Origin of the sequence: Pseudomonas aphyarum, assembly GCF_028657055.1 — a bacterium.
In the GTDB taxonomy this organism is placed as follows: domain Bacteria; phylum Pseudomonadota; class Gammaproteobacteria; order Pseudomonadales; family Pseudomonadaceae; genus Aquipseudomonas; species Aquipseudomonas aphyarum.
This window is the reverse complement of sequence record NZ_JAMDGS010000007.1, coordinates 115343-342890: the sequence shown is the minus strand read 5'-3', so window position 1 is coordinate 342890 and position 227548 is coordinate 115343. Positions and strand designations below refer to the sequence as shown.

Here is a 227548-nt window from a genome sequence, read left to right as displayed (position 1 = left end):
TTGCGCGACACCGACCGACAGCACGCAGCCGAGCAGTCCTGCAGTGAATGAATGGATCATTGGGCCTCCCCTGACAGGCCCCGAAAAATTGGGGGAAATGCCCCACTGACCCGTCGTCAATCAGCCGTACGCAAGCACTGTGCCGACTCTTGAAAAGCCCGTAATACAAGGGCTTCAGCCCGACAGCCGAATTTATCGGGGGCTGAGCATGGCAATTGCATAAGCCCTTTCGGCGACACGGCTGCCACTCACGGGAGGTCATCATGAAGCTGCATTTTCGTCCGCGTGCCCAACGCGGTTTCACCCTGCTCGAATTGCTCGTGGTGCTGGTGGTGCTCGGCCTGTTGGCCGGGATCGTCGCGCCCAAATATTTCGCCCAGCTGGGGCGCTCCGAAGTGAAGGTCGCCAAGGCGCAGATCGAAGGCCTGAGCAAGGCACTGGATCTGTACCGGCTGGAAGTCGGCCACTACCCGTCCACTGAACAGGGCTTGCAGGCGCTGGTGACCGCACCGAGCGACGAAGCCAAATGGACCGGCCCGTACTTGCAGAAAAAACTGCCGCAGGATCCGTGGGGGCGTAACTACACCTACCGCTATCCCGGCGAAAACAGCGAGTACGACCTGCTCTCGATGGGCAAGGACGGCCAGCCAGGCGGCGAAGGCGAAAACGCCGAAGTCACCAACTGGCAATAAGCGGAGCACACGGCATGCGATTTCAACTCAAAGCAGTGGGCAAGGCCGGGGTGGTGTCGCTGAGTGTCGAGGCACCGGGTCAGAGCGAAGCGCGGCGCATCGCCGAGGATCAGGGCTTGCGCGTGGTCAGCCTGCACGCCGAGAGGCACTGGCGTTCGTTGCGCCTGAGCAAGCGTGAAACCTTCAACCTGGTGCTGTTCAGCCAGGAACTGACCACCCTGCTCAACGCCGGCCTGCCGCTGATCGATGCGCTGGAAAGCCTCGCCGAAAAAGAAACCGCCCCCGCCGCCCGCAAAACCTTGAGTGAGCTGGTGCGGCTGCTGTACGAGGGCAAATCGTTCTCCCAGGCACTGGGCCAGTTGTCGGCGGTTTTCCCGCCCTTGTACGTTGCGCTGGTACAGTCCAGCGAGAAGACCGGCGCGGTCGGCGATGCGCTGGGCCGTTACGTGAGCTATCGCCAGCGCATGGACGAGGTGCGGCAGAAGATCGTCAGCGCCTCGATCTACCCGCTTTTGTTGTTGGTGGTCGGCGGTGGCGTGGTGCTGTTTTTGATGGGCTACGTAGTGCCGCGCTTCAGCCTGGTGTTCGAAGGGCTGGGCTCGAACCTGCCGTGGCTGTCGCAGATCCTGATGAGCAGCGGCATGTTTCTTCACGCCCATCAGGGTGAGTTTTTCGGCCTGTTGGCGACGATCATCATCGCCCTCGCCGTGCTGCAGAAACAACCGGCGTTTCGCCGTGGGCTGGATCGGCTGGTGGAGAAACTGCCCGCCGTGCACCAGCGGATTTTCATGTATGAGCTGGCGCGGTTTTACCGGTCACTGGGGATTCTGCTGCAAGGCGGGATTCCGCTGGTGACGGCCATGGGCATGGTGCGCGGCCTGCTCACGGTAGCCTCGCGAGCCCGCCTGGATCAGGCCTGCGAGCGGGTGCGCGAGGGGCAGTCGTTGTCCACCGCGTTGGAGCTCAACCGTCTGGTGACGCCCGTGTCCCTGCGCCTGCTGCGCGCCGGCGAACAGTCCGGCAACCTGGGACAAATGATGGAACGCAGCGCCGATTTCTACGACGAGGAAATCAGCCGCTGGATCGAGTGGTTCGTGCGTCTGTTCGAACCACTGCTCATGACCTTCATCGGCCTGTTGATCGGGGTGATCGTGATCCTGATGTACATCCCGATCTTCGAACTGGCTTCGAGTATCCACTGACCTCGGGAACGGGTCGGATCACACGCAAACAAGGCACATCCACGTTCCCAATCAAGACAACAAAGACGGAGAACGATATGCACATTCAAAAGCTCGTGCTCGCAATGGCCATCGGCGCAGTCCTGTCGGCGTCTACCGTACTGATTCCGGACAGCCTGTCCGGGGTGTCGAGTGTTCAGGCCAAGGATGGGGGAAGTGGCGGCGGCGGCGGCGGTGGCGGTAGCGGCGGCGGTGGAAACGGTGGTGGCGGAGGCGGTAACGGCGGGGGTGGTAGCGGAGGTGGTGGCGGCGGCAATGGAGGTGGCGGCAGCGGAGGTGGCGGCAGCGGAGGCGGTGGTGGCGGTAATGGAGGTGGCGGTGGCAGCGGTGGCAATGGCGGTGGTCATGGCGGCAGCGGCAGTGGCGGCAACAGTGGCAGTGGCGGCGGTGGCAACAGTGGCCACAGCGGCAGTGACCACGGCTCGGGCCATTCCGGCAACACGGCATCATCGGGCCGCAGCGGCACGCATTCTGAACCCGGCGACGACCATGGTGTTCATCGGTCCGGAGAGGTTGGCGATGACCATGGCGTACACCGCGCTGGTGAAATCGGTGATGACCATGGCGTACATCGTGCCGGCGAAATCGGTGATGACCGAGGTCTGCATGCGGCGGGCGAACCCGGTGATGATCGCGGTGTTCACGTCGGTGGCGAGCCTGGCGATGACAAGCGCGCCAACTGATTCAGCCTGAAATACATTCCCCCTGTGGGAGCTAGCCTGCTAGCTCCCACAATGTTTTTCCGCGGCTACACAATCGCATGTGCCTTATCCAGCCGCTCCCGCAAAAACTCGATCAACGCCTGCACCGGCCGCGATGCCTGACGATGCTGCGGGTACACCGCCGACAGCGTCAGCGGTTCCGGCCGAAACTCGTCCAGCACCGGCACCAGCCGCCCATCCTTCAGCGCCGCGCCGACAATGAACGTCGGCAGATAGGTAATCCCCATCCCCGCCACCGCCGCATCCCGCAGCAACTCACCGTTGTTGACGCGCATCCGCCCGGTGACATTCACCAGCAGCGGCTTGCCCTGCCCCGCGTTGAACCGCCACTGCACCGAACGCCCGTGGCCGTAAGGCAGGCAGTCGTGACCGAGCAGATCCTCCGGTTTGACCGGCGTGCCGCGTTCGGCCAGATACGCAGGGCTGGCGCAATACACCCGTTCGATTGACGCAATGCGTCGGGCGATCAGGGTCGAATCTTCCAGCACACCAATGCGCAGCGCCAGGTCGTAGCCCTCACCCAGCAGATCCACCGGCCGATCACTCAGGTCTACTTCCACCATGACCTCGCGATAACGCTGCAGAAACGGCGGCAGCAAGCAGCCCAGATGCGCCAACGCAAACGACAACGGCGCACTCACGCGAATCGCCCCGCGCGGCTCGGCGGTCTGCCCGGCGATACCCTGCTCCACCGATTCCACTTCGCCAAGCAAGCGCAGCGCCGATTCGTAATAGCTCTGGCCCAGCGGCGTCACGTCCAGACGCCGGGTCGAGCGGTTGAGCAGACGCACGCCGAGGCGTTCCTCCAGTTGCATCAACCGACGGCTGACGAACTGCTTGGACAGGCCCAACTGATCGGCCGCCGCCGTGAAGCTGCCGGAGTCCATCACCTGGCAAAAAATACGCATGTCTTCGAACGGGTTCATTGTCACTCTCTGGTTGACAGTTAAACGCTTTATAGCCGCTTTTTCACTTTCCGGCACCTCATTAATCTGTGCTCACGGTGTTGCTGAGGCCTGAAGCCCAGCGCCACAGCAGCCCGATCCCAAGGCATACAAAAACTCAAACGACTTAAAAAGGATTTGCACATGAACATCAAGAAAACCCTCGCCGCTTCCCTCCTCGCCCTGTCCATCGGCAACGCCTTCGCCGCCGAAAGCACTGGCGTTGAACACAATACTCAGGCTTTCCTCGACGCCCTCGCCGCTGGCGGTGGCAAGCCGCTTGAGCAACTGAGCCCGAAAGACGCCCGTGCGGTGCTGACCGGCGCCCAGGCTTCGGTGAAGGTTGACCTGTCCGGTGTTGAAGTCAGCGACAAGACAATCAAGGTCGACGGCCAGACGATCAACCTGAAAGTGGTGCGTCCGGCCAAGGTCAAGGGTGAGCTGCCGGTGTTCATGTTCTTCCACGGTGGCGGCTGGGTGCTGGGTGACTTTCCGACGCACCAACGCTTGATTCGTGATCTGGTAGTGGGTTCTGGCGCGGTCGCGGTGTACGTCGATTACACGCCGTCGCCGGAAGCGCAATACCCGACTGCGATCAATCAGGCTTACGCCGCGACGAAATGGGTCGCCGAGCACGGCAAGGAGATTGGTGTCGACGGCAAGCGCCTGGCGGTGGCAGGCAACAGCGTCGGCGGCAACATGGCGGCGGTCGTGGCGTTGATGGCCAAGGAACAGAAAACCCCGGCCCTGCGCTTTCAGTTGCTGATGTGGCCGGTGACCAACGCCGGGTTCGATAACGGCTCGTACCAGCAATTTGCCGAGGGCCATTTCCTGACCAAGGGCATGATGCAGTGGTTCTGGGACAACTACACCACCAACCCGGCCGAGCGTGCGCAGATCCATGCCTCGCCGCTCAACGCCAGCGCCGAACAGCTCAAGGGCCTGCCCGCCGCGCTGGTGCAGACCGCCGAGTTCGACGTGCTGCGTGACGAAGGCGAAGGCTACGCCCGCCACCTCGACGCGGCCGGTGTACCGGTGACCTCGGTGCGCTACAACGGGATGATTCACGACTTCGGCCTGCTCAACCCGCTGAACGGGATTCCAGAAGTGAAAGCCGCCGTGCGCCAGGCTGCGGCAGAACTCAAGACCCATCTGAACTGAGTGCAACCCCTCGCCACACCTTCGGGTGTGGCGTTTTCTTTTGTGCCCGCCGGAGTTCTTTCCATGAGCCTTTTTTCCGCCCACCTGCTGTCCTGGAGCGCCCTGCTGCTGGTGCTCGACACCTTGCTCTGGCATCTCGTGCCGTTCAAGCATCGCGCGCAACGGGTCAGTGTGCGACTGGTGTTGTTTCTGGGCTTCAACGCACTGGTCATCAACGCCGGTGTCAGCCCCTTGCAGGCGCCGTTGTTCGCCGATGATCCGGTGGCGCAACTCGGGGCGACGGCGCTGGGGATTCTCTGGTGGCTGTACGCCGCACGGGTGCTGACCGAGGTCATCGGCCTGATCCTGATGCGCCGCATCGGCCACAGCGGCCGGTTGTTGCAGGACGTGATCGGGGCGCTGGTGTTTCTGGCGGCCATCGTCGCGGCGGCCGGTTATGTGCTGGATCTGCCGGTCAAAGGCTTGCTGGCGACCTCCGGCGTGGTGGCGATCGTCATCGGTCTCGCGCTGCAAAGCACCTTGGCCGACGTGTTTTCCGGCATCGTGCTCAACACCACCAAGCCGTATCAGGTGGATGATCTGGTGGTCATCGACGGCGTCGAGGGCAAGGTGCTCGACATCAACTGGCGCGCCACGCACCTGCTGACCAGCACCGGCACCCTGGCCGTGGTGCCGAACTCGGTGGCCGCCAAGGCCAAGATCGTCAACCTCAGCCGCCCGAACAACCTGCACGGCGTGTCGATCAGCATCAAGGTGCCGAACCACATCCGCCCGCGCCGGGTACTCGACGCCCTCGACCGCACGCTGCAAGGCAGCAGCAGTCTGTTGCTGTCGCCTGCGCCGAAAGCGGTGCTGAAAGAGGCCGGTGAAGAAATGTCGGAATACGTGGCCAGCGGTTTCATCGCTGAACTGGGCAAGAAGAGCGACGTGCGCAATCAACTGTTCGACCTCGCCCACCGCCACCTCGAAGCCGCCGGCATTTCGCGGCACCCGGACGGCGTGATCGAACCTTCGACCCGCGCCCGGGCCTTGCTCGATGAAGTGAAAATCTTCCGCTCGCTGAGCCATGAAGAACGCGATCGCCTCGCCGAATCGATGGTCGCGCAGCAGTACACCGCCGGGCAGGTGGTGCTCAATCTGGAGGAAGTCCCGGACAGCCTGTTCGTGATCGCCACCGGCGTGGTCAGCGCCAGCGTGCCGGACGGTAACGGCTTCACCGAGGCCGGGCGCATGGGGCCGAGTGAGGTCATGGGTGAGCAGAGCATTCTGGCGGATACGCCTTCGCAGGCGACGTTTACCGCACTGACGTCGTCGATCATTTATCGCCTCGACAAGAACCTGACTCGCCAGTGCATGGAACAGCGCAGTGAAGTGGGCCGGGCGTTGAATAAATTGCAGGCGGTACGGCAGCAGAACAGTCGGTTGGCGTTGATGGCGAAGCCTGTGCCGGTTCGCAAGGGTGGGTTTTTGGGGTGGCTTCAAAAGCGATAATTCACCGGTCTTTCAATCTTCTTTAACTTCGAAATCCAACCCCCTCACCCCAGCCCTCTCCCCCAGGGGGGCGAGGGGGAAAGGGAGCCGATCTCCATGAAGTTCAGGTCCTGAGTTCGACTCGATTTTTCAGGTCGATGTACCTCGAAAGAACACCTCGGTCAGCTCCCTCTCCCTCCGGGAGAGGGCTGGGGTGAGGGCCGGCTCTCAAACTGAAATACACACTCATCAACACCGCAAAAAAAAATGCCCGCTCTTCAGCGGGCATTTTGTTCAGCCAATCACTTGGCAGTGAACTTGGTATAGCTGTTGATCAGGTTGCGATAGTTAGGCAAACGATTCGACAGCAGATTCGCCAACCCTTCCATGTCATTGCGCCAGTCACCCTGCAGCTCGCAAGCCACAGCAAACCAGTTCAACAGGTGCGCGCCGGCAGCCGACATCCGCGCCCAAGCCGCCTGCTGCACGGTGGTGTTGAAAGTGCCGGAAGCGTCAGTCACCACGAACACTTCAAAACCTTCAGCGATGGCCGACAGGGTCGGGAACGCCACGCACACGTCCGTCACCACACCGGCGATGATCAGTTGCTTGCGGCCGGTGGCCTTGATGGCCTTGACGAAATCTTCGTTGTCCCAGGCGTTGATCTGGCCAGGGCGGGCAATGAACGGCGCGTCCGGGAATTGCTCTTTCAGCTCAGGCACGATCGGGCCGTTCGGGCCGCTGTCGAAGCTGGTGGTGAGGATGGTCGGCAGGTTGAAGAACTTGGCGATGTCGCCCAGTGCCAGCACGTTGTTCTTGAACTCGTTCGGCGAGAAATCCTGTACCAGCGAGATCAGACCGGTCTGGTGGTCGACCAACAGCACAACGGCATCGTCTTTGTTCAAGCGGCTGTAAGGAACGTTGCTCATGTGAAACTCCTCGGGGATGGGTGATGCGGTAAGCGCCGGCCATGCAGACCGGCGCCGTTTACGGGATCAGAACGCGAAGCAGGAGCAACCGAACGCGCCCCAGAAACCGGCGAAGTCGCTGACCGGCGCATTCGACATCCGCGCTTTTTCATGGCTGTGGGTATGCACCGCGCACGGGCCGCTGCACTGGTGAACCTGGGCCTGCAAGGGCGAATTCGGGCGCCAGTGGCCCGGGACTTTCACCACTGGCGACCAGTCCGGCAGCACCGGCAGTGAACGCGGGCCGAGGTCTTCGAAATCGCCGGCGGAATAAACGATTTTGCCGCCGACCACGGTCAGCACCGACTCGATCCACTTGATCGCTTCTTCCTCGACATGGAAGAAGTCCGCGCTCAGCGCTGCCAGGTCCGCCAATTGCCCGACCTTGATCTGGCCCTTCTTGCCCTGCTCGGACGAGAACCAGGCGCTGCCGTGGGTGAACAGTTCCAGCGCGGTGGTGCGTGGCAAACCTTCTTCGTACAGCGCCAGACCGCCAACGGTGCGACCGCTGACCATCCAGTACAGCGACGTCCACGGGTTGTAGCTGGACACCCGCGTGGCATCGGTGCCCGCGCCGACCGGCACGCCTTCGGCGAGCATGCGTTTGATCGGTGGCGTGGCTTCGGCGGCTTGCTTGCCGTAGCGATCAACGAAGTATTCGCCCTGGAACGCCATGCGATCCTGAATCGCGATGCCGCCGCCCAGCGCTTTCACCCGCTCGATGTTCTGCGGGGTGATGGTTTCGGCGTGGTCGAAAAACCACGGCAAACCGTTGAACGGAATGTCGCGGTTGACCTTCTCGAACACGTCCAGCATGCGGCTGATCGATTCGTTGTAGGTGGCATGCAGACGGAACGGCCAGCGCTGCTCGACCAGGTGGCGCACCACCGGTTCCAGTTCCTGTTCCATGGTCTGCGGCAGGTCCGGGCGCGGTTCGAGGAAGTCTTCGAAGTCGGCTGCCGAGAACACCAGCATCTCGCCGGCGCCGTTGTGGCGCAGGAAGTCATCGCCCTGATGCAACTTGACGCTGCCGGTCCAGTTCTGGAAATCGGTCAGTTCTTCTTTCGGCTTCTGGGTGAACAGGTTGTAGGCGATGCGCACGGTCAACTGGTCGTCTTTGGCCAGTTGTTCGATCACCTGATAATCGTCCGGGTAGTTCTGGAAACCACCGCCGGCATCGATGGCGCTGGTCAGGCCGAGGCGATTGAGTTCGCGCATGAACTGGCGGGTCGAGTTGACCTGATATTCCAGCGGCAGCTTCGGCCCCTTGGCCAGCGTCGAGTACAGAATCATCGCGTTCGGCCGCGCCACCAGCATGCCGGTCGGGTTGCCGTTGGCATCGCGCACGATCTCGCCGCCCGGCGGGTTTGGCGTGTCGCGGGTGTAGCCGGCGACGCGCAATGCGGCGCGGTTTAGCAACGCACGGTCGTAGAGGTGCAGGATGAACACCGGGGTGTCCGGCGCCGCCTGGTTGATTTCTTCGAGGGTCGGCATGCGTTTTTCGGCGAACTGGAATTCGTTCCAGCCACCGACCACGCGTACCCATTGCGGGGTCGGCGTGCGGTCGGCCTGATCCTTGAGCATGCGCAGCGCATCGGCCAGCGACGGCACGCCTTCCCAGCGCAGTTCGAGGTTGTAGTTCAAGCCGCCACGGATCAGGTGCAAGTGCGAGTCGTTGAGGCCGGGAATCACGCAGCGGCCCTTGAGGTCGACCACTTGCGTACCGGCGCCGCGCAGGGCCATGGCTTGCGTATCGTTGCCGACGACAACAAAGCGGCCGTCCTTGATCGCCACGGCACTGGCGAGGGGTTTTTCGCGGTCTACCGTATGAAATTGGCCATTGAACAGAATCAGATCGGCGTTCATCGCAGTTCCTTCGAGATAAGTGAAACGGAGCGAAACCCGCCGGCTCAGCGCGGCGGGTTGGCGTTGGATTCGGGGTGTTTGGGTGACTGACCGGCTTCCAGCCAGGGCGCGAACAGACGGGTCACGGGTGGCATGAACACGTAGACCACCGACACCACGATGGTCAGGGTGATCAGGAACGTGGCGACCACGTAGTTGGAGAGAAAGGCATTGAGTTGCAGCAGCGGCCCCCAGATCAGCGGCACCAACAAGGTGTGCGGCAGGATCACCAGCAGCGTCACCACAGCCTGCTTCCAGCGCGGTGGCGGTGAACCGGCCTCGGCCGTCGGCGTGAACCAGAATTCGTTGGCCGCATTGACTTCAGTCTGGTCGCCGTCGGCGAGCATCGGCGCCGCTTCATCGATCAGCTTCTGACGCTGCGGCGAATCGAGCCAGCGCTGCATCGCTTCGGTCGAGCAATAACGCAGCACGCAGGTGAACAGCGCGAGCCCGCCCTGCTGGCTGCGCATCACGTCCACCCCCAGATGCCCTTCTTCGCGCCCCGCCACGCTGACGATATTGCGCAGCCACGCTTCGTAGGGCGCTTCAAAACCGGCCTTGACCCGGTGCTTGACGATCAGCGTCACGGTTTCTTCGGGTCCCGGTTTTTTCAGGGTCTGGGCATCAGGCATAACGGAGTACTCCGGGCAAACGAACATTGAGCGCCATCCGTCCCGGCCCGGCGATCAGAACAGTGGTGAAGAGGATCAACAGCAACCAGCCGAACTGCCCTTCGGCCACACTCCATTGCGGATGCACAAGCAGCAGCGCCACCAGCAGCACAAAGAGAATAGGCAAGCACGCCAGACGCGCCAGCACCCCGGCGACGATCAGTAACGGGCAGAGGACTTCGGCGAAGATCGCCAGAATCAAAGTGAGGTGGGCACCGAGGTGGAACGGGTCTTCGATCAGTTGCAGCTGCGCGGTGAAGTCCAGCAGCTTGGGCAAGCCGTGGACGAACAGCAGAAACAACCCGCCGGTCACCCGCAGGAACAGCAGGCCGAGGTTTTGCGCCTGGTCATTGCGTTGTACAGCGTTCATGGGCCCACCCTTGATCAATCATTGCAGGGAATAGTGCAATGATTGATCGGGGGGAAATTGGATGGGTGTGCTCTCTTTGCTCTTGATCGCCCGCTCTACCGAATCGTGTACTGACGCAGGACAAAAGCCTGAGCCGTTGACGAATTCGCGACGGTGTCCAGATTGACTCTGAAACGCAGGGTCAACGTGCTGCCGGGGCGCAGATCCTTCAAGTAACTGAACAAGACAATGACGCTGTAACCGCTATTGAAGACCCAGCTCTGGTTGACGCTGACGTTACCCGTCCACATCGCGAGATTGTGGGGGGCGCCGTTAATGTCTTCGCCCTCCAGATCCAGCCAGAGTGCCTGCAATCTAGCGATGAGCGGCCATACACCAAAGCGCAAGGTTGCGCCGCCCTGCACGCTGGCCAGGAACAGGTCCGACGTACCATTGGCCTCGAGGAAGACGGGGGGAATGAATCGGTCCGCCGGGATCATCCCCACATTCAGGTGTATAGGTCCCAAAGGCACTGGCTGAGCCGTGCCGCGATCATATTCGGCGCTGACCGTTACCCGCTTGCCGAGGCTGAACGCCACGAGCGTAAGCGGCAAAGGGATTCTCCTGGGACGCGTGGGGCCGGCCGTGAGGGTATTGGTGGTGTGTGAGCCCGCCGCCGGGGTCCCCGGCGCAGCAGTCCAGCGAACTCGGATCCGGTCGTTGGGCTGCATGTCGTAATCCACGACAGCCGTCAGACTGGTCAGTACCGCCAGCGGATCAACATTGGCATTATCGGGCGCCTCGGCAATCGTCACTTCCAGGTTTTGAACAACGACATTGATTCGCCTCGGACTGGACGTTCCCCCGCTGCCATCCGCCAAACGGACCGTGAACGAATGCAGGCCTCCGGTCAGTGCATCTGCTACATATGTCCAAACACCCGTTCCGCCTTGGACCGTGGCGAGACGGGTTTGCCCATCGAACACATCAATTGCACCGAAGCCTTTACCGCTCAGGGTGACGCGGGTGTAGCGGGTGTCTGCGCCATCGGCGACTTCACCCTCGGCATCAGTGACCGATGATATGTCGGGCGTATTGGTTGCAACTGTCTGGACAATGTAGTTCCGATGGGCAAATGCCTGGGCATCGGATCGATCCGGACTGTTTTGCAGCCCGGCCCAAAAACGCAACGTCAGCACGCTGCCATTTTTCAGGCCTTGCAGCGGTGCGGCAGGGACCTTTTGTTCGTAATATCCGAGACTGAATTGAGTACCGACTACATCCTCCGGCGCTTGCCAATACCAGGTCTCCCAGACATTGCCGTCGGCCTTCACACCTGTGAGCTGGAGCCAGAAGAACTGTTCGCGTCTGCTCAGCAGCCATGACCGGATACGCAAAGTAACCTCAGTCCGATCGCCCACATCCAGGTGAGTGCCCTCACCTTCGTCGCTTGCCTCTTTGATCACCGGCAGGGGCAGATCAAGTTGGTTGATGAGCGGTATGTAAAGCGGCAAAGGCTGTGATTCCACTGGCGGTTCGGTGCCACGGTAAAGCGTGTAAAAGACGATGACAGTCAGACCGAGATTGAATGCCACCAGTATGTTGTCAATGTGGGTCGTGAAAGGGCGTTTAAATCCGCCGATCGGTATGCGCGGCGACGTATAGGAACCGGAACCTGGAGTTCCAGCCACCGTGATCGTAATAAAGTCCCCTGGCAACCAAGAAAAGTCGATTGTTACCGTCAGGTTGTACCGGGCGGCCGCTGGCACCAGGAAACCCTTCGAACTTTCTTTAATTGCCAGTGGCGGCAGAGCGTCACGGGTGAGCGCAGGAATCGGCGTGTCCATATTCACTTCCCTTGATAGCTGGCCGTTTCGGCATTGGCCCATCAAACACGGGAAGGCGAGCACGCACCACTGTCAGAACTAACAGGTAGCGGGTTGATTCGGACGAACGGCGCTTACACCACCGGAATATCCAGCGACGCCGACATGAACTGACTGATCCGCGACCGCAGCCACTTCTCCGCCGGATCGTTGTCGTGCACCCCGCTCCACGCCATCGACAGTTGCGCCGCATCAATCGGAAACGGTGGATCTTCAGCTCGCAACGCACAGCCTTCGACCAACGCGCACGCGGCGTAATCCGGCACTGTAGCGATCATCTCGGTGCCCGCCAGCAGCGCGCGCAAACCGCTGAATTGCGGCACGCCAAGAACCACGCGGCGACTGCGGCCAACCTTGGCCAGATCCACGTCGATATTGCCGCTCAAGTCACCCGAAAACGACACCATCGCATGAGGCCGCTCGCAGTATTCGTCGAGAGTCAGCGGACCCGGACGGTTATCGCCACGCAGAACCTTGCAGGGAATGTCGCGCAGTTTCTTGCGCTTGGCGTTGGCCGGCAGATCGGTGGTGTAACTCACACCGACGGAAATTTCCCCCGACGCCAACAAGGTCGGCATCAGCAGGTAGTTGGCGCGGCGCACCACGACCACGATCCCCGGCGCTTCTTCCTGCAACTGGCGCAATAGCGGTGGAAACAGACCGAACTCGGCGTCATCCGACAGGCCGATGCGGAATACGTCGCAACTGGTGGCCGGATCGAACTCCTTGGCCCGGCTGACCGCGCCGGAAATCACGTCCATCGCCGGTTGCAGTTCCCGAAGAATCGCCAGCGCCCGCGCCGTCGGCTCCATGCCGCGACCGTTGCGCAGCAACAGCGGATCGTCGAACAGATCGCGCAAACGGCCCAACGCCGCGCTCACCGCCGGTTGGCCCATGAACAGTTTTTCGGCGACGCGGGTCAGGTTCTTTTCGAACATCAGCGCTTCGAAAATCACCAGCAGGTTCATGTCGACGCGGCGCAGATCGTTTCGGTTCATGGGCGTGTTTTCCTTATTGGCCAGGCGCAAGTGCTGCGCACTTTACTTGATCGACGGTCATTCGAAACCGGCTTCGGTGGCGGAATTAACAACGTTTAACTCGTCAGTCTTCGCCCCTCGCCAAACAATGAATCCCTCTGCGCAGCGTTGTTTTATTGACCTGAGGGAAAGCGCTGACCGTGCGTTCCCCACCGACACGGACCTTGGCCATGGCTCACTTACAGCAAACCGTCGCCCGCGCCCCTGCCAGCGAACCCCGCAAGACCAGCACCGGCGGCCTCAGCCCGCAGCGCGAGCGGTTGGTGAAACAGCTGATCCTCGAACGCCTCGGCGACAGCCTTGAAGTCACCGAACTGGCCAGCGCCTGCTCACTCTCGCGCAGTCACTTTTCCCGGGCGTTCAAGTGCAGCACCGGGTACTCGCCGCAAGACTGGATCCGCACCCAGCGCATCGCCCGAGCGAAGCTGTTGATCCAGCACACCAACCACAGCCTCACGCAGATCAGCCTCGAATGCGGTTTCTGCGATCAGGCGCACTTCTGCCACATCTTCACCCGCAGCGAAGGGATCAATCCGTTTGCGTGGCGTTGTCAGGTCATGAAAAACCGCTGAGGCGGTTTCATTCCCGCGCCATCCGCTTAGCCAGTCGCGCCACCCGCTCGCCCAGGTGCGCGGCGGTTTGTTGGTCTTCCAAAGGAGGTACCTGTTCGGGCGGCTGTTCGACACAGGATTGGGACATGGCGCCGAGGGAACTGCCGAGGCGATTCAACTGGCCGTCGAACACACCTTCGCACGCACGGGCTGGCAGCAGATCAAGCCCGACCCAGATCATCGAGTGCTGAGCCGCGAACACCGCCATTTGCAGCAGGGTATTGAGCTTGTCGCCGCACAGGCTGCCGGAGTTGGTGAAGCCCGCTGCCAGTTTGTCGCGCCATGGCCGGGCGAGGTAGAACGAGGCCGTGGCCTCCATGAATTGCTTGAACGCGGCCGAGGCGCTGCCCATGTAGGTCGGCGCGCCGAAGATGATGGCGTCGGCGCGGTGCAGGTCATCCCAGTGGGCTTCCACGTCTTCCACCGCCAGCAGCAGGCAAGTGCTGCCCAAATGGCGTTCCACACCTTGGGCCACTGCCTGCGCAATGACGCGGGTGTGCCCGTAGCCACTGTGATAGACCACCACTACCTTGCTCATCGCAGCGTCCTCCGGACGTATGCATTCCATTGCCCCGCAGTTTTGGCTCTGACGCGGGCGCGGACGAGTTAATCGTTGTTAATTTTTCCCGGCAGTCGGGTGAGCCGGCACAGGTTCCGGCCTTTAAATACAGTGGTGACGGCACTGGATGCCGGGGCGCGTGCATTGCGCACACGTTGCACTGGCGACAAATCCTGAGGAATATGCCCGGATACTGCGGATTAGACGGCTTGCGTGACCCTCGAGTCGCTCCCCGCCCTGCCCGTCACGGATTCTTCACCCCGATGGATCAGGATCATAAAAAACGTCGAAGGAGTGAGCGGTTGAGTCTTTCCCCGAATCAGGCCATCGGTTTCGGCCCCTATCGGATCCATCCCGGCCAGCGGCTGGTGCTTGAAGGCGACCAGCCTTTGCGCCTGGGCCGCCGCGCCATGGACATTCTGCTGATCCTGCTGGCCCACGCCGGCGAGGTGGTGAGCAAGCAGCAGCTGATCGCCGGGGTCTGGCCGGACAGTGTGGTGGAAGACATCAATCTGCGGGTGCACATGGCCGCGCTGCGCAAGGCGCTCGGCGACGGTCAGGCCGGGCAGCGTTACATCGTCACGGTGGCGCAGCGCGGTTACAGTTTCGTCGCGCCGGTCGTGCTGCAATCCATCGAACAACGCCCCGCCGCCGCCACTATTGGCCGGCATAACCTGCCATTGCGCCGCACGCGGATGATCGGGCGCCAGTCGGTGGTCGACAGCCTGATGACGCAGCTGCCGCGCCAGCGCTGCATCACCCTGGTCGGCCCCGGCGGCATCGGCAAGACCACCGTGGCCCTGCGCGTCGCCGAACAGTTGATTGGCCGTTATCGCGACGGGATTCGTCTGCTGGATCTGGCGCCACTCAACGATCCGGGCTCGATCTGCTCGCACCTCGCCGCCCTGCTGGACCTTTCGCTGCATGACAGTGAACCGATGGCCTGCCTGATCAACAGCCTGCGCGAGCGGCAGATGCTGCTGGTGATCGATAACTGCGAGCACTTGATCGACTCCGTGGCGTTGCTCAGCGAAAGCATTCTGCGTGGCGCGCCGCAAGTGCATATTCTGGCCACCAGCCGCGAAAGCCTGCGCGCCGAGGGCGAGTATGTGCAGCGGCTGGAATCTCTCGACTGTCCACCACCGATTGCAGTGCTCGACCGCGATCAGGCGATGGGATTTTCTGCGCTGCAACTGTTCGTCGAACGGGCAATGGCGGCCCACGAACACTTTGAGCCGGACAACGCTGATCTGCCCCTAATCATCGACATCTGTCGACGGCTCGATGGCATCCCACTGGCGCTTGAACTGGCCGCCGCGCAGGTGGCGGGCCTCGGGCTGGACGGTTTGCTGAGTCAGCTTCAGGGGCGTCTGCCGGCGGGCAATCAGACTCGCCTCGGTCGGCATGAAACCCTGCGCGCTACGCTGGACTGGAGCTTCAACCTGCTCAATGGCTGCGAGCAGACCGGCCTGCGCCGACTGGGTGTGTTCCGTGGCGCGTTCACCCTGGAATCGGCGGCGGCGGTTATCGTCGGTCAGCACATCGAGTCGAACGAAGTGTTTGCCTCGATCACGCAACTGGTCGCCAAGTCATTGCTCAACGTCGAGGTCGGCGATGAAGAGGTGTTCTATCGCCTGCTCGACACGACTCGCCGTTATGCATTGGAAAAACTCGACCAGGCCGCCGAACTCGGCGAAACCCGCGAACGCCATGCCGAACGCAGCCTGGCGCTGATGCATCAGGCCCAGGCCGATTGGGAGAACACGGCGACTGAAGTCTGGATCGAGCGTTACGCCCGTGGCCTCGAAGACCTGCGCGCGGCGCTCGACTGGACGCTGAATGACCAAGGCTCGCGCGCTCTCGGCGTGCGCCTGACGGCGACCTCGGCGCCGTTGTGGCAGGAGTTGTCCCTGCTCAAGGAGTACGGCGTGCATGTGCGCCGGGCACTCGCGTTGCTGGCGTCTTCCGAGGAGCCCTGCCCACGACTGGAAATCGCCCTGAAACTGGCCCTCGGCAGCGCCTGCTACCACACCTGGGGCGGCACCCCGGAAACCATCGAAGCCTTCGTCAGCGCCCGTCTGCTGGCGCAACGGCACGACGACATGGCCGGCCAGTTGCGCGCGGTGTCGGGGCACATGGCGGTCAATCTCAGTTGCGGGCATTACCAGATGGCGCTCGAGCAGAGCGAGCAATTCGAAAGCCTCGGTGTGCACGGCGATGCGCAGTTGTCCCTGAGTACCCATCGCTTGCGGGTGCTCGCGCTGCATTACGCCGGCGATCAGCATCAGGCACGAATCCACGCCGAACAGGTCATTCAGCGCATGGCCCACAGCGGCCATCTCAACCGCTTCACTCACGGTTTCGGCGTGCAATACGATCAGAGCGTCGCCTCGCTGACCGTTCTCGCCCGAGTGCTGTGGTTGCAAGGCTTTCCCGAGCAGGCCTGGCGCACGGCGCGGCAGGCGCTGGACATCGCGGTGCAGATCAACCACGGCACCTCGATCTGCTACACCCTGGCACTCGCCTCGTGCCTGATCGCCCATTACAACGGCGACGTACAAAACGCCCGCGCGCTGCTGCAACTGTTGCTCGAACAGGCGCAGAAGCATTCGGTGTTGCTGTTCTACACGTGGGCGCGGCACTACGCGCAAGTGATCGACGCCGACAAGGCCCCCGCCATCCCGCCTGCCGACAGCGGTCTGGTCAGGGAAATCATGGTCACGCTGGATCCGGGTTTCGTCGATGACGCTTTGCTCGAACGCGCGCAAAGCGGCGCGGCCGGCTGGAGTACTGCGGAGATCTTGCGGGCTCGCGCCGAGCGGTTGCTGGCGGCTGAATCGCCCTGCCATCACACGGTCGAAAGCGCCTTGCAGCAATCGCTCGAGATTGCGCGGACACAAGGCGCCCTGGCTTGGGAACTGCGCAGCGCGACATCGCTGGCGCAGTTGTGGCAGCGCCAGTCGCGCTACCGTGAGGCGCTAGAATTGCTGACTCCGATCTACCAGCGCTTCACCGAAGGCTATGCCACCCCGGATTTGCGCAAGGTGCGCTTATTGCTCGACGAACTGCGCGGTCAGTCGGCTGCTTGAGGCTGGCCGGGTGCGGCCCAGGTAACGCGCGTGCCGACGCTCGACATCACTCAGTTCGCCGCCCTGCTCCAGCTGTTCACGGGCATAGCGGCGCGTGGTGTTGAGCATTCGATAGCGCAGTGTTCCGCTGGATCTATCTGTGGTCAGCAACGACCTGGCCGCCAGCTGTTCGACCACGGCCACCAGCGTCGAGGGTGGTAGTTGTGCGCAACTGATCACGCCGATGGCTGCATCCAGGGTGAATGCCATCTTGAACACCGACAAGCGTTGCAGCACGCGTTGTTCCTGCTCGCTCAAGCGCTGATAGCTCCAGTCCAGCGCAGCCTTCATCGACTGATGGCGTGGCACGGCGGTACGGCGACCGTGACTCAGGACTTGCAGGCCTTGATCCAGTTGCGTCTGAAGGCCGACCAGCGCCAGCGCATCGATCTGCGCCGCCGCCAGTTCGATCGCCAATGGCAGACCGTCGAGCCGCCGACAGATATCGCGCACCGTTTCCAGATCCTGCTCACGCAGACTGAAGCCGTGTTGACGCGCACGGGCACGACTGACAAACAGCTGCACCGCCGAATAGCCCATGACCTCGGCGACACTGTTGAGGGCCGAGGCTTTGGGAAGGGTCAGGGGTGGCAGCGGCTGGAGAACTTCCAGACTTAGACGCAACGGTTCGCGGCTGGTGGCAAGGATTGATAGGCGGGGCGCGGCGTCGAGCAGTGTTTGCAGCAGGCTCCGGCAGGCCTCGTGCAGGTGTTCGCAGTTGTCCAACACCAGCAAGGCGTGGCGCGCGGCCAGCGTGGGGAAGTCGATGTCGAGGGTTTTCAGCAGGTGATCGAGGAGCGAAGTGTCTTCGTCGATCAGCGACAGATCCACCTGCCACACGCCGTCGCGAAAATGTTGCAGCAGCAGTTCTGCTGCGCGCAGTGCCACGGTGCTCTTGCCGACGCCGGCAGGTCCCGTCACCGTCAGGAGCCGGGACAACGGCAGTTGCCGCACCAGACCGCCGACCAGCGAATCGCGTCCGGTGACCGGCGTCAGTCGTGCGGGCAAGTTGTGTTGGGGTGCTTGCAGGCTTTCGAACACCACTTGGGCGACGCTGTCGCCCTGCACCGGCGCCACGAAGCTGTACCCGCATTGCGGCACATTGACGATGTAGCGCTGACCGTTCTCGCCGTCGCCGAGAGCCCGGCGCAACGCGGCGATATGCACCCGCAGGTTGATCTCCTCGACCACCGAGGTCGGCCACACCAGCGCAATCAATTGTTCTTTACTGACCACCCGCCCGGCGCGCTCGACCAGCACTTGCAGAATGTCCAGCGCACGACCGCCCATACGCAACTGCCGATCCCCTTCGAGGATCAGCCGCTGGCGCAAATGGAACGCGTACGGCCCGAAACGCAGGACCGACGCCGAGTTCAATTCGTTGAGGCTGTTCATGTCCGTTATCTTCGCAGGCCTCGATGACGGTACAACCACCACGCGGGGTCCAGCACGGACATCCGGATGCCCGTAACGGACAGAACCGCTCTAGCTGAACTGTTCGCGATATTGCGTCGGGGTCAGCCCGAGCTTTTCGCCGAACAGAAAACGCATGTGCCGCACGCTGCCGAAACCGCTTTTGTAGGCCACGGTTTTCAGCGGCAGATCGGTGGTTTCCAGCAAATTGCGCGCGCAATCGATGCGCGCACTTTGCAGGAATTCCATCGGCGTCATGTTGACCTCGCGAGCGAACACACGGGCGAAGTGCCGTGCACTCATGTTCGCAAGACCTGCCATGCGTTCGACGGTGAAGGCTTCCTCCAGATGCTCCAGCACATGGTTCTGCACCCGGGTGATCGGGGTTTCCTGGGGCGCCACTGCCGCCATCAACGGGCTGAACTGCGCTTGGCCGCCCTGACGTTTCATCACCACCAACAGCACCTTGGCCACGTCCTGGGCAATCTTTTTGCCATGATCGCGAGCGACCACCGCCAACGCCATATCGATTCCGGCCGTGACGCCTCCGGAAGTGATCAGGTTGCGATCCTCGACAAAAATCTGGTCGGTGGCGACGTTTGCCTTTGGAAAGCCCTTGATCAGGCGTTCGGTGTAATTCCAATGGGTGGTCACACGATAGCCGTCGAGCAAACCGGCATGACCCAGCACGAACGCGCCGGTACAGATCGACCCATATTGCCCGGCACGCGTCACCGCGCCTTGCAGCCAGGCGAGCAACGGCGGGTGTTTTTCGTTGTAGGCGCCAGGGCCGCCCGGCACCAGCAACAAGTCGTAGCGCTCATCGGCTTCGTCGATATGCCGATCGGTGTGCACGAGGACGCCGTTGGACGCACGCAATGGCCCGCGCTCGGTGCCCAGGGTGGTCAGGTGATAGTGGGCTTGCGGTTTCAGGTAGCGGTTGGCAACCGAAAAGACCTCCATCGGCCCGGCCATGTCGAGCAGCAGAAAATCGGGAAACAGCACCATTGCCACGGTTTTCATGGAGGTATCACCAAAATCTATGTGGAATCATAAGTGTGCGCATTATGGCCAGATACGGTGGAACCGTTGGAAAAGAATGCGTGATCCAGCGCTCACAACTGTCAACCAAGACAGGACAGTATTTCAATTTTCATCTACTTATTGCATCACAGGGTAACCAGTAACCTTCTCCTCACTCGGACGAATCAACGTCCTGAAAGGAGATTTCATCATGCTGACCCTTCGTAAAGCTTCCGACCGTGGTCTGGCCAATCATGGCTGGTTGAAGTCGTTCCACACCTTTTCCTTCGCCAGCTACCGTGACCCGCGTGAACAGGGTTTCTCTGACCTGCTGGTGATCAACGATGACCGCGTCGCCGCCGGCAAAGGCTTCGGCCAGCACCCGCACCGTGACATGGAGATTTTCTCCTATGTGCTCGAAGGTGCGCTGGAACACAAAGACACCCTCGGCACCGGTTCGGTGATCCGCCCTGGCGATGTGCAACTGATGAGCGCCGGCAGCGGCGTGGCCCACAGCGAGTTCAACCACTCGGCGACCAAGCCTGTGCACTTCCTGCAAATCTGGATCGTGCCGGACGTCAGCGGCGCGAAACCGCGTTACCAGCAAGAGCACTTCAGCGAACAGAAGAAACGCGGTCGCCTGCAACTGATCATTTCGCCCGAAGGCACTCACGGCTCGCTGAAAGTGCGCCAGGATGCACGGGTGTATGCCGGGCTGTTCGATGGCGAGGAAAGCGCCACCCTCAAGCTGCCTGCCAACCGCTATGCCTATGTGCACGTTGCTCGCGGCAGCGTTGAACTGAACGGCGTGCAATTGAAGGAAGGCGACGGCGTACGGGTTCGTGAGGAACAGGCGCTAACCCTGAGCAATGGCCTGGATGCCGAAGTTCTGGTGTTTGATCTGCGCCCGCAGGAACTGCCGGAAATGCCATGAGTCCGTGGTTTTCATCGCTCGAAAAAAACGGCCTTCGTTGAAGGCCGTTTTTCATTCTGCAGGCAAGGTCATCAGTACTGCCGGCGCAGGGTTTCCAGCCTCTTTCACCGACTGAACCATGGCCAGGGTTGTCTGCATCGTGACGAGCACGTTTGCCTGATTGGCGTAGTAGGAACCGACGAGAATGGCAACCATCCCCAGAAAATGTACGGCGGTCGCGGCCCAGTAATTCGCCTTGTTCGTCGAGACCATTCTCATTGCCTCGTCTATACGCTCCAGGGATCGATCCATACGAGCCGTCATCAACGCATAACGTTTGTCGCGCTCCTGATGAACCTTTTCCTGCGCCAGACGAATTCTTTGCTCAGTCTTCTCTCGCTCCAGCCAGGCTTTTTCATTGGCCTTTTCCCTTGCCAGCCGAATCCTTTCTTGCTCCTGGCGAAGGTCCTCCAGATACCGCTCCCGAGCCAGGCGGACTTCTTCCTGAGCCCTCTCTCGCTCCAGCCGAGCCTCTTTCCGAGCCTGCTCCTGTTCCAGTCGAACCTTTTCCTGAGACCGCTCTCGCTCCAGCCGAGCCTCTTCCTGAGAGCGCTCCCGCTCCAGCCGAGCCTCTTCCTGAGACCGCTCTCGTTCCAGTCGAACCTCTTCCTGAGAGCGCTCCCGTTCCAGTCGAGCAGTTTCCTGCGTTTGCTCCTGCTCCAACCGCACCTTGTCCCGCTCGGCCTGCTGGGTCAGAAAGCCATCGATCTTGGCGGACATGGACTCGATCCGTGCATCGATTCTTGTCTCGATGACCTCGATCCTGGCGCTGAATTCGTCTCGCGTTATGTAGTTCATAGACTCACTACTATCCGTTTGCCCGGCCATGTCGCTTGCTTGAAATTGGCTGAATTCCCTTGCAATCAATTCCACACCTCTGACGTTTATCAACACTTCCCTGGATTGATCCCTCGGAGCGTTTCACCTGCTCACTCCGGGTGTGAGAAACGATAGGGCCCGGCCAAAAAACTCACAAGCCAGCGGATTCTGGCGCTGTTGTAGGCAAGATCGTCAGCTGATGTAGCCGTCCTACACAGTCTCAATGGAGTACTCATTCTCCAGCACGAACGCTTCGACAATCTGCTCGATCACCGCCCTGACCCGCGCGGTATGGCGCAAATCCGCGTGGGTCACCAGCCACACTTCATAAGGCAACGGACGCGTGCGCTCCGGCCACAGCCTGACCAGACCGTCGCGCTCGCCCATGTAGACCGGGATTTCTCCTACACCCAGACCGGCGGCAATCGAGCGGCGTACCAACAGGCTGGAGCTCAGACCGGCGACGATCCGCCCGCGACTTATGGACTCGGTCACCAGGGTCAGGTCCTTGTTGCCTTGCAGATACGGTTGGTACACCACCAGATCATGGCCTTCGAACGCACTGCCCGGCGCGGGCACACCATGGCTGTCGACATAGGCCTGCGAGGCAAACAGCCCCACCGGCCAACGCGCGATGCGCCGGGCGATCAGGTCCGGGTTGTCCGGGCGGGTATTGCGCACGGCGATGTCCGCTTCGCGTTTGGCCAGGCTGAGGATCTGCGTGGAGGCATCTAGCTGCACGCGCACGTCGGGATGCTGTTGGTGCAACTGCGCAATGGCCGGGATCAGGAAATCGATGGCCAGCGAATCAGTGGTGCTGACCCGTACGCTACCGGTCAGGCGATCGTCCAGGCCCTGGATACGCCGCTCCAGCTCCAGCGCCGAATGCTCCATTTTTTCCACCGACTTGAGCGCCGCTTCGCCGACGGCCGTCAGCGCATAGCCCTCGGAGGTGCGCAGGAACAAGGTCGCGCCAAGCGACTTTTCCAGTGCCGTGATGCGTCGCCCGACCGTCGCCTGATCCACGCCCAGCACGCGCGCGGCGCCGCGCAATGTCGACTCGCGGCAGACCGCAAGAAATACCCGTGCATCATCCCAGTTCATACTGCTCCCATTGATGCATAAACGCATCACAACCACGCAAACTCGCTGCATTAACGCAGCAACGATAGCCGATATGCTGGGCGCCATAAACCTTTCCACAGGATTGCCGTCATGCCCACTTCAACTGCTTCGCCCGAGCGTCCGGAAACGAGTGTCTGGCTGGCGATCTTCGCCGGACTCTGCGCCAGCCTGGTCAGCATCGGTCTGGCGCGTTTCGCCTACACGCCGCTGATCCCTTCGCTGATTCAGGCGCAGTGGTTTTCCGCCCACGATGTGGTCTATCTCGGCGCGGCCAACCTTGTCGGTTACCTGATCGGCGCCCTCCTCGGCCGACCGCTGGCACGCCGGCTTACCCAGAGAAACGCCTTGCGACTGATGATGCTGGCGGTGACCGTGGCGTTTTTCGCCTGTGCGTACCCGGAGTCGGTGAGCTGGTATTTCGGCTGGCGCCTGCTGTCCGGCATCGCCGGCGGCGCAATCATGGTGCTGGTGGCCGCGACCGTGCTGCCGCACGTACCGGCCGCGCGTAAAGGCCTGGCCAGCGGGGCGATTTTCCTCGGCATCGGTCTGGGTATCGCTGGCTCGGGCACGATCGTCCCGCTGCTGCTGAATCTGGGCCTGCAAGCGACGTGGCTGGGATTGGGCGTATTGTCGCTGGCGCTGACGGCATTGAGCTGGTTCGGCTGGCCCTCAGAGCTGCCCCACGCAACCACCGCAACGGCTCAGATGGAACCGGTCGAGCCGACACCGCCTGCTGTTTATCTGCTGTTTGCCCAGTACGCGTTCATGGCCGCCGGGCTGGTGCCGGCCATGGTTTTCCTGGTGGATTACGTCGCCCGTGGACTGGGCGCCGGGGCGCACGTCGGCGCGCTGATCTGGGTCATGTACGGTCTGGGCGCAATCGTCGGCCCGGTGAGTTATGGCTTCCTCGCCGATCATCTCGGTGCGCGGTCCGGCATTCGTCTGGTGCTTGTGGTGCAGGCAATTACCCTTGGTCTGCTGGCCATTTCGCATTCGTTCCTGGCCTTGGCGCTGCTGGCGGTGATCCTCGGTTCGTTTCCACCGGGCATCGTCCCGCTGGCGTTGGCCCGGGTGCATGAGCTGGTGCCGGATCATCATCGCCAACAGGTGGCGTGGAGCCGGGCCACGGTGTCGTTCGCCACGTTTCAGGCGCTGGCCGGCTTCGCCTATTCTGCGCTGTTCAACGCCACGGGCGGACAGCATGTATTGCTCTTCGTGATTGCCGGCGGTGCCATCGTGATCGCGCTGATACTTGAGCACGCCATGAAACTGCTGCCCTCCTCCATCGAACAACGCTGCTGCGCCCAATGACGGGAATCATTGGGCCCTGACGGTGCTCCCATCTACTGATCACTTTTTCAAGAGGAATCGAAAATGACGTTGCCCACTGAAATGACCCGAATCGAAATCACCGAACCGGGCGGGCCCGAGGTTCTGCAATCCCGGCGCGTCCCGCTGCCGGTCGCCGCAAAAGGCGAAGTACTGATCCGCGTGCACGCCGCCGGCGTCAATCGCCCCGACGCCCTGCAACGTGCCGGCAAATACCCGATGAAGCCCGGCATGAACCCGATTCCGGGCCTTGAAGTATCTGGCGAGGTCGTGGCGATTGGCAGCGGTGTCGGCACATTCGCGGTCGGTGATCGGGTCTGCGCACTGACGAATGGCGGAGGTTACGCCGAATACTGCACGGTCCCGGCCGGCCAGGCCTTGCCGATCCCCGATGGGCTGGACTGGATTCAGGCTGCGGCCATTCCCGAAACCTTTTTCACGGTGTGGGCCAACCTGTTCGGTCTCGGCGGCGCCAGCCGAGGTCAGCGCGCCTTGATTCACGGCGGCACCAGCGGCATCGGCACCACCGCGTTGATGCTGTGCCGCGAGTTTGGCATCGAAGCCTTCGCCACCGCCGGCAGCGCCGACAAATGCGCAGCGATCCGCAATCTGGGCGGCGAAGCGATCAACTACCGGGAACAGGATTTCGCGGCTGTCATCGCCGAGAAGACCGCCGGCCAGGGCGTCAATGTGATCCTCGATATCATGGGTGGCTCGTACCTCAACGGGAACATCAGTGCCTTGGGAATGGATGGGCGGTTGGTGATGCTCGGGTTCCTCGGTGGCGCGCGGGCCAATGACATCGATCTGCTGGCGATCCTCGGCAAGCGTGCGGTGGTCACGGGTTCCCTGCTTCGCGCCCGCACCTCGGTGGAAAAAGCCGCCATCGCCGATCAATTGCGCGAACACGTCTGGCCGGTGCTCGCCGGCGGGCGTTGCCTGCCGATCATCGACAAGGTCTATCCGCTCGCCGACGCAGCCAAGGCCCATGCGCACATGGAAGCAGGCGACCACATCGGCAAGATCGTGCTGAAGATCGACTGAGTCGTTGCAGCATTTTGTAATCGTTGCAGGCGTGCGGTGGTCGAAAATGTCACGCGCGGGTCAAGGCATCTGGTAAAAAGCGTTCTTTGTCCGCGCCGTGGTGAAACGTTTAATGTTCCTTGCCTTCATGACCCGACTTCGACGCCGCCGTCTGGCGTTCGCCTGCATGGCCGCCCTGATCATCGGCGTGCCGGCGAGTTGTGCCGTGCTGGAACACACCGAACGCAAGCTGTTGTTCCGCATCGAACCGGGCACCGCCGGCTGGTATCACGGCTTGCCCGGCAGCGTGCAGGAACTCGACCTGCAACCGAAAAGCTTCAAGGCCGGGCAAAACATTCACGCCTGGTGGTGGCCGGCAGAGCGCGCCGATGCACCGGCCATCCTTTATCTGCATGGCGTGCGCTGGAACCTCACCGGGCAACTGTTCCGCATCGAGCAACTGCGCGCGGCAGGTTATTCGGTTCTGGCCATCGACTATCGCGGCTTCGGCCAGAGCCATGGCGACCTGCCGTCGGAAAGCACGGTGTACGAAGATGCGCGGGTGGCCTGGGAACGCTTCCAGCTGTTGCAACCGGACCCGAACAAACGCCTGATCTACGGGCATTCACTGGGGGGCGCGGTCGCCATCGATCTGGCTGCCGAACTCGGCCGCGATGCCGTCAGCCGTCACACGCCGCTGCCGGTGCGCGGGTTGGTTATCGAATCCACGTTCACGTCACTGGCGGATGTGGCGGCTGCCGTGGCCAACACCTCCCTTCCAGTCCGTTGGTTGCTGTCGCAGAAATTCGATTCCATCGACAAGATCGCCGAGATCCACATGCCATTGCTGGTGGTGCACGGCCTGGCCGACGCATTCGTGCCGTCACGCTTCAGCGAGCAACTTTTCGCCGCCGCCCGACAACCGAAACGCCTGCTGCTGGTGCCCGGCGCAACGCACAACAACAGCATGGCGCTGGGCGGACAGAACTATCGCAAAGCGATCGATGCGCTGATGCAGACCCGACCTGCCGCCCGAGTGGCCGGCGCTGCAGTGCAGAAAAACCCGCGCGACTCCTGACGCCCCTTCTCGCAGACCATCGGTCACCTCGAAAGGAAATTCTTGCAGCATCGGCTGGCAATCCGGCGTTCTAACGCTTTGCTGGATGGAGTCAATCCATGCTGCTTCGGCACACCCGGCCGCGCAGCGTTCCACTGCCTATTCGGGAGCACCCCCATGAAAATCAACCCGTACCTGATCTTCAACGGCGACTGCCGCGCAGCCTTCACGTTTTACGAGCAATGCCTGCAAGGCAAGCTCGAAGCGATGATGACCTTCGGCGAAACCCCGGCCGCCGAACATGTACCGAAAGAGCACCACAACCTGATCATCCACACCTGCCTGAAAGTCGGCGATCAAATGCTTATGGCTTCGGACACCACCCCTGACCGCCCAACCCAAGGCATGAGCGGTTGCTCGATTTCCCTGAATGTCGACAGCATTGCCGAGGCCGAACGGGTGTTTAACGCCCTGGCCAGTGACGGTCGTGTCGACATGCCATTGGAAGCCACCTTCTGGGCCGCGCGCTTCGGCATGCTGGTGGATCGTTTTGGCGTGTCGTGGATGGTCAATTGCGAAAGTGACAAGTGACGCTGTCATTGCACCGGACATGAAAAAGCCCGATCTCTTCAGATCGGGCTTTTTCATTCAACGCTGGGCCAACTCGTGCCGGACGCACTGTTCGTAGTAGGTCTGCTTGACGGCCGCCGGCTTGAGCCGCGACGCGCTGTCATAGGTCTGTTCGGTGATGCCCATGGCGGTCATGCGCATCCACGGTTGCTGGAACTTGCGCGCCTGCAAGCGCTTGCGGGCGCCATACAGGGAAATCCCTGACAGCTTCGACTGTTGCGCGCCGGCGGCGATGTCCGAACCCCAGGTACACGCAAAACGATGGCTCTTGCTCAGTTCCCTGGCCTGGGCCTCCAACGCGAACAGAGCGAGGGAAAGCGTTGCTACGGTGATGACAATCGTCCGCATATAGCCCACCTAACCTTTTGAAAAAAGGCGAGTTTGCCGGGACTCAAGACTTTCGGGGGCCAGCAATTTGCCGCCTATTGCTCCCGGGCGCGTACCTCAACCCTTAACCGTTCTGCACCTTCTTCCTCGCACTGGATCGTGATCGGTACAAAACGTTCGATCACCGAAATGTTGCTGTGCAAATGCTCGGTCATCCTGGGCGTGGTAAACGATCCGCCTCCGGCCAGCACCATCGGCAACAGCAACTGGTCGGCCAGATGCTCTGCCACCGCTGCACCGCTTTGCAACCAATCGGCGGCCTGATTGATCGCGGCGTCCGCCATTTTCTCCGAACGCAGTGAGGCCTGACCGAAAGCGCTGAAAACCTCCGTGACGTGTTCAAACGCATACTCCAGCAGCAACACGTTGCCCGGGCCACAGGCCGGATCAAGGATGACGGCGTTCAATTCCGTTGACGCCATGTTCAATCGACGCACCACCCGGTCAAGCTCGCGTATGCCGACGTTCGGTGCCAACCCGGCCGTCAGCGCAAACGCCTGTTGCGAGAGCGGCAAGCCGCGCTCACACAGGTGCAGTGCTGACAGTTTCGATGGTTGCACCCTGACGTCGATTTCACCGCCACCCGCCGGTACGAACCCGTGGCGCAGCAACGTCAGTTCAACCTCTGCGCCCATGCGTCGCAGCAACGGTAGCCAGCTGCGGCTGAGAAAATCGCTCGGTGGCGCCAGCGGATTATGCGTGCCGCCACTGATCCGCACCCGACTGGCTTGCGGCGCCAGCAACAAGGCAGGTAGCACGGTCTGCAACACCAGCGTGCAACTGCCGGCGGTGCCAATGGCAAAGCGATAATCGCCGCCGCGAATCGGCCCTGGCTCGAAGATCAACGTCTGCGAGCCCAGTTCAGCCCCCTGGATCTTTGCACCGCAGACCTGCGCCGCCGCCATCACGGCGGTCAGGTGCTGGCGCAACAGGCCCGGACGACTGCGCCTGGCCCGAATCCGCTCAATGCGAAACGTCTGGCCCGTCACCATCGACAGGCTCAGCGCACTGCGCAACACCTGGCCACCGCCGATGGCGCCGTCCAGTTCAATAACGTCCTGTTTCATTTTCATCCTTATGCGTACAGACCAACGGTTTCCCGCAGGTATCGATCGAGCTGCCGCGAATCCTCCCGGGTTCTGGGCAATGTCGGGACCGCACGCTCGAGCTCCGCCTCGATGAACGCATGCAGCGCCGGACGACGAGGACCGTAGGCGCTCTCATCAGCATTGCGCTTGAGCGCAAGCAGTTCGTCGACCTCATCGAGCAATGCCCGGTCATCGACGGTGCTCAGCAGATCGCTGAACGTCATCGGTGGCCGACCGCGCCCCTGGTCGATCCAGCGCACCGCCAGCAGCGGCCGCAGGACGTAGAAATACTTCTTGAACCGCACGCTGTCGCCTTGCAGATAACCACGGAAGTTCTTCTTAGCCATCGACAGGTAATGATTGCGCGCGGCCGGCGGACTGTAGAACGCCTCGGCCAGTGCCCGCAGTTGCAAAACCGCTGCGCTCTCGCTGCGATAAACCAGCGGTGAGTCGAGCCATTCGAGCAAGGTCGGGTTGGATTTGCGCAACAGCCCGAGGGTCTTGCGCAGCTCCCAGCCACTGACATCCAACTCGTCATCCAGCGGCCGCTCGATCACATCACTTGGCGCATCGACCTGGACGAACCATTCCGGTTTCTCCACATAAACGAAGCGCACATCGTAATCACTGTCCGGCGAGGCAAAACCCCAGGCCCGGCTGCCCGATTCGCAGGCATACAGCACCGTGACATTGCGTTCGCGCTCTATGTGCGCCAGTTCTTCCAGCACACGGGCGCGCATGGCGCTGCACAGCGGGTGACGTTCTTCGAATTTCATATCCTTTAATCCTTGTTCCAGCGTGCCTTGCGACACGCGTTATCCCTTGACGCACACCACCTGACGCAGGGTGTGCAGCACTTCAACCAGCTCACGCTGGGCGTGCATGACTTTGTCGATGTCCTTGTAGGCCATCGGAATTTCATCGATCACCGCAGCGTCCTTGCGGCATTCAACGTGCGCGGTGGCGCGGATCTGATCTTCGACGGTGAAGGTGTTTTTGGCCTTGGTACGGCTCATTGTGCGACCGGCACCGTGGCTGCAGGAGCAAAACGACTCTTCGTTGCCCAGACCGCGCACGATGAAACTCTTGGCGCCCATCGAACCGGGGATGATCCCCAACTCGCCCTTCTTCGCTGACACCGCGCCTTTGCGGGTGACCAGAATGTCCTCACCGAAATGCCGCTCTTTCTGCACGTAGTTGTGGTGGCAGTTCACCGCTTCCAGCGCGACGTCGAATGGCTTGCGGATAATCTGCCGCGTGGCCTGAATCACCGCATGCATCATCAGCGCCCGGTTCTGTTTGGCGAAATCCTGGGCCCAGCCCACAGCCTCCACATAATCATCAAAGTGGCGGCTGCCTTCTTCGAAGTACGCCAGGTCACGATCCGGCAGGTTGGCGATGTGCTGACGCATATCCGCCTGGGCCATCTGGATGAACAGGTTGCCGATGGCGTTGCCGACACCGCGCGAGCCACTGTGCAACATGAACCAGACCCGGTTGGCCTCATCCAGGCACACTTCGATGAAGTGGTTACCGCTGCCCAGTGTTCCGAGATGCCCGCGGTTGTTGGTGTTGGCCAGTTTCGGGTACTTGTCGGTGATCGCTTTGAACCGTGGATTCAGCGCCGCCCAGGCCTGATCGGCCTGTTGCGGAATCTCGTCCCAGGCGCCTTTGTCACGGCGCGACCGGGTCGAACTGCGGCCATGAGGCACCGCTTGTTCGATGGCACTGCGCAGCCCGTGCAGGTTGTCCGGCAGATCGGCCGCAGTCAGCGAGGTTCGCGCGGCAATCATGCCGCAACCGATGTCCACCCCGACCGCTGCCGGGATGATCGCGCCGACCGTGGGGATCACGCTGCCGATAGTCGAGCCCTTGCCCAGATGGACGTCCGGCATGACCGCCAGATGCTTGAAGATGAAGGGCATCTTCGCCGTGTTCATCAACTGCTCGCGCGCTTCGTTTTCCACCGGGACGCCTTCGGTCCAGAGCTTGATCGGTTTGCCGTTGGCGACTTCCAGCAGTTGGTAAGTGTGTTCTTTCATCATCTCGATTCTTCAGGTAGTTCCACCGGCATTCGCCGGCAGATTCAAAAAAGGTGGCACGACAAAGGTTGATGACTGTTGCACGTTGCCGCGCACCGGGGTTAGCCGGCCTCAGATGTACAGCCATCGGCATTCGTGCCGTCACGCGCACTGACAAGGGTTTGGTGAGACGTCTTGGATGTAGTCCCACCGGCATTCAGTGCCCGTGACAAATCAATTCGTTGGGCGGCTCATCGCCTCATCCCATGCTTTCAATGGCTTCGACCCAGTGCTGCGGTCCATACCCGCCGGCAGTGAACTGCTCGATCACATCAAACACCGCGTCACTGAAACCGCCGACGTTCAAAATGTCGTCACGATCCGCCGCCGGCGTCGCCCACCCCGGTTGCAGGTCAATACATATCAGGCGTGCCTGGGGGTTGATCCGCTTTATCCGTTCCCATTGCAGCATCGTTTCGCTGGCGCCCTGGCGTCGCGCATCGATCCAGGATTCGTTGTCCGAAACCATGATCAGCGTATCGACCCTGGCCTTGCTGTCCGCCAGTTTCTTCAACGGCGCCGAGCAGCAGGTTCCGCCGCCGAAAATGCCCGCCAGCTTTTCGGCATTGCTGATCACACTGTCGCGCGGGTTGAGGGTGATATCCACCACCTTCCATTCGAACGGCATCACCCGCGCCGTCGGCTGTTTACGCAACACCGCCGCCGTAATCAACGCCGCCACATCGATGCAGCGCACCGCGGTGGTCGCGCCCTGACGGTAACCGGTCAGCGGGCTGCCCATCGAGCCGGAAACATCCGGGCAAACCACCACCGCACCCTGCAGCTTCGGCACATTGGTCAACGACAGCTCCAGCGCATCCTGCAAAGCCTCGCGAATCAGCGCCGGCACGTCATCGCCGACCATCCGGTACGCCGCCAGCAACTGGTACGGATACACCCGCGCCTTGGCGACAGCTTCGGGATCCGCCAACCGTGCAGCCACGTATTCAGTGCAACCCGGTACTTCAAAAGCACCGTGGCGCGCCAGTGTATTGAGGTTGATGCGCAGGCCCTGCCAGCCCATGTTTCGTGCCTGAGCCGCCCATTGTTCCTTGCTCAGTGTTTCGTTACCGAGCAATTGAAACGGCACTTCAGGCACTTGATCACTCGCACCGCTGCGAAAGGCCAGCAAATCGCGTGTCAGTGCGGGCAACGCCTGTGCATCCACCGGTTTACCGATCACCCAGGCAAAAAACGCTTCGCGCCACGCCTCGGACGGCTTTGGATGAACCATCTTCAGCACATCCGCCAGCGAAGGTTGATTGCCGATCGATGCCTGCAACAGCTGTCGCTCATTCGCGCTGTTCAGCCAGTTCTGCACCAGACGCTTGGGTTGGGAGCCGAGGGAGCGGCGACCGGTGGCGCCACTGCGCAGGATCTGCACGAAATTGCGCAGCATCTTGCCGCTGTCCACGACTTGCCCGAACACCTCCGGCACCAGAGCCGAACGCTGAGCCGCCAGCGCCGCCAGCAACAACGCCGGCATGTCTTTCATATGGCCCTTCTGGCGAGCGTAGAGAGCGGCATTCGCCACGAAGCGGCTGTCCAGCTCCGCCACCAGCTTCAACACTTGATCCAACTGACTTTGAGCCGTTGCGTAGAAGGTCGAATTCAGGCAACCGGTGACTGCCAACTGAGCCAATTGATGCTTGGGCGAGTAGGCATAAGCCGCGGCTCCGGAAGCATTCAAGGTGTCGCACGCCGGCAGGTTTTTCGATTGCGTATTGAAGAGGTTGAAGTTGGCCATCGTGGCGTCTCGCTGTGTTGTCCTGTTCGTTGTGACAGGTATTGCAGCCGCTGTGCCAGTTTTTGAAAACGTTCGCGAATTATTTTTATCTAGTTGATTTTAAAGGGTTTTATTTTACAAACGAGCGTCCATGAATTTTCGTCACTACAAATAACGCCCTCGAACACTATCATTAGATATCGTCATTTATCTTTCAGGATAATCAATGTCCAGCAAGCGCACTGTCGCCATCGGTTTCATCGGAGCCACCCTCGATCGAGTAGGCAAAGGCGCCAACCGCTGGAACCATTGGCGGCCTAGCGTGGGCCTGTGCCAGCAACCGGACGTCTTGATCCATCGACTGGAATTGATACACGGCACGGACGCCCGGGACGCGAGCTTGGCCGAACGCATTCGCGAGGACATCCGTCAGGTGTCGCCGTGCACAGAAGTGCGCCTGCATCCGATGGCGTTGCGCAACCCCTGGGATTTCGAAGAGGTCTACGGCGCACTTCACGACTTCACCTCCGAATACACCTTCGATACCGAGCGTGAGGACTATCTGGTGCACATCACCACGGGGACCCACGTCGCGCAGATCTGCTGGTTCTTGCTGACCGAGGCGCGCTACCTGCCGGCACGCCTGATCCAGACCTCCCCCGCCCGCCGCAAGAGCGAAGAAGAACCGGCCACCGGCACCCACGCCCTGATCGACCTGGATCTGTCGCGCTACGACCGGATTGCCTCACGCTTCACCCACAAACGTCTGGAAGGCCTGGAGTTTCTCAAGTCCGGCATTGCCACCCGCAACACCGCGTTCAACCGTTCCATCGAGCAGATCGAACGCGTGGCCGTGCGCTCCAAAGCGCCGATGCTGCTGATCGGCCCGACCGGCGCCGGCAAATCCTTTCTCGCCCGACGCATCTACGAGCTCAAACGCAGTCGCCATCAAATGCAGGGACGCTTCGTTGAAGTCAACTGCGCCACCCTGCGTGGTGACGGGGCAATGTCTGCGCTGTTCGGCCATGTCAAAGGCGCGTTTACCGGCGCGCAAAACGCCCGCGACGGCCTGCTGCGGGCAGCTGACGGTGGCATGCTGTTTCTCGACGAGATCGGCGAACTCGGGGCAGACGAACAAGCCATGCTGCTCAAGGCCATCGAAGAAAAGCGCTTCTTCCCGCTGGGCTCGGACAAGGAGGTCGACAGCGACTTCCTGATCATCGCCGGCACCCACCGCGACCTGCGCAGTCGCGTCGCCGAAGGCCTGTTTCGGGAAGATCTCTACGCACGGATCAACCTCTGGACGTTCGACCTGCCAGGCCTGGCGGGACGCCGCGAAGACATCGAACCCAACATCGATTTCGAGCTTGAACGCCACGCCCGCGAACACGGCCAACTGGTGCGCTTCAATCTTGAAGCCCGACGGCGCTACCTGGGTTTCGCCAGCTCGCGGGAAGCTGCGTGGCTGGGTAACTTTCGCGAACTCTCGGCCTCGATCACGCGCATGGCGACACTGGCCGACAGCGGGCGAATCGATGAAGCGCAGGTCGAGGAGGAAATTGATCGGCTGCGGTATGCGTGGGGGCTGGCGCAACCGGCCGGCGTGACAAATGAGCTGCCGGGCGATGCCGAGACGCTGGACCTGTTCGATCGATTGCAATTGAAGGCAGTGCTGGAGGTTTGCAGACAGGCAGACAGCTTGTCGGATGCCGGCAGACGACTGTTTGGCGTGTCGCGACAGGCGAAGGCGCAGCCCAACGATGCGGACCGATTGAGGAAGTACCTCGCACGGTTCGGCATTGAATGGAGCCAGTTGCGCGATCAGTGAAACAAGACCGTAACCAATTGAGTCGATGAGATAAACTGCGCCGCACCGCGATACCGGCACCGAGTGAAGGACAAACACGGATGGACTTACTGGATTTTTTTTCAAACCTGCTATCGATTCTTGACGGCTTCCAGACGTCCGGCCAAAAGCCTCGCAGAGTCTTCACCCGCGGATTTGTCGTGACCTGCGTCTTTGTGGCGATCATCGAGCTGTTCTTACTGAACCACATCTACAGCGGGCGCCCGTGAACGAATAGCTACGAGTTCCCGCCCGTCAGCTGCCCGGCACTTTACCCCGCGTCAGAACTTCCAACGTCTACCCACCTGACGCGGAAGCCCCGACGATGAACAGAACCATTGCAGCCCTCATGCTTGGAAGTCTTTTATCTGCCACCGCACCGTTGGCGATGGCGGGAAGCACCGTTCCGCCTACGGGCATTCCCGGGGTCAACCAGGGAGGCACCGAATCCAAGGAAGACAAGGCCGACAAAAAGGGTGAAGAAGCCTCGGGATCGAACTCCGGTGCAGAGTCCCACGAGACAGAGAAGGATGCGCAAACATCCAGTGGCTCAAAGGATGGGATGGAAGAAAAGAAACCCTGAACGACTTTGCCGCCTCAGCAGTTTTCGCAGGCATTAAAAAGCCGATCTCTCCGATCGGCTTTTGTGTATGACGCTTATCCCGTCTTGCCAGACCAGGACGATGAATTTCAGCGCTTGAGCTTGCGCTTGTTGCGGTATTGGTCGATCACCACCGCGACCACGATGATCAGGCCCTTGATGATGTCCTGGATGTAGGCATCGACCCCGACGAACGTGAACCCGCTGGCCATCACCCCCAGGATCAGTGCGCCAATCACAGTGCCGGTGATGCGCCCCACCCCGCCCGCCAGACTGGTACCACCGATAACTGCAGCGGCAATCGCGTCCAGCTCATAGGACATGCCCATCCCGGCCTGCCCGGTGGCGGCGCGGGCCGAAGCCACCACGCCTGCCAGCCCCGCCAGCAACCCGGCGATGCTGTATACGATGACCAGGTGGCGTTTGACGTTGATGCCCGACGTGCGCGCCGCCTGCATGTTGCCGCCGATGGCGTAGGTGTATTTGCCGTATTTGGTGTAACGCAGCGCGATGTGGAAGATCACCGCCACCACCAGAAAAATGATCACCGGCATCGCGCCGTGGCCGATGGCCGTGTAGGAATCCGAGAGCATGCTCACCGGCTGGCCTTCGGTGTAGTAACGCGCCAGGCCACGAGCCGAAACCATCATGCCCAGTGTGGCAATGAACGGCGGAATCCCGGTGATGGCGATGATGCTGCCATTGATCGCCCCCGCCAGCAGCCCGACACCGAGCCCGGCAATTACGGGAATCCAGACCGGCAAATCGGTCAGTGACGGGAACACCGCCCGGGCGAAATCCGAGGTCTGCGCCAGACTGGCCGCGATCATCGCCGACAACGCGAGCACGGAGCCCGACGACAGGTCGATACCGGTGGTGATGATCACCTGGGTCACGCCAATCGCCAGCAGACCGATGATCGACACTTGCAGGATCATCAACACCAGCCGCTGGGAGTTCATCAGGAAGCTCTGGTCGCGCACGATCCAGCCGAACAGTTCGAACACCAGACCAATGCCGATCAGCACCAGGAAAATGCTCAGCTCCGTCGGAAAGCGCCGGCGACTCTTGACCGGTGCCGTGGCCGGTTTGTTTTCCAGTATCGCGTTCATAACCACTCACCTTTCTATCGCATCATCGACGGCGGCCTCGGCCACCAGCGGTATCCATTAATGAACCGAGGACAGGCCCGAAGCCAGCTGCATCACCCGCTCCTGAGTCGCCTCGCTGTGGTCGAGGGTGCCCATCAGGTCGCCCTCGTGCATGACCATCACCCGGTCACTCATGCCGAGCACTTCCGGCAGCTCCGAAGAAATCATGATCACCGCCATGCCTTCGCTGGCGAGGTAGGCGATGAGCCGGTAAATCTCGGCCTTGGCGCCGACATCGATGCCACGGGTCGGCTCGTCGAGAATCAGGATTCGCGGGTTGGTCATCAGCCAGCGGGCCAGCAAGGCCTTCTGTTGATTACCACCCGACAGGGTGTCGATGCACTGCTCCAGCGACGGGGTTTTCACCCGCAGCTTCTTGCACATGTCTTCGCACAAGGCGCGCAAGGCTTTTTGCTGGATGAACCCGTGGCCGGCGTAGTGCGGCAGGACGGCCATTTCCATGTTCTCCAGCACCGAAAGGCACGGGAACAGACCACTGAGCTTGCGATCTTCGGTCAACAGCGCGAAGCCCTTCTCGATCGCCATGTGCGGATCGCTGATGCGCACCACCTCGCCATCGAGACGGATCTCGCCACCGTCGCTGGGCGTGATGCCGAAGATCGCTTCGGCGACGTTGGTCCGGCCGGAGCCCATCAAACCGGCGATGCCCAGGATTTCCCCGGCGTGCAGGTCGAAGGAAACACCCTTGAAAATGCCATCGAGCTTGAGGTCGCGCACCGACAGCAGCAGATCGCCGATCGGCTTTTCACGCACCGGAAACAACTGGCTCAACTCGCGACCGACCATCATCGAAATCAGGCTGTCGCTGTCCATGGAATCGGCCCGCTGCAGGCCGATGTAGGCACCGTCGCGGAACACCGCCACTTCATCGGCGATCGCGAACACTTCGTTCATTTTGTGGGTGATGTAGATGATGCCTTTGCCCTGGCTTTTCAGGTCGGCAATGATCGAAAACAGATGGGCGACTTCCTTGTCGGTGATGGCCGATGTCGGTTCGTCCATGATCAGGATGTCGGAGTCGTAGGACACGGCTTTGGCGATCTCGACCATCTGCCGCTCGGCGATACTCAGGTTGCCGACCAGCTCTTCGGGGTCGAGGTTGATTCGCAAACGCTCCAGCAGTTTTGCGGTGCAGCGGTGCATTTCCCGATGGTCGATCATGTGAAAGCCGTTGAGCTGCTCGCGACCGATCCAGATGTTTTCGGCGATGCTCATGTGCGGCATCAGGTTGAGTTCCTGGTGGATCATTGCGATCCCGGCCTGAAGCGCCGCCAGTGGCGTTTCGAACACCACCGGTTTGCCCCGCAGGCGCAGCTCGCCGGCGTCTGGCTGGTAGATGCCGGCGATGATTTTCATCAGGGTGGATTTGCCCGCGCCATTCTCGCCCATCAGCGCCAGCACGGAACCGGGGCGTACCCGCAGTTGCACATCGGACAACGCCACCACACCGGGGAAACCCTTGCTGACGTTGAGGATCTCCAGCAGGTACGGCTCTTCGACAGGTAGTGCAGTGGGCGGGCTCCCCGTCAAAGGGGTGCTCGAAGCAGTCGCTGAAGCGAACATGATCAGGTACTCCATCAGCAAGGTCGCGATCGCCACCTTGCGGGCTTATTGTTGTTATTGAACGGACGGACTATTTGAACTGGTCAACGTTTTGCGGCGTGATCAGGCGGAACGGCACCCACACCGCCGGCTCGACCGGCTCGTTCTTCGCCATTCTCACCGCGGTATCGATGGAGCCGTCGGCCTGACCCTTGGCGTCCTGGAACACAGAAGCGGCCAGCGAGCCCTTCTTCACGGCGTTCAAGCCGTCCGGCGTACCGTCGACCCCCGCGATCAACACGCTGCCTTTGGCGACGCCGGCCTGTTGCAGGGCCATGGCGGCACCGATGGCCATTTCGTCGTTGTTGGAGACGACCGCGTCAAACTTGCGGCCCTGGGTCAGCCAGTCGTTGACCAGGGTCATGCCCTTATCCCGCAGCCACACACCGCTCTGTTCCTGCTCGACCTTGATGTCCGGATATTTGGCCAGCACCTCTTTGACGCCCTTGGTGCGGTTGGTGGTGGAGTTGTTCGCCAGGTCGCCCAGCAGAATCACGATGTCGCCCTTGCCGCCCATCTTGTCGGCCAGGTACTGCATCTGCATCTCGCCGGCTTCCAGGTCGTTGGAAGCAACGGTTACCACGCCTTTGGGCAGGTTCAGGTCATCGGGGCGGCGGTTGACGTAGACCAGCGGAATGCCGGCCTTCACTGCCGCTTCGGTGATCTTTTTGGTGGCGGCGGTATCCACCGGATTGACCACGATGGCGTCGACCTTCTGGCTGATGAAGCTTTCGACCTGGCTCAGTTGCTTGACCACGTCGCTGCGGGCGTCTTCGAACTGCAGCTTGACGCCGTCGGGATAGGACTTGGCTTTCTTGTCCATGGATTCACGCAGGTAGGTCAGCCAGGTGTCATCGAACTGGGACATGCTGACGCCAATCTTCATATCGGCCAGCGCAGCGCCGCTGGCGAACATCAGGGACAAGGCCAGTGAGGCAAAACGGGTCTTGGTCTTCATGAAAAGTCTTTCTCCACATTCTTGTTGGTTTTATGGATGAGGCATGACGATTTCAGTAAGCGGACAAGCAGTCGAGGCGTTGGAACGTGTCACGAGACAGTGAAACTGGAATCGACTTTATTGGAAAATATTTTCCATATCAACCTGTTTTAGAATTTTATTATGATTTTATTCCATGGCTTGCAAACTCACTCAGTTCCACTACCTGATGACGTTTGAAACTCAGGCGCGCAGCGTCTAGCACGCGGGTTGTCGCCAGTGCATCACGGGCGTCAACGGGCAGTGGGCCACCGTTTTGCAACGCGATTTGTAGCTGTAAATAGAACTGACTCCAGCAGCCGCGCTCAGACGGAACCCGTTCGCGCTCGTCTCCGTGTTCGAACCAGCCCCAACGGCGGTGCTCCTCAACGCCCCAGCGCTCGCCTTCGGTTTTCGGCGAGAGCCCGGCCAGCGCCTGAGCCTCCTGCCCGTCCAGCCCCTCGACGCTGTAACAACCCAGCGTACCGCTCACCCGAAAGCGCGGACCGGGGCTGTTTTGCAGGCAACTGCCGCCCAGATGCGAGGTCACGCCGCTGGCGTGGGTCAGGGACATGAAGAAGCCGTGATCGAACGCCTGGTCTTTTTCCAGGTAATCCAGTTCGGCGTAAACCCGTGTCACCGGGCCGAACAGCAACAGCGCCTGATCGACCAGATGACTGCCCAGATCGCGCAGGAAACCACCGCCGCTGCCGTTATTAACCGATGACGGCGAGTAACGTTCGATCCGCGACTCGAACCGGCTGACCTGGCCCAGCGCGCCGGATTCGATGAGTTTGCGCACGGTTAAAAAGTCCGAGTCCCAGCGCCGGTTCTGATAGACGCTGAGCGGTACATTCTGGCGCTCGGCCATGGTGATCAGGGTTTGCGCCTGCTGCCAGTCGGCCGCGAACGGCTTGTCGCTGACCACCGCCACGCCGTGTTCGATGCCGTCGAGCACCAGTGCCGGCCGGCCTTTGAGGGGCGTCGATACCACCAGCACATCGATCCCGGCTTCCACCAACTGGCCGATGCTGTCGAAGGCCGGCACACCCGGATGCTCCGCCGCCAGCAACTGTCGGCGCTCCGCTGAACGGGTGACCACGCCGACGAACGTCGCCGCCGGCAGACTGCTGATCAGCGGAGCATGAAAAAACCGGCCGCCATGGCCGTAACCGACAAGTCCGATGCGCATGAAAGTATTTCCCTGAATAAAACGCGGTCCCTGTGGGAGCGGGCTTGCCCGCGATGGCGGCGGCACATTCCACATAGATGTGTCCTGATAAATCGCTATCGCGAGCAAGCTCGCTCCCACAGGGATTTGCGTCAGCTGTAGAAATGGGGGCGATCAGGCAGTGCGACGTTAACGATCGCCCCGCTGTTCTGCGCTTCGATGCACGCATCGGCGGCAACCGCGGCCGCGAAGCCATCCCACGCCGAAGGCCCACCCACCTGCCCTGCCCGCACGCCATCGATGAACGCCTGCAACTCGACGTCATAGGCCGCGATAAAGCGATCCTTCCAGTCCATCAGAATCGCGTTGGACAGCTTGGCCCCGCTGCGCAATTGCACCTGGGACGGTTCAGGCAGCCTGGCGATGCCGGTCTCCCCCACCACTTCGCACTGGATGTCATAGCCGTACTGGCAATTGACGAAAACCTCCACGTCGATCCGCGTGCCCTTGGCGGTTTCCAGCAGCACGATCTGCGGATCTTTCAAATGCGCGAGGGCCTTGCTGCTCTTGCGCGGGAACACCACCTGCACCGAGACGTAATCGTCGTCGAGCAACCAGCGCAACACGTCCAGCTCATGGATCAAGGTGTCGGTGATCGCCATGTCGGTCTTGTAGTTTTCACCCACGCTCGGGTTACGGTGGGCGCAATGCAGCATCAGCGGTTCGCCGATCTGGCCGCTGTCGATAACCGACTTCAGCGCGCGATAACCTTCATCGTACGGACGCATGAAACCGACCTGCACCAGCCGTTTGCCGTGGGCCACTTCGGCCTCGACGATCTTGCGGCAGCCTTCGGCGGTGACCGCCAGTGGCTTCTCGCAGAATACCGGTTTGCCCGCCGCGATGGCGGCCAGCACGAACTCTTCGTGGCTCGGGCCCCAGGAGGTGACGAGGATCGCCTCGACATCCGGCGCCTGGATCAGCGCGTGGCCGTCGGGATAGACCTCGGCGGTCAGATTCAGCTCAGCCACGACCTTGGCCGCCTGCTGCAAATTGATGTCGGTAACCGCCACGACCTGACTGTTGAGCAAGGTCTGGCTGCAACGACGGATGTGATCCTGGCCGATGGCCCCGGTGCCGATGACGCCTAGCTGCAACGCTTGGGAAAGCAATGACATGAAAGGATTCCTTGTGGTTGTTCGATTCAGGGCAATCAGTACTGACGGGCCTTGGCCAGTCGTTCGTTCAGGGTTTTGGCCACCGCATCGGTGCGGGCGCTGGTGGAGACTTGCGCCACGCCGACCCGCCACCACGACAGGTAGCCGTGAATCATGGTCTTGGGCAGAACCTTGATGTCGATCAGGGTCGAGACCGTCTGCAAGCGCGCATCGGCCAGCGCCGCCTGCAACTCTTCAACAGTGTTTACCTTGTAGGTCTTGCAGCCGTAGGCCGCCGCGCTCATGGCGAAATCCACCGGCACGAAAGCGCCGTCGAGCTTGCCGGTTTGCGGGTTGCGGAAACGAAACTCGGTGGCAAAGCTGTCCATGCCGTTGCCCATCTGCAGGTTGTTGATGCAACCGAAGGTCATGTTGTCGAACAGCACCACGTTGATCTTGCGCCGCTCCTGGATCGAGGTGGCGAGTTCCGAGTGCAGCATCATGTAGGAGCCGTCGCCCACCAGCGCATAGACCTCGCGCTCGGGCTCGGCGAGCTTCACGCCCAGCGCCGCGTTCACCTCATAGCCCATGCACGAATATCCGTATTCGACGTGATAGGTGTTCACCCCCTTGCTGCGCCAGCTGCGCTGCAGGTCGCCGGGCAGACTGCCGGCGGCGGCGACAATCACCGCGTCATCGGCGAGGGTGTCATTGAGCACGCCGAGCACGCGACTCTGGGTCAGGCAGGAACCGGTCAGCTCGATGAATTCGCGCAACACCGCCGGATCGAGGTGGTCGTTGATTTCCGGGACGAAATCCCGCGCCTGGTAGTCGATCTGATACAGGCGGTCCACTTCTTCATCCAGTTGCGCCCGGGCCTGACGGGGTTGATTGCCCCAGCCGGAACGGTAGTCGCCCAGCGCTTCGGCCAGCGCCGACAAACCTGTCCGGGCATCCGCCAGCAGTTGCACGCCGTCGAGTTTCAGGGCATCGCACGGGCTGATATTGAGGTTGAGAAATTGCACGTCAGGGTGCTGGAACAAGGATTTCGACGCGGTGGTGAAATCGCTGTAGCGAGTGCCGACCCCGATGATCAGATCTGCGTCCTTGGCCAGCAGGTTCGCCGCCAGGCAACCGGTTTCGCCAATGCCGCCGACGTTCAGCGGATGGCTGGACACCACCGCGCTCTTGCCGGCCTGGGTTTCGGCGAAGGGAATATCGAAGCGCTCGGCAAACGCTTGCAACGCCGCGTTGGCGCCCGAGTATTTGACGCCGCCACCACAGATGATCAGCGGTTTGCGCTTGCCTTTGAACAGTGCCACGGCATCGCCGATCATCGCTTCAGTGGCCGGGCGACGCTCGATGCGGTGCACGCGTTTTTGCAGGAAGTAATCGGGATAGTCGTACGCCTCGGCCTGCACATCCTGCGGCAAGGCCAGAGTCACGGCGCCGGTTTCGGCGGGGTCGGTGAGCACGCGCATGGCGTGGATTGCCGCGGTCATCAATTGCTCGGGGCGGTTGATGCGATCCCAGTATTTGCTCACGGCCTTGAACGCATCGTTGGTGCTGATGCTCAGGTCGTGGAACTGCTCGATCTGTTGCAACACCGGGTCCGGTTGACGGCAGGCATAGACGTCGCCCGGCAACAGCAGCAAGGGAATCCGGTTGGCGGTCGCGGTGGCGGCAGCGGTCAGCATGTTCGCCGCGCCCGGCCCCACGGACGAGGTGCAGGCGTAGATCTTGCGCCGCAGATGCTGCTTGGCGAAACCGATTGCCGCATGGGCCATGCCTTGTTCGTTGCGGCCCTGATGGACGATCAGGTCACCGCTGTCCTGCTCCAGCGCCTGCCCCAGACCCAGCACGTTGCCGTGGCCAAAAATGGTAAAGATCCCGGCGATGAATTTGCTCTGAACGCCATCGACCTCGATGTACTGGTTGTCGAGGAATTTCACCAGGGCCTGGGCCATGGTCAGTCTTGTTGTGGTCATAACCGCACCTTTCAAATTCAGATCCGATCCCTGCGAGGGGCACTGTCAACTCAGGGATTTGCTCAGGTGGTCCATGCTCGCGCCGATCGCCGTCTGGATATCCGCCAGGCCATGGACGCTGTCGGCGAACGGTTCAAACGACAGATAGCCGCTGTAGCCGCCAGCGAGCAAGCTGTTGATTTGTGCCGCGTTGCCGAGAATGTCGTCCGCGCCCACCAGCACCCGGTGGCCATCGCCAAGGGTCGCCAGCGGCGCCTCGGTTTCCTCGACACCGGAGATGTGCACCAGCCCTGTCAGCTCAGGGAAAAACTCCTGCTCACCGGCCAAATGGTGATGAAAGGTGTCGTGCACCAGACGGAACACATCCAGCCCGCCGACTGCCTTGATCGCCTCCACCGCCGTGCGTTTGCGGCGCAGCGAGCAGGCTTTGAACCCCAGCGGCTCGATGAAACCCAGCAGGCCGTGATCACGCAGGACTGGCGCCAGCTCACTCAACGCGGTGCGCAGGCCCGACGCACGTTCGGCGACGCTGCGCGGATCGGCGCGGTCGTTCAACGGGCACATCACCAGCCCCCGCGCACCACAATCGCGGGCATAGGCAGCCAGCTTCAAGGCCTGCGCGCGGCGCTCGTCATTCCACACGTCGAACGGATACAGCGCGTTTATCGACAGCACGTTGATGCCGTGGGCCGCGCACAACTCACGCACGTGTTCTGGCGCGGTGCCGTCCTCGATCTCGATGCCTTTGAGGTCGTTGCGGATCTCGATGGCGTCGGCCTTGAGGGTCACCGCCAATTCGATGAACGCCGGCAGGGACAAACGTGGAGCGACCATTCGGTTCAGGGCAAAACGCAGTGGAGTACTCATTCTTGTTGTTCTCCGCGCAGATGAATTATTTGGCCGTCGGCATGCTGAATTCCGGGCCCTTGGCAATGCTGTCGGGCCAGCGCTGCATCACGCTTTTGTAGCGACTGTAGAAACGAATGCCTTCCTCCCCGTAGGCATGGTGATCGCCGAACAGCGAGCGCTTCCAGCCTCCGAACGAATGCCAGGCCATGGGCACCGGAATCGGCACGTTGATGCCGACCATGCCGACCTTGATGCTGCGGGCGAAGGCGCGGGCGATCCCGCCATCGCTGGTAAAACACGACACGCCGTTGCCGAATTCATGGGCGTTGATCAGCGCCACGGCACTGGCGAAATCCGGCACGCGCACGATGCCCAGCACCGGGCCGAAGATTTCCTGCTGATAGATGCTCATGTCGGTGGTGACGTGATCGAACAGCGTCGCGCCGACGAAAAAGCCCGCCTCGGCCCCCGGCACCTTGAAGTGGCGGCCGTCGACAATCAGCTGCGCACCCTGAGCCACGCCCTGATCGATAAAGCCTTCCACCCTGGCCTTGTGTTCGGCGGTGACCAGCGGGCCCATGTCGTTGTCGCCTTGCAGACCGTTGCCGACTTTCAACTGGTCGATGCGCGGCAGCAGCTTGGCGATCAGTTGATCGCCGACTTCGCCGACCGCGACCGCAATCGAAATCGCCATGCAGCGCTCACCGGCCGATCCGTAAGCCGCGCCGATCAAGGCATCTGCCGCCTGATCCAGATCCGCGTCAGGCATGACGATCATGTGATTCTTCGCGCCGCCCAGCGCCTGCACCCGCTTGCCGCGCGCGGTGGCCTGCTGGTGGATGTACTCGGCAATCGGCGTCGAACCGACAAACGAAATCGCCTCGATGTCCGGGTGCTGCAGCAAGGCGTCGACCGCCGTCTTGTCGCCCTGAACCACGTTGAACACGCCGTCCGGCAAACCGGCTTCAGTCAACAGTCGAGCCATCAGCAAACTGGCGGACGGATCGCGCTCGGACGGTTTGAGGATGAAGCAGTTGCCGGTGACCAGCGCCAGCGGAATCATCCACAGCGGCACCATCACCGGGAAGTTGAACGGCGTGACCCCGGCGCAGACGCCGAGCGGCTGACGCAGGTTCCAGTTGTCGATGCCGCCGCCGATGTTGTCGCTGAACTCGGTCTTCAACAGGTTCGGCGCACCGCAGGCGTATTCGACGATTTCGATGCCTCGGGTGACTTCGCCCTTGGCGTCGGAAAACACCTTGCCGTGTTCGCGGCTGATGATTTCGGCCAGTTCGTCGTGATGACGATCGAGCAATTCCTTGAACTTGAACATCACCCGCGAACGGCGCAGGGACGATTGCTCGGACCAGGCGGGAAATGCCTTCAGCGCCGAAGCGACGGCAGCGTCCACGGTCTTCTGACTGGCCAACCCGACCCGCGCCTGAACGCCGCCAGTGGCCGGATTGAAGACATCGCTGAATCGTTCGCTACCGCTGTCCTGCACCTGACCGTCGAGGTAATGGCCTATGACCGGGGCGTCGCTCATTGTTCTTGTTCTCCGTGCGAAAGTTGGAATTCAGAGATCCAGCAGCCAGCTGTGCTGCGGGTCGTTATGGAACTGCCAGACGCGTTTCGGCCCGGCCATCACGTTCAGGTAATAAGACTCGTAGCCATACGGCACGCTGACCGGGTGATAGCCCTTGGGCACAACAACGAGGTCGCTGTTTTCCACGGCCATGGCCTGATCGATGCTGCGGTCGTCGGTGTAGACCCGCTGGAACACGAAACCCTGGGGCGGGTTGATCTGGTGGTAGTAGGTTTCTTCGAGAAAGCTCTGGTGCGGCAGGTCGTCGGTGTCGTGCTTGTGCGGCGGGTAGCTCGACGAGTGCCCCGACGGCGTACGCACTTCCACCACCAGCAGCGAATGGGCCGGTTCGCTGTCCGGGAGGATGTCGCAGACATAGCGGGTGTTGGCACCCTTGCCGCGCACGCTGCGCTTCATGGTTTCAGGCCTGATAAGGCGCGGACCGAGGTCCATGGTGGTCGACCCGGGAGCGGCGCAAACCGCCACTTGCGCATCACTCAATGCCACCACCTGCGCCTGACTGTCGGGTGGCAGGTACGCGGCGAACGGGGATTTGTCCTCGAACACCGACTGGCGATCGCCGAGGTTGTCCCAGTTGAAGGCGCCCTGCCCCGGCGCTTCGCCGTGGATGCCGATCCGACCGCTGAGCAACACCAGGCACAGTTCCTTGTCGCCCGCTGCGACGGGCAAGGTTTCACCCAGGCTCAAGCGATAGGCGGCGAAACCGACATATTGCAGCTCACCTTCAGCCAGCTCGACCATGGTCCGGCCACGGGCGTTGCTTTTGACCAGCAGGCTCATCGCGCAGTCCTCTCGTCGAGCAAGGCACGCAAGGTGTCGAAGCCTTTTTTCGCGTAGACGTAACTCGGCGCCACCGCCGGGTCCTGCTCGGCCTCGACCACCAGCCAGCCGTGGTAATCGGCCGCCAGCAGCACGTCCAGCAGTTCGGCGAAGTCGATGTCGCCATCCCCCGGCACGGTGAACGTGCCGTTGATGATGCAATCGGGGAAGCTCCACAGGTTGTTGCGCGCCAGTTGCACCACCGGTTTGCGCACGTCCTTGAAGTGCACGTGGCAGATGCGCGACAGGTGTTTGCGCAGCACCTGCAAAGGCTCGCCGCCGCCCATGTAGCAATGGCCCGAATCGAACAGCAGCCCGACTTCATTACCGGTCAACGCCATCAGGGTGTCGATGTCCGACGGCGATTCGACGTAGGCGCCCATATGGTGGTGATACGCCAGACGCACGCCCTGGGACAGGGTGAAGCGTGCCAGTTCGGTCAGCTTGTCGGCGTATTGCTGCCACGCCTGTTCGGTGTGAAAACGCGGGCGCTCGACCAGCGGAATCCGTTGGCCCTGAATGGAGTCGGCCACTTCACCGTAAACCAGCACGTTCGCGCCGTTCTTCGCTAGCAACTCGACATGGCTGGCAATTGCGTCGATTTCCTCGGCCACCGAACGGCGCGCCAGACGACTGGAATACCAGCCGGACACCAGCGCCAGGTCATACGGGCGCAGCACATCGCCTACGCCTTTGGCGTCCTTGGGAAACTTGCCGTTGAGTTCGAAGCCTTCATAACCGATGGCCTTGCCTTCGCTGAGGGCGGTGCTCAGCGGCGTTTCACCGCCGAGGGACGGCAGGTCGTCGTTGCTCCAGGAAATCGGGTTGATGCCAATTCGGATAGCGGGCATGGCTGCACCTTTTATTGTTATTTCTAGAATGTTCAACCGCGGCTCAGGCCCGGGCCGTACGCCAGGCATCGATCAGCTCGACGAAGGTGTCCTGTACCTGGCGGATCAGCGTTTCGTCGTCGATTTCCCCGGCCAGCCAGGCGCGACTCGGCTCCTGAAAAATCGTCCGGCCCACGGCGAACCCGCGGCAGGTCTGGCTTTGGCTGGCCTGTTGAAAGCCTTCGGCCAACGCTGACGCCGGGGCATTCAGGCCCAGCAGCACCACGCCTCGGCAATAGGGATCGCGCGCCTGGATCAGTTCGTCGAGCTGTTGCCATTCCTCGGCGCTCTGCGCTTCGATCTTCCACCACGCCGGGTAGATGCCCAGGTTGTAGAGGCGTTTAAGCGCGCGATACAACACATCGGGATGCGGTGAGGGGTGATCCTTGGGCGGGATGATTTCCAGCAGCAGTTCATGACCGCTGACTTGCGATGCCTGATACAGCGCCTTGATCTGCGCTTCCTGCTCCAGGCGCAACATCGGTTCGTCGTCCGGGTGGAATTGCACCAGGCATTTGATGATTTGCTCTTGCGGCCAGGCGATCAGATTGCTGCCGATCGAGCGCCCGTGCTCGAAGGCCAGCGGCCGCGAACCTTGCACCTCGACGGGACGCGCCACCCACCAACCTCGACCGGTAGCAGCGTTCAGCGAGTCCTGGCCGAAACGCTGATCCGCCAGCAGCCCGACATCGGCCTCGATGCCCTGCTCGCGCAAATCGCTTTCGACCCGCTCCACGGCCTTGATGAACAGTTGCTTGAGTTCGCCGATGGCGCCGAGGTCGCGTCCGCCCTTCTGGGCCAGTTCCACCAGTTGCCCGCGATGGTCGAAGGCAAAGATGAACAATTGCTTCCACTGTTTGCGCGGCACACTGACCTGATGCAGCCGTTGCAGGGTGACGTCCTGATCCGGCCGGGTAATCGGCACCGGGCTGCTGAACAGGTAATCGAGTTCGGCACGGGTCGGCATCGCCGGCGCGCAGGCATGACGCGACACCACCAGACCACCGCAGGCATTGGCCAACTGGCAGCAACGCTCGTCGCTGGCGTCTTCCAGCCAACCGCTGAGGAAACCCGACATGAACGCATCGCCGGCGCCCAGCACGTTCAGCACTTCGACTCGCACGCCGGGATAAATCGCGCCGTCTTCAAGACGCGCCGGAATCTCCCCGTGGATCACCGTGCAACCTTGTGGGCCGAGCTTGACCACCAGGGTTGCCGCGCTCAATCGCCGGACATTGCGCAGGGCGCTGAGCAAATTCTCTGAACCGCCGGCCATCAGAAACTCTTCCTCCGTCCCGACTACAAGGTCAAAGCGCGGGAGGATTTGTTGCACATGTTGGGTGACGTTCTGATCGGCAACGAAACGGGTTTCGCCGTCCCCCTTGCCAGCGAGCCCCCACAGGACCGGGCGGTAGTCGATGTCCAGCACCCGTTTGACGTTGTGCTTTTCGGCGTAGTCCAGCGCCTGGATGCTCGCCTTGTAGACGCCGTCGGTGGAGAAGTGAGTGCCGGTGATCAGCAAGGCTTTGCTGGAAGCGATGAAGGCTTCGCTGATGTCTTCGGCCCGCAGCGCCATGTCTGCGCAATTTTCACGGTAGAAGACCAGGGGAAAGGTTTCCCGATCCTTGAGACCGAGCAGCACCATGGCGGTCAGACGCTGCGGATCGACCTTGATGCTACTGACATCGCAGCCTTCACGGGCCAGGGATTCGATCAGGAAACGCCCCATGTGATCGTCGCCGGTCCGGCTCAGCATCGCCGACCTTAGCCCCAGCCGGGCGGTGCCGAACGCGATGTTGGCGGACGAGCCGCCGAGGTATTTGGCGAAGCTGCTCACATCCTCCAGACGTGCCCCGACTTGCTGCGCATAGAGGTCGACGCCGAGGCGCCCGAGGCAAATCAGATCCAATTGACGTCCACTGGCAAAACGAGTCTGGCCCATGCTGGCTCCTGTTATTTTTATCAGCCTGTGCCTAGCGCGGTGACCGCGCCGGACACTCTTGGTGGATGCAGACTAAAACGAGCCGGATCGAACAATCAATAAATATTCCAATTATTTTTCACGTGGAATATTTTTTCCAATAAACTTCAGTGCAGACGCTCCAGAGGCAGTGCATCGTTTCAGCAGGCATCCCGCTGGCGCAAGCCCAAGATTTTGTCGGGGCCGAGCCTGTAGACTGCGCACAGCCAAACTATTGTCAGGGGACGAGACGTAACCGTCCCTATAAGAACAAGCCAGAAGGATTATTTATGTCCCGCACCGATCAGCCGGCTACCGCCGAGAGCACGCCCGAGAGCGATCTTGCCAGCCCCCCGATCAATGCCGAGCGTCTGCTGCAGCTCATCACCACTGAATACGAAAGCCTTCCGCGCCAGCTCAAACGCATCGCCAGTTACATGAGCCAGCAAAGCGACCGGATCATGGTCGACCGTATCAGCGACATCGCCCGCGAGTGCGAAGTGCACCCGTCGGCCATCGTGCGGTTTTCCCAGCGTTTCGGTTTCAGCGGTTTCAGTGAAATGCAGGCGCTGTTTCGCGAGGCGTATACCCACAAAGCCACGCCGGTGCAGAACTACCAGCAGCGCATCCGCAGCATGATCGCCAACAAGTCGCAGAAAGCCAGTGGTGGCGATCTGGCTCGCGAGTGCATCGACGCCACCCTGTCGGGCATCGAACGCCTGGGGCAGGAACTGGATGACCAGGCCTTTGAAAAGGCCGTGGATCTTGTGGTCAATGCCGACAATATCTATGTGGTCGGGGTGCGCCGCTCGTTCGCCGTGGCCGACTATCTGGTCTACAACCTGCAACACACCAACAAGCGCATCCACCTGGTCTCGGGCCTCGGCGGCAGCTATCGCGAGCAGATGCGCAGCGTGCGCGCCAATGACCTGGTGATCGCCATCAGCTTCACGCCGTACGGCAAGGAAACCCAGCACTGCCTGCGCATTGCCCAGCACCATCAGGCGAAAACCCTGATCATCACTGACAGCAATCTCTCGCCGCTGGCAAAGCGCGCCAACACCCTGCTACTGGTCAACGAAGGCAGTTCGTTTGCGTTCCGTTCCTTGAGTGCGACCTTGTGCCTGTGCCAGGCGCTGTTCATCGCCGTTGCCTATCGACTGGAGTTGAAGGTGGACGAGATTCACGAGCAGGTCGGGTTCGAGGACTGACCGGGGCACAGCCATCGCAGCGAATGCGGTAATTCAAAATATTTATTCCATTGTTTGAATGCAAGGAATATTTATTCTATAAACAGGATCTCTGAAAACAAGAACTCAAAGGATCCTGTCATGCGTGAACTCGGAATCGGCCTGATCGGCACGGGCTTCATGGGGCGCGCCCACGCCCTGGCCTTTCGCAACGTCAGCGGGGCATTCGAATTGCCCTTCACCCTTCGCCTGGCCGCCCTGGCTGACGCCGATCCTGCACGCGCACAAGCCTGCGCCACCGCCTGGGGCTTCGATCAGGCCCATGGCGACTGGCAGCGATTGATCGATGACCCAAAGGTCAACCTGATCGCCATCACCACACCCAATCACCTGCACTACCCGATGGCCATGGCCGCCCTTGCTGCCGGCAAACCGGTTTACTGCGAAAAGCCGCTGGCGGTGAACCTCGAACAAGCTCATGCCATGCACGTGGCGGCAAAGCATGCCGGCGTCGTCACCCGGGTCGGCTACAACTACCAGCACAACCCGATCATCGGCCTCGCACGCGAGCTGATCCTGAGTGGCGAACTCGGCGAGATCATCAGCTTTCAAGGTGAATTCAGCGAAGATTTCATGGCCGATCCAGCCTCCCCCTGGTCGTGGCGCTGCGAACCCGAACATGCCGGTGGAGCACTGGCGGATCTGGGCAGCCACCTGCTCGCCATGGCGCGCTACCTGCTGGGCGAGGTCGAAGCGGTGTGCGCCGACTCCCAGACAGTCCATGGCCAACGCCCGGCCACAACCGGCAGCCAGGAACAACGCCGCATTGCGGTCGACGATCAGGCCCATGCGCTGCTGCGCTTTGCCAGCGGCGCGCGCGGCACCTTCAGCAGCAGTTGGCTGAAGCATGGCTACAAGAATCATCTGAGCTTCGAAATCAGCGGCACACGAGGCACCCTGGCGTTCGATCAGGAGCGTTTGAACGAGCTACGCCTGTGCCGTGCCGGCCAGGGCGGCTTCCAGCGTTTACTCGCCGGACCGGACTTGCCCGGCTATGCAGCATTCAGCCCGGCGCCGGGGCATCAGCTGGGTTACAACGAGCTGAAAACGCTGGAAGTGCATGAGCTGATCATGGCGTTGGCTGGGGACGGACAAGCCGGGACTGATTTCGAGGAAGCGTTTGAAGTGGAGCGACTGGCGACGGCGATTCGGGTCGCGGCTGAGGAGCGGCGCTGGGTGTCTGTCAGCGAAATCAGCGGGTAGTTTTTCGCGGGCACAAAAAAGCCAATCGGGATGATCGGCTTTAGTGTCTGACTTTGATGAGGAGGCAACTGGATCCCCTGTAAAAGGCACTGCGCATGAAAAAGCCCAACTCGCTAAAGTTGGGCTAAGTCATTGAATTATATGGTCGGGACGGAGTGATTCGAACACTCGACCCCTAGCACCCCATCTCCTTTTTCATACTTCTTGGAAGCTTCCAAAATTTTACTCTGGATTTTACTAAGCTAGTATTTACTTGAGTTCCAGCGGTGTTCTGCTCCACGAGAGTCCAGTAACGTCCATCAAGAGCCGATGGTTTTGTGGGGGGAAAAGTAGGGGGAGTCCATTTTATGGCCAAAATCACCATCAAAGAACTCGAATAGCTGACCGCCGATGATGCCGGCCGAATCCTCAAGGAGGATGGCAATCTCGCCGGTCGAATTTCAGTCCGTAAGGACGGTGTGTTGGTCAGCTTTTATATCGCTATCGGTGGGGCGAGCAGAACAAAGAGTACGCCTGCGGGTCCTGGCCGCGCAAATCCCTGACGGACATCCGTAACGCTCGCAACCAAGCTCGAGCACTCATCGATGAGCAGATCAATATCAACGAGCAAAAAAACCGCCAAGGCACAGGCATACGCCGTAGCTGGGGGTCAGCTTGGACGTCATCGATCGTTGCCAAAACCATGTGTTCAGGCTGTATGTTATCGACGTGCCCCCCCCGCCCTGCAAGACTGGGACTGATTCGAACTCACCAATAACTCGGCGTACGATCGAAGCCCCCTTTCAATTGCATAAGCCCGACGCGCTGAAACCACACCAATCTGATTATGACAATCTGGCTCGCTAGTTACCGCTCAACGGCGTAACGCAAGATGCTGCGTGGCGAGTACACCCGATCTGAATAGACGTGCCCCGCTCTGCATTCCTTGACCTGGCTATGGCGGTGGAAAAGTTATTTGACGGTCGCAAAGGCATATTGATCGAGGAGTCTTTCTAACCTTTTCGACTAAAAAATAACGGCATGACTCAATCAGATGGCGTTTAGCCAGTTTGGGTTGATAAGATTGCGCTCTGAATACATTAAACCTGTATATCAATACAGTATCGTGGATTTTCCTGGCCAGGATGGCGAAGTTAGCTACTCACTGGCCAATCTTGTTTTCCAAGATTGGAGTTGCTGTGAACGCGAAGCTCGATTTTGACGCATCAAAGCTCTACGAAGCCCTGAAGTACCAAATCCACGTAGCGATCGACTACTGCCATACCCTTGATAAGGACGATGTCCTTTGGATCGAGGTGTTTGGAGATGTCACCGTCGAAGGCCGTGATCAGGTTGAGGTTAAGGAGTACAGCGACAGCCTGACCGACAGCCATGAAAACCTCTGGAACACTCTCAATAATTGGCTAAAGCCTGATTTCAATCATCAGCAATACGCCAACCTGATCCTGCTGACGACTCAAGCCTATGGTGAGCGAGCAGCTATCAAAGATTGGAATCAGTGGAATGCTGATCAGCGTCTGGCTACGCTGGAAAGTATCCTACAAGATGCCGAGGCTCGCTTCGAAAAGGCCAAGCAGGAAAAAGAGGCAACTGCTGACCAAAGCGAAGAAGGTGGTACAGGAAGAAAAACTCCTGGGCCTTCTAAGGCGCTGACCCTACAGCGTAAGGTGATGGCAAAAGCCATGCGTGAATCGCTGATGGAGGCCCTGCCCAAGGTCAAGATCATCACCGAGCAACCTGACCTGCTTGGCTTGATCGCCAGGTACAAAAGGGCCCATCTTAAAAGTATCCATGAACATCGCATGGACGACTTCTTGAATGACCTCTTTGGCTTCATGACCAACGCCGTCAAGGTCACAGAAGGATGGCGGTTCACCACCGCGGAATTCGACAGCAAATTCACAGAGCTCACCGCCCGCTACCTGATTGGCTCGGTGAAGTTTCCCAGTGTCAACACTGAGGAGATCGAGCGGGAAGCTGCTGAGATGAATGTGCGTGACCGCATTTACGCTCAAAAGCTAGATGAGATCGGCGGCGAGGAGGAGCTTATTCTTGAGGCAACTGCCGATCTACTTCATGCCCACGAATACATTGCCGAGCTGATCAAGGACTGCACCACGTCACAGAGCGACGTGGAAAGCTACAGCAAAAACCATATGCGTACCCATAGTGCCAGCAGGGCAAAACTGATGATCGGTTGCGACGAAACCTGGTCGGTTTCGAAACTGAAGCAGGAATCCCTCAAGTTCTATTACGCGCGCTGTGAATTGGATGTCGTGGGCTTTCGAAACTACGAAGACACTCCCATTGAGTTCCGCAATGGCATCTACCACATGCTCGCAGATGCGGTGCCCGCACGCTCAGCGAAGGAGTTTCACTGGAGGTTATGGAAGTGAATGCAAAACCCATTGAACACCTTTTCACGCTTCAGCGCTCCCCCATCGCACTGGCACCGGTGATCCACAACTTCTTCGCCCACTCCGAACCTAGGGAACGTGACTTGCTATTGAGTTATCTGGTGCTGCCCATGGTGCTGTACCCGGCCATGCAGACGTACCTGCTGGCTGTTAGGAAGACCAGCAACCTGCGCACGCTTTGCAAAGAACAGTCGCGACTCGTGGGGCTTACCCACAACACTCAGCAGTTCAAATCCCTCACCAACGCAGCTCTACTTGTCCTTCAAGCAGAGCAAAGCATCGAGATCACCGACGACCTAACTGTTAAGTCGGTCGGGGACGTCAGGGCGTCCAATACCAACCCCAAACAACTTGAAGCCGCCCGCCGGCTTTCCATGGTCTGCGCAGAGGCAGACGTCGTTTCCATCTACAGGACGTTAGGATTCAAGTCTCTATGAAATGCTTTCTGCGGTACATCGGCGTAGTCGACACTCAAGAAAAAATTCACAAGGTGCGACTGGAGCCTGGGCTCAACGTCATCACTGGCAAGTCATCCACTGGAAAAAGTGCGATCCTGGAAATATTCGACTATTGCCTCGGCAGCACCGAAGACACAATTCCGGTGGGCACGATCACTGAGCGCGCAGAGACATTTTTCATTGCGTTGCAATTTCCCAGCTACTTCATCGTGGCCGCACGCAAGAAAAAATCCGACCGCTGCTTTTTGCTTGAGGTGCAAGGCTCCGACCCAGATCAATTGCTCCAACTAATCGAGCAACCCAAGGCCTTCTTCGATCCCAAGCACTACATGCCACTGGCAGACTTCAAGAAAAGCCTCGGGCGCTATTTTGCGATCACGCTGGAAAACATCGACGAAGACCCGTACCTGAAAGCGGCCGGCCGCAACAAATCTGCCACTCCATCGGTACGCAGTTTTTCCTCCTTCATGCTCCAGCATCAAAACCTAGTGGCCAACAAACACGCGATTTTCTACCGCTTCGATGAGAAGGAAAAACGTGACCAGGCGATCAATCACTTCAAAATTCTGATGGGTCTTGTGGACGAAGCTTATTTCGATCTGTACCGGGATCATGAGGTTGCCAAGCACGAACTCAAAAAAATCCAGGCGCAGATTCCCAAGCAAGCTCAGCGCAAAGAAGCTGCGATCGCTCGTTACAACCGTTACCTGACCGAATTCAAGTCCCTGGCAGGTCTTCCTCTAGTCGATGCCACGGCTGAGGACATCTACAGCAAACCCGCGACGATGCTGAAGATGATTTCCGGGCGTTCCGTCAAAATAGACGTGCTCTCAGATCAGGTTGAAATGCGTCGGGCTGAACTTCACTCTCAACGAATTGCTGCGCTGATCGAAAAGCGCAAGCTGCAGGGACAGATGAGGCTGGTCACTGAGTCTCTGACTTCTGCAACACAATTCAGCTTGAGTATGACCGCTGAGACACTGCCCGACTCCATTGAGCTGTCCGAAGCTCATTGCCCGCTTTGCGAGACTCACACCAGCACCCCCGCTATGGAAGCCAACAAGCTCGTAGGTGCTATCGAGTGGTTGAATGACGAGCTCAAGCTGTCCGCCTATGCCCGGGAGAGTTTCGCTGCAGAGCGCCGAAACATTCAGGACGCGCTCGATAAGGCGAACGCAGAGCTGCGTCGTATCCAGGCCGACATCCAGCCACTCGATGAAGAAATTGCCAAGCTCAAGACATCCAAATCGATCGATGAGCAGGCCACCAAGGCCAAGCTTCGGCTTGAAATCGCCATTCAAGATCAGTTGGACAAACCTGAGTCGGAGCTGGCGACTGAAGAAAAAAAACTGCGCACTGAGGTTGATCGCCTGGCCGGTCTACTTGAGAAATACGACATCAAGGACAGGTTGAAAACGTTAAGCAATGAGATCGACGCCAAGATGTGTGAGCTTGGCAACCACTTCGATTTCGAGGAAACGTACAAGCCTTCGAAGCTGCGCTTTGACGTCGAAACGTTCGACCTTTGGTATCAGCAGAATCAGAACACTCGGGTTTACCTACGCTCGATGGGCAGCGGTGCGAACTGGTTGTACTCTCACCTCGCCTTGTTCATGTCCCTGCACTACCAGTTCGCGGCGCTGTCGAACAAAGGGTGCAAGATCCCACCGATACTGTTCCTTGATCAGCCCACCCAGGTGTACTTCCCTGCCTCACTGGATGACGCAGAGGATTTTGATGCTCAAGAGCTTTCAAAACAGGCCAAGCGTGAAGACGCAGTCGACGCAGACATGAGTGCTGTGACCAACATGTTCACTCAGTTGGCCAAGTTCTGTGATGAAACCGGCAAGAAGACAGGCGTAACTCCGCAAATCATCATCTCGGATCATGCAGATAGACTGACCCTAGGCGAAGGTTACAAGTTTCCGGACTATGTCCGGGCTACATGGAGAACGCGGGGATTCATCGCCGACTAGTAGTCTTCATCCTGAAGGGGGGGATTTACTCCCCCGCTTCCTGATCAGGCCACAGTAGTTGGTGCATCAATCATTACGCCTGAGACCGGCGGGAAGAAATTCCTCTCATCCAGCTCATCGATACTCAGCCTGTTACCAGAGCTGACAACGTCAAAGCCCAAACGCGGCGCCTGATGTAATAAAGAACATTCAACGACTTGCCACAGGCGTGCTTGCGACCGGATAGGACAAAAAAATCAGGTAGCCCACACGTCGACGTGCCGGCCACCGCGCTTTTCCATTACGTTGCTCCTCAGATGTGTTGACCGGCTAAATCCAGCTTTTTGAGATATTCGCGCAGCGGGTCGAATCCAGATAGATTCCCGACCTACTTACCTTTGGTGTCCATGGTGCCCGCAGCCGTATTGACCAACAGCGGCAGCACTACCGTCATCATCACAAGTGCCCTGCTGGATGCGCTGATCACCCCGCCCCTACTCTGCACAATTACTGGCGATTACCGAAATATCTGCTTCAAATATTGGTAATGTGCTTTCGACGGCGATCCGTACGGTGCTGATCGTTCCCTTTATAGATCTCCCACTGCTTCAGGCTAATTGCGGCCTAAGCCGCGTCCGCGGTAGCAGCTAGCTCTGTAAAACCATGGTTTACTAAGACTGCTAATACCATCGAATCCGGCGAGCGAAACATCTAAACCCGCACGCTACTGATTTGGCCAGCCTGCCGCCTCCGCACTAAAACCGTCCGCGTACTCCCGCTTGGGTGCATTGCTATCTCTCATCTCGACTCCCTATACATCTGAAGCTTCTAACTTGTTACCGTACGTGGAATCGAGGCAGGGTCAGTTTGTTCACGCTCAGCGATACAGATGCCTACCCATCGATATTTTCCTCCAGTCAGGACGGGAGACGTGGAAAGGCGCGAAACGGCAACTGCGATGTATCGCTTGCCGCAACATCACGATCAAAGTCCGCACGCGTATAGTCGCGCGGGTAATAAGAGAAGCTCTTCAGGTAGAAATATGCGTCTGCATCCATGTAGCGCCTAGACAACTCCAAGCTTGCGGCCTCAGCCGACTTTGCGTCGAAATCATGGCTGAGATGAATCATTGATATCCCGCTGTCGTTCGCGCTCCTTGGGTCGACCGGCGCAGCACCGCTCCTCGACCATTCACGTAAAAGAATGTCCGCAGTTTTCGGTGGGCCATAGGCCACGACCGGGCCAACCGAGACACCGGTAATCGAACCCTTGTGATCATCGAGAAACGAACGCGTTTCTTCTAAAGTCTTGGTCGTTTCCCCGGCATAAAGCAAGACATTGACTTTGGCGGCGATGCCGTGATCGCTACATGCCTTGAGCAAAGTAGACGCTCGCTCTAAGTAGCGATCCGGATTGGGCGATTTGCGCATGTTCATGATTTGCGTCGGCGACGCTGTTTCGAGCCCGAGATCGAGTACCTTCATACCTGCCTCAGCGAGACAGGCGATCGTTTCAGGCGTGAGCGCATCGACGCGGCTTTCCGTCCGCCACTGGACATTGAGGCCCGCTGCCCGAAAGGCATTCGCTAGGCCTGTTCTCCATTTCTCATTAGGCGCGAACATCGATGACTGGAAATAGGGTCGGATCTTGCTGTCACCATACTGGCTAGCGACCGCTGCAAATGCACTGGCAATCTGCTCCGGCGCACGTAGTTTCTCAAGCCGGATATCTCGCTCCTCGCAGAAGGCGCAGCCCATTCCGCACCCGCGCGATGCCTCAATACTCGGTTGATAGCGCTCGAAACCTGATATCAAGGGATGCTTCAGGACGAAATCTGGTGTTGGCGCAGGCAGGCGGCGCAAGTCCGGCGTGCTCGTGAGGAGGCTTGCTATAAGCGGTTCTGCCAGCCCTGGGACGAGCAGGTTCGCTTCGGGCAGTTTCGCATGCAACCAGTCAGGATCCGGCCCAACTACCCAACGTCCCCCAACAATGATTTTGGCGTCTGGATCAATGCTACGCACCAGCCGGCAAAAAGTCTGCGCCCAAGGAAGAGCATAGAAACTGGGAATGGATAGCATTATTGGCAACCGAGACGGAAATACGCCTTCTTCGAGCAGCACGCCAAGCACCTCGGCGGGTTCGCTGTGCTCGCCATGCAACAGCAGGGTCTCGGTCCCCATGGCATCCAGGATCGTTGCCAGCGATAATGCACCGTAGTTGAGATATAGCTGCCGGCGCGCAAGCATATGATCGCGCTTCTTCGGCGATAACATACCAGCAGATACGAATGCAACCGAATTCGAACGCTTCATTAAGTACCACTTCCTTGTGTTTGAGCAGAAAGGACGCACATGCCATTTATAAGTATCGAGGGCATCGACGGCAGCGGAAAGACCGAGCAGGTTAAGCTACTTGTTGAGCATCTGAGAAGCGCCGGTCAATCGGTGCTACAGACAAAGGAACCGGATGGTGGACAACTGGGTGCGGAAGTGCGGGCGATACTGACACGACCCGACCGCCGACTCGATCCCGTAGAGCAGCTCTTGCTGGTGAGCGCTGCTCGTTTTGATCACGTACAGAGTATTATCCGGCCAGCATTAGCGAATGGCCAGTGGGTCATCTCCGATCGCTTCATCGATTCGACTTACGCGTTTCAGGTTGCGGTATCCGATGTCGACCTGCACCAGTTGTTCCGGTCGACCCGCGACATCGTCGTGGGATCCACACTCCCCGATCTGACGATCATCCTCGACCTTCCGATCGAGGTCGCAAGGAATCGGCGGGGCCAGCGTCACGACGGCGTTGCCGACCCGGCGGAAGCGACGCGGGATTTCGCGGCCATCCAAGACGCGCTACTAACGGTGGCACTTGAGAACCCGAGACGCTGTCATTTAATTGACGCGGACCAGTCGCCAAGTGCGGTTGCACGCGATATCTGGCAATTGGTCGAACCTTTTCTGCGAGACTCTCCGGCAACGCACTAAACGGCCGTGGCACGTCGCCTCAGATCTACTAATACCCGGAACACTTCATGAATCCACAAACCCGAAATCTGCTTATCCAGCGTGTGATTGACTCGCTTGGCATCTTAGCACCTGGCTCTATCTTCGAGCGTTTTGGGGTCATCCTGATTGAGCGAATGAACGATGTCAGGTTGGTGCAGCGCGGTTCGTCAGTAGGTGGCAGCCCCGTCGGGGGAGCGCTGGATGCCGTTTCCGAAGATGGCCGGATCGTCGTCGAGGCGTCGATCGTGAAGGGTTATTTTTCGGGCGCAATGAAAAAGCCTTGGAGCGATCTCGACCACACTCTCGCGCTGGCACCATTGCCCAAGACATCTATCTGCTGAGTTCGCAGCGCGCAGAAACTGGCGTGATCGAAGCGATGGTAAATGCGGCCCTCCAGCAGGATCGCATGGTCGGGCGACGCCTCCACCTGATGGACAGCCGCGCTATCGCCGAGGCCATCATTGACACGCTGATGCTACGGGACGACGCGATCGACGACCTGGCCCAACATCTACCCGTCCTTGCCGAGATCCGCGATGACCACCCCGCATCATTGAACGCTCCGCCGCTGAGCACGCTTTATGTTAAGAATGAAGCGATTGACGCAGAACTGGACAGGCTCCTAGAAACAGCCCCGTGTGTCGAGATCGGCGGCATTGGCGGCATTGGCAAGTCACAAGCCGCAGCCGCCTGCCTACTGCGTAGCGAACGCCGTTTCGAGTACAGGTTTTGGGTCAGCGGTCGCGACATCGACAGTGTCGAACGGCTCTCGTCGGTTCCGGTCCAGCGCGGCGGTGCCGAGCGTAACGTCAGTGCGCTGCTGCGCAGGAACCGCACATTCCTAGTCGTAGACGATGCAAACCCGAGCCTCGTGGTCGAACAGTTAGCCGCATTATGTGGACCGAACTCTCGGATTCTGATCACCCGGCAAAACCCGTCACCTGGAGCGTTCGCTATGCCGACTATGAAAGAGCTACAGGCTCGCGAATTGCTTGGTAAGGGGCTTGATACCCAGCCATCTATGGAGGAGTTCCAGACGATCTGGGGCGCAGTCGGCGGTCACCCTCTGAGCTTGGTGATGCTTAATGCCGCTGCGCACGAGGGCGTGTCGTGGAACGAACTAGCCGAGGACTGCGCTAATGTCGCTAATCTTCAAATTGACGGCGCACGGCTCGCTGACCGTATTCTCGGACGGCTGAAACCGGCGTTAGGGGAGGAGCTGTGCCTGTTCCAGTGGGCAGGCCAGAGTCACTGCGATCGCGCGTTCTTCAAGTACGTTGTCGGAACGTTGCGCTTGAGATCATTCGAACGTCATGGACTTACCGCGCCCGAGAGCGAAGCGTCGATCCGCATCCACGATATCGTCTTTACGGCCCTGAACTCGTTGAATTGGCTAACCGACGAGAAGTCACGACAAATCGACGCTAAGCTCGAGGCGTTCATTCTCAGGCAGATCAGTGAGGACGGACACGGCCTACAACTGATCGCATCGCAGTTGAAGGGCAAGATCGCCAGCAATGTCGAGAATGGTGATCGACGGCCGGCTTTCCTATACGCCTTGTCGATGGTCTGGATGGGTAGCGCCATTAAGATCCATTTGCTGCCCAACCCAGTAGAAGAGGCACAGCGGCTGAAGTCTTTGGGCGCGACCAACAACGACGTGGCCATCCTGGTAGTCCTCGAGTCGATCGAAGCAACGGAACGCTATCTGCGTCAAACGGCAGGGAACGCGGCTGCCGTCAAATGGTTAGGAACGGTCGTGCAAGCCTATGGCGACCTTGCAACCATGGCAGACCTTGGTGCCCGTCAAGCCGCTGAAATCAAACACCACCATGCAAAGACTCTTCGCGGCTTGGGGAAACATGCTGAAGCCGAACGCTTGTTCGAGGAGGTAGTAGCCAGCCATTCGCTGAATGACGCCAAACTTCAACTGATAAGGTTTGCCGGTTTCAGGGATCAAAGCTATGAGACGGCTAAGCAATATGCGTCAGAGATCATCGCTGAGAAGCTGGACACCGGCAGCGTGTCTCCCTCACTGCTGATGGCACTAGGTGACGCGCTCAATGGTGCGCGTCAATCCTGGGCGGGCGAACTCATCGAACAGCATGAAGAGCTGTTTCTTTCGGAAGCGCTGTACAGTGCAGCCATCGGTATACCGCAAGGCTATCACTCTGTCGCGAGCTTCGTCCGTGCGATGGTCTGGCACGCACCGGAGCGGGTCGAAAGCGTACTGGCGCGCCTGCCCGAACCAACGCCATTGATGCTGGACGATGACCAGAGCCGCGGTTCCTATGCGGAGATCATGCTGCTCGCAGCGGGCGCCGACGACAAACCCGTTTACCTGAACCGTGCTCTAGAAGCTTTTGAGACGCTGAAAGCGCCGGCCCCCTATCAGAAGCGCAAATGGGGCGAGACGCTTTACAAACTTGGTCGCTACGCGGAGGCGGAGACTATCCTCGAGACTATCAAAGACAAGAGCGGCCGGATCTGGTTGGCTCATAATCTGTCACAGGTGAAACTCGAACTGGATAAGTTCGAGGAAGCTCTTGCTCTCATTAATGAGTCCATTGCGGGGGCGATCGGCGTGAACAAAAAATACCGCAGCAGCTTCCTTCTGCAGCGCGTCAAGGTGAAGATCAAGCTAAAACAGGATCCAGCCGGAGATATCGCCGAGGGCCATCGATACACAACCAACCCGGGCCTTCTCGATCAGTTTTCCGCGTTCTGACCTTAGCGTGCCCGAGCTTTGAACTCAGTTCAGGGAATAGGTAACTCCGAACTGGATGATAAAACGAGCGACCATGCTGCGCATACCAACAGAGTTGATGGGCGTGGTGCCGCAAAACGCAGACGGGCAAGACGTGACGTGACGTGACTCAGGCATTGACTATAAATTATTAGCTTGGGCCAAGGCAGGCGAGGCTGCTGCAGATCAATGAATGGCTGGGCCGAGCAGTAATCTGCTTTACCCCGTTCGAGGTGCATGACGGCAATGGAAACTGAGCCAGCATAGACAGAAAAGCCGCCCTCTTTGGTGGCTTGTTTAGGCGGGGCTCTGTGATAGAGGCCTAGTTCCGAGGCACCTTACATTGCTGCCTCTTCCTCGGCTGTGGTTCCGCACCACTCACAGCTGTCGCCGAAGGATTCGTCGTAGGCTCCTTGGCTGACAATTTGACCATCCTCCTTGGCCAAGGAGTCCTGTTCGACGCAATCATTACACAGGGTCACGGTCGGGTATTGTTCGGCTGCACGATCGGACTGCATATCTCCAAAGACGGTACATGTTTTCATGGATATGGCTCCTAGATCGTGATGGCCCAGTGTAGCCACATTTGCGGCTTCGAGGACACCGGGCTTTGATAGTCTGTTGAAACCCATTCGCGCCTACCGTCCCCCCGGGCTACGTAGACATCTCTTTTCCTTGAATTTGATTCCGACCTCAAAAAAAGTCCATTCAGATGCTCTTTCGCCCAAATGCCAGCTCTAGTGACCTTTAGGATTAGCCAAAGCGAATGCCCGCTCGCCGAGTGTAGTCAATAGTGAAAATCCACTGTGGATCGAAACACAGGCGCTCAAACACTCCCCGTCGTGCGCTACCTTAGAACTTAATACTCATCACGACGCGACTAGGAACCATGGAATGAATCGCAAGCAGTTTCTGGAACAGCCGGACGTGCTCGGCCTCATCGAGTGGCTAATCGAAAACCTCCCCACTTTACCAGTGCATCTGAAGGTCGCGCGCAGCAGGTTCGTGCGCAAAGCGATCGACTGCAAGGTTCAAGGTATCGAAGCGGTTCAGGCGGAATATCAGTGGGGCGGGAACTGGGAGACGGTCAAGGCGGAGCTGCGCCGGCTGCGCATTCGCTTGCGCCTGGCGGTTCGCGCCCGCGATGAGTTCGCCACGCATGGGGCCTGCGAAGCGATTCTAGCGTGGGGAAATGTCGATGGCGCCGTCGGATTCCTCAAGGAGCAAATGCACGACAAGAACTTGGTGAATTACCTAAAGCGGTGCCAGGCGCTTCTCGCGCTGGACCGCACGCAGCAGCTCAACCACCTCACCAAGCAGAACATCCTAAGATTCGACTCGGGCATGACTAAGATCCATGCCCTGCTCGACACCACTGGCTCTCCCATCTATGACGGCCGGGTCGGTGCCGCCATCGCGCTGCTCTACCACCTGTACCGCCAAGGCACCGGCACCACTGCGCCGCAGACACTGGACTTCGCCTGGGGGCCGGGGATCGGCGACCAGATTCGAAACCCAAAACACTTAAAGCTTGGCTACAACGGTACACCGCAACTCTCCACCACCAGTCGCCACCTTTGGGCACGGCGCCAGCTCCAATTAGGTTGGATCATCCGCGCGGTACTAGAAGGGTCCGAACTATTCGCCAAGCAGCCCCAACTGGTAGACCGCTGCCACGCCTTTGAAGCTGGATTGTTCATGATGGGCTATGACCTACGCAGTCTAGTCCCCGACGGCTATACGATCCCAGTGCCGCCCAAGCCTAACTACCGGGTACGCAGGATGACCCGAGCGACCTGAGATAAACAAACTGATGGTTACCTGTATGTAGTTCAATAAGCGGGAAAATAGTCTTAAACACTCAAAAACGTCAGGACCTGAAGAAAAAAGACCACACAAGATTGGTAAAGAGACTACGCGTGAGCGCCAAAGCCTACGTCCACCCACGCGGAAGCCGTGAAAATTCCACCCAGAGCCAGTAGTTTTGTAGGGGTAAAAACGATCAAAAATAAAAAAGGGTCACGAGATAAAATCTCGCAACCCCTTGAATTATATGGTCGGGACGGAGTGATTCGAACACTCGACCCCTAGCACCCCATGCAAGCGGACTGCTCTACAGCCCGCCAAACCAGAGGCTTCGCGCCGGGCGCTCGCTGCAACGATGCCTAACTGTGCGCAACCGCGTTTTACAAAGTCACTCGGAAAGTCACTGAGCCTTTTTGGCACCCTCCCGGCGTCCTGCCGACTGAACACCAATCCAAAACCCTACAGCTCGTCGCTTCACGCTCGCCCGTCCTGCCCGCCTCGATTACTGTATATGCAACCAGTATTCAGCAAGGCATTCCCGTGGATCCCCTCTATATAGAAGACACCGACGACTGGCTCGGAACCCCTGAGCCTCTTGAAACCTGCCGTCACCAGCTCAGGATGTACGAAAACGAATTCGAGGCGCTCACCATTCAATTGGCGCGAGCTCTCGATAACGTGCAGGGATTGGTGCAGGAAAACGACCAGCTCAAGGCTGAATTGAAGAAAGCCCAATCCGACGTTGCCCGGCTCCACTGCCAAACAAGTGAGCAAGCTGGCCAGCTCAGTAGATTTGCCAACATCGCCCATCAGGCCGACGTCTTGTTTCAGGAAAATCAACGCCTGCTCAGGGAGCGGCGCGATAGCGAGGAAGAATGATCGCGCTTACGGGACATCCTTGAAGAAGATGTGGTGCCCGAGCTTCAAGGTCTGCTTGGCCTTCGCCGACCAGGCCGGCGCCCTGATGCTGGTGGCGTAGTAGTGCGTGGCGCCGCCGGTTGGATCTGGAACCTTGCCATCGATCACTTGGTCAGCAGCGATCCGACATTGCGCCAGCTCGCGGATCGGGATCTGTTTCACGCCGATCAGGAACTGATAGTTCGGGTCGGTCTTGTTCCAGCAACTGAACTGGTATGGCTTCTGGCAAACACCGGCATAGCCCTCCCCCCACCACGATTTCTCCTTCCCATCAAACACGCGGTTGCGGATCGTCCAGGCGACGGCGATCTGGCCGGCCGTTCCTTCTCCGCGCGCTTCGCCCCAAATCGTGCGGGCGAGGATGTCTCGGTCTTTCTCAGTAACAGGCATCACTTTTCTCCAGGCAAAAAAATACCCGCTCAATGGCGGGTTGCTGAATCGTTTACTGATTTACGCCGGGCGAACCGGGCGGTGTGCGGAATCAGGGAAGTCTGGTGCTCCATCGACCCAGGCGCGGATCTTTACCCGGTAGTCGCGCCACTCCTTCGATGTGCCAGGCAGCGCTGTCGGATCCTCGTCTTCTATGGCTGTCAGTTGGTTGGCGATGAGCGACATTTCCGTAGCCTGCCATTCGACTTCATCGACCATCTGCTTTTCCCGAAGCCTGATTGCTTCCTGGGCGTCGTATGCCCACTGAGGGACATCGTCATACAAAGCCTCACCCTCCTCGGGCTGGTAATCATCACTTCGCATGATGAATGAACCGTCTTCACGGATTGCGTAGGGCATCGTTTTCCCCTCGGTTAACGTTCAAAAATATAGCCTCGGCCATATAGCGAAGATGTGGCCGTGACCCAGACAATGTACTGGCCAAGAGTCGCCGCCTCTCGCGAAAGCGGAAACTGAACGGAGTTGGTGCCCGAAGCCTGAACACCCCAGTTCGCCCCCCCTGACGCAGAAGCTTGCTCAGCCACCGTGAAATTTATATTGGCGCCACTGGATGTTGCTATGGCCCATGTACTGACTTGCTTAGGGAAGACAAGATCGCAGTTTGTGACGGTGGGTGATGTTCCAGCGAACGACGCGAACAGCGTAAAAGGCGCGGTACCCGGCGTGCCCTCAATGTAAGTCATCGTAGAAATCTGTGGGTCGTGCTTGAACTTGTAAATCTGAGAGCCTGCACTCGCCAGTACGCTGCCCACGTACCGGCGAGAGGCATCGCCAGTTTTCTGGTACACCGACCCGCCCACCTTTGCCGGAACCACCGTGGAAAGCTCGATATCGCCAACGCCTGCGTTGTCATAGAGGTAGGCATGGTGAAACGTCGACGCGGTCAGGGTCAGTCCGGTGAGGACCTTGTCGGACGCCAGCCTCACCACCTTTCCGGCACTGTTGATGAATGCGGCGCCTGCCTCGATTGTCAGGCTGTTCCGGCCGGTGTAAACCAGTCGAAGGCCGTCAATGTAGCCCTTGCCAACACCGATCGAGGCAGCAGTAGCGGCGGATGCGGCAGCATTCGATTCGGAGAGTGCGGCGGCGTTTTTGGATGACAGGGCGGCGGCAGCCGAGCCACTGGCATTCGTTTCAGAGGTGGCTGCGGCGTTCTTGGAACTCAGCGCCGCTCCTGCCGAGGAAGATGCATTCGTTTCAGAAGTTGCCGCAGCGTTCTTGGAAGCCAAGGCGGCGGCGGCTGAGCCGCTGGCACCTGAGGCAGATGTCGCAGCTGAATCCTTTGAGGCGGATGCTGCGTCGGCTGAATCCGCAGCTTGCTGAACGCTTTCCTCTAGGCCATCCAGCGCGTCCCCGACTTCAAGCGAAGCCTGGCGCAGGGCGTCGGCGGTGTCCTTCACGTAGCCCTGCATCGGCGCAAGAGCGTATGCGCCATCCGTGCTGGTCGCCCCCTGATAATTCGGCGCAATCGCCAGCGCGGTGTCGCTGGCAATGTTGATGACTTCATACCATTTGCCGTCTGGCCCACGAAAGGCATCACCGACTCGGCCGTTTTTGATGAATGCAGTGCCGGCACCGATCACGGTGTCGGAATTTTGGACGACAGAGACCGTTCCTGTTTTGTACCAGGTCATTGAATAACTCCAGAAAAATGAATCAGGCCAGCAATTTGGCGCAGAGGAACGGCCGATGGCCTTGGTCAGTCCAGGCAGTGCTTGCCAGGCTGTACATCAGGATTCGGCCACCGCCGTAATCAACGCCCAGCGCGCAACCGCCACCCGTTGAATCGTTGTGGCAGTTCATCGCAAAGGGATTCAGGGAAATGTATTCATCGGCGCCAAGAGCCTTGCCAATCGACCAAATATAGCGACGGCCAACGGTCAGCTGCTCGAATCCGGCATAAGTCCAATTTCCGGCTGCGAACGTCACAACCACCGCCGGTGCCCCGCTGTCATAGACAAGCGTCCCGCCTCCATCCCAAAGACGCAGGCCGTAAGCCGCCGTCCCCATCGAAGCCCAAGCTGCGACGAAATACAGACCGCTGAGGTTTGCGTCGACGACCGAAGCCTTCATCGAGAAGCCCGTCCAGTTCCCCGGACCACCGTTGAACCAGACCGATATCGGAACCTGAATCGCCCCAGTTTGGTTTGGCCGGATGAATACAATAGGGGGGTCTTGACTCGTTACCGCGCGAGCAAAGGTGCCGGTGACGTTGGTACTGCCGGAATACGAACCCTTGGTCAGCATGCAAAGCCTTGGCGCGTCCGAATCGATCTGCACGAACTGGTTGTCGTTGATGCTCTGAAAGCCATAACTCATGTCGAGTACCTGATCGCGTAGCCCTTGGCGACAATTCTCGACTGAAGCGTCGAGGCGCCGGATGAAGGATTTTTCGGGCGCACTACGACCTGCCCGACTGATGGCGTGACATAGGGATACGACTTCTGGTTACCGGAACCATCTGTCTCCGACGATTGCACGTCCTGCACCCTCGTCGGGATGATCATGAACACGCAGTTCGCCGGGTTGAAGCCCGGGATGCTGAATGTGTAACTGGGCACCGCCCCGCTGAAATCGATCACGCCCTGCCAGATCACCTGGTAGGTGAACGTGGTCGTGTCCATGGATAAGTTGCCATTCTCGTCAAAGACCCTAGCTCCATAAGTCATGCGTCGAGATCTCCAAGCTGGACACGTTTCACGCCATTCTGATCAAACACCTTGATAGCTCGGTTTGTGATAGTTAAGCGGCCGCCGCCTGGTGCTGGGCCGTTAAACTCCAAGTTACCGGCTTTGTCCAGGCGCCACCCAAGGAAGCCAGCTATGAAATTGTCTGACTGAATGAACGAGCCAATTTTGGCGTTAACGATTGATCCATCCTTTACCAGAAGCGTGTTGATGAACACTTGCCCGCCCTCTACCGCAAACGGCACTGCGACGGCGCCGCCGGCAATGGTGTTGACCACCGCGAACCGGTCGGCGCTGACAATGAACTGGCTCTGGAAAACCCCACCAATGTTCTCGATCCCCAGGCCGACCCCCGCAGTGACGTACTGACCGCTCGCGTTGACCGACATCTTGACCGACCACATCGTCCTTAGATTGCCATCAAGATCTGCAAAGGCCTCTGCAGTTTCCTGAATCGCCGAGGTGTTCTCGCCGACGGTGGCCGTCAACTGAGTGAACTTCTGCGCCGTTGCCGATTCGTTGGTAACGACCGTCTGCTCCAGTTCAGTGAGGTTTGCCGTGTTCTCGCCGACCTTGCTGTCCAGGGTCGTCAGCCGCTGCGTCGTCGCCGTGTTCTGCGTCGTCCGGACTTTCACCTCCTGGGCAAAACTGGTGGTGGCGTTCCAGCCGCGCAGAGCATCGAGCGCGTCGCCCTCCCCGCTGTCATCACGGGAGGCTGCCCGCAGGGTCTGGAGCGCAGTCGCCTGGGCGGTCACCACGCCGTCGATCTCGGAGATGTCAGTGGTATTTGTCGAAACCTGCTCCGCAAGACCATTAGCTGTCTCAAGGAGGTCGCCAACATCTTCCCAATAAGCAGGATTCGGCGGGGGCGTATCAACAGGCACGGTCTGAAGAGCCATATAAATCTGGCCATTCTCGACGATCATCTGACCCTTGAGATAAACCTGATCAGGCTCATAACCCTTCAGCCCGTCGAGCGCATCGATTTGATCTTGAAGCCCTGGGATCTTGTCGATTTCGCTCAGGACATCCTCACCCAGCTCAGTTCGCGTTATCTTCCCGAGCAGCGCTGCGAGGTACGCCGACACATCGTTTGACGTCTGTGCTGGAACGTAGAGGAACGAACTTTTTCCGTAGGCATTCGATGATCGAATGAAGTAGTAGTAGTTCGTCCAGAAGCCCAGCCCTGTGTGGGTGAAAGTCAGGCCCTGCCCCAGATATTCCGCATCATCCGACGTAGCTGTCGGCGATGTACTGAAGAAATACTCGTAGGTGCCGCCGTTCAGGCCATTCTGAGCGTTGTGCGGGATCAGCACCATGTTGTCGATCGAGGACTGCACCACGCAGCTTTCCGGGATGGGCGGCCCATTGATGCTGACGGTGATCGTTGCCTCACCAGACCGCGCCATCGGACCGACTGCGGCTACGCTCATCGTGTAGTTGCCAGACGGAAGGCCGTTTATGGCGATCTCCGTCGAGGTGGCAGGCACATTGTGCGACTGCACCGCTTTCGCGCCCTGCCGGACGATGACGACGTATTCCTTCACGATTCCAGTCGGAGGCAGCCACGACAGCACACCCTGAGTTACTTCGGCCGTGGTGTCCTGCGTCCACGTCAGAGCGGTCGGCGTACCGAGACCACCCGCCGGCAGGCTGATAAAACCGATCGGGTTGTACGGCTGGCCCACGGCATCATCGAAGATGGCCGCCTCGTATTGCTTGACTTGGACGGTGCAGCCCTCGCTGTCGCCCATTGACCAGTCCGAGACAATGAACTCGCCAAGAATGTTCAGCGACGGAAGATTTACGCGCACCACCCGACCCGGCCGGCAGTTGTAGCCCGAGAAGTTCATCGGAATACTGATCGCGCCACCAGCGCGGCGCCTGCGCAGCTCCATATTGGCCAGGCGCTGCGCTTGATACGGATCGGTGACGTAGGAGTAAGTCAGCGTTTCCGCTGCCTCCCCGCCGTCCTCGACGATCCACTCATCGACACTGATCTCAGGGTAATCCGTCTCAGTCCAGGACTGCGATGGATCGATAAATGTGCCGCGAACGGTATTGATTGCTGAATCATTGGTCGGCTCGGTGCTGCCGGTGACCGTGCCGATCACCATGTCTTCGGTGATCTCGAAATCGTACGGTCCGTAGTAAGCACCCGCTTGGAACATCCAGCGGCCGCCCACGCGGATCAAGTGCCCGCCCGACGCGGCTTCCAGCTTCTGCAGCACTCCCGTGCGCTGCTCGTCCGCACCGATCACGCAGCCAGTCCTGTAGCGCTGGCTGACCGAGCCGTCAGCATTCGTCAGCGCTTCATCGCAGACGTTTGCCGCGCTGGCGAAAGTTTCAAAAACAATCTCGCTATCAGGAACGCCACAGCGCGCGCGCAAGAACCACAGCAGGTGCAGTGCGGTGTTGCCGGTGTACACAGCGGTGCCGGTACGCGGATCGTAGATATCGTTTCGGCCCCGCACAACAAACCGGGCATCCGGAATGCCTGAGGGGAATTTCTCCGCGCTGTACTGCAGTGAAACTCGGACAAAAGAAAGGCCACGCCCGATTTGGCTGTCTTTCCAGTCGGGGCAGTGCGCCTTCAGGAAAGCATTCACTTGTGTAGGGTTTACGACCAGCTCAAAAGTTGCCTGTGCGCCGTAGCTGCTGATGTCCTCCTCACCAAGATAAATGTTCTCGAGCGCCGCTATCGGCCCCTCGCAAAGCACATATACGAGGTGAAGCCATTCGCCCTCCCCTTGAGCGCCAAGCTCTTCCTGCGCCCAAACCAGAACACCGCCGGTGGAAACCCGTCCGAGGATGAAGCGCACCGGGGCTTTCGAAGACCGTACGGTCTGCGCCGACGGCTCGTTGTCGCGGAGCGGTGACTTGGTGTTGAGCTTTTCCTGCTGCTCCGATGCGTAGAAGGCCAGCGCAGCGCCGGCGACCGCGCCCCACGGGCCGCCTTGGGCAAAACCAACAACTGCACCAACCACTACCGAAGCAAGTTTTCTGACGCCGCCGCTCATTCAACCCTCCATGCGGCCAATGGCTCGCATACGACACGGGCTGCGCCGTCGTCGGTTGTTGCCCAATAATCGCCAGCCCAGAAAACAGCCATGCTTCGGCCGCCGGGTGCGTCGTACAGCACCACGTCTCCGCGCTGAATGAACGTCAGCGGTACCCTTGCAAAATGGGCATCCCACGCCGCCTCAAGGCTGCCGTGCTGCTTTTTCAGCTGCCGCTTGGCGCCGGTTTCCGTGGTGTATTTGCCGCGATAGTTCTCGGCCGGATCGACACCACAAGTCGCCGCCGTGCAGTCGGCTGCGAACAGGCAGCAGTCAAATTCGCCCCATGAAAAAGGCCGCTCCTGGGCGGCCTTGATCGTTTCGTTCAGACGGGTTGTCCAGTCTCGGTAGCGCATGGCTAGCTTCCATAGGTGAATGTCGGTGCGTCCTTCTTCGAGCCCCAGTAAATGGGCCACTCGGACATTTGGGCGATGGCGTAGAAGAACCGGTCGCCCTGATGGCGCGCGCGGTGGTTTTCGTCGGTGAATCGTTCGGTACCGGTGCGACTCCACTCGGCCATGCGATCGATAACTGGGACGGTGATGCTGTTGCCGTCCTCTCCATTACCGGCGAAGGAGAACTTCGCAGCGTCCATCCGGCCGGAGAACAGAATGTCCGCTGCGTAGTTGCCGGCCTCGTCGAACACCACGAACATGACTTTGGCCATGCGGCCTCGGCAGCCTCGCACGTTCGTCTCGGAGAGGATGTAGGCGTCCAAGCCACTAAGGGTAAGCTCGACCGACATGGGCGAGCCGGAGTTGTCGCTTTCCTGCGACTGGCTGACCTGGCCAAAGTTGCCCACCCCCTGATAGGTGATGCCGTCGACCACCAGATCACCGGTACCGGTGTGCGCGAAGACCATGCCGTCGACGAAATCGAGTTGCACCGCGTACACAGGCATGAAGCGGCCCGTGGCGATGATGTTCACGACACTCTGGCTGAACGGAAATGCTGAGGGCATCAGAACGCCTCCCTGAATTGGTAACTGCCGTTCGCGATAACCGGCTTAATGGACATCGCCCACGTATCGGTGGTCATGCGCATTTCCGAATACGGATTGAGGTATTCGACAGCGGTGCCGGCGGTGAGCGTCTTGCGGATGCGCTTGTTGACTGACACCGTCACCCTGCCCTGCGCGTTCGCCGATGCAGGATCGGTAACCTCGAACATCTCGCCCGCGATGGTGATGTAGTCGCCGGCGCTGAAAGCTGGGGCATTCGCTGTTGCACCGCCGATAACCATCGAGCGGGCCTGCGCATTGCCGGTGACCACTGAAAGCGCTCCGACGCTGTTGGTGCGCTGGCGGGTGAACGCCGGCAGGTTTAATGTGCCCATCATGCCGTCGAGCTTCCCGAGGAAAGAGGTCAGCTGTCGCTCCTGCTCTCTGGTCAGCACTCCGAAGGTCAAGGTGCACTGCCAATACGCGCCCGGGTAGCCGACGATCTGCTGGGCGTTCGAGAGCGTCGAGGTGAATGCCCTGCTGTTGTTGACGATGCCCCACGTCATTTCTGACGGGCGCAGCGAAGCCGGCCACGTGAGAGCCATGCAGTACTCCTTAAATTGCTTAGCGCCGCGCGATCAGCTGGCGGATGGTTCCGTTCATTTTCAGGTCGCGCACGACCAGCTCGTAGCCGCCCTTGGCGCCCTGCATTGCGGCCTCTCGCACCATGTTGACGGTGGCGTCGTCTGGCGTGCCTTGGAAGCTGAAGCTCTGCTGGATGACCGGAGCAGCGGAAGCCCCCGATGAGATCGGAACGACATTGGAGGTAGATCCCGCAGCAGTAGCGCCGACGTAGCCGCCATCCGCGTACCCTTTGGCGTTCGCGTTCATGCGCTCAAGGAATTCTCGGGCGCCCGGCTGACTGACCGCTTCCTTGCGGACAACGAACTCGCCGCCGTGCACAACGCCCTTCGGCTCGAACTTGCCGCCGTCACCGGTATAGCCGCCGTCGGAGAAGCCGAACTTCGAGCTGTATCCGGCTGCCGATGCGCCGAGAGTGGAGGACGTTGCGCCCGCCGATCCGGCCGCGAGGCCGTTGCCGGCAGCAGCGCCACCGGCGGTCAGCCCGCTGAAGATCGTGCCGAAGATACCCACCGCCGCTTGTCGCACCTGGATGCGGATCAGGTCGGCGATGATGCCGTCGGCTAGATCCTTGAACGACAACTTGCCAGTCTTTACGAACTGGATGATGCCGTCTTCCATGTTGCTGAAGGCGTTGGTGAACAGGTTGCGGGTTTGGCCGGCGACATCGCGCGCCTGCTCCGAGTAGGTCTGAAACGCCGACGAAGCACCGAGCGCCCAGTCCGATTGGGCCTTGTCCACGTCCGTGTAGTACTGCTGCTGCATGGCGAGGCGGGTTTGCAGGGCCGAACGCAGGGCCTCGGTCTCCTGGTTGTACAGCTCGGTCTTGCTCGCCGACTTGTCGCCTTTGTTGTAGTCATAGGTCAAACGATCCATCTGCGACTGATACGACTGCTGGATTTGCTGCTGCTCCTGCAACCGCTGAAGCGCCTTATCCCCCAAGCCTGCGCCGGCCAACTTATCGTTCAACCCGCTTTGCGCAAGCTTGAGCTGTGAATTCAGATTCTCCTGGAATGCCAGCAGTTTCTGCGTCTGGTCAGCCGAGATCTTTTTGAGCTCGTTCTCTTTCTCCAGACCCGCGTTGCGCTTGAGTTGTGCCGTGATCAACTGCTGATTTGCCAAGAGCGACTGCTGATCCGCAGTCAGAGTTTTCTTTCCTTTGATATCAGCGAGCTCCTGCTCCCACTTGATCAGCGCTTGCTGCGCGGCCCCGAGCTTTTGAACGCCATCTCCTTGCGCCCCGATCAGAGAATTCTGCTGAAGCAATACCGCGTATTGCTGCTTGGCCTGATCGAGCGCTTTTATGCCGGCGTTTTCGCTGTAGGCCTTTGCCTTGGGCTGGCTCTTGTCGAACCTTGCCTGGATGTCGCCCACTTCCTTATCGATCGCCGCCTGTGACTTGCCGGCCTCAACGCCGACTTTCCTCGCCTCGGCAATTCCCAGCGCCAACTTCTTCTGATCCGACATGTTTTTGCTGGTAATTGAGGCCCACTTGCTCTCGGCAGCAATTCGATCTTGATTCTGGCGAGTTGCAGCGGCATCGATTTCTGCTTTTGATGCAGCGACATCACGCTGCTGCTTCAGCGACTTAAGCTGAGCCTCAATGAATTTTGTCGATTGACTGTCTGGGCCGAGCTCATCGCTGAAGAAGCTCGAAAGGAAGCCTCCGGACTTCCGCCCTTCCAGAACCTTTTCCAGATTCGCAATCTCCTGATTCAGGTCAGGGAATAGAGAGCTCTTTACGTTGGAATAAGCGTTGCTAATCGCGGTGCCGATATCGTTCCAGTTGCGCTCAACCTCTGAAAGTGAATCGCGATACTTTTTCAGTCGCTCCTGAGCATTTTGGTTCAGTGACTCGCTTAGGGAATCAAGCGCCTCCTGCTTTTTGCCTTGGTTGTCCAGCGCAACAATCACCTCATACTGCGCCGACGTGAGCAGCCCATACTGGGCGCTGATCTTTTCTGCTGCCTTGGTAGCGTTGTCACCCATGTCGCCCAGAGACTTGGCAATCTCACCCGCGCCCTTCCCGGTGAACTCTGAAATTGAAGCTGATGCCTCGGCCAGATTCTTGAACTGGACCTGGCTGAGCCCGCTGCTTGCGGAAAGTGCCACCACAGCGTCTTTAGCCTGCGACAAGTTTCCTGTGATCGTAGCGGTGTCCTTTGAGATCTTTGAAAGGCCTGCTGCAGTTTGCCCAGAGCTTGCTGAACCTGAAAATAGGGCCTTGTTGAAGGCGCTGACCTCTTGTTCGGCATCGTAATAAACCAGCGCTAAAGCACCCGCTGCCGCGGCCACAACAGTAAAAGGGTTAACGAGGCTTATCAGGTAGCCACCCAACGCTTTGGAAGCTGCTCCGATCCCGCCAAACGAGTCTTTGATCTGGGATCCCTGCTGAAGGAAAACCGTCAGCGGCGCCTGCCCTCCCTGAAGCGAGACGAAAATATCGGAGAACTGGGCCGGCAGCATTCTCATTGCGGCGGCAGTTTGCTTTGAGGTGTTGCCCGTGCGAGTCATGGAATCGTTGAAGCGGGTGAGCTCAGCTCGGGTAGCACTGATTTTTGCTTGATAGTCGGTATAAGTGTCCAGCTCCAGCTTGCCAGATGCGCGGTGGCGAGCCAGCTCCTGCTCCTGCCGGTCGAGCTCATTGAGTTTTTTTGTCAGAGGATCGATTCGTGCGAGCAACGATTCAACTTCTTCGCGCTCAGAGGCGAAAGATTTCGTCGCCTTATCGGCACTCTTGCCGGCGCCCTCCATTCCAGCCCCAGCCTTGTCCATAGCTGGCTTTACGCGAAGCCCGGCATTCTCTAGCGCCTCCAGGGCCTTACGCGTGTCCGCTGCTTTCTGTTCTGCGTCCCGACTATCAATCTCCAAAACCAAGCGCGATGTTTGAGCCATGCTTTTCTCCAGGCATAAAAAAACCCGCCGAAGCGGGTTATTTGTGCAGGCATTCAGCTCTGCAAGATTTTGGCTTTTTCAGCCTCGTACTCGGATTCGGTAAGTAGCCCTTTATCTTTAAGGCCGCCGAGGCGCTCTATCTTCTGATATTTATCTTCCGAAGGCTCCGTTTCAGGACGCACCCTGATGGGCTCAACCGGCGGAATGGATGACGCTGACCATACAATGGCGATCACCCATCCAATGAGTGTCCAGCCGAGGAGCAGGTTCAGCAAAAAGATTGAGTTGAAGTTCGGGTGCCGGCGGTGATACGCGTTAAGGCATGGCATGAAATAAACCATGAACACTACGAACAACAAAACCAGCATCCCCAGCGGCCCGGTATCGTTTTGCATGCCAAATCTCCCTGAAGTAATGGCAGCAATCTACCACTATCCGCCGGAAGCGCCAAAACCCCGAAGGTGCGGGGTCGTGGATCAGTCAAGATCAAGCAACAATTGCATAACCACCGGGAGAGCAGCCATTTGCGCGGTAGATGCTGTAAATTTCCGACCTCCGAGCATCGAGCGCGGCGAAAGAACTTCGTCCCTCGTTGATCTGGTCGAACACCCTCATAAGTACGCGCGAATCAAGGGTTCGCGCCGAAGCCAGAATCGCCTCGCGATCATCCATGAGGCAGAAGTGACGACTCATCAACAGGTAAATGTGGGCGACTTCCTGATTGTTGAAGAACAAGCCGTCGGTATCGGGTCGCCCAATCCACTCGCCTTCCAGCGCGTAGGCTGCGACGAAGTTGCACGCGTCGGCCAGGCACTCAGCTGGGATCAGCGCAGTGCGGTGCACATTGAAGCGAGAGCGCAGACGACTTTTCATAGTCTGCTTGAAGCTGCGCTGGAGCGAATGAGGGACTGGTGAGGCCTTCTGATCAATCACGCGATCTAGGACATTTTCGCCACTGGTGCCGATGACGGCCCCGACGAGATCACCCATGGCTCCGTGGTGATCGACGTAATGTCCGTGCTTGCGGATTGCAGGAAGAACCTCTGAGGTGATCCATTTTTTAAAGCGGCGTGCATCATCTTTCCGGCTGGTCAGGATCAGAGAATAGAGTCCCGACTCATTGACGACGTTGAGTTCCTGCATGTTGCGGGAGCCCTTCATACTGTGAAGGGCTTTCTCGTCGTCATCCAGACGGCTCAATGCGCGCGTCGTATTCACAATACTCAGCGAATTGCAGACATCGGCTGCGACAAACCATGGCTGGTCATCAATCAGCAAAGTGCGCACCTCTTTCTTGTCAAACCTGAACGGGATGACATTAGATTCCGCTGTGCTATGATTCGACATGACGATTTCTTCCTCGAAGTTGATCTCGTTTTCCGAAGCCTCAGTGTTCCCGCACTGGGGCTTCTTCATTTTTAAGCTGCTGCTTGCTCTTGCCGCTTCTTCGCCGCCGTCAGCCAGAAAACAATCTCGGCGGTCTGGGACCGGCAATTTTCCTTTGCACTTTGCTCTACCCACTCCTTTACCTCCTCCGGCAACCTCAAATTGAACTGCGGATCTTTCCTGCTCATCAGCTCACTCCTTGTATAGCACTTTGCTTGGTCTGGATTAAAGCACTTTGCTTTATTGCCGTCTATAGCAAAGTGCTACAGAATCCGCCGCATGAGCAAAGAAGAACTGCAGGTCAATTTCAGAATGCCGGCTTCCCTGAAGGGTGAGCTTGAGGCGATGGCAAAACGAAACCACCGCTCTTTAACGGCGGAGATAGTCGCGCGCCTGGAGCGAAGCATTAACGACCCTGACGACATGGGGATCAGCGACAGGGATCGAATGGACCCTGAAAGCGTTTTCTTCACCGATCCATCATCTCCGCCCAGCATCACAACCAAAATAGATAAGGAGCAGCTGCTCTCAGACTCTCTGAAAGAGTTTGACCCTTATCAGCCGGGTGTAAGTGATGCGATTCGGCGCGCCTACGAAGCTATTCAAGCCTTGGATGTACTGATGGGAAACGCCTCATCATCGAAAGGCCCAAAACCTCGGAAAAAATTTCCGAAGGAGTAGTCCTAACTTTAAGTTAGGGCGTCACTCCTCATCTGCGGCCAAGCACACCGCATCCAGCGCAAACATCACATCATCAATCTCATCGCGCGGCAGCGGCGACGGGTGCGATTCCAGCCAATCGGAGATCTCCCGCGCCGAGAGTGGCAGCGGAAACGCCCCGGCCATGCCGGCGATGTACCGGCGGCCGCGAGACACGTTCCGGTAAAGGTTGAGCAGGTATGCGGTGAGAGGGTCATTCTCGGGTTCGCCGGGAATCGCCATCTTCAGGCGCGAGTAGACCGCCCGGCGCTTCTCGCTTTCCCCGCCCCACTCTTGCTCCCACTCGAAGCGGGCGACTGCTTTCCCACCGACTCGGCTCGCTCCTCGGCGGCATCGTTGGCGGCCAGCGCGCCTTCGCGCAGGACAAAGATGAAGAACTCGATGTTGTTTTCCAGCAGTTCGGCGGCCACTGACGGGCTGTACTTGATCGGGTTGCCGTCGGCATCCAGTACGCCTTCCCAGTCCTTCACGATGAAGTGGCTGAGCAGCATTGCGTGGTTCTGGTGCTCGGTCATTTCTCCAGCGATCACGCCTACCTGGCCCTCCTCAAACCGCGCGTCATTACGCTGAATGCGGCGCCGCATGCGCTCGAGGGCGACTTGATATTCAGGGTTGTCGATGCTGGCGAGCAGGATCTTGGTTTCGTCGTCGAACTTCGCCCAGCGCTCACCGGCGATCGCCGGCTTCTTCTTGCCCAGTTGCAGAGCCATTTCAATTCCTCAACGCCACGCCAATAAAAGAGCTCCCCCGGCCGGCGTTTTAACCGAGGGAGCCAAAGGGGTTTACGGGGTTGGATCAGCCGCTTCGCGGTTGATGGTCGGGCTGAGCTTGGCGACTGTGTAGTTGAGCGTGACTTCGATCAGGTCGCGCTTACCACCATTCGGCAGCTCACCGTCCACTTCCACGGCCGGAAAGTTGAACGTGTACTTGTTGCCCAGCGAGTCAGTGATCGGGAAGACAACTGCGATCGGCGTCCGGGTGAAGGTGTTCTTCCAGATCTCCCAGGCGCGCTTCGACCAGGCCAGCGTGATGCTGCCGGTGACCGCCGCCTCGGTGGCGATGTGCGCGCCCGGCCCCAGACGATCGGAGCCAAGGCAGCGCTGAGTCTGCAGGCTGTTGTCCAGATTAACGGTCATGGCCGAGACACAGGCCACGCCTTCCAGCGACTGGCCGTTCACCAGAATCGTGCCGACGTTGTTGTTCGACAGAAACGGGGTGGTAGTCGGCGCATTTGGCGAAACGACAATCGGGGTGTCGCCGTCGGTGTAGTCCAGGCACGCCATGTTGAACGTGGCGGTCACCTTACCTTCCGACGGGATGTCGAGCGCGAAGGTCGAGACGTGCGCGCCCTTGAACACGCCATAGACACCGACGTCGTTGTAGCCCTTGGCGATGCTGAAGGTGTGGCGGGTATCGCCGACACGCAGCACGTCAGCCGTCCAGACGCCGTAGAAGGCAGCTTCGAGCAGCTGGTCGAACGAGCCGAACGAGAACTCGGCCGTCAGATCGCCGCCAATATCAATGCTGGTGGCCACCGAGCCTTGGCTCAGGCGAGTGTCGGTGATTTCATCGCTGACTTCGGTGTTGACGGTCGGGGTCAGCGCGTTGCCGGTGAGGCGCAGCGTGTCCCAGGTGCCGGCGGGAGTAACGCCGGGCGTCACCTCCGCAATGATGTGGCTTACAACTTTTGCGCCAGAGCTCATTGGAGCCTCCTATTCGCGGGCATAAAAAAACCCGCAGGCGCGGGCGTGGCAGTTGCTTTGCTGTCAGCCGGCGCGAAACCGGATGTTGACGTTGATTTGGTAGAAGCCCTCGAACTCGCCGGCGACCACTTGGCTGGCTTCCATGCATTCAAGGTCCCCGGACATCCAGTAGGCGAAGTGCGCTTCGAGCTCATCGGCCAGTTCGTTGATGGCTTTGGTTCCGGTTCGCTCGCGGGCGAAGCACTGAATGCTGATCTGCCCGGGCTTGCGGGTATGCGGTCGGTCGGCCATGCCAGCCATGAATGCCGAGGCGTACTGAATATTCAGCCGGCACCAGAGGCCGGTCGCCGGCGGCGTGAACACCTCCGGCTGGTTCGGATAATCGATCCGCGCCTGGTCAATGCCAGTGAAGGCGACCATGCGTGCGGTGATGAGCGCCCTGATCTGCTCGAAGGTCATTTGTAGGCCTCGGATACGCCGATGAACGCGAGGTCATAAACCCCGCCGGGCGCCTGCGTGGAATGCCCCAGCTCCAGCATCTCGCCGTAGAGGCTGTTCGTTTGGATGTAGATGACGGGAAACTGGCCCGATGCTTTGATGAGCATGCTGCCCTTGCTGATCGTTTCGCGGCCGGACGGGTCGACGTTGTCGGTCACCGTCATGTCAGGCGCGCCGATCGATACCAGGTGACTGCCTCGGAACGTGCCGCCGATGTAGCCCTTCCCCGCTGCATGCGCCTTGACGAAATAGTTTTCCTCGCGCTCGCGCTTGGTCAGCTTCTTGAAGGCCTTGCCGCCTGTGCGCGCAGCGTTGCGTGCATCGACGTTCGCGTCATAGGCATCAGCCAGTGCTACGTTCTTCGTGCGCAACACCACGTTGGCCTGCCACAGGTCAGGGTTTCCGACCGGGGAGCGATTCACCACCTCTGTGAGCATGGCGGTCGCGATGACCCGCGCCATCTGGGTGATGTCCTCGCCAGCCTGGTCGGCGAAGTCCGTGAGGCTATGGCTCCAGCCCGCCTTGTTCGTCATCAGACTTTCCTCAGCTGGATCTCGTAATGGGCGCCGGCCGGGTCGGTCTGGACGTTTACCACGTCGAAATCGTTGATCTTGTGGCCGATGTCCGGAACCCCGCCGATCGTTTCGTTGGTCAGAGCGATCAGCAGTTGGTCGGTGGCGCGGATGTTCACGCCATCGACCTGAGCAATCTTGAACGCGTCGAACACGCCCCGGCCGGTGTATGCGATCACAACAGGGTCGCCCGCCGCCTCAGTGACCGGATCCCACGTTCCCGGCAGCGTCACGCCACCGCTGAATGGCTGCACTGCGTCCGCCAGATCAGTGTCGAAAGCCTCGGCCAGATCCGCCTGGATCTCTTCACGTAGACCCATGGGTCACCTGTACACGTTGAAGCTGAAGCCGCTGGCACGCCATGGTGCGAGCAGCCCCAGTGCGAACTGGACGCCATCGGGTAGCGCGGTTGATTTGCTGGTGTCGATCGAGGCGAACGTCTTGCTGGTAGTCACCGATCCGGCTTTCACCGTCTTGGCCTCCAGTGATCCCTCGGTGCGCTGCTGGTAAAGCTTGCCCTCCGAGGCGACAACCGCTAGCTCGGCGCCGGCCTGTTTCACCTCATCGGGAATGGCATCCATGTCGATGCCAGTCAGGTTTAGCGAGGTCAGATAGGCGTTGGCCTGCAGGACCGCCCGGGCCTTTTTGTCATCTGGAGCCCATGAAGGCCCGAGCTCGGCGTCAACGTCCGCCACGGTGATGTAGGTAGCCATCAGGCCTCCGCTTGAATGAGTGGGGCCGAAGCCCCGAGTGTTACTTGTTGGCTTTCAGCAGAGCGAGCAGCTCAGGCTTCGAGTCGTTGACCTTGTAGGCCACGCCCTTGGCATCGAGCTGCTCCTTGATCTGCACGACGGTCAGCTCTTCGAGCGGGTCGGTGGCAGCGGCCAAGCGATCTTTCTCTGCCTGCGCCAGCAAGTCATCGACCTGCTTCTGCAGCTCATCAGACTTACTTACCGCAGCGTCGCGGGCATCTGCCAGGCCTTGCATGCTCGACTGGATGCCGGACAGGGTCTGATAGAGGCGCAGCGCTGGACCATCACCCTCGACAGGGTTCAGCACGCCTGCTTCAAGGCCAGCGGCTAGCGCATTTACAGCGTCGAGCTGCAAAGCCTCGTGGGACGGTTCAGCACCACCGCCACTGTTACGGCCGCCACCTTCTGCGATGCGCGATCGAGCATGCTCCACGCCACCGGTTTCGCCGACGGTCTGCGGGCCGACAGTGATCTCACCCTCATCACCCGAAAAACCCCAGCGGGCCTTAATGTTCGGGTCGATGTGGTTGTCTTTTTTTACGGTCATGGGTTTCTCCTGGATCAGTGCTGCGCGGCGGACAACTAATCCGCCGCGCGCTCGGTTACGGCGTTGGCGCAGTAACGAGGGAGGTGATGAACGCCATAGGCACCTGCTTGCGAGCGAACTTGCGCTCCCAGTTGGTGGCCAGAGCCAGATCCGCCCAGTTCGCCGAGATCGGGCGAGTGGTGGTCGGGGTGCCGGTGATGGTGGTGCTGGTGAACGAGAAGCCCAGCGGATGCACAACGAAGTTGCGACGAGTCCACAGGGTTTCAGCGCCACCACCGTTACCGCGATCAGGCGTGCGGTCGTATTCCAGGCCATCCTCGCCTTCCGGCTGCTGCTCGGCGTAGCCGATAGCGCCCGGGCCGAAGATGATCGACAGGTACTTGGCGGTTGGGCCGGTGCCGATCACAGGCAGACCGTCGTCCAGAACGACCGGCATACCTTGGAAGCGACCGAACTCTGGGGTCTGATCCGCAACCGGCGCGAAGTCGATCTGGTTCTGAATCGACAGTTCGGTGTGAACTGCCGAGTGCATGGCGATAACGCTCAGGCCGCCCAGCTGGCCGGTGTAGTCGCCCATCGTGCCCTTGGCGCGGATCACTGCGGCCGGGTTGATGATGCCGCCGGCGTCTACGACCATGTCGCCGCCATTGGAGGCGATGTTGTCGTTGTAGATGCCCACTGCGGTGGCAATCGTGCGGCGCTGGGCCACGCGCTGCCAGTAGGAGATCAGGCGACCTGCAACGAACTCCAGCGGGTCTTGCTTGGTGATGTTTTTCACCAGGTTCATGCAGTTCCAGCCTTCGTTGAGGTACGCGGCGCGCGCCTGCATGGAAGCGCTGGTGACCGACAGCGGCACCGCGATGTCGGTGTACACGTCGTTCGAGTAGTTCGACTCGATGGACGCGTCCAGGTCAACCCACCACGGAATGGTGAAGGTGTTCGACGGGCTGGCCAGCAGAGTGGTCATGTCCGAGTTGGTGGTCAGGATGCCCGACTGGAAGAACGCGGTGCGCTCAACGGTGTTGACGGTGATGTAGTCGCGCAGCTCGTCGCGGAACACGACGTCCGAGAGAATGGTTGGCATTGCTGAATTTCCTTTTACTTGGCCTCAGCAGCGGCTTTCATGCGCGCGTGCTCGGCGGGGTTGGTTCGGCGAAGCTCTACGCGCTCCATGCCGGTCATTTGGTCCCACGTTTTGGTGGCCCCGCCACCCTTACCCCCGGCAGCCCCGCCGCCGTTCGCTTGCGTGCCGCGCACCAGTGATGCGTAGCGCGGCGCTTGCTGGAATTCTTTTGCCAGGTCATCGAGTGTTGCGATGGTCAGGTTACCGGAGGCGTCCGTGACCTTGACCTGGCCTTCTACGATCTTCAGGCGGCGCTGGACGAACTCGGCGAGGATCTCGGCGTTTTCGCCGTCGGCGATGCTGCTGGAAACCTTCGAGGCTGCCGACGTCAGGTCGCGGCGCTCGATGTTTGCAGTCAGTTCGGCCAAGCGCGTACGCTCTTGCTCAAGGGCTTGCTGAGAGCTGGTATACAGCTGCTCGTATTCGCCGTTCGCTCGCTGCGATTCTTCTTGCAGGCGTCGCTGTTCCGCTTCAGCTGCGTCGCGCTTGCGCTTCTCTTCCTTCTTCTCGGTGAGTAGCGTTTGCACTTGGTTGCGCAAGCCTTCGAGGTCATCGCTGATCGTAGGCAAGCCCTCAACGACGAGAACGAAGTCATCGCCCATGGCCTTGTAGAGCGCCTGCATGGCCGCATCGAGCGCTTCGTATTCCGCCTTGCTGATCTTGTACTTCATGTCATCCCCCGGATGATTTGCCGTTGGCTCAGCCTCAGGCATAAAAAAACCGGCTCAAGGCCGGTCGTTTGTGTGGTTCTTTGTCAGAGCCCTGCTCGCTCGAAAGCCAGCGGCTCAAGGTCTTTCAGCTGCTGAAGGGTCAGCGTCTTGCCGTTGTCATCCACGAACTTCTCCAGCGTCAGCTCGCCCTTGGTGAAGAGCGCGTAGCGGTTCGGGCCAAGGATATCTCGCTGGAACGCAGCAGGCTGGCGCGAAAGCCACTCCTGATAGCTCGTCTTGCTGGAGACCAGCGTGACGCCGTCAGGGCCGATTGAGGGCCGGGTAGAACCGGGAATCTCGCGGGCAAACTGATCTTTCAGCACTGGCAGCGCGCCTGACCTGCAATTCCAGTGGCCGGGTGGCTTGGGGTCGTCCCATCCGTAGATGTGCTGATCCCTCGCCTGACACATGGCGCTGGTCTTGCTGTCGAGCGTGGAGATCCAGCGCCAGCCCTGCAGTATGTCGTCGTTGGCCTTGAGCGTTTCCATGCGCGCCGTGCTGGCGACATGGTTGGTCATGGTGCGAACGAGCGATGAAGCCTGATCCTGATGCAACTGGTGGATACTGGTAAGACGCCGACCGATCTGCTGGCTGGTCTCGCCCAGGCTGGAGCCGATTTGAATCTCGCCGATGATCTCGGCTGCCTTCTTCGTGCCGAACTGGTCAAGCGCACCGCTGATGCTGATCCGCTGCACGCCCTTGCGAGCCTCCAGCAGCATCGGGTCAGCCAGTGCCGCCGCGCTCACCATCTCAGCCGATGGCACGTTGAACTGAACAACGGCCTTGATGACCTTGCCGAGCATCTTGCTGTTGAACTCAGCCTCGTAGACCGCAAACTCGCCTAAGTCGAGCTGCGCCCTGCCCTTCATGTCGTCATAGATGCCCCGCAGATCGCCTTGGAGCGTTTCTATCTGCGATGTGTACCGACGCGTGCCGTAGGCGCTCAGCCCGGCCGCAACGCGAGCCTTCGCCGTATTGATGGCCTTGCTGATGAATGACGCCACCCGCTTCAGGTTGCCGCCGGCGTATCGCTGGACATACACCTGGTGCCGAGTGGTGGCATCCGTCAGATAGCCTTCACTACTCATCCTTCACCTCTGGCGGCTCGTTCGGCTTCAGCGGGTCATCCTCGCTTCCCGGTACCGGCGCTTCTCCCTCGCGATCGTCGTCAATGTCGTCGTCCGTGCGGTCAGACTCCAGCACACCCGCCTGACGCAGGTTCGTGCGCAAGTCCTTCTTGGCGATGATGCCCTGTTGCCAGAGCTGCATCTGAGCCAGGATCGACTGCGCGTCCATGACCTGATCGAAGAACTCTTGATTGAGCCAGAAGACAGTTCCAGTCTCGTCGATCGCGTCCATCATGAAGCGCTGAGCATCGAACAGTGACAGACGCACAGCCTCGGATACGTTGCCGGCGATCGTGCCCAGCACCGAGTTATCCGAGCTATAGCGGATGCGAACAGCCTCTGCCGTCTCTGCGCCGCCGCCCTGCTGGACGATACGAGCGCCGATCATGAGCATCTGCTCTTGCTTATCTTTCATCAGCTCGCGGGCCAGCTGCGTTTCCTTGGCCTGGAGCATGACAGCGGAGCCCTGCTTGCCGAGGTTGTGGCCGCGTCGCGAACCAATGTGCATTCCGTTCGGGTTCAGCTTGATGAACTCGTCAGGCTGAATGTCCGTGGTGATGAACAGCGTCGGCTGCGAGCTGATGAATCCCGCCTCTTCCACCGTGGCGCTATTGCCGTAGTGGAGAATGTTCACCTCGGCCAGGTCTTCGAGCGGCGCCTTGTCGATGCTGGCGTCGTTGTTCTGGGAGCCGAAGAAGTGGAACGGGATGTGATCGAATGACTTGCCAGTCTTGTCGGTCGGGTTCGTCTCTACGCCGTCCGGGGTGTCTTCCGTGTACACACGCTGAACGTAATTGCCGTCGATCAGCATCAGCGCGCGGTATTGATCCTTGGCGGTGAACTCGAACCCGTCAGCCGTGGCTTCGTTGATCTTTTCGTGCAGCACTACCAGCGTCAGCCGGCGTACACCGTCGATCACATCCTCGCGCCAGTTGACGATGCTCTCGGCCGGATAGAAGTGAACGTAGGCACGCGCATTCGCGGCCTGGGCGACTGTGAGAGACGTCTGCCCCTCTGGCAGCTTTACCTTTGGGAAGTCCACCAGCAGCCCGCCGCGACCAGTGTCGAGGCATTCGCCGGTTGCTTCCTTGCACAACTGCTCAAGGCTTGAGCCGTCGCCACTGACGTTTTCGAGCAGGTAGTCGATGGCCGGTGGCAGTTTGATTTCCGCCGTCTTGCGGAACACCGCCCCCAGCAGGCCGGTACGCGTGCGGCCGGTGACGTTGAGGAACATCGCCCGTTTCTTCAACTGCTCATATCGCGCGATGTTCTCGGGCGACTGATTGAGCGGGTCAGGCATGGGCAGGTATTCGTTGTACTTGCGAACCTCTCGCGGCCCGGCTACGCAACGCTTGACCAGCTGCCAACCGGGCAAGGCATCGCTGTACTCCTGCCTGATGGCGCTGTAGTTGGGCATATGGGCCTCAGAAAGTGAAGGTGACAGGAATGTGGGTCATCGGCTTGATGATTGGGTAGTCGTGGTGGATGAAGTAGCCGCCTGCGTCGTTCGCGTGGTCGACGCCTGACTTCTTGTCGGGCTCGCCATTCGGCGCCCATACCTGCTGTTCCAGGCCATCGGCATAAGTTGGGCAGCGCAGCGGGTTGACCAGGTAGCGCCGCTCGCCATTGGCGTTGCAAAACATCGCGTTCATGGCGTTGATGCGGTCTTTCACCGGCGGGTTCGCATCTGGTGCAATGACGCTGAATCCCGCTTGGCGCAGGATGGCAATGTCCGTCTCACTGGCATTTACTGACTTGCGGGAGCCGCCCGAGGCATCCGGATAGATCCGAATCTCGCAGGTTTTTTCGTAGTCCTTGCCGTTGTAGCGCCAGTAGCGTTCCTTGATTCGCCGGATCATGTCCGGGGTATCGAAGCCATTGATCAGCTCGTCGACTGCCCGAGGCTTCCCGTCTGCGCGTTTGACGTGCGTGATCGCAGCCATCTTGCCGACGTTGAAGTCCATGCCGATGAACAGCGGTTCGCCGGACTCCACCGCGTCGAAGCAGCCATTCAGCTTCCGGTCGTACGCGTGGTAGATCGACCCGGCATTCAGGTTGACGAACTGCCCGTTGAGGTAGGCCAGGATCAGCTGCGGCGGGTAAGACTCCATCAAGGATGGGATGTAATCGGGCGGCAGGTTCAACTCGTTGTCGAACGTGCTGGCCTGTACTAGTCCGTACATGCCTTGCAGTGAAGGCTTCTCGCGCAGTTGCTTCACGAACTGCTGGTAGACGAACTTGAACCCTTCAGGGGTCGTGGTCACGTCTACGCCGTTCTTCAGCCCCTGCTCGTTGTAGCGCATACGGGCAATGATCTTGCGCCAGGCGTGCTCAGCCTTGAGCGCGGGTAAGACGTCCAGCTCATCCACCAGCGCGTGGCCAATCTTGAAGCCTACGATCGTCTGGGGTTTTTCCATCGAGCGGCAGATGGTCGTGCTGCGGTACTGACCACCGCTGTAGAACTCGACTTCCTTGTCGCTTTCCTTCGTCTTGACCTTCAGGCCCCAGTCGAAAGCCACCTCTTCAATCGTCGGGAAGAAGATGTCGCGGATCTGCGGATAGGTCGGAGCGAAGTACCCCGAGTTGATTCGCGGCCACTCCCATACGTGCTTGCAGATACCCGCGCAGCCTACCCACGTTTTCCCGGAACCAAACCCAGCGACAAAGCCGCGAAACTTGTTCTCCATCTGGAGGAATTTCGCCTGCGGGACGTTAAGCGTCGGCATCAGGCTTCCTCGCGTCCACCACGTCTACCTGCACTCGGGTGGGCGGGAGGTTGTCGTGAGGGTTTTCGTTTTTGGTTTGGCGATTGACGTAGACATCGCCGACTTCCTTCGCTGCCTGCTCCAGTAACTGGGCAGTCAACGCCATGTTCTTCATGTTCTCGGCCTTCTCGGCCATGCGCCCCAGGGTGCGAAGTCGATACGCCCGGTTGGCGATCGGTATCTCTGCCGTCTCTTCACGGAAGCGCTTGCGAGTGTCTTCGAACAGGGTGCGCCACTTAGCTGCCAGATTGGCGCCGGCGCGCTTTGTTGGATCGTGTTGCTCCACCTGCTGGCGGGTCACATCGATGTCGAATTCTTGCTTAACGTTTTGTGAGACGAGCGTGGGAGTGTCGAAACACGCCAAAGCCTGAACGATGAAGGCTTTCACATCGTTTTTCAGGGCTGCCATAGATTGGATTCCGTCTCATGCCTGTCTCACATTCAGGCCAGCTTAAGCAGACAGGTTCCGCAGGCCCTCGAAATGTTCAATTTCCCCACCTCAGCAGGATTGTTTGCAGCGTCCACCAGCTCTTGCACTTGAGGGCTCGCCCCATATCGACGCACCACACCGACGAACTCTTCAACGTCGTGTCCGCGCATCTCAAGCTTGGGCAATCCTTCCTGGGTGAACTTGGGTGCGCCGTACTGATCCTTCGCCTGGGCGATGTGGTACAGCTCATGCTCCACCAGTGCGCAGAAGTCAGCATCGGAGCATTGGACGCAGTAGTCAGCAGCCAAGGTAATGATGTAGGCCGGCACGTGGCCGAACCAATCACGCATTTGCTGCTCCATCCGAGCTTTCTGCCAGCCACCGGCGCGGAACGCTACCTGTTCAGCCTGACCCACGACCGTGCGCCCCTTCTTCGTAAAAGCGGCAGACGCCCACATCACGCGGATGTCCGCATCGATCAGATGGGCGTGGTCTTCGTTGTGGATGCTGCCGGTGTCGGCAAGGATTTCGGCTTGGAGCCAGTCACACACCTCTGGCGCAGGGATCAGGCGAATACCGAAGTCGCTCAGGTCAGCCAGCTCTAGCAGGCTCGCTGGGGGGTGTGGCCTGTTCAATGGAGATCACCTTGATCTCGCCCCACACGGGGCGATAGTCGATGTGCTTACCGTCAGTGCTGCGCAGAGGCACGTCGGCCACTACAGCGATACCGGCTTTGGTGTCGCAGTAGGCCACGCAGTCAATTCGCCGGCCGTCGAGAAACACTTCTCTCTGACCTCGGCCATCATCCGCCCAATGGACGTGCTCACCTGCTTCGTCACTCATGGCTCACTCCAGTGTCGCGACACAATTTGCACTCTCGCGAAACGTGTCGCGACCTACTTGCTCTGACTGCGCTTGATCTGCGCGTCCACCTGATCTGCGCAGGTGTCGAGCAACTGGATGGCGCGGTCCTTCAGCTCCCACACGTCACCGTTGAGGCGGAGATCCGAGTCATCGGTATCTATCCGCTCGCAAGGGATCAGCTCAGGCGCTTCAATTCTTACGGCTTGGGTCTTTGTTACCACCGCCGGCTTTCCCGCGCAGGCCGTCAGGCAGAGGCTGAGCAGCCCAATCACGAACAGGCTTGCTGTTACGTTTGAGGTCTTCAAAGTTCTTCTCCGCCTTTTTGGCTTTTGCCTGACTGGCCTGTAGACGCTTGTTCAGGTCTTTCTGGTAATCGGCGTTGCGCTGGGCTTCGGCGCGTAGCGTGGTGATCGTGGCCTGGCTTTCGAGGTTGGCGTCGACCGCCTTCTGCTTCTCGCCAGCCTCGAACTTCACGTCGGCGCGTAGGGCGATCACACGGTACTGCTGAATCCCGACGAGCAGGACTGCTACCAGGGCGATGATGATTGCAGCAGCGAAGGCCTTCATGCGGCATCCGCCTTGCGACCGAGGAAGCGGGTCACCAGCTCGCGAATGGCTGTCACGCCGAGGAACCCAATAGTCCCTCCGGCGGCAATCGATAGGCTTGAAGGCCAGGCCATCCACTCGATAACGCTGGACGCGACCAAGCTCAGCGATCCGCAGATCAGCGCCTCGAAAATAATCCGGCGCACGCTGGTTTCTTTTCCGTCGTAGATGACGCGAAGCAAGCAAACGGTGATGGCCATGATGACGCCCGCCATAAGCGGATTGCTCAACGCCAGCCAGAGCTTGGCCCATGTGTCTGGCTTGTCAGGCATGTTTGGCATCCGGGTTGCCTCCCCCTTGGGGAGATTGATAAATCCGGCGTCCGCTGCACTCCCAGCTCGGGGCTATGGGTGTGGGGAGCCGAAAACGAAAAAAGCCCCTGCGAGTGCAGAGGCCCTGAATAGGTGCGCTCGTCTTTCCGAGCTGTCGACCAAAGGCCTTCTCAACGTCGACGCCCCTTTGCATCGATCTCGCTGATCCAGTCTCGCGCCACCCTGCAGCATTGTGAGGTCAGGGCGCGCGGGCTGCCGGTGTTTATCCGTAGCACTGTACTTACCGGCTTATCAGTGTCCAGACCTCCCGAGGGCCGCTCTGGCTGCGGTGATTTTTAGGCAATAAAAAACCCGGCGCGGTGGCCGGGTTTCGTTTGTCACTCCTCGATACGCGCAGGAATGACAGGATGGGATTAATTTCGCTCATTCGCTCACTGATGTCAACAAGCAATCACGCAGCTTGTTCAATCAGCAAACCCTCGCCTCCGAGAATGTCCGCGGCGTGTGCCAGAGCTTCGTTTACCAGGTCATCAGCAGCCTTGCCGATATCCTGACGCCACCGGCGGCGAGTTGACTCCGGCGTGCCGTCGTTGTCCCAGGTGTTCATGTCGTAAAAGCTGTCCTTGAGCACGATCATGTCGGCGGATCGGGAGCTGTCACGCTTGACCTTCGCTTGACCAGCAGCCAGCGCAGCCTTCACCACTGCCTCACGGCGCCACTCTGGCGCATCGATTGGGATCTCGACGGACACGGAGGTCGCAACCTTCGGCCGCGCGCCCTTCAGTTGCGGGATAGCCCAAGCAGTGGTCGCCTTGAACAGGAACAGCTTCGGCGCCGGCGTGTTGATCTGGGTTTGCAGTGCCGCAATGGCTTGCACCTTGCGCCCCTTATGGGTGCTGTACTTCGCCACCAGCGCATCCCAGTGCTTTTGCTCAAGCGCGCTGTGCAGTCGGGCGGATACCCAGCAATCCACCTGAGTGCGGTCGATGGTGTCAGCACCACGGGAGCGGACCAGTGTAGCCAGATCCCCGCCCTCCTCCTCATCGGCAGAGTTGTAGAGCTTCTGCCACGCCTGCTTGCTGGTGTTGTCGATTGCCTCAGCCGCGAGGGCCGAGACAACTGCGTTCAGAACACTTGGATAGATCATGCTGCAGCCCTCTTCAGTTCGCGGGTCTTGGCTCGGTATTCGGCCTTGATGATTTTGATTTCTTCGACGGTGTACTTGCGGGGCTCATGAGGCCCTTCGAGCCATGCCACGGTTTCGGCGCCGATGCGCTGCACCAACCGGATGCGGTACTCGACCGCGTTGCCGGACAGGTTGCGATTGCACTTCACACACTGGCGGTGAATATTCAGCGGCTCGAAACGCAGTTCAGGACACGCTCCAACGGATCGGTAGTGACCAGCGTCCCAGCGGCTGCCGGTCATCAGGTCGTTGTCGTTCGGCATCGAGTCGCAGCTGATGCAGGGAAGGTGCGCGTCACGCAGGCGGACGTACTCATTCACCGCCGCCTGGGCTTCGCGCAGGTGATCCGCCCTGCTCTTCAGCTTCTCCTTGCGGACCTTGATCTCGGCGCGCCCAATTTGAGCCAACGCCTTCCGGGCTTTCTCGGTGTTCGCCGGCGCGTGGGCCAGCGCGCATTTCGGGCTGCACACGACCTGCGTGGTGTTGAACATCGGCGCGAACTTCTCGCCGCAGGCCTTGCAGGTTTTCTGCTTCACATCCTTGAGGGCAGTACGCATCAATACCTTCCCCCCCATTTGTCCTGCTCAGTCCAGCGCACGCCATGCTCAGCGCCGAAGGCATGCATCAGCTCGAACAGATCGCTGAACCACTTCTGCGACTGCTTGCGGGTCGATACCGCCATCACCACGAAGCCACCGTCGAGGCCAGGCTCTGCACGCTGCTTCTCCAGCGAGGCACTGAAAAGGCACTTCCAGTCTTCGCTCGTCAGCTTCTTGCCGTGCCAGACGACCTGCTCGGAAACGTCCTTGAGCATTGCCCACATCTTGCGGTTGCAGACGTCAGGGCGCTTCTCGTCCTTGATGACCACGATCTTGGGTTTGGTGAAGTCGGTTGCGTGCAGGACGCCCATGAGGCGGCTGATGTCGCGCTGGCTGCGGATTGCGAACTCGTTCATGGACGATTCCTCCGAGAGTCTTCACGCATCGGCTCGGTGACAGCCTTCTCAACGGTCCAGCCATACCGAGCGATTCGGCTTTGCGCGACCTTTGGCGGAATCCCGAAGTGCTTTGCCAGCTCGAACACCGTCCCGCGAACACCTCGGACGATGTGACACTGCTCGCGCATACTCCAAAGTTTTACGGTCATGTCAAAAGCCCTCCTTGCCGCGCTGAGATTCCCAGTCGAACGGGACCACAATCATTCCGCCCTCGCGCAGACGGTCGACGCAGCGGTCACCCATTGCGGCCGGCAACTGGCTGGCTTCGAGGTTGGAGATCACAACCGTGGGGCGCTCCTGCTCGTAGCGGCCGTTGATGATTGCGAACAGGGTTGTCAGCTCGAAGTCGCTCGGCTGCTCCTTGCTCACGCCTACCTCGTCCAGCACCAGGAGATCGGGGTCGATCAGGCTCGACAGAATCTCGGCCTCGCTGCGTTCGCTGTGCTTGTCGTACGTGGAGCGGATCGCCTGAAGGATTGCGCCGACAGTGCGGTACACGGCCGTCCGAGACGTGTTGTGCAGCAGCTCGTTGGCCATGCCGGCGCCGAGGTGCGTTTTCCCGGTACCGGGCTTGCCGATCATCACCATGCATCGACCGGTCTTCAGGATCTCGTCAAAGATCTGCACGTAGTGCTGGCAGAACCGGAGGGCTTTGCGCTGGCCTTCGTTCTCGGCCTGGTAGTTGCCCAGGGTGCGAGTGGTGAAGCGTTTCGGGATCAGCGCATCGCCCAGCTTGCGAGCGAGGGACATGCGCAGTTCCATGGCCTTGTTGGCCTTCTCGGCCGCGTCGGCTTTCTCGCGGGCGATACGGCTGCACTCAGGGCAATTGCTTCTGAGTTCCCGGCCCAGCACTGCGTAGTCCTTCTGCTCGTAGGCGCCGTGGGTTTCGCACTCGGCAGGCTGGATGCGGGTTCCCGGCGGCAGTTCCGGAGTGGTTTGGACTGGCTCAGAGCGCATAGCTGCCGTCCTCCCGCTGCTTCAATCCGGAGGTGTAATCGCGCTCGGCGAAGCCAGTGTGGCGAGATTGCGCCTCACGCTTCACGAACGGTCGGACGTTGCTGGACCGGTTCTTGTCGTCCTTGACCCACTTCACCAGAAGGGAAACCCACTTGGACTGTGTTTGCAGGAGGCCAGTTGTTTCATGGTGAGCGGTGAAAGGTGCCACGGCCTCCTTGGTGAACAGGTCAGTCGATACACCGAAGTGGACGCAGTAGGTCTTCAGCAGATTGGCGTCAGGCGTCCAATCCAGCGTCATCTCTACTGGGGCCTTTGGGTCAACAGGCGGCTCGTCTTCATCTAGGGGAAGGTCTTCAAGATCATCGAAGCCTTCGAAGCTTGAGCCCGGAATTTCTTCGCCCGCGTTGTGAGAGTGGTGTTGATCCCTTCCATTCCCTTCCCCTTCCCTTCCGGGGGTGAGGGCTCGACTACCATTCGACGACTCCTCGTCGAGTACTCGGCTACCACTCGGCGAGCTTTCATCAGGGCCTCCGATAAATGCCGGGTACTTGAAGGTGCGCTTATCGATTTTCTGGTGCCGCCAGCCGCGCACATGGAGGTAGGTTTTGCCCTCGACTGAGTAAACAGCAATCAGGTCGGATGATTTCAGTTCGCCCAGCAGGCCATCAACCGATTCAACGGTTATGTCGTCGCCAGGGAACACGAGGGCCTTAATGGTCCGCGGCGACAACGGGTGATTGCCACCGTCGTCACAGAAGTTCCAGATGCCGATGAATAGGAGACGGGCCAGCGGCGTGCAGGACATGACCTGCTCGCTCGACCAGAACTCCGGCTTGACGGTACGGATGCGAGCCATCACGCGGCCCCCTTGAGTGCTTTGTCATGGGTGAACAGCCCGTCCCACGTCTTCTTCATTGGCAGCTCGCCAGCCAGATACAGGTCGTACAGGCGCACGGCCCCCTTCTTGAGCAGAACTGGCGTGAAGGAAACGAACGGCTCTTTGCCGTGGGGAGTGACTTCGTGCTGATGCTCGGTCATGTACTTGTCGCGGGCGTAGGACGCCACACGGAAGCGCAGGCCGGATTTGCTCTCGTTGTAGAGCCAGTTACGGCCTTCAAGGAATTTTCCAACCTGCATGACGTTGACCCCATTGAGGCCCTTGCAGAATTGGGTGTGGGTCATCCCTTCCTTGAAGAGGTTCTCCATGGAGTGGATTTTCGAGGCTTGCTGGTGGTTCTCGATTCGCAGAACTGCTGTCTGCTCGATCTGGTCGGCGTACAGCCTCAACGCTTCCGCGTAGGACGGTATAGACACAGGTTGCGCGGACTGGGCCTCCAGCTCATGCCAGCGGCGAATAACTGTCATCCGCATGGCGGCGCTATAGCCGGTGAGCAGGCAGTCGGTATGCTCACGATCAAGCATGTACTCGGTCTGCTCACGATTCAGCGGGTCGAGATAGATGCATCCAAAGTTGGATGCATCCTCGCCAAGGTCTTTCAGCATCGAAAGAACGTCGCGCTTCACGTGGAAGTGAGCCTTCCCAGTTAGCTCGGCGATCTCGCGGGAAGACATCGTGGTACGCGACACGTTTTCACCGTTGCCAAATTGTGTCGCGACACTGGCCGGGGTATTGATCGTTTGGATTGATTGGTGCATGATTCGCTCCAGTTGTTACTGCTGTTGAAAAAGCCACCCTCGTCCGGTGGTTTTTTTATGCCTGTTGAAAAGTGGGCCCTTCTTCAGGCCCTGTGTGAGGGCCTCACCTATCCGGTAGAGGGCCTCTTAAGTCCCACCAGCGTCAGGACTGGCGCTTTGTGCCTGCCAACGAAGACCGTTGCTCCCGAGGTGATCGCCTCGAGAAGGATCTCGTTTACCGCCTCTTCAAACGTCCACCCTCTTGCCTCCATGAGTTGGTGAACTTTGGCGCGGGTCTCTGGCGGCACGTTTTCTTCTGTGAACTGCATTCGTGCCCTCCTGAGGGCCTCTAGCCCGCGATATTCTTGAGGTCCTTGAGGTCCTCGGGCATGAGCGCTTCGATCGCGCCATTGACTGCGGCCCACTCCAACATCTCGAACAGATACGTCGCGTACTCCCGGCGGCTTTTGTCGGCGGCGCGCTGCAGCTGTCGATCGAGCAATGGATACAGACGGATCTTCCTGGCGATGTCTCGGCGCTGGTTGAGGGGGTCTTTGAAGCCCATACGGGGATTGCTCCTTGGTGGTTGAAATTGGTTATGCAGCGGATTTCTTTGGGTGGGCCTCGGCAAGCAGCCAGGCCGGGTCGAACGGCTTGCCTTTCTTGGCAGCCAGATCGGCAATTTTTTTGGCGTAATCGGTTTCACCGGTGTACTCGGTGCGCGGCAAGGCGTCGGCCTCCAGCCACTTGTAGATGGCGCGCGGGGTCTTTCCGCAAGCCAGCGCTACAGACGGAACACCACCGGCGTCATCAATCGATTTCTTGAGCGGCCGCATAAGGCCTCCGAGTTAAATATGAACTTGCGGTACATATTATGTCGGAACTGAAAGTACATGCAAGCGCATGCAACCATGTACCCATGGTTCAAATAGAAGATTTGCGCGCTGCGTTCGTTGCCCGCCTCAAAAAGGCCTTGGCAGAAAAAGACATCCCCGAATGGGGTGCAGGCGCTCGCCTAGCGAAAATGGCTGGCGTCACGCCAAAGGCCACCAGCAAGTGGATGAACGGAGAGTCCATGCCTGGTGGCGCTAAGATGCTCGCCGTGGCCAATGCTCTTGGCGTACGCGTTGAATGGCTGGAGTACGGTCGTGGCGAAATGGTCGAAAGCTCCACTCCCCCACCGGCTGAAGACCCTCGAATCCCTCCGAGAGGATTCGATCTAAAGGATGACCCAAGCTACACGGGCGTCTTGCAGCTCACTGCTCAGGGATCGGCCGGCACCGGCGAAGACAACACTCATGTCGAGATTCGCGGCGTGATGGCGTTCAAGTCCTCTTGGTTGCGCGCCAACCATCTCAACCAGCGACACCTCGATGTCATTTATGCGACCGGCCACAGCATGGAGCCGACCATCAATGACGGCGATGTGCTGCTGGTGGACGAGTCGAAAATCGAACCGAAAGACGGCCAGATTTTCGCCATGCAGAGCGCCACCAAAGGCACGATCGTGAAGCGCCTGGTGAAGTCGGATATCGACGGCTGGATTATTCGAAGCGACAATTCGGATAAGGCGCGCTACGGCGACGAGGTTCTGCGGGATGGTGAAATAAACGAAGTTCGGATCATTGGTCGCGTCGTGTGGCGCGGCGGAATGCTGTAGTGCATTGCAGGAAATGAAGCCTGAAAACATCCATGCGTCTAAAAAATTATAATTAGCCGACTAACGGAGTAGCATGGCGACCTCAGACAAAGAATCGTCGACCTCATGGGTTGATGGTGTTGCTTCGATTATTGACGCGGTTACAAATCTCTATACTACCGTTGCTGCGAAATCACCGTTCGTAGCCGATACTGTGGTGATATTGGTTTTCCTTCTGCCATTCTTTTGGCTGATTTGCCGACATATGGGGATTAGCGTTAGGGAGAAACACGCTACTGAGCGTGTCAAAGATGCCAGGAAGGCCGCAAAGAAAGGCGCGAAGAAAATTTCCGGAGGACCGAGAACATGACACACACACTGATAGCCCTCGTTTCAGCGATGCTGATCGTGGCGTATTGGGTCGTTTGCCGTCGACGCTCTCTTGTCCATAGAGAGAAGGCAGCAGACCTGCTGGTCGAGTTTTTTGATAAAAAGGGCGTAAGCGAAAGCGACAAAGACGCGGCACAATTTTTCTTCCGCTTTGCTGCGAGCTGGTTCTTCATGCCTCTCATGACTGTTCTGGCATTCCCCGTGATTCTTGGTAAAACGCTGTCGAAGCGTTCCTCCACCAGTGACGGCGGCAAAGATAAGGACTTGATCATTGATGAAATGATGAAGATGTACATGTTTCGCAATCCAATCACTGGCGCCGTGTGCTTCTTGGCGTTCTTCGTGATGGTGTCAGCGGCAATGCTGCTCGGCCTTTTTGCGAATAGGTTGCGGTCGATTCCTTCGCCGTCTGCCGTCTACATGACTACAGCCGCCAAGGTCTACCATCACCCGCCACGTAGGCACGCCCACTAAATAGCAGCCCGGCCTAGCGCCGGGCTTCTTGTTTCTGCGCTCCCCGATCTGATCCGTAGCCCGCCATTGAGCGGGCTTTTTCATGCCCGCGAGAAAAATATGTACTTTTGGTACTTGACGCAATGTGAACCATTGGTACATATTTAACCCATCGCAGCGACACACAGCCACTGCGAAGGGCCTCAAGAGACCCGCCGCTCTTTAACAGTCAGGAATCTTCGCGGATCGATCCCCGGAAACGGGCATAGCGCGAAACACAAACTTCGATCCCCATGCAGGCTCTGGAACCTGCCGGACTCCCCTAATGGGAGGACGCCAAACCATGCAAGCCAGCCGGCGAATAACACCGAACACGAAATGTGTGACGCCGGCTAGGTGGGGAAACCGCGGCGCCGAGTATGGGGCGGACAGCAACACGGAATTTTTCACTGATGCACCTGGTGACGGGTGCATTGGGAAAACAACCGGGAGCCACAAATGAGCGAGTTCAACTACGACTTGGCCAAGGCCTCGTTTCCAAGCTTCGGCGATTACGCGCTGATCGAAATGAAGCGCCACGGTGTACCGAACGAGATTTACACCCACAAGGTGGTTGGCACATATCAGTCGAACGCTTGGGTGGACGTGCCGATCCAGTCGCCGCCAACTGCAGTGATTCACAAGGGCGAGATGCAGGCTGTGGCCCGAGTCATCGTTTGCGGAATCAGCGAGGACAGCGTCTACACGGTTCGCGTGGCAGATATGAAGCCTCGAACAATGCCCATGCCTGACGCTGAGGTTCAGCAATTGATGCAGTTCTACGAAGTGAAAGACATCCGCAGCTTGATCGACCAGCAAGCCGATCACGTAAAGATGCTGCAACTGCGGCTTTCACCTTTCCTGAATGAGCCCAACCCAGTAGCAAGGGTTCGCGAGGGATGAGAAGAATCCTGAGCGGGGATTAAGCCGCCTCCGCCACGACCGTCGGACAATACGGTCTTTGTGGGCACTCCAAAGCAGTGTTCGTTTCGCTCCGTATGAGCGAAGGCTTAGCCAATGAGCCAAATCAAGAACGCTGACAGTCGGAAGAGTACGACGGACAGCCGGGAAAGACTGGCCCGATCACCTCGAAAGAGGCTGCATCGGAGAGTGATCGAAGCGTGCCCAAGCGGGCTGCAGCGCTAGGATCGCAAAGCCCCGTAAATCTCCTGAGCTGGGTCTGCCAGCCAATACCAGAAACGCGGCGGGAAACAAGCGGGGGTAGCGCCCCGGTGTTTCGATCACTCTCCGATGCGGACGAAACTGCGGCCTATAACCGCCCACCTGCATCAAATCCCAGAATCGGTTGTTATCGAGCGCTGGTGAACTGAATACGGCCGTGGAACTCGGCGCCGGAGACGTAACCGGCAAATAGATGCGGCGTTGAAAGCTGGGTTAAACGCTTCGGCGGCCCTGGAGAAACGCAGGTTAATAGGCGCCAGTTTTGCTGGTTGCTCCTCCGAGCGGTCGTCCCGAAAGGGTCCGCTCTCGCCGGAATCGCGCCCGGCCATCTGCACCCACCTCCCCGACCAATCCCGAATGCACTCCCCTCCGCGCCCAACGGCAACCAGCAGAGCGGAAGAGTGCATCCGAGTTTTGTTGGATCAACCACAGAGGCATCAATTATGCGCCCCGTAATGACGCGAATCGGCAATCCCCACACAGGCTTTAAAGGCACTGGCGAAGCGCTTTTCCATCACTGGGGCGTTGAGACAGTTGAAGCGGAAACTGGGTTTGGAAATTTCAAGGTAGCGGTCGTTGAGTTCCCTGACGGTCGCGTCGACACCTTTCTCCCTTCGAACATTCTGTTCATTGATGGCGAAGATCAGGCGCAGGCGGTTATCGACGCATTTAACGGCGATCCGAAAGCCGCATAACCACAAACACTGGAGGTCGTCATGCACAACTGCACCGACACACAAGCAGTTTGCCGAGGTTGCGGGCTGAAGCTGCGCGGCTCGCCATCGTGGAAAGGCGGCCTCGCCTATCACCCCGAGCCGAAAGGTGAAGTCCACCGCTGCCATTACGGCGGCTGGGTTTGCTCGCGCCGCTGCGACATCCGCGCCTGCGTCGAGCTGGAAGGAACCATGCCGGGGTGCGGATCGGTAAACGGCTATGCGCGTCTATCGCCGTACGCCAAAGAGAGCATTGAGCGCCATTGGCCGGAGGCAGCATGAACGCAGCACTGAAACTCTGTCAGGCCATGTACGACGCGCAGTTGCCTCCGACGGTGAGTGAGCCGGACGATCAGCGCGAATGGTTGGAAAGCGCCGCTGAACAGCTGGTGTGCGGCTCGGATGTGGAATGGAAGCGTCGGTTTGGCCCGGCGCAGAAAGTGACCTCAGCGCAGTATGCCGAACACCTGCAGCTGCACCTGAATCAGCGCCAGATCGACGGGCTGGATGATCGCGACTCGTTCGCCAACCTGGTGCTGGCCGTCGTGGTCGGCAGTCCGGCCGAGGCGCTGACACACGCCAAGCGCCTGCTAGGCACCGAAAGCCCAGTCACGGAGTTGGAAACGATCGCAGCCGACCTCCTCCGTCCGCACGCCGCCGAAGCAGTGGCAGCTGAGCGCGAGGCTGTCGAGGACGACAAGTTATGAGCAATCAGGTAGCACTGGCCCGGCTGGGCCTTGAGATCGCCAAGATGAAGAAGACCTGCACTCCGGTGCCGGATCGCACCTTCGTCATGGGCATGATCGAAATGGCGGAGTTCGCCGAGATCATCGACACCCGCACCGCCAATCGTTATCGGGATGCGCTGGACGCCAAGTTCGTCGAGCGCAACGCGCATCTGAAAGGAGTTTCGGCATGACCACTGCACCGGTTAAAACACTTCTTGATGAGCAACTGGAGGAGATTGAACGCAGCCTCGCGGTTATCGGTGCGGGCATCCCCCGCGAACTTCCTGTTTCGGCGCTCCCCCCTCCGCTGGTAGCTGCCATCAAACAAGGCCGCATCGCCGTGAGGGCTCGACCATGAATCTCGTCTACTGGGTTCTCGTTGCGGTCCTGGTAGCCGGTGCAGGCGCTTACGGCATCGTTCGCGATGGCCAGGGTACGTGCCAAGTGCCGCGCTCCACCACCTACAACGTGTTCCGATGACCAGCCTTCCGCGTGCACGCCGCGTCCTGATTCGCCGCGGTTCGTTTCGAGTCCTCTCGATTTACACCTTCCTTATGCTGCTCAGCGCCCTCGCCGACCGCATCACTTCCTGACTTTAAACTTCAAGCGCTGCGCACGCCGCGGCAAGGATCCCCCGTGTCCGCACAACAGCAAGTCATCAAGATCGACGACATCAGCGAAGAAAACGCACCGGCCATTTACGTCGCCGGCGGCCTTGGCCAGTTCTTCGACGCGGTAGCCGCTGAAGTCACCGCCGAGGTTCCAGACCTGACCACTCGCAAAGGCCGCGAGCGCATCGCCTCTCTGGCTGCAAAGGTCAGCAAGTCGAAAACAGCAGTGGAAAAGCCGGGCCGCGATTACCTCAAACGCCTGAAGGAAATGCCAAAGGTCGTCGAGGCCGAGTTGCGCGACTTCGTCAACAAGATGGATGCGCTGCGGGACGCCACTCGCCAGCCGCTGACGGACTGGGAGCAGGCCGAGATTGCCCGCACAGACGCTCATGTCGACGCGATACAGCGCATTAAGGATCTGGCCATCTTCGAAGCGGCGCCAACGGCCGAGCACTTGGCCAACATCATCGCCGAACTCGAACCGCTCGAAATGGGCGATAGCTGGGAAGAGTTCTTGGCCGAAGCCGCCCAGGTGAAGGACCAGACGCTGATCAAGCTGCGCACCCTGCACGCCGAGCGAGCGCGCTACGAGGCTGAACAGGCCGAACTGATCCGGTTGCGCGCCGAAGCCGAAGCACAGGCGCAGCGTGATCGTGATGCACAGATCGCCCGGGAAGCTGAAGAGCGTGCCCGCCGCGAAGCTGAACAACGCGCCCAAGCTGAGCGAGACGCCGCCATCCGCCGCGAGCAGGAGTTGCTTGATCAGGCTGCCGCTGCGCAGCGCGCCGCCGAGCAAGCGGCCCGAGATGCAGAGGCACAGGTAGAGCGTCAGCGCCTCCAGCTTGAGCAGCAGGCCGAGCAGGCTCGACTGGCGGCAGAGCAGGCGGAAACGAACCGCATCGCCGCCGAGCAGCGTGCCGAACAGGAGCGCCAAGCCGCAGCGAAACGTGCCGAACAGGCCGCAGAACAAGCGCGTGCCGATGAGCGCCGCCGCGCCGATGCAGCGGCTGCCGAAATCGTTCGCCAGCAGCAGGCGCGAGAGGCTGACCTGGAACACAAAAAGCAGATCAACCGCGCCGCTCTGGAAGCCTTCATCGAAGGCGGCATGACCGAGGAATGCGCCAAGCAGGCAATCACCCTGATCGCCCAGCGCAAGATTCCCGCCATTTCAATCAGCTACTGAGGTCGCCATGTCTACGGAAATCATCATGCCGGATCAGCGTCGCCAGGCGGTGACACCAATCACTTCGGACACAAGCATCATGGCTGTAATCAGTCGAGCGGCCTCAGATCCGACGTGCGACATCAACAAGCTTGAGCGCCTGATGGAAATGCATGAGCGCATGCAGGCTCAGAACGCGAAACAACTGTACGACGAGGCGCTCGCGCAGATGCAGGAAGAAATGCCTGTCATCGGAGAGCGCGGTGGGATCAAAGACAAGAACGGCCGGATTCAAAGCACGTATGCGCTTTGGGAAGACGTGAACGAAATGATAAAGCCCGTAATGGCCAAGCATGGCTTCGCAATCACCTTTCGCACGCCGCGCAATGAGCGAGGCATCGAGGTTGAGGGCGTGCTTAGCCATCGCGGCGGTCATCGCGAAACTACCTCGATTGTATTGCCGGTGGACGCTACCGGTAGCAAAAACGGCGTTCAGGCAGTCGCATCCAGCGTCAGCTACGGCAAGCGGTACACCGCCGGCCTGCTGCTGAACATCACCACGACCGGTGAAGATGACGACGGCAACGGCCCGCCAGCTCAAATCACGCCGCGAGTTACGTCCGCCCAGGCCACGCAGCTAGCCACGTTGCTGGAAAAGTGCAGCGACAAGGCCAAGGAAGCATTCAAGAAGATCCACGGCGCGCCTGCTTCTGTTGAGAAAGCGATGTTTGACCAGGTGCTGGGCATGCTCACTAAGTCAGCCGCACAGAACGCCGCGGCTCAGGGGAATTCAGATGCAGATCATCACTGAGGTTGAGCAGGGCTCGCAGGAATGGCTGGCTCTGCGGCTGGGCATCGTCACCTGCTCGGAGCTGGAATGCTTGCTGGTTAACGGCAAAGGTGAAGCCGGCTTCGGCGCCGGCGCCTTCACCTACATGAACACGCTTATCGGTGAGCGCATCACCGGCGAGGCTGCCGACCCTTTCCAAGGGAATCGACACACCGAGCGCGGCCATGAGCTGGAAGGTGTCGCCCGGAACCTCTATGAGCAGCGCGAGGAAGTTGAAACCAAGCAGGTGGCGATCATCCTCAACCACGGCGCCGGTTACTCGCCTGATTCGCTTGTCGGGCCTACAGGCCTGACGGAAATCAAAACAAAACTGCCAAAGTTTCAGGTGGAAGTGATTCTGTCCGGCGAGATTCCGAAGGAACACGTCGCACAGTGCCAAGGCGGACTTTGGGTCTCGGAGCGCGAGTGGATCGACTTTGTGTGCTACTGGCCGGGCATGCCGCTGTTTATCAAGCGCGCCTACCGCGACGAAGCAATGATCCGCAAGCTCTCGGAGCGGGTGAAAACCTTCTACGAGATCCTTGAGGATCGCATGAACCAGGTATTGGGGATCGCAGCATGATCAGCAACCACCTCAACCTCGTCGAGCAGCACCGACCCGACGCCGAGTCGATCTCTGAACGAATCGCGCAATACCTTGCCGCCGGCGGGCAGATCGACCAACTGAAAAGCCCGCCTCGCAATCATCTGCCGCCGCCTCGCTCGACTCGAATAGACCCTGAAACGGTCCTCAAGCGGCGTCCGAAGCCGATATCGGCTGCTGACCGCAAAGCCCTGCGCAAAATGGCGGACGCGCTATGAAGTCGAAACGCGAACCAAACAACGGTTTCGCCCGGGCTGAGCGCAGTTGCCGGGCGCTGCTGCGCACCAACCACGTCGCGGTCGTGAACATCGATCCCAGCGGCAGCCAGATCATGGCGAACTGGAAGAGCTGCCGGCAGATCCGCAGTCTGGCGATCGCCAACGCGATATTCGACTTCTCCTACCACTGGACGATCTACATCGGCGCCATGTGTCGCGACGAGCGCGGCGCCGAGTACATCAAGTCGATGGAGATCTCGCCGGAGGGCATCTACAAGGTTGAGCGCCTGACCGACGCCATCGAGCATTACTACCTGGAGCTGCGCAATAGCGCGAACCCTAGTCATCTGGTCGCGTCAGGTTGGATCGCCATTCCGGACGAAGTTTCGATGGATGAAGCCCAAGCCGCGAAGCTGTTCTACGCCGCCGGCGCCTGGCATCAGGTGAAGGTCGCAGCGTGAGACGTTTTCGCACCCAACAACGCAAACGACAGACCTGGCTGGACTTGCCGGCCAGCGGAATTAAAGAGGTAGGCCATGGCCAAGACACAGGAGCCGACGAAGGAAGCGATCAAGCAGAAGAAAAAGCGCGAGAAGTCTGCAGCAAAGGATGCTGCATTGGGCGTCGAGAAGTTTACGGTTGAAGTGGCCGGCGTGTTCAAGCCTGACCTGAAGGCAGTCATGAAAGCCCACGGCATCAACAGCCAGCAAGAGGTTCACCAGTTGCTGCTGATGAACCTGATCGCCGCCGACTTCGAAACCCAGGCCAAGATGCTGCGCTGTGTCACGACACCTTATGTTGTTACAGAAAAGGTGTCGCGACTGATCGAGGCGGCCGGAAGGAAGTCGCTCGCTGACGATCCGCCAGAACCTGAAGACGAAATCGACATTCCGAAATAACCCCTAACCACGCTGCGCATCCGGTCACGGAGGGCGGCGCACACCCGGAGAAAACCATGACTGAACATGCACAGCAATCCGTAGCCGCCGCCGAACTTCCAGAACGCGGTCAACCGCTCGCCGGTGGCACCTTTGTGACGCGCTACTGGCTGAACGGCGAAGAGCGCGCCTTGGTGTTGCTCGACAACGAACTGGCCGGTGCCTGGGGCAAGTATGGCGAAGACGTTTCCGGCGCCAAGAGCTTCAGCGACGGAGCCGCCAACACTCGCGCCATGGCGGAAGCCGGCAGCGATATCGCAGTGGAGGCTCTGGAGCTGGATGCGCACATCCCCTCCTACCTCGAAGGATCCCTGCTGATGGCGGCCAAGGCCGATGGCGTGATCGCCTTGCGCGAAGATCGCTGGCATTGGCTGAGCACGCAGTTCTCCGCCGACTACGCCTACGGCATGGTCTTTGAAGATGGCTGGCTCAGCTACTACGGCAAGAGCGACGGGCGCCTCGTGCGCCCTGTCCGCAGCCTTCCTATTCAGTAATTCAATCCTTCATTGCTTTTATGCAGGCGATTCCCGGGAGTGTCAGGACGACGCTCAGACCAGAAGCTTGCCGGGTAGCGCCGGCGGCCTGCGCCCAATTCGCTCAAAGGAGCATCCAATGCAATCGAATCAACTGGCTACCTACACTCATGGCGACCTGATGATCAGCGGTCCCGATGAAGCGGTTGTGCTGAAGCTGGCGACAATGGCCATCGGCGCTGCACCGAATGTTTCAGCAACTGCTATCCCTGCTGTCGGCGAGATTTGGCCAGGTGAAGGCGGCGTGAACGGAGGTCTGTTTCCAGGCAATGGCAAGCCTTACTACTTGATCGTGCCGACCGGCGCCGACGCGGAAGGCGAGTTTGAGTGGGGTGGTTACCGCAGCGAACTCAACGGCGCGAAAAGTCATTGGGATGGGATGGGTAACACGGCCGACCTGACTGGCGCCGATGACTCCCATCCGGCTGCCCAGTTCTGTTCCGTCTTCGAGCGTGAAGGACACAGCGACTTCTACCTGATGTCCCGCCGCGAGGCTTCTTTCCTCGAAATAACGCTAGGTGACAAGGAGGTCTTCAGTAAGCGCTACCACTGGACCAGCACGCAGTTCTCCGCCAACGGCGCCTACAGCATGGACTTTGAAGGTGGCTGGCTCGGCTACTACGCCAAGAGCGACGAGCGCCTCGTGCGCCCTGTCCGCAGACGATTTATTTAGTCATTCAATCCTTCATTCATGGGCGCGATAGCGCCCTCGCTTTTCAAGGAGGCCAGGATGGCCCTTCACATGGATCTGGAGATCCACAAGGTCGCCGAAGAACTGCTGGGCATGTCGCTCGACCTGGTCCGAAATATCCCGCGCGACCTGAAGCAGGTGGTCGGAGCAAAGATCAGGGATGAATGCCTGCAAGTTCTAGTGCTGATCGGTCGGGCCAATATGTCGCGAGACAAACTGCCCCACCTGAACCTCCTGCTGGAAAGCATTTGGATGCTGAATTACTTGCTGCGCGCGCTCACTAACAGAGCGCTCATCAGCAAGAGTCAGCACGCCAAAGCGATGAAGTTAACGGCCTCTGTAGGCCGCCAGGCAAATGCCTGGAAGAAGTCCGCAGCCGCGCCCGCTGCGTGAGGGTTAAGGCTCTCTCGTCTGTGCGCAAAATCTGGTCGAGCCGCTGACCCTTGGGTCACCGCCATGCACACAAAAGAAACCGCCGGTCTAAAGCGTCCGCGCAGGTCTTGTGCAGTTTCCTTGCTGATCGGCGCAGCCTTCGGCAGGGCGATGTAGATAGCTCGATAGGTCGCAGTTCTCCGCCAACAACGCCTACAACATGGACTTTGAAGATGGCTGGCTCAACAACAACGACAAGAGCGACGAGCGCCTCGTGCGCCCTGTCCGCAGATTTAAGTGTTGCACCCTTCCAGTTCGAGGATCTCGTCCAAGCGTATTACGACTGTCGCCGGAACAAGCGGAACACCGCGAGCGCTCGACGGTTCGAGAAGGACATGGAGATCAACTTGCTGGAGCTTCACGACGACCTGACCCGCCTCGGCCTGTGCGGTCAGGTCGCGGTGCTGCCCGGCTGGGAAAACTCGAAAGGTGCACGGCTCGAAGTGCACATTGCCCGCGAGCTCGGCATGAAGGTTGTGAATGCCCATGATCTGGTATCGATGGAGATTGCAGGATGAGCGAAATCACCAGAGGCGTGATCGGCATGCCACTTGAGATGGCGATGGAGAGCGAGCTATCGCGCCGACAGTTCCACAGCATTGCGCAGGAATTGCTTCGTGACTTCGACCGGGTCACCGCCGAGCGTGACGCCCTGCAGGAGCGACTGAACGCAGCGGATCAGCGGATTGATGAGCTGAACCAGGAGCGCAAAAGCCTGATCGCATACGGTCGCAGCAATGGCCTCGATGAGGCCTCGACCCTGTGCAGCCGCATGGCGTACGACACCTATTACCCGGCCGGCTCACGCTTCAAACACTTCGTGCCGAAAGCGCAAGAGAAGCTGGGCAACCTGCTCATCAAGGCGGCCAACGCAATCGCCGATCTGCCGGATGGGCCATACGAGCGGCACCGGGCTCGTCAGCAGAAGAAAGCGGAAAAGTCCGCCACCGCCTGACAAGAGTACATCTGTACTCCTCCCGCAAAATTACTCCCTCCCCCTTCAAAGTCAGCCGCTATAGCGGCAAGGACGAAGTCATGCCTGAAGAAAATGAAATTCGCCTCAACAGCGCGGCGCGCGATGTCATCGCCGAGCGACAGCGCCAAGTATCTGACGAGGGCTTCTCGCTGTATCGCGACGACCAGTACGTGAATGGCGAACTTGCCGAAGCAGCATCCGTCTATGCAAGTCTCGCCGGGAAGCCGCGCTGCCGGAGTACGGCCTGGCCCCGTGTGGTCGGTGAGTTCAAGCCGAGTGCTGATCGGCGCCGCGACCTTGTGAAGGCGGCGGCACTGCTGCTGGCCGAGATTGAGCGAGTTGATCGCGTTGGCCTGATCAAGCACTGGCCGGTAAATCGGGATGAAAACGGTATGTTCTGGCACCCGGATCTGCCGTCTTTCGAAGAAGGTGACGGCGACAAGTGCAAGAAATGGATCGCCGAACAGGGCTTAGTTGTGAAGATGTCCAGCATTGAGGATGCCGCGGACGAGATATCGGAGCGCTACTTCGACTCCCACGATCCGGATTGCAGCTATTGGGAGCCGGATCGTCCAGATGGTGAAGGCTGGTTCTGCCTGTCGATCCACGACACCGACGATGGCCCTGTCTGCTGGTGGGCACGCCGCGAGGTGACGCCATGAAGGCTCTATCAATCCGCCAACCTTGGGCATGGCTAATCCTCCACGGCGGAAAGGACATCGAGAACCGCACCTGGCACACGAAGCATCGAGGCCGGTTCCTGGTTCACGCCTCGTCGAGCTGCACCCGCAAGCAATGGTCCGAGGCCGTTTCATTTGCCCTGAAGGCCGGATTGATCAATCACCCGGCAGAGGTTCCACCAATCAATGAACTGCTGCTCGGCGGCATCGTCGGCTCGGTGGAGTTGGTTGACAGCGTCGATAGCAGCGACTCGCCTTGGTACATGGGCGAGAAAGCATTCTTGCTCCGCGATCCAAAGCCGCTGGCTTTCGCTCCAGTGAAAGGCCGGCTCAACTTCTTCGACGTTCCTGACAAATTGGTGACGCCATGATCTTCGCCCCGCTCTACATGGCCTACCTGATCTACAGGGGGCCGTGGCGATGAACAGTTACCAGATCCTGATCGGCGACTGCCTGGAACTGCTGCGGCGGATGCCCGACTGCAGCGTCGACAGCGTGGTCACCGACCCACCGTACGGACTGTCCTTTATGGGCAAAAAATGGGATTACGACGTACCGGCGACTGAGGTCTGGGCCGAATGCCTGCGAGTACTCAAGCCGGGCGGCCATCTGCTGGCTTTCGCCGGAACCAGAACCCAACATCGCATGGCCGTCCGCATCGAGGACGCCGGGTTCGAGATCCGCGACATGATTGCGTGGGTGTATGGCTCCGGATTCCCGAAATCGCACAATCTCGGAGGTTCGCACGAGGGCTGGGGCACAGCATTGAAGCCGGCGCTTGAGCCTATCACTGTGGCTCGCAAACCATTTCCCAGCACGGTCGCTGCCAACGTCATAGCGCACGGGACCGGCGCCTTGAATATCGATCGATGCCGGGTAAAAACCGGAGACGACACGGCTCGGATCAGTAATGGAGCAATCAAGGGCGGAAACTTCGCCGCGGGTGGATCTGCGCCCGGCCCGATCGCCGGCGGACATTCAGATGGACGCTGGCCCGCCAATCTAATCCACGACGGCAGCGCCGAGGTAGTCGCGCTGTTCCCCGCTCAGGCGGGCGCATCGGCACCGGTGACAGGCAACGAACCGACGGCCAACGGCTTCAGCGGCCCGGTCAAGTACAGCGGGATGCGCGAGCGGGTGCCCGGCGCTTTCCACTCTGACAGTGGGAGTGCTGCCCGGTTCTTCTACTGCGCCAAGACCAGCCGAAAAGATCGAAACGAAGGCCTGCTCAGCTCGGACGCTCCCGCTGTCGCCAAGGAAGCAACCATGCGCGACTGCGAAACCGCCGAGTGGAGTACTCGCAACGGCAACAGCCATCCCACGGTGAAGCCGACTGACCTGATGGCCTACCTGCTGCGCCTGGTGACACCGTCCGGCGGCGTTGCTCTCGATCCATTCATGGGCAGCGGAAGCACCGGCAAGGCCGCAATGCGCGAAGGCTTCAAATTCATCGGCTGCGAGATCGACGAGCAGTACGCGGCGATCGCGCGAGTGCGGATTGAACACGAAGTGAGCCGCCAGCAAGAGCTACAAGCCGAATCCGACCAGCTCGACCTATTCGGCACCGCGTAACCCCTCCCCCAACTCAACAGCCTGCCGGTGTACGGCGGGCGAGGTATTCGTATGTCTGAAATCAAGTGCGAACACGGCCACACAGTGCGAATGGGCACCGTCGAATGGCTCGACACGATGACGCTGGATCAGCTTCGCTTCGCCCGCAACACGGCCGCAGACAAGATCAAAGCGGCGGAAGAGCAGCCCAAGCGAATCGTTTGGCGCGTGTGCCGCGGGGCTATCTGCGTGGGCAACTATCGCGAGGAGGATCACGAAAAGGCCGCCGATCATTTCCTGCGCATCTTCAAAGAAACGTTCATGGAAGAAGCGGCCGAATACGTGGCCAAGCCTTACGGGACTGAGACCTTCCGCCGGCAACTGCCGAGCATCGAGGTCGAGCGCTGCACCCAGTTCGAATACGAGAACGAGTGGTTCCCCACCAAAACCGAATAACCACCTTCTGCCGCCACGCGCGGCATGGAGCATCCCTATGTCAAATCGCAGCGCGGCTCAGATCGCGCCCATCCTCCCGCGCTTCATCCGTGCCGGCGAGGCCTACGGCTACCTCGGCATGTGCCGGGATGAATTCAACAAAACGGTCAGGCCAAACGTTCGGGAATTCCCGATTGGGAAACAGGGTATTGGCTTCGACCGGATCGAGCTGGACCAGTGGGCAGACGCCTACGTCGAGTCCATGGCAATTGAAAAAGCCGCCAATCAGGACAACAATCAGCCCCGCAGTGGGCGCCAAGGAGTCAATAAATGGCGCGAAAAACGATCTCCGGTCTCTACGAGAGAAACGGAATCTGGCACATCGACAAGGTCGTCAGAGGTCAGCGACTTCAGGAAAGCACTGGAGCAAGCGAAAGGCAGGAAGCGGAGCAGTACCTGATTCACCGGCTGGAAAAGCTCAGGCAGGAAAAGGTCTACGGTGTGCGCCAGGTGCGAACCTGGCGTGAGGCAGCGACGCGATTCCTGGTGGAGTTCAAGGATCAGGCGTCGATCGGCCTGTCCGCATCACACATTGAACAGCTGGACCCGTACATCGGGGATCTGCCGATCACCCATATAGATGACGGAACACTGGCTGCTTTCAAGCGCGACAGGCAGAAGCCGACGAAGAACGAAAAGGGAAAGGTGAAGCCAGGCGTCTCGAACCGGACGGTGAACATCGCCTTACAGCGAATCGTTCGGATCTTGAACCTGTGCCACAGGAAGTGGCGAGACGCAGAGAAACGGCCGTGGCTGGATAGCGTGCCGATGATCTCGATGCTGGAGGAAAGGAAGTCGAGCAGGAAGCCCTACCCCATGTCATGGGCAGAGCAGTCGATGTTGTTCTCGGAAATCCCTGACCACCTGTTGAGGATGTCGCTCTACAAGGTGAACACAGGTTGCCGCGAGCAGGAAGTCTGCAAACTTCAGTGGGATTGGGAAATCCGAGTGCCGGAACTGGGAACGAGTGTGTTCCTGATCCCTGCTGACTTTGGCGGGAGGAGTGAAAAGTCTGGCGTGAAGAATGGCGATGAAAGGCTGGTGGTGCTGAACAAGGTGGCGATGTCGGTCATCGATGGACAGCGCGGCCTGCATTCGAAGTATGTCTTCCCGTATGGGCAGCCGGACGAAGGCGGCCAAACTCCGATGCACCGGATGAATGACACAGCGTGGAAGAAGGCCAGGGTGAGAGCGGCGGCGAAGTGGGAAATGGAACACAAGTCACCGGCACACCCTGGGTTCAGATCGATCAGGATTCACGACCTCAAACACACCTTTGGCAGAAGGCTTCGTGCAGCGGGCGTGACACTGGAGGATCGGAAGGCGCTCTTGGGGCACAAGAATGGCAGCGTTACGAGCCACTATTCTACCGCAGAGCTTGAGCAGTTGATTGAGGCGGCTAATAAAGTATCAGCGACCGATTCGAGAGGACCGGCACTGACCATCTTGAGGAGGAAAACGGGATGAACCCCCGCAAAAGTCCCTACGCATGAAAAAGCCGAACTGGTGAGAGTTCGGCTAAGTCATTGAAAAATATGGTCGGGACGGAGTGATTCGAACACTCGACCCCTAGCACCCCATGCTAGTGCGCTACCGGACTGCGCTACGCCCCGACTAGGTTTGAAACTCGTTCTCCATCTCGAAGAACGCTCAAGAATATATCGCAAGCTTTTGAAAACTGGAAGTATTTAAAAGCAGGAAATTATTTCTTGAGAACCACCAGAACATCTTCGAGCTCGGCGATCATCTGGCGGATCATTTGCTTGTATTGGGTGGTGTCGTCTTTGGCTTCATCGCCGGACAGACGCAGGCGCGCGCCGCCGATGGTGAACCCCTGATCATAAAGGAGCGCGCGGATCTGCCGGATCATCAGCACGTCCTGGCGCTGATAATACCGGCGGTTTCCGCGGCGTTTGACGGGGTTGAGCTGAGGAAACTCCTGCTCCCAGTAGCGCAGCACATGCGGCTTTACCGCACACAGCTCGCTGACTTCACCGATGGTGAAGTAGCGTTTGCCCGGGATGACGGGTAGTTCGTCGTTATGACTTGGTTCCAGCATAAGCCTCAACTCGGGCCTTCAACTTCTGCCCTGGACGAAAGGTGACCACACGGCGAGCCGTGATCGGGATTTCTTCCCCCGTTTTCGGGTTGCGGCCAGGCCGCTGGCGTTTGTCCCGAAGGTCGAAATTGCCGAAACCCGACAATTTGACCTGCTCGTTGTCTTCAAGAGCGTGCCTGATTTCCTCGAAAAACAGTTCAACCAATTCCTTGGCTTCCCGCTTGTTCAGGCCCAGCTCTTCATACAGACGTTCCGCCATCTCAGCTTTCGTCAAAGCCCCCATACGTCACTTCCTTAACGTGGCGTTCAACCTTTGTTCGAGCGAGGTGAGGATATTTTGCGTCGTCGAATTCACCTCATCGTCATTAAGAGTGCGCGATGGATGCTGCCAGGTCAAGCCGACTGCGAGGCTTTTTCTATCAGGATCAATGCCTTTACCCTGATACACGTCAAATAGCCTGAGGTCTGTCAGCCATTCGCCTGCATTTTCACGGATTACGTCCAGTACAGCCGAGGCTGCAACGTCTTTGTGCGCAATCAGTGCCAGGTCACGACGCACTTCAGGAAAGCGCGACAACTCGTGGAATTTCGGCATCTTACCCAGAGCGACTTCAGCCAGAACCAGCTCGAAGACGAAGACCGGACGGTCGAGACCCAAAGACTTCGACAACTCAGGGTGAATCGCGCCGATAAAGCCGACTTCACGCCCTTCCCGCTCGATGCGCGCGGTCTGGCCCGGATGCAGCGCAGGATGTTTGCCCGGCGCAAAAGTGAACTGATCCAGCGCACCGGCAAAGCCCAGCACCGCTTCTACGTCAGCCTTGACGTCGAAGAAGTCGACAGTATCGCGACCTTGCGCCCAGCCTTCCGGCAGACGGCTGCCGCACACCACACCGGCGATCATCGGCTCTTGCTTCAGACCTTCCAGCTGACCGACAAATCGCAGACCGCTCTCGAACAGACGAACACGATCCTGCTGACGGTTGAGGTTGTGCTGCAACGCCTTGACCAGGCCCGGCCACAGCGACGAACGCATGGCGGCCATGTCATTGGAGATCGGGTTCGCCAACAGCAGCGGCTCGACGCCCGGGTTGAACAGTTCGAACTGCTTCGGATCGATGAAGCTGTAAGTGATCGCTTCCTGATAACCACGAGCGACCAGCAGACGACGCAGCTCCGGCAGATCGCTGCGCGCTTCGGCCTTGGCCTGTGGCGCCAGACGAGCTTGCGGGTAACGAACCGGCAGACGGTTGTAACCGTACAGACGTGCCAGTTCTTCGATCAGATCGACTTCCAGGCTGATATCGAAGCGATGGCTCGGCACTTCTACGCGCCACTGCCCTGCTCCGTCGGCGGAAACCTTCAGACCCAAAGCGTTGAGCAGACGCTCGACTTCCGCCGAATCCATTTCCATGCCCAGCATCTGGGTGATGCGCTGAGCACGCAGGGTGATCGGCGCGATCGACGGCAGATGCTGCTCGCTGACGGTCTCAATGATCGGGCCGGCTTCGCCACCGGTGATTTCCAGCAGCAGGCCAGTGGCGCGCTCCATGGCTTCACGGGCCAGTTGCCAGTCCACGCCACGCTCGTAGCGGTGCGAAGCGTCGGTGTGCAGACCATACGAACGAGCCTTGCCCGCCACTGCGATCTGGTCGAAGAACGCACTTTCAAGGAACACGTCGCGAGTGGTCGCGGAAACGCCACTGTGCTCGCCACCCATCACGCCGGCAATCGCCAGAGCGCGAGTGTGGTCGGCGATCACCAGCGTATCGCTGCGCAGGCTGACTTCCTGACCGTCGAGCAGAACGAGCTTCTCGCCATCTTCCGCCATGCGCACACGGATGCCGCCATTGATTTCGGCGAGATCGAAGGCGTGCAGCGGCTGGCCCAGCTCGAGCATCACGTAGTTAGTGATGTCGACGGCGGCGTCGATGCTGCGGACTTCGGCGCGACGCAGACGCTCAACCATCCACAGCGGCGTCGGCCTGGACAGGTCAACGTTACGGATGACACGGCCCAGGTAACGCGGGCAGGCAGCAGGTGCCAGGACTTCTACCGAGCGCACTTCGTCGTGCACCGCCGGAACGGTCATCACCACCGGGCGAGTGACCGGGGCGTCGTACAGCGCGCCGACTTCACGGGCCAGACCGGCCAGGGACAGGCAGTCGCCACGGTTCGGAGTCAGATCGACTTCGATGCTGGCGTCTTCCAGGTCCAGATAAACACGGAAGTCTTCGCCCACCGGCGCATCGGCCGGCAGCTCCATCAGACCGTCATTGCCTTCACCGACCTGCAGCTCGGATTGCGAGCACAACATGCCGTTGGACTCGACACCACGCAGCTTGGCCTTCTTGATCTTGAAGTCGCCCGGCAGCTCGGCACCGATCATCGCGAATGGAATCTTCAGGCCCGGACGCACGTTTGGCGCACCGCACACGACCTGAAAGGTTTCCGCGCCATTGCTGACCTGGCACACGCGCAATTTGTCGGCATCGGGATGCTGCTCGGTGCTCAGCACCTCGCCCACCACCACGCCACTGAAAACACCGGCGGCCGGCGTAACGCTATCGACCTCAAGACCGGCCATCGACAGACGTGCAACCAGCGCGTCGCGATCTACCTGCGGGCTTACCCAGCCACGCAGCCATTGTTCACTGAATTTCATCCTGCTCTCCTAAGAATTCGTTACGACTAGCGAAATTGCGCGAGGAACCGCAAGTCGTTGTCGAAGAACAGACGCAAGTCGTTCACGCCGTAACGCAGCATGGCCAGACGCTCAACGCCCATGCCGAAGGCAAAGCCCGAGAACTCTTCCGGATCGATCCCGGACATGCGCAACACGTTCGGGTGAACCATGCCGCAGCCCATCACTTCCAGCCAGCCAGTCTGTTTGCAGACGCGGCAGCCTTTACCGCTGCACATCACGCATTCCATGTCGACTTCGGCGGAAGGCTCGGTGAACGGGAAGTACGAAGGACGGAAACGCACGGCCAGCTCTTTTTCGAAGAACACCCGCAGGAATTCTTCGATCGTGCCTTTGAGGTCGGCGAAGTTGATATCGCGATCGACCAGCAGGCCTTCGACCTGGTGGAACATCGGCGAGTGGGTGATATCGGAGTCACTGCGATACACACGGCCTGGGCAGACGATGCGGATCGGCGGCTTTTTCGATTCCATGGTGCGGACCTGTACCGGCGAGGTATGGGTGCGCAGCAACATGTTGGCGTTGAAATAGAAGGTGTCATGCATCGACCGGGCCGGGTGGTGGCCTGGGATGTTGAGCGCCTCGAAGTTGTGATAGTCGTCTTCGACCTCAGGGCCTTCGGCAATGCCGTAGCCGATATGGGTGAAGAACTGTTCGATACGCTCCAGAGTCCGGGTTACCGGATGCAGACCACCGGAGGTCTGACCACGGCCCGGCAGGGTCACGTCGATGGATTCGGCAGACAGTTTGGCAGCCAGTTCGGCTTCCTCAAACAGAGCCATGCGCGCATTGAGAACGCCTGTGACACGTTCCTTGGCAACGTTGATCAGGGCGCCGACCTGCGGACGCTCCTCTGCCGGCAAATTCCCCAGGGTCTTCATCACCTGAGTCAATTCACCCTTTTTGCCAAGGTATTGAACCCGGATTTGCTCCAGGGCATTGATATCTTCAGCGCTTTGCACAGCCTCTAGTGCTTGAGAGACCAGCGCATCCAGGTTTTCCATGTACAGACTCCAGATACAAAATAGGGGAAGAGCTTGAAGGCTCTTCCCCTATTTAAGACGTTTACCACCTGGCCCCACGGAGGTGAGGCCGGGTGATTGTCGGGGGTACTTAAGCCAAGGTGGCTTTAGCTTTCTCGACAATCGCAGCAAACACCGCTTTTTCGTTCACTGCCAGATCAGCCAGAACCTTACGGTCGATCTCGATGGACGCTTTTTTCAGGCCAGCGATGAAACGGCTGTAGGACAGACCGTTAACACGAGCACCAGCGTTGATACGAGCGATCCACAGAGCGCGGAACTGACGTTTTTTCTGACGACGGTCACGGTAGGCGTATTGGCCTGCCTTGATTACCGCTTGCTTGGCAACACGGAATACGCGGGAGCGTGCGCCGTAGTAGCCTTTAGCAAGTTTCAGAATTTTTTTGTGACGTTTACGGGCAATGACGCCACGCTTTACACGAGCCATGAGTTACTTCCTCTATTCTTGATCCAAAAATTAACGAAGGCGCAGCATGCGCTCGACTTTTGCCACGTCAGACGGATGCAGCAAGCTGCTACCGCGCAGTTGACGCTTACGCTTGGTCGACATTTTGGTCAGGATGTGGCTCTTGAAAGCGTGCTTGTGCTTGATACCGTTAGCAGTTTTCAGAAACCGCTTAGCAGCACCACTTTTGGTTTTCATCTTTGGCATGTTCGGATACTCCGCATTCAGTTGATAAACATAATCAGAAGGCCTGCCGTGCCCTGTTGATTACTTCTTCTTTTTCGGGGCGATGACCATGATCAGCTGGCGTCCTTCCATCTTAGGATGCTGTTCGACCGAACCGTACTCGAGCAGGTCTTGTTCAACCCGCTTGAGGAGTTCCATCCCCAGCTCCTGGTGGGCCATCTCACGGCCGCGGAATCGCAAGGATACCTTGGCCCTGTCCCCGTCACTCAGGAAACGTACCAGGTTGCGCAGTTTTACCTGGTAATCCCCTTCCTCCGTCCCTGGACGAAACTTGATTTCTTTTACCTGAATCTGCTTCTGGTTTTTCTTCGCCGCAGCAATCTGCTTCTTCTTTTCGAAGATCGATTTGCCGTAGTCCATCACCCGGCAAACCGGTGGGACTGCGTCTGCAGAGATTTCTACCAGATCAAGCTTTGCTTCTTCAGCAATACGAAGCGCTTCATCAATCGAGACGATGCCAATCTGCTCGCCATCAGCGCCAATTAACCGAACCTCGCGTGCCGAGATATTCTCGTTGATCGGGGCTTTCGGTGCAGCTCGTTTATCTTGTCTCATTTCACGCTTAATAATAATTACTCCGAATCTGGGCGACCACGCCGGGAAACCGCTTGCGCGAGAAACTCAGCGAACTGGGCGACGGGCATCGAGCCCAGGTCAGCACCTTCACGAGTACGCACAGCGACAGTCTGCATCTCGACTTCCTTATCCCCAATAACCAAGAGATATGGAACCTTGAGCAAAGTATGCTCGCGGATTTTAAAGCCGATCTTTTCATTTCTCAAGTCGGACTTGGCACGAAACCCGCTTTCGTTGAGAGTTTTTTCGACCTGAGCGACGAAATCTGCCTGTTTATCAGTGATATTCATGATCACTGCCTGGGTTGGCGCCAGCCACGCAGGGAATGCACCTTCGTAGTGCTCGATCAGAATCCCGACGAAACGCTCGAACGAACCGAGGATCGCTCGGTGCAACATCACCGGATGCTTGCGGCTGTTATCTTCGGAGACGTATTCAGCTCCCAGACGCACAGGCAGGTTGAAATCGAGCTGCAAGGTACCACACTGCCACACGCGGCCGAGGCAATCTTTCAGCGAGAATTCGATCTTCGGACCGTAGAACGCCCCTTCACCCGGTTGCAGATCGTACGGCAGGCCAGCGCTATCAAGGGCTGCAGCCAGGGCTGCTTCGGCGCGATCCCACAGCTCGTCGGAACCGACGCGTTTTTCCGGACGAGTGGACAGCTTCATCTCGACATCGGTAAAGCCGAAGTCGCGGTAAACATCCATGGTCAGCTTGATGAACGCAGCGGATTCGGCCTGCATCTGCTCTTCGGTGCAGAAGATGTGGGCGTCATCCTGAGTGAACGCACGCACACGCATGATGCCGTGCAGCGCACCCGACGGCTCGTTACGGTGGCAGGCACCGAACTCGGCCAGACGCATCGGCAGCTCGCGGTAGCTCTTCAGGCCCTGGTTGAACACCTGCACGTGGCAAGGGCAGTTCATCGGCTTGATGGCGTAGTCGCGGCTTTCCGACTCGGTGGTGAACATGTTGTCGGCGTAGTTGGCCCAGTGCCCGGATTTCTCCCACAGGCTGCGGTCAACGACTTGCGGCGTCTTGATCTCGAGATAGCCGTTGTCGCGCTGCACCTTGCGCATGTACTGCTCGAGTACCTGGTACAGCGTCCAGCCATTCGGGTGCCAGAACACCATGCCCGGTGCTTCTTCCTGAGTATGGAACAGGCCCAGGCGCTTGCCGATCTTGCGGTGATCGCGCTTTTCAGCTTCTTCGATACGCTGGATGTAAGCAGCCAGTTGCTTCTTGTCTGCCCACGCGGTGCCGTAAACGCGTTGCAATTGCTCGTTCTTGGCATCTCCGCGCCAGTAGGCGCCGGACAGCTTGGTCAGCTTGAAGGATTTCAGGAAGCGGGTGTTCGGCACGTGCGGACCGCGGCACATGTCGACGTATTCTTCGTGATAGTACAGACCCATGGCCTGCTCGTTCGGCATGTCTTCGACCAGACGCAGCTTGTAGTCTTCGCCACGGGCCTTGAACACTTCGATCACTTCGGCACGCGGAGTGACTTTCTTGATGACGTCATATTCCGTATCGATCAGCTGTTGCATGCGCTGTTCGATGGCCGCCATGTCGTCCGGAGTAAAAGGACGCTCGAAGGCGATGTCGTAATAGAAGCCTTCGTCGATAACCGGCCCGATGACCATTTTTGCAGTCGGGTACAGCTGCTTGACCGCATGGCCGACCAGGTGGGCGCAAGAGTGGCGAATGATCTCCAGCCCCTCTTCATCCTTTGGCGTGATGATTTGCAGCGTCGCGTCGCTGTCGATGATGTCGCAGGCGTCGACCAGCTTGCCGTTGACCTTGCCGGCCACGGTGGCCTTGGCCAGACCGGCACCGATGGATGCGGCGACCTCGGCTACGGAAACCGGGTGATCGAATGAACGTTGACTGCCGTCGGGAAGAGTAATAGTTGGCATGGCGCCTCCTCTCCTAGTGGTGACCCCTACCAAAGGTCACGTGGGTTGGGATGAGCCAGTACAAGATCCGATCCAGGCCATTCAATGACGAACGCCTGCCTTACAGCGGCAGGAGCCTTGCGGCCAACCGGAAAACCGAACCAGAGTGACTGGGATTCAAATCAGAAAATTCGTGCACTGCCGCTACCGGGACTGAAGGTCATCCGGAGCCTGCGAACGCCCGAGCGAGGCATGCTAGCACAGATGAGCGGTCACCGATGCACTCAGGTTTTACCGAGAGGCAAATCGTCTGTTTTATGCCAGAGTGCTGAACTTGATCGGCCGTTGGGCCCTCAGATAACAAGACATTGACCCACAAGGAGCATCCTCGCATGCGTCTTAACACCCTGCTTGCCGCAGTCGCCCCCCTCGTTTTTCTGCTGCCGCTGAGCGCCCACGCCGACTGGCCAAAGGGCGAGCGTGAGAAATACATGGCTCAGTGCACCCAGGCGGCCACCCCGCAAATCGGTGCCGCTGCTGCAAAATCTCACTGCGCGTGCGGTGCCGATGCCATCAAGTCCTACCCTGCCAGCGACATTCAGGCGCTGATGGACAACAAAGCCAGCCAGGAATTGCAGCAAAAAGCCCTGGGGCAAATTGCCAAATGCAAGGCCAATACCCCGGCGAAAAAATGATGAATCAGGCCTTTTCAATGCCCCCAGCACCGCTGAAAAGCATCTGAATCAGGCTTTTTCGAACGTTTTATGCAGGTTTTACAGGTTTTTTTATTGTCTTTATTTTTCGCTCGAAGCCTTTTAAACCGGGGCCTCCAGCCGAAACAGGCAGGAAAGAAAACACGACTGATTGGCAAACAGCACGTCCGGGGGGCTACCAAAGCGAACATTTCGACTATGATACCCCGGTGTGCCCAGTTGGCCTGAGCAGCACAGTACTACTGAAAATATATGTTTCTTGGAGATACACCATGTCTAATCGCCAAACCGGCACCGTTAAATGGTTCAACGATGAAAAAGGCTTCGGCTTCATCACTCCTCAAGGTGGCGGTGACGACCTGTTCGTACACTTCAAAGCTATCGAAACTGACGGTTTCAAAAGCCTGAAAGAAGGCCAAACCGTTTCCTTCGTGGCTGAGAAAGGCCAAAAGGGTATGCAAGCTGCACAAGTTCGCCCAGAGTAATTTCTCGGCGCACTAAAAAAACCCCGTCCATGTGACGGGGTTTTTTATGGGTGAAACAAAAGCCCGAAGGCTCAGCCGCAGTTGACGCGGGTGATCACCAGGTTCTGATCGGTATTCAGGTTAAGGCGATCGGAACGGTACTCCAAAGTAATCATGTCATTCGGCTTGAGGAACCGGGCGTTCTGCGCACCGGCTTTCTTGCGTGCTTGCTCCAACAGCTCCGGCGAAGCTTTCTTGCCGAGAGCGAACTCCGCAGCCGATGCTTCACAACGACCATGTCCAGCCTCAGTCGCCACGGGATCCTTCTGCGACTCGCTGGAGGTCGTAGAGCAACCAGCCAACAGAGCAACGGCCATCAGTGCACCCAGTGACGCGAACTTCCAAGGCATTGAAGCCTCCTTATTTCAATTTTGAGCAGAGATCGTGCGACCGCCAATACGGCGTTTGGTTTCACGCTGAGTGCTATCACCCTGCCCCACGATCGGAAAAACGCCGAGTGTGCCTGAGCAACGCCTGAAGCATCACCCGGTAAAACGTCACTGAATATTAATGACGTTCAGTAGACATCAATGTAGTCGTAGGGCGGATTCGGCCAGTTGTCCTTGAGCGCATTGAAAATCTGCATGACCCAGACTTCGTCGCTGGCTGCGACATTTCCCACGTATCCCGAGCCTTTTGCCCAGGTCTCCAGACGAAACAGCAGGCCATCGATATCCTGGCCGCCAGTGACACCCGAAGAGATATAGGCGATTCCGCCCTTGGTCACGCGCAACTGGGTGTGTTCGTCATCACTGGCCGATGCCAGCATCCGGCGGACAGCATCAAGGGTCAGGCCGTCGGGGCTATTCAAATCGATCTGCACAGCGCAATCCTTGTTTTTTTGCGGAAACGACCAAGTGTCGCATAGCCCTGCGCTCATGCCTAAGTCGCAGTGCCAAACGCTCGGCAAAGTGGTTAACTCAAAACTCCGATCCCGCGACCGAGCCTTGCCATGACCACCGTAAGCATTACCGCCGACATCAAGGCCACCTGGCCACAAGGGCACAGTTCTTACAGCCCGGGCAGTCCGGAGGAATTGGCACTGATCAGCATCGACTTGCTGGTGAAGACACTGGGAACACAGGGCGCGCAGTCATTCATCGCCCAGCTGTTCGAGAAGTATCCCGATGACTTCAAAGGAACATCGGACACCGAGAGGGAGTAAAAGCCCGCAAGCTGGCACCTGCGGGCATATGACTTACTTCAGACGCTTCAGACGCTCGGTCAGTAGATCGAAGAAACCCTGGGCATCGCCGTTCTCCACCCAGAAGGCGTTCTTCGGCGCCTTGAGGCCGTCATACCAGTCGACAATGGTCTGGCCGAAGGTCGGGCCTTCACGGCTGTCGACCACCACATTCACCGACCGGCCAGTGAACAGCTCAGGCTTGAGCAGATAAGCCACGACGGTGGCGTCGTGCACCGGACCACCCGGAATGCCGTAGTGCTCCATATCCCCTTTGATGTACTCGTTGAGGATGTCGCCGACAATCTTGCTCGCATTGTTGTTCAGCGCCGCGATCTGCTTCAGGCGCGCATCGCTGGTCAGGATCTTGTGGGTCACGTCCAGCGGCAGGTACGTCAGTTTCACCCCGCTTTTGAGCACCACTTCCGCTGCTTGCGGGTCGGCGTACAGGTTGAATTCAGCCACCGGCGTGATGTTGCCGCCATTGAAGTGGGCGCCACCCATGATCACGACTTCCTTGATCCCCTGAACAATCTCCGGCTCCTGGATCAGGGCCAGGGCCAGGTTGGTCTGCGGACCGAGCATCGCGATGGTGATGCTGTGTGGCTTGGCTTTTTTCAAGGTGTCGATCAGGTAGTTGACCGCATTGCCTTCGGCCAGGCCTTTTTTCGGCTCGTGCACGGTGACACCCGACAGGCCTTCCTTGCCATGGATGTTTTCGGCGTAGATCGGCGTGCGCATCAGCGGTTTCGGCGCGCCGGCGTACACCGGAATCTCTTCCCGCCCTGCCCACTCACGGGCCAAACGCGCATTGCGCGAAGTCTTGTCCAGACGCACGTTGCCGGCCACGGTGGTCAACGCGCGAATGTTCAGCTCCTCCGGGGAGGCCAGGGCAAACAACAGGGCGACCACGTCGTCGGCGCCCGGATCGGTGTCGATGATCAGGTCGATCTTTTCCGCCGCCTGGGCGCCGGTCGCGGTTATCACGGACAAAAGCAGCAGACTCCGAATCAGTTGGTGCATTTTTTGAGCATAGCGGTGCATGGCGCATTCCTTGTGCAGATGAAATCAAAAGGGGCGAACCCTGTTTAGAACGTAACTCCAGACACCAGAACGATGTTGCAGTACGGCTGGCATTCGCCCGTACGAACAATCGCTCGTGCCTGTCGGCTGAGTACTTTGAATTGCTCGTGACTGAGCAGGTCACGCCGCCCCAGCGAGCCTTCGTCATTCAGCTCGTCCAGCGTGGACAGCGCGGTCGGTTGCTTGTCGAAGATCTCCTTGGCCAGCGCGTGGCTTTCCACCTGCATTTCGCTGAGCACGACTTTCAGGGTGCTGACGAAATCCGGCACGCCGTGCGTCAACGCGAGGTCGATCAACTCGACACCCGGCGGCACCGGCAGGCCGGCATCACCGATCACGACCATGTCGCCGTGGCCTAGGGAAGCAATCAGCCGCGACAGGGCGACATTGAGCAAAGGAGTCTTTTTCATGCGGGTTTGAATGCCTGTACGTCGGAGGTGGTGGGAATGGACGGCTGGGCACCTGCCCGGGTAACCGACAGGGCCGCAGCAACCTGCCCGAAACGAATGGCCTCGTCCTCGGTTTTGCCGGCCGCCAGTGCCGCCGCAAATCCGCCGACAAAGGTATCCCCGGCGGCGGTGGTATCCACAGCCTTCACTTTGGGTGCAGGAAAATGCTGGTAACCCGTGCCGTTGGCGAACAACGAGCCTTGAGCCCCCAGCGTGATGATGACCTTGCCGGCGCCCAGTGAAATCAGGTGCGCAGCGGCTTTTTCAGCGGTCTCCAGAGAGTCCACCGGCAAACCGCTGAGGGCGGCGGCCTCGCTCTCGTTGGGAATCAGGTAATCGATGGCGGCAAACCAGTCTGCCGGCAGCGGGCGAGTGGCCGGCGCCGGGTTGAGGATGACCGTCTTGCCCAGTTCACGTCCGCGTTTTAGCGCATGGCCTACGGTGGCATCGGGGATTTCCAGCTGGCAGATGATCACGTCGGCCGCTTGCAGCACGGCGTCGAATCGATCGATGACCGCCGGGGTCATCGAGCCATTGGCACCGGCCACGATGACAATCGCGTTCTGACTGTTGTCATCGACCACGATCAGCGCCACGCCACTGGAGTCCTCCACCACGCTGACCGCCTGACAATCGATCTGCTCGGCCAGCAATGCGTCGCGCAATTGCACGCCATAGTCATCGTTGCCGACACAGCCGACCATCGACACCTGTGCACCCAGCCGGGCGGCAGCTACGGCCTGATTGGCGCCCTTGCCACCGGACACCGTCGCGAAGGAATGGCCGATCAGCGTCTCACCGCCCCGGGGCAAGCGCGGCGCCCGGGTGACCAGGTCCATGTTCAGGCTGCCTATTACCACTACATTTGCGGACATACATCACTACTCTTCAATTCGTTTCAGCGGTATTCGGTGAACACGCCGGACAGCGGTGCAGTCGATTCGCGCAGGACAATACTCGGGGTCACGATCCGCTGATCCGTCGCCAGACCCGGTGTGGCAATTCTTCGCAACAAGACTTCCGCCGCCATCTCACCCAACTGAAGGATCGACTGGCCCACGGTCGTCAGCGCTGGATACACGTAACGGCTCATCTGGATATCGTCGAAGCCGATCACCGACAGCTCGGCGGGCACACGCACGTTACGTTCCGCCGCCGCTCGCAGCACACCAATGCCGATCATGTCGTTACCGGCAAAAATCGCGCTCGGCGGGTTGCGCTCAAGCAGGATCGAAGCCGCGTTGTAACCGCCGGTGCTGGTGAAGTCGCTTTCCAGCATGCGCGACGGGGATACTTCAACACCGGCCTCTTTCAGCGCTCGAGCAAAACCGGCCTGGCGCATTTGCGCGACACTGGTACTGGCCGGACCACCGATCGTGGCGATGTCACGGTGACCGAGTTCAAGCAAATGCCGCGTCGCGAGGTACGCGCCATATTCGTGATCGATGCGCACCAGGTCGGCGTCCACGCCTTCGAGTCCACGGTCGACGATCACCATCGGCGTCTTCACGCCCGCCAGTCCTTGCGCCAGACCGCTGTCGCCGCCCGCCGAGGCAACGATCAAGCCGTCGATGCGCTTTTCCAGCAGGACCCGCAGGTAGCTGCGTTGCTTGTCCGGGTTGTCGTCGGAGTTGCAGAGAATCACGCAGTAGCCATTACGCTCGCAGTAATCCTCGATCCCGCGCGCCAGTTCGGCGAAGTACGGGTTGAGACTGTTGGGCACCAGCAAACCGATGGTGGCGGTGGTTTTCGCTTTGAGCGAACGGGCCACGGCGCTAGGCACATAGTCGAGACTCTTGATGGCCGCCTCGACCTTGAGCCGTACCTCTTCGCTCACCGGCCGGGTCTTGTTTACTACGTGGGACACGGTCGTGTAGGAAATTCCTGCAAGTGCCGCCACATCCTTGATCGTTGCCATTTATCAGCCCCGTCGGCTTGCGCGTTGACTGCGATAGGTGTCGAGCACCACGGCGATCACGATCACCGCACCGGTGATGATGCGCTTGGTCGGCTCGGTCGCGCCAATCTGCGCCAGACCGGCCGCCAGCACGGAGATGATCAACACACCGAAAAAGGTGCTGATCACCGAACCACGTCCGCCCATCAGGCTGGTGCCGCCGATCACCACAGCGGCGATCACTTGCAGCTCAAGGCCTGAACCGGCGTTCGGGTCGGCTGCTTCCAGCCGGGAAATCTGGAACAGCGCCGCAATGCCGGCGAGCAGGCCCATCAGGCTGAACACCAGGATCTTGTAGGGCTTGGGATTGATCCCCGCCAGCCGCACCGCTTCTTCGTTGGTGCCGATACCGATCAGGTAGCGACCGAACACGGTACGGGTCAGAACCGCCTGGGCAATGAAGATGACCAGCAAGGCAATGATGAACGACGGCGAAATACCGAAGGCGATCGGGTTGGACAGCCAGGCGAAGGAGTCACCGATGTAGGCCGTGCGCGAACCGGTCATCTGATAGGCCAGGCCACGGGCCATCTCCAGTACACCGAGCGACACGATGAACGACGGAATTCGCCACGCCACGGTAATCGAACCGGTAACCGTGCCGGCCAACGCCGCAACGGCCATGCCCAACAAGGCCGCCGGCAACACGCTCCAGCCCCAGCCAAGAATCGCTACGCTGACGGTAGATGCCGCGAGTGCCAGTACCGAGCCCACCGACAGGTCGATTCCGCCGATGATCAGGACGAACGTCATGCCCACCGCCAAAACCATCAGGTCGGGAATCTGGTTGGCCAGGGTACTGAAGGTGTTGTACGACAGGAAATGGCTGCTCATGACCGAGAACAGCGCAATCATTGCCAGCAACGCGCCGGCCAGGCCCAGGTAAGTGCCGAGGCCGTAGAAATTGCCACTGGATTTGCCGGCGGAAGATGCAGTTTTCATGGGAGATCCCTAGGCGCTGCTTCGTTGAGCAGCGCATCACGTTTCTGGTAGCCGGCGAACGCGGCGGCAAGCAAGTCATCCTGGGTCCAGCTGTCGCGCTCGAACGTGTCGATCAGGCGCCCTGCCGACAACACACCGATGCGGTCGCAGATCAGCATCAGCTCGCGCAAATCGCTGGACACCACGACCAACGCTTTGCCCTGGCGGGTCAGTTCGCCGAGCAAGGCATAAATATCGAACTTGGCGCCGACATCGATACCGCGAGTCGGCTCGTCGAACAGCAGCACCGAACAGTCGCGCTCGAGCCAGCGCCCGATCACCACCTTTTGCTGGTTGCCGCCGGACAGCTCGGACACCAGTTGCGTCGGGCTGGAACTGCGGATGCGCATGGCGTCGATCTGCCGCTGCGCGAGCTTCGTTTCATCGCCGTTGTTGACGAACCCGCCGCTGGAAATTTCCGGCATGTTGCCCAAGGCAATGTTGGCGCTGATCGATTGGCTCAGCAGCAGGCCTTCGCCCTTGCGATCCTCGGTGATCAAGGCGATGCCGTTGCGCACGGCGTCGACTGGCGAGCGAATGCTCACCGTTTTTGCCGGTGAACCGAGCGCCACCGTGCCGCTGTCCGCGACATCGGCGCCGAAGATCAGCCGCAAAAGTTCGGTGCGCCCTGCCCCGATCAGACCCGAGATACCAAAAATCTCACCGGCGCGAACCTCAAAGGACACGTCGCGAACCTTGTCGGAGCGGGTCAGGCCTTTGACCGTCAGGGCCGGCGCGCCGATATGGCGAGCCCCCAGATCGATATGCTCGCCCAGCTCGCGACCGACCATCAGGGTGACCAGTTGCTCGCTGTTGTAATTGGCCATCGGCTCGACACAAACCAGGTTGCCGTCGCGCAGCACGGCAATGCGCTGCGCGACCCGGGCCAGCTCTTCGAGGCGGTGGGAGATATAGATGATCGAGACACCACGCGCCTGCAACCGGGTGATTTGCTCGAACAACATCTCGACTTCACGGGCAGTCAGCATCGCAGTCGGTTCGTCGAGGATCAGCACGTGGCAATCGCCGATCAGGTTACGGGCGATCTCGACCATTTGCTGATGACCGATGCCCAGCTCGCCGACCAGCGTGTCCGGGTCGATGGCATCGAGGCCGACTTGAGCCATGGCTTCGATCGCGGCCTTGCGCAGCTGCTTGCGGCTGATCCAGCCACCGTTGCTTGGCAGGTTGTCGAGGAACAGGTTCTCGGCCACCGAAAGCGTCGGCAGCAGATTGAGCTCTTGCATGACCATGCGCACACCCAGCTCTTCAGCCTGCGTGCGGCTGCCGGGGCGATATTCCTTGCCCTGGAACTGCATCTGGCCGGTGGTCGGTGTGACCAGCCCGCCGATGATCTTCGACAGGGTGCTTTTGCCGGCACCGTTCTCACCGGTCAGCGCCAGCACTTCACCGCACATCAACGTCAGGTCGATGCCGGTCAGAACCGGTTGCGCATAGGTCTTGCCGATACCGCTGACCGAGAGGACAGCGTTCGGAGCGGAAACTGACATAAAAATCTCCATGCGCTCGCCCGGACGGACGAGCGCCATTGTGTCGCCAAAGGACTTACTGGGTGACCAGCTCGACCGGTGTTTCGATCACACCATTCGCACCACTGTCGACTTTCTCGCCCTTGATGATTTTCAGCGCGGTCTCGATGCCAAACACCGCTTGTTTCGCGGCGTACTGGTCGGCAGTCGCCAGAACGCGACCGTCCTTCAGCATCGGTTTGATGGCATTGATGTTGTCGTAACCGACCACCTTCACCTGACCGGCCTTGCCGGCAGCGCGCACGGCGGAAACGGCGCCCACGGCCATGCTGTCGTTACCGGCCAGCAGCGCCTTGACGTCCGGGTATTCGCTGAGAATCGAAGCGGCCACCTTGTTGCCCTTGTCGATTTCCCAATCGCCGGACTGCAGGGAGACAACCTTGATCTGTGCAGCTTCCATCGCATCCTTGAAGCCAGCGGTACGCTGCTGGGCGTTGGTCGTCGTGGAGACACCTTCAATGATGCCGACTTCGTCACCGGCCTTCAGTTGCTTGGCCAGGTACTCACCCACCAGACGCGCGCCTTTGCGGTTGTCCGGGCCTACGAACGGAACGCTAATGTTCTTGCTTTTGATCACAGCCGGATCGAGTTGGTTATCGATGTTGATCACGGTGATACCGGCATCGACAGCCTTCTTGATCACTGGCACCATCGCCTTGGAGTCAGACGGTGCGATGACCAGCGCGTTGACCTTCGCCAGAATCATCTGCTCGACGATGCGCGTCTGCCCCGCCGTGTCGGTTTCGTCCTTGATGCCGTTGGAGATCAGGTCGAAATCGGCGGAATGTTCTTTCTGGTAGGCCTTGGCGCCATCTTCCATGGTCAGGAAGAACTCGTTGGCCAGGGATTTCATGACCAGGGCGACTTTTGGTTTTTCAGGGGATTCGGCGAAAGCCGAAGAGACAGGCAGTGCGGCGGATGCGGCAGCCAGCATGGCGACAGCAAGAAGACGTCCAGCGAATGGCAGCTTCATGGGTTCACTCCGATCTTATGATTATTGTGAGCAACGCTTGCGCTGGCGTAAGCTCGCTGCACCCCCACGACAATTCAACCCATCGCGAAGGCCGCGCAAACGTTTGCGTAGACCGAACTATGCGAATCACGCCGTCATTTGTCAACAATCAGAAATCGGTATTGCGTTGCGGGGCGAATCCATCGATCCGCCCCTTGAGTGCTCAAGCCGTGGTGTTGACCACGTTACCGGCAGAAGACCCCTTCGACATTTCCTTGACCAGTGCAGCCGAGACTTCCAGCAGCGCACCGCTGGTCTGAGCGATCTGCCCCTGGATGGACATCACCGCTTGCGACTTGGCTTCGGGGGTTGGATAACTCGCAGCTTGCGCGGCAGCCAGTTGCTGTTGCTGTTCCTGAAGCTGCTTCTGCAGTTCCTGCATCCGTTTCAGCAGCGTCTTGATAGTGACGCTCAGATTGTCACCGCCTTCAGCCTCGCTCGCGCTTGCTTCCTGGGCAGGACCACCGGTTCTGACCTGATTGGTTTCAACCTTCTCAGTACCCAGTGCCTCGGCGGACGCATCGGCCTCAGCTTCATTCATTGCATTGATCGTAGCGGCCGTTTTGCCGCCGATCGTGACCGAACCGGGATTTGAAAAACCGATAGTCAATGACATTTGAACTCCTGAAAAAATTGGATCCCTATCAAGGCGCATCGGCCAGCGCGCTGTTTTCTTTAGCAGAGATCTGGAAAGCAGCCAGTTCAGTCTGTGGACGAGGCTCGTAGTCCTTTTCGGTGAGCCGAACGAGAAAACATCCCACGTTCGGAAACCCGGATGAGCTAGGGAAGCTCACAGCCATTCTTCGAATAAATCTTGATTTAAATCATAAGGTTAAACATTTCTCTCAAGCAGAGTACGACTGGTACAGATCCTGCTCCCTCCCTGCACCCCTGGCATTCAGATCGGCCCGGGGCGCATCTAGATGAACCTGCATCAGCACCGTCTCACTACTAGAGAGAAAAATAATGACATCTGCTTTGAAGAGTTTCGTTCCGGGCGCTTTGGCCCTCCTCCTGCTCCTGCCAACCGCCCTCCAGGCAAAAGAAGCTGAAACCCAGGCCAAACTGGCCAACGTTGTGGTCTTGGCCACCGGCGGCACCATTGCCGGCGCGGGCGCCAGCGCTGCCAACAGCGCGACTTATCAGGCCGCGAAAGTGGGCATCGAACAATTGATCGCCGGCATTCCCGAACTGAGCACGCTGGCCAATGTGCGCGGCGAACAGGTCATGCAAATCGCCTCGGAAAGCATCACCAACGAAAACCTCCTGCAATTGGGTCGCCGCGTTTCCGAACTGGCCGACAGCAAAGACGTTGATGGCATCGTCATCACCCATGGCACCGACACGCTGGAAGAGACTGCGTACTTCCTGAATCTGGTGGAAAAAACCGACAAGCCGATCATCGTCGTCGGCTCCATGCGCCCAGGCACCGCCATGTCGGCGGACGGCATGCTGAACCTGTACAACGCCGTGGCCGTTGCCAGCAGCAAAGAAGCTCGCGGCAAAGGCGTCCTGGTGACCCTGAACGATGAAATCCAGTCGGGTCGCGATGTCAGCAAGATGATCAACATCAAGACCGAAGCCTTCAAAAGCGCCTGGGGCCCGCTCGGCATGGTGGTTGAAGGCAAATCCTACTGGTTCCGCCTGCCAGCCAAGCGCCACACCATGGATTCGGAATTCGACATCAAAAACATCAAGAGCCTTCCTGATGTGGAAATCGCCTATTCCTACGGCAATGTCAGCGACACGGCCTACAAGGCCCTCGCCCAGTCCGGCGCCAAGGCGATCATCCATGCCGGTACCGGCAACGGCTCGGTTTCCTCCCGCGTGGTTCCGACCCTGCAAGCGCTGCGCAAGGACGGCGTGCAGATCATTCGCTCGTCTCACGTCAATGCCGGTGGTTTCGTTCTGCGCAACGCCGAACAGCCTGACGACAAATACGACTGGGTGGTTGCTCACGACCTGAACCCGCAGAAAGCCCGCATCCTGGCCATGGTCGCACTGACCAAGACCAACGACAGCAAAGAGCTGCAACGGATGTTCTGGGAATACTGATTTACCCTCGCCTGATCTTTTCCTGATCGGGCACTGACTTCACCCTTCGTCAACGTGACGGAGGGTGAAGCTTGCGCCTCTTCCAAAGAAAAATTTCACCTGAGTGACATCAAAATCGGAAAACCGCTGTCAGAGGATTTTCTTGAATTTTAAGCAGTTGCGAAAATGCCTACAGTTAAATACTGTATGCACGTACAGCTTAATAAGGATAACCTCGTGGCCACTTCCCCTGATGCTCCTGACGCTTACGAACGCATGGGCGTGCGCGTTCAAAAAATCATCAACTCCCCCACCGCTCAAAAAGCCAAAGCCGCACTGATCTTCCGCCTTCCGGACGAGCCGGTGGATGACTGGGAGCGCTTGCTGGAAGAGATCGACGAGAACGACAACGTCACCCTCGCCTACCGCGACGATGGCGGCGTACAGATTTTCTGGGTTGTGCCGAAGGAAGATTGATTCAATGATTCTGCGTTTTGCTGCTGTGCTGTTGCTGTTCATTTCCCTGGGTGCGCAAGCCGGCGCACCGCGTACATTCACCGAAGCCAAGAAGGTCGCCTGGAAGCTGTACGCACCACAATCCACCGAGTTTTATTGCGGGTGCAAATACACCGGCAACAAGGTTGATCTGGCCGCCTGCGGCTACGTCCCACGCAAGAACGCCAAGCGGGCGTCCCGCATCGAATGGGAGCACATCGTTCCGGCCTGGCAGTTCGGCCATCAGCGTCAATGCTGGCAGGAAGGCGGTCGCAAGAACTGCACCCGCTACGACCCGAGTTATCAGAAAGCCGAAGCCGACCTGCACAACCTGGTGCCGAGCATCGGCGAGGTGAATGGCGATCGCAGCAATTTCAGCTACGGCTGGCTGCCGGTCGAAAAAGGTCAGTACGGCTCCTGCCTGACTCAGGTCGACTTCAAGGCGAAGAAGGTCATGCCCCGCCCTTCGATCCGCGGCATGATCGCCCGCACCTACTTTTACATGAGCAAACAATACGGCTTGCGCTTGTCGAAGCAGGATCGGCAACTGTACGAAGCCTGGGACAAGACTTACCCGGTGCAAGACTGGGAGCGCCAGCGTAATCAGAGCGTGGCGTGTGTGATGGGGCGCGGCAACGAATTTGTCGGCCCGGTGAACCTGAAAGCCTGCGGCTGATTGCCTGATCAAAAGAAAAGGCCTTGAGCGATAAACTCAAGGCCTTTTTTGTGCTCAACCGCCGGACTTGTTGTAACGCCAGTAGCCCATCAGATTGAGTGATTCGCGAGGGATGCCACGCTCCTTGATCAGGTATTTGCGCAGACTCATGACCGCAGCGGATTCTCCGGCGATCCAGCCATAGAAGCCCTCGCTGGCCGTATCGGCGATCTCCCACAGAATCTCTTCTTCGATGTCGACATCCGCCAGTTCGACCGCTTGCCCAACCGGCGATGCATCGACAGGCAACGTCGCCTGCCGCACGGCTTCCACCATCAACGTGCCGGCAGCTGCGTGATCACGGATCAGCCATTGCACCGAAAGCCCGGGCCAGTCAGGAACTGCCAACATGTCCTCACGACTGTCGACCTCAAAAAACGCCTGAGCCTGCGGCGGTTCAGCCAGTGCCGCCAGTTCTTCCAGAATTCCCATGGCGGCCGGCAACGCTGTGGCATCGGCGACCAGCAGAAGTTGCTTGAGCGTTTGCGGAGGCTTCCATTCAAATCCCCCCGCCTCTTGTGCCGAGAATCGGCTGTCGGGAGCGAGAATCTGCATTGACTCGCCAGGCTGCGCTCGCAACGCCCAACGGGAAGCCGGGCCGGTTTCGCCGTGCAGGACAAAATCGATATCGACCTCGCCCGACTCGGCTCGCAAATGACGAATGGTGTAGGTGCGCATCGCCGGGCGACGGTCGATCAGCATCGAGCGGAAACGGGCGTACCACCCCTCGCCCTGAGAAAGCCTGGCGGGTGAGCCGTCGGCAGCCGGAAAAAACAGCTTCACTCGCTGATCCGGCGCCCACGTCGCCATTTCGGTGACCGCCGGGCCTGCGAGCGTTATCCGCATGAGATGCGGGCTCAACTGCTGCTTGTGACGCAAAACGACGTCGAACAATTTGTAAGGATTGGCGGAGGCCATGCGGAGCTCCTTCTGGATATCTTCAGTGACTCCTTGAAAAACGAATCACGGGGGACACCCTTTAGTCAGCTCCGCTGAATGGATCCTTATTGCGCCGCCGTGCGCTCGATCACCAGCGTTTCGATGTTCTGCTTCTTCGCCTTGATCAGTGCAGCATTCACATCTGCCTGACGCGCCTCGGCGTCAGCCTTCGAATTGAAAGGACCGAGCAGGATCCGGGTCTTGCCGCTGGCATCTTTGATGACACTGGCGACAAAGCCATGCTCGATCAACCAGCCGCTGAGGTCGCTGACAGCTTGAGGCGTTTCACCGCGCACTTCCAGATCCCACTGCGGCCCCACCGCAGCAGGCGCCGTTACCACCGCTGGTTTCGGCTTTTGCGCATCCACACTCTTGCCTTCGCCACATCCTGCCAATGCCAGTGCCGCGACTACCCAGACCAATTTGCGCACAACGCTTCCCTCTGAATTCTCAAAGCGGCGATCTTAACATTCGAGAATAGTTTCCGAGCCCCGCAAATTGCGGCATAAAACTACGAGATTGATGCCGACAGCCCCTGTATAGTTACGCGCTGGGAATTAATGCCGCTGCTGCGCGTCAGAAAGAGGCACCCAAACTGTAAGACTTCGCACTAATCTATACGTACCACCGACCTCTGCACTGTCTGAATCAGGTGCCCTACAAAGCAATCAAGGAGAAGACCATGCTGATACTCACCCGCAAAGTCGGTGAAAGCATAAACATTGGTGATGACATCACGATCACCATTCTCGGCGTCAGCGGCCAGCAAGTTCGAATCGGCATCAATGCTCCCAAGAACGTTGCAGTGCACCGGGAAGAGATCTACCAGCGCATCCAGGCTGGCCTGACCGCTCCGGACAAGCCACAAACGCCCTGAGACCTACCGCCGTCAGTAGCCAGTTCGTTTGCCTGCGCGCAATGACTGGCTAAAGATTCAAGCGCCGTATTGCCATTCCCCCACCTCCCTGGTGACGGCGCGTGCCACGCCCCTTCCTGCCTCAACCCTTCTCGCAACCGATACTAACCGTCATTCAACGGGCTGGCTGTCGGACATTTCCGAATAGCGGCTGGGAATCTCGCCCGACTAGCCGAATGTAACGCCACGCGCCATTCCGGTGGCCGCCACAACCATCAGTATCAACAACAGCGCTTCGGCATGACTGATACGCGCGAACATCTTTGCACCCCCCGTGTCAGGGACAACACCGCGCGCCCGGCCCACACGCCACTTGATCAGGGTAATCATCGGCATGAGTTCCAGAAGCAGAATCAGCACAAACAGCGTCATCTTCAGATGGAACAGCGGTTGATGCAGGTAGTAGTCGGTTCCCTTCTCATAACCTCCGAAAGCGCGCATGCCGCCTGTGATGAGCAACACAAGCGCCGACAGCCCCCACAGATTGTCGGCGAGCAATACGCGCCCGACCTCACCGGAGCCCGACGCCAGGCGACTGAAGGCCGTCCCTCGCGTCAACACCGCCCAGAAGCCCATGGCAAATGCCAGTAAATGAATCGCTGCAAGAAACCAATGAACCAGCATCGATGAACTCCTGTCCGGCAGAGTTGAAATCAGCCTGACAGTAGTAGTCGAAAAAATGTGGGCTTGCCTGTCACCCCTCCCGGAAAACAGGAGCGGGCGAGACGAGAGGCTGGGCAGAGGTGCGGGAAAGGCAAATTGCGGGCAAAAAAAATCCCAAGCAGCTGATGGAAGCTTGGGATTTAAAAATGCATAAACCGTGGTGGTGAACGCGGGGCGGATATTACTGATTTTTCAAGTATGTAACAACGTATTTTTGATAACCGGTTGGTTCAATAAAACCGTAAACCATTAAATATCCACATTATTTTTAAGGTCGCCAATGATAATCGGCGACGAACGGATCAGAAAAGAGGCAAAGCCCTAGACTGCCATTCCCTCACTTGTTCCGGATCACAATCGTAGACGCGAGCATGTCGCCCAGGCGCTTGCGCGAACCAAAGAAAATGAAAATCCAGTCAAAAAAATTCAGGAACGGCGTTGTGATATTGCGGATAAAGGATTGATAAAGATTGCAGTTCAAATAGCTGCGCTCATCAATCACCGACATCCCCAGAATCTTTTTACCCACGCTCTGACCATTTGGCATGGCATCGGAAAAAAGGTAATACCCTCCTCCCGCGCCCAGCGCCAGCAGCCCCACCAGGTCTCCAGACAATCCTACAAGCTCTGCGGCCTTTGCTACGGCGAAGAACAAAAAGAAGGTGATGAGGGAATCAATGATCTGCCCTCCCCACCGGCGCCCCAATCCAGCCAGATTGCTGGGCTTCTGATAGGAGCTTTGTGTATTGCCGGTTTCCATGTGGTTTCATTCCGTTAGTGCAGAGATACAGACGTATCGGCACACACACGGCAATATTTAGAGGCACAAAGCCATCATTTTATGAGCGTCGCGAATTGGCGCTTTGAGGTGGGGTTTTGCAAAAGTTCTGCAAATCGCAGACAACAAAAAAGGGCCCACCTTTCGGTGAGCCCTTCCAGACCGCCCAGCAGAGCGGATTTTGTTTGGTAGGCGCGATTGGACTCGAACCAACGACCCCCACCATGTCAAGGTGGTGCTCTAACCAACTGAGCTACGTGCCTGCTGTGAGGCGGCATTCTACGGAATTCCGGAGGGGTGTCAACACCTTTTTTTCACCTAACCCTATGAATATGCAAAATATTTAATTTCGACCCGGCGCAAGAAGATTTCCCGGTGGCTGGCGGAGGTTTTTCAACTGGGGTAGGATCGCTGCACTCGTAAAATATATTAAACAGAGGCTGCAGGATGGCGAACACCCCTTACCCAGAGTCTTATTACGCTGCGTCGGCCAACGCCGTACCACCACGCCCTGCCCTGCAGGATGACGTGGAGACGGATGTCTGTGTGATCGGCGCTGGTTATACGGGACTTTCCTCAGCCCTGTTCCTGCTGGAGAACGGTTTTCGCGTGACCGTGCTGGAAGCCGCCAAGGTCGGTTTCGGCGCTTCGGGGCGCAATGGCGGACAGATCGTCAACAGCTACAGCCGTGACATCGACGTGATCGAGCGCAGCGTTGGCCCGAAGCAGGCGCAACTGCTCGGGCAGATGGCGTTCGAGGGCGGCCGGATCATTCGTGAGCGCGTCAGCAAGTACAACATCCAGTGCGACTTGAAAGACGGCGGTGTATTCGCAGCCATTACTGCCAAGCAGATGGGCCACCTGGAATCGCAGAAACGCTTGTGGGAACGCTTCGGCCATACCCAACTGGAACTGCTCGATCAGCGCCGCATCCGCGAAGTGGTTGCCTGCGATCAGTACGTCGGCGGCATGCTCGACATGAGCGGCGGTCACATCCACCCGCTTAACCTGGCGCTGGGCGAAGCCGCCGCCGTGGAATCCCTGGGTGGCACTATCTATGAACAGTCGCCGGCCGTGCGCATCGAACGCGGAGCCAACCCGGTCGTGCATACACCGCTGGGCAAGGTCCGAGCCAAATTCATCATCGTCGCCGGCAACGCCTACCTCGGCAATCTGGTGCCGGAACTGGCGGCCAAATCGATGCCGTGCGGCACTCAGGTCATCACCACCGAGCCACTGGGCGATGAGCTGGCGAAATCCCTGCTGCCGCAGGACTACTGCGTTGAAGACTGCAACTATCTGCTCGACTACTACCGCCTCACTGGCGACAAGCGTCTGATCTTCGGCGGCGGTGTGGTGTATGGCGCGCGGGATCCGGCAAACATCGAAGCGATTATCCGCCCGAAAATGCTCAAGGCCTTTCCGCAACTCAAGGATGTGAAGATCGACTACGCCTGGACCGGCAATTTCCTGCTGACCCTGTCGCGCCTGCCTCAGGTTGGACGTCTGGGCGACAACATCTATTACTCCCAAGGCTGCAGCGGCCACGGCGTGACCTACACGCACCTGGCCGGCAAGGTGTTGGCCGAGGCACTGCGCGGACAAGCCGAGCGCTTCGATGCGTTTGCCGACCTGCCACACTACCCGTTCCCCGGCGGGCAACTGCTGCGCACACCGTTCGCCGCGCTGGGCGCGTGGTACTACGGACTGCGCGACAAGCTCGGTTTCTGATGCGCGAAAAAAAGGGCCGTTGAATAGCGGCCCTTTTTACATCCAGCTCAAATCACAACTGATCCCGCGCAATCCCGCTGCGAATCCGCAGGATATCCGCGAGCACTGCCAAAGCAATTTCCGCCGGCGTTTTGCTGCCCAGGTTAAGGCCGATCGGCGCATGAACCCGGGCCAGTTCGCTCTCCCCCAGACCGCCAATCCGACGCAATCGCTCGAAGCGCTTCTGTGACGTCTGTAACGACCCCATCACGCCGATGTAGAACGCCTCGGTGCGCACGGCTTCCATCATCGCCAGATCGTCGATGCGCGGATCGTGGGTCAACGCCACTACCGCCGTATCCCGGTGGCAACCGCCATCGGCGATAAACACCGACGGCAATTGCCGTCGGATCTCCACGCCATTGAGCACCACGCCTTCCAGCACTTCATCGCGCGGATCGCAGAGAATGACTTCGAAGCCGAGACCGACCGCGAACTCCGCACACGCCTGCGCCACGCTGGAATAGCCGGCCAGCAGTAAACGCTGAGCAGCCCCGATGCGGATCCGTACCCGGTCGATTTCACGCTCGATCCGCGCACCCTGCTCGCGATCGGCAAACAGACTGCGCGCGCCCGTGGCCAAATCGACCTCGCGAATCAACCGGCGCTGCCCCAGCAACGCCGATTCGAGTTCACGCAGGTGCGCCTGCACATCGCAACCGGCGTCAAATTTCTCTACCAGCACGTCGAGAATGCCGCCGCACGGCAGGCTGACCCGCGAGCGCGGATCGTCACCTTCGCCATAACGCACGACATTGATCGCATCGAGGAACGCTCCTTCGGCGACGCGCTCGAGAAAGTCTTCCTCGACGCAACCACCGGACAGCGACCCGATCCACTGTCCGCCGTCGTTCACCGCCAGCAGTGAACCCGGCGCGCGCGGCGCCGAGCCGTAGGTCGTCAGCACGGTGCAGAGCCAGATGCGCTGCCCCGCTGTCGACCACTCCAGCGCCCGACGAACCACCTGCAGATCGAGATGCTGCATGATCAGTGCGCCTTGTGCTCGATGGACGGGGCGTCAGCCTGAAGCTTCTGCACATCGCCGACCGCCAGCTCGGCCGACTGACCACCCCAGCCCTGACGCAGGTAGTTCAGCAGATCGGTCAGCTGTTCAGCACTGAGCTTGTCAGCAAAACCCGGCATCGGCTGCATGTGTTCGAACCCGGCGAATTTCTGTTCGCCGATGCCATCCTCGATCACTCGCAACAGGTTGCGCGGGTCTTCCAGGCGCAGCGTGGTGTTGCCGCGCATGGCCACCGCGATGTGCGGCTTGCCCTCGCCACCGGCCGCGTGACAGCCGGCGCAGACGTTCAGGTATTCCTGACGGCCGCGTTGAGCGCTGGCACTGAGTTTTTCCACCGGCACTTCGGTCAGCTCTTTCGCCGCCGGAGGCTTGTCGCCCAACAGGAAAGTCGCCATCGCCGCCAGGTCCGGATCATTCAGGCCCTGGGTGCTGTTGTGGAACACCGGGAACATCTCGTTGAACATCGTGCCCTGAGCGCTCATGCCGTGCTTGAGGAACGTGCTCAGGTCTTGATGGTTCCAGCCGCGCGCCGCCAGATCCGTTGCCAGCAGGCTCGGCGCCAGATAGCCGTTGAGGATGCCGCCGGTCAGGCGCCTGTCCAACTGCATCGCGCCCGGCAGGCCGCGCGGCGTATGGCATTCGCCGCAATGGCCGAGCACTTCGACCATGTACTGGCCGCGCTTCCAGGCCTCGCTTTTGCCTTCGGCAGATTCGAGCTTCAAGGCTTTGCCGTACATCATGTTCCAGCCAATCAAGCCCGGACGCACGTTGAACGGAAAGCTCAGACTCGTCACCGGCGCTGCACGCTCGATTGGCTCGATGGTTTTCAGGTACGCGTGAATCGCATCCGAATCCGCACGCGGCATCAAGTGATACGAGGTGTACGGCATCGCCGGATAGAGGTTCGCGCCGTCACGACGCTTGCCTTCAGTCAGCGCAGCGAAAAACTCGTCGTCGTTGTACAAACCGATGCCGTGCTCTTTGCTTGGAGTGATGTTGGTGCCGTAGATCGTGCCGAACGGCGACACGATCGGCAGGCCGCCAGCAAACGGCGCGCCGCCGGGCGCCGTGTGGCACGCCATGCAGTCGGCCGCGCGGGCGAGGTATTCGCCGCGCTTGACCTGATCATCCGCGTGCACCGCCAACACAGGCACAGCCAGCCCGACCGCCAGGGTCAGGCGGGTCAGTAATTGCTTCATGCTTAACCCTCCTTGACCAGGCCGAGATCGGTCAGCACATTGCGGGTGGCGTTGTAGTAACGCACGTACCCGGTGCAACGGCAGACGTGATGGCCGAGGCTGTCCTCGATGACTTGTTCCAGTTTGCTTTTGACGATCGGCTGGCGTTGCAGCTTTTCCACCAACACGGTCGCGGCGTTGACGAAGCCCGGCGCGCAGTAGCTGCACTGGAAGGCGAATTCGTCGACGAAACGCTGCTGGATCGGGTTCAGCTCGGTGACCTGGCCTTGCTCGTTACGCTTGGCGTGGCCTTCGATGGTGCGGACTTTCTTGCCCTCGAAGTAATGCGCGCCGGTGATGCAGGTACGCACTTCTTCGCTGGTGCCGTCCGGGTTGTCGACGATCACCACGCAGGCGTGGCAGATGCCCTGACCGCAGCCCAGGCGCGAACCGGTGAGGTTCTTGTATTCGTGCAGGTAATCGATCATCGGCAGGTCATCAGGGATGTCCACCGGGCCGACGGATTGACCGTTGAGGGTCAGTTGAAGCGGACGGTTAGCCATTGAGGGCCTCCTTGATGCGCGCAGCAGTGATTGGCAGATCGCGAACACGTTTACCGATGGCGTGGGCCACGGCGTTACCGATGGCACCGACCACCGGGATCATCACCACTTCGGCGATGCCTTTGGACGGATCGCTTGGGGACAGCGGCGGCAGGATTTCCGACGTCTGTTTCCAAACAGCCACGTGGCGCGCCATCGGCAGACGATAACGGTTGAAGTTCCAGTCACCCTCCCCCGGCCCGCCTTCGTACAGCGGCATCTCTTCCATCAAGGCGTGACCGATGCCCATGGCAATCCCGCCTTCAAGCTGGCCACGTACAAGTTCTTCGACCAGCACCCGGCCGCATTCCAGCCACGAGTGATGGTTGAGCACTTCGACTTCTGCCGAACCTTTGTTGACCTTCAACTCGACCAGTGTTGCGACCGGGCTGTAGTAGGTCACGGCGGCGTTGTTCAACTGAACTACCGGATAGGCGATGTTCTGCCGATCCAGAAGATGGAAACCGGCGCTGGTCATCTGCGCTTTCTTCGCCTTAGGGGCGCCGTCACCGTACTTCACCGCCAGACCGTCGAGCGGCAGACGCTCGCGCACGCCGTCGATGCTGTATTCGGCCTCGGCCCAGCTCCAGCGGTTGAAACCGTGAACCGTGGCGCCAGTGACGAGACCGCGCTCGTGAGCACGTTTGGCCAGCTCTTCGAAGGTCAGCGGCTGCATACCGTTGGCGGTCAGTTTGCCGTCGACCCAATGCGCATCTTCGCGACGCACCACGTAAGGGTTGGCCTGGCCGCCGTATGGGCCCTGACGCCAGATCTCCATCGCCGCCGGCCACAGACCGTGGTTGAACAGCACGCGCGCCGCTTCACGGGTGGCGTGGCTGAAGTAGTAAGCGGAGTTGGTCGCGGACGAGGCCGATGCCAGCTTGCCGACCCAGCGCGGATTGCGCAGGAAGTTGTCCTGCTCCGCCTGGCTCATGATGTAAGGGTTGCCGGCGGTCACCAGCTGCATTTCATCCCACTCGGTTTCGCCGGTCTTCACATCGTGAGCCGCGCTGCCGAGGAAATCAGCCACCACCAACGCTTGCGAGGTGGACATACCGGTGCCGATCTCGATGCCGATGTGACGCAGGGAAATGCGCCCGTCAGCGGTGAACTCGATGCTGGCCATCGGCGCTTCAGAACCGGTGCCGAAGTCCTTCTGGCAAATGGCGAAACCTACGCCATACCAGTTGTCCGGGTCTGCCGCTTCGCGCTGTTTCTTGATTGCGTCGCGGTTTTTCCAGACTTCGTGCAGCGAAGCCTTGTCGAGAATCTCGTGCAGGCGCAACGCACCGGCCGGGATCGCGCCCTGGGTGTTTTTCATCCCCGAGCGCAGTGCGTTCTTGCGGCGCAGATCGATGGCATCGACACCAAGGCGATCGGCGATTTCGTCGACCATCATCTCGGTGGAAGCCATGCTCTGCAGCGTACCGTAGCCGCGCATCGAACCCGCTTCAACGGCGCGGGAATGGTAAGCGGTGACCTGCAGGTCGTTCTGCGGCATGTAGTAGATCGACTGCGCGGCAGTGGCGCCAACGGCGGCCACCGACGGGCTGTAGTTGATCCGGCCGCCACCATCGACGCTCATCTCGGCACGGAAAATCTTGAAGCTGTGATCGGTCTTGTCCACTGCCAATTGGTAGCGGATGTCGAACGGGTGACGCTTGATGCCGCTCTGGAACTGCTCGTAGCGATCGTTCGCCAGACGAATCGGCACACCCGCGCCGTACAACGCCGCCAGGGCTGCGTAGTAGACGAAAATGTTGTGGTCTTTGGAGCCGTAACCGACGGTATAACCCGGGTGCATGTTCAGGTTCGCCAGGCCGAAACGCGACGGCCCGATCATCTTGGCGGTCTCGGTGGCGGTTTCCAGCGGACATTGGGTGGCGACGACGAAATGCAGGGACTTGGTCGCCGGGTCGTACCAGCCGTTGCCGTTGTCCGGCTCCATCGCGGCAGGTTCGATCGACGGGGTTTTGTAGCGCTCGTCGAACACCAGCCAGTTGTCCGGCGGGGTATCGATCTCTTTTTTCATGCGATCGGCGTAGAACAGGCCGCGCTCGGTCAGGTTGCCGTGCAGGTTCGGCTGGGAATTCCACACCGGACGGCGGTTCTTCAGCATCGGGAACAGGATCGAGTCCTTGAGGCTGGCGAACTCATCCTCGTCCGCCGACGTCGGGCCACCGACGCGCACGTAGCGGAAACTGCCATAGGGATCGCCTTCGTAGAACGGTACTTGCGCACCGTAACGAATCGCTTTGTCATTGAATTTGAGTTTGTTCTTGGCCTGACGGAAACGCTCGAAGTCGTTCCAGATCAGGATCGCGACCGGGTGACCGATGAACATCGGCACCTTGCCTTCCGGCAGCAGCGGATCCGGCGCGTGCTCTTCAGGGAACACGATACCGTCCTTGTCCAGGTCGGCGGCGGTAACGATACGATCAGGCTGCAGATCGGCGCCGAGCCACGACAGGTCGTAACCGTCGTAGATGCGGTCGGCCTTGATGGTTTTCAGCAACATGGCGTGGCCTTGCTGCTGGGGCCAGCCCGGCATGTCCTTGGAACGGATGTCGCGGGCAAACACCTTGCTGCCGCAGACCTTGGACAAGGCATCGTTACGCTGGCGCGCCTTGCCGTTGTTGCCGAGCCACTGCTCGGACGGCACGGTCACGCTGTTTTCCATCAAGGCAGCCAGCGCCTGACTGCTGAGCGGCGTGAGCGTAACGCTCACACCCGCCACCAGCCCGCCCTGAAGGAACGAGCGCCGGGATATTTCACGGTTGGACATGGATCATCCTCTGGGCGGTTATGGATCCGCCCTTCTGGTTATCTACTGGGAATCTCGAGTCTTGCAGAAGCCCTTTTTGGCTAAACAAAGGGCGTGATGACAGTGCAAAGCTGACCGAAAGGTTAACTTTAAAGGTTTCTGCGCTCGCAGCAAACAACCAGTTACAAAAATTTGACCAAAGAATCAAAAATCAATGCGGCATCGCATCGCAGCGACCCATGGACGCAGGCCAGATCGCCCGGCGGCATCGAACGAGCCACGGCTTGCGTTCGTCGCCGGCTACAAAGGGGGAATGTGGGAAAGGTCAAATTTCAGACACAAAAAACCCCGGTCTTTCGACCAGGGTCTTTGCTATCGATTCCGAATCAACCAGAGGTTGCTTTCGGTGTTTCAAGGCGTTCAGTGCTCCTTGAAACAGATATGGCGCAGCGGACGGGACTCGAACCCGCGACCCCCGGCGTGACAGGCCGGTATTCTAACCGACTGAACTACCGCTGCGTATCGCTTTGAGCTTGCGCTCAAGTAACTCGTTTGACTGAAAGCTTCGGTGCTTTTCAATCGCGAACCAGACAGTGTCTGACTCGTTAAATATGGCGCAGCGGACGGGACTCGAACCCGCGACCCCCGGCGTGACAGGCCGGTATTCTAACCGACTGAACTACCGCTGCGCGTCGGTGCAGGCACTTTCAGCCTACGTTCTTGCTTACGCAAGTATCTCGGGAGTGGTGGGTGATGACGGGATCGAACCGCCGACATTCTGCTTGTAAGGCAGACGCTCTCCCAGCTGAGCTAATCACCCGTTTGCATCTCCGAGGCCGCGAAATTTACGCAGGTAGCGAACCTAAGTCAATAGCAGGATTGAAGTTTTTCTAAAAAAGACGAAATTGTTTCATTCCGTATAAATCATCTTCTTGGTCATGCCGCCATCGACCACGAATTCCTGCCCCGTCACAAACCCTGCATTCTTCGACAGCAACCACGCCACCATCGCCGCCACATCCTCGACCGTCCCTACCCTGCCCGCAGGATGTTGGGCATGATCGGTGTCGGTCAGCGGTTCTGCGCGCCGGGCGGAAGGGTCCCGCGCATCGATCCAGCCCGGACTGACCGCATTGACGCGAATCTCCGGCCCGAGGCTGATTGCCAGCGCGTGAGTCAACGCCAGCAAACCGCCCTTGCTCGCCGCATAGGCTTCGGTATCCGGTTCCGATTGCGCCGCACGGGTCGAGGCCAGATTGACGATCGCCCCGTTGTGCGCACGCAGATACGGCGCACAGTGCTTGGCCAGCAACATCGGCCCACCGAGGTTCACCGCCAGCACCCGATTCCAGTAAGCCAGATCGAGGCTTTCCAGCGTGATGTTGTGCGGATCGGCCACGGCAGCGTTGCATACCAACGCATCCAGACGACCGAACTGCCCCAGCACCTCAGCAACACCCAACGCCACCTGGCTTTCGTCCGCGACGTCCATGGCGATGAACCAGGCGTTCTCGCCCAGCACCTTCGCCACTTTCGAACCCCGCGCACGGTCCAGATCCGTCAACACCACCTGCCAGCCTTCGCTGATCAGCCACGCTGCGATGCCCAGACCGATCCCGCGTGCGGCACCCGTGACCAACGCAACGCGGCCATGGGTGCCGATCTTTGGCGTAGACAACTCGATCACAACGCCGCCAGACCGCGCGACAGGTCGGCCTGCAGGTCAGCGACATCTTCCAGACCGACCGCGATGCGGATCAGGCTGTCACGAATGCCGGCCGCCTCACGCTCCTGCGGCGCCAGACGGCCGTGGGACGTGGTGCTCGGGTGGGTGATGGTGGTTTTGCTGTCACCCAGGTTGGCGGTGATCGAGATCAAACGGGTCGCATCGATAAAGCGCCAGGCGCCCTCTTTGCCGCCCTTCACCTCAAAGCTCACCACCGCGCCGAAGCCCTTCTGCTGACGCTGAGCCAGCTCGTGCTGCGGATGGCTCTTGAGACCGGCGTAATGCACCTTCTCGATGCCGTCCTGCTGCTCCAGCCATTCGGCCAGTTGCTGGGCGTTGGCGCAGTGCGCCTTCATCCGCAGATTCAAGGTTTCCAGACCTTTGAGGAAGATCCAGGCGTTGAACGGGCTGAGGGTCGGCCCGGCAGTACGCAGGAAGCCGACGATTTCTTTCATCTGCTCGCTGCGACCGGCAACCACACCGCCCATGCAACGGCCCTGGCCATCGATGAACTTGGTGGCCGAGTGCACAACGATGTCTGCGCCGAGCTTCAGCGGCTGCTGCAAGGCAGGCGTGCAGAAGCAGTTGTCGACCACCAACATCGCACCCTTGGCGTGCGCGATTTCCGACAGCGCGGTGATATCCACCAACTCAGCCAACGGATTGGACGGCGACTCGACGAACAGCAATTTGGTGTTGGACTTGATCGCTGCGTCCCAGGCCGACAGATCGGCCAGCGGTACGTAATCGACTTCCACGCCAAAACGCTTGAAGTACTTCTCGAACAGGCTGATGGTCGAACCGAATACGCTGCGCGACACCAGCACATGATCGCCAGCACTGCACAGGCTCATCACCACCGCCATGATCGCTGCCATGCCCGTCGCCGTGGCTACGGCTTGTTCGGCACCTTCCAGCGCAGCAATTCGCTCTTCGAACGAGCGAACGGTCGGGTTGGTGTAACGCGAGTAAACGTTGCCCGGCACTTCCCCGGCAAACCGTGCGGCGGCGTCAGCGGCGGTACGGAACACGTAGCTGGAAGTGAAGAACATCGGATCACCGTGCTCGCCTTCCGGCGTACGGTGCTGACCGGCACGTACGGCCAGGGTATCGAACGCTACGCCTTCGAGGTCGCTGTCCAGCCGACCGGCATCCCATTCCTGACTCATGCTGTCACTCCTTGCCCTGTTCTCGATAAATAAAAGTCTTTTGCCAGATACAAAACCGGCCCCTAAGGGCCGGTTGAAACTCAGTTGTTGTACAGATCGATGATCGCACTGACCGCCTGGGTCTTGACCTTCGAGGCATCGTTGCGTGCCTGTTCGATCTTGTTCAGGTAAGCCTCGTCGACGTCGCCGGTGACGTACTTGCCGTCAAACACTGCGCAATCGAAGTTTTCGATCTTGATCTTGCCGCCACCGACCGCTTCGATCAAGTCAGGCAGGTCCTGATAGATCAGCCAGTCAGCGCCGATCAGGTCAGCGACATCCTGGGTCGAACGATTGTGCGCGATCAGCTCGTGAGCGCTCGGCATGTCGATGCCGTACACGTTCGGGAAGCGAACAGCCGGAGCCGCCGAGCAGAAGTAGACGTTTTTCGCGCCGGCTTCGCGGGCCATCTGGATGATCTGCTTGCAGGTGGTGCCACGAACGATCGAGTCGTCCACCAGCATCACGTTCTTGCCGCGAAATTCCAGCTCGATGGCGTTGAGCTTCTGGCGTACCGATTTCTTGCGCGCGGCCTGGCCGGGCATGATGAAGGTACGGCCGATGTAACGGTTCTTGACGAAGCCTTCGCGGAATTTCACGCCCAGATGGTTGGCCAGCTCCAGTGCTGCGGTACGACTGGTGTCCGGAATCGGGATGACCACGTCGATGTCGTGCTCTGGACGCTCGCGCAGGATCTTCTCGGCCAGTTTCTCACCCATGCGCAGACGGGCCTTGTAGACCGACACGCCGTCGATGATCGAGTCCGGACGCGCCAGGTAGACGTGTTCGAAGATGCAAGGGGTCAGGGACGGGTTGGTTGCGCACTGACGGGTGTGCAGCTTGCCGTCTTCAGTGATGTAGACCGCTTCGCCCGGTGCCAGGTCGCGGATCAGGGTGAAGCCGAGCACATCCAGCGAAACGCTTTCGGAGGCGATCATGTACTCGACGCCTTCGTCGGTGTGACGCTGGCCGAACACGATCGGGCGGATGCCGTGCGGGTCACGGAAACCGACGATGCCGTAACCGGTCACCATCGCCACAACCGCGTAACCACCGACGCAACGGTTGTGCACGTCGGTCACGGCGGCAAACACGTCTTCTTCGGTCGGTTGCAGCTTGCCGCGCTGAGCCAGCTCGTGAGCGAACACGTTCAGCAGCACTTCCGAGTCGGAACTGGTGTTGACGTGACGCAGATCGGATTCGTAGATCTCTTTGGCCAACTGTTCAACGTTGGTCAGGTTACCGTTGTGCGCCAGGGTGATGCCGTAAGGCGAGTTGACGTAGAACGGCTGAGCCTCGGCCGAGGTCGAGCTGCCGGCAGTCGGGTAACGGACGTGACCGATACCCATGTGGCCGACCAGGCGCTGCATGTGACGTTGTTGAAACACGTCACGCACCAGGCCATTGTCCTTGCGCAAGAACAACCGGCCATCATGGCTGGTCACGATACCGGCAGCGTCCTGGCCGCGGTGCTGGAGCACGGTTAGCGCGTCATACAGCGCCTGATTGACGTTCGACTTACCGACGATACCGACGATGCCACACATGCGACGCAACCCCTACTTAATGGATCTGAACTGAACAACACTCACTGAGGCGTTTTGGCCGACGGCAAGAGTTGCTCCTTGAACGGAATATCAGCGGGTACGCTGATTCCGCTGGCAAGCCACTGACTGCTCCACCCGAGAATCAGGTTCTTGGACCAGTCTGCGACCAATAGAAACTTTGGCACGAGCTGTGATTCTTTCCACCACCCGTCCTGCTGTACCGGCCCCAGGCTCAACAGCCCGACCGCCACGACCACCAGCAACACGCCACGCGCAGCGCCGAAGGCCATGCCGAGGAATCGATCGGTCCCGGACAACCCGGTGACGCGAACCAACTCGCCGATAAGATAATTGATCATTGCGCCCACGATCAGTGTGGCGACAAACATGATGGCACAGCCCGTGATTACACGAGCCGACGGTGTTTGAATGTATCCGGCGAGGTACTCGGACAGTGAGCCACCGAACATCCAGGCAACGGCTCCTGCGATGATCCAGGTCACCAGCGACAATGCTTCTTTGACGAAGCCGCGGCTCAAACTGATCAAAGCGGAGATGGCGATGATTGCAACGATCGCCCAGTCAACCCAGGTAAATGGCACAGTGCAGCCTACAGACGGATAAGGCGGCGCATTTTAGCAGAGCGCAGGGCTGTCGGTAAGCTGCGAATGTCAGTGCATTTCAATCGGGGCGATAGATTTCAGCCACGCTCGGGCTGGAAGCGCACCACAAACCCCTTGAGGTTCTGCTGGCGGCTCAACAGATCGCGCAGACGATCGGCTTCGGCACGCTCGATCAGCGGACCGACGAACACCCGATTCTTGCCATCGGCAGAACGGATGTATGCGTTGTAGCCCTGGCTGCGCAGGGTTTTCTGCAGGCTTTCAGCGCTGGCGCGGCTGGACAGACTGGCCAGTTGCACCGACCAGCTCACCGACAGGCCATTGGCATCGACGCGGCTTTGAGTGGTATCCGGTTTGGCAGACAGCGCAGCGATCGGCTGGGCCGGGGCTGTGGTTGGCTTGACCACGGGAGCTGGAGCAGGCGCCGGCGCAACCGGTTTGGCTACCGGTGCCGGGGCTGGCGCGACGGAAGCAATCGGTGCCGTTGGCGCCACCTGCTCGGCGACTTCGTCATCGCTCGGCACTGGCTCTTGCGGCAGAACCTGCGGCTCGGGCACGGCCACGGTTTCCATCTGGATCTGCGCCACAGCAGGCGCCTGCGGTGCGGCCGGCGCATCGACAGTCACCTGACGCTGCTCATCCTGACGGGAAAACAGCATCGGCAGGAAAATCACCGCCAGCGCCACCAGCACCAGGGCACCGACCATGCGCTGTTTGTACGCTTTATCCAGCAAAGCCATTTGCCGCTTCCTCCGTGGAGCGCCGAGACAGCCATTCGAGGGCCTCGGCGACACAATAAAATGATCCGAACAGCAAGATCTCGTCGTCGCTGCTGGCCACTGCACACTGCCCTTCCAGCGCAGCCGCCACACTGTCATAAGACGTGACCGATGCGCCAAGGTTCTGCAGTGCAACATTCAATTCAGCCACCGGACGCGCACGCGGCGAATCCAGCGGCGCCACCGCCCAATGCTGGACGCTGGCATTCAATTCACCGATGACACCGTCCAGATCCTTGTCCGCCAACAGGCCGAACACTGCCAGACGCTTGCCGACCGGCGGACGCGCAGCCAGACGCCGCGCCAGATACTCCGCCGCATGCGGGTTATGGCCAACATCCAGCAGCAGGTTCAAGCGCTTGCCGTTCCACTCGAACGAGCGACGATCCAGACGACCGACCACACGAGTCGCCTGCAACGCCGCCACAATCTGCCCGGCCTCCCATGGCAAACCGAGCAGCAGATAAGCCTGCAACGCCAGCGCGGCGTTTTCCATCGGCAGATCAAGCAGCGGCAAATCACGCAGCTCGACGACTTGACCGTCAGCATCGGTACCGCGCCACTGCCAGAACTGATCCGTGATGCCGAGATCGAAATCGCGCCCGCGCAGGAAGAACGGGCAAGCGAGCTCGCGCGCCTTGTCCAGCAGGGGCTGTGGAGGATTCAGATCGCCGCACAGCGCAGGTTTGCCCTGACGGAAAATCCCGGCCTTCTCGAAGGCCACGGATTCGCGGGTATTGCCCAGGTAGTCGGCGTGATCGACACCGATACTGGTGACCAGCGCGATATCGGCATCGACCACATTGACCGTGTCCAGACGCCCGCCCAGCCCGACTTCCAGCACCACCGCATCGAGCCCGGCCTGTTGAAACAGCCAGAACGCCGCCAGGGTGCCCATTTCGAAGTAAGTCAGGGAAGTCTCGCCGCGCCCCGCTTCGACCGCCGCGAAGGCTTCGCACAGCTGCGCGTCAGTGGCTTCGACGCCATTGAGCTGCACCCGCTCGTTGTATCGCAGCAGGTGCGGAGAATTGTAGACACCTACGTTCAGGCCCTGCGCCCGCAGCAATGAAGCCACGAAAGCGCAGGTCGAACCCTTGCCGTTGGTGCCGGTGACCGTAATCACCCGTGGCGCCGGCTGGCCCAGTCCCATGCGGGACGCTACCTGTTGCGAACGCTCCAGCCCCATGTCGATGGCCGATGGATGCAACTGTTCAAGGTAGGCGAGCCACTCGCCAAGGGTGCGCTCGGTCATACGTTGGCAGGCACCGGCGGAACGACGATCGGCTCGATCGGCGCGGCAACGAAGGTCGGGGTCGGCTTGCCGGTCAGTTGCGCCAGCAGGTTGCCCAGACGCGGACGCAGTTCGCGACGGTCGATGATCAGGTCGATTGCACCGTGCTCCAGCAGGAACTCGCTGCGCTGGAAGCCTTCCGGCAGTTTTTCACGCACGGTCTGCTCGATCACGCGTGGACCGGCGAAGCCGATCAGGGCTTTAGGCTCGCCGACGATCACGTCGCCCAGCATCGCCAGACTGGCGGAAACGCCGCCGTAGACCGGGTCGGTCAGCACGGAGATGAACGGAATGCCTTCTTCACGCAGACGCGCCAGCACAGCCGAAGTCTTGGCCATCTGCATCAGCGAGATCAGGGCTTCCTGCATCCGCGCGCCACCGGAGGCGGAGAAGCAGACCATCGGGCAACGGTTTTCCAGCGCGTAGTTGGCGGCGCGCACGAAGCGCTCACCGACGATGGCGCCCATGGAACCGCCCATGAAGCTGAATTCGAACGCCGAAACCACGACCGGCATGCCCAGCAGGGTGCCGCTCATGGAAACCAGTGCGTCTTTCTCGCCGGTCTGCTTCTGGGCAGCGACCAGACGATCCTTGTACTTCTTGCCGTCGCGGAATTTCAGACGGTCAACCGGCTCCAGGTCGGCGCCCAGTTCGGCACGGCCTTCGGCGTCCAGGAAGATGTCGATGCGCGCACGTGCGCCGATGCGCATGTGGTGGTTGCACTTAGGGCAAACGTCCAGGGTCTTTTCCAGCTCCGGACGATACAGCACAGCCTCGCAGGACGGGCATTTGTGCCACAGACCTTCAGGGACCGAGCTCTTCTTGACCTCGGAACGCATGATCGAAGGGATCAGCTTGTCTACCAACCAGTTGCTCATGCTTTCTTTCTCCAGTACCGGCGGCCCGAACGCTCTGGTTCGCGGCCCCGCGTATGCCCTTCAGCTAAATTCATGTGTGGCGATGATCGTCCGGGCTGCCGGGTCAGCGGAACTGACCTGCGTACACCCCGAAAAGACCCTCAGCCTCTTTTCTACAGAGCTGTGGACGGCGGCAGTCTGCCAGCCGTCACATCAGCGTACGGCGTTGATGAATGCACGAATCTTTGCGTGATCCTTGATACCCTTGCTCGCCTCTACCCCGCCGCTGACATCCACGGCATACGGCCGCACCCGGGCGATCGCATCGGCGACGTTCTCCGGCGTCAGGCCGCCGGCCAGAATCAACGGTTTGCTCAAGCCTTGCGGAATCAATGACCAGTCGAACGCCTCGCCGGTTCCGCCGGGCACGCCTTCGACATAAGTGTCGAGCAGCACGCCGCTGGCGCTCGGGTAGGCATTGCAAGCGGCGGCGATGTCATCGCCGGCCTTGACCCGCAGGGCCTTGATGTACGGCCGGTGCCAGCCTTCGCAGTCGGCGGCGGTTTCGTCGCCGTGGAACTGCAACAGATCCAGCGGCACGGCATCGAGGATTTCCCCGAGCTCGCAGCGGCTGGCATTGACGAACAACCCGACAGTGGTCACGAACGGCGGCAAGGCGGCGATGATCGCCCGCGCCTGCTGCACGGTCACGGCCCGGGGACTTTTAGCGTAGAACACAAAACCGATGGCATCGGCCCCGGCCTCGACGGCTGCCAACGCATCTTCTATGCGGGTAATCCCGCAAATCTTGCTGCGAACGGCTGACATGTCGATAAAAACCCCAAGGCAAATCCGAGAAAGTCCCGGATGGTAACAAATGCATTCGAGGGCGTCAGCCGTCAAGTTCCGAGAAACCCGTAAGGAAATGTGGCCCGATGAAACGCTCGGGCAACGGGAACTCGTCGTGGTACTCCACCTGCACCAGATACAGGCCGAACGGATGCGCCGTGACCCCGCCGGAACGCCGCTCGCGGCTTTCCAGCACTTCTTTCATCCACTCCACCGGCCGCTCGCCGGCACCAATGGTCATCAACACGCCGGCGATGTTGCGCACCATGTGGTGCAGGAACGCATTGGCGCGGATGTCCAGAACGATCATTTTGCCGTGACGGGTCACGCGCAGGTGATGCATCTTCTTGATCGGCGATTTGGCCTGGCACTGGCCGGCACGGAACGCACTGAAATCATGGGTACCGATCAGGTACTGCGCGGCCTCGGCCATGCGCTCGACGTCCAGCGGACGGTGATTCCAGGTGATTTCTTCGTTGAGATGCGCCGGACGGATCTGATCGTTGTAGATCACGTAGCGATAGCGCCGGGCAATCGCCTTGAATCGCGCATGGAAATGCGCCGGCATGACCTTCGCCCAACTGACGCTGATGTCGTGGGGCAGATTGATGTTGGCGCCCATGACCCAGGCTTTCAGCGAACGGTCGACCTGGGTATCGAAATGCACCACTTGCCCGCAGGCATGCACACCGGCATCGGTACGCCCGGCACATTGCAGCGAGATCGGCGAGTCGGCGACCTTCGACAGGGCTTTTTCCAGGGTTTCCTGCACGGTGAGCACACCGGTGGACTGGCGCTGCCAGCCGCTGTAGCGCGAGCCCTTGTATTCAACGCCCAACGCGACGCGGAAAAAGCCTTCGGGTGCCATTTCGGCGGCCGGGTTATCTATGTTTGCCAAGTCGGTACAGCCTGCTGATCTACAAAGGCGGGCATTATAAGGCGGCGGGACGGGGAAACCAGACCCAAACAAAAACGGCAGCCTCATGGGCTGCCGTTTTGTTTACCGCTGAATGCCGACTCAGGCCAGATGCGAAAGCATTTCGCTCGCTTCGCTCTTCTGCTTGTCGTTACCCTCGCTGATGACTTCATTGAGGATGTCGCGCGCACCGTCGTTGTCGCCCATGTCGATGTAGGCCTGAGCCAGATCGAGCTTGGTCGCGGCTTCGTCGGTACCGGACAGGAAGTCGAAGTCATCCTCACCCAGATCATCGCCCAACGCGGCATCAGCTTCGGTGAAGCTTGGTTCGTTGATGCTGCTCGACAGACGATCCAGCTCGGCGTTGACGTCGTCCAGTTCGGCGGCGAACGCATCCGGCTCGGCTGGCGCCGCGTCCATTTCGTCAGCCAGGGACAGGTCGAAATCGGCTGGCAGTTCCAGATCGTCCTGCGGCACGTCGGCCACGGTTGGAGTTTCAACCAGCGGCAGATCCTTCACGCCTTCGTCCAGATCCAGCAGGAAATCATCGTCTGCCAACTCGACCGGCGCAGGCGCTGGATCGGCACCGAGGTCCAGATCCAGATCGAAGTCCGACAGGTCGTCGAGGTTTTCCTTGATGTCGGTTTGCTGTTGCAGCACCGACTCGAAGCTCAGGTCGTCGTCAGTCGGGAACGCGTCCAGCTCGACCGGTGCTTCCGGCTCGACAGCCGCCACAGGCTCAACCGGCGTGATGTTGTCGAGATCGTCGAGGCTCAGGTCGAAAGCGCTGTCCAGTTCGTCATCAGCCGCCGCAGGCGCTTCAGGCTCGTCGAGCAACAGCTCCTTGACGTAATCCTCGTCCAGCTCGGCGGCAAGGGCCGCTGCCGCCAGACCGCCGGCAGCGACGACCGCCATGGCCGGGAAGCGGCTTTTCAGCTCTTCGACCTTGGCGAAGTTGTCGCCATTGGCAACCAGTTGGCGTTCCTGACCGACGAACGCATCGCGATCACCCTGACGACCGTAAACTTCCATCAGTTTCAGACGCAGATCACTGCGCTGCGGCTCCAGGCTCACGCCTTCTTCCAGCAACGCGGCGGCTTGATTCAGGCGACCGCCGTCGATGTGCGACTGCGCCTTGTCCAGCACGTCGTCAGAACGCTCGGCGGCAGGCGCCACCAGCGGCGCGGCGATCGGCTCGGCCATCACCACTGGCGCAACTACAGCAGCAGCGACTGGCGCCGGAGCTGGAGCTGGAGCTGGAGCTGGAGCTGGGGTCAGCTTGACGCTGGCGGCTGGCACTTCCAGACCTTCGAAGCTGCTTTCCGGCAGATCGAGGTCCTGGGAGAAGGATTGCTCCTCCAGCGCGCGGGCCATGCGCAAGTGTTTTTCGGCTTCCTGTTGCGCCTTACGGCGACGGGCCAGCAGCAACAGCAAGAGCAGCAGAACCACTGCACCGCCACCGACCAGACCCAGCAGGATCGGATTGGTCAGCAGTTCGTTGAAGGTCTTCTCGTCATCGGCAGGCGGCTTGGTTTCAACCACGGGCTCGACAACCGGCTCGACTGGTGCCGGAGCAGCAGCCTCTGGCGCAGGTGCGGTCGGTGCCGCCTCTGCCGGAGTGGCCGGCGGCGTGGCCGCCAGTTCCGCGGTGATCGCCGGCACTACTGGCGCAGTGGCTGGGGCAGCCGCGGCAGCGCCCGAACCTTCCGCCTGCATTTTCGCCAGTTGATTGTTTTTCAGCTCGATCAGGCGTTGCAGCTTGTCCAGCTGGCTTTGCAGATCGGACATGCGGCTTTTCAGTTCTTCGTTGTCACGACGGGTGGTGTCGAGACTTTCCTGAGTCACCGCCAGCTTGTTGCTCAGGGCCTTGGCATCGCCGGCCGGGCCTTTGCCACGCGCCTTGGCGCTTTCGGCGGACACCAGGCTCAGGTTGTCTTTGGCGTTTTGCGCAGCGCCGGTATTGGCGCGGCCACGATTGGTCGCATCGAGCTGCTGCTGACCAGTGCCGGGCTTGGCCACATAACGACGGCCCTGACGCCAGGCTTCGTTCTGCGCCGCCACTTCGGCAATCGCCTTGGACTGCGGCAGCGCGGTGCTTTGCACCTGATCCGGCAGACGCAGCACCTGACCGGTTTTCAGGCGGTTGATGTTGCCGCCGATGAACGCGTCCGGGTTCAGGGCCTGGATCGCCAGCATGGTCTGCTGCACCGAACCGCCGGTGCGCGCCTTCGCGGCGATTTCCCACAGGGTGTCGCGCGGCGTGGTGGTGTGGGTCGAATGCGTGGCGCCGGTGGTCGGTGCGGTGATGGTTTGCGCAGGCGCAGGTTGCGCGGCGGCATCAGCGGTCTGCGGCGAGAACTTCGACGGATCCAGCAGCACGCTGTAGTCACGCAGCAGACGGCCGTTCGGCCACATCACCTGCACGAGGAATTTCACCATCGGTTCCGACAGCGGCTTGCTCGACGTTACGCGCAGCACGCTTTTGCCGCTGGCGTTGAGCACCGGGGTGAAGGTCAGATCATTGAGGAAGGCCTGGCGATCGACGCCGGCCTTGGCGAAATCTTCCGGCGAGGCCAGGCTCGGCACCACTTCGGCAGCGGTCAGATCCTTGACATCGAGCAGCTCGATTTCCGCCACCAGCGGCTGGTTCAGGGTCGACTTCAGGGTCAGCTCCCCGAGCCCGAGGGCATGCGCCATACCGGAGGACAGCGCCGAGGCGGCCGCTATTGCTAACACCAGTTTGCGAACTTGAACCATAGCCTCTTCCTTTGTTTGAACGTTCCTCGGCCAGCGAGAAGATGTTGAATATCGCTGCCGTAAGGCATTGCGCGCGACGACGACAGCATGCCGCGCGCGATCATTTCTTTGATGCCCCGGAAAGTCCCGGAGGGTGACACGTCATCGAGTGCTCCGGCCAAGCATAGCGCTCGCCTAGAATCAGTCGACAAATTGTTGCCAAGTATCTTTTACAGCAGGTCTTTTATCAACAACTCGGCGACCTGCACGGCGTTGAGGGCCGCACCTTTGCGTACGTTATCTGACGTCAGCCACAGATTAAGTTCCGACGGTTCGTCGACACCGGCACGCACGCGCCCGACGTAGACCACGTCCTGCCCCACCGCGTCACCGACGGCGGTTGGATAATCGCCCGCCTCTACCAGCTCGATGCCCTCGGCCTCTTCAAGCGCGGCGTTGACCTTTTCCAGGTTGACCGCGCTCGCTGACTGCAAGGTCACGCTAAAGCTATCGCCAAAAAACACCGGGGCTTGAACGCAAGTTGCGGAAATCTTTAATAAAGGCTTGGCCAGCACCTGACGCAGCTCGCGCACCAGACGTTTTTCCAGCAGCGTATGGCCTTGCGCGTCGGGCGTACCGACCTGAGCCAGCAGGTTGAAAGCCATCTGCCGGTCGAAGAATGTCGGCTCCAGCGGACGCATGTTCAGCAGCTCGGCGGTCTGGCGCGCCAGCTCGGTCACGGCTTCGCGGCCCTGGGCGGAAACCGCCAGATTGGCGGTGACATGCACATATTGCAGCTCGATCAGATCCAGCAGCGGTGCCAGCACCACGGCCAATGTGGTGGCCGATGGGCTCGGGCTGCTGACTTGGAACGGCACTTTCAAACCGGCCAGCACATCGGCATTGGCTTCCGGCACCACTTGCGGCGCCTGATCCGACGGCAAGGCGCCGGACAGGTCGACCAGCGAGCAACCCGCCGCGTGAGCGCGGGCGGCGTAACTCAGCGTGATGGCCGGGCCGGCGGCGAAGAACGCCAGTTTGACCTTGCTGAAGTCGAACTCGTCGACTTCGCGCACCCGCACGTTCTTGTTGCGAAACAGCACCGAGCTGCCGGCGGATTCGCTGCTGGCCAACAGGTGCAAGGTGCCGACCGGAAAGTCGCGCTCTTCGAGAATCTGCACGAGGGTTTCGCCGACAGTACCGGTGGCGCCGATCACGGCAATATCAAGGGTCTGGGTCATGTTGCTACCTCTGGCGAAACGGGGGGAGCGGCACTTTACCGGGTGGCCGCCACGCAGGCAAAAAAAACCCGCACCTCTTGCAAGGCGCGGGTTCTTTCATAGCATCAAGCGATCAACGCTCAAGCAGGATCCGCAGCATGCGACGCAGCGGTTCGGCCGCGCCCCACAGCAGTTGGTCGCCGACGGTGAAAGCACCGACGAACTGCGAACCCATGTTCAGCTTGCGCAGACGACCGACCGGTACGTTCAGGGTGCCGGTGACTTTCGTCGGGCTCAGCTCCTGCATGCTGATTTCGCGCTGGTTAGGCACCAGCTTGACCCAAGGGTTGTGCTGGCTGATCAGCCCTTCGATGTCGGCGATCGGTACATCTTTGTTCAGCTTGATGGTCAGCGCCTGGCTGTGGCAACGCATGGCGCCGATGCGCACGCAGATGCCGTCGACCGGGATCGGGCTCTTGAAGCGACCGAGGATCTTGTTGGTCTCGGCCTGAGCCTTCCACTCTTCGCGGCTCTGGCCGTTCGGCAGTTCCTTGTCGATCCACGGGATCAGGCTGCCGGCCAGCGGTACGCCGAAGTTTTCGGTCGGGTAAGCATCGCTGCGCATGGCTTCGGCCACACGACGGTCGATGTCGAGGATCGCACTGGCAGGATCGGCCAGTTGATCGGCGACAGCGGCGTGGGTCGCGCCCATCTGCTTGATCAGTTCACGCATGTTCTGCGCGCCGGCACCGGAGGCCGCCTGATAGGTCATGGCGCTCATCCACTCGACCAGACCGGCCTCGAACAGACCGCCCAGGCCCATCAGCATCAGGCTGACGGTGCAGTTGCCGCCGATGTAGTTCTTGGTGCCCGCGTCGAGCTGCTGGTCGATGACCTTGCGGTTGACCGGATCGAGGATGATGACCGCGTCATCGTTCATCCGCAGGCTCGAGGCCGCGTCGATCCAGTAACCCTGCCAGCCGGCTTCGCGCAGCTTCGGGAACACTTCGCTGGTGTAGTCGCCGCCCTGGCAGGTCAGGATCACGTCGAGGGTCTTCAGCTCTTCAATGCTGTAAGCGTCCTTGAGCGGAGCAATGTCCTTGCCCACGGACGGGCCTTGGCCACCGACATTGGAAGTGGTGAAAAACACCGGCTCGATAAGATCGAAATCCTGCTCTTCCAGCATCCGCTGCATGAGCACGGAACCGACCATGCCGCGCCAACCGATCAGACCTACACGTTTCATCGCAACTACACCTTCTTGAAAAGTGGGCCGCTGCTTTGTATTGAATTTCGCAGCGGGCCCGAGAGATTACAGATTCCGCAGCGCGGCGACTACTGCGTCACCCATTTCCTGCGTACCGACTTTAGTGCAACCGGTCGAAAAGATATCGCCGGTGCGCAGACCTTGATCCAGCACCACGCTGACCGCTTTCTCGATGGCATCCGCCGCTTCGTGCAGATTGAAGCTGTAACGCAGCATCATCGATACCGACAGAATGGTCGCCAGCGGGTTGGCGATGCCTTTGCCCGCGATGTCCGGCGCCGAACCGTGGCAAGGCTCGTACATGCCCTTGTTGTTGGCGTCCAGCGAGGCCGACGGCAGCATGCCGATGGAGCCGGTGAGCATCGACGCTTCGTCGGACAGGATGTCGCCGAACATGTTGTCGGTGACGATCACGTCGAACTGCTTCGGTGCACGCACCAGCTGCATGGCGGCGTTGTCGACGTACATGTGGCTCAGCTCGACATCCGGGTAATCCTTGGCCACCTGCTCGACCACTTCACGCCACAGTTGGCTGGACGCCAGCACGTTGGCCTTGTCCACCGAGCACAGCTTCTTGCCACGCACGCGGGCCATGTCGAAACCGACACGGGCGATACGGCGGATTTCGCTTTCGCTGTACGGCAGCGTGTCGTAGGACTGGCGCTCGCCGTTTTCCAGAGTGCGAGTGCCACGCGGCGCACCGAAGTAGATGCCGCCGGTCAGCTCACGGACGATCAGGATGTCCAGGCCGGCAACGATTTCCGGTTTCAGGCTCGAAGCGTCGGCCAGTTGCGGGTACAGGATCGCCGGGCGCAGGTTGCCGAACAGGCCCAGTTGCGCACGGATTTTCAGCAGGCCGCGCTCAGGGCGAATGTCACGCTCGATGGTGTCCCATTTCGGGCCGCCGACGGCGCCCAGCAGCACAGCGTCGGCTGCGCGAGCGCGGTCGAGGGTTTCGTCGGCCAGCGGCACGCCGTGCTTGTCGATGGCGGCGCCACCGATCACGTCATGGCTCAGCTCGAAGCCCAGGCTGTACTTGTCGTTGGCCAGTTCCAGCACCTTGACCGCTTCGGCCATGATTTCCGGACCAATGCCGTCGCCTGGGAGAATCAGAATCTGCTTGCTCATGCTTTCCTCGTGTCTTCAGTCGGTGCGCCATCGACTGGCGCGCCCGGAAAAATACTTATCGTTCCAAGATTACTTTTCAGCCCAGAGCACCAGTACATCTGTACTGAACGAACCATCGGCCTCAATCTCAAAATATTCGCGCACTTCGTTGCCCATCGACTGCTGCAACTGGCGGATCGCGGCGCGCATCACTTCGGGTGTGCGCATGCGCTCGACCCAGCTGTTGTACTCCAGACGCAGGCGCTGACGCGTGGTGCTGCGGGTGTGCAGACCGGCCTCGCTGACCTGACGCAACCACTCACCGGCCGAATAATCGCGCACATGGCTGGTGTCGCGCAGCACTTCGACGCTCTGCAAATAGGTGTCGAACAGCGGACTGCCCGGCGACAGCACATCGATGAACGCCGCCACGCCGCCCGGCTTGAGCACCCGGCGCACTTCGCGCAAGGCCACGCCGAGATCGCTCCAATGGTGCGCCGAATAGCGGCTGAACACGAAGTCGAACTCACCATCGGCAAACGGCAGACGCTCGGCGGCGCCATTGACCGTGGACACGTTGCTCAAGCCGCGATCAACGGCAGCGGCGGCGACCACGTCGAGCATCTGCTGCGACAGGTCGTACGCCACCACTTCTTTCACCAACGGGGCGACGTGAAAACTCACGTGCCCGGCGCCGCAACCCAGATCCAGCACCCGAGCCTCGCCCTGCCCTGCCAGTTCAGCCTGCAACAGCGCAAATTCAGTGCCTTGAGCGTGAACGGCGCTGCTCAGGTAGGCGGCGGCCTGTTCACCGAATTGCTTTTGTACAACCTGACTGTGCTGGGCGGTGCTGGTCATGAGTACTTCCCTTTGATTTTGGGTTGCTTGGTCTGGCCTCATCGCTGGCAAGCCAGCTCCCACAGGTTTGATGAACACCGCAAACATTGTGGGAGCGGGCTTGCCCGCGATGGGGCCAGCCCTGACTACATCAATCTCAGGCGTCGCGGAACAACCACGGCTGGCTCGCGCGATGCTTGGCTTCGAACGCGGCAATCGCATCGCCGTCCTGCAGGGTCAGGCCGATGTCGTCCAGGCCGTTGAGCAGGCAGTGCTTGCGGAAAGCGTCGATCTCGAAGCGGTAGACCTTGCCGTTCGGGCTGGTCACGGTCTGCTCGTGCAGATCGATCTGCAACTGATAGCCCGGCGCGGCCTCGACCTGCTTGAACAGCTCGTCGACTTCCGCGTCGCTCAAGATGATCGGCAGCAAGCCGTTCTTGAAGCTGTTGTTGAAAAAGATGTCGGCGTAGCTTGGCGCGATGATGCTGCGGAAACCGTATTCTTCCAGCGCCCACGGCGCGTGTTCACGGCTGGAGCCGCAACCGAAGTTCTCGCGGGCCAACAACACGCTGGCGCCTTGATAACGCTCGGCGTTGAGCACGAATTCCTTGTTCAGCGGACGCTTGGAGTTGTCCTGATACGGCTGACCCACATCGAGGTAACGCCACTCGTCGAACAGGTTCGGGCCGAAACCGGTGCGCTTGATCGATTTCAGAAACTGCTTCGGAATGATCTGATCGGTGTCGACGTTGGCACGATCCAGAGGCGCGACGAGACCAGTGTGCTGGGTAAAAGCTTTCATGCTGCGCTCCTTTAGATCAATTCACGAACGTCGATGAAACGACCGTTCACCGCCGCCGCAGCAGCCATGGCCGGGCTGACGAGGTGGGTACGGCCACCGGCGCCCTGACGCCCTTCGAAGTTACGGTTGGACGTCGAGGCGCAGTGCTCGCCGGACTCCAAACGGTCCGGGTTCATCGCCAGACACATCGAGCAACCCGGCTCGCGCCATTCGAAACCGGCTTCGAGGAAGATCTTGTCCAGACCTTCGGCCTCGGCCTGCGCTTTCACCAGACCCGAACCCGGCACCACGATGGCCTGCTTGATGGTCGATGCAACCTTGCGGCCCTTGGCAATCACGGCTGCAGCGCGCAAGTCTTCGATCCGCGAGTTGGTGCAGGAACCGATGAATACGCGATCGAGCTGAATGTCGGTGATCGCCTGATTGGCGGTCAAACCCATGTATTTCAAGGCGCGGACGATCGAGTCGCGTTTGACCAGATCCATCTCTTTAGCCGGGTCCGGCACGTTCTGATCAACGGCCAGCACCATTTCCGGCGAAGTGCCCCAGCTGACTTGCGGCTTGATCTGCGCGGCGTCGAGCTCGACCACGGTGTCGAAATGCGCGTCGGCGTCGGACACCAGGTCTTTCCAGGACTCGACGGCCAGATCCCACTCGGCGCCTTTCGGTGCGAACGGACGACCGTTGACGTAATCCACAGTTTTCTGGTCCGCCGCCACCAGACCCACGCGGGCGCCGGCTTCGATGGACATGTTGCAGATGGTCATGCGGCCTTCGATGGACAGGTCGCGGATCGCGCTGCCGGCGAATTCGATGGCATGGCCGTTACCGCCGGCGGTGCCGATCTTGCCGATTACCGCGAGGACGATGTCCTTGGCGGTCACGCCGAACGGCAACTGGCCTTCGACGCGCACCAGCATGTTCTTCATTTTCTTGGCGACCAGACACTGGGTGGCGAGCACGTGCTCGACCTCGGAAGTGCCGATACCGTGAGCCAAGGCGCCGAACGCGCCGTGGGTCGAGGTGTGCGAGTCGCCGCAGACCACGGTCATGCCCGGCAAGGTCGCGCCTTGCTCCGGGCTGATCACGTGAACGATGCCCTGACGCACGTCGTTCATCTTGAATTCGACGATGCCGTATTCATCGCAGTTGTCGTCGAGGGTCTGAACCTGCAAACGCGAGACCTGGTCGGCAATGGCTGCGATGCCGCCCTTGCGCTCCGGGGTGGTCGGTACGTTGTGGTCCGGGGTGGCGATGTTGGCATCGATGCGCCACGGCTTGCGCCCGGCCAGACGCAGGCCTTCGAAGGCTTGCGGCGAGGTCACTTCGTGGATGATGTGACGATCGATATAAATCAGCGCCGAGCCATCGTCGCGCTGCTTGACCAAATGCGAATCCCAGAGCTTGTCGTAGAGCGTTTTGCCGGCCATCAGACGGTTCCTCATCAGCTTGTTTCTATGCCCTGGGCTTATCAATAACCCTTTGGCTTGTGAGGCCGATCCTATGGGGTTAGATTAAATAACTCAAATTCATATTTTTTATGCTTTGGATAACCAACTGGAATACGAACATGGACCTGGCCAACCTCAATGCTTTTATCGCGATTGCCGAGACCGGTAGCTTCTCTGGCGCCGGCGAACGGCTGCACCTCACACAACCGGCGATCAGCAAACGTATCGCCGGACTGGAGCAGCAATTGAATGTGCGGCTGTTCGACCGGCTCGGTCGTGAAGTGGGCCTGACCGAAGCCGGCCGGGCCCTGCTGCCACGGGCTTACCAGATTCTCAACGTACTCGATGACACGCGCCGCGCACTGACCAACCTGACCGGCGAAGTCACCGGTCGCCTGACCCTGGCCACCAGTCACCACATCGGTCTGCACCGCTTGCCGCCATTATTGAGGGAATACACCCGCCGCTACCCACAGGTGGCGCTGGATATTCAGTTCCTCGATTCGGAAGTGGCCTACGAGGAAATTCTCCATGGCCGCGCAGAACTGGCGGTCATCACCCTGGCGCCGGAGCCGCACACACTGGTCAAAGCCACGCCGGTGTGGGACGACCCGCTGGATTTCGTGGTCGCCCCGGAGCATTCATTGATCAGCAACGGCGCCGTCACGTTAGCGGACATTGCCGGCCATCCGGCGGTTTTCCCCGGCGGCAACACCTTTACCCACCATATTGTGCAGCGATTGTTCGAGGCTCAGGGCCTGACGCCGAACATCGCCATGAGCACCAACTACCTGGAAACCATCAAGATGATGGTGTCGATCGGCCTGGCCTGGAGCGTTTTGCCGCGCACGATGCTCGATGAACAGGTGGCGCGCATACCTTTGCCGGGCATACAGCTCAGTCGCCAGCTAGGCTATATCCTGCACACTGAAAGGACGCTGTCGAATGCTGCACGGGCGTTTATGGCCCTGCTGGACGCTCAAATCGATCTGCCAGGGACTCTCGGCTAACTTGTGCTACTCCTATAGAGCTGCCGTCCCTGTGCCTAACGCCCAAATCAGCTCAAGGCCCCTTAACAATGCCGAAATCTGTTGACCGTATTCCGCCGATGCCGCGTATTCAGGCCATTGATCCACGGCGTTCCGAGCAGAGCTGGGAGAGCGCGCCGCAATTGCTCGCGGCGCTCAACGGCGCCCGCCTCGGCGCCTGGTATTGGGACATCGAGCGCGGGCAGATCAGCTGGTCGCGCGGCACTCAGGCCTTGTTCGGCTTCGATCCACGGCAACCGCTGCCCGAAGACCTGGAATACCTCGACTTGTTGCCGCCGGAAGACCGGGCGAAAACCATTCGTGCCTTCCACGCTGTAATTGCCGGCGCACCGCTGGAACAGGCGATGCACCACCGCATCCGCTGGCCCGACGGCAGCCTGCACTGGCTGGAGATCAACGGAAGCCTGTTGCCGGACAAACACGGCCGACCCCGAATGATCGGGGTGATTCGCGAAATCACCCACCAGCGGCAACGGGAACAGGCCCTCAGCAGCTCCGAAAAACGTTTCGCCACGCTGTTTCACCTGTGCCCGAACATGGTGCTGCTGACCCGTCAGGAAGACGGTCTGATCAGCGAAGCCAACCAGTATTTCGAAAGTCTGTTCGGCTGGCCGGTACAGAGCGCCATCGGTCGCACCACCCTGGAACTGGGCCTGTGGGTGCATCCCGAGCAACGGGCGGAGCTGGTCAAGAAGACCAAGGCCAAGGGCGAGCTGATCAGCATGGAGGTGCAGTTCCGCGCCAGCAACGGCCAGATCCACGACGGCATTCTCAGCGCGCAAAAGGTCGAGCTCGAAGGCCAGCCGTACCTGCTCAGCACCTTTCTCGACACCACCGAACGCAAAGCCGCCGAACATGCCCTGAAAGACAGCCAGGAACGCCTCGACCTGGCGCTGGATTCGGCGCAGCTCGGCACCTGGGACTGGCACATTCCCAGCGGCATGCTCTACGGTTCGGCCCGCGCTGCGCAATTACACGGTCTGGAGCCGAAACCGTTCCATGAATCGTTCGAAGAGTTCTTCGAGGGCGTCCCCGGCGAAGAGCGCGACAGCATGCGCGATGCCTATCGCAGCCTGCGCGAAGGCCCGGCGGGCAATTATCAGCTGACTTACCGCGTACAACTGCCGGACGGCAGCTCGCGCTATCTGGAAAGCCGCGCTCGCCTCTATCGCGACGACAACGGCGTGCCGCTGCGGATGGCCGGTACTCTGCTGGACATCACCGATCAAGTCGAACGCGAGCAACGGCTGGTGGCTTCGGAAGAGAAATTCGCCACGCTGTTCCAGGTCAGCCCCGACCCGATCTGCGTGACGCGCCAGGAAACCGGGGAGTTCATCGAGATCAATTCCAGTTTTTCCCAGACCTTCGGCTGGAGCGCCAGCGATGTGATCGGCCATACCGCCGAAGAAATCGGCTTGTGGGACGCCTCGGCGAAAAGCCTGCAACGCATCGAACGGGTGATCCGCGAACAGGGCCTGAGCAATGTCGCGATCATCGTCCAGCACAAGGACGGTCAGTCGCTGACATGTGTGATTTCCAGCCGTCAGATCAGCGTCGGCAACCAGCCGTGCATCGTCACTACGTTGCGCGACATCACCCAGCAACAGCGCTCGGAAGCGGCGCTCAAGGCCAGCGAAGAGAAATTCGCCAAGGCGTTCCACTCCAGCCCCGACGCGATCACCATCACCGAGCGCGACACCGGACGTTATCTTGAGGTCAACGACGGCTTCTGCCGCCTCACCGGCTATCGCGCCGACGAAGTGGTGGGCAAAACCGTGTATCAGGTCGGTATCTGGGCCGAGGAAAAACAGCGCTCGGCACTGCTCGCAGAACTTCAGATCAAGGGCCGCGTGCACCATCAGGAAATGCTCGGGCGCAACAAGCGTGGCGAGATACTGACGGTGGAAGTCTCGGTCGAACCGATCACTCTCAACGAAACCGCCTGCCTGTTGCTCACCGCTCGGGACGTCAGCCTGCTGAAGAACGCCGAAGCGCAGATCCGCCACCTGGCCTATCACGATCCGCTGACCAACCTGCCCAACCGCGCACTGTTGATGGATCGCCTGAGCCAGCAGATCGCCCTGCTCAAGCGCCACAACCTGCGCGGTGCGCTGCTGTTTCTCGATCTGGATCACTTCAAACACATCAATGACTCGCTGGGTCACCCGGTCGGTGACACGGTTCTGAAAATCATCACCGCGCGGCTTGAAGCCAGCGTACGTATGGAAGACACCGTGGCGCGACTCGGTGGCGATGAATTCGTGGTGTTGCTCAGCGGGCTGGAGGGCACGCGCAATGAAGTCAGCGCCCAGGTACGCGAATTGGCCGACACCATTCGCGAGTTGCTGTCGGAGCCGATGTTCCTCGACGGCCAGCGCCTGCAAGTGACGCCGAGCATCGGCGTGGCGCTGATTCCCGATCACGGCTCGACCCCGACCGACCTGCTCAAACGCGCCGACATTGCGCTGTACCGGGCCAAGGATTCGGGGCGCAACACCACGCAGATGTACCACAACACCATGCAGAAAGCGGCCAGCGAACGGCTGCGCATGGAGACCGACCTGCGCCTGGCGCTGTCCCGGGGCGAATTCGACGTGCACTACCAACCGCAGATCGACGCCCAGGACAACCGCATCATCGGCGCCGAAGCGCTGGTGCGCTGGAATCACCCGGAACTCGGCGCGCAATCGCCCACCGAATTCATCAAGGTGCTGGAGGACAGCGGGCTGATTCTGGAGGTCGGCACCTGGATCCTCGATGAGGCGTGCGAAGCCTTCAAGCAATTGATCGCCGAAAAACTGATCGACCCTCTGGCCTTCAGCCTGTGCGTGAACATCAGCCCCCGGCAGTTCCGCCAGAACGACTTCGTCGAGCGCATCGAGCGCAGCATGAGCAGCCACGGCCTGCCCTGCTCGCTGCTGAAACTGGAGATTACCGAAGGCATCGTCATCCAGAATCTGGAAGACACCATCAGCAAAATGCGTCGCCTGAAAAAACTCGGCGTGAGTTTTGCCATGGATGATTTTGGCACCGGCTATTCATCGCTGACCTATCTGAAACGATTGCCGGTGGACACGCTGAAGATCGATCAGTCGTTCATCCGCGACGCCACCACCGACCCCAACGACGCCGAAATCATCCGCGCCATCGTCGCCATGGCCCGCAGCCTGGAACTGGAAGTGATCGCCGAAGGCGTGGAAACCCCGGAACAGCTGGCCTTCCTGCAAGGGTTGGGCTGCCATTTGTATCAGGGTTATCTGCACAGCCGGCCGTTGCCGTTGGAGGGGTTGAAGGGATTGCTGGAATGACAGGCACAAAAAAGGGCGCCTTTCGGCGCCCTTCTTCTTGGTCGGCTTATTGCAGAGCCGGGTTCTGCGCCCCATTAATCGGGATGCGCTTGGCTTTCGCCTCTTCCGGAATCACGCGCAACAGGTCGATGCTCAACAGACCGTTGCTCAGGCCGGCGGCCTTGATCTCGATGTGATCGGCCAGGCGGAACGACAGCTTGAATGCACGCTGGGCAATGCCCTGGTGCAGGAAAGTGACGCCTTCGTTGGCATCACGCTTGCCGCCACTGATGGTCAGCACGCCTTTCTCGACTTGCAGGTCCAGGTCTTCTTCCTGGAAACCGGCCGCCGCCACGACGATGCGGTATTGATCGTCACCGTGTTTTTCGACGTTGTAAGGCGGATAGGTGCTGCCTGGCTCGTTGCGCAGGGCGGTTTCGAACAGGTCGTTGAAACGGTCGAAACCCACCGAGGAACGGAACAGTGGCGCGAGGGAAAATGCGGTACTCATGGTTCAAATCTCCTGAAAACAATCAGCAAGGTTTTTTGTCTCCGCGACCCGAATTCGGCATCGCGTAACCCTTAGATAGGGACCGGCGTTTTGTTTTCAAGAGATCGTTTGAAGATTTTTTCAGGCGGCTTCGGCGACTGGCAAACCCAGTAAACGCGAGACCTGATCCGGCTCGGTCTCCCGGCGCAGCACGGTAAACAGCTCGACGGCTTCGGGATAATTGCGGGTCAGCATGGCCAGCCATTGCTTCAAACGGCCCGGCGATTGGCGTGGCGTCATCTGCGCTTTGGCTTGCAGCCAGAAGTCCTGGATCAGTGGCATCAGTTCGGTCCAGGTCATCTCGACGACTTCCTCGCCGGCACGTGCGGCGGCGATCTGTTTGGCCAGATCCGGGCGCGAAACCAGACCGCGACCGAGCATGATGTCTTCGACACCGCTGATTTCCCGGCAGCGGCGCCAGTCTTCGACGCTCCAGATGTCACCATTGGCGAACACCGGCACCTTGACCACGTCCTGCACGCGCGGGATCCACTCCCAATGCGCCGGCGGCTTATAGCCGTCAACCTTGGTCCGGGCGTGAACCACGATGTGCTCCGCACCGCCCTCGGCCAGCGCGGTGGCGCACACCAGCGAGCCGTCCGGGCTGTCGAAACCCAGGCGCATCTTGGCGGTAACCGGAATGTGTGCGGGTACGGCGCGACGCACATGTTCGACGATCTGATTGAGCAGCTCCGGCTCCTTGAGCAGTACCGCACCGCCACGGGACTTGTTGACGGTCTTGGCCGGGCAACCGAAGTTCAGGTCGATGACTTCAGAACCGAGCTCGCAGGCCAGCGCCGCGTTTTCCGCCAGGCACACCGGATCGGAACCCAGCAATTGCACGCGCAGTGGCACGCCGGAAGCGGTGCGCGCACCGTTGAGCAGTTCAGGGCCGAACTTGTGGAAATAGGCCGGAGTCAGCAACTGATCGTTGACCCGGATGAACTCGGTCACGCACCAGTCAATACCGCCGACACGGGTCAGGACATCGCGCAGGATGTCGTCGACCAACCCTTCCATCGGCGCCAGAGCAATTTGCATGGGAAACACACACTCAAGGAAAAACGTGCGGCAGTTTACTGGGTTTCGCGGGTTAAACCCATGTCCGCCGTCTGTATGGCCGGGCCGTAGCCTTCGATGAACTCGGCGGGCATGCGCTTGGGCCTGCCGGTGGACAGCTCGATGCAAACGAAGGTGGTCTGGGCGCGCAGCAGCGTGGCGTTGTCGCTGGGGCGAATCAGCTGGAAGTGACGGGTCATTTTCAGGCGCTGATCCCAATCGACGATCCACGTCGCCAATTGCAGCTCGTCGCCTTCATAGGCGGCGGCCAGATAATCGATTTCGTGGCGTACAACGGCCATCGCCCGATCCAGACGCCGGTACTCGACCAGATCCAGGCCCAGGCGCTGCGAGTGGCGCCAGGCGCAGCGCTCGAGCCAAGTCACGTAGACCGCGTTGTTGGCGTGGCCCAGCCCGTCGATGTCCTCGGCGCCCACTTGCAGATCAATGGTAAACGGCGTTGCCCGATCCCAGCCCATGCCCTACTCCCGGTCAAATGATTCAACCGGGGCAGTGTAACGGATGACTACGCCGATTGCCGCGCCTGAAGGCTGCGCCCGGCCAGCAGTGATAGCACGCCATCAATCACCCGAGGGTCGGCCAGTACGCGCTGGTGACCGCCGGCCTCCAGACGCAACAGGCGACTGTCGAACCAGGATTCGTGGATCAGTTGGGATTCCTTGACCGAGACGAAGGTGTCGTCCTCGGCATGCACGATCAGGCCCGGCATATCCAGTTGATAGTGGGCGACATCGAGGGTGGCGGCGCGCATGCCGACGTCCTGTTCAACCTCGCGAATGAACGCGGAACGAGCTCTGGGTGGCATGCCGACGTAACGGGCAAATCCGCGCAAAACACCAAGAATTCGCGCCGGAGCGGCAATGCTCACCAGGGTTTCGGTACGCAAGCCCAGTTGCACGGCGAGCATGGCACTGGCACCGCCCATGGAGTGGCCGATGACAGCTTGCAGCGGCGGCAACTCGGCAGCGGCCTCAAGCATCGCGCGGGCGAACAGTACGACATTGGCTTCACGCCCCGGCGAGCGACCGTGGGCCGGGCCATCCAGTGCGACAACGGTGTAGCCCGCTTCGACCAGCGCGGTGATCAACGCGGCAAACTGGGTGGGCCGCCCTTCCCAGCCGTGCATCAGCAAAACCGTCGGGCCTTGTCCCCAGCGCAGGGCCGAGAGACCGAAACGCAAGGTGATGCGTTCGGATTTCGCCAGCAGCGGCAATTCCCAGTCCCGCGGTGTATTCGCGCGCGGCGTCATGAACGCCAGCCGCATTTTGCTCGCTACCAGCTTCGGTGCGAACCAGCCCAAGGTGCCATTAACGCCGCGAACCCACTTCAACGTGCTCATCGCTCTCTCCTCGGGCTTGTAGCCTTCAGGTCAACGCACCGCCGACTTGGCAGCGCGCAGCAATCGATCGGATAAATCACCAGGTCCCAACGCCCTCGCGAGCGCCAGACCACCCACCATCAAGGCCACGTCGGCCAACGCTTTATCAGTGTCTTCCGGCGTTGCGGCCAACTGCGCAATCATCAATTCCAGGTGTTCGTTCAACGCGATCCGGAACGCCTCTGGCAGACGGCCCAGCTCACCGATGGAAGCCGGAATCGGGCAGGCCGAATCGCTGGAATCACGATGCTTGCGCGACAGATAGAACGCAGCCACAAGGGCGCGGCGCTCTTCACCGGTCAGCTCGCTGTCCATGTCGGCAATCAGGTCGCGACGGCGACCGAGCAATTGCTTGAACGCCTCAAGCATCATTGCGTCCTTGCTTTCGAAGTGTGCGTAGAAGCCACCGACGGTCAGGCCGGCTGCACCCATCACTTCGCCCACGCTCGGTTCAGCCGGGCCGCGCTGGATCAGTGCAGCACTGGCGGCCTTGAGAATGCGTTCGCGGGTTTGAGCTTTCTTGTCGTTCATCGTCGCCTCCGAATATTACGATAGCAATATTATTCTCATAATAATATTCCGCAAGTCACAAGCGTGACCGCTGGTCTGAAGCACAGTGTTAAGGAAAAAGAGGATTTGGCCAAACGCCAGACAAACAAAAGGGCCATTCAATAATTGAATGACCCTTATAAAATCCCGCAGAGCGGGTAATCGTGGCGTCCCCTAGGGGACTCGAACCCCTGTTACCGCCGTGAAAGGGCGGTGTCCTAGGCCACTAGACGAAGGGGACACAAACCTTCTATACAACTGATCAGCGCTGAGTACTGATCGATTCAAGGCCGGTGTGGCCAGACCTTGAACTGTAAATTGGTGGAGCTAAGCGGGATCGAACCGCTGACCTCCTGCATGCCATGCAGGCGCTCTCCCAGCTGAGCTATAGCCCCGGATTTTTCGCCTCTCGGCGGAGCGACATCTTGCAACATCGCTTCTGTAAAACTGGCGTCCCCTAGGGGACTCGAACCCCTGTTACCGCCGTGAAAGGGCGGTGTCCTAGGCCACTAGACGAAGGGGACGCAAACCCTTCTATACAACTGATCAACGCTGAGTGTTGATCGCTTCGAAGCCGGTGTGGCCAGGCTTCGGAGTGTAAATTGGTGGAGCTAGACGGGATCGAACCGTCGACCTCTTGCATGCCATGCAAGCGCTCTCCCAGCTGAGCTATAGCCCCTCATCGTTGATGTCATCGCTGAGGACGGGGCGAATCTTAAGGGCGTATCGAAAGGCTGTCAAACTTATTTTTGAAAAAATTCAAAATTTTTTGTCGGCATTACAATCACTTACCGCCCTCCCCCCGTAAATTCGGGGGAAAACACCGAAGGACAGGAGCAAAAGATCCTGACCTCCGGCGCGTCCCGCAGAGTCAAACGCAATCAGGCGATGGCGCCCAACAGCTTTTCCCACTCTTTGTTTTCTTTCTTCGACACGCCGCCCAGCAGGTCAATCGCCTGGCGCAGACGGAAACGGGTCAGGTCCGGCCCGAGGATTTCCATCGCATCGAGCACCGACACCGAACTCGCCTGCCCTGTGATCGCAGCAAACATCAGCGGCATCGCATCACGCAGCTTCAGTTCGAGGGACTCGACCACCGCCTGAATCGTCGCGGTGATGCTGTCCTTCTCCCACTGACGCAGGCTTTCCAGCTTCCACAGGATCAATTGCATCAACTGACGAACCTGATCGCCCGAGAGCTTTTTCGATTCAAACAGCTTGGCATCCGGGTTCACGCCACCGGCGAAGAAGAACCCGGCCAGCGGTGCAACCTGACTGAAGGTTTCGACGCGGCCCTGGACGTGCGGCGCGATCTTCATCATGTATTCGGAGTTGAACGCCCACTTTTGCACGCGAGCGGCGAACTCTTCCACCGGCAGATCACGCAGCCACTGGCCGTTGAGCCACGACAGTTTCTCGATATCGAAAATCGGCCCGCCCAGCGACACACGCTTGAGGTCGAAGTTGTCGACCATTTCCTGCAGCGAGAACTTCTCGCGCTCGTCCGGCATCGACCAGCCCATGCGACCGAGGTAGTTGAGCATCGCCTCAGGCATGAAACCCATGCGCTCGTAGAACGTCACCGAAGTCGGGTTCTTGCGCTTGGACAGCTTGCTCTTGTCCGGGTTACGCAGCAGCGGCATGTAGCACAGCTCCGGCTGTTCCCAGCCGAAGTACTCGTAGAGCAAGATCAGTTTGGGCGCCGACGGCAGCCATTCTTCGCCACGCAGAACGTGAGTGATGCCCATCAGGTGATCGTCGACCACGTTGGCCAGGAAGTACGTCGGCAGGCCGTCGGTCTTCATCAGCACTTGCATGTCCATGCGATCCCACGGGATCTCGACGTCGCCACGCAGCATGTCCGGCACCACGCAGACGCCTTCGCTCGGCACCTTCATGCGGATCACGTGCGGCTCGCCGGCAGCCAGGCGACGGGCGACTTCGTCCTTGGACAGCAGCAGTGCACGGCCGTCGTAGCGCGGGGTTTCGCCGCGAGCCATTTGCTCGGCGCGCATCTGGTCCAGCTCTTCGGCAGTGCAGAAGCACGGGAAGGCGTGGCCCATGTCGACCAGTTGCTGGCAGTACTTCTGGTAGATATCGCCGCGTTCGCTTTGACGGTAAGGACCGTGCGGGCCGCCGACGTCCGGACCTTCGCTCCAGTCGATACCGAGCCAGCGCAGGGCGTCGAAGATCTGCTGTTCGGACTCGCGGGTCGAACGCAACTGATCGGTGTCTTCGATCCGCAGGATGAACTCACCGCCGTGCTGCTTGGCAAAGCAGTAGTTGAACAGTGCGATGTAAGCGGTACCTACGTGGGGATCCCCGGTAGGCGATGGCGCGATGCGAGTGCGGACGGTGGTCATGGCATGTCTCGAAAAGAATGAAAAGCAAAGAACGATCAAGCGGCGAATGGTAACAGGCGACACCCGCCCCGCTCCAGCGGGCAGGGCATTTAAGCCAAGGTTGCGTCTGGAACGCCCGTTGGCCGTGGTGAATGGCCGAATATCAACAGACGGCATTTACCGTTCATCGGCTGTATGCCAGATTCGCCTGCTGATAACTTTCCTTACAATTCCTCGACTACAGTTTGCCCATGCCTGCCCAACTCAAGCGTCGCCTGTTCATTTTCCTGTTGCTGGTCCTGTTGATTGCCGGGGGCTTTTTCGCCCATTGGTTTTTCAAGGGACGCTTTTATGAAAGCACCGACAACGCCTATGTCCAGGGTGAAATCACCCGCGTGTCGAGCCAGTTGAGCGCACGCATCGACGAAGTTCTGGTGCAGGACAATCAGCACGTGGAAAAAGGCCAGCTGCTGATCCGGCTCGAAGGCGATGACTTCCGCCTCGCGGTCGATCGCGCCAACGCCGCCCTCGCCACCCGCGAAGCCGAGCGCCTGCAAGCCCAGAGCAAACTGACCCAGCAAGCCAGCCTGATCGCCGCCAGCGACGCGCAAGTTGCGACCACCCAGGCAACGCTCGGTCGCTCGCAGGTGGATTTGTCGCGGGCAGAAACCCTGCGTAAACCCGGCTACGTCTCCGAGGAACGGGTCACTACCCTCTCCGCCGACGCCCACATCGCCCGCTCGCAAGTGGCCAAGGCCCAGGCCGATGCGCAAAGCCAGCGCCAGCAGGTCAACGCGCTGACCGCCGAGATCAAACGCCTCGACGCGCAGATCGCCAACGCCCGCGCCGACCTCGCGCAGGCCGAACTGAACCTGACCCGCAGTGAAATCCACGCACCGATCAGCGGCCTGATCGGCCAGCGTGCCGCGCGCAATGGTCAAGTGGTACAGGCCGGCGCCTATCTTTTGTCGATCGTTCCGGACGAAGACATCTGGGTCCAGGCCAACTTCAAGGAAACCCAGATCGGTCGCATGCAACCAGGCCAGAAGGCCGAACTGCTCTTCGACGCCTATGGCGACACACCGATCGAAGCACGGGTCGACAGTCTGTTCGCTGCCTCCGGCGCGCAGTTCAGCCTGTTGCCGCCGGACAACGCCACCGGCAACTTCACCAAGGTCGTGCAGCGGATTCCGGTCAAACTGACGTTCAAGGCCGATAACCCGCTGCACGGCAAGATCCGTCCGGGCATGTCCGTCACCGCCACCGTGAACATTAAAGACGCCCCTGACAATGGCCGGTGATTCACTGATCCGCCCGGTCGGCGAACCGACCCGGCGGGACTGGATTGCGGTGATGAGCGTGATGCTCGGCGCCTTCATGGCGGTGCTCGACATCCAGATCACCAACTCCTCGCTCAAGGATATTCAAGGCGCCCTGTCGGCAACGCTGGAAGAAGGCTCGTGGATTTCCACTTCTTATCTGGTGGCGGAAATCATCATGATTCCGCTGACCGCCTGGCTGGTGCAGCTGCTGTCGGCCCGTCGGCTGGCGGTGTGGGTGTCGCTGGGATTTCTGATTTCGTCGCTGCTGTGCTCGATGGCCTGGAGCCTGGAGAGCATGATCGTGTTTCGCGCCATGCAGGGCTTCACTGGCGGTGCGCTGATCCCGCTGGCGTTCACCCTGACCCTGATCAAACTCCCCGAACATCACCGCGCCAAAGGCATGGCGATGTTTGCCATGACCGCCACCTTCGCCCCGTCCATCGGCCCTACTCTCGGCGGCTGGCTCACGGAAAACTGGGGCTGGGAGTACATCTTCTATATCAACATCCCGCCGGGGCTGATCATGATCGCCGGGCTGATGTACGGGCTGGAGAAGAAAGAAGCGCACTGGGAACTGCTAAAAAGTACTGACTACACCGGCATTCTCACGCTGGGCATCGGCCTCGGTTGCTTGCAGGTTTTTCTTGAGGAAGGCCATCGCAAGGACTGGCTGGAATCGAGCCTGATCGTAACGCTGGGCAGCATCGCCCTGCTGAGCCTGATCACCTTCGTGATCGTGCAGATTTCCAAGCCCAATCCGCTGATCAACCTCGGCATCCTGCGCAATCGCAACTTCGGGCTGTCGAGCATTTCCAGCCTTGGTATGGGGGTCGGGCTGTACGGCTCGATCTATCTGCTGCCGCTGTACCTGGCGCAGATCCAGAATTACAACGCCTTGCAGATTGGCGAAGTGATCATGTGGATGGGCGTTCCCCAGCTATTTCTGATTCCACTGGTGCCGAAACTGATGAAGTTCGTCTCGCCGAAATGGCTGTGCACAATCGGTTTCGGCTTGTTCGGACTGGCGAGTTTTTCATCCGGCGTACTCAACCCGGATTTCGCCGGGCCACAGTTCAACCAGATCCAGATTATCCGCGCCTTGGGTCAGCCGCTGATCATGGTGACCATTTCGCTGATCGCCACGGCGTACATCCTGCCGCAGGACGCGGGTTCGGCGTCGAGCCTGTTCAACATCCTGCGCAACCTCGGCGGCGCCATCGGCATCGCCCTGCTCGCAACGCTGCTGGATGCGCGCACCAAGACCTACTTCGATTACCTGCGCGAAGCGGTGGTGCCGACCAATCCGCAGGTGGCCGAACGTCTGGCGTCGATGACCGATCGGTTCGGCAGTGACACGGCGGCGTTGGGCAAGTTGAGCGAGATCGTGCATCAGCAGGCGCTGATCATGGCCTACAACGATGCGTTTCATTTTGTCGGGATTGCGCTGGGGATCAGCATGCTGGCGATTTTGCTGACCAAGAAACTGCCCGCCGGCCTGAAGGCCGGGGAAGCTCACTGATTTTTGCGGTGCCTGCACCGGCCCTATCGCTGGCAAGCCAGCGATAGGGCCGGATCAGGCGATAGAGATCAGACGGCCAACAGCCGCTCACGCAGCTTGGCGATTTCGTCGCGCATCTGCGCTGCCGCTTCGAATTCCAGGTCGCGGGCCAACTGGTACATCTTCTCTTCCAGTTGGCGAATGCGCTTGGTGATCTCGCTCGGCGAGCGCAATTCGGCTTCGTACTTGGCGTTCTCTTCGGCGGCCTTGGCCATGCCTTTGCGCTTCTTGCTGCGCGAACCGGGCACGGTGGCGCCTTCCATGATGTCGGCGACATCCTTGAACACGCCCTTCGGCGTGATGCCATTGGCCAGGTTGAAGGCGATCTGCTTGTCGCGACGGCGCTCGGTTTCGCCAATCGCCCGCTCCATCGAACCGGTGATCCGGTCCGCGTAGAGAATCGCCCGGCCATTGAGGTTACGCGCCGCGCGGCCGATGGTCTGGATCAGTGAGCGCTCGGAACGCAGGAAGCCTTCCTTGTCCGCGTCGAGAATCGCCACCAGCGATACTTCCGGCATGTCCAGGCCTTCACGCAGCAGGTTGATCCCCACCAGCACATCGAACGTGCCCAAACGCAGGTCGCGGATGATCTCGACCCGCTCGACGGTGTCGATGTCCGAGTGCAGATAACGCACGCGCACGCCGTGATCGGCCAGGTAATCGGTCAAGTCTTCGGCCATGCGCTTGGTCAGCGTGGTGACCAGCACTCGCTCCTCCACTGCCACACGCTTGGTGATTTCCGACAATAGATCGTCGACCTGGGTCAGCGCCGGGCGCACTTCGACCTGCGGGTCGACCAGACCGGTCGGGCGCACCACTTGCTCGATCACCCGTCCGGCGTGTTCGGCTTCGTAGTTGCCGGGCGTGGCCGAGACGAAAATGGTCTGCGGACTCACCCCTTCCCACTCGTCGAAGCGCATCGGCCGGTTATCCAGCGCCGATGGCAAGCGGAAGCCGTACTCCACGAGTGTTTCCTTGCGCGAACGGTCGCCCTTATACATCGCGCCGACTTGCGGCACGCTGACGTGGGATTCGTCGATCACCAGCAAGGCGTCGGCCGGCAGGTAATCGTAGAGCGTCGGCGGCGCCGCGCCAGCCGGACGACCCGACAGGTAGCGCGAGTAGTTTTCGATGCCGTTGCAGTAGCCGAGCTCGAGGATCATCTCCAGGTCGAACCGGGTGCGCTGCTCCAGACGCTGGGCTTCCACCAGTTTGTTGTTGTTGCGCAGGTATTCGAGGCGCTCCTGCAACTCGACCTTGATCCCCTCGATGGCGTCGAGCAGGGTTTCCCGGGGCGTCACGTAGTGGCTCTTAGGGTAGAACGTGAAGCGCGGCAGCTTGCGGATGACCTCACCGGTCAGCGGGTCGAACGCGGAAATGCTTTCTACTTCGTCATCGAACAACTCGATGCGGATCGCTTCGAGGTCGGATTCCGCCGGGTAGATGTCGATCACGTCGCCGCGCACCCGGAAGGTCGCACGGGCGAAATCCATGTCGTTGCGGGTGTATTGCAGGTCGGCCAGGCGCCGCACCAGCGCACGCTGGTCGAGCTTGTCGCCGCGATCGACGTGCAAGACCATTTTCAGATAGGTTTCCGGGCTGCCCAGACCGTAGATGCACGACACCGTGGTGACGATGATCGCGTCCTTGCGTTCGAGCAATGCCTTGGTCGCCGACAGCCGCATCTGCTCGATGTGGTCGTTGATCGACGCATCCTTCTCGATGAAGGTGTCGGACGACGGCACGTAGGCTTCGGGCTGGTAGTAGTCGTAGTAGGAAACAAAGTACTCGACAGCGTTGTTCGGGAAGAACGACTTGAACTCGCCGTACAACTGCGCGGCCAGGGTCTTGTTCGGCGCCAGCACCAGGGTCGGACGCTGCACCTGGGCGATCACGTTGGCGATGCTGAAGGTCTTGCCCGACCCGGTCACCCCGAGCAGCGTCTGGTGCGCCAGCCCGGCTTCGATGCCTTCGACCATCTGGCGAATGGCTTCGGGTTGATCGCCGGCGGGGTCGAAACGGGTGACGAGCTGGAATTCAGACATAAACACCTCTGGAATCGCGCCGCTGCGGGCAAACCGCAGCACCACGAGAAAGACCGCAAACGACCGATGTCGCGCAAGGAAAAACGAAGATTGTGCTGAATGTGGAGCCGATTGCCTCGCCTTTCAAGGCAAACGTCCTACATCCGGTAAAGTCTCCGACAGATCCATTCGACTAACGGTCGAGAAATAATCGGAAAAACTTACCTTAAAAGCCGATTCGCCTGTCGCCATTGATCGATGATGGCCTCTATACTAGCTCCCCGTTTGTGCACCGCTCTAGTGCATTCGGCTGGAGCGCCACACGTCCCTCCACTCTCCAATAGAGCTGCCGTAAAAATGAGCCTGTTCTCCGCTGTCGAAATGGCACCCCGCGATCCAATCCTGGGCCTCAACGAAGCATTCAACGCCGATACCCGGACCAATAAGGTCAACCTCGGGGTGGGTGTGTACTGCAACGAAGAGGGGCGAATTCCACTCCTGCGCGCCGTCATCGAAGCCGAAACCATTCGCGCCGCTCAGCACGCCTCCCGTGGCTACCTGCCAATCGACGGCATCGCGGCCTACGACCAGGCCGTGCAAAAGCTGCTGTTCGGCAATGATTCGCCACTGCTGGCAGCTGGCCGTGTTGTCACCACTCAGGCCGTCGGCGGGACCGGCGCACTGAAAATCGGTGCCGACTTCCTCAAGCAACTGCTGCCCAATGCCGTCGTGGCGATCAGCGATCCGAGCTGGGAAAACCACCGCGCGCTGTTCGAAACCGCCGGCTTCCCGGTGCAGAACTACCGCTACTACGACGCCGCCACCCACGACGTGAACCGTGCCGGCCTGCTGGAAGACCTGAACGCCCTGCCGAACGGCTCGATCATCGTGCTGCACGCCTGCTGCCACAACCCGACCGGCGTCGACCTGAGCCCGGCGGACTGGAACAACGTGCTGGAAGCGGTCAAGGCCAAAGGTCACGTGCCGTTCCTCGACATGGCCTACCAGGGTTTCGGTGACGGCATCGCTGAAGACGCCGCTGCCGTGCGCCTGTTCGCTGAATCCGGCCTGACCTTCTTCGTGTCGAGCTCGTTCTCCAAGTCGTTCTCGCTGTACGGCGAGCGTGTCGGCGCGTTGTCGATCGTCAGCGAATCGAAAGAAGAAAGCGCCCGCGTCCTGTCGCAAGTCAAACGCGTGATCCGCACCAACTACTCCAACCCGCCGACCCACGGTGCAAGCATCGTCGCCGCCGTGCTGAACAGCCCGGAACTGCGCGCCCAGTGGGAAGCCGAACTGGCTGAAATGCGCCTGCGCATTCGTGGCATGCGCGACCAGATGGTTGCTCTGCTGGCCAAGAAAGCCCCGCAGCGTGACTTCAGCTTCGTCGGTCGTCAGCGCGGCATGTTCTCCTACTCCGGTCTGACCACCGAACAGGTTCACCGCCTGCGCAACGAGTTCGGCATCTACGCCCTGGACACCGGCCGCATCTGCGTCGCCGCGCTGAACCAGAGCAACATCGAAGCCGTGACGGACGCCATCGTTCAGGTCATCTGATCCGGCGCTGCACTGAAAACGGGAAGCCTTCGGGCTTCCCGTTTTTTATTTGTCTGAAGAAAAGCCGCTACACCCTCTAGACTGCACACAGACGATATTTCAGAGAACCGACATGAAAAACGATGACCTGCGCGCCGACCGCGATGAGCTGGACTACTATCCACCCCGCACCTCGGGCAAACGCGAAAAGAGCCTGGTGCTGCAAGTGGCGGCCGGCGTGTTTCTCGGCGGACTGGCCCTGTGGCTGGTGCAACTGGCAGCCACGGCGCTGTACGCAAAACTGCTGATGGGCACGTTTACATTCGGTGGTTGATGGCCGTTCAGCAAAAAAATTTCGGCAAAGCTTGACTAGTCTTTTTAAATCAGTAACATACGCACCAATTCCGCAATAGCTCAGTTGGTAGAGCAAGTGACTGTTAATCACTGGGTCCCTGGTTCGAGTCCAGGTTGTGGAGCCAAATACAGAGCCCCTGAATCGAAAGATTCAGGGGCTTTTTTGTGGCCGCTAAAAAAGCGACGCCATAGAAAAAGGGCCGATAACTGATCGGCCCTTTTCTATTCATTAACAGCGGTCAGACGTGCTCGCTGCTTTTGGCATGTGCCTTCGGTGCGCCATGACCGTGATCCGAATCCGGATCGATCACCGGCACTTCATTGCCGTCGCAGTCGTGCAGCTTGCCGTCGCTGAAGTAGTCGCCTTCACGCAGCGCTGCCAGATCGCGATAACGCAGGGTCCGCTCTTCTGCCGCCGCAAATACCGACTGCTGATCCGAGTTACCCGCCGTGAAGTGGTTGAACGCCAGGTTCAGCAGAATCGCCATGATCGCCGACGAACTGATGCCCGAATGGAAAATGGTCGCGAACCAGCTCGGGAAGTGATCGTAGAAGTTCGGCGCGGCAATCGGGATCATGCCGAAGCCGATCGAGGTGGCGACGATGATCAGGTTGACGTTGTTGCGGTAGTCGACCTTGGACAGCGTGCGGATACCACTCGCCGCCACGGTGCCGAACAGCACGATACCGGCGCCGCCGAGTACCGAGGTCGGCACGGCTGCGATGACCCGGCCCATGAACGGCAGCAGGCCGAGGATCACCAGGAAGATACCGCCGGTCGCCACCACATAGCGGCTCTTGATCCCGGTCACCGCCACCAGCCCGACGTTCTGGGCGAAGGCGCTTTGGGTGAACGAGCCGAAGATCGGCGCAAACATGCTCGACAGCATGTCCGCCCGCAGGCCGTTGCCCAGGCGTTTGGAGTCAACCTTGGTGCCGATGATTTCACCGACCGCCAGGATGTCCGCCGAGGTTTCCACCAGGGTCACCATGACCACGATGCACATCGACAGAATCGCGGCGAAGTGGAAGGTCGGCATGCCGAAATGGAACGGCGTCGGGAAGCCGAACATCGGGCCCTGGGTGACGTTGGAGAAGTCCGCCATGCCGAGGAACACCGCCAGCACCGTGCCGATCACCATGGCCAACAGGATCGACAGACGCGAGATGGTCGAGCTGCCGACCTTGCTCAGCAGCAACACCAGCACCAGCGTGACCGCCGCCAGACCGATGTTCTGCATGCTGCCAAAGTCAGGCGCGTGACTGTTGCCGCCCATGGCCCAGCGTGCGGCCACCGGCATCAGCGTCAGACCGATGGTGGTGATCACAATGCCGGTGACCAGCGGTGGGAAGAACTTGGTGATTCGCGAGAACACCGGCGTGATCAGCAAGCCGATCAACGACGCCGCAATCACCGCGCCAAGCACCGACTGGAAGCCGCCCTCCCCGCCACTGCTGACAATCGCCACCATCGTGGCAACGCCGGAGAACGACACGCCCTGCACCAGCGGCAACTGACAGCCGAAAAACGGTAAACCCAGGGTTTGCAGCAACGTGGCCAGCCCCCCCGCAAACAATGAAGCAGCAATCAACAGACCGATGTCCGCCGGCGAAAGCCCGGCGGCCTGACCGATGATCAGTGGCACCGCGACGATACCGCCATACATGGTCAGAACGTGTTGCAGGCCGTAAGCCATATTCGCGCCGACCCCGAGATTCTCGTCCTCGGGCCGTTGGTGTGAAACATGGGGCGTTTTCATGGTGGGGGAGTTCCCTGGTTTTTGTTATGCGCACACTGTATGCAAGAGTCAGGACAAATGTCCATAGACTTGTATACAACTTATCAGTCACATAATGGTTAGCTAGCCACCCAACCTTCTATCCCGCTGCTTTCATCCCCCACAAATCCGGCAACACATCCTCAATCGAGTACACGTTTTATCCGCCTGGGCTGAAGTGTTCATGGCGACCGACGGCGCGGTCGCACCCTTTTTTATACATATAAAGTATGCATAATGAAGTCATTCAAGATTCAGTTCGACAAAAGCAAGAATGCTGCCAACGCATTCGAGCCCAGCGAGCGATGGCAACTTTGCGCAGAGGTGATCAATGAAGGATGAATACGATTTCAGCGAAGGTAAACGCGGCGCCATTGCGCCCACCAAGGGCAAGACCCGCATCACCATCATGCTTGATGACGCGGTGATCGAAGCCGCGCGCGAGGTCGCTGAAAGCGAGGGCTACGGCTATCAGACGGTAATCAACAACACCCTGCGCCACGCATTGCTTAGCAGCCGTGGCGCAACCGATGAACTCGAACATTCCAGCGGGCAACTCAAGCAAGGCATCACCGCCACCGATCTCAAGAGCCTTGAGAAAAAACTGTCGGCGGCCGTGAACGAGATCCGTCGGGTGCTGGAGCCGGAGGCAAAACCTTAGGCTTCAGACCGGCTGAATCAAGCGCGCCAGCGCCAGACGTGCACCGGGCTGGTGCGGCAGGCGCAGGCCGAATTCCCGCTCCAGCAATTCGATCAGTTCATCGATGTCCGTCACTTCACGCCGCTCGCTCTCCGCGCCGATGCGGTGGATCGCGAAACTGCCGTTGTTCAGAGTGCGCCGCCAGCCGTCGCCGGTGCGCGCAACCATCAGGCGCTGGGCAAATGGCGAGTCCGGGTGAGTCGAGACGTACCAGTTGCCGAGGGTGTAATCGATATCTTCCTGGCGCTGCAGGTCGAACAGGTACATCGGCCTCCATTCGCCGGCAACCCTGGCCCGCAGCATGTAGCCATCGGCCTGCACTTCGATGCGATACGGTTCGTGCGGCGTGGATTGCTCGGCGTCGGTATCGAGCACCAGCGGCGCGGTCGGTACCATGCCGCCGAAGCCGACGTCGGTGATGTAGCGCACGTCGTCAATCGTCACCAGGCTCAAGCGATGGGTGCGCGCCGTCCAGCTGCCCTCGGGCTGATTCATGACCACTCGCCCGCTGATGCCCCGCCCGTCGAACCCCAGCTCCAGCAGCAAGGCCAGAAACAGATTGTTCAGCTCGTAGCAGTAACCGCCTCGGGCGCCGTTCAAGACTTTGCGTTCGATGGACGGCAGATCGATCAGGACGGGCTCGCCACTGAGCGTCGACAGGTTTTCGAAAGGAAAGGCGCCGGTATGGCGCAGTTGCAACAGACGCAGGGTTTCAAGGGTCGGTGCCGGGGGCGCATCGAATCCCAGGCGTTGCAGGTACTGTTTCAGATTCGTCAGGCGTGGCTCGCTCATGGCTGGGTCCTTTTGCATGCGGGCGCGGATCGTTCCGCCGATGGTCGCCATGTATACGGGATCCGGGCATCGAATCGACAATTGAATTAACCAATCACCTGCTAGCGTCTTTTGCGCGAATCGATGCGAATCCACGTCGGCGCGTGGTCGCTGGCATGCGGTTCGTTGCGTACCCAGGCATCCACACCGGCCTCGTGCAGATAAGGGCTCAGCTTTGGATTGAGCAGCAGATGGTCGATCCGCAACCCGGAGTTCTTCTGCCAGTGCTGGCGGAAGTAATCCCAGAACGTGTAGAGCCGATCTTCGGGGTACAGATGCCGCAACGAATCGGTCCAGCCCTGATCCAGCAGGCGCTGGTAGCACTCGCGGCTTTGCGGTTGCAACAGCGCATCCTTGAGCCAGGAACGAGTGTTGTAGATATCCAGGTCGGTAGGCACCACGTTGTAATCGCCGGCGAGCACCACCGGGTGATCGCTGCTTTGCAGATCCCGGGCGTATTTGATCAGGCGTTCGAACCAGGCCAGTTTGTAGTCGAACTTCGGCCCCGGTTGTGGATTGCCATTGGGCAGGTACAGGCACCCCACCAGCACTCCATGCACCGCGGCTTCGAGGTAGCGGCTGTGTTTATCGTCGGGATCGCCGGGCAGACCGCGCCGGCTCTCCAGCGGTAGCGTATCGCGGGCAAGAATCGCCACGCCGTTCCATGACGCCTGACCGTGCCAGATGGCGCCATAACCGGCGGCCTCCAGATCGGCGGCAGGAAATGCGCTGTCCACCAGTTTCAGCTCCTGCAAACAGACGATGTCCGGCTGCTCGCGCCTGAGCCATTCCAGCAGGTTCGGCAGTCGGGCCCGCAGGCCGTTGACGTTGAACGTGGCAATGCGCATTTTTTTCATCGTCCGGATTCCTGCCATTGACCGATAAAAACTGTGACATCCGCCCACCGCGACGGTTGCGTCGGATCCTTCCCGTACGGCGTAATAGGCCCTCGCCCGATCGCCGAGAATCCCCATATGCAAACCACGCTGCAAGGCCAGGGAATCCTCCTGCGCCCGCTTCAATACACCGACGCCGACGCCCTGCTCCACGCTGCCGCCGACGGTGAACTGTGGAATCTCACGGTCACCGTGGTGCCGTCGACTACCACCGTCGACGCTTACCTGAAAAAGGCCATCGACGGCCGTGAGGCTGGCACGGTCATGCCGTTTGTCATCGTGCTGAAGGAAACCGGCGAAGTGATCGGCTCGACCCGCTTCTGGAAGATCGACCCGCTCAATCGCAAGCTGGAGATCGGCAGCAGCTGGATCTCGGCACGCTTTCAGAAAACCTTCGTCAACACCGAGGCCAAGTACCTGATGCTGCGCCACGCCTTCGAGGTGCTCGACTGCGTGCGGGTGCAGTTCACCACCGACGAAAACAACCAGAAGTCGCGCAACGCGATCCTGCGCCTCGGCGCGCAACAGGAAGGCATCGTCCGCCACGAACGCATCATGCCGGACGGCCGCAAGCGCAACTCGGTGCGCTTCAGCATCATCGATGACGAATGGCCGCAAGTGCGCCTGAACCTGGAGCGCAAACTGGCGGATTACGGCCTGCGCTGAAGGGTCAGACGCGGTTGCGCAGCCACTGCAGGAAGCCTTTCTTCGGCGCCGCCACTGGCGTTTCCTCGGTCAGGGATTGCGCCTTGTGCAGACGGAAATCGAGCAGCGCCTGCATCGCGTCGTTGATGTCGTGACGGGCATCCAGGCACGGCTTGAGATAAGACTTCTCGATGCGGTACAGCGCGCAGAAGGTCTTGGCAGAGAAGTCGGCCGGCAATGACGTATCGGACAGAATCCCCGCCTCGCCGATCACTTCGCCCGGCCCCATCCGCCCGGACTCGAACGGCGTGCCGTGGCGCTTGAGCGTCACCGAAACCACACCGGACTCGATGATGAACAGGTGATCGCTGACCTCGCCGCCCGCAAGGATCATCTCGCCGGCACGGAAGGTCTGCAGGGTCATGTTCTGGCTGAAGGTTTCCTTCTCCTCCTGACGCAGGGTGGAGAAAATCGGCGAGCTGTCGAGCAACGCCCGTGGCCGTGAGAGGTTGCTCGCCACGCCGGGCTCATCGCTCGACAGCAGGTTGACCCCGGACGCTTGCAGGTGTCGGTAAGCCAGGTCGAACAGCTGATTGCGCACCACACGTTTTTCGCTCATTGAGGCGACAAACCCGCTGATTTCATATTCGGCGCCGGCACTGCTGGAACTCTTCAGCGCGACACTCGGCGCGGGGCTCTCCAGCAATTGGCGACAGCCCTGCATCGCCCGTTCCAGGGCATCGATCACCGAACTGGGCCGCGCATGCGGGCTGACCTGCACGCTGACAGCCACCCCGAACATATTGCTCGGCCGGCTGAAGTTGATGATCTTGGCCTTGGCCGCCAGCGAGTTGGGAATCACCGCCATGCTGCCCTGACTGGTTTGCAGGCGCGTGGCGCGCCAGTCGATGTCGGTGACCCGGCCTTCGGTGCCGTCGATGGAGATCCAGTCATCCAGTTGATAAGGCTTGGTGGTGTTGAGCACGATCCCGGAAAACACGTCGCTCAGGGTGCTCTGCAACGCCAGACCGACGATGATCGCCAACGCCCCGGACGTCGCCAGCACGCCCTTGACCGGCAGATCCAGCACGTAGGCCAGCGCCGCGATGATCGCAATCAGGAAGATCACCGCGCCCAGCAGATCCTGCAACAACCGCCCGGTGTGCCCGACCCGCTGCATCATCACCGCCCCGATCAGCACCGTCAGGGTCCGCGCGCCGAACAGCCACCAGCCGATCTGCAACCCGGTCGCCGCCAGGTGCAACGGCACATTGTCGGCCCACGGCGCAGGCTCCATCGGGTTGAGCCCTTCGTTGAACAGCAAAATGCTGAACAGGGCAAAAATCAGCACCCGCACCAACAGTTTCCAGGCGCTGCCGTGGGAGCTGATCAAACGCCACAGACCGAGATCGATGAGGATCAGGATCAAGGCGCAAAACAACGGATGATCGGTGAGCAGAGACAGCATCAAACAACTCCGACAGGGGCCAGTCGCGAGAAGATCGCACAGATTGGGCTCAGTGTAGGAGGAATTGATTTGGCGGGATGAGCGCCACTGCGCGCGCTCAAAAAAAACCGGCAGGCGCGCGTGACGCCTGCCGGTTTTTTCAGCCGTGCATCTGGCCGAAACGGCCGGACTGGAAGTCGGCGAAAGCCTGATGGATTTCCTGCTCGGTGTTCATCACGAACGGGCCGTGGCCGACGATCGGTTCGTCGATCGGCTCGCCGCTGAGCAGCAACACTACCGCGTCCTGGCTGGCTTCGAGGGTGATGCGATTGCCATCGCGCTCGAACAGCGCCAACTGCCCTTCGCGCATCGACTCCACACCGTTGATCTGTACCGAACCCTTCAACACCACCAGCGCGGTGTTGCGGCCTTCGTGCAGATCCAGCGAAAGCAGCTTGCCGCTGTTCAGCCGCAGATCCCAGACATCGATAGGCGTGAACGTGCGGGATGGACCTTTGTGGCCGTCGAATTCACCGGCGATCAGACGCAGGCTGCCGGCACCGTCCGTGAGCGCGATATTCGGGATATCACTGTCCAGAATGGTCTGGTAACCCGGCGCGGCCATTTTGTCCTTGGCCGGCAGATTCACCCACAGTTGCACCATTTCCAGGTTGCCGCCGGTTCTGGCGAAGTTTTCCGAGTGGAACTCCTCATGCAGGATTCCGGAAGCCGCCGTCATCCATTGCACATCGCCCGGGCCGATGGTGCCGCCACTGCCGGTGGAGTCGCGGTGCTGCACTTCGCCTTCGTAAACGATGGTCACGGTCTCGAAGCCACGGTGCGGATGCTGACCCACGCCACGGCGTTCGATGGTCGGTGTGAATTGCGCAGGTCCCGCGTGATCCAGCAGCAGGAACGGGCTGATGTGCTTGCCCAAATTGTCGTAGGAAAACAGGGTACGCACCGGAAACCCATCGCCGACCCAGTGGCCGCGAGGGCTGGTGTAGATACCGATAAGGTTTTTCATGGTGGACTCCGTCATCAGGTTGATCATGGAGCGATCATAAATTCGCCACGTATTTAGTACTAGTTAGCCAAAACCGTCCTCATCGTTCTACTGATGGAACGATACCGATCACGGTGATTCGTTACTTCCAGTCAACAGTACTTTGCACCGACAGCGGTTTTTCCCGAGGAATCAGACGCGGATACTCCTGCCCATTCCCACTGCAACCCTGGAGTCTCTGCATGTCTGTTCCCGCTTTCGGTCTTGGTACGTTTCGCCTGCAAGGCCAGGTGGTCATCGATTCGGTGAGCACTGCCCTTGAGCTCGGTTACCGGGTCATCGACACCGCGCAGATCTACGAAAACGAAGCCGACGTTGGCGAGGCCATCGCTGCCAGCGGCATCGCCCGTGAAGAGCTGTTCATCACCAGCAAGATCTGGATCGCCAACTTCACCAAGGATCGTCTGATCGAAAGCCTCAAGGAGAGCCTGCAAAAGCTGCAGACCGATTACCTCGACCTGACGCTGATTCACTGGCCATCGCCGGAAGATCAGGTGCCGGTCGACGAGTTCATGGGCGCGCTGCTGGAAGCCAAACGTCTGGGCCTGACCCGGCAGATCGGCGTGTCCAACTTCACCATCGACCTGATGAAACAGGCGATTGCTGCGGTCGGCGCAGAAAATATCGCCACCAACCAGATCGAACTGCACCCGTACCTGCAAAACCGCAAGGTCGTCGAGTTCGCGCAAAGTCAGGGCATCCAGATCACGTCATACATGACCCTGGCCTATGGCGAAGTGCTGAAGGATCCGCTGATCGTGCAGATCGCCGAGCGTCTGCAAGCCACCCCGGCGCAGGTCACCCTGGCGTGGGCGATGCAGTCGGGTTACGCGGTGATTCCGTCCTCGACCAAACGCGCCAACCTGCAAGGCAACCTCGGCGCCACGGCGCTGACCCTGAGCGACGCCGACATGGCACTGATCGCCACACTGGATCGCGGCCATCGCCTGACCAGCCCCACAGGCATCGCGCCGCAGTGGGACTGACCGATCAGGCCTGAAGCTGCTGCGCGAGGTCGTGCATGGCCACGCGCAGCAACTCGATGGCGGTCGTCAATGCCGCTTCGGGCTCATCGTCACGGCAAGCCTGTTCGAGTACCCGACACGCCGAGACCACGCGCTCGGCACCGATCATGTGCGCCCCGCCCGTGACGTGATGGGCCAGATCACGTAAATCTGCTCGATCACTTTTGCGGCCCGATTCATCCAGACGCTTCAGGTCGATGCGCAGACTGCTCAGCACCTCCTCACGCAATTGCCCGATCAGCGGGTTGTCCGCGCCTGCCAGTTGCAACAGTGCGCTCAGATCGAACTCGGCGACTGCCGGATCGTCCACGCTTTCGATCTGCGCGCCTTCGGATGTTGCGGCCATCAGGGCCTGGCTCAATTCGCGCAGCAGAACCGGTTTGAACAGGCAATCGTCCATCCCGGCCACTCGGCATCGCTGCTTTTCTTCCATTTGCGCATTGGCGGTAAATCCGAGGATCAGACAGGGCGCCCTGCCCGTCGCGGCCTCTTCCTGACGCACCGCGCGCGTCAGTTCATATCCGTCGAGCCCCGGCATATTGCAGTCGGTGATCAATACATCAAAGGGCCGCGCCCGCCAGAGTGCCAGTCCTTGCTCACCGCTCTCGACATCGACGCAACGATGCCCGAGTTCACTCAACTGCCGGCACAGCAACAAGCGATTCACCGGATGATCATCCACCACCAGCACGCTCAGCGACATTACCGTGGCCTCGCCAGGTGCCGTTGCAATCTCCTGCTCAAGCGGCTTCAGCACTGGCAACTCCAGGCGCAGCATCACCTGCGTACCCCTTCCCGGCTTGCTGGTCATCCACAAATCACCGCCCATCATCCGGCACAGGTTGCGGCTGATCACCAGCCCCAGACCAGAACCGCCATACGCCACAGACTGATGATCGCCAACCTGCACAAACGGGCTGAACAATCGCTGCTGGTCCTCGGCGCTGATCCCCCGGCCACTGTCTTCAATGGCTACGCCTACTTCAATCAGCCCGTCCTGTTCGCCGAACACCCGCAAGCGCAAGCTCACCTCGCCCTCGTCAGTGAACTTGATTGCGTTGCTCAACAGGTTCGACAGCACTTGTTTGAAACGCAGAGGATCGAGCATCACCTCGACGTTGCTGCGCTCATCCAGTTCTACATGCCACAACAATTGTTTCTGCCGGGCCAGGCCCTCGAAAATCCGACACACCGACGCCACCACTTCACGCAGCTTGGCCCGCTCGGGGGCCAGTGACAGATGCCCGGACTCGATGCGGGCGATGTCGAGAATGTCACCGATCAAGGCCAGCAGTTGCTGCCCGGCACTGGACGCCACCTCGATCGCCTGGCGATCGGTCACGCCTTCATCGGCACGCTTGAGGGCCAGTTCGAGCATGCCGATCAGGGCATTCATCGGGGTGCGGATTTCATGACTCATGGTCGCCAGAAACGTGCTCTTGGCACGATTGGCTTCATCGGCCGCTTCCTTGGCCTCCTGCAATTGCCGTAGCCATTGCTGGCGCTGGCGGATCTGCCAACGCTGAAAGCCGATCCAGCCCAATGCCAGCAACAGCAATCCGGCGGCAACGGCAAACCCTCGCATTATTTGCTCTCTATGACGCTGCCAATAGCTGTCCTGCAGCACCACGTTGCGACTCCAGCGCGCGACCAGACCGTCGATTTCCTGTGGTGCGATGCTCAGCAGTGCCTTGTTCAGAATCGATTGCAGTTGTGGGGCATCGAGCGCCGTGGCCATGGCGATCCGCGCCGGCTGATCGCCCAGCGTGGAAACAATGCGCAAGCGATCGCGGTATTGGTGATCGATCTGGTAGCGCGCCACCAGCAACGAACTCAATGTCGCATCGGCTTGGCCGTGGAGCAGCGCCTGCGTGCCGTCCGCCGGACTCGGCAACTCGACCAGACGGATCTGTGGCACGTGTTCCAACAGGTAATCGCGCAAAGGATTACCGCGATAGAGCGCAAGGCGCTTGCCCGTCATTTCGTCCAGGCTGCGTGGCGCCTGTACCTTCGAATCGGTGATCAACACAAAGGGACTGTTGGCGTACGATCGGGTAAACAGCATTTGCGTTTCGCGCTCGCGGCTCGGTGTCATCACCGGCAACAGATCCAGCCCCCCGCTCCTGAGTTGCTCGACCTGACGATCCAGAGACTGACCGCGCACCACCTCGAACCTCAGGCCGCTGCGCTGACTGATCAGGTTGAGCAGTTGCGCAGCCAGACCACTGAAGCGGCCATCAGCGTCAAAGAATGTCAGCGGTGCAAAATCATCGATAGCACCGACCCGCACCACCGGATGCTGATCCAGCCATTGTTGCTCGCTGTCACTCAGACTCACCCGTGACTGCGCCGCCCTGTCGGCGCGTCCGGCGCTCCAGCGCAGTTCCATGGCCAGACGCTGCTCCATGGGAATCGCCAGCAGGGCCTTGTCGACCAGTCGTTTCAATCGGGTGTTGCTGCGAACCAGGGCAAAGCCGAAGGGGTTGGCGTCGAGGCCCGAGGGCCCGGCCAGTTGCAGGTCGTTCTGGAAATGAGTGTTGATCAGGTAGCTGGCGCTGATGAAATCGCCGAGGTACAGATCATCCCGGCCGAACGCCACGGCGCCGAGGGCATCGAGAATCGATCGATAGCGCTGCAGGGAAGCTTGCGGGTAAGCCTCTTCGATGGTCGCGGGCGGCAGGTAGTCGTCCACCATGGCGATGCGCCTGCCTGACAGATCCCCCGGTAGCGACTCGTCGAGCCGGGTCACCCACATGGGTTGATCTTCAGCGTAGGCACGCGACAGCATCAGGTCGGGATCAGCGATTTCAAAGTTGTTCGACGTCCCCAGCAGATCTACATCCCCGGCCTTGAGTGCGGCCATGGCGCTTGCGCGGTCGGGATAGCACCAGACTTCGACGTCAAGATTGAGCACTTGCGCGATCGCATCAGCATAATCGGCCGTGAGACCTTCCAGTTCATGGCGTTTGCGGGTCAGCTCGAAGGGGGGGTAATCCGGCCAGGATGCACCGATGCGCAATACAGGATTCGCGCGCAGCCACTGTCGTTCCTGCTCATCAAGGCGAACCTGCACGTCCTCCAGCCGGGTGCGGGAGATGATTTCCAGCCTTTGCGCACTCGTCACCGCCTGCGCTGTGCCTGCAGACACCAGCATGAGCAGGAGGAAGCATCGCAAAAGGCTCATCATGCCAATCCTCTCAGAGCAGATGGTTGCGCAAGGCAAACTCTCGCAATACCACCGACGACTTGATCCCGAGCTTGAGCATCAATCGGGTCTTGTAGGTGCTGATGGTTTTGTGACTGCGGTTCATATCCGCGGCAATCTGCTTGTTCGATATGCCTCGAGCCAGCTCCCTCAGGATGTGCAATTCGCGATCGGACAGCGATGCAATCAGGCGGCCTTCATCACTGTGCACCTCGACTTGACCTGCGGTGACGTTCGGCAAGTCAAGGAAATAGCTATAGCCCGCGCGGACAGCCTTGATCGCATTCTGCAACTGCTGCAATTCGGCTGACTTGGTGACAAAGGCCATTGCACCGGCACGCCGGCAACGCAACAGATAGTGATCAGGATCGGCCGAGGTGAAAACCACGACCTTGCAGAGCAGTCCGATTGTCTTGATGTGCTCCAGCATTTCCAGGCCGCCCTGACCTGGCAGCTTCAGATCGAGCACGATCAGATCCGGCCGGTGCAAACGGACCAGCGACAACACCTTGCTACTGTCTGAAGCGACATGAATCTGTTTGTAACCAAGGGACTCCAGAACCATGCGAACGGCACCCACCACCACTGGATGGTCATCAACGATCAATGCTGAACCCATGACTACTCCCGGGGCGAATACATGACATGACGCCAGCGATCCTGCATGAACTGGACTATTGGTAGCGGCGCTACCACTGTTACACGGTGCGCACGCCGCATCACCTGTCAGATCTGACAGTTGCGTGATGGATGGATCTGTGATCGAACGCGCGAGGCGCGCTCCGGTGAGTCCTCGACCGAGGTCATCAACTGTTTGATGGCGCTGATTGAAGGCAACGCTGCAGGGCTGGCGATGATCTTTGCCCCAAAATGCCTGGAAACACCTGAGGCATTCGTTGCCTCACCATAGACCAGCGCCCGCCGGACTTGTGGATGATCGAACAGAAAACCACGCAGATCCGCCATCCCGGCCGCCAGTTCGGCATTGATCACCAGGACGTCGAACGGCTGACCGCCGTAATCGACCAGCGTGAGCAGCTCGCCGAGGCTTTGTACCGGCGCGATGCGGTAGTAATCGAGCTCATTGAACATGCGCTCGATCTTCATCCGGTGAAAATGCTGCAGATCGGCGATCAGGATGCGCAGGGTTTTGTCGGTCAACGTGGAAGTCCGGGTAGTCGCTTCAAGTGGCGGCAAGACTACCCAAGCTCCGAAGCGCGCTCTGTAGGACTTTTCCGAAAATTCTTTAATTCGTCCGAATTGAACGCCTTACTCCGTGGTGCTCGGACTCCAGAACGCCTGCACCACCAGTGCCGACGTGGAGATTCGCGCCACCAGTGCATCCAGCTCGTCACCGTCCACCGAGGTGGTCGCCAGCGTGGCCTCGATCTCGATTTCATCGGCACCTAAAGCATGTACATCAACATCGCTGGCGGGGTAGTTGCTGCGTTCCAGCTCGGCCTCTAGCAGGGCGAACACGGCTTTCTGCTGTGAGCGCCGGGCAATGACGTAGACGATGTTGGTGACTTCCGCCGAGACCACGTCCAGCGGCTGACGGTTGATGTTGTTGACGATCGGCCGCAGCAAGGTATTGGCGGCGAGCACGAACAAGGTGCCCAGCACCGCTTCGGCCAGCAGGTCGGCACCGGCGCAGGCGCCAACGGCCGCCGAGGTCCAGAGCGTGGCGGCGGTGTTGAGCCCGCGCACGTTGCCCTCTTCGCGCATGATCACGCCGGCGCCGAGAAAACCGATGCCGGAGACCACGTAGGCAACCACCCGTACCGCGCCTTCGGCACCGGCGAGACGGTTGGCCATGTCGACGAAAATCGCCGCGCCGACCGCCACCAGCACGTTGGTGCGCAAGCCCGCCGTGCGTTGCCGGTACTGGCGTTCGAAGCCGATCAGGCCGCCGAGGATGAACGCCGCGCTGAGGCTGACCAAAGTGTCGAGCAATGAGGTGAGGTTGAGATTGTTGATCGCTTGCATGTCGAACTCCTTGAAACCGCCCCCTTGCTCCCACAAGGGGGGAATTCTTGCCTTTTACTGCCAGCCGAAGCGGCGGATGTAGAAGCCTTTGACGGCCTGGGTCAGCGCCATGTACGCCAGCAGGATCACCGGCAGGAACACGAAGTACATCGATGGCAGCGCCTGCAATTTGAAGTAGTGCGCCAGCGGCCCCATCGGCAGGAAGATGCCCACGGCCATGATGATTGCGGTCATCACCAGCAACGGCATGGCCGCGCGGCTTTGCAGGAACGGAATCTTCGGCGTGCGGATCATGTGCACGATCAGCGTCTGGGTCAGCAGCCCCACCACGAACCAGCCGGACTGGAACAGGGTCTGGTGATCCGGGGTGTTGGCATCGAACACGTACCACATCAAGGCGAACGTTGTGATGTCGAAGATCGAACTGATCGGGCCGAAGAACAGCATGAAGCGCCCGACGTCCCCCGGCTGCCAGCGTTGCGGCTGTTTCAGCATCTCGTCGTCGACGTTATCGAACGGGATCGCGATCTGCGAAATGTCATAGAGCAGGTTCTGCACCAGCAGGTGCATCGGCAGCATCGGCAGGAACGGAATGAACGCACTGGCGACCAGTACCGAGAACACGTTGCCGAAGTTCGAGCTGGCGGTCATCTTGATGTACTTGAGCATGTTGGCGAAGGTCCGGCGTCCTTCCAGCACGCCCTCCTCCAGCACCATCAGGCTCTTTTCCAGCAGGATGATGTCGGCCGCTTCCTTGGCGATATCCACCGCGCTGTCCACGGAAATCCCGATGTCTGCGGTGCGCAGCGCCGGTGCGTCGTTGATGCCGTCGCCCATGAACCCGACCACGTGGCCGTTGCCCTTGAGGATGCGCACGATGCGTTCCTTGTGCGACGGGGTCAGTTTGGCGAACACGTTGGTGGTTTCCACCGCGACGGCCAGTTCCGCGTCGCTCATGCTTTCGATGTCGTTGCCCATCAGCAGGCCTTGCTGGGCCAGGCCCACTTCGCGGCAGATCTTGGCGGTCACCAGCTCGTTGTCGCCGGTCAGCACTTTCACCGCCACGCCGTGTTCGGCCAGGGCCTTGAGTGCCGGGGCGGTGCTTTCCTTCGGTGGATCGAGGAACGCCACGTAACCGATCAGCGTCAGTTCCTGCTCGTCGCCCAGGCTATAAGTGTCACGCCCCTCCGGCATCGACCGTGCCGCCACCGCTACCACACGCAAGCCTTCAGCGTTGAATGCTGCTGTGACCTGACGGATTTTCGCCAGCAATTCATCGCTCAAGGCTTCGTCGACTTCACCGTGACGAACCCGGCTGCACACCGACAGAACCTCTTCCACCGCGCCTTTGCAGATCAGTTGATGCGGCTGGCCGCGTCCCTCGACGACCACCGACATGCGCCGACGATTGAAGTCGAACGGGATCTCGTCGACCTTGCGAAACGCCGTGCCGACCTTCAGCTCACGGTGGATTTCCACGTGTTCCAGCACCGCCACATCAAGCAGGTTTTTCAGGCCGGTCTGGTAGTAGCTGTTGAGGTAAGCCATTTCCAGCACGTCATCGGAGTCTTCGCCCCAAACGTCGACGTTACGTGCCAGGAAGATCTTGTCCTGGGTCAAAGTGCCGGTCTTGTCGGTGCACAGCACATCCATGGCGCCGAAGTTCTGGATCGCATCCAGACGTTTGACGATGACCTTTTTGCGCGACAGGAACACCGCGCCTTTGGCCAGCGTCGAGGTGACAATCATCGGCAGCATTTCCGGGGTCAGGCCCACGGCAATCGACAGCGCGAACAGCAATGCTTCGGTCCAGTCGCCCTTGGTGAAACCGTTGATGAACAACACCAGCGGCGCCATGACGAACATGAAACGGATCAGCAGCCAGCTGACTTTGTTCACGCCTTGCTGGAACGAAGTCACCGCGCGATCAGTCGCCCCGACCCGTTGCGCCAGCGCACCGAAATAGGTGCTGTTGCCGGTGGTGAGAATCACCGCCACCGCCGTTCCGGACACCACGTTGGTGCCCATGAACAGGATGTTGTCGAGTTCCAGCGGATTGCGCGTGTCGCGATCGGCCTGACGCGGGAATTTTTCCACCGGCATCGATTCACCGGTCATCGCCGCCTGGCTGACGAACAGATCCTTGGCGCTGAGCACCCGGCAATCGGCAGGAATCATGTCGCCGGCCGAGAGCACGATGAGATCGCCGGGCACCAGTTGCTTGATCGGCAGTTCAGCGCGCGGCGCATCCCGGCGCAGCACGGTGGCGGTGTTGCTGACCATTGCCTTGAGCGCGTCGGCGGCCTGGTTGGATTTGCTCTCCTGCCAGAAGCGCAGCAGCGTCGACAGCACCACCATCGAGAAAATCACGATGGCGGCCTTAAGGTCTTCGGTCAGCCACGAGATCACCGCCAACAGGGTCAGCAGCAAGTTGAACGGGTTTTTGTAGCAGTGCCACAGGTGGGTCCACCACGGCAGCGGTTGTTCGTGTTCGACTTCGTTGAGGCCGTGCTGCGCACGCAGTACATCGACTTCGAAATCGGTCAGGCCGTCGGTGTGGGTGCCGAGGTTCGACAGCAGCACGCCGCTGTCGCAATGGGCGGCGTCCACCAGTGTATTGGCCAGGGTCGGCGGCACTTCACGGCTGACCGTGGTGTCGCTGAGGGTTTCCAGCAAGGCCAGGCGACGGAAGTGCCGGGCGATGTGGCGGGTCCGCAGGAAGCCTGCGAAAAATTCCTTGAGCGTAAGTTTCATGGCTGTTGCCCCTATGGTCAGCCGGGAAACCGTCGAGCAGGTACGTCCTCGTCCTGGGCACCGGGAAATCGGCACGGCAAGGCGTGGCGCGCCAGTCAGAAAAGACAGGCGTGTCGATAGGGCTGCAATGACGACGATGAAGTCGACTTCACAGGCTTTTCAGTGTCGATGAGAAGGACGTCGGGACATGACCGGGACCGGTCATGATCGGGATGCCGCTGCTCGCTGTTCGGCGAGACAACAGCACAAAGGAATGCGCGTTATCTTGCCGAGAATCTGCCGGTTACAAGGACCGGCCGACAACTGTCACTCGAACAAGTACCCACTGTGGGTCTCCGCTATTGATGAAAACGCGCGAAGCTTACGCCCCGATGTCTGGAGAGTAAACCCGCAAAAGGAAGTGTGTCGGGGAATGTGGCGGGTGTTCAGGAAGGGTTCAGGATTGCCCGAAAGATCGTTCCCACTGCGTGGGAACGATCAGGCTGAAAGGATACTTAGCTGGCAGTCGCCAGCAACAAGTCCATCACCGAACGGCTGTGCCCACGGTTCTTGCCATGCTCATACAGCGAGCCGGCAATCTCGTCCGCGCGGATCGGCAGGATCGACAGCAGCGTATCGCTCAGACCGTGGCTGGCCTGGCAGAAGCCCTGCATGTACAGACCGGCCTTGCAGCGCTCGTCGGTGATCAGTTTGTAGTTGCGATCGACCTCGAAGTCACCCAGGTACTCCTCCAGCGGCGCCAGCAGTTTGCGGTGCATCTGACGCTCGTAACCGGTGGCCAGCACGACCGCGTCGTAGGCACGCACGGTGACTTCGCCGGTGGCGTTGTTGCGTACGGTCAGTTCGATACCGCGTTCGGTGGCGGTGGCTTTCTCGACAGTGGTCAGGGTGCGGAACGCATGGCGCGCAACACCGGACACTTTCTGGCGATAGAAGATGCCGTAGATGCGCTCGATCAGGTCGATGTCGACCACCGAGTAGTTGGTGTTGTGGTACTCGTTGACCAGACGCTCACGCTCGCTGCTCTTCTGCTGGAAGATCAGGTCGGTGAACTCCGGCGAGAACACTTCGTTGACGAACGGGCTGTCGTCCGCCGGCTTCAGGGCCGAGCCGCGCAGGATCATGTCGACCTGCACCGACGGGAACGAATCGTTCAGGTCGATGAAGGCTTCCGCCGCGCTCTGGCCGCCACCGATGATCGCGATGCTCATCGGCTGGTTGTTCACGCACGGCTGCTTGGCCATTTCCGCCAGGTACTGCGAGTGATGGAACACCCGACCGTCGCCCTTGAGCGCCTTGAACGCCTCGGGAATACGTGGCGTACCACCGGCGCTGACCACCACCGAACGCGCGGTGCGCACGAACTGCTGGCCGTCCGTCCCACGGGAAATTACCCGCAGGGCTTCGACCTGGTGGTTGTGCAGCACCGGTTCGATGGTCAGCACTTCTTCGCCGTAACGGCTCTGTTCAGTGAACTGTGCAGCCACCCAGCGCAGGTAGTCGTTGTACTCCATGCGGCACGGATAGAAGGTGCCGAGGTTGATGAAGTCCACCAGACGGCCGTGGTGCTTGAGGTAGTTGACGAACGAGTACGGGCTGGTCGGATTGCGCAGGGTCACCAGATCCTTGAGGAAGGAAATCTGCAGCTCGCTCTGGGTCGACAGGGTGTTGCCGTGCCAGCTGTAGTTGGGTTGCTTGTCGAGAAACAGCACATCCAGCTCGCCCTGGGTCGGGCCGCGCTCTTGCAGAGCGATGGCCAGCGCCAGGTTCGAAGGGCCGAAACCGACGCCGATCAGGTCGTGAACGATGGGCGATGCAATTGCCTGTGTCATTTCCAGTGTCCTCTGGATGAACCCCCGAACAGCGCGGAGGAAGAGCTTGGGTGACCGGCCGGCCCGGAGCAGGACAGCAGATCGTCTGTTGAGTAGGAACGAGGACAGTGAAATAAAATTTAACGACGACGGTTCAATGGGCATCCCATTGTTTGATTCGCAGGCGGCAATGTTTCATGGCGTTGACGATGTGCTTTTCCACCAGAGCCTTGGAAATACCCAGGTGCTCGGCGATCTCGGGGTGCGACAGGCCCTCGATCTTGCGCAACAGAAAACTCTCGCGGCACAGCGCAGGGAGCTCGGCCAGCGCACGCTGCAACATGTCCAGACGCTGACCATGATCGAGGGTGCTGTGGGGGGACGGGGTGAAGTAGCGCTCTTCGCTGTCGAGCACTTCCAGCGATTCGACCTGACGCAGGGCGTTGCGCCGATGGTCATCGATCACCAGGTTCAGCGCGGTGCGATAAAGGAAGGCCCGGGGCTGTTCGATCGGCGTATCGCTGGAACGCTCCAGCACTCGCACATAAGCGTCATGCACCACATCTTCGGCCACCTGTCGGTTGCCGAGCTTGGCGTTCAGGAAACACACCAGCTCACGATAGTAGTTTTCCAACATGACTCCCGGCCGCTTGAGTGCGGGTTCTGTCCTTGAGCACACCGTTCTGCTGAGCCGCACAAGGCAGTAGCAAGATAGTGGCAACTTGAGGTGCGTAATTTATAGTAATTCTCATATAGATTTAAAGTAGTGTTTGTCGTTGCCCGACAAATTGTGTCCGGCTATACCTTCAGATTGCTGTAACAACCTGTGTCGCCGCTTAAATTCCGTTCCGCTTTCATCGTTTACAGGACAGCTCCCCGTGTCTGTCGCGCCCTGCGGCAGCGTTCAACGGTGCCCGATCCTGCGCACTCCCCTGAACGACGGGCCGATTTCCACTGGCCGGAACCCTGCATGAAACGTCCCCGCCCCGCCCGACGCGCCCTGCTCGTAGTCCTTTGTCTGATCCCTGTTGCCGCTTACGCCGCCTGGCAGATCCTGCCTCCCGGGCGAGACAAGTTCGCCACCGTACAGGTGACCCGCGGCGATATCGAAAGCAGCGTCACCGCACTGGGCACCCTGCAACCGCGGCGTTATGTGGACGTCGGCGCCCAGGCGTCGGGACAGATCCGCAAGATCCACGTAGAGGTCGGCGACGTGGTCAAGGAAGGTCAGCTGCTGGTGGAAATCGATCCGTCGACCCAGAAAGCCAAACTCGACGCCGGACGTTTTTCCATCGAAAACCTCAAGGCCCAGTTGCAGGAACAGAAAGCCCAGCACGAACTCGCGCAACAGAAATACCAGCGCCAACAGAACCTGGCCGCGGGCGGCGCCACCCGTGAAGAAGACGTGCAGACCGCCCGCGCCGAACTGAAAGCCACCCAGGCGCGCATCGACATGTTCCAGGCCCAGATCCGTCAGGCTGAAGCCAGCCTGCGCAGCGATCAGGCCGAACTCGGCTACACCCGCATTTATGCGCCGATGGCCGGCACCGTGGTTGCCCTCGATGCCCGCGAAGGCCAGACCCTCAACGCACAACAACAGACACCGCTGATCCTGCGGATCGCCAAGCTGTCGCCGATGACGGTGTGGGCCGAGGTTTCGGAGGCTGACATCGGCCACGTCAAACCGGGCATGACCGCCTACTTCACCACCCTCAGCGGCGGCCATCGACGCTGGAGCAGCACCGTGCGGCAGATCCTGCCGGTGCCGCCCAAGCCGCTGGACCAGACCAGCCAGGGCGGCGGCAGCCCTGCCAGTTCCAGCAAAAGCGGCAGCGCCCGCGTGGTGCTCTACACCGTGCTGCTGGATGTCGACAACGCCGACAACGCACTGATGGCGGAAATGACCACCCAGGTATTTTTCGTCGCCAGCCAGGCAAAGGACGTCCTCACCGCTCCGGTTGCCGCCCTGCAAGGCACCGCCACTGCAAACCGGCAGACCGCGCAGGTGATCGCCGCCAATGGCGATGTCCAGTCGCGCGAAGTACACACCGGCATCAGCGATCGTTTGAAAGTCCAGGTGCTGGAAGGCTTGAACGAAGGCGATCACCTGCTGATCGGCCCGGCCGACGGCAGCGGAGGCTGAATGCAGACGCCCCTGATCGACCTGCAGGACATCCGCAAATCCTACGGCGGCGGCGACGCCCCTGAAGTGCATGTGCTGCGCGGGATCGACCTGTCGATCCATGCCGGGGAATTCGTGGCGATTGTCGGCGCTTCCGGCTCCGGCAAATCGACGCTGATGAACATCCTCGGCTGCCTCGACCGGCCCACCTCCGGCGAATACCGTTTCGCCGGGGAAAACGTCGCCGGCCTCGACACCGATGAACTGGCCTGGCTGCGGCGCGAAGCCTTCGGTTTCGTGTTTCAGGGCTATCACCTGATTCCGTCCGGCTCGGCCCAGGAAAACGTCGAGATGCCGGCGATCTATGCCGGCACCCCCGCCGCGGAACGCCACGCCCGCGCCGCCGCCCTGCTCGACCGCCTCGGCCTGGCCTCGCGCACCGGCAACCGTCCGCACCAGTTATCCGGTGGTCAGCAACAACGCGTTTCGATTGCCCGGGCACTGATGAACGGCGGCCACATCATCCTCGCCGACGAACCCACCGGCGCCCTCGACAGCCACAGCGGCAAAGAAGTCATGGCGCTGCTCGACGAGCTGGCGAGCCAGGGCCACGTGGTGATCCTGATCACCCACGACCGCGAAGTCGCGGCGCGGGCCAAGCGCATCATCGAGATCCGCGACGGCCTGATCATCAGCGACAGCGCCCGGGACAATCCCGAAGCCCAGACCACGGCCAACCCCGGCGCTCTGCAAGCCGTCGACCTGCGCAAGCGCCTGAGCGAAGGCGCGCAAGCGTCCGGCGCCTGGAAAGGCGAACTGGTGGACGCCCTGCATGCCGCCTGGCGAGTGATGTGGATCAACCGCTTCCGCACCGCGCTGACCCTGCTCGGCATCATCATCGGCGTAGCTTCGGTGGTGGTCATGCTCGCCGTGGGCGAAGGCAGCAAGCGTCAGGTCATGGCACAGATGGGCGCTTTCGGTTCGAACATCATTTACCTCAGCGGTTCGGCACCCAACCCGCGCACGCCACCGGGCATCGTCACCCTCGATGACGTGGCGGCGCTGGCCAGCCTGCCGCAGGTCAAGCGGATCATGCCGGTCAACGGCGCCGAGGCCGGCGTGCGTTTCGGCAACGTCGACCACCTGAGCTACGTCGGCGGCAACGACACCAACTTCCCGGCGATCTTCAACTGGCCGGTGGTCGAAGGCAGTTACTTCACCGACGCTGACGAACGCAACGCCAGCGCCGTGGCCGTGATCGGCAAAAAGGTTCGCGACAAACTGCTCAAGGACGTGCCCAACCCCATCGGCCAGTACATCCTGATCGAAAACGTGCCGTTCCAGGTGGTCGGCGTGCTTCAGGAGAAAGGGGCGAGCTCCGGCGATCAGGACAGCGATGACCGCATCGCCATCCCCTACTCCGCCGCCAGCGTCCGGCTGTTCGGCACACGCAATCCGGAATACGTGGCGATCGCCGCGGCGGATGCGCGCAAGGTCAAGGAGGCGGAGCACGCCATCGAACAATTGATGCTGCGCCTGCACAACGGCAAGAAGGATTTCGAGCTGACCAACAACGCCGCGATGATCCAGGCCGAGGCGCGCACGCAAAACACTCTGTCGCTGATGCTCGGTTCGATTGCCGCAATTTCGCTGCTGGTGGGCGGGATCGGCGTGATGAACATCATGCTCATGACCGTACGCGAACGCACCCGCGAGATCGGCATTCGCATGGCCACCGGCGCCCGGCAACGGGACATCCTGCGCCAGTTCCTCACCGAAGCGGTGATGCTCTCGGTGGTCGGCGGTATCGCCGGGATCGCCCTGGCGCTGATCGTCGGCGGCGTGCTGGTTCTCAGTGAAGTCGCCGTGGCGTTTTCCTTGATGGCGGTGTTCGGCGCCTTCGGCTGCGCCCTCGTGACCGGTGTTGTCTTCGGCTTCATGCCGGCCCGCAAAGCTGCCCGACTCGACCCGGTGACGGCCCTTACCAGTGAATGATCGATCTATGAAACCGCGCCTCAGCCTGTTGACCGTGTGCCTGTTGCTCAGCGCCTGCGGCAGTCCCGTCCAGCGTCCCGACAGCGGCTTGCAACCGCCCACCACCTGGCAATCGCCCCACGGCGCCAGCGTCGCCCGCATCGATCCGCAATGGTGGAAACAGTTCGGCAGCCCCGAACTCGACCGCCTGATCGAACAGGCCCGCCTCGGCAGTTTCGACCTCGCGGCCGCCGTCGCCCGGGTGCGCCAGGCCCAGGCCGGCACGGTGATTGCTGGCGGCTCGCAGTTGCCGGAAATCAAGGCAGGGGCCAACGCCAATCGGCAGAAATTGCTGCGCGGCAACGGCTACACCCAGCTCGACGCGGACAGCAGCAACAAGGCTGTGGATTATTTCGATGCGAACTTGAGCGCGTCCTACGAAATCGACTTCTGGGGCGGCAAACGCGCCTCCCGCGACAGCGCGCAGTTTGCCCAGCAAGCCAGCGAGTTCGACCGGGCGACTGTGGAGCTGACCTTGCTCAGCGGGGTGGCCAACACCTATGCGCAAGCCTTGTCGCTGCGTGAGCAAAGTCGCATCGCCGAACTCAACCTGGCCAACGCGCAAAACGTGCTGAAACTGGTGCAGACCCGCTTCGACTCAGGCTCGGCCACCGCGCTGGAACTGGCCCAGCAGAAAAGCCTGGTGGCCGCGCAACAACGGCAACTGCCGCTGGTGCAGCAACAGGCTCAGGATGCGCTGATCAGCCTCGCCGCCCTGCTCGGCCGACCGGTGCAGGAGCTGCAAACCGGCGTGGAACCGTTCGACCGTCTGCAATGGCCGACCATCGATGCCGGCGTGCCCAGCGATCTGCTCAGCCGTCGCCCGGACATCGCCCGCGCGGAAGCGCAACTGGCAGCGGCCGAGGCCGACGTCAAAGTCGCCCGCGCCGCCATGCTGCCGACCGTGACCCTCACCGCCCAACTGGGCTCCGGGGCCAACCAGTTCGACGACATTATTCGCAGTCCTTTCTACAACCTCACCGCCGGACTGGTCGCACCGATCTTCAATAACGGTCGCCTGAGCGCCGAGCGCGACAAGGCCACGGCTCGCCAGGAAGAACTGCTGGAAACCTATCGCGGGGCGATCATCAACGGTTTCGCCGACGTCGAAAAAGCCCTCAACGGGATTCGCGGGCTCGACGAACAGCGGCAATGGCAAAGTGAAGAATTGAATCAGGCGCAGACTGCGTTCGATATCGCCCAGAGCCGCTATCAGGCCGGCGCCGAGGATTTGCTGACGGTGCTGGAAACCCAGCGCACGCTGTACGCGGCGCAGGATCTGAATGTGCAACTGCGCCTGTCGCGATTGCAGGCGAGTATCGGGTTGTACAAGGCACTGGGTGGCGGGTGGCAGACGCTGTAATCGCAACGAACTCCAGACCGCTTTCGCGAGCAGGCTCGCTCCCACATTGACCGCATTCCATCTGAATGGACGCGATCATTGTGGGAGCGAGCCTGCCAGGTTCAGCGAATCAACGATAACGCGACCCTCAGACCGCGCTGGTTTTAGCCTTCAGATTACGCGCATACCACGGCCGCTTCGGCACTCGCCGGAACAACCCTTCGAGTTTCTTCTCGTCCTCGCCAAAAGTGATGCGCAGCGCGAGCTTCATGGTTTCCGGGTCCATCTCCACCGACTTGCCGACCTGCAAGCCCGGCACCGTGCTGCAGCCGTGAGTGGTCGGGCCGAGCCATGGATCGGCCACTTCAACCCAGCGCCCGGGCGCAAACCATTTCACGCCATTGACTTCCAGGCGAGTGACCTGCCCCGGATGGAAACGCTCGTGCGCACGGAACCAGTCCTCCACGCGGTCATCGATCCAGCCATGGAACGCCCAGAACACCGGATTCACATGGGATGAAAACGGGTCGCCGAGAAAGTCGTTTTCCGGGGCGAACCAGCGTGCGGCGAAATCGTCCAGATCCCGCGCCAGCGGCACCGGCTGACCGTTGGAGGGATCGCGCGGCACCGACGCCCAGCGCATGTGCAGCCAGTCGTGCAGACCCAGCTCCACTTCAGAGCCGAACTGGCCGAGGGTCAGCTTCGACAGATACTGCGGATCGCGGTACTGCGACTCCCAGACCTCAAAGTTGCTCTGGTAAGTCTCGGCGGTCTTGATGTCACTGACCCATTGCGCGTACTCGTCATCGCCTTCGGCGAGCCAGGTGGGCGGCAGCGAAGTGCCGTCGTGGTTATCGAAGTAACGGGCAAACCCGGCACGGTCGCGAACCAGCTCCGGTTGCGGCAACGGGAAAAACGGCCATGACGGCAGATCCTGCATCGAACGCGCCGTGCCGAGCATGTGTCGGTGCATGAAGAAGAAGTCGATGCCCGAACCGTTGCGATCCTTGCGCGGACCGCGAGCATCACGCTCCAGGTCGCGAGGACCGGGCTGCCAGCCGAGGCCGCGCAAGGCATTGCGCTTGTCTTCGGACAAGGTGTGCCACTTGTCCCGCGTCGCATGCCAGACCTGGTGAAACAGTCGATGCTCGGGCGACACCAGCCACGCCAGCAGCGTCGGGTTCAGCGGCGTACGCTGTCGCGCTTCCGGGAACAGGCATTTGACCGCGATGAAACGATGATCCTGAGCCGGCAAGGCCAGCGAGCGGTCAAGACGTTGCACCGTGCCGCTCAGGGTGCCGCTGCCGGCATTGCCGAAATCGGCCCAGACCTCATCGAGGATCATGTTCAGTTCGTAGTCGACGCTGCCGCCAGTGCCCAGCAGCCGCCAACTAAGTTTCGAGGCCTCGGCCCCGGCCAGATCGCCGAGAATTCGGTAACGAGGTGTATCGGCAGAGCGCAGACGCTCCGGCGTGTCGAGAAAACCGCACACGCCCCGGCCCTTCTGGCCGATGTCGATGAACACTTCCAGGCCCAGGGCCGGCAAGCCGTCCAGGCCCGCGTCACGCCCGACGAAGCGGATCTTCCAGACCCCGCGCAACGCATTCGCCAAGCGTTGCCCGGCCACGTCGGCGACATCGAAAGACGCCTCACCGGGGGTGATCGTCGGGTCGGGCTTCGTCCATTCGCGATGCCCGAAATAAGCTGCAGGTACGGCAGCGCCGGTCAGCGCCAGGCCTGCCATGAACCATCGTCGAGAAATCCTCATTGCCCTACCTGTGTTCAGCCCTGAAGCAGGCTTTATCCAAGCTAGAACGTTTGCTGAGCGAACAAATTTAAGCGCCATCAGGGCGGACTAATTTTCTGCCGCGCCCGCTCGTTCTTCCCAGATAGCAAAGGCCTCTGCGCCTGTACCTCGACGGCGAACCTGACTGAGATGGCAATGACAAAACCACGTTCGAAAAAGGCTCTATTCATCGGCCTGCCACTGGCCCTGGCGATCAGCGCCGGCGCCGGTTTCGCGGTCTGGGATATCTGGTTCAAGGACAACCCCGGCTACCCGGTCAAAGTCATGCAGCAGGCCGAAGAACTGCACGAGCACATGCTTTCGTTCGACAGCCACATCACCATCACCCAGAACTTCGGCACCACCGGCAACGAGATCGACAAGGACGGCAGCGACCAGTTCGACCTGGTCAAGGCCAATCGCGGACGGCTGTCCGGCGCAGCATTGACGATCTTCGGCTGGCCGGAAATCTGGAACGGGCCGAACGCTCCGCACAAGCCCACCGCAGGCTTCGTCGACGAGGCGCGCAACCAGCAGGAAATCCGCTACAAGATCATTTCCGGGATGGTCCGCGACTTCCCCAACCAGGTCGGCATCGCCTACACCGCCAACGACTTCCGGCGCCTGCACGGCGAAGGCAAGTTCGCGATCTTCATCAGCATGCTCAACGCCTACCCGCTGGGCAACGACCTGAGCCAGCTGGACCTGTGGACGGCGCGCGGCATGCGCATGTTCGGCTTCAGCTACATCGGCAACAACGACTGGGCCGACTCGTCGCGCCCGCTGCCGTTCTTCAATGATTCGCCGGACGCCCTCGACGGTCTCTCCGATATCGGCAAGCAAGCGGTCAAGCGTCTGAACGACCTGGGCGTGATCATCGACGTGTCGCAGATGTCGACCAAAGCCCTGGAGCAGGTCGCACAACTGAGCCGCACGCCGCTGGTGGCGTCGCACTCGGCGCCGCGCGCCATGGTCGATATCCCGCGCAACCTCAGCGACAAGGAGATGCAGCTGATCAAGAACAGCGGCGGCGTGGTGCAGATCGTCGGCTTCTCGCAATACCTGCGACCGCTGACCCAGGGGACTCAGGACAAGCTGAATGAACTGCGCAAGCGCTATGACCTGCCGCCGCTGCCGAACCTGGCCGTGGCTCTGATGCCGGGCGATCCGATCATCTCGGCGTGGTCCGAACAGAAGTTCGGCGAGTATGCCGGCCAGCTCTACGCGATCCTCGAAGAAGAGCCGAAAGCCAGCCTCAAGGACCTGGGCGACGCCATCGATTACACGGTCAGAAAGATCGGTATCGACCACGTCGGCATCAGCTCGGACTTCAACGAAGGTGGCGGCGTCAAAGGCTGGGAAAACGTCGGCGAAATCCGCAACGTGACCGCTGAACTGCTGTCGCGCGGCTACTCCGAAGCAGACATCGCCAAGCTCTGGGGCGGCAACTTCCTGCGGGTCTGGGATCAGGTGGAAAAATCCGCCAAACCGGCACTGGCCACTGCCCGGGAAGCCGTCAAGCCATGAGCAACCGTCGTGACTTTCTGAAGCAGGCCGGGCTTCTCGCCGCGGCCTTGCCGCTGGGTGCAAGCCTGCCGAACATCGCCAGCGCTTCGACCGCCGCCCCGCTGCCACGCAACAAGTGGGCGCAGTTGCAGCAGTTGTTCGATCAGGATCCGGCCTGGCTGCACTTCTCCAATTTCCTCGTCACCACCCACCCGCGCCCGGTGCGCGAGGCGATCGAAATGCACCGCGCCGCCCTCGACAAAAATCCGGGGCTGGCGATGGACTGGGACTACGGCGTCACCGAAAAACGCGAAGAAGACGTGCGCGTCTGGGCCGGCAAGTATGTGCAGGCCGATGCCCGGCAGATCGCCCTGACCGGCAGCACCACCGAAGGCCTGGCGATGATTTACGGCGGCGTCCAGGTGCGCGCCGATCAAGAAATTCTCACCACCGAACACGAACACTACGCGACCCACACCATTCTCGAATTGCGCACCCAGCGCGACGGCACCAAGGTGCGCAAGATCCGCCTGTTCAAGGATCCGTACCGGATCAACAAGGAAGAACTGCTGGCCAATATCGACCGCAGCATCCGCCCGGAAACCCGCGTGCTCGGCATGTGCTGGGTGCATTCCGGCAGTGGCGTGAAACTGCCGCTCGGCGACATCGGTGCGCTGGTCGACAAACACAACCGTGGCCGCAGCGAGGCCGACCGCATCGTGTATGTCGTCGACGGCGTACACGGTTTCGGTGTGGAAGACATGAGCTTCCCGGCCATGAACTGCGACTTCTTCATCGCCGGCACCCACAAATGGATGTTCGGCCCGCGCGGCACCGGGATCGTGGTCAGTCGCACCCCGGAAGTGAAATACGTCACGCCGATAATCCCGACCTTTTCCGAGGCCGAGCACTTCTCCACCACCATGACGCCGGGCGGTTACCACTCGTTCGAGCATCGCTGGGCGCTGACCGAAGCGTTCAGGTTGCACCTGCAACTGGGCAAGGCCGACGTGCAGGCGCGCATTCATGAACTGAACAGCTACCTGAAAAAACGCCTGCTGCAACGCCCGCAGATCGAACTGGTCACGCCGTTGAGCCCGGAATTTTCCGCCGGTTTCACCTTCTTCCGGGTCAAGGGCAAGGACAGCGACAAGATCGCCGCGCACCTGATGGCCAACAAGGTGGTGGCCGATGCCGTGGAACGCGATGTCGGGCCAGTGATCCGCACCGCACCGGGCTTGCTCAACGACGAAGCCCAGATCGACCGCCTGCTGGCGGTGCTCGACCGGGCGCTGTGAGCGCCAACGATTTCCTCCCTTTGACGAGACTCGAAATGAACAGTGAACTGCCTCGTTCTGCCCTGAAAACCCTGCCGGCGCTGATGTTCGCCGCCCTCGCCGCCAGCCTGCTGCCGAACGCTGCGCAGGCCGCCACCCCGCCGGCACCGGGCAAGGTGTTCAAGGACTGCAAGGATTGCCCGGAAATGGTCGTGCTGCCCACCGGCACGTTCACCATGGGCACGCCTGAAGACGAAGTCGGCCGCGAGCCCGACGAAGGCCCGATGCACCCGGTGACGTTCGCCAAACCGCTGGCGATCAGCCGCTTCCAGGTGCTCAAGGGCGAATGGTTCGCCTACCTCAAGGACACCGGCTACCAGATGCCCGACGGCGATGATCGCCCGGGCCGCGCGTGCAAGGCCGGGGTCCCCGACTACGCCGGCAGCGACCCGCGCAAGCAGTACACCGACAAGCATCCGGCGGTGTGCATGAATTTCGCCGAAGCCAACGACTACGTGGCGTGGCTGTCGAAAAAAACTGGCCAGCAATACCGGCTGGTGAGTGAGTCCCTGCGCGAATACGCCGCCCGTGGCGGCACCACCGGGCCGTTCCCGTTCCCGTTCGATGAGGGCAAGGAATACAGCATCGCCAAGCACGCCAATACCTACGGTGCGGCCGATGGTTACAACTTCACCGCGCCGGCCGGCAGCTTCCCGCCCAACGCCTTTGGCGTGTACGACATGCACGGCAACGTCTACGAATGGACCGCCGATTGCTACAACGAAAACTACGAAGGCGCGCCGAGCGACGGCAGCGCGTGGGAGACCGGCAAGTGCCAGTTCAAGCGCATTCGCGGTAACGACTGGGGCGAAGCGCCGGTCTTCTCGCGCTCCGGCAACCGCAATGCGCTGGCGCCTGACGAGCGCGGCGACTGGATCGGCTTCCGGGTGGCGCGGGATCTGTAACCCCCCCGCCGCCTCGCTAAATTAACCCTCCCGCCAGTCGTTCTACAGATGGCGCGATCCATTGCGACGCGCCACTGCCCTCTACGTCACCCAGGCGAAGTCCGCAGCCGATCCCGGCCTTCGCCGCTCTTTCACGCAGGGAACCTCCATGAGCAAACCAACACGCGGGGTGATCAATGAATTGTTCGCCCTGCTCAAACCCTTTCGGCTGATCGTTGCCGGTTCGATCCTGCTCGGCATGGTCGGCGGCCTGAGCGTCACGGCGCTGCTGGCGACGATCAACAACGCGCTGCACTCCGAAACCGGCCTGACCAGCACCGTGGTCGCGGTGTTCGCCGGCCTGTGCCTGCTGGCCCTGGCCAGTTCGATTTTCTCCGACATCGGCACCAACTTCGTCGGCCAGCACATCATCGCCAGGCTGCGCAAAGAACTGGGCGAAAAAGTGCTGTCGGCGCCCATCGAGCAGATCGAACGCTACCGCAGCCATCGACTGATCCCGGTGCTGACCCACGACGTCGACACCATCAGCGATTTCGCCTTCGCCTTCGCGCCGCTGGCCATTTCCATGACCGTCACGCTCGGCTGCATGGGCTATCTGGCGATCCTTTCGTGGCCGATGTTCCTGATGATGGTGGTGGCGATTCTGATCGGCACCGTCATTCAGTACATCGCCCGTGGGCGCGGCATGCAGGGTTTCCTCAAGGCCCGGGATTACGAAGACGAGCTGCAAAAGCACTACAACGCCGTCGCCGAAGGTGCCAAGGAGCTGCGCATCCATCGCCCGCGCCGCCATCGCATGTTCGTCTCGGGCATCGAAGGCACGGCCGATAAAATCTGTGACACCCAGGTGCGTTCGGTGAACATCTTCGTGGTCGCCAAGACCCTCGGCTCAATGCTGTTCTTTGTGGTGATCGGCCTGGCACTGGCCCTGCAATCGCTGTGGCCGAGCGCCGACAAAGCGGTGATGAGCGGCTTCGTGCTGGTGCTGCTGTACATGAAAGGCCCGCTGGAACACATCATCGGCACGCTGCCGATCGTCAGCCGCGCGCAGATTGCATTCCGCCGGATTGCCGAGTTGTCCGAGCAGTTCTCCTCGCCCGAGCCGCACCTGTTGCTCAGCGACCAAGGCAATAGGAAAACGCCCGTGCACAGCCTGGAGCTGACCGACGTCTCGTACAGTTTCCCGACCGTGGAAGGCGCTGCGCCGTTCCGCCTGGGGCCGGTGAACCTGAAGATCGATCAGGGCGACATCATCTTCATCGTCGGTGAAAACGGTTGCGGCAAGACCACCCTGATCAAGCTGCTGCTGGGCCTGTATGCGCCGCAGCAGGGTGAGATCCGCCTCAACAATCAAGTGGTGACCGCCCTCACCCGCGACGACTATCGCCAGTTGTTCACCACGATCTTCGCCGACTATTACCTGTTCGACGACGTGGTGCAGGGCGACACGCATATTCCGGAAGATGCCAACAAATACCTTGAGCGCCTGGAAATCGCGCACAAGGTCAGCGTGCGCGACGGCGCGTTCACCACCACCGATCTGTCGACCGGTCAACGCAAGCGTCTGGCGTTGATCAATGCGTGGCTGGAAGAGCGTCCGGTGCTGGTGTTCGACGAATGGGCTGCCGACCAGGACCCGACGTTCCGGCGGATTTTCTACACCGAATTGCTGCCGGACCTGAAGCGTCTGGGCAAGACCATCATCGTCATTTCCCACGACGATCGTTACTTCGACGTCGCCGACCAACTGGTGCGCATGAGCGCCGGCAAAGTGGTCACAGAGCTGCAACCCGCCTGATTGTGAAAATTTTGTAAAAAAAATGCGTTGAGCCTTTCCGGTTTTTGGAAGGCTCAACGTCTTACTTACAGTTAATAGAAATAGTTCTCAGTCAACACTTTGAAGAGTAGAAGAACAATGCCCGCACCGCACGGACTCAACCCGCTCGCCAAGGCTCTGCTGATCCGCCGTTCCTTCCGCACCACCCTTCCAGCCGTTTGCGCCCTGGCTCTCACCTTGCCGATGATCGGCCAGGCGCAGGCAGCGGCCGTGGCGATCGATATTCCTGCTCAGTCGCTGGGGAGCGCACTGCAGGAATTCGGCCGCCAGACCAATCTGCAAGTGCTGTACAGCCCGGACGAAGTGAGCGGCCTGCGCAGCACCGCCGTCAGCGGCAACCTGGAACCGACCGCTGCGATCGGGCAATTGCTGCAGGGCACCGACATTGCCTACAGCGTCCAGGGCAACAACGTTGCGTTGCGCGCCCGCGGCAACAGCGCAAGCCTGGACCTGGCGCCGACCAACATCACGGCAGCCCAGGAATCGGCGTGGGGCCCGGTTGACGGGATCGTCGCCAAGCGTAGCGCCACCGGTTCCAAGACCGATACCGCACTCAAGGAAATCCCGCAGACCATCAACGTCGTCACGCAAGACGAAATCAAGATGCGCGGTTCGCAATCGGTCACCGAAGCCCTGCGCTACACCGCGGGCATGACCGGCGGCGGTTTCTCCGACCGGGTGAAAATCTTCGACGAACCGACTTCCCGCGGTTTCTCGCCAACCCCGCTGTACCTCGACGGCCTGCACCTGCCTTACGGCGGCGGCAGCACCGGCGGTTCGCTGCAGATCGACCCGTACAGCCTGGAGCGCATCGAAGTGCTCAAGGGCCCGGCATCGGTCCTGTACGGCCAGAACCAGCCAGGCGGGATCGTCAACATGGTCGGCAAGCGTCCGACCGCCACACCGTTGCACGAAGTGATCCTGGGTGGCGGCAGCTATGACCGCAAATACGGCGCCTTCGACCTGGGCGGCCCGATCGACGACCAGGGCGAGTTTCTCTATCGCCTGACCGGTGTGGTCAACGACAGCAACTCGCAGATCGACTACGCCGACCAGAACCGCATGATGCTCGCGCCCAGCCTGACCTGGCTGCCGAACGACCGCACCAGCATCACCTTCTACGGCCAGTACCAGAAAGACCGCGACACCCCGGAAGCCCAGGGCCTGCCGGCCGACGGCACCGTGCACCGCAGCAGTGCCGGGCGCATCAGCCGCAGCCTGTTCATCGGCGAGCCGGGCGTGAACAAGTACGACCGCGAACAGTTCGTGATCGGCTACGAGATCGCCCACGAACTCAACGACGTCTGGACCCTCAAGCAGAACGCCCGCTACGCCGACGTCAACGACCGTTACGTCGCGCCGCTGCACGGCTACTCGTTCGACACCAACCCGGCCACCGGTGACGAAGTCAGTTACCAGACCCGTTACGGCGTGGACTGGGCGCAACACAACAAGGTCTACGGCATCGATAACATCGCCCAGGCCAAGTTCAAGACCGGCGAGCTGGATCACACCCTGCTGCTGGGCGTGGACTACTACCACTTCAACTCCAAGTTCCTCGGTCGCTATGACCGCACCGGCCCTGCCATCAACCTGTACAACCCGGTCTACGGCAGCGAGTTCAATTTCCGCCAGCCTTACAAGTGGGACAACACCGTCAAGCAGACCGGCCTGTACACCCAGGACCAGATGCGCTGGAACCAGTGGTTCCTGACCCTTGGCGGTCGTTATGACTTCGCCGAGACCATCAACAAGGAACCGCTGGGCGGCAACCGTTCGAACCTCAAGGACGAGAAGTTCACCGGTCGCGCAGGCTTCGGCTACGAGTTCGAGAACGGCATGACGCCGTACGTGAGCTATGCCGAATCGTTCCTGCCGCAAACCGGTGCCGACATGAACGGTCGCGGGTTCGAACCGACCGAAGGCAAGCAGTACGAAGTCGGCATCAAGTACGAGCCGAAATCGATCGACGGTTTCATCCAGCTGTCGGCCTATCAGATCGACCAGAACAACATGCTGACCAACGATCTGCAAAACCCGGGCTTCAGCAGCCAGAGCGGTTCGGTGCGTTCGCGCGGTGTAGAACTGGAAGGCAAGGTCAACGTCACCCAGAACCTGCGCGTGCTGGCCTCGGTGTCGCGCAACCAGATCAAATGGCGCAGCGTCAACGACGGTCGCGAAGGTCGCACCCTGGCCATGAGCCCGCCGCTGACCGCCTCCGCGTGGATCAACTACGACTTCGACATCTCGACGTCGCTGGCCGGTCTGGGCATGGGCCTGGGCACCCGCTACGTGCGCAGCAGCTACGGCTCGGACTACGAGGAAGATTCCTTCCAGATCCCGTCCTACACCGTGTATGACGCCATGGTCTCCTACGACCTGGAAAAATCGCCACTGCACGTCAAAGGCGTGAAGGTGAAGATGAACCTGGAAAACCTCACCGACGAGAAATACGTCGCCAGCTGCAACAGCACGCTGGACTGCTACTACGGCGAAGGCCGGACCATGACCGCCGACGTGACCTACAACTGGTAACACGTTCAGCGTCAAACAAAACGCCGGCATCTGCCGGCGTTTTGCTGTCTGCCCGAAAGCAATTCCCGGGCAAAAGAAAAGGGCCGCAAACAGCGGCCCTTTTTCAGTCCCTCAAAACACGTGTCACCGCGCCGCAAACACCTCCACCAAGCGCTCGGCAATGTGCTGCTGCGCCTCTTCAGCCTCGTCGATGATCGCGCCCATGCGCATGAAGTCATGCGTCATGCCTTCGTACACTTTCAACTCGACCTCGACACCCGCCGCCTGCAAATGCCGGGCGTATGCCACGCCTTCGTCATGCAGTGGATCGCACTCTGCCAACACCAGAAGCACCGGCGCCACAGCGGCTGAGACGTCACCCAGCAACGGCGAAAAACGCGGATCGAGACGGTCGGCCGCCTCACGCTGATAGTGGTTGTAAAACCAGTTCAGCGACTCCTTCTCCAGCAGATAGCCCTCGGCGTAACGCTCGATGGACGGGGTGCTGCGGCTGGCGTCAGTGACCGGGTAGATCAGCACCTGCAAACGCGGCTGCACCGGGGCACCCGCCAATTGCGCGGCCAGCACCGTGGCCAGGCTGCCACCGACGCTGTCACCGGCAATCGCCAGGCGTGTGCTGTCCAGGCCCAGGTCCTGAGCGCTGGCCACCAGCCAATCCCAGGCATCCTGTGCATCATCGGCAGCGGTCGGGAAGCGGAACTCCGGCGCCAGTCGATAAGCCACCGACACCACCACGCAATCGGCCATCGACGCCAGCGCCCGGCACAGCGAATCATGGGAATCGAGGCTGCCGACCACATAACCGCCACCATGGAAATACAACAGGGCCGGACGCCCGGCCCCGGCGTTCAAGGGCTGATTGCTGTAGACCCGCGCCTTCAGCAGCGAGCCGTCGCGCACCGGCAGTTGCAGTTCATCGACCACCGCCAGTTCTTCACCGCCAGCGTCCATCAGCAACGAAGACTGATCGAACTGCTCGCGCGCCTGTTCCGGGCTCAGCTCATGCATGCCCACGCGTTTGCCGCTGGCCCGGCCGTTGCCGACCAGTTGCAGAAAAGCGGCGATATCAGGATTCAACGACATTCAATTTCTCCAAAGCACTCGGGCGCCTTAAGCGCCCGAGTGGTGTTTGCGGTTACAGAGCAGGTTTCAGGACATGGCTACTGATTCAACGATCTCGCCGAGCATTTCTTCAGCCTCGGACAGGAAAGTTTCATCTCGCGGGATCTGGAAGTGCCCGCAATCGAGCCATTCACCGCCCATGCCCGGCTGTTCGAGTTGCGCCGCCAGTTCGACCGCCTCCTCTTCCCGGCCGAGCGTCCACCAGCAGATCGGCTGCACCGCCAGCGGCGGACAGCGGTCGAGCTGCAACGACAACTGTTTGAGCCGGCGCGCCACGCTGAACACATGGGCCAGTTCATCGGCCCCCAGCGCCACGTAGGTCGAAGCCCCGCGCTCGGCGCCCATGGCAGCGTTGAACACCGCGCGCAAGTTGTGCACGGTTTCCTCGCCATCAATGGTCACGTTCGCGGCGGCGTCCGGCAGGGTGACCCGCAGGAAGTCGCGCAGATCGGCTCGCCAGTCATCCACAGCGCCGGCATTGATGGCCGCCGAGGCCACGAAGCTGTCCACCAGGCCGACGAACTGCACCTGCTGCCCCGCCTGTTCCAGCTGCGCCGCCATCAACATCGCCAGCGTACCGCCGAGCGACCAGCCCAACAGGTGATACGGCCCCTGCGGCTGTTTCTCGCGGATCTGCGCCACGTAGTCACTGGCCATGCTTTCCAGCGACGTGTCGCTGAAGGCCGGGTCGAGCAACATCCGCGACTGGATCGCCAGCACCTGGCGCTGACCGCTCAGACGACGGGCCAATGGCTCGTAATCGAACACCGTGCCGAAACCGGCGTGGATGCAGAACAACGGTGCCCGGCCCTTGACCTCGGCGTTCATCGCCAGCAGGCCGGAGGCCTTCTCGGCAGCGCCCTGAACACTGGCCACCAGTTCGGCGATGCTCGGTTTCTGCATCAGATCGCGCAGTTTCAGGCTCAGGCCCTGGGACTTGAGCACACGGCTGCGAGCGACCACCTGCAGGCTGAGGATCGAGTCGCCGCCCAGCTCGAAGAAGTTGTCGGTGAGGCCGACGCGTTCGATCTTCAGTACCTCCTGCCAGATCTTCGCCAGCGCTTTCTCCAGTTCGGTGCGCGGCGCCACGTAATCCTGACGCTGTTCGGCGCCCGGATCCGGCAAGGCCTTGCGATCGAGTTTGCCGTTCGGCGTCAGCGGCATGCGCTCAAGCAACATCAGGTGCGCTGGCACCATGTAGTCCGGCAGGCTGGCCTTGAGCTGTTCGCGCAGGCGTTCGCACAGACCGTCCACCGACGCGTCGGCACTGGCCAGCACATAACCCAGCAGTTGTTTGCCACTGACGCCCTCGCGAGCGACCACGGCGGCATCGCGCACACCCGGTTGTTGCTTGAGGCGCGCTTCGACTTCACCCAGCTCGATTCGGAAACCACGGATTTTCACCTGATGGTCGATCCGGCCGAGGTAGTCGACCGTGCCATCGGCGCGCTGGCGCACCAGGTCACCGGTGCGATACAGACGGCTGCCATCGGCGCTGAACGGGTTGGCCACGAAGCGCTCGGCGGTGCCGCCGGCGCGCCCCAGATAACCACGGGCCAGCGCGCCACCGAGGTAAAGCTCACCGGCAATACCGACCGGCAAGCGGTTGAGATCGCTGTCGAGCACGTAACCGCTGCGCTCACCGACCACGCTGCCGATCGGCGCGTAGGCAGCGCCGCAGACATCCTCGGCACCGGCCTTCCAGATCAGCGGCGTGACCACGGTTTCGGTCGGGCCGTAGCCGTTGATGATGTAGTGCGGTTTCAGCGCACGCTTGGCCAGTTCGAAACTCGCCACCGGCACCGCATCGCCGCCGAAGCAGTAAATGCGCACCGGCGGTGGGTTGCCGTGTTGCTCGGCGTGTTCGGCCAGCTGTTGCAGGTAAACCGGCGGGAACGCCGCCACGGTCACGCCGTGCTGATGCATGGCGTTGTAGGTCTGCTCGGCGGTCCACAGGCTGTCGTCACGGATCAGCAGGCGTGCGCCGTGGGTCAGGGTGGTCAGCCAGCGCTCGTGGGCGCCGTCGAACGCGAACGACATGAAGTGCAGTTCGCAATCGGCCTCGCTCATTTCATAACGCTGACCGATCGCCGCGCAGTGCATCGCCAGCGGCCCGTGAGCCACACCGACGCCTTTCGGCAATCCGGTGGAACCGGAGGTGTAGATCACGTACGCGAGGTTGCCCGGTTCTACAGAAACCTGCGGCGCAGTATCCGACTGGGCGCTCAGATCCAGTTGATCCAGCTCCAGCACATGCAGGTTGTCCTGAGGCGGCATCACCTGACGCAGGCTCGAATCGCTGAGCAGCAACGCGATCCCGGAATCACGCATCAGATAACTCAAACGCTCGCGAGGATAGGTCGCGTCCAGCGGCACGTAGGCACCGCCAGCCTTGAGCACCGCCAGCAGCGCGACAATCATGTTTTCGCTGCGCGGCAACGCCACGCCGACCCGCACTTCAGGCCCGACACCCTCGGCGATCAGTGCATGGGCCAGGCGATTGGCCCGTGCTTCGATCTGACCGTAGCTGAACGCCTGATCGTTGAAGACCACCGCCGTTTGCTCGCGGCGTTGAGCGGCCCACTGACCGATGCGCTGATGCACCGCCAGTGCTGGCGGCTGCACGGCAACCACCGTCGAATCCGCGACCTGCGCAGTCGGCAGGCCGATGCGGCCCAGCGGTTGCGCAGCGTCCTCGGTGAGCGCGGTCAGCAGCCCTTCCATGTTGCTGCGGATGCCTTCCACGGTTGCCCGGTCGAAATGTTCGCGCAGGAACATGTACTCGATCACCAGCCCCTCTTCGAGTGTGACCATCAGGTCCATCGGGAAGTTGGTCAGGCCGGCGCTGGCGCTCTCGCCGAACTTGAGCGAGTCGTCGCGCCACTCGCGCAGCGCCTGATCGATCGGGTGGTTTTCGAACACGATGATGCTGTCGAACAGCGACTGCCCGGTACGCCCGGCCCAGCGCTGAACGTCGGACAGCGGCGTGTATTCGCGCTCGCGCATTTCCAGGTTGAAGTCCTGCAAGTCGCGCAGCCAGTGGCCGACCGCTTGTTCGGCCGGCACGTCCTTGATCACCGGCAAGGTGTTGATGAACAGGCCGAGGATCGACTCCGACGCCGGCAGACTCGCCGGACGCCCCGCCACCGTGGCGCCGAACGCCACGCAGCGCTGACCGCTGTAACGGCTCAGCAGCATCAGCCACGCGCCCTGCACCAAGGTGTTGAGGGTGATCTGCTGGGACTGGGCGAAGGCTTTGAGCTGTTCGGTGCGGGTTTCGCCCAGACGGCTGTACAGCGCTTCGTGACCGCGACCTTCACCGGTGCGGGCAACCGCGTCAGCGAGATAAGTCGGCTCGTCGAGCAGGCTCAGGTGCTCACGCCAGAAACCTTCACTGGCGTTGGCATCCTGCTGTTGCAGCCAGTTGATGTAGCGACGGTACGGCACCGCTTCGGCGAGCGGCTGGCCGGAGTATTCGCTCAGCACTTCACCGATCAACTGCGAACTGCTCCAGCCGTCGATCAGGATGTGGTGATAGGTCCAGATCAGCTGATAGCTGCCCTCGCCCACTTGCACCAGGGTCAGGCGTTGCAGCGGCGGACGATCGAGGTCGAAACCCTTGGCCCGTTCGCTGGCGGCCAGTGCCTGCAAGGCTTCTTCGGAATGATCCTGATCACGCCAGTCGAGCAGGCTCACCGGCAGCTGCGGATCGGCGAGCACGAATTGCAGCGGCTCGGCCATGTCCTGCCAGAGGAAACCGGTGCGCAGAATGTCGTGACGACGGCTCACCGCTTCCCACGCCGCCTTGAAGCGCGCCGGCTCCAGGCCCTGCACCGGAATGCTCACCTGGTTGATGTAGAGGTCGGCTTCCGGCGAGTTCAGACCGAGGAACAGCATGCCCTGCTGCATCGGCGACAAGCGGTAAAGTCCGACCAGTTGCCCGCCCGGCAGTGGCAGCTCGGCAATCTGCGCCTCGCTCAGACCGTGCAACGGCATGTCGACCAAAACGGCCACCGGAGCCTGAGTGCCTTCGGTTGCCTGGGCACGCACGGCCAGTTGCTGAATGGTCGGCTGCTGGAACAGGTCTTTCGGGCTCAGTTCGATGCCTTGCTGACGGGCGCGGCTGACCACCTGGATCGAGATGATCGAATCGCCACCCAACGCGAAGAAACTGTCGGTGGTGCTGATCCGCTCAAGGCCCAGCACGTCTTTCCAGATCTCCACCAGCGTCTGTTCGATGGCACTGGCCGGTTCGACGTGTTGCTGCGCAGCCGAGAACTCCAGCGCCGGCAGACGCTTGCGGTCGAGCTTGCCGTTGGGGCTCAGCGGCATCTGCGCCAGCCACATCCGGTGCGCCGGCACCATGTAATCCGGCAGGCTCGCGCCCAGCCAGCTCGACAGGCTGTCGTGCAATTCGTTGCGTGCAGCATCGCTTGCGTCGACAGTCGCCGGATCGCTCGGCACCAGGTACGCCACCAGTTGCTGGCTGCCCAGCACATCACGGGCAACCACCACCGCTTCCCGCACGGCGGCGTGTTCCATCAGCCGTGCTTCGATTTCGCCCAGTTCGATCCGCAGACCGCGCAGTTTGACCTGATGGTCGATGCGCCCGACGTACTCGATCACGCCGTCGGCGCGATAGCGCGCCAGGTCACCGGTGCGGTACATCCGCTCGCCGGCCGCGAACGGATTGGCGACAAAGCGCTCGGCGCTCAGCCCCGGACGACGGTGATAACCGCGCGCCAGACCGATTCCGCCGAGATACAACTCACCGGCTACACCCACCGGCAGCGGATTGAGGCCGCTGTCGAGAATGAAGGTCGACAGGTTGGCAATCGGCTGACCGATCGGCACGCCGTCGCGACCTTCGTCGCGGCAGGTCCAGTGGGTCACGTCGATCGCGGCTTCGGTCGGGCCGTACAGGTTGAACAGTCCGGCCTGCGGCAGTTTGGCGAAGACCTGCACCTGCGCATCCACCGGCAGCGCTTCACCGCTGCAGACGATGCGCTTCAGACCGGCGCAGCTCGACACGTTGGCATCCTGCAGGAAGGCCTGCAGCATCGACGGCACGAAGTGCAGCGTGGTGACGCGTTCGGCGTTGATCAGCGCGATCAGTTTCGCCGGATCGCGATGGTCGCCCGGTGCCGCGACCACCAGTCGGGCGCCGGTCATCAGCGGCCAGAAGAATTCCCACACCGAGACGTCGAAGCTGAACGGGGTTTTCTGCAACACCGTGTCGCCGGCGTCCAGACCATAGGCCTGCTGCATCCACATCAGGCGGTTGGTCAGGGCGCGATGGGCGTTGCCCGCGCCTTTCGGCATACCGGTGGAGCCGGAGGTGTAGATCACGTAGGCCAGATTGCTGGCGTTGTATTCGACCGGCGGGTTATGCGTCGGCAACTCGGCGAAGTCCGCGCCGGACGGCTCCAGGCACAGGGTCTGTACGCCGTCGGGAATCGGCAGGCTGGCCAGCAGATGCGGCTGAGTCAGCAACTGGTCGATGCCGCTGTCGGCGATCATGTAGCTCAGGCGATCGCGCGGGTATTCCGGGTCCAGCGGCACGTAGGCGCCGCCAGCCTTGAGAATCGCCAGCAGGCCGACGACCATTTCCAGGCTGCGCTCGACTGCAATCCCGACCAGCACATCCGGGCCGACCCCACGGGCGATCAAGCCATGGGCCAACTGGTTGGCGCGGGCATTGAGCTGGGAGTAGCTCAGAGTCTGGCCGGCGAACACCAGCGCCGGGGCGTCCGGAGTGCGCAGGGTCTGGGCTTCGATCAGCGTGTGTACGCCCTGCTCCAGCGGATAGTCGATGCCGGTGGCATTCCACTGCTCGACCATCAAGCGACGGTCGGCGCTGTCGAGCAAATCCAGCGCGCCGAGCATGGCATCGCCCGACTGCACCATTTGCTGCAACAGGTTTTGCAGTTGCGCGCTCAACTGCACGATCACCGAGTCGGTGAACTGCCCGCGCTGGTAGCTGTAGTGCAGCGACAGTTCAACGCTGACGTTCACTGCCAGGGTCAGCGGGTAGTTGGTCTGCTCGTGGTTGTTGACCTCGCCGAAGCGCAATTCTTGTGGCGCGCCCTCTTCCAGGGCCTGGGACACCGGGTAGTTCTCGAACACCAGAATATTGTCGAACAGCGCTTCACCGCTCTGCCCGGCCCAGCGCTGGATGTCGAACAGTGGCGTGTGTTCGTGTTCGCGCAGGCCGATGTTCTGCGCCTGCACGCTCTGCAACCACTGGCCGACGCTGTATTCCGAACGCGGGCTGGCGATCACCGGCAAGGTGTTGATGAACAGGCCGATCTGCTGCTCGACGCCTTTGAGCTCGGTCGGACGACCGGCCACGGTGGCGCCGAACGCCACGCTTTCCTGACCGGTCAGGCGCTGCAACAGCAGCAGCCATGCAGCCTGAATCAAGGTGTTGAGCGTGACCTTCTGCTGGCGAGCGAACTCGCCCAGACGCCGGGTCTGTTCGGCGTCGATAAACACGTAGCGCTCACCATGACCGTCACGCGAATCGTCGCTGCGCTGGGCCTGAATCGCCTGGGCCAGACGGGTCGGCTCCTGCAGGTTGGCCAGTTGCGCAGTCCAGTAGTGTTCGCTGACCTTGGCGTCCTGGCGTTGCAGCCATTCGATGTAGTCGCGATAACGCCCGGCCAGCGCCGGCAGGGTTTCCCCGGCATAACGCTGGAGGACTTCGCCGAGCAACTGCGAGTTGCTCCAGCCGTCCATCAGGATGTGGTGGTTGGTGTAGATCAGGTGGCAACGCTGATCGTCCAGACGCACAACGACCATGCGCAGCAGCGGGCCGTGGCTCAGGTCGAAACCTTGCGCCTGCTCGCTGGCGGCCAACAGATCCAGCGCTGCCGGATCGGCACTGCGGTCACGCCAGTCGAGCACACTGAACGGCATTTCCAGCTGCTTGTGCACCACTTGCACCGGACGCGCCACCTGGCCTTGCCAGACGAAACTGGTACGCAGGATGTCGTGGTTGTCCACCGCCGCTTGCCAGGCTTGCTGGAAGCGTTGCGGGTCGAGGCCTTCGACGTCCAGGCGAACCTGGTTGATGTAGTCGCCGGTCGCCTGCTCGTACAGGCTATGGAACAGCATGCCCTGCTGCATCGCCGACAACGGATAGATGTCAGCGATCTGCGGAGCCGGCAGCGGCAAGCTGTCAAGTTGTGCCTGGGTCAGGCCGGCCAGCGGGAAGTCCGACGGGGTCAGGCCTTCCACGCCCGGCGTCAGGCAGTGAGCGATCAGCGCGGCGAGTTCATCGGCGTAGTCGCGGGCCAGCGCCTCAATGGTGGCGCTGTCGAAACGCTCTTCGCTGAAGGTCCAGCCGACGCTCAACTCACCGCCATACACCTGACCGTTGAGGGTCAGCCAGTTACCCAGCGGCGCATCCGGGCTTTGCTCCAGACCAGCGTTGTCCGGGGCCGGCGCGAACAGTGCGCCGTCATCGGCTTCGAAGCTGCCGTCGAACTGACCGAGGTAGTTGAAGGTGATGCGCGGGGTCGGCAACGCCTTCAGGCTGCTTTGCGCGTCGGCATCACCAAGATGACGCAGCGCACCGAAACCGATGCCCTTGTTCGGGATCGAGCGCAGTTGTTCCTTGATCCGCTTGATCGAATCGCCCGCGCCTTCGGCCGGGGTCAGGCGCACCGGGAACAGGCTGGTGAACCAGCCCACGGTACGGGTCAGGTCGACGCCGTCGAACAGCTCTTCGCGACCGTGACCTTCCAGTTGAATCAGGGTCGACGCCTGCCCGCTCCAGCGCCCGATCACTCGGGCCAGCGCGGTCAGCAGCAGGTCGTTGACCTGAGTGCGATAGGCCGCCGGGGCTTCTTGCAACAGCTGCCGGGTCAGCTCCGCGCTGAGGCGAGTCTGCACGGTTTGCGCCAGACGATTCTGCTGGCCGGCGTCGAGACGCTTGCACGGCAGATCGGTGCTGACGTCGCTCAGGCAGGCCTGCCAGTAGGCCCGTTCTTCCTGCAACGCCGGGCTGTTGGCGTAGCGCTGCAAGTGTTCGCTCCAGTCCTTGAAGGCACTGGTCTTGGCCGGCAGGCTCAGGGCCTGACCGTTGATGGCTTGCTGATACGCGGTTTGCAGGTCTTCCAGCAGAATCCGCCACGACACGCCGTCCACCGCCAGGTGATGGATCACCAGCAACAGGCGTTGACTGCCATCGGCCAGATTCGCCAGCACCGCCCGCAGCAGCGGGCCGTTTTGCAGGTCGAGACTGCGCTGGGCGCGGTTGCCCAAGGCTTCAAGATCCGCGATGTCGGCAATGGTTTCCTGCCAGAGCAGGTCTTGCGGCAACGCATCGACCGACAGGTGTTCGGCCTGCCAGACGCCGCCCTGCTGGCTGAAACTCAGGCGCAAGGCATCGTGATGAATGACCAGCGCACGCAACGCTTGCTCGACCTTTTCGGCCGCCAGTGGTTGACGCGGTTTGAGCAGAACCGACTGGTTCCAGTGATGACGCTCGGGGATTTCGTCCTCGAAGAACTGCTGCTGGATCGGCAGCAACAACGCCGGGCCGGTGACCGGTTGCTGATCGATGGTCGACTCGCTGTCGCCGATCTGCGCGACCAGCGCCAGACGCTGCACGGTCTGGTGCTGGAACAGGTCTTTGGGGTTCAGACGGATGCCGGCCTGACGGGCGCGGCTGACCACTTGAATCGAGATGATCGAATCGCCACCCAACTCGAAGAAGTTGTCGTTCACACCAACCTGCGGCAGCTTCAGCACGTCCTGCCAGATCTCGGCCAGGCGCTGTTCCAGTTCGCTTTGCGGTGCCTGATAAGCCTGCTGTGCCTGACTCGCATCCGGCGACGGCAAGGCACTGCGATTGAGTTTGCCGTTGGCGGTCAGCGGCAATTGTTCGAGCAGCAACAGGTGCGCCGGGATCATGTGATCCGGCAGGTTTTCCTTGAGCGCGGCCCGCACGCTGTCGCGCCATTGGCCCTGTTCGGCAGCGTCGGCGTCGAGCAATGCGGCATCGCTCGGCACCAGGTACGCCACCAGTTGCTGACCACTGAGGCCCGGTTGCGCCAGCACCACGGCCTGACGCACGGCAATTTGTTCGAGCAGCTGCGCTTCGATCTCGCCGAGTTCGATACGGAAGCCGCGAATCTTCACCTGATGGTCGATCCGGCCGATGTATTCGATCACGCCGTCGGCGCGATAGCGCGCCAGGTCACCGGTGCGGTACAGACGCCCGCCATCGGCGGCAAACGGATCGGGAATGAAGCGCAGCGTGGTCAGGTCCGGACGGTTCAGATACCCCCGGGCCAGACCGGCGCGGCCGACGTACAGTTCGCCGATGCAACCCTTGGCCACCGGGTTCAGGTCGCCGTCGAGCAAGTACCACGACAAGTCCGGAATCGGCTCGCCGATCGGGCTGCTGGCATCGCGTTGCAGGTCGGCCAGCGAGATCGGCCGATAGGTCACGTGGACCGTGGTTTCGGTGATGCCGTACATGTTGATCAGTTGCGGGGCCTGATCGCCAAAGCGCTCGAACCATGGACGCAGGCTCTTGACCTCCAGCGCCTCGCCGCCGAACACCACGTAACGCAGGGCCGGTTGCGCCGCCGCATGTTCCGGGGCGCACGCCACTTGCATCAGTTGCTTGAACGCCGACGGCGTCTGGTTGAGGACGGTGATACCTTCACGGCACAGCAAGGCGTAGAAATCTTCCGGCGAACGGCTGGTCTCGTAAGGCACCACCACCAGTTTGCCGCCGTACAGCAGCGCCCCGAAGATCTCCCAGACCGAGAAATCGAACGCGTAGGAATGGAACAGGCTCCAGACATCCTGCGGGCCGAAATCGAACCAGGCATCGGTGGCCTTGAACAGGCGCAGCACGTTGTGATGGGCGAGCAAGGTGCCTTTCGGCTGACCGGTGGAACCGGAGGTGTAGATCACGTAAGCCAGGTTATCCGGGCTCATGCGCACCTGCGGGTTAGCGTCGCTGTAGCCTTCGAGGCCGTCGCGTTCCTGATCGAGCATCACGCTGCGCACCGAGTCCGGCACCGGCAGACGGCCGAGCAGATGACTCTGGGTCAGCAGCAGACCGATGCCGCTGTCGCCGATCATGTAGGCCAGACGATCTTCCGGATACGTCGGGTCGAGCGGCACATAAGCACCGCCGGCCTTGAGAATCGCCAGCAGCCCGACGAGCATTTCCAGGCTGCGCTCCACCGCCAGACCGACGCGCACGTCCGGCGCGACACCGCTGGCAATCAACTTGTGGGCCAACTGGTTGGCGCGGCTGTTGAGCTCAAAGTAGCTCAGGCTCTGTTCGCCGTAGGTCACGGCCACCGCGTGCGGCGCACGCGCGGCCTGCGCTTCGATCAATTGATGCAGGCACGCCTCGCTCGGGAAATCGGCCACGGCCGGGTTCCATTGCAACAGCGTGGCCTGACGTTCGGCCGCGTCATGCAACGGCAGCTCGGCGATGCGCTGGGCGCAATCGGCGACGATACCGTGCAGCAGATTCGTCCAGTGCTGCGCCAGACGTTCCATGGTCACCGCGTCGAACAGGTCGGAGGCGTAGGTCAGTTCGGCCCAGACGTTGTCCGCCGATTCGAAGGTGTCGAGGGTCAGGTCGAACTGCGCGGTGTGCGAGACCCAGCTCAGGCCTTCGATCTCGATCTTCGGCAGACGCGTCGCGCCTTCGGCCTGACGGGCCTGGCTCTGGTGGTTGTGCAGCACCTGGAACAGCGGGCTGTGGCTCAGGCTGCGTTCCGGTTGCAGCGCATCGACCAGTTGCTCGAACGGCAGGTCCTGATGGGCCTGGGCACCGAGTACGGTGTTTTTCACTTGCTGCAGCAGGCTGCGGAACGTCTGCTGGCTGTCGAACTCGGCTTTCAGCACCTGGGTGTTGACGAAGAAGCCGATCAGGCCTTCGGTCTCGACCCGGTTGCGGTTGGCCACCGGCACGCCGACACGAATGTCGGCCTGACCGCTGTAGCGATGCAGCAGGGTCTGGAACGACGCCAGCAGCAGCGCGAACAGGGTGACGTTTTCCCGTTGTGCGACCTGCTTGAGGCCGGCGGCCAGTTCGGCGCTCAGCGGGATGTCCTGACGCGCGCCCCGGTAGCTTTGCTCCGGCGGACGCGGACGGTCGGTCGGCAGCTCCAGCAACGGCTGGTCGCCGTCGCCCAGTTGTGCGGTCCAGTAGCTCAGTTGACGCTCGCGCTCACCGGCGTCCATCCACTGGCGCTGCCACACGGCGTAGTCGGCGTACTGCACCGGCAATGCCGGCAATTGCGCAGTCTTGCCTTCGCTGTGGGCGGCATACAACGCCACCAGTTCGTTGACCATGATGCCCATCGACCAGCCATCGGAGACGATGTGGTGCAAGGTGATGATCAGTGCGTGGTCATCGGCGGCCAGACGCAGCAGCTTGACCCGCAGCAGCGGGCCTTTCTGCAAGTCGAACAGGTGCAGGGTTTCGGCAGCGACCAGGGCTTGCAGCGCGGAATCGTCCAGCTCTCGGTCGATGGTTTCGACGGCGATGTCCAGCGCTGCCTGAGCCTGGATCACTTGCAGGGTCTGGCCCTGCTCCTCGACAAAGCAGGTGCGCAGGGATTCGTGGCGGGCGATCAGCGCATCGAAGCTGCGCTGCAACGCCGGCAGGTCCAGTTCACCGCGCAGGCGCAGTGCGGCCGGCACGTGGTAAGCGGTGCTGGTCGGCTCCAGTTGCCAGAGGAACCACTGACGTTCCTGAGCGTAGGACAGCGTCAGCGGTTGCAGACGCGGCAACGCAACAATCGACGGCTCCTGCTGCGCCTGCTCGACGCCGAGGGCGGCGACGAAATCCACCAGCGTGCTGTGTTCGAACAAAGTGCGCAGCGGCACTTGCACGTTGAGCGCCTGACGCACTCGGGAAACGACCTGGGTCACCAGCAGCGAATGGCCGCCGAGTTCGAAGAAGTTGTCGCCCAGCCCCACCTGCTCCAGTTTCAGCACCGCTTGCCAGATTTCGGCGACGGTGTGCTGGGTGGCGGTCTGCGGAGCGATGTAGGTCGACTGCAACTGGCTGGCATCCGGCGCCGGCAAGGCCTTGCGGTCGACTTTGCCGTTGGGGGTCAGCGGCAGTTGCGCAAGGAACAGCAAGTGCGCCGGCACCATGTACTCCGGCAATTCAGCCTTGAGGCTGGCCTTCAGTGCAGCGCGCAACGCGGCTTCACCCTCGGCATCCAGCGCCTCGCCGGACATCGGCACAACGTAGCCCACCAGTTGCGGGCCGGTCGGGCCGTCCTGAGCGACGACCACGGTTTCGCGCACGCTGTCGAGCGCCAGCAGGCGCGCTTCGATTTCGCCCAGCTCTATGCGGAAACCACGGATTTTCACCTGATGGTCGATCCGTCCGATGTATTCGATCACGCCTTCGGCGCGGTAACGGGTCAGGTCGCCGGTGCGGTACAGACGCTCGCCGGTGGTGGAGAACGGGTCCGGCACAAAGCGTTCGGCGGTCAGCGCAGGACGCTGGAAGTAACCCCGCGCCAGGCCATCGCCACCGATCAGCAGCTCGCCCGGCGCGCCGAGCGGATTGAGCTCCAGATCGCTGCCGAGGATGTACAACGCCGTGTTGTCGATAGGTTTGCCGAGGAACGGACGGCTGTTGTCCACGCTCAACGGATGCAGCGCCGACCAGATCGTGGTTTCGGTCGGGCCGTAAAGGTTCCAGACCTTCGGCGAGCGCGCCAGCATGCGTTGCGCCAGTTCCTGGGGCAGCGCTTCACCGCCACACAGGAAAGTGCGGCGGTCGAGAATCGCGGCGTGTTCATTGTCCAGCAGCATGCGCCAGGTCGAAGGTGTGGCTTGCAGCATGGTCACGCCGTGGCGGGCGATCAGTTCGAGCACCGTTTGTGGATCCTGATGCACGTCCTTGCCGGTCAGCACCACGGCGGCGCCGGCCAGCAGCGGGCCGTAGATTTCCAGGCCGAAAATATCGAACGAGAAGGTGGTCAGCGACAGCATGCGATCCGCCGCCGCGATGCCCGGTTGCTCGACCATGCTCGCGACGAAGTTGCTCAGGGCTGCGTGGCGCACCATCACGCCTTTAGGCTTGCCGGTCGAGCCCGAGGTGTAAATCGTATAGGCCAGGTGCTCGCCGTTCACGGCCACTTCAGGCGCGGTGGTCAGGTACGCCGCCAGCCAGTCCTGCGGTTGATCCAGCAACACCGTGGCAAGGCCGGCCGGGATCGGCAACAGCGTCTGCAAGTGCGACTGGGTCAGCAGCAACTCGATGCCGCTGTCCTCGATCATGTAGGCCAGACGATCTTCCGGATACGCCGGGTCCAGCGGTACATAAGCGCCGCCGGCCTTGAGGATCGCCAGCAGGCCGACGATCATTTCGACGCTGCGCTCGACCGCGATGCCGACCAGTCGATCCGGGCCGACGCCCAGCTCGATCAGCTTGTGCGCGAGCTGGTTGGCGCGGGCGTTCAACTCGCCGTAAGTCAGCACGTCCTCGCCGATGATCAACGCGGTGGCGTCAGGCGTTTTCTCGGCCTGCAAGGCGATGCGTTGCTGCACGCATGGCGCCGGCGCGGCGTGATCGACCACGCGTTTCCAGTCCTGCAACAGCACTTGATGTTCGGTGGTTTCCAGCAACGGCAGCTCGCCAACACGCTGGCTCGGTGCGGCGACGATGCCGTGCAGCAGGTTCAGCCAGTGGCGCGCCAGACGCTCGATGGTTTCAGGCTTGAACAGGTCGGTGGCGTAAGTCAGTTCCGCCGCCACGCCTTCGCTGGATTCGTAGGTGCCGAGGGTCAGGTCGAACTGCGCGGTGCGGCCCTCCCAGACGATGTCCTCGACGCTCAGTTGCGGCAGTTGCACCTGGCTCTGACGCTGGGTCTGGTCGTTGACCGCCTGGTGGTTGTACATCACCTGGAACACCGGGCTGTGGCTCAGGCTGCGTTCCGGTTGCAGGGCTTCGATCAGTTGCTCGAACGGCAGATCCTGATGGGCCTGGGCCGCCATCGCCGATTGCTTGACCTGGGCCAGCAATTGATTGAACGGCAGTTGCCCGTGGACGTCTGCGCTCAGCACCTGGGTGTTGACGAAGAAGCCGATCAGGCCTTCGGTTTCCACCCGGTTGCGGTTGGCGGTCGGCACGCCGACGCGGATCTGCGACTGGCCGCTGTAGCGGTGCAGCAACGCCTGGAACGACGCCAGCAGCACCATGAACAGGCTCGCGCCTTCGCGCTGGGCCAGTTGCTTGAGGGCATCGCCCAGTGCGGTCGGCAGGTTCAGATCGAGGCGCGCGCCACGGAAGCTTTGCAACGCCGGGCGCGGATGATCGATCGGCAACTCCAGCACCGGCTGTTCGCCGCCGAGGGTGTCGATCCAGTATTTCAGCTGCCGCTCACGCTCGCCGGCCTCCAGCCAGTGACGCTGCCAGATCGCGTAGTCGGCGTATTGCACCTCCAGCGGCGGCAGGCTCAGGGACTGGCCGCTGGTGTCAGCGGCGTAATGCTTGATCAGCTCGCCGACCAGCACTTGCATCGACCAGCCATCGGAGATGATGTGGTGCTGGATCAGCGCCAGCACGTGATCGTCTTCACCGACCTTGAGCAACGAGACCCGCAGCAACGGGCCCTGTTGCAGATTGAACGGTCGCGCGGTTTCGCTCTCGACGAAAGCCTTGATCGCAGCGTCGGCGTCCTGACCCGGCGCCAGCGTCTCGACCGTGATGCTCAACGGCATCTGCGCGTGAACCTTCTGGCAGAAGGTTTCACCCTGCTCGACGAACGTGGTGCGCAGGCTTTCGTGGCGGGCAACCACGGCGTTGAAACTGCGCTCCAGCGCCGCGACATCCAGCCGGCCCTTCAACCGCAGGGCGCTGGGAATGTGGTACGCGGTGCTGTGCGGGTCCATCTGCCACAGGAACAACTGGCGTTCCTGGGCGTAGGACAGCGGGATCGCCTCGAAGCTTGAGCGAGTTTCCGGAATCGGCAGGTTGGCCGGCGAGACGCCCTCTTCGAGCATCTTTTCCAGGTAGAGCTTACGTTTGTCCAGCGGCAGAGTGATAAAGCGCTTGGCAATCCTCAAAGCAACACTCGTGTCCATCAGAACTCCTCCATATCGTCAAGCAGGGCTTCCAGCTTGTTCAGTTTCTGTTCGTTGATTGCCCCGCCTCCTGTAGTGAGGTGAGCGACAAAGTCGCTCAGGACGGGGTGCTGGAATAGCAGTTGCGGCGTCAGCGTCAGGCCCAGTTCCAGGGCGATGCGCGACACGACATTGACCGCCAGCAGCGAGTGCCCGCCGAGTTCGAAGAAGTGATCGTTCAGACCGATGCGTTCCACGGTGAGCACTTGCTGCCAGATTGCCGCGACCTGTTGCTCAAGCTCCGATTGCGGCGCGACATACGCGGCCTGCATCTGGCTGGCATCCACCGCCGGCAGCGCCTTGCGGTCGAGCTTGCCGTTGGGGGTCAGGGGCAACTGCTCAAGGAACAGCAGGTGCGCGGGAATCATGTAGTCAGGTAACGAAGACTTGAGGCCAGTCTTTAGTC

213 protein-coding genes, 11 tRNA genes and 2 pseudogenes (2 of these 226 cut by a window edge) are annotated in these 227548 nt (G+C 60.3%); 79 read left to right on the top strand and 147 right to left on the bottom strand.

The window, feature by feature from the left end; genetic code table 11:
- Positions 1–60, bottom strand: partial view of a lytic transglycosylase domain-containing protein gene (locus tag M5G18_RS12000; RefSeq protein WP_273899811.1) — the 5' end (the start) only. Its footprint begins 552 nt before the window's first position; 60 of the gene's 612 nt are visible here — the first part of the coding sequence; its start codon is at positions 58–60; the stop codon falls past the left edge of the window.
- A gap of 203 nt (positions 61–263) precedes the next feature.
- Here M5G18_RS12000 and gspG point away from each other — a divergent pair, with 203 nt between their 5' ends.
- The 3 genes from gspG (at position 264) to M5G18_RS11985 (ending at position 2616) form a co-directional block, all read left to right on the top strand.
- A complete protein-coding gene (gene gspG, locus M5G18_RS11995) occupies positions 264–692 on the top strand; it encodes a type II secretion system major pseudopilin GspG (protein ID WP_007956107.1) in 429 nt (142 codons plus the stop codon).
- Between the two features lie 14 nt (positions 693–706).
- Positions 707–1894 (top strand): type II secretion system F family protein, encoded by a 1188-nt coding sequence (locus M5G18_RS11990; protein WP_273899812.1) that lies wholly within the window; start codon positions 707–709, stop codon positions 1892–1894.
- Between the two features lie 77 nt (positions 1895–1971).
- The gene (locus M5G18_RS11985; RefSeq protein WP_273899813.1) at positions 1972–2616 is read left to right on the top strand and encodes a hypothetical protein; all 645 of its coding nucleotides are present in this window, start codon (positions 1972–1974) and stop codon (positions 2614–2616) included.
- Between the two features lie 65 nt (positions 2617–2681).
- On the opposite strand, the gene M5G18_RS11980 is transcribed toward M5G18_RS11985, so the two are convergent.
- Positions 2682–3581: a LysR family transcriptional regulator gene (locus tag M5G18_RS11980; protein ID WP_273899814.1), complete on the bottom strand. Its 900-nt coding sequence runs from the start codon at positions 3579–3581 to the stop codon at positions 2682–2684.
- A 162-nt stretch (positions 3582–3743) separates the two neighbouring features.
- Between M5G18_RS11980 and M5G18_RS11975 the strand changes: the two genes are divergently transcribed.
- Positions 3744–4760 carry an alpha/beta hydrolase gene (locus M5G18_RS11975; RefSeq protein WP_273899816.1) on the top strand — a complete coding sequence of 339 codons (1017 nt, stop codon included), beginning with the start codon at positions 3744–3746 and terminating at the stop codon, positions 4758–4760.
- 63 nt (positions 4761–4823) lie between these two features.
- Positions 4824–6251 (top strand): mechanosensitive ion channel family protein, encoded by a 1428-nt coding sequence (locus M5G18_RS11970; protein WP_273899817.1) that lies wholly within the window; start codon positions 4824–4826, stop codon positions 6249–6251.
- A gap of 281 nt (positions 6252–6532) precedes the next feature.
- Here the strand turns inward: M5G18_RS11970 and ycaC are convergent, their stop codons facing one another.
- The 6 genes from ycaC to M5G18_RS11940 form a co-directional block, all read right to left on the bottom strand.
- On the bottom strand, positions 6533–7159 hold the full coding sequence (ycaC, locus tag M5G18_RS11965) for an isochorismate family cysteine hydrolase YcaC (protein ID WP_273899819.1): 627 nt from the start codon (positions 7157–7159) through the stop codon (positions 6533–6535).
- A gap of 66 nt (positions 7160–7225) precedes the next feature.
- Positions 7226–9064, bottom strand: coding sequence for an amidohydrolase (locus M5G18_RS11960; protein WP_179695666.1), 1839 nt, complete (start codon positions 9062–9064; stop codon positions 7226–7228).
- A gap of 44 nt (positions 9065–9108) precedes the next feature.
- Positions 9109–9735, bottom strand: coding sequence for an antibiotic biosynthesis monooxygenase (locus M5G18_RS11955; RefSeq protein ID WP_273899820.1), 627 nt, complete (start codon positions 9733–9735; stop codon positions 9109–9111).
- A complete protein-coding gene (locus M5G18_RS11950; protein WP_273899821.1) occupies positions 9728–10144 on the bottom strand; it encodes a DoxX family protein in 417 nt (138 codons plus the stop codon). Before M5G18_RS11950 ends, M5G18_RS11955 begins: the two co-directional genes overlap by 8 nt.
- A gap of 95 nt (positions 10145–10239) precedes the next feature.
- Entirely contained in the window at positions 10240–11970 is a 1731-nt protein-coding gene (locus M5G18_RS11945) for a hypothetical protein (protein WP_273899822.1), read from the bottom strand.
- Between the two features lie 113 nt (positions 11971–12083).
- The gene (locus M5G18_RS11940) at positions 12084–13007 is read right to left on the bottom strand and encodes a LysR family transcriptional regulator (protein ID WP_273899823.1); all 924 of its coding nucleotides are present in this window, start codon (positions 13005–13007) and stop codon (positions 12084–12086) included.
- A 209-nt stretch (positions 13008–13216) separates the two neighbouring features.
- Between M5G18_RS11940 and M5G18_RS11935 the strand changes: the two genes are divergently transcribed.
- Positions 13217–13618, top strand: coding sequence for a helix-turn-helix domain-containing protein (locus tag M5G18_RS11935; RefSeq protein ID WP_007956080.1), 402 nt, complete (start codon positions 13217–13219; stop codon positions 13616–13618).
- 7 nt (positions 13619–13625) lie between these two features.
- On the opposite strand, the gene M5G18_RS11930 is transcribed toward M5G18_RS11935, so the two are convergent.
- A complete protein-coding gene (locus M5G18_RS11930; RefSeq protein WP_273899825.1) occupies positions 13626–14195 on the bottom strand; it encodes a flavodoxin family protein in 570 nt (189 codons plus the stop codon).
- Between the two features lie 323 nt (positions 14196–14518).
- Here M5G18_RS11930 and M5G18_RS11925 point away from each other — a divergent pair, with 323 nt between their 5' ends.
- Positions 14519–17305, top strand: a complete 2787-nt coding sequence (locus tag M5G18_RS11925) for an ATP-binding protein (protein ID WP_273899826.1) — start codon at positions 14519–14521, stop codon at positions 17303–17305.
- On the opposite strand, the gene M5G18_RS11920 is transcribed toward M5G18_RS11925, so the two are convergent.
- Both M5G18_RS11920 and M5G18_RS11915 read right to left on the bottom strand, forming a co-directional pair.
- On the bottom strand, positions 17267–18739 hold the full coding sequence (locus M5G18_RS11920; RefSeq protein WP_273899827.1) for an ATP-binding protein: 1473 nt from the start codon (positions 18737–18739) through the stop codon (positions 17267–17269). The two genes, M5G18_RS11925 and M5G18_RS11920, sit on opposite strands and share 39 nt — an antisense overlap.
- Positions 18740–18829: 90 nt before the next feature.
- Positions 18830–19780, bottom strand: coding sequence for a GlxA family transcriptional regulator (locus M5G18_RS11915; protein WP_273899828.1), 951 nt, complete (start codon positions 19778–19780; stop codon positions 18830–18832).
- 211 nt (positions 19781–19991) lie between these two features.
- Here M5G18_RS11915 and M5G18_RS11910 point away from each other — a divergent pair, with 211 nt between their 5' ends.
- Positions 19992–20714 (top strand): pirin family protein, encoded by a 723-nt coding sequence (locus tag M5G18_RS11910; protein WP_273899829.1) that lies wholly within the window; start codon positions 19992–19994, stop codon positions 20712–20714.
- Positions 20715–20765: 51 nt separating this feature from the next.
- Here M5G18_RS11910 and M5G18_RS11905 read toward each other — a convergent pair whose 3' ends face one another.
- Both M5G18_RS11905 and M5G18_RS11900 read right to left on the bottom strand, forming a co-directional pair.
- On the bottom strand, positions 20766–21626 hold the full coding sequence (locus M5G18_RS11905) for a hypothetical protein (RefSeq protein WP_273899831.1): 861 nt from the start codon (positions 21624–21626) through the stop codon (positions 20766–20768).
- 156 nt (positions 21627–21782) lie between these two features.
- A complete protein-coding gene (locus tag M5G18_RS11900; protein WP_273899832.1) occupies positions 21783–22676 on the bottom strand; it encodes a LysR family transcriptional regulator in 894 nt (297 codons plus the stop codon).
- Positions 22677–22787: 111 nt separating this feature from the next.
- Here M5G18_RS11900 and M5G18_RS11895 point away from each other — a divergent pair, with 111 nt between their 5' ends.
- From M5G18_RS11895 to M5G18_RS11880, 4 genes are all read left to right on the top strand, one after another.
- Entirely contained in the window at positions 22788–24008 is a 1221-nt protein-coding gene (locus M5G18_RS11895) for a YbfB/YjiJ family MFS transporter (RefSeq protein ID WP_273899833.1), read from the top strand.
- Between the two features lie 63 nt (positions 24009–24071).
- Entirely contained in the window at positions 24072–25070 is a 999-nt protein-coding gene (locus M5G18_RS11890; protein ID WP_273899834.1) for an NAD(P)H-quinone oxidoreductase, read from the top strand.
- 112 nt (positions 25071–25182) lie between these two features.
- Complete coding sequence (locus M5G18_RS11885) at positions 25183–26127, top strand: alpha/beta hydrolase (protein ID WP_273899835.1); 945 nt, start codon at positions 25183–25185, stop codon at positions 26125–26127.
- Positions 26128–26283: 156 nt separating this feature from the next.
- Positions 26284–26697, top strand: a complete 414-nt coding sequence (locus M5G18_RS11880) for a VOC family protein (protein WP_273899836.1) — start codon at positions 26284–26286, stop codon at positions 26695–26697.
- 57 nt (positions 26698–26754) lie between these two features.
- Here the strand turns inward: M5G18_RS11880 and M5G18_RS11875 are convergent, their stop codons facing one another.
- The 5 genes from M5G18_RS11875 to M5G18_RS11855 all read right to left on the bottom strand — a co-directional run bounded on the left by M5G18_RS11875 (position 26755) and on the right by M5G18_RS11855 (position 32039).
- Positions 26755–27084 (bottom strand): hypothetical protein, encoded by a 330-nt coding sequence (locus M5G18_RS11875; RefSeq protein WP_007956060.1) that lies wholly within the window; start codon positions 27082–27084, stop codon positions 26755–26757.
- 74 nt (positions 27085–27158) lie between these two features.
- Positions 27159–28190: an RNA 3'-terminal phosphate cyclase gene (gene rtcA / locus M5G18_RS11870; protein ID WP_273899837.1), complete on the bottom strand. Its 1032-nt coding sequence runs from the start codon at positions 28188–28190 to the stop codon at positions 27159–27161.
- 8 nt (positions 28191–28198) lie between these two features.
- Positions 28199–28987, bottom strand: coding sequence for a nucleotidyltransferase domain-containing protein (locus M5G18_RS11865; RefSeq protein ID WP_273899839.1), 789 nt, complete (start codon positions 28985–28987; stop codon positions 28199–28201).
- Positions 28988–29026: 39 nt separating this feature from the next.
- Entirely contained in the window at positions 29027–30253 is a 1227-nt protein-coding gene (locus M5G18_RS11860; RefSeq protein ID WP_273899841.1) for an RtcB family protein, read from the bottom strand.
- Between the two features lie 238 nt (positions 30254–30491).
- Positions 30492–32039 carry an RNA-binding protein gene (locus M5G18_RS11855; protein ID WP_273899842.1) on the bottom strand — a complete coding sequence of 516 codons (1548 nt, stop codon included), beginning with the start codon at positions 32037–32039 and terminating at the stop codon, positions 30492–30494.
- A 205-nt stretch (positions 32040–32244) separates the two neighbouring features.
- Here M5G18_RS11855 and rtcR point away from each other — a divergent pair, with 205 nt between their 5' ends.
- From rtcR to M5G18_RS11840, 3 genes are all read left to right on the top strand, one after another.
- Positions 32245–33846: an RNA repair transcriptional activator RtcR gene (gene rtcR, locus M5G18_RS11850; RefSeq protein ID WP_273899843.1), complete on the top strand. Its 1602-nt coding sequence runs from the start codon at positions 32245–32247 to the stop codon at positions 33844–33846.
- Positions 33847–33926: 80 nt separating this feature from the next.
- Positions 33927–34094 (top strand): hypothetical protein, encoded by a 168-nt coding sequence (locus M5G18_RS11845; RefSeq protein ID WP_273899844.1) that lies wholly within the window; start codon positions 33927–33929, stop codon positions 34092–34094.
- 95 nt (positions 34095–34189) lie between these two features.
- A complete protein-coding gene (locus tag M5G18_RS11840) occupies positions 34190–34447 on the top strand; it encodes a hypothetical protein (RefSeq protein WP_207985623.1) in 258 nt (85 codons plus the stop codon).
- Between the two features lie 107 nt (positions 34448–34554).
- Here the strand turns inward: M5G18_RS11840 and M5G18_RS11835 are convergent, their stop codons facing one another.
- From M5G18_RS11835 to M5G18_RS11785, 11 genes are all read right to left on the bottom strand, one after another.
- Positions 34555–35577 carry an ABC transporter permease gene (locus M5G18_RS11835; RefSeq protein WP_007956055.1) on the bottom strand — a complete coding sequence of 341 codons (1023 nt, stop codon included), beginning with the start codon at positions 35575–35577 and terminating at the stop codon, positions 34555–34557.
- 57 nt (positions 35578–35634) lie between these two features.
- Positions 35635–37200: a sugar ABC transporter ATP-binding protein gene (locus M5G18_RS11830; RefSeq protein ID WP_273899846.1), complete on the bottom strand. Its 1566-nt coding sequence runs from the start codon at positions 37198–37200 to the stop codon at positions 35635–35637.
- 70 nt (positions 37201–37270) lie between these two features.
- Positions 37271–38197 (bottom strand): sugar ABC transporter substrate-binding protein, encoded by a 927-nt coding sequence (locus tag M5G18_RS11825; RefSeq protein WP_007956051.1) that lies wholly within the window; start codon positions 38195–38197, stop codon positions 37271–37273.
- Between the two features lie 160 nt (positions 38198–38357).
- Positions 38358–39407: a Gfo/Idh/MocA family protein gene (locus M5G18_RS11820; protein WP_273899847.1), complete on the bottom strand. Its 1050-nt coding sequence runs from the start codon at positions 39405–39407 to the stop codon at positions 38358–38360.
- A gap of 131 nt (positions 39408–39538) precedes the next feature.
- Entirely contained in the window at positions 39539–40564 is a 1026-nt protein-coding gene (gene iolG / locus M5G18_RS11815; protein ID WP_273899848.1) for a bifunctional inositol 2-dehydrogenase/D-chiro-inositol 1-dehydrogenase, read from the bottom strand.
- A gap of 35 nt (positions 40565–40599) precedes the next feature.
- Positions 40600–42531, bottom strand: coding sequence for a 3D-(3,5/4)-trihydroxycyclohexane-1,2-dione acylhydrolase (decyclizing) (iolD, locus tag M5G18_RS11810; protein WP_273899850.1), 1932 nt, complete (start codon positions 42529–42531; stop codon positions 40600–40602).
- A 45-nt stretch (positions 42532–42576) separates the two neighbouring features.
- On the bottom strand, positions 42577–43398 hold the full coding sequence (locus M5G18_RS11805; protein WP_273899853.1) for a TIM barrel protein: 822 nt from the start codon (positions 43396–43398) through the stop codon (positions 42577–42579).
- A gap of 25 nt (positions 43399–43423) precedes the next feature.
- The gene (locus M5G18_RS11800) at positions 43424–44926 is read right to left on the bottom strand and encodes a CoA-acylating methylmalonate-semialdehyde dehydrogenase (RefSeq protein ID WP_273899854.1); all 1503 of its coding nucleotides are present in this window, start codon (positions 44924–44926) and stop codon (positions 43424–43426) included.
- 30 nt (positions 44927–44956) lie between these two features.
- Positions 44957–45766: a 5-deoxy-glucuronate isomerase gene (gene iolB / locus M5G18_RS11795; RefSeq protein ID WP_273899856.1), complete on the bottom strand. Its 810-nt coding sequence runs from the start codon at positions 45764–45766 to the stop codon at positions 44957–44959.
- Positions 45763–46656: a myo-inosose-2 dehydratase gene (gene iolE, locus M5G18_RS11790; protein WP_007956043.1), complete on the bottom strand. Its 894-nt coding sequence runs from the start codon at positions 46654–46656 to the stop codon at positions 45763–45765. The genes iolB and iolE overlap by 4 nt, the downstream gene beginning before the upstream one ends.
- Before the next feature lie 43 nt (positions 46657–46699).
- Positions 46700–48637, bottom strand: coding sequence for a bifunctional 5-dehydro-2-deoxygluconokinase/5-dehydro-2-deoxyphosphogluconate aldolase (locus tag M5G18_RS11785; protein ID WP_273899859.1), 1938 nt, complete (start codon positions 48635–48637; stop codon positions 46700–46702).
- A 308-nt stretch (positions 48638–48945) separates the two neighbouring features.
- Between M5G18_RS11785 and M5G18_RS11780 the strand changes: the two genes are divergently transcribed.
- The 6 genes and pseudogenes from M5G18_RS11780 to M5G18_RS11760 all read left to right on the top strand — a co-directional run bounded on the left by M5G18_RS11780 (position 48946) and on the right by M5G18_RS11760 (position 55959).
- The gene (locus M5G18_RS11780; RefSeq protein WP_085607793.1) at positions 48946–49866 is read left to right on the top strand and encodes a MurR/RpiR family transcriptional regulator; all 921 of its coding nucleotides are present in this window, start codon (positions 48946–48948) and stop codon (positions 49864–49866) included.
- 120 nt (positions 49867–49986) lie between these two features.
- Positions 49987–51108 (top strand): Gfo/Idh/MocA family protein, encoded by a 1122-nt coding sequence (locus M5G18_RS11775; RefSeq protein WP_273899861.1) that lies wholly within the window; start codon positions 49987–49989, stop codon positions 51106–51108.
- Between the two features lie 380 nt (positions 51109–51488).
- Positions 51489–51761 (top strand): annotated as a pseudogene (locus tag M5G18_RS28900) (Arm DNA-binding domain-containing protein); the annotation flags it as partial.
- Between the two features lie 525 nt (positions 51762–52286).
- A complete protein-coding gene (locus tag M5G18_RS11770) occupies positions 52287–53504 on the top strand; it encodes a hypothetical protein (protein ID WP_273899863.1) in 1218 nt (405 codons plus the stop codon).
- Positions 53495–53962: a three component ABC system middle component gene (locus M5G18_RS11765; protein WP_273899864.1), complete on the top strand. Its 468-nt coding sequence runs from the start codon at positions 53495–53497 to the stop codon at positions 53960–53962. The genes M5G18_RS11770 and M5G18_RS11765 overlap by 10 nt, the downstream gene beginning before the upstream one ends.
- Positions 53959–55959, top strand: coding sequence for a DUF3732 domain-containing protein (locus M5G18_RS11760; RefSeq protein ID WP_273899865.1), 2001 nt, complete (start codon positions 53959–53961; stop codon positions 55957–55959). The genes M5G18_RS11765 and M5G18_RS11760 overlap by 4 nt, the downstream gene beginning before the upstream one ends.
- A gap of 896 nt (positions 55960–56855) precedes the next feature.
- Here M5G18_RS11760 and M5G18_RS11755 read toward each other — a convergent pair.
- Positions 56856–58250 (bottom strand): B12-binding domain-containing radical SAM protein, encoded by a 1395-nt coding sequence (locus tag M5G18_RS11755; RefSeq protein WP_273899866.1) that lies wholly within the window; start codon positions 58248–58250, stop codon positions 56856–56858.
- A gap of 39 nt (positions 58251–58289) precedes the next feature.
- Here M5G18_RS11755 and tmk point away from each other — a divergent pair, with 39 nt between their 5' ends.
- From tmk to M5G18_RS11740, 3 genes are read left to right on the top strand one after another with little or no spacing between them, the layout of a single operon-like run.
- The gene (tmk, locus tag M5G18_RS11750) at positions 58290–58922 is read left to right on the top strand and encodes a dTMP kinase (protein WP_273899867.1); all 633 of its coding nucleotides are present in this window, start codon (positions 58290–58292) and stop codon (positions 58920–58922) included.
- 47 nt (positions 58923–58969) lie between these two features.
- Positions 58970–59284 (top strand): hypothetical protein, encoded by a 315-nt coding sequence (locus M5G18_RS11745; protein WP_273899869.1) that lies wholly within the window; start codon positions 58970–58972, stop codon positions 59282–59284.
- Positions 59285–59307: 23 nt separating this feature from the next.
- Positions 59308–61671, top strand: coding sequence for a tetratricopeptide repeat protein (locus M5G18_RS11740; RefSeq protein WP_273899870.1), 2364 nt, complete (start codon positions 59308–59310; stop codon positions 61669–61671).
- Between the two features lie 356 nt (positions 61672–62027).
- Here M5G18_RS11740 and M5G18_RS11735 read toward each other — a convergent pair whose 3' ends face one another.
- On the bottom strand, positions 62028–62234 hold the full coding sequence (locus M5G18_RS11735) for a hypothetical protein (RefSeq protein ID WP_111452654.1): 207 nt from the start codon (positions 62232–62234) through the stop codon (positions 62028–62030).
- Between the two features lie 349 nt (positions 62235–62583).
- On the opposite strand from M5G18_RS11735, the gene M5G18_RS11730 reads away from it, so the two are divergent.
- Positions 62584–63489 (top strand): hypothetical protein, encoded by a 906-nt coding sequence (locus M5G18_RS11730; RefSeq protein ID WP_273899873.1) that lies wholly within the window; start codon positions 62584–62586, stop codon positions 63487–63489.
- 254 nt (positions 63490–63743) lie between these two features.
- On the opposite strand, the gene M5G18_RS11725 is transcribed toward M5G18_RS11730, so the two are convergent.
- Positions 63744–63812 (bottom strand) — tRNA-Pro (locus tag M5G18_RS11725).
- 223 nt (positions 63813–64035) lie between these two features.
- Between M5G18_RS11725 and M5G18_RS11720 the strand changes: the two genes are divergently transcribed.
- Entirely contained in the window at positions 64036–64374 is a 339-nt protein-coding gene (locus M5G18_RS11720; protein ID WP_273899874.1) for a hypothetical protein, read from the top strand.
- A 6-nt stretch (positions 64375–64380) separates the two neighbouring features.
- Here the strand turns inward: M5G18_RS11720 and M5G18_RS11715 are convergent, their stop codons facing one another.
- The 13 genes from M5G18_RS11715 to M5G18_RS11655 all read right to left on the bottom strand — a co-directional run bounded on the left by M5G18_RS11715 (position 64381) and on the right by M5G18_RS11655 (position 76660).
- Positions 64381–64803: a cell wall hydrolase gene (locus tag M5G18_RS11715; RefSeq protein WP_273899875.1), complete on the bottom strand. Its 423-nt coding sequence runs from the start codon at positions 64801–64803 to the stop codon at positions 64381–64383.
- Positions 64804–64863: 60 nt separating this feature from the next.
- Positions 64864–65202, bottom strand: a complete 339-nt coding sequence (locus M5G18_RS11710; RefSeq protein ID WP_273899876.1) for a hypothetical protein — start codon at positions 65200–65202, stop codon at positions 64864–64866.
- Positions 65203–65216: 14 nt separating this feature from the next.
- Positions 65217–66497 (bottom strand): hypothetical protein, encoded by a 1281-nt coding sequence (locus M5G18_RS11705; RefSeq protein ID WP_273899878.1) that lies wholly within the window; start codon positions 66495–66497, stop codon positions 65217–65219.
- Between the two features lie 22 nt (positions 66498–66519).
- Positions 66520–67182 (bottom strand): hypothetical protein, encoded by a 663-nt coding sequence (locus M5G18_RS11700; protein WP_273899879.1) that lies wholly within the window; start codon positions 67180–67182, stop codon positions 66520–66522.
- The gene (locus tag M5G18_RS11695; protein ID WP_273899880.1) at positions 67179–67487 is read right to left on the bottom strand and encodes a hypothetical protein; all 309 of its coding nucleotides are present in this window, start codon (positions 67485–67487) and stop codon (positions 67179–67181) included. Before M5G18_RS11695 ends, M5G18_RS11700 begins: the two co-directional genes overlap by 4 nt.
- Positions 67488–67528: 41 nt before the next feature.
- Positions 67529–70570, bottom strand: a complete 3042-nt coding sequence (locus M5G18_RS11690) for a phage tail tip fiber protein (protein ID WP_273899882.1) — start codon at positions 70568–70570, stop codon at positions 67529–67531.
- A complete protein-coding gene (locus M5G18_RS11685) occupies positions 70567–70965 on the bottom strand; it encodes a DUF6950 family protein (protein WP_273899883.1) in 399 nt (132 codons plus the stop codon). The genes M5G18_RS11690 and M5G18_RS11685 overlap by 4 nt, the downstream gene beginning before the upstream one ends.
- A gap of 2 nt (positions 70966–70967) precedes the next feature.
- Positions 70968–71570 (bottom strand): hypothetical protein, encoded by a 603-nt coding sequence (locus M5G18_RS11680; RefSeq protein WP_273899885.1) that lies wholly within the window; start codon positions 71568–71570, stop codon positions 70968–70970.
- Complete coding sequence (locus M5G18_RS11675) at positions 71570–72154, bottom strand: hypothetical protein (RefSeq protein WP_273899886.1); 585 nt, start codon at positions 72152–72154, stop codon at positions 71570–71572. The genes M5G18_RS11680 and M5G18_RS11675 overlap by 1 nt, the downstream gene beginning before the upstream one ends.
- A gap of 19 nt (positions 72155–72173) precedes the next feature.
- Complete coding sequence (locus tag M5G18_RS11670; RefSeq protein WP_273899887.1) at positions 72174–75086, bottom strand: phage tail tape measure protein; 2913 nt, start codon at positions 75084–75086, stop codon at positions 72174–72176.
- Positions 75087–75139: 53 nt separating this feature from the next.
- On the bottom strand, positions 75140–75481 hold the full coding sequence (locus M5G18_RS11665; RefSeq protein WP_212550518.1) for a superinfection immunity protein: 342 nt from the start codon (positions 75479–75481) through the stop codon (positions 75140–75142).
- Between the two features lie 91 nt (positions 75482–75572).
- Complete coding sequence (locus M5G18_RS11660; RefSeq protein ID WP_273899889.1) at positions 75573–76502, bottom strand: BRO-N domain-containing protein; 930 nt, start codon at positions 76500–76502, stop codon at positions 75573–75575.
- A gap of 2 nt (positions 76503–76504) precedes the next feature.
- Positions 76505–76660, bottom strand: coding sequence for an Arc family DNA-binding protein (locus M5G18_RS11655; protein WP_273899890.1), 156 nt, complete (start codon positions 76658–76660; stop codon positions 76505–76507).
- A gap of 91 nt (positions 76661–76751) precedes the next feature.
- Between M5G18_RS11655 and M5G18_RS11650 the strand changes: the two genes are divergently transcribed.
- Positions 76752–77153 (top strand): Arc family DNA-binding protein, encoded by a 402-nt coding sequence (locus M5G18_RS11650; protein WP_273899891.1) that lies wholly within the window; start codon positions 76752–76754, stop codon positions 77151–77153.
- Positions 77154–77174: 21 nt separating this feature from the next.
- Here M5G18_RS11650 and M5G18_RS11645 read toward each other — a convergent pair whose 3' ends face one another.
- The 28 genes from M5G18_RS11645 to M5G18_RS11510 all read right to left on the bottom strand — a co-directional run bounded on the left by M5G18_RS11645 (position 77175) and on the right by M5G18_RS11510 (position 94772).
- The gene (locus tag M5G18_RS11645) at positions 77175–77414 is read right to left on the bottom strand and encodes a hypothetical protein (RefSeq protein WP_273899893.1); all 240 of its coding nucleotides are present in this window, start codon (positions 77412–77414) and stop codon (positions 77175–77177) included.
- 2 nt (positions 77415–77416) lie between these two features.
- Positions 77417–77902: a hypothetical protein gene (locus tag M5G18_RS11640; protein WP_273899894.1), complete on the bottom strand. Its 486-nt coding sequence runs from the start codon at positions 77900–77902 to the stop codon at positions 77417–77419.
- Between the two features lie 72 nt (positions 77903–77974).
- Positions 77975–78895 (bottom strand): phage tail tube protein, encoded by a 921-nt coding sequence (locus M5G18_RS11635; protein WP_273899896.1) that lies wholly within the window; start codon positions 78893–78895, stop codon positions 77975–77977.
- 63 nt (positions 78896–78958) lie between these two features.
- Positions 78959–79354 (bottom strand): phage tail terminator-like protein, encoded by a 396-nt coding sequence (locus M5G18_RS11630; RefSeq protein ID WP_273899897.1) that lies wholly within the window; start codon positions 79352–79354, stop codon positions 78959–78961.
- Entirely contained in the window at positions 79351–79926 is a 576-nt protein-coding gene (locus tag M5G18_RS11625) for an HK97 gp10 family phage protein (protein WP_273899898.1), read from the bottom strand. The genes M5G18_RS11630 and M5G18_RS11625 overlap by 4 nt, the downstream gene beginning before the upstream one ends.
- Positions 79926–80285, bottom strand: coding sequence for a hypothetical protein (locus M5G18_RS11620; RefSeq protein ID WP_198833647.1), 360 nt, complete (start codon positions 80283–80285; stop codon positions 79926–79928). Before M5G18_RS11620 ends, M5G18_RS11625 begins: the two co-directional genes overlap by 1 nt.
- 3 nt (positions 80286–80288) lie before the next feature.
- Entirely contained in the window at positions 80289–80678 is a 390-nt protein-coding gene (locus M5G18_RS11615; protein WP_273899901.1) for a DnaT-like ssDNA-binding protein, read from the bottom strand.
- A 40-nt stretch (positions 80679–80718) separates the two neighbouring features.
- Complete coding sequence (locus tag M5G18_RS11610) at positions 80719–81264, bottom strand: hypothetical protein (protein ID WP_273899902.1); 546 nt, start codon at positions 81262–81264, stop codon at positions 80719–80721.
- Positions 81265–81319: 55 nt separating this feature from the next.
- On the bottom strand, positions 81320–82348 hold the full coding sequence (locus tag M5G18_RS11605; RefSeq protein ID WP_273899904.1) for a hypothetical protein: 1029 nt from the start codon (positions 82346–82348) through the stop codon (positions 81320–81322).
- 14 nt (positions 82349–82362) lie between these two features.
- Positions 82363–83058, bottom strand: a complete 696-nt coding sequence (locus M5G18_RS11600) for a hypothetical protein (protein ID WP_273899905.1) — start codon at positions 83056–83058, stop codon at positions 82363–82365.
- Between the two features lie 83 nt (positions 83059–83141).
- Positions 83142–84185: a minor capsid protein gene (locus M5G18_RS11595; protein ID WP_273899907.1), complete on the bottom strand. Its 1044-nt coding sequence runs from the start codon at positions 84183–84185 to the stop codon at positions 83142–83144.
- Positions 84178–85641: a DUF4055 domain-containing protein gene (locus tag M5G18_RS11590; protein ID WP_273899908.1), complete on the bottom strand. Its 1464-nt coding sequence runs from the start codon at positions 85639–85641 to the stop codon at positions 84178–84180. Before M5G18_RS11590 ends, M5G18_RS11595 begins: the two co-directional genes overlap by 8 nt.
- 7 nt (positions 85642–85648) lie before the next feature.
- The gene (locus tag M5G18_RS11585) at positions 85649–86950 is read right to left on the bottom strand and encodes a terminase large subunit domain-containing protein (RefSeq protein WP_273899910.1); all 1302 of its coding nucleotides are present in this window, start codon (positions 86948–86950) and stop codon (positions 85649–85651) included.
- On the bottom strand, positions 86937–87398 hold the full coding sequence (locus M5G18_RS11580) for a DUF2280 domain-containing protein (protein ID WP_273899911.1): 462 nt from the start codon (positions 87396–87398) through the stop codon (positions 86937–86939). Before M5G18_RS11580 ends, M5G18_RS11585 begins: the two co-directional genes overlap by 14 nt.
- Before the next feature lie 32 nt (positions 87399–87430).
- Positions 87431–88054, bottom strand: a complete 624-nt coding sequence (locus M5G18_RS11575; RefSeq protein ID WP_273899913.1) for a putative metallopeptidase — start codon at positions 88052–88054, stop codon at positions 87431–87433.
- Positions 88011–88262, bottom strand: coding sequence for a hypothetical protein (locus tag M5G18_RS11570; RefSeq protein WP_273899914.1), 252 nt, complete (start codon positions 88260–88262; stop codon positions 88011–88013). Before M5G18_RS11570 ends, M5G18_RS11575 begins: the two co-directional genes overlap by 44 nt.
- Before the next feature lie 53 nt (positions 88263–88315).
- Complete coding sequence (locus tag M5G18_RS11565; RefSeq protein WP_273899915.1) at positions 88316–88504, bottom strand: hypothetical protein; 189 nt, start codon at positions 88502–88504, stop codon at positions 88316–88318.
- Positions 88473–88850 (bottom strand): hypothetical protein, encoded by a 378-nt coding sequence (locus M5G18_RS11560; protein ID WP_273899917.1) that lies wholly within the window; start codon positions 88848–88850, stop codon positions 88473–88475. The genes M5G18_RS11565 and M5G18_RS11560 overlap by 32 nt, the downstream gene beginning before the upstream one ends.
- Positions 88847–89170 carry a phage holin, lambda family gene (locus M5G18_RS11555; protein WP_038861473.1) on the bottom strand — a complete coding sequence of 108 codons (324 nt, stop codon included), beginning with the start codon at positions 89168–89170 and terminating at the stop codon, positions 88847–88849. The genes M5G18_RS11560 and M5G18_RS11555 overlap by 4 nt, the downstream gene beginning before the upstream one ends.
- Positions 89171–89612: 442 nt before the next feature.
- Positions 89613–90308 carry a hypothetical protein gene (locus M5G18_RS11550; protein WP_273899919.1) on the bottom strand — a complete coding sequence of 232 codons (696 nt, stop codon included), beginning with the start codon at positions 90306–90308 and terminating at the stop codon, positions 89613–89615.
- The gene (locus tag M5G18_RS11545) at positions 90305–90904 is read right to left on the bottom strand and encodes a recombination protein NinG (RefSeq protein WP_273899920.1); all 600 of its coding nucleotides are present in this window, start codon (positions 90902–90904) and stop codon (positions 90305–90307) included. The genes M5G18_RS11550 and M5G18_RS11545 overlap by 4 nt, the downstream gene beginning before the upstream one ends.
- A complete protein-coding gene (locus tag M5G18_RS11540) occupies positions 90904–91302 on the bottom strand; it encodes a recombination protein NinB (RefSeq protein WP_064361120.1) in 399 nt (132 codons plus the stop codon). Before M5G18_RS11540 ends, M5G18_RS11545 begins: the two co-directional genes overlap by 1 nt.
- A gap of 192 nt (positions 91303–91494) precedes the next feature.
- Complete coding sequence (locus M5G18_RS11535) at positions 91495–92301, bottom strand: ATP-binding protein (protein WP_273899921.1); 807 nt, start codon at positions 92299–92301, stop codon at positions 91495–91497.
- Positions 92291–93157: a DnaT-like ssDNA-binding domain-containing protein gene (locus tag M5G18_RS11530; RefSeq protein ID WP_273899922.1), complete on the bottom strand. Its 867-nt coding sequence runs from the start codon at positions 93155–93157 to the stop codon at positions 92291–92293. Before M5G18_RS11530 ends, M5G18_RS11535 begins: the two co-directional genes overlap by 11 nt.
- Positions 93157–93957 carry a Rha family transcriptional regulator gene (locus tag M5G18_RS11525; protein ID WP_273899924.1) on the bottom strand — a complete coding sequence of 267 codons (801 nt, stop codon included), beginning with the start codon at positions 93955–93957 and terminating at the stop codon, positions 93157–93159. The genes M5G18_RS11530 and M5G18_RS11525 overlap by 1 nt, the downstream gene beginning before the upstream one ends.
- A gap of 107 nt (positions 93958–94064) precedes the next feature.
- Complete coding sequence (locus M5G18_RS11520; RefSeq protein ID WP_083352050.1) at positions 94065–94265, bottom strand: hypothetical protein; 201 nt, start codon at positions 94263–94265, stop codon at positions 94065–94067.
- Positions 94266–94285: 20 nt separating this feature from the next.
- Entirely contained in the window at positions 94286–94501 is a 216-nt protein-coding gene (locus M5G18_RS11515) for a hypothetical protein (RefSeq protein ID WP_064588254.1), read from the bottom strand.
- Between the two features lie 31 nt (positions 94502–94532).
- Complete coding sequence (locus M5G18_RS11510) at positions 94533–94772, bottom strand: helix-turn-helix domain-containing protein (protein ID WP_064588255.1); 240 nt, start codon at positions 94770–94772, stop codon at positions 94533–94535.
- An 83-nt stretch (positions 94773–94855) separates the two neighbouring features.
- Between M5G18_RS11510 and M5G18_RS11505 the strand changes: the two genes are divergently transcribed.
- The 26 genes and pseudogenes from M5G18_RS11505 (at position 94856) to M5G18_RS11375 (ending at position 110267) form a co-directional block, all read left to right on the top strand.
- Positions 94856–95596, top strand: coding sequence for a LexA family transcriptional regulator (locus tag M5G18_RS11505; RefSeq protein WP_273900053.1), 741 nt, complete (start codon positions 94856–94858; stop codon positions 95594–95596).
- 345 nt (positions 95597–95941) lie between these two features.
- Complete coding sequence (locus M5G18_RS11500) at positions 95942–96439, top strand: hypothetical protein (protein WP_273899930.1); 498 nt, start codon at positions 95942–95944, stop codon at positions 96437–96439.
- A gap of 477 nt (positions 96440–96916) precedes the next feature.
- Positions 96917–97360 (top strand): hypothetical protein, encoded by a 444-nt coding sequence (locus tag M5G18_RS11495; protein ID WP_273899932.1) that lies wholly within the window; start codon positions 96917–96919, stop codon positions 97358–97360.
- A gap of 722 nt (positions 97361–98082) precedes the next feature.
- Positions 98083–98334: a hypothetical protein gene (locus M5G18_RS11490; protein ID WP_273899933.1), complete on the top strand. Its 252-nt coding sequence runs from the start codon at positions 98083–98085 to the stop codon at positions 98332–98334.
- A gap of 21 nt (positions 98335–98355) precedes the next feature.
- Entirely contained in the window at positions 98356–98634 is a 279-nt protein-coding gene (locus M5G18_RS11485) for a hypothetical protein (RefSeq protein ID WP_273899937.1), read from the top strand.
- Positions 98631–99059: a hypothetical protein gene (locus M5G18_RS11480; RefSeq protein WP_273899938.1), complete on the top strand. Its 429-nt coding sequence runs from the start codon at positions 98631–98633 to the stop codon at positions 99057–99059. The genes M5G18_RS11485 and M5G18_RS11480 overlap by 4 nt, the downstream gene beginning before the upstream one ends.
- Positions 99056–99271: a hypothetical protein gene (locus tag M5G18_RS11475; protein ID WP_273899940.1), complete on the top strand. Its 216-nt coding sequence runs from the start codon at positions 99056–99058 to the stop codon at positions 99269–99271. Before M5G18_RS11480 ends, M5G18_RS11475 begins: the two co-directional genes overlap by 4 nt.
- The gene (locus M5G18_RS11470; RefSeq protein ID WP_179294971.1) at positions 99268–99438 is read left to right on the top strand and encodes a hypothetical protein; all 171 of its coding nucleotides are present in this window, start codon (positions 99268–99270) and stop codon (positions 99436–99438) included. The genes M5G18_RS11475 and M5G18_RS11470 overlap by 4 nt, the downstream gene beginning before the upstream one ends.
- A gap of 278 nt (positions 99439–99716) precedes the next feature.
- A complete protein-coding gene (locus M5G18_RS11465; RefSeq protein ID WP_273899941.1) occupies positions 99717–100874 on the top strand; it encodes a coiled-coil domain-containing protein in 1158 nt (385 codons plus the stop codon).
- Positions 100875–100881: 7 nt separating this feature from the next.
- The gene (locus M5G18_RS11460) at positions 100882–101664 is read left to right on the top strand and encodes an ERF family protein (RefSeq protein WP_273899943.1); all 783 of its coding nucleotides are present in this window, start codon (positions 100882–100884) and stop codon (positions 101662–101664) included.
- Positions 101648–102265, top strand: a complete 618-nt coding sequence (locus M5G18_RS11455) for a lambda exonuclease family protein (protein ID WP_273899944.1) — start codon at positions 101648–101650, stop codon at positions 102263–102265. Before M5G18_RS11460 ends, M5G18_RS11455 begins: the two co-directional genes overlap by 17 nt.
- Complete coding sequence (locus tag M5G18_RS11450; protein WP_273899946.1) at positions 102262–102504, top strand: hypothetical protein; 243 nt, start codon at positions 102262–102264, stop codon at positions 102502–102504. Before M5G18_RS11455 ends, M5G18_RS11450 begins: the two co-directional genes overlap by 4 nt.
- The gene (locus M5G18_RS11445; RefSeq protein WP_273899947.1) at positions 102501–102965 is read left to right on the top strand and encodes a hypothetical protein; all 465 of its coding nucleotides are present in this window, start codon (positions 102501–102503) and stop codon (positions 102963–102965) included. Before M5G18_RS11450 ends, M5G18_RS11445 begins: the two co-directional genes overlap by 4 nt.
- Positions 102966–103040: 75 nt before the next feature.
- On the top strand, positions 103041–103403 hold the full coding sequence (locus M5G18_RS11440) for a hypothetical protein (RefSeq protein WP_273899948.1): 363 nt from the start codon (positions 103041–103043) through the stop codon (positions 103401–103403).
- Between the two features lie 56 nt (positions 103404–103459).
- Positions 103460–103936 (top strand): Lcl C-terminal domain-containing protein, encoded by a 477-nt coding sequence (locus M5G18_RS11435; protein ID WP_273899950.1) that lies wholly within the window; start codon positions 103460–103462, stop codon positions 103934–103936.
- Positions 103937–104054: 118 nt separating this feature from the next.
- Positions 104055–104648 carry a DUF1566 domain-containing protein gene (locus tag M5G18_RS11430; protein WP_273899951.1) on the top strand — a complete coding sequence of 198 codons (594 nt, stop codon included), beginning with the start codon at positions 104055–104057 and terminating at the stop codon, positions 104646–104648.
- Positions 104649–104705: 57 nt separating this feature from the next.
- The gene (locus tag M5G18_RS11425) at positions 104706–105059 is read left to right on the top strand and encodes a four helix bundle protein (RefSeq protein WP_273899953.1); all 354 of its coding nucleotides are present in this window, start codon (positions 104706–104708) and stop codon (positions 105057–105059) included.
- Between the two features lie 212 nt (positions 105060–105271).
- A pseudogene (locus tag M5G18_RS11415) lies at positions 105272–105469 on the top strand (reverse transcriptase); the annotation flags it as partial.
- A complete protein-coding gene (locus M5G18_RS11410; protein WP_273900054.1) occupies positions 105446–105616 on the top strand; it encodes a DUF4406 domain-containing protein in 171 nt (56 codons plus the stop codon). The pseudogene M5G18_RS11415 and the gene M5G18_RS11410, both read left to right, overlap by 24 nt.
- Entirely contained in the window at positions 105613–106053 is a 441-nt protein-coding gene (locus M5G18_RS11405; protein ID WP_273899956.1) for a hypothetical protein, read from the top strand. The genes M5G18_RS11410 and M5G18_RS11405 overlap by 4 nt, the downstream gene beginning before the upstream one ends.
- 413 nt (positions 106054–106466) lie before the next feature.
- A complete protein-coding gene (locus M5G18_RS11400; protein ID WP_273900055.1) occupies positions 106467–106736 on the top strand; it encodes a hypothetical protein in 270 nt (89 codons plus the stop codon).
- Entirely contained in the window at positions 106733–107125 is a 393-nt protein-coding gene (locus tag M5G18_RS11395) for an ASCH domain-containing protein (RefSeq protein ID WP_273899958.1), read from the top strand. Before M5G18_RS11400 ends, M5G18_RS11395 begins: the two co-directional genes overlap by 4 nt.
- Before the next feature lie 49 nt (positions 107126–107174).
- Positions 107175–108326 (top strand): DNA-methyltransferase, encoded by a 1152-nt coding sequence (locus tag M5G18_RS11390; protein ID WP_273899960.1) that lies wholly within the window; start codon positions 107175–107177, stop codon positions 108324–108326.
- Between the two features lie 51 nt (positions 108327–108377).
- Positions 108378–108761: a hypothetical protein gene (locus tag M5G18_RS11385; protein ID WP_273899961.1), complete on the top strand. Its 384-nt coding sequence runs from the start codon at positions 108378–108380 to the stop codon at positions 108759–108761.
- Between the two features lie 37 nt (positions 108762–108798).
- The gene (locus M5G18_RS29020) at positions 108799–109200 is read left to right on the top strand and encodes a hypothetical protein (RefSeq protein WP_273899962.1); all 402 of its coding nucleotides are present in this window, start codon (positions 108799–108801) and stop codon (positions 109198–109200) included.
- The gene (locus tag M5G18_RS11375) at positions 109086–110267 is read left to right on the top strand and encodes a tyrosine-type recombinase/integrase (RefSeq protein ID WP_273900056.1); all 1182 of its coding nucleotides are present in this window, start codon (positions 109086–109088) and stop codon (positions 110265–110267) included. The genes M5G18_RS29020 and M5G18_RS11375 overlap by 115 nt, the downstream gene beginning before the upstream one ends.
- A 69-nt stretch (positions 110268–110336) precedes the next feature.
- Here the strand turns inward: M5G18_RS11375 and M5G18_RS11370 are convergent.
- The 9 genes from M5G18_RS11370 to thrS all read right to left on the bottom strand — a co-directional run bounded on the left by M5G18_RS11370 (position 110337) and on the right by thrS (position 117792).
- A tRNA-Pro gene (locus tag M5G18_RS11370) sits at positions 110337–110413 on the bottom strand.
- Between the two features lie 89 nt (positions 110414–110502).
- Positions 110503–110859: a MerR family transcriptional regulator gene (locus tag M5G18_RS11365; RefSeq protein ID WP_003179985.1), complete on the bottom strand. Its 357-nt coding sequence runs from the start codon at positions 110857–110859 to the stop codon at positions 110503–110505.
- Positions 110840–111142 (bottom strand): integration host factor subunit alpha, encoded by a 303-nt coding sequence (gene ihfA / locus M5G18_RS11360; RefSeq protein ID WP_002553164.1) that lies wholly within the window; start codon positions 111140–111142, stop codon positions 110840–110842. Before ihfA ends, M5G18_RS11365 begins: the two co-directional genes overlap by 20 nt.
- A 3-nt stretch (positions 111143–111145) precedes the next feature.
- Positions 111146–113524 (bottom strand): phenylalanine--tRNA ligase subunit beta, encoded by a 2379-nt coding sequence (gene pheT, locus M5G18_RS11355; protein WP_273899963.1) that lies wholly within the window; start codon positions 113522–113524, stop codon positions 111146–111148.
- Positions 113525–113550: 26 nt separating this feature from the next.
- A complete protein-coding gene (pheS, locus tag M5G18_RS11350; protein ID WP_011333387.1) occupies positions 113551–114567 on the bottom strand; it encodes a phenylalanine--tRNA ligase subunit alpha in 1017 nt (338 codons plus the stop codon).
- 109 nt (positions 114568–114676) lie between these two features.
- A complete protein-coding gene (rplT, locus tag M5G18_RS11345) occupies positions 114677–115033 on the bottom strand; it encodes a 50S ribosomal protein L20 (protein WP_007913489.1) in 357 nt (118 codons plus the stop codon).
- A 30-nt stretch (positions 115034–115063) separates the two neighbouring features.
- On the bottom strand, positions 115064–115258 hold the full coding sequence (gene rpmI / locus M5G18_RS11340) for a 50S ribosomal protein L35 (RefSeq protein WP_002553160.1): 195 nt from the start codon (positions 115256–115258) through the stop codon (positions 115064–115066).
- 60 nt (positions 115259–115318) lie between these two features.
- Positions 115319–115870 (bottom strand): translation initiation factor IF-3, encoded by a 552-nt coding sequence (infC, locus tag M5G18_RS11335; RefSeq protein ID WP_169432615.1) that lies wholly within the window; start codon positions 115868–115870, stop codon positions 115319–115321.
- On the bottom strand, positions 115870–117792 hold the full coding sequence (thrS, locus tag M5G18_RS11330; protein WP_007956031.1) for a threonine--tRNA ligase: 1923 nt from the start codon (positions 117790–117792) through the stop codon (positions 115870–115872). The genes infC and thrS overlap by 1 nt, the downstream gene beginning before the upstream one ends.
- A 371-nt stretch (positions 117793–118163) precedes the next feature.
- Between thrS and M5G18_RS11325 the strand changes: the two genes are divergently transcribed.
- Both M5G18_RS11325 and M5G18_RS11320 read left to right on the top strand, forming a co-directional pair.
- Positions 118164–118466 (top strand): hypothetical protein, encoded by a 303-nt coding sequence (locus tag M5G18_RS11325; protein ID WP_262157856.1) that lies wholly within the window; start codon positions 118164–118166, stop codon positions 118464–118466.
- Between the two features lie 290 nt (positions 118467–118756).
- Positions 118757–118969: a cold-shock protein gene (locus M5G18_RS11320; RefSeq protein WP_007956027.1), complete on the top strand. Its 213-nt coding sequence runs from the start codon at positions 118757–118759 to the stop codon at positions 118967–118969.
- A 71-nt stretch (positions 118970–119040) separates the two neighbouring features.
- On the opposite strand, the gene M5G18_RS11315 is transcribed toward M5G18_RS11320, so the two are convergent.
- Together M5G18_RS11315 and M5G18_RS11310 are read right to left on the bottom strand one after the other, a co-directional pair.
- Positions 119041–119358 carry an I78 family peptidase inhibitor gene (locus tag M5G18_RS11315; protein ID WP_273899976.1) on the bottom strand — a complete coding sequence of 106 codons (318 nt, stop codon included), beginning with the start codon at positions 119356–119358 and terminating at the stop codon, positions 119041–119043.
- 167 nt (positions 119359–119525) lie between these two features.
- The gene (locus tag M5G18_RS11310; RefSeq protein WP_007956024.1) at positions 119526–119831 is read right to left on the bottom strand and encodes a hypothetical protein; all 306 of its coding nucleotides are present in this window, start codon (positions 119829–119831) and stop codon (positions 119526–119528) included.
- A 129-nt stretch (positions 119832–119960) separates the two neighbouring features.
- On the opposite strand from M5G18_RS11310, the gene M5G18_RS11305 reads away from it, so the two are divergent.
- Entirely contained in the window at positions 119961–120173 is a 213-nt protein-coding gene (locus M5G18_RS11305) for a hypothetical protein (RefSeq protein WP_007956023.1), read from the top strand.
- 33 nt (positions 120174–120206) lie between these two features.
- Here the strand turns inward: M5G18_RS11305 and M5G18_RS11300 are convergent, their stop codons facing one another.
- From M5G18_RS11300 to M5G18_RS11265, 8 genes are all read right to left on the bottom strand, one after another.
- Positions 120207–121235 (bottom strand): nucleoside hydrolase, encoded by a 1029-nt coding sequence (locus M5G18_RS11300; RefSeq protein ID WP_085612793.1) that lies wholly within the window; start codon positions 121233–121235, stop codon positions 120207–120209.
- Positions 121236–121279: 44 nt separating this feature from the next.
- Positions 121280–121684, bottom strand: a complete 405-nt coding sequence (rbsD, locus tag M5G18_RS11295) for a D-ribose pyranase (protein WP_007956017.1) — start codon at positions 121682–121684, stop codon at positions 121280–121282.
- Positions 121681–122598, bottom strand: coding sequence for a ribokinase (gene rbsK / locus M5G18_RS11290; protein ID WP_273899980.1), 918 nt, complete (start codon positions 122596–122598; stop codon positions 121681–121683). The genes rbsD and rbsK overlap by 4 nt, the downstream gene beginning before the upstream one ends.
- Before the next feature lie 23 nt (positions 122599–122621).
- Positions 122622–123641: a LacI family DNA-binding transcriptional regulator gene (locus M5G18_RS11285; RefSeq protein WP_007956014.1), complete on the bottom strand. Its 1020-nt coding sequence runs from the start codon at positions 123639–123641 to the stop codon at positions 122622–122624.
- A 3-nt stretch (positions 123642–123644) separates the two neighbouring features.
- Positions 123645–124622 (bottom strand): ABC transporter permease, encoded by a 978-nt coding sequence (locus M5G18_RS11280; RefSeq protein WP_007956013.1) that lies wholly within the window; start codon positions 124620–124622, stop codon positions 123645–123647.
- Positions 124619–126172: a sugar ABC transporter ATP-binding protein gene (locus tag M5G18_RS11275; RefSeq protein ID WP_273899981.1), complete on the bottom strand. Its 1554-nt coding sequence runs from the start codon at positions 126170–126172 to the stop codon at positions 124619–124621. The genes M5G18_RS11280 and M5G18_RS11275 overlap by 4 nt, the downstream gene beginning before the upstream one ends.
- A gap of 55 nt (positions 126173–126227) precedes the next feature.
- Positions 126228–127184 (bottom strand): sugar ABC transporter substrate-binding protein, encoded by a 957-nt coding sequence (locus M5G18_RS11270; protein WP_207985605.1) that lies wholly within the window; start codon positions 127182–127184, stop codon positions 126228–126230.
- Positions 127185–127386: 202 nt separating this feature from the next.
- A complete protein-coding gene (locus tag M5G18_RS11265) occupies positions 127387–127839 on the bottom strand; it encodes a hypothetical protein (RefSeq protein ID WP_179692051.1) in 453 nt (150 codons plus the stop codon).
- 350 nt (positions 127840–128189) lie between these two features.
- On the opposite strand from M5G18_RS11265, the gene M5G18_RS11260 reads away from it, so the two are divergent.
- The 3 genes from M5G18_RS11260 (at position 128190) to M5G18_RS11250 (ending at position 130428) form a co-directional block, all read left to right on the top strand.
- Positions 128190–129278, top strand: coding sequence for an asparaginase (locus M5G18_RS11260; RefSeq protein WP_007956004.1), 1089 nt, complete (start codon positions 128190–128192; stop codon positions 129276–129278).
- Between the two features lie 186 nt (positions 129279–129464).
- The gene (locus M5G18_RS11255) at positions 129465–129734 is read left to right on the top strand and encodes a DUF1654 domain-containing protein (protein ID WP_420793322.1); all 270 of its coding nucleotides are present in this window, start codon (positions 129465–129467) and stop codon (positions 129732–129734) included.
- 4 nt (positions 129735–129738) lie between these two features.
- Complete coding sequence (locus M5G18_RS11250) at positions 129739–130428, top strand: endonuclease (protein WP_085612799.1); 690 nt, start codon at positions 129739–129741, stop codon at positions 130426–130428.
- Between the two features lie 54 nt (positions 130429–130482).
- Here the strand turns inward: M5G18_RS11250 and M5G18_RS11245 are convergent, their stop codons facing one another.
- Both M5G18_RS11245 and M5G18_RS11240 read right to left on the bottom strand, forming a co-directional pair.
- Positions 130483–131385 carry a siderophore-interacting protein gene (locus tag M5G18_RS11245; RefSeq protein WP_273899984.1) on the bottom strand — a complete coding sequence of 301 codons (903 nt, stop codon included), beginning with the start codon at positions 131383–131385 and terminating at the stop codon, positions 130483–130485.
- A gap of 86 nt (positions 131386–131471) precedes the next feature.
- The gene (locus tag M5G18_RS11240; protein ID WP_273899985.1) at positions 131472–131837 is read right to left on the bottom strand and encodes an SPOR domain-containing protein; all 366 of its coding nucleotides are present in this window, start codon (positions 131835–131837) and stop codon (positions 131472–131474) included.
- 251 nt (positions 131838–132088) lie between these two features.
- Between M5G18_RS11240 and csrA the strand changes: the two genes are divergently transcribed.
- Positions 132089–132283, top strand: coding sequence for a carbon storage regulator CsrA (gene csrA, locus M5G18_RS11235; RefSeq protein ID WP_003179932.1), 195 nt, complete (start codon positions 132089–132091; stop codon positions 132281–132283).
- 207 nt (positions 132284–132490) lie between these two features.
- Here the strand turns inward: csrA and M5G18_RS11230 are convergent, their stop codons facing one another.
- The 3 genes from M5G18_RS11230 to M5G18_RS11220 form a co-directional block, all read right to left on the bottom strand.
- Complete coding sequence (locus M5G18_RS11230) at positions 132491–132946, bottom strand: DUF2214 family protein (protein WP_273899986.1); 456 nt, start codon at positions 132944–132946, stop codon at positions 132491–132493.
- Between the two features lie 376 nt (positions 132947–133322).
- On the bottom strand, positions 133323–133745 hold the full coding sequence (locus tag M5G18_RS11225; RefSeq protein WP_273899987.1) for an RDD family protein: 423 nt from the start codon (positions 133743–133745) through the stop codon (positions 133323–133325).
- Between the two features lie 204 nt (positions 133746–133949).
- A tRNA-Val gene (locus M5G18_RS11220) sits at positions 133950–134026 on the bottom strand.
- A 184-nt stretch (positions 134027–134210) separates the two neighbouring features.
- Here M5G18_RS11220 and M5G18_RS11215 point away from each other — a divergent pair.
- Positions 134211–135494 (top strand): NAD(P)/FAD-dependent oxidoreductase, encoded by a 1284-nt coding sequence (locus tag M5G18_RS11215; RefSeq protein ID WP_127797491.1) that lies wholly within the window; start codon positions 134211–134213, stop codon positions 135492–135494.
- Between the two features lie 52 nt (positions 135495–135546).
- Here M5G18_RS11215 and M5G18_RS11210 read toward each other — a convergent pair whose 3' ends face one another.
- The 23 genes from M5G18_RS11210 to leuC form a co-directional block, all read right to left on the bottom strand.
- Complete coding sequence (locus tag M5G18_RS11210; RefSeq protein ID WP_273899989.1) at positions 135547–136518, bottom strand: XdhC family protein; 972 nt, start codon at positions 136516–136518, stop codon at positions 135547–135549.
- Positions 136519–136520: 2 nt separating this feature from the next.
- Positions 136521–137756, bottom strand: coding sequence for a c-type cytochrome (locus tag M5G18_RS11205; protein ID WP_273899990.1), 1236 nt, complete (start codon positions 137754–137756; stop codon positions 136521–136523).
- Between the two features lie 2 nt (positions 137757–137758).
- Complete coding sequence (locus tag M5G18_RS11200; protein ID WP_273899991.1) at positions 137759–138298, bottom strand: (2Fe-2S)-binding protein; 540 nt, start codon at positions 138296–138298, stop codon at positions 137759–137761.
- The gene (locus M5G18_RS11195; protein ID WP_273899992.1) at positions 138291–141122 is read right to left on the bottom strand and encodes a xanthine dehydrogenase family protein molybdopterin-binding subunit; all 2832 of its coding nucleotides are present in this window, start codon (positions 141120–141122) and stop codon (positions 138291–138293) included. The genes M5G18_RS11200 and M5G18_RS11195 overlap by 8 nt, the downstream gene beginning before the upstream one ends.
- 421 nt (positions 141123–141543) lie before the next feature.
- Positions 141544–141620 (bottom strand) — tRNA-Asp (locus M5G18_RS11190).
- A gap of 93 nt (positions 141621–141713) precedes the next feature.
- A tRNA-Asp gene (locus M5G18_RS11185) sits at positions 141714–141790 on the bottom strand.
- Between the two features lie 55 nt (positions 141791–141845).
- Positions 141846–141921 (bottom strand) — tRNA-Val (locus M5G18_RS11180).
- 90 nt (positions 141922–142011) lie between these two features.
- Entirely contained in the window at positions 142012–142788 is a 777-nt protein-coding gene (locus tag M5G18_RS11175; RefSeq protein WP_007956470.1) for an SDR family oxidoreductase, read from the bottom strand.
- Complete coding sequence (locus M5G18_RS11170) at positions 142785–143996, bottom strand: O-succinylhomoserine sulfhydrylase (RefSeq protein WP_179692061.1); 1212 nt, start codon at positions 143994–143996, stop codon at positions 142785–142787. The genes M5G18_RS11175 and M5G18_RS11170 overlap by 4 nt, the downstream gene beginning before the upstream one ends.
- 80 nt (positions 143997–144076) lie before the next feature.
- Entirely contained in the window at positions 144077–145582 is a 1506-nt protein-coding gene (gene purF / locus M5G18_RS11165) for an amidophosphoribosyltransferase (RefSeq protein WP_007956466.1), read from the bottom strand.
- Positions 145583–145623: 41 nt separating this feature from the next.
- Positions 145624–146184 carry a CvpA family protein gene (locus tag M5G18_RS11160; protein ID WP_007956464.1) on the bottom strand — a complete coding sequence of 187 codons (561 nt, stop codon included), beginning with the start codon at positions 146182–146184 and terminating at the stop codon, positions 145624–145626.
- Positions 146185–146282: 98 nt separating this feature from the next.
- Positions 146283–146945: an SPOR domain-containing protein gene (locus M5G18_RS11155; protein WP_273899994.1), complete on the bottom strand. Its 663-nt coding sequence runs from the start codon at positions 146943–146945 to the stop codon at positions 146283–146285.
- Positions 146929–148236 (bottom strand): bifunctional tetrahydrofolate synthase/dihydrofolate synthase, encoded by a 1308-nt coding sequence (folC, locus tag M5G18_RS11150; protein WP_273899996.1) that lies wholly within the window; start codon positions 148234–148236, stop codon positions 146929–146931. Before folC ends, M5G18_RS11155 begins: the two co-directional genes overlap by 17 nt.
- Positions 148233–149153 carry an acetyl-CoA carboxylase, carboxyltransferase subunit beta gene (gene accD, locus M5G18_RS11145; RefSeq protein WP_007956457.1) on the bottom strand — a complete coding sequence of 307 codons (921 nt, stop codon included), beginning with the start codon at positions 149151–149153 and terminating at the stop codon, positions 148233–148235. The genes folC and accD overlap by 4 nt, the downstream gene beginning before the upstream one ends.
- Before the next feature lie 192 nt (positions 149154–149345).
- On the bottom strand, positions 149346–149960 hold the full coding sequence (locus tag M5G18_RS11140; protein WP_007956456.1) for a phosphoribosylanthranilate isomerase: 615 nt from the start codon (positions 149958–149960) through the stop codon (positions 149346–149348).
- A 64-nt stretch (positions 149961–150024) separates the two neighbouring features.
- Positions 150025–150849, bottom strand: coding sequence for a tRNA pseudouridine(38-40) synthase TruA (truA, locus tag M5G18_RS11135; protein WP_085607862.1), 825 nt, complete (start codon positions 150847–150849; stop codon positions 150025–150027).
- Between the two features lie 150 nt (positions 150850–150999).
- Positions 151000–153654, bottom strand: a complete 2655-nt coding sequence (locus M5G18_RS11130; protein WP_273899998.1) for a motility hub landmark protein FimV — start codon at positions 153652–153654, stop codon at positions 151000–151002.
- Positions 153655–153863: 209 nt separating this feature from the next.
- Positions 153864–154874, bottom strand: coding sequence for an aspartate-semialdehyde dehydrogenase (locus M5G18_RS11125; protein WP_273899999.1), 1011 nt, complete (start codon positions 154872–154874; stop codon positions 153864–153866).
- Between the two features lie 112 nt (positions 154875–154986).
- A complete protein-coding gene (gene asd, locus M5G18_RS11120) occupies positions 154987–156099 on the bottom strand; it encodes an aspartate-semialdehyde dehydrogenase (protein WP_007956451.1) in 1113 nt (370 codons plus the stop codon).
- Between the two features lie 66 nt (positions 156100–156165).
- Positions 156166–157248 (bottom strand): 3-isopropylmalate dehydrogenase, encoded by a 1083-nt coding sequence (gene leuB / locus M5G18_RS11115; protein WP_085655206.1) that lies wholly within the window; start codon positions 157246–157248, stop codon positions 156166–156168.
- Between the two features lie 69 nt (positions 157249–157317).
- Complete coding sequence (locus tag M5G18_RS11110) at positions 157318–158085, bottom strand: class I SAM-dependent methyltransferase (protein ID WP_115077206.1); 768 nt, start codon at positions 158083–158085, stop codon at positions 157318–157320.
- Positions 158086–158221: 136 nt separating this feature from the next.
- Positions 158222–158866 carry a 3-isopropylmalate dehydratase small subunit gene (gene leuD, locus M5G18_RS11105; protein WP_007956446.1) on the bottom strand — a complete coding sequence of 215 codons (645 nt, stop codon included), beginning with the start codon at positions 158864–158866 and terminating at the stop codon, positions 158222–158224.
- A gap of 11 nt (positions 158867–158877) precedes the next feature.
- Positions 158878–160296: a 3-isopropylmalate dehydratase large subunit gene (gene leuC, locus M5G18_RS11100; protein WP_273900002.1), complete on the bottom strand. Its 1419-nt coding sequence runs from the start codon at positions 160294–160296 to the stop codon at positions 158878–158880.
- Between the two features lie 140 nt (positions 160297–160436).
- Here leuC and M5G18_RS11095 point away from each other — a divergent pair, with 140 nt between their 5' ends.
- Both M5G18_RS11095 and M5G18_RS11090 read left to right on the top strand, forming a co-directional pair.
- The gene (locus tag M5G18_RS11095) at positions 160437–161327 is read left to right on the top strand and encodes a LysR family transcriptional regulator (protein ID WP_007956444.1); all 891 of its coding nucleotides are present in this window, start codon (positions 160437–160439) and stop codon (positions 161325–161327) included.
- Positions 161328–161395: 68 nt separating this feature from the next.
- On the top strand, positions 161396–164674 hold the full coding sequence (locus tag M5G18_RS11090; protein ID WP_127797479.1) for a bifunctional diguanylate cyclase/phosphodiesterase: 3279 nt from the start codon (positions 161396–161398) through the stop codon (positions 164672–164674).
- A gap of 46 nt (positions 164675–164720) precedes the next feature.
- On the opposite strand, the gene M5G18_RS11085 is transcribed toward M5G18_RS11090, so the two are convergent.
- From M5G18_RS11085 to gltX, 10 genes are all read right to left on the bottom strand, one after another.
- Positions 164721–165164, bottom strand: a complete 444-nt coding sequence (locus tag M5G18_RS11085) for an Hsp20 family protein (protein WP_273900003.1) — start codon at positions 165162–165164, stop codon at positions 164721–164723.
- Between the two features lie 120 nt (positions 165165–165284).
- Positions 165285–166244 carry a tRNA dihydrouridine synthase gene (locus tag M5G18_RS11080; RefSeq protein ID WP_273900005.1) on the bottom strand — a complete coding sequence of 320 codons (960 nt, stop codon included), beginning with the start codon at positions 166242–166244 and terminating at the stop codon, positions 165285–165287.
- Positions 166245–166279: 35 nt separating this feature from the next.
- A complete protein-coding gene (locus M5G18_RS11075; RefSeq protein ID WP_011333342.1) occupies positions 166280–166741 on the bottom strand; it encodes an acyl-CoA thioesterase in 462 nt (153 codons plus the stop codon).
- A 47-nt stretch (positions 166742–166788) separates the two neighbouring features.
- Positions 166789–167622, bottom strand: coding sequence for an alpha/beta fold hydrolase (locus M5G18_RS11070; protein WP_007956433.1), 834 nt, complete (start codon positions 167620–167622; stop codon positions 166789–166791).
- Between the two features lie 30 nt (positions 167623–167652).
- The gene (locus M5G18_RS11065) at positions 167653–168192 is read right to left on the bottom strand and encodes a TetR/AcrR family transcriptional regulator (RefSeq protein ID WP_011333341.1); all 540 of its coding nucleotides are present in this window, start codon (positions 168190–168192) and stop codon (positions 167653–167655) included.
- 183 nt (positions 168193–168375) lie between these two features.
- A tRNA-Glu gene (locus tag M5G18_RS11060) sits at positions 168376–168451 on the bottom strand.
- 78 nt (positions 168452–168529) lie between these two features.
- Positions 168530–168605, bottom strand: a tRNA-Ala gene (locus tag M5G18_RS11055).
- Between the two features lie 53 nt (positions 168606–168658).
- Positions 168659–168734, bottom strand: a tRNA-Glu gene (locus M5G18_RS11050).
- A gap of 79 nt (positions 168735–168813) precedes the next feature.
- A tRNA-Ala gene (locus M5G18_RS11045) sits at positions 168814–168889 on the bottom strand.
- A gap of 202 nt (positions 168890–169091) precedes the next feature.
- Positions 169092–170573 carry a glutamate--tRNA ligase gene (gene gltX, locus M5G18_RS11040; protein WP_273900007.1) on the bottom strand — a complete coding sequence of 494 codons (1482 nt, stop codon included), beginning with the start codon at positions 170571–170573 and terminating at the stop codon, positions 169092–169094.
- A gap of 230 nt (positions 170574–170803) precedes the next feature.
- On the opposite strand from gltX, the gene M5G18_RS11035 reads away from it, so the two are divergent.
- Positions 170804–171853, top strand: coding sequence for an HlyD family secretion protein (locus M5G18_RS11035; protein WP_273900008.1), 1050 nt, complete (start codon positions 170804–170806; stop codon positions 171851–171853).
- Positions 171843–173393 carry an MDR family MFS transporter gene (locus tag M5G18_RS11030; protein ID WP_007956426.1) on the top strand — a complete coding sequence of 517 codons (1551 nt, stop codon included), beginning with the start codon at positions 171843–171845 and terminating at the stop codon, positions 173391–173393. Before M5G18_RS11035 ends, M5G18_RS11030 begins: the two co-directional genes overlap by 11 nt.
- A 68-nt stretch (positions 173394–173461) precedes the next feature.
- On the opposite strand, the gene uvrB is transcribed toward M5G18_RS11030, so the two are convergent.
- Positions 173462–175477, bottom strand: a complete 2016-nt coding sequence (gene uvrB, locus M5G18_RS11025; protein WP_007956424.1) for an excinuclease ABC subunit UvrB — start codon at positions 175475–175477, stop codon at positions 173462–173464.
- Between the two features lie 336 nt (positions 175478–175813).
- Here uvrB and M5G18_RS11020 point away from each other — a divergent pair, with 336 nt between their 5' ends.
- The 3 genes from M5G18_RS11020 to M5G18_RS11010 all read left to right on the top strand — a co-directional run bounded on the left by M5G18_RS11020 (position 175814) and on the right by M5G18_RS11010 (position 177468).
- Complete coding sequence (locus M5G18_RS11020; protein ID WP_192564182.1) at positions 175814–177010, top strand: amino acid aminotransferase; 1197 nt, start codon at positions 175814–175816, stop codon at positions 177008–177010.
- Positions 177011–177122: 112 nt separating this feature from the next.
- A complete protein-coding gene (locus tag M5G18_RS11015) occupies positions 177123–177323 on the top strand; it encodes a hypothetical protein (protein ID WP_065257405.1) in 201 nt (66 codons plus the stop codon).
- A gap of 69 nt (positions 177324–177392) precedes the next feature.
- A tRNA-Asn gene (locus tag M5G18_RS11010) sits at positions 177393–177468 on the top strand.
- A 114-nt stretch (positions 177469–177582) separates the two neighbouring features.
- Here M5G18_RS11010 and M5G18_RS11005 read toward each other — a convergent pair.
- Positions 177583–179103 carry a nucleobase:cation symporter-2 family protein gene (locus M5G18_RS11005; protein WP_085690393.1) on the bottom strand — a complete coding sequence of 507 codons (1521 nt, stop codon included), beginning with the start codon at positions 179101–179103 and terminating at the stop codon, positions 177583–177585.
- A gap of 349 nt (positions 179104–179452) precedes the next feature.
- Between M5G18_RS11005 and M5G18_RS11000 the strand changes: the two genes are divergently transcribed.
- Positions 179453–179782 (top strand): BrnA antitoxin family protein, encoded by a 330-nt coding sequence (locus tag M5G18_RS11000; RefSeq protein ID WP_273900011.1) that lies wholly within the window; start codon positions 179453–179455, stop codon positions 179780–179782.
- Positions 179783–179785: 3 nt separating this feature from the next.
- On the opposite strand, the gene M5G18_RS10995 is transcribed toward M5G18_RS11000, so the two are convergent.
- On the bottom strand, positions 179786–180613 hold the full coding sequence (locus tag M5G18_RS10995) for an arylamine N-acetyltransferase family protein (RefSeq protein WP_273900012.1): 828 nt from the start codon (positions 180611–180613) through the stop codon (positions 179786–179788).
- 101 nt (positions 180614–180714) lie between these two features.
- A complete protein-coding gene (gene xth, locus M5G18_RS10990) occupies positions 180715–181509 on the bottom strand; it encodes an exodeoxyribonuclease III (protein WP_273900013.1) in 795 nt (264 codons plus the stop codon).
- Between the two features lie 117 nt (positions 181510–181626).
- Here xth and M5G18_RS10985 point away from each other — a divergent pair, with 117 nt between their 5' ends.
- Positions 181627–182214: a GNAT family N-acetyltransferase gene (locus M5G18_RS10985; RefSeq protein ID WP_273900014.1), complete on the top strand. Its 588-nt coding sequence runs from the start codon at positions 181627–181629 to the stop codon at positions 182212–182214.
- Between the two features lie 4 nt (positions 182215–182218).
- Here the strand turns inward: M5G18_RS10985 and M5G18_RS10980 are convergent, their stop codons facing one another.
- Both M5G18_RS10980 and M5G18_RS10975 read right to left on the bottom strand, forming a co-directional pair.
- A complete protein-coding gene (locus M5G18_RS10980) occupies positions 182219–183661 on the bottom strand; it encodes a mechanosensitive ion channel family protein (protein ID WP_273900015.1) in 1443 nt (480 codons plus the stop codon).
- 139 nt (positions 183662–183800) lie between these two features.
- Complete coding sequence (locus M5G18_RS10975; protein ID WP_273900016.1) at positions 183801–184667, bottom strand: pirin family protein; 867 nt, start codon at positions 184665–184667, stop codon at positions 183801–183803.
- Between the two features lie 221 nt (positions 184668–184888).
- Here M5G18_RS10975 and dkgB point away from each other — a divergent pair, with 221 nt between their 5' ends.
- Entirely contained in the window at positions 184889–185692 is an 804-nt protein-coding gene (gene dkgB / locus M5G18_RS10970) for a 2,5-didehydrogluconate reductase DkgB (RefSeq protein ID WP_273900017.1), read from the top strand.
- A 4-nt stretch (positions 185693–185696) separates the two neighbouring features.
- Here the strand turns inward: dkgB and M5G18_RS10965 are convergent, their stop codons facing one another.
- The 7 genes from M5G18_RS10965 to M5G18_RS10935 all read right to left on the bottom strand — a co-directional run bounded on the left by M5G18_RS10965 (position 185697) and on the right by M5G18_RS10935 (position 196124).
- Entirely contained in the window at positions 185697–188915 is a 3219-nt protein-coding gene (locus tag M5G18_RS10965) for an ATP-binding protein (protein WP_420793320.1), read from the bottom strand.
- A 13-nt stretch (positions 188916–188928) separates the two neighbouring features.
- Positions 188929–189555, bottom strand: coding sequence for a response regulator transcription factor (locus tag M5G18_RS10960; RefSeq protein ID WP_273900019.1), 627 nt, complete (start codon positions 189553–189555; stop codon positions 188929–188931).
- A gap of 107 nt (positions 189556–189662) precedes the next feature.
- Complete coding sequence (locus tag M5G18_RS10955; RefSeq protein ID WP_273900020.1) at positions 189663–190097, bottom strand: chemotaxis protein CheY; 435 nt, start codon at positions 190095–190097, stop codon at positions 189663–189665.
- A gap of 108 nt (positions 190098–190205) precedes the next feature.
- Positions 190206–190922 carry an MgtC/SapB family protein gene (locus M5G18_RS10950; protein WP_273900022.1) on the bottom strand — a complete coding sequence of 239 codons (717 nt, stop codon included), beginning with the start codon at positions 190920–190922 and terminating at the stop codon, positions 190206–190208.
- A gap of 54 nt (positions 190923–190976) precedes the next feature.
- Positions 190977–193676, bottom strand: a complete 2700-nt coding sequence (mgtA, locus tag M5G18_RS10945; RefSeq protein WP_273900023.1) for a magnesium-translocating P-type ATPase — start codon at positions 193674–193676, stop codon at positions 190977–190979.
- A gap of 494 nt (positions 193677–194170) precedes the next feature.
- Entirely contained in the window at positions 194171–195508 is a 1338-nt protein-coding gene (locus tag M5G18_RS10940; protein WP_179692089.1) for a lysine N(6)-hydroxylase/L-ornithine N(5)-oxygenase family protein, read from the bottom strand.
- A gap of 133 nt (positions 195509–195641) precedes the next feature.
- A complete protein-coding gene (locus tag M5G18_RS10935; RefSeq protein WP_273900024.1) occupies positions 195642–196124 on the bottom strand; it encodes a sigma-70 family RNA polymerase sigma factor in 483 nt (160 codons plus the stop codon).
- 333 nt (positions 196125–196457) lie between these two features.
- On the opposite strand from M5G18_RS10935, the gene M5G18_RS10930 reads away from it, so the two are divergent.
- Genes M5G18_RS10930 through M5G18_RS10920 form a run of 3 tightly spaced genes read left to right on the top strand, consistent with a single transcriptional unit; the run spans position 196458 to position 201006 of the window.
- Positions 196458–197630: an efflux RND transporter periplasmic adaptor subunit gene (locus tag M5G18_RS10930; RefSeq protein WP_273900025.1), complete on the top strand. Its 1173-nt coding sequence runs from the start codon at positions 196458–196460 to the stop codon at positions 197628–197630.
- Positions 197631–199604: a MacB family efflux pump subunit gene (locus tag M5G18_RS10925; RefSeq protein ID WP_273900026.1), complete on the top strand. Its 1974-nt coding sequence runs from the start codon at positions 197631–197633 to the stop codon at positions 199602–199604.
- A gap of 7 nt (positions 199605–199611) precedes the next feature.
- Positions 199612–201006: an efflux transporter outer membrane subunit gene (locus tag M5G18_RS10920; RefSeq protein ID WP_273900027.1), complete on the top strand. Its 1395-nt coding sequence runs from the start codon at positions 199612–199614 to the stop codon at positions 201004–201006.
- Between the two features lie 127 nt (positions 201007–201133).
- Here M5G18_RS10920 and pvdP read toward each other — a convergent pair whose 3' ends face one another.
- Positions 201134–202753 (bottom strand): pyoverdine maturation tyrosinase PvdP, encoded by a 1620-nt coding sequence (gene pvdP, locus M5G18_RS10915; protein ID WP_273900028.1) that lies wholly within the window; start codon positions 202751–202753, stop codon positions 201134–201136.
- Between the two features lie 174 nt (positions 202754–202927).
- On the opposite strand from pvdP, the gene pvdM reads away from it, so the two are divergent.
- The 5 genes from pvdM (at position 202928) to M5G18_RS10890 (ending at position 210891) form a co-directional block, all read left to right on the top strand.
- A complete protein-coding gene (gene pvdM / locus M5G18_RS10910) occupies positions 202928–204298 on the top strand; it encodes a pyoverdine-tailoring dipeptidase-like protein PvdM (protein WP_273900029.1) in 1371 nt (456 codons plus the stop codon).
- Positions 204295–205575 carry a pyoverdine-tailoring periplasmic protein PvdN gene (pvdN, locus tag M5G18_RS10905; protein WP_273900030.1) on the top strand — a complete coding sequence of 427 codons (1281 nt, stop codon included), beginning with the start codon at positions 204295–204297 and terminating at the stop codon, positions 205573–205575. Before pvdM ends, pvdN begins: the two co-directional genes overlap by 4 nt.
- 35 nt (positions 205576–205610) lie before the next feature.
- Positions 205611–206519 carry a dihydropyoverdine dehydrogenase gene (pvdO, locus tag M5G18_RS10900; protein WP_273900031.1) on the top strand — a complete coding sequence of 303 codons (909 nt, stop codon included), beginning with the start codon at positions 205611–205613 and terminating at the stop codon, positions 206517–206519.
- 148 nt (positions 206520–206667) lie between these two features.
- On the top strand, positions 206668–208317 hold the full coding sequence (locus tag M5G18_RS10895) for a cyclic peptide export ABC transporter (protein ID WP_273900032.1): 1650 nt from the start codon (positions 206668–206670) through the stop codon (positions 208315–208317).
- Between the two features lie 117 nt (positions 208318–208434).
- Positions 208435–210891, top strand: coding sequence for a TonB-dependent siderophore receptor (locus M5G18_RS10890; protein WP_273900033.1), 2457 nt, complete (start codon positions 208435–208437; stop codon positions 210889–210891).
- Positions 210892–211014: 123 nt separating this feature from the next.
- Here the strand turns inward: M5G18_RS10890 and M5G18_RS10885 are convergent, their stop codons facing one another.
- The 3 genes from M5G18_RS10885 to M5G18_RS10875 form a co-directional block, all read right to left on the bottom strand.
- Positions 211015–211974, bottom strand: coding sequence for an alpha/beta hydrolase (locus tag M5G18_RS10885; protein ID WP_273900034.1), 960 nt, complete (start codon positions 211972–211974; stop codon positions 211015–211017).
- A gap of 66 nt (positions 211975–212040) precedes the next feature.
- The gene (locus tag M5G18_RS10880) at positions 212041–227103 is read right to left on the bottom strand and encodes a non-ribosomal peptide synthase/polyketide synthase (protein ID WP_273900035.1); all 15063 of its coding nucleotides are present in this window, start codon (positions 227101–227103) and stop codon (positions 212041–212043) included.
- Positions 227103–227548, bottom strand: the 3' end of a protein-coding gene (locus M5G18_RS10875; protein ID WP_273900036.1) for a non-ribosomal peptide synthetase. It continues 11965 nt past the right edge of the window; the window shows 446 of its 12411 coding nt (coding positions 11966–12411); its start codon lies beyond the right edge, outside the window; its stop codon occupies positions 227103–227105. The genes M5G18_RS10880 and M5G18_RS10875 overlap by 1 nt, the downstream gene beginning before the upstream one ends.

What these genes read in the sequence shown, in the direction of transcription:
- M5G18_RS11530 (WP_273899922.1), bottom strand. Translation starts at nt 93,157, where the DNA reads ATGGCTCGCATCCGTACCGTCAAGCCGGAGTTCTGGTCGAGCGAGCAG.
- M5G18_RS11705 (WP_273899878.1), bottom strand. Translation starts at nt 66,497, where the DNA reads ATGACCTGGTACAAAACAGGAACGGTCTCTGTCGTCCAAAATTCCGAC.
- M5G18_RS11280 (WP_007956013.1), bottom strand. Translation starts at nt 124,622, where the DNA reads ATGAAAACTGCATCTTCCGCCGGCAAATCCAGTGGCAATTTCTACGGC.
- M5G18_RS11910 (WP_273899829.1), top strand. Translation starts at nt 19,992, where the DNA reads ATGCTGACCCTTCGTAAAGCTTCCGACCGTGGTCTGGCCAATCATGGC.
- M5G18_RS11425 (WP_273899953.1), top strand. Translation starts at nt 104,706, where the DNA reads ATGGCCCTTCACATGGATCTGGAGATCCACAAGGTCGCCGAAGAACTG.
- M5G18_RS11600 (WP_273899905.1), bottom strand. Translation starts at nt 83,058, where the DNA reads ATGAAGTACAAGATCAGCAAGGCGGAATACGAAGCGCTCGATGCGGCC.
- M5G18_RS11920 (WP_273899827.1), bottom strand. Translation starts at nt 18,739, where the DNA reads ATGAACAGCCTCAACGAATTGAACTCGGCGTCGGTCCTGCGTTTCGGG.
- rbsK (WP_273899980.1), bottom strand. Translation starts at nt 122,598, where the DNA reads ATGTCCGCAAATGTAGTGGTAATAGGCAGCCTGAACATGGACCTGGTC.
- M5G18_RS11070 (WP_007956433.1), bottom strand. Translation starts at nt 167,622, where the DNA reads ATGAGCACGTTGAAGTGGGTTCGCGGCGTTAATGGCACCTTGGGCTGG.
- tmk (WP_273899867.1), top strand. Translation starts at nt 58,290, where the DNA reads ATGCCATTTATAAGTATCGAGGGCATCGACGGCAGCGGAAAGACCGAG.
- M5G18_RS11065 (WP_011333341.1), bottom strand. Translation starts at nt 168,192, where the DNA reads ATGAACGACAAGAAAGCTCAAACCCGCGAACGCATTCTCAAGGCCGCC.
- M5G18_RS11880 (WP_273899836.1), top strand. Translation starts at nt 26,284, where the DNA reads ATGAAAATCAACCCGTACCTGATCTTCAACGGCGACTGCCGCGCAGCC.
- M5G18_RS11990 (WP_273899812.1), top strand. Translation starts at nt 707, where the DNA reads ATGCGATTTCAACTCAAAGCAGTGGGCAAGGCCGGGGTGGTGTCGCTG.
- M5G18_RS11855 (WP_273899842.1), bottom strand. Translation starts at nt 32,039, where the DNA reads ATGGCCAACTTCAACCTCTTCAATACGCAATCGAAAAACCTGCCGGCG.
- M5G18_RS11680 (WP_273899885.1), bottom strand. Translation starts at nt 71,570, where the DNA reads ATGCCCTCAGCATTTCCGTTCAGCCAGAGTGTCGTGAACATCATCGCC.
- M5G18_RS11510 (WP_064588255.1), bottom strand. Translation starts at nt 94,772, where the DNA reads ATGCGGCCGCTCAAGAAATCGATTGATGACGCCGGTGGTGTTCCGTCT.
- M5G18_RS11620 (WP_198833647.1), bottom strand. Translation starts at nt 80,285, where the DNA reads ATGGGTCTACGTGAAGAGATCCAGGCGGATCTGGCCGAGGCTTTCGAC.
- M5G18_RS11260 (WP_007956004.1), top strand. Translation starts at nt 128,190, where the DNA reads ATGACATCTGCTTTGAAGAGTTTCGTTCCGGGCGCTTTGGCCCTCCTC.
- M5G18_RS11960 (WP_179695666.1), bottom strand. Translation starts at nt 9,064, where the DNA reads ATGAACGCCGATCTGATTCTGTTCAATGGCCAATTTCATACGGTAGAC.
- M5G18_RS11015 (WP_065257405.1), top strand. Translation starts at nt 177,123, where the DNA reads ATGAAAAACGATGACCTGCGCGCCGACCGCGATGAGCTGGACTACTAT.
- M5G18_RS11555 (WP_038861473.1), bottom strand. Translation starts at nt 89,170, where the DNA reads ATGCCAAACATGCCTGACAAGCCAGACACATGGGCCAAGCTCTGGCTG.
- purF (WP_007956466.1), bottom strand. Translation starts at nt 145,582, where the DNA reads ATGTGTGGCATCGTCGGTATCGTCGGTAAGTCGAACGTCAATCAGGCG.
- ihfA (WP_002553164.1), bottom strand. Translation starts at nt 111,142, where the DNA reads ATGGGGGCTTTGACGAAAGCTGAGATGGCGGAACGTCTGTATGAAGAG.
- M5G18_RS10960 (WP_273900019.1), bottom strand. Translation starts at nt 189,555, where the DNA reads ATGGGTTCAGCATTGATCGTTGATGACCATCCAGTGGTGGTGGGTGCC.
- M5G18_RS11660 (WP_273899889.1), bottom strand. Translation starts at nt 76,502, where the DNA reads ATGAAGAAGCCCCAGTGCGGGAACACTGAGGCTTCGGAAAACGAGATC.
- iolG (WP_273899848.1), bottom strand. Translation starts at nt 40,564, where the DNA reads ATGTCATTGCTTTCCCAAGCGTTGCAGCTAGGCGTCATCGGCACCGGG.
- M5G18_RS11460 (WP_273899943.1), top strand. Translation starts at nt 100,882, where the DNA reads ATGTCTACGGAAATCATCATGCCGGATCAGCGTCGCCAGGCGGTGACA.
- M5G18_RS11580 (WP_273899911.1), bottom strand. Translation starts at nt 87,398, where the DNA reads ATGGCAGCCCTGAAAAACGATGTGAAAGCCTTCATCGTTCAGGCTTTG.
- folC (WP_273899996.1), bottom strand. Translation starts at nt 148,236, where the DNA reads ATGACCGAGCGCACCCTTGGCGAGTGGCTCGCCTACCTTGAACAGTTG.
- M5G18_RS10925 (WP_273900026.1), top strand. Translation starts at nt 197,631, where the DNA reads ATGCAGACGCCCCTGATCGACCTGCAGGACATCCGCAAATCCTACGGC.
- M5G18_RS11670 (WP_273899887.1), bottom strand. Translation starts at nt 75,086, where the DNA reads ATGGCTCAAACATCGCGCTTGGTTTTGGAGATTGATAGTCGGGACGCA.
- M5G18_RS11245 (WP_273899984.1), bottom strand. Translation starts at nt 131,385, where the DNA reads ATGGCCTCCGCCAATCCTTACAAATTGTTCGACGTCGTTTTGCGTCAC.
- M5G18_RS11715 (WP_273899875.1), bottom strand. Translation starts at nt 64,803, where the DNA reads ATGCCTGTTACTGAGAAAGACCGAGACATCCTCGCCCGCACGATTTGG.
- M5G18_RS10965 (WP_420793320.1), bottom strand. Translation starts at nt 188,915, where the DNA reads ATGAGCCTTTTGCGATGCTTCCTCCTGCTCATGCTGGTGTCTGCAGGC.
- M5G18_RS11615 (WP_273899901.1), bottom strand. Translation starts at nt 80,678, where the DNA reads ATGGCTACCTACATCACCGTGGCGGACGTTGACGCCGAGCTCGGGCCT.
- M5G18_RS11515 (WP_064588254.1), bottom strand. Translation starts at nt 94,501, where the DNA reads ATGGGCTTCAAAGACCCCCTCAACCAGCGCCGAGACATCGCCAGGAAG.
- M5G18_RS11845 (WP_273899844.1), top strand. Translation starts at nt 33,927, where the DNA reads ATGGACTTACTGGATTTTTTTTCAAACCTGCTATCGATTCTTGACGGC.
- M5G18_RS11095 (WP_007956444.1), top strand. Translation starts at nt 160,437, where the DNA reads ATGGACCTGGCCAACCTCAATGCTTTTATCGCGATTGCCGAGACCGGT.
- leuC (WP_273900002.1), bottom strand. Translation starts at nt 160,296, where the DNA reads ATGGCCGGCAAAACGCTCTACGACAAGCTCTGGGATTCGCATTTGGTC.
- M5G18_RS11950 (WP_273899821.1), bottom strand. Translation starts at nt 10,144, where the DNA reads ATGAACGCTGTACAACGCAATGACCAGGCGCAAAACCTCGGCCTGCTG.
- pheT (WP_273899963.1), bottom strand. Translation starts at nt 113,524, where the DNA reads ATGAAATTCAGTGAACAATGGCTGCGTGGCTGGGTAAGCCCGCAGGTA.
- M5G18_RS11915 (WP_273899828.1), bottom strand. Translation starts at nt 19,780, where the DNA reads ATGAAAACCGTGGCAATGGTGCTGTTTCCCGATTTTCTGCTGCTCGAC.
- ycaC (WP_273899819.1), bottom strand. Translation starts at nt 7,159, where the DNA reads ATGAGCAACGTTCCTTACAGCCGCTTGAACAAAGACGATGCCGTTGTG.
- M5G18_RS29020 (WP_273899962.1), top strand. Translation starts at nt 108,799, where the DNA reads ATGTCAAATCGCAGCGCGGCTCAGATCGCGCCCATCCTCCCGCGCTTC.
- M5G18_RS11030 (WP_007956426.1), top strand. Translation starts at nt 171,843, where the DNA reads ATGGCCGGTGATTCACTGATCCGCCCGGTCGGCGAACCGACCCGGCGG.
- M5G18_RS10940 (WP_179692089.1), bottom strand. Translation starts at nt 195,508, where the DNA reads ATGACACAGGCAATTGCATCGCCCATCGTTCACGACCTGATCGGCGTC.
- xth (WP_273900013.1), bottom strand. Translation starts at nt 181,509, where the DNA reads ATGAAAAAAATGCGCATTGCCACGTTCAACGTCAACGGCCTGCGGGCC.
- M5G18_RS11400 (WP_273900055.1), top strand. Translation starts at nt 106,467, where the DNA reads ATGTTCTGGCACCCGGATCTGCCGTCTTTCGAAGAAGGTGACGGCGAC.
- M5G18_RS11080 (WP_273900005.1), bottom strand. Translation starts at nt 166,244, where the DNA reads ATGCAAATTGCTCTGGCGCCGATGGAAGGGTTGGTCGACGACATCCTG.
- M5G18_RS11325 (WP_262157856.1), top strand. Translation starts at nt 118,164, where the DNA reads ATGCGTCTTAACACCCTGCTTGCCGCAGTCGCCCCCCTCGTTTTTCTG.
- uvrB (WP_007956424.1), bottom strand. Translation starts at nt 175,477, where the DNA reads ATGTCTGAATTCCAGCTCGTCACCCGTTTCGACCCCGCCGGCGATCAA.
- M5G18_RS11230 (WP_273899986.1), bottom strand. Translation starts at nt 132,946, where the DNA reads ATGCTGGTTCATTGGTTTCTTGCAGCGATTCATTTACTGGCATTTGCC.
- M5G18_RS11430 (WP_273899951.1), top strand. Translation starts at nt 104,055, where the DNA reads ATGCAATCGAATCAACTGGCTACCTACACTCATGGCGACCTGATGATC.
- M5G18_RS11000 (WP_273900011.1), top strand. Translation starts at nt 179,453, where the DNA reads ATGAAGGATGAATACGATTTCAGCGAAGGTAAACGCGGCGCCATTGCG.
- M5G18_RS11445 (WP_273899947.1), top strand. Translation starts at nt 102,501, where the DNA reads ATGAAGTCGAAACGCGAACCAAACAACGGTTTCGCCCGGGCTGAGCGC.
- M5G18_RS11085 (WP_273900003.1), bottom strand. Translation starts at nt 165,164, where the DNA reads ATGAGTACCGCATTTTCCCTCGCGCCACTGTTCCGTTCCTCGGTGGGT.
- pvdN (WP_273900030.1), top strand. Translation starts at nt 204,295, where the DNA reads ATGAGCAACCGTCGTGACTTTCTGAAGCAGGCCGGGCTTCTCGCCGCG.
- M5G18_RS10995 (WP_273900012.1), bottom strand. Translation starts at nt 180,613, where the DNA reads ATGAGCGAGCCACGCCTGACGAATCTGAAACAGTACCTGCAACGCCTG.
- M5G18_RS11475 (WP_273899940.1), top strand. Translation starts at nt 99,056, where the DNA reads ATGAGCAATCAGGTAGCACTGGCCCGGCTGGGCCTTGAGATCGCCAAG.
- M5G18_RS11605 (WP_273899904.1), bottom strand. Translation starts at nt 82,348, where the DNA reads ATGCCAACCATTCTCTCGGACGTCGTGTTCCGCGACGAGCTGCGCGAC.
- M5G18_RS11745 (WP_273899869.1), top strand. Translation starts at nt 58,970, where the DNA reads ATGAATCCACAAACCCGAAATCTGCTTATCCAGCGTGTGATTGACTCG.
- M5G18_RS11835 (WP_007956055.1), bottom strand. Translation starts at nt 35,577, where the DNA reads ATGAACGCGATACTGGAAAACAAACCGGCCACGGCACCGGTCAAGAGT.
- rplT (WP_007913489.1), bottom strand. Translation starts at nt 115,033, where the DNA reads ATGGCTCGTGTAAAGCGTGGCGTCATTGCCCGTAAACGTCACAAAAAA.
- M5G18_RS11655 (WP_273899890.1), bottom strand. Translation starts at nt 76,660, where the DNA reads ATGAGCAGGAAAGATCCGCAGTTCAATTTGAGGTTGCCGGAGGAGGTA.
- M5G18_RS11265 (WP_179692051.1), bottom strand. Translation starts at nt 127,839, where the DNA reads ATGTCATTGACTATCGGTTTTTCAAATCCCGGTTCGGTCACGATCGGC.
- M5G18_RS11385 (WP_273899961.1), top strand. Translation starts at nt 108,378, where the DNA reads ATGTCTGAAATCAAGTGCGAACACGGCCACACAGTGCGAATGGGCACC.
- M5G18_RS11520 (WP_083352050.1), bottom strand. Translation starts at nt 94,265, where the DNA reads ATGCAGTTCACAGAAGAAAACGTGCCGCCAGAGACCCGCGCCAAAGTT.
- pheS (WP_011333387.1), bottom strand. Translation starts at nt 114,567, where the DNA reads ATGGAAAACCTGGATGCGCTGGTCTCTCAAGCACTAGAGGCTGTGCAA.
- M5G18_RS11970 (WP_273899817.1), top strand. Translation starts at nt 4,824, where the DNA reads ATGAGCCTTTTTTCCGCCCACCTGCTGTCCTGGAGCGCCCTGCTGCTG.
- M5G18_RS10985 (WP_273900014.1), top strand. Translation starts at nt 181,627, where the DNA reads ATGCAAACCACGCTGCAAGGCCAGGGAATCCTCCTGCGCCCGCTTCAA.
- M5G18_RS11480 (WP_273899938.1), top strand. Translation starts at nt 98,631, where the DNA reads ATGAACGCAGCACTGAAACTCTGTCAGGCCATGTACGACGCGCAGTTG.
- M5G18_RS10980 (WP_273900015.1), bottom strand. Translation starts at nt 183,661, where the DNA reads ATGCTGTCTCTGCTCACCGATCATCCGTTGTTTTGCGCCTTGATCCTG.
- M5G18_RS11315 (WP_273899976.1), bottom strand. Translation starts at nt 119,358, where the DNA reads ATGCCTTGGAAGTTCGCGTCACTGGGTGCACTGATGGCCGTTGCTCTG.
- M5G18_RS11440 (WP_273899948.1), top strand. Translation starts at nt 103,041, where the DNA reads ATGGCCAAGACACAGGAGCCGACGAAGGAAGCGATCAAGCAGAAGAAA.
- pvdM (WP_273900029.1), top strand. Translation starts at nt 202,928, where the DNA reads ATGACAAAACCACGTTCGAAAAAGGCTCTATTCATCGGCCTGCCACTG.
- M5G18_RS11020 (WP_192564182.1), top strand. Translation starts at nt 175,814, where the DNA reads ATGAGCCTGTTCTCCGCTGTCGAAATGGCACCCCGCGATCCAATCCTG.
- M5G18_RS11820 (WP_273899847.1), bottom strand. Translation starts at nt 39,407, where the DNA reads ATGCGCATCGGACTTGTCGGTTACGGCCATGGCGGCCGGTTTTTTCAT.
- M5G18_RS11535 (WP_273899921.1), bottom strand. Translation starts at nt 92,301, where the DNA reads ATGCGCTCTGAGCCAGTCCAAACCACTCCGGAACTGCCGCCGGGAACC.
- M5G18_RS11760 (WP_273899865.1), top strand. Translation starts at nt 53,959, where the DNA reads ATGAAATGCTTTCTGCGGTACATCGGCGTAGTCGACACTCAAGAAAAA.
- M5G18_RS11585 (WP_273899910.1), bottom strand. Translation starts at nt 86,950, where the DNA reads ATGCCGACGCTTAACGTCCCGCAGGCGAAATTCCTCCAGATGGAGAAC.
- M5G18_RS10935 (WP_273900024.1), bottom strand. Translation starts at nt 196,124, where the DNA reads ATGTTGGAAAACTACTATCGTGAGCTGGTGTGTTTCCTGAACGCCAAG.
- M5G18_RS11545 (WP_273899920.1), bottom strand. Translation starts at nt 90,904, where the DNA reads ATGCGTACTGCCCTCAAGGATGTGAAGCAGAAAACCTGCAAGGCCTGC.
- M5G18_RS11635 (WP_273899896.1), bottom strand. Translation starts at nt 78,895, where the DNA reads ATGAGCTCTGGCGCAAAAGTTGTAAGCCACATCATTGCGGAGGTGACG.
- rtcR (WP_273899843.1), top strand. Translation starts at nt 32,245, where the DNA reads ATGTCCAGCAAGCGCACTGTCGCCATCGGTTTCATCGGAGCCACCCTC.
- M5G18_RS11590 (WP_273899908.1), bottom strand. Translation starts at nt 85,641, where the DNA reads ATGCCCAACTACAGCGCCATCAGGCAGGAGTACAGCGATGCCTTGCCC.
- M5G18_RS11875 (WP_007956060.1), bottom strand. Translation starts at nt 27,084, where the DNA reads ATGCGGACGATTGTCATCACCGTAGCAACGCTTTCCCTCGCTCTGTTC.
- M5G18_RS11865 (WP_273899839.1), bottom strand. Translation starts at nt 28,987, where the DNA reads ATGAAATTCGAAGAACGTCACCCGCTGTGCAGCGCCATGCGCGCCCGT.
- M5G18_RS11610 (WP_273899902.1), bottom strand. Translation starts at nt 81,264, where the DNA reads ATGACCGTAAAAAAAGACAACCACATCGACCCGAACATTAAGGCCCGC.
- M5G18_RS11775 (WP_273899861.1), top strand. Translation starts at nt 49,987, where the DNA reads ATGCGTGAACTCGGAATCGGCCTGATCGGCACGGGCTTCATGGGGCGC.
- M5G18_RS11765 (WP_273899864.1), top strand. Translation starts at nt 53,495, where the DNA reads ATGGAAGTGAATGCAAAACCCATTGAACACCTTTTCACGCTTCAGCGC.
- M5G18_RS11730 (WP_273899873.1), top strand. Translation starts at nt 62,584, where the DNA reads ATGAATCGCAAGCAGTTTCTGGAACAGCCGGACGTGCTCGGCCTCATC.
- iolD (WP_273899850.1), bottom strand. Translation starts at nt 42,531, where the DNA reads ATGACCACAACAAGACTGACCATGGCCCAGGCCCTGGTGAAATTCCTC.
- M5G18_RS11225 (WP_273899987.1), bottom strand. Translation starts at nt 133,745, where the DNA reads ATGGAAACCGGCAATACACAAAGCTCCTATCAGAAGCCCAGCAATCTG.
- M5G18_RS11195 (WP_273899992.1), bottom strand. Translation starts at nt 141,122, where the DNA reads ATGTCCAACCGTGAAATATCCCGGCGCTCGTTCCTTCAGGGCGGGCTG.
- M5G18_RS11675 (WP_273899886.1), bottom strand. Translation starts at nt 72,154, where the DNA reads ATGGCTCTCACGTGGCCGGCTTCGCTGCGCCCGTCAGAAATGACGTGG.
- M5G18_RS10885 (WP_273900034.1), bottom strand. Translation starts at nt 211,974, where the DNA reads ATGTCGTTGAATCCTGATATCGCCGCTTTTCTGCAACTGGTCGGCAAC.
- thrS (WP_007956031.1), bottom strand. Translation starts at nt 117,792, where the DNA reads ATGCCAACTATTACTCTTCCCGACGGCAGTCAACGTTCATTCGATCAC.
- iolB (WP_273899856.1), bottom strand. Translation starts at nt 45,766, where the DNA reads ATGAGCCTGCTGGTCAAAAGCAACGCCCGTGGCCGGACCATGGTCGAG.
- M5G18_RS11495 (WP_273899932.1), top strand. Translation starts at nt 96,917, where the DNA reads ATGAGCGAGTTCAACTACGACTTGGCCAAGGCCTCGTTTCCAAGCTTC.
- gltX (WP_273900007.1), bottom strand. Translation starts at nt 170,573, where the DNA reads ATGACCACCGTCCGCACTCGCATCGCGCCATCGCCTACCGGGGATCCC.
- M5G18_RS11830 (WP_273899846.1), bottom strand. Translation starts at nt 37,200, where the DNA reads ATGTTCGCTTCAGCGACTGCTTCGAGCACCCCTTTGACGGGGAGCCCG.
- M5G18_RS11630 (WP_273899897.1), bottom strand. Translation starts at nt 79,354, where the DNA reads ATGACCTTCGAGCAGATCAGGGCGCTCATCACCGCACGCATGGTCGCC.
- M5G18_RS11320 (WP_007956027.1), top strand. Translation starts at nt 118,757, where the DNA reads ATGTCTAATCGCCAAACCGGCACCGTTAAATGGTTCAACGATGAAAAA.
- M5G18_RS11560 (WP_273899917.1), bottom strand. Translation starts at nt 88,850, where the DNA reads ATGAAGGCCTTCGCTGCTGCAATCATCATCGCCCTGGTAGCAGTCCTG.
- M5G18_RS11930 (WP_273899825.1), bottom strand. Translation starts at nt 14,195, where the DNA reads ATGAGCAAGGTAGTGGTGGTCTATCACAGTGGCTACGGGCACACCCGC.
- gspG (WP_007956107.1), top strand. Translation starts at nt 264, where the DNA reads ATGAAGCTGCATTTTCGTCCGCGTGCCCAACGCGGTTTCACCCTGCTC.
- pvdO (WP_273900031.1), top strand. Translation starts at nt 205,611, where the DNA reads ATGAACAGTGAACTGCCTCGTTCTGCCCTGAAAACCCTGCCGGCGCTG.
- M5G18_RS10895 (WP_273900032.1), top strand. Translation starts at nt 206,668, where the DNA reads ATGAGCAAACCAACACGCGGGGTGATCAATGAATTGTTCGCCCTGCTC.
- M5G18_RS11390 (WP_273899960.1), top strand. Translation starts at nt 107,175, where the DNA reads ATGAACAGTTACCAGATCCTGATCGGCGACTGCCTGGAACTGCTGCGG.
- rpmI (WP_002553160.1), bottom strand. Translation starts at nt 115,258, where the DNA reads ATGCCAAAGATGAAAACCAAAAGTGGTGCTGCTAAGCGGTTTCTGAAA.
- M5G18_RS11455 (WP_273899944.1), top strand. Translation starts at nt 101,648, where the DNA reads ATGCAGATCATCACTGAGGTTGAGCAGGGCTCGCAGGAATGGCTGGCT.
- M5G18_RS11090 (WP_127797479.1), top strand. Translation starts at nt 161,396, where the DNA reads ATGCCGAAATCTGTTGACCGTATTCCGCCGATGCCGCGTATTCAGGCC.
- M5G18_RS10975 (WP_273900016.1), bottom strand. Translation starts at nt 184,667, where the DNA reads ATGAAAAACCTTATCGGTATCTACACCAGCCCTCGCGGCCACTGGGTC.
- M5G18_RS10920 (WP_273900027.1), top strand. Translation starts at nt 199,612, where the DNA reads ATGAAACCGCGCCTCAGCCTGTTGACCGTGTGCCTGTTGCTCAGCGCC.
- leuD (WP_007956446.1), bottom strand. Translation starts at nt 158,866, where the DNA reads ATGAAAGCTTTTACCCAGCACACTGGTCTCGTCGCGCCTCTGGATCGT.
- M5G18_RS11140 (WP_007956456.1), bottom strand. Translation starts at nt 149,960, where the DNA reads ATGTCAGCCGTTCGCAGCAAGATTTGCGGGATTACCCGCATAGAAGAT.
- M5G18_RS11980 (WP_273899814.1), bottom strand. Translation starts at nt 3,581, where the DNA reads ATGAACCCGTTCGAAGACATGCGTATTTTTTGCCAGGTGATGGACTCC.
- M5G18_RS11170 (WP_179692061.1), bottom strand. Translation starts at nt 143,996, where the DNA reads ATGAGTCAGGAATGGGATGCCGGTCGGCTGGACAGCGACCTCGAAGGC.
- M5G18_RS11215 (WP_127797491.1), top strand. Translation starts at nt 134,211, where the DNA reads ATGGCGAACACCCCTTACCCAGAGTCTTATTACGCTGCGTCGGCCAAC.
- M5G18_RS11935 (WP_007956080.1), top strand. Translation starts at nt 13,217, where the DNA reads ATGGCTCACTTACAGCAAACCGTCGCCCGCGCCCCTGCCAGCGAACCC.
- mgtA (WP_273900023.1), bottom strand. Translation starts at nt 193,676, where the DNA reads ATGAAACTTACGCTCAAGGAATTTTTCGCAGGCTTCCTGCGGACCCGC.
- M5G18_RS11125 (WP_273899999.1), bottom strand. Translation starts at nt 154,874, where the DNA reads ATGACCCAGACCCTTGATATTGCCGTGATCGGCGCCACCGGTACTGTC.
- M5G18_RS11985 (WP_273899813.1), top strand. Translation starts at nt 1,972, where the DNA reads ATGCACATTCAAAAGCTCGTGCTCGCAATGGCCATCGGCGCAGTCCTG.
- M5G18_RS11525 (WP_273899924.1), bottom strand. Translation starts at nt 93,957, where the DNA reads ATGCACCAATCAATCCAAACGATCAATACCCCGGCCAGTGTCGCGACA.
- accD (WP_007956457.1), bottom strand. Translation starts at nt 149,153, where the DNA reads ATGAGCAACTGGTTGGTAGACAAGCTGATCCCTTCGATCATGCGTTCC.
- M5G18_RS11755 (WP_273899866.1), bottom strand. Translation starts at nt 58,250, where the DNA reads ATGAAGCGTTCGAATTCGGTTGCATTCGTATCTGCTGGTATGTTATCG.
- M5G18_RS11505 (WP_273900053.1), top strand. Translation starts at nt 94,856, where the DNA reads ATGGTTCAAATAGAAGATTTGCGCGCTGCGTTCGTTGCCCGCCTCAAA.
- M5G18_RS11110 (WP_115077206.1), bottom strand. Translation starts at nt 158,085, where the DNA reads ATGACCAGCACCGCCCAGCACAGTCAGGTTGTACAAAAGCAATTCGGT.
- M5G18_RS11695 (WP_273899880.1), bottom strand. Translation starts at nt 67,487, where the DNA reads ATGGACACGACCACGTTCACCTACCAGGTGATCTGGCAGGGCGTGATC.
- M5G18_RS11395 (WP_273899958.1), top strand. Translation starts at nt 106,733, where the DNA reads ATGAAGGCTCTATCAATCCGCCAACCTTGGGCATGGCTAATCCTCCAC.
- M5G18_RS11305 (WP_007956023.1), top strand. Translation starts at nt 119,961, where the DNA reads ATGACCACCGTAAGCATTACCGCCGACATCAAGGCCACCTGGCCACAA.
- M5G18_RS11550 (WP_273899919.1), bottom strand. Translation starts at nt 90,308, where the DNA reads ATGATCTATCCAAGTGTTCTGAACGCAGTTGTCTCGGCCCTCGCGGCT.
- M5G18_RS11625 (WP_273899898.1), bottom strand. Translation starts at nt 79,926, where the DNA reads ATGACGAACAAGGCGGGCTGGAGCCATAGCCTCACGGACTTCGCCGAC.
- iolE (WP_007956043.1), bottom strand. Translation starts at nt 46,656, where the DNA reads ATGCCCGCTATCCGAATTGGCATCAACCCGATTTCCTGGAGCAACGAC.
- M5G18_RS11975 (WP_273899816.1), top strand. Translation starts at nt 3,744, where the DNA reads ATGAACATCAAGAAAACCCTCGCCGCTTCCCTCCTCGCCCTGTCCATC.
- M5G18_RS11840 (WP_207985623.1), top strand. Translation starts at nt 34,190, where the DNA reads ATGAACAGAACCATTGCAGCCCTCATGCTTGGAAGTCTTTTATCTGCC.
- M5G18_RS11255 (WP_420793322.1), top strand. Translation starts at nt 129,465, where the DNA reads ATGCACGTACAGCTTAATAAGGATAACCTCGTGGCCACTTCCCCTGAT.
- M5G18_RS11005 (WP_085690393.1), bottom strand. Translation starts at nt 179,103, where the DNA reads ATGAAAACGCCCCATGTTTCACACCAACGGCCCGAGGACGAGAATCTC.
- M5G18_RS11700 (WP_273899879.1), bottom strand. Translation starts at nt 67,182, where the DNA reads ATGAGTTATGGCTTTCAGAGCATCAACGACAACCAGTTCGTGCAGATC.
- M5G18_RS11540 (WP_064361120.1), bottom strand. Translation starts at nt 91,302, where the DNA reads ATGAACGAGTTCGCAATCCGCAGCCAGCGCGACATCAGCCGCCTCATG.
- M5G18_RS11640 (WP_273899894.1), bottom strand. Translation starts at nt 77,902, where the DNA reads ATGGCTCTGCAACTGGGCAAGAAGAAGCCGGCGATCGCCGGTGAGCGC.
- M5G18_RS11155 (WP_273899994.1), bottom strand. Translation starts at nt 146,945, where the DNA reads ATGGCTTTGCTGGATAAAGCGTACAAACAGCGCATGGTCGGTGCCCTG.
- M5G18_RS11405 (WP_273899956.1), top strand. Translation starts at nt 105,613, where the DNA reads ATGAGCGAAATCACCAGAGGCGTGATCGGCATGCCACTTGAGATGGCG.
- M5G18_RS11285 (WP_007956014.1), bottom strand. Translation starts at nt 123,641, where the DNA reads ATGGCAACGATCAAGGATGTGGCGGCACTTGCAGGAATTTCCTACACG.
- M5G18_RS11890 (WP_273899834.1), top strand. Translation starts at nt 24,072, where the DNA reads ATGACGTTGCCCACTGAAATGACCCGAATCGAAATCACCGAACCGGGC.
- M5G18_RS11805 (WP_273899853.1), bottom strand. Translation starts at nt 43,398, where the DNA reads ATGAGTACTCCACTGCGTTTTGCCCTGAACCGAATGGTCGCTCCACGT.
- M5G18_RS10930 (WP_273900025.1), top strand. Translation starts at nt 196,458, where the DNA reads ATGAAACGTCCCCGCCCCGCCCGACGCGCCCTGCTCGTAGTCCTTTGT.
- M5G18_RS11595 (WP_273899907.1), bottom strand. Translation starts at nt 84,185, where the DNA reads ATGAGTAGTGAAGGCTATCTGACGGATGCCACCACTCGGCACCAGGTG.
- M5G18_RS11940 (WP_273899823.1), bottom strand. Translation starts at nt 13,007, where the DNA reads ATGAACCGAAACGATCTGCGCCGCGTCGACATGAACCTGCTGGTGATT.
- M5G18_RS11650 (WP_273899891.1), top strand. Translation starts at nt 76,752, where the DNA reads ATGAGCAAAGAAGAACTGCAGGTCAATTTCAGAATGCCGGCTTCCCTG.
- M5G18_RS11075 (WP_011333342.1), bottom strand. Translation starts at nt 166,741, where the DNA reads ATGGGCTGGGATCGGGCAACGCCGTTTACCATTGATCTGCAAGTGGGC.
- M5G18_RS11895 (WP_273899833.1), top strand. Translation starts at nt 22,788, where the DNA reads ATGCCCACTTCAACTGCTTCGCCCGAGCGTCCGGAAACGAGTGTCTGG.
- rbsD (WP_007956017.1), bottom strand. Translation starts at nt 121,684, where the DNA reads ATGAAAAAGACTCCTTTGCTCAATGTCGCCCTGTCGCGGCTGATTGCT.
- M5G18_RS11500 (WP_273899930.1), top strand. Translation starts at nt 95,942, where the DNA reads ATGACACACACACTGATAGCCCTCGTTTCAGCGATGCTGATCGTGGCG.
- M5G18_RS11200 (WP_273899991.1), bottom strand. Translation starts at nt 138,298, where the DNA reads ATGGCTAACCGTCCGCTTCAACTGACCCTCAACGGTCAATCCGTCGGC.
- M5G18_RS11690 (WP_273899882.1), bottom strand. Translation starts at nt 70,570, where the DNA reads ATGAGCGGCGGCGTCAGAAAACTTGCTTCGGTAGTGGTTGGTGCAGTT.
- csrA (WP_003179932.1), top strand. Translation starts at nt 132,089, where the DNA reads ATGCTGATACTCACCCGCAAAGTCGGTGAAAGCATAAACATTGGTGAT.
- M5G18_RS11490 (WP_273899933.1), top strand. Translation starts at nt 98,083, where the DNA reads ATGCGCCCCGTAATGACGCGAATCGGCAATCCCCACACAGGCTTTAAA.
- M5G18_RS11955 (WP_273899820.1), bottom strand. Translation starts at nt 9,735, where the DNA reads ATGCCTGATGCCCAGACCCTGAAAAAACCGGGACCCGAAGAAACCGTG.
- leuB (WP_085655206.1), bottom strand. Translation starts at nt 157,248, where the DNA reads ATGAGCAAGCAGATTCTGATTCTCCCAGGCGACGGCATTGGTCCGGAA.
- M5G18_RS11450 (WP_273899946.1), top strand. Translation starts at nt 102,262, where the DNA reads ATGATCAGCAACCACCTCAACCTCGTCGAGCAGCACCGACCCGACGCC.
- M5G18_RS11570 (WP_273899914.1), bottom strand. Translation starts at nt 88,262, where the DNA reads ATGAGTGACGAAGCAGGTGAGCACGTCCATTGGGCGGATGATGGCCGA.
- M5G18_RS11035 (WP_273900008.1), top strand. Translation starts at nt 170,804, where the DNA reads ATGCCTGCCCAACTCAAGCGTCGCCTGTTCATTTTCCTGTTGCTGGTC.
- truA (WP_085607862.1), bottom strand. Translation starts at nt 150,849, where the DNA reads ATGGCACCCGAAGGCTTTTTCCGCGTCGCGTTGGGCGTTGAATACAAG.
- asd (WP_007956451.1), bottom strand. Translation starts at nt 156,099, where the DNA reads ATGAAACGTGTAGGTCTGATCGGTTGGCGCGGCATGGTCGGTTCCGTG.
- M5G18_RS11205 (WP_273899990.1), bottom strand. Translation starts at nt 137,756, where the DNA reads ATGAAGCAATTACTGACCCGCCTGACCCTGGCGGTCGGGCTGGCTGTG.
- M5G18_RS11685 (WP_273899883.1), bottom strand. Translation starts at nt 70,965, where the DNA reads ATGCGCTACCGAGACTGGACAACCCGTCTGAACGAAACGATCAAGGCC.
- M5G18_RS11645 (WP_273899893.1), bottom strand. Translation starts at nt 77,414, where the DNA reads ATGGCGATTCCCGGCGAACCCGAGAATGACCCTCTCACCGCATACCTG.
- M5G18_RS11470 (WP_179294971.1), top strand. Translation starts at nt 99,268, where the DNA reads ATGACCACTGCACCGGTTAAAACACTTCTTGATGAGCAACTGGAGGAG.
- M5G18_RS11900 (WP_273899832.1), bottom strand. Translation starts at nt 22,676, where the DNA reads ATGAACTGGGATGATGCACGGGTATTTCTTGCGGTCTGCCGCGAGTCG.
- M5G18_RS11800 (WP_273899854.1), bottom strand. Translation starts at nt 44,926, where the DNA reads ATGAGCGACGCCCCGGTCATAGGCCATTACCTCGACGGTCAGGTGCAG.
- dkgB (WP_273900017.1), top strand. Translation starts at nt 184,889, where the DNA reads ATGTCTGTTCCCGCTTTCGGTCTTGGTACGTTTCGCCTGCAAGGCCAG.
- M5G18_RS10880 (WP_273900035.1), bottom strand. Translation starts at nt 227,103, where the DNA reads ATGGACACGAGTGTTGCTTTGAGGATTGCCAAGCGCTTTATCACTCTG.
- M5G18_RS10890 (WP_273900033.1), top strand. Translation starts at nt 208,435, where the DNA reads ATGCCCGCACCGCACGGACTCAACCCGCTCGCCAAGGCTCTGCTGATC.
- M5G18_RS11860 (WP_273899841.1), bottom strand. Translation starts at nt 30,253, where the DNA reads ATGAAAGAACACACTTACCAACTGCTGGAAGTCGCCAACGGCAAACCG.
- M5G18_RS11275 (WP_273899981.1), bottom strand. Translation starts at nt 126,172, where the DNA reads ATGTCAGTTTCCGCTCCGAACGCTGTCCTCTCGGTCAGCGGTATCGGC.
- M5G18_RS11435 (WP_273899950.1), top strand. Translation starts at nt 103,460, where the DNA reads ATGACTGAACATGCACAGCAATCCGTAGCCGCCGCCGAACTTCCAGAA.
- M5G18_RS11210 (WP_273899989.1), bottom strand. Translation starts at nt 136,518, where the DNA reads ATGCAGCATCTCGATCTGCAGGTGGTTCGTCGGGCGCTGGAGTGGTCG.
- M5G18_RS11825 (WP_007956051.1), bottom strand. Translation starts at nt 38,197, where the DNA reads ATGAAGACCAAGACCCGTTTTGCCTCACTGGCCTTGTCCCTGATGTTC.
- M5G18_RS11710 (WP_273899876.1), bottom strand. Translation starts at nt 65,202, where the DNA reads ATGCCCTACGCAATCCGTGAAGACGGTTCATTCATCATGCGAAGTGAT.
- M5G18_RS11130 (WP_273899998.1), bottom strand. Translation starts at nt 153,654, where the DNA reads ATGGTTCAAGTTCGCAAACTGGTGTTAGCAATAGCGGCCGCCTCGGCG.
- M5G18_RS11365 (WP_003179985.1), bottom strand. Translation starts at nt 110,859, where the DNA reads ATGCTGGAACCAAGTCATAACGACGAACTACCCGTCATCCCGGGCAAA.
- M5G18_RS11665 (WP_212550518.1), bottom strand. Translation starts at nt 75,481, where the DNA reads ATGCAAAACGATACCGGGCCGCTGGGGATGCTGGTTTTGTTGTTCGTA.
- M5G18_RS11780 (WP_085607793.1), top strand. Translation starts at nt 48,946, where the DNA reads ATGTCCCGCACCGATCAGCCGGCTACCGCCGAGAGCACGCCCGAGAGC.
- M5G18_RS10950 (WP_273900022.1), bottom strand. Translation starts at nt 190,922, where the DNA reads ATGCAAGCGATCAACAATCTCAACCTCACCTCATTGCTCGACACTTTG.
- M5G18_RS11785 (WP_273899859.1), bottom strand. Translation starts at nt 48,637, where the DNA reads ATGGGCCAGACTCGTTTTGCCAGTGGACGTCAATTGGATCTGATTTGC.
- M5G18_RS11250 (WP_085612799.1), top strand. Translation starts at nt 129,739, where the DNA reads ATGATTCTGCGTTTTGCTGCTGTGCTGTTGCTGTTCATTTCCCTGGGT.
- M5G18_RS11300 (WP_085612793.1), bottom strand. Translation starts at nt 121,235, where the DNA reads ATGCACCGCTATGCTCAAAAAATGCACCAACTGATTCGGAGTCTGCTG.
- M5G18_RS11270 (WP_207985605.1), bottom strand. Translation starts at nt 127,184, where the DNA reads ATGAAGCTGCCATTCGCTGGACGTCTTCTTGCTGTCGCCATGCTGGCT.
- rtcA (WP_273899837.1), bottom strand. Translation starts at nt 28,190, where the DNA reads ATGAAACAGGACGTTATTGAACTGGACGGCGCCATCGGCGGTGGCCAG.
- pvdP (WP_273900028.1), bottom strand. Translation starts at nt 202,753, where the DNA reads ATGAGGATTTCTCGACGATGGTTCATGGCAGGCCTGGCGCTGACCGGC.
- M5G18_RS11735 (WP_111452654.1), bottom strand. Translation starts at nt 62,234, where the DNA reads ATGAAAACATGTACCGTCTTTGGAGATATGCAGTCCGATCGTGCAGCC.
- M5G18_RS11485 (WP_273899937.1), top strand. Translation starts at nt 98,356, where the DNA reads ATGCACAACTGCACCGACACACAAGCAGTTTGCCGAGGTTGCGGGCTG.
- M5G18_RS11885 (WP_273899835.1), top strand. Translation starts at nt 25,183, where the DNA reads ATGTTCCTTGCCTTCATGACCCGACTTCGACGCCGCCGTCTGGCGTTC.
- M5G18_RS11945 (WP_273899822.1), bottom strand. Translation starts at nt 11,970, where the DNA reads ATGGACACGCCGATTCCTGCGCTCACCCGTGACGCTCTGCCGCCACTG.